We start from the raw sequence: 228,358 nt of genomic DNA on the forward strand, positions 1-228,358 counted from the left end.
GGCGCCCCCGGGGCCTCTCTGCGCGCCCGGGGCGTCTGGGTGCCCGGGGCGTCTCTGCGCCCCAGGGCGAGGGCCGTCCCTGTCGCGGACGGGGGGCCTGGGCGGTCGCCCGCGCCTCCTTCGGGCTGGTGGTCGCCGGTCGCTGCTGCCGGGCTCGCGAATGCCGACCAAAGGACCTGCAATGACGGACTTTCGGAGGCTCAGCGAGCCGCTGAGAGGCTCACGGTCGGCATTTGTCGACTTCGTCGCGCGCTGAGACGACGACCCCGGCGAAGGAGGTGCGGGCAGCACCCACGCGACAGGTCCCGTCACCGAGACACCCGCGACGCACATCTTCCCCACGCATCCAAGTTGCCCCTCGAACACGACGAAGGCCCCGCACGAGATCGTGCGGGGCCTTCGTCGTGCTGTCGTCAGTGCGAGTCGTCGACGTCCTTGGCCAACGTGCCGAGGTAGAGCTCGATCACCTTCGGGTCGTCCGCCAGCTCGCGTCCGGTGCCCGAGTAGGCGTTGCGGCCCTGGTCGAGCACGTAGCCGCGGTCGCAGATCTGCAGGCAGCGGCGGGCGTTCTGCTCGACCATGATCACCGAGACGCCGGCCTTGTTGATGCGGCGGGTGCGGATGAAGGTCTCGTCCTGGCGCACCGGCGAGAGGCCGGCCGACGGCTCGTCGAGCAGCAGCACCTTGGGGTCCATCATCAGCGCGCGGGCCATCGCGACCGACTGGCGCTCACCGCCCGAGAGCGACCCGGCACGCTGGCCGCGGCGGTCGCCGAGCACGGGGAACAGGTCGTAGATGTACTCGAGCCGCTCGGCGAACAGCTTGGGGCGGAGGAACATCCCCATCTGCAGGTTCTCCTCGATGGTGAGCGAGGGGAACACGTTGTTCGTCTGCGGCACGAAGCCGACGCCGGCCTGCACGAGCTTGTTGGCCTTGAGGTTCGTGATGTCCTCGCCGCCGAGCGTGACGCTGCCCGAGTGGATCTTGACGAGGCCGAACAGGGCCTTGAGCAGCGTCGACTTGCCGGCGCCGTTCGGGCCGATGATGCCGATCAGCTCGCCGGGGTAGCAGACCAGGTCGCACCCGTTGAGGATGTTCACCCCCGGCAGGTAGCCCGCCGTGAGGTCGCTGGCGTTCATGATCGGCTCGATGCCGGCGAACTTCTCGGTGCCGGGGTGCATCTCGGTCGTCGAGGCGCTCATCGCTTGTCTCCGCTCTGCTGGTCGGCGGCCGCGTTCGTGGCCGCCGGGGTCGACCGGTCGGGGGAGCCGGGCAGGTCGCGTCCCGGCGTGCCGCCTGAGCCGGTCGTCGAGGAGGCGCCCGTCGCGTCGCCCTCGCGGGCCGCGTCCTCGGCCGCCACCTCCTGCTCGAGCTCCTCGAGCACCGCGTCCGTCAGCAGCGAGTCGTCGCCGAGGTCGGTGTCGTGGTGCGCGCCGAGGTAGGCGTCGATGACGGCCTGGTCGTCCATGACGGTGTCGGCCGGGCCCTCGGCCACGACCTTGCCCTCGGCCATGACGATGACCCAGTCCGAGATGTGCCGCACCATGTGCATGTCGTGCTCGACGAAGAGCACCGTGGTCCCCTCGTCGCGCAGGCTCTGGATGTGGCCGAGCAGCGACTGCGTCAGGGCCGGGTTCACGCCGGCCATCGGCTCGTCGAGCATGATCATCTCGGGGTCGCTCATCAGGGCGCGGGCCATCTCGAGCAGCTTGCGCTGGCCGCCGGAGAGGCTGCCCGCGTAGTCGTCCTTCTTCTCGTGCAGCTTGAAGCGGTGCAGCAGGTCCTCGGCCTTGATCGTGATCTCGCGCTCACGTGCCCGCCAGAGCGGCGGCACGATGCCGACGAAGAAGTTCTCGCCGGGCTGGTCGCGGGCCCCGAGCAGCATGTTCTGCATGACGGTGAGGCGCGAGAGCGCCTTCGTCAGCTGGAACGTGCGCACCATGCCGGCCCGCGCGACCTTGGCAGCGCCGACGTTGCCCATCGGCTTGCCGTCGAAGACCCACTTGGCCGTGTCGGCCCCGCGCTTGAACGTGGTCGGTGCCGACGACGCCTTGTCGAACCCGGTGAGCAGGTTGAAGAAGGTCGTCTTGCCGGCGCCGTTCGGGCCGATCAGCGCGGTGATGGCGCCGCGCTGCACCTCGACGTGCTGCACGTCGACGGCGGTCATGCCACCGAAGCGACGGACGACGTTGTCGACGGTGAGGATCGAGTCGGGCTTGGCCGAGCCGGGGGTGCGCTCGACGCTGGAGAGCTTGCCGCGCAGCACCTCGCGGTCGTAGTCGTAGCCGGGCTTGTCGCGACGGCCGGCGGTGCCGGACGTGCCGGCGGCGCCGGTCGTGTTCGCCGAGGTCGTGCTCGACGCGTTCGTCTCAGACACTGAACGACAACTCCTTCTTGTTCCCGAGGATCCCTTGCGGGCGGAAGATGATGAGGCACATCAGGGCGATGCCGACGAGGACGTACGAGAACTGGTCCGCCTGCTGGTTGCTCATGATGCTCGCCGGGATGAAGTCGCCTGCCAGGGTGCGGATCAGGAGGCGGACGACGAAGAACAGGATCGCCCCCAGCACCGGTCCGAACACCGTCGCGGCGCCTCCCAGCAGCAGGGCCGTCCAGATGAAGAACGTCGTCGAGCGGCCGAGGGCGTCGGGCTGGACCGACGAGGGCAGCACGTAGATGATGCCCGCCAACGAGCCGATCACGCCTCCGAAGACCAGCGCCTGCATCTTGTACGAGAACACGTTCTTGCCGAGGCTGCGCACGGCGTCCTCGTCCTCGCGGATGCCCTTGAGCACGCGGCCCCACGGGCTGCGGCTGAGCAGGAACACGATGAGGCAGAGCAGGGCCACGAGCGCCCAGGCGACGATGCGGATCCACCAGCCGTTGACGCCGTTGTTGTCGTAGGTGAACCACAGGATCGTGGTCTGGCCGTCCGGCAGCGGCGACAGGGCGGTGAACGGGTCGCGGTACGACGAGCCCGTGATGCCGTTGGAGCCGCCGGTCACGTCGGTGAGGATGCTCGAGCGGCCGACCATGCGGATGATCTCCGCGGCGCAGATGGTCACGATGGCGAGGTAGTCGCCCCTGAGCTTCAGCGTCGGCACGCCGAGGATGAGCGCGAACACGAGACCGCCGGCGAGGCCGATGAGCACGGCGAGCCCGAGGGGCAGGCCGTTGACGAGCGAGATCGCGAAGCCGTAGGCGCCGACGAGCAGGAACGCTGCCTGGCCCATGTTGATCAGGCCGGTGAAGCCGAAGTGGATGTTGAGGCCGATGGCCGCGAGCGCGAACGCCGCGGTGGTCGGGGCGAGCGCCTCGCCGGTGAGCTGGCGGATGAGGTCGATGACGTAGTCCATGGTTCTTCCCCTCAACCGATCCGCTCGGCGCGACCGAAGATGCCCTGCGGCCGGAACAGCAGGATGACGATCAGGATGAGCAGTGCGGTGGCGTACTTGAAGTCACCCGGGAGCACCAGGTTGGTGAGCTCGACGATGACGCCGATGATGAGCGAGCCGACGAGCGCCCCGAAGGAGGTGCCCAGTCCGCCGAGCGTGACGGCCGCGAACATGAGCAGCAGGATCTGCAGGCCGGTCATCCAGTTGACGCCGTTGAGCACGAGGCCGAGCATCACGCCGGAGAGGCCCGCGAGGCCGGCGGCCAGCGTCCAGACCAGGCGGATGATGCGGTCGACGTCGATGCCGGAGGCGGCGGCCAGCGCCGGGTTGTCCGAGACGGCGCGGGTGGCGCGGCCGGTGCGCGTCTTCGTGAGGAACAGCCCGGTGAGCACGAGCACCACGATCGAGATGCCCATGGCCACGTACGACTGCACGGTCAGGGTGACCCCGGCGAGCGTGATCGTCGTCGGGTTGGCCGTCTGGATGCGCACCGTCGCGGCGCCGAAGAAGTACTGGAACGCGTACTGCAGGGCGATCGAGAGGCCGATGGTGACGATCATCAGCTGCGTGAGGCTCAGCCCCTTCTTCCGCAGCGGTTTCCAGATCGCGGCGTCCTGCAGGAACCCGGTCGCGGCACAGATGACCACCGTCAGCGTCGCCGCCAGGAAGATGTTCATGCCGAGCTGGTTCGCGAAGACGTAGGCGAGGAGCCCGCCGAGGGTGACCTGCTCGCCGTGCGAGAAGCTGCTGAGGCCCGTGGTGCCGTAGATCAGCGAGAGGCCGATCGCCGCGAGGGCCAGCAGCAGGCCGAGGCGGATGCCCGAGGCGAACTGCTGCGCGACGCGGTCCCAGCTGAACGACGAGGCCTGCGCGCCGCCGGTGGTGGCGCCCTCGGTCTCGCTGAGCTGGAAGATCACGCCCGCGTTGGCGCCGAGCGTGGCGTTCACCATGCGCTCGTCCTGCTCCGCGTTGGTGAGGAACTGGCCGTCGGGCAGCGAGTCGGTGTCGAGGGTGACCGTGTACTGGCCGGCCTCGGTGACGGGCAGCGCCCAGCGGCCGGTGCCGTCCACCTCCGCGGTCTGCTCGAAGCCGCCGGGGCCGGCCACCTGCAGGACGACCCCGCTCGCGGGCTCGCCCTCCGAGGTGCGGATGCTGCCCTGGATGCAGCCGGTGGCGGGGTCGACGGTGCACGAGGCGGTCGCACCGCCGGACGCGTGGGCTGCGGCGGGCGCCAGCATCACCGAGACGAAGGAGCCGGCGAGGCCGAGCAACAGCGCGAGGACGGTGACGATCAGGGCAGGCCGCAGCGCGCGCGGTGCGATGGTCGTGTCGGGTTTCACGGAACCTCCTGGACAGGTGCCAGTCGGGGCGATGCCCCGGGTGCCGCTGGCTCACCGTCGTTGGTGAAGATACTTTCGCTGTGTGTCGGCCGTGTTTCGTGCAGGACACAGGCGAGAGTCGAAAATTCGTCACCCAATCGTGTCCTTCTGACCGTTCCACAGCGTGTCAGGGCCAGGAATGCAGGAGGCGCGGGCCGGGTTAAGATCGATCACCGGACTCGACGGCGATCCGGTGCTCCCTCCTCCCACCTCACTCGCTCCTTCGAAGGGGACTCATGGACCAGCCGGATCCGTTCGGATTCATCGGACTCACGTACGACGACGTCATGCTCCTCCCCGGGCGCACGGACGTGATCCCGAGCGAGGCGGACACCTCGTCGCGCCTCACCAAGCGCATCCGCGTCGCCGTCCCGCTGCTCTCCGCCGCGATGGACACGGTCACCGAGTCGCGCATGGCGATCGCCATGGCCCGGCAGGGCGGCATCGGCATCATCCACCGCAACCTCTCGATCGAAGACCAGGCCGCGCACGTCGACAAGGTCAAGCGCAGCGAGTCGGGCATGATCACGAACCCCGTCACGACGTCCCCGGACGCGACCGTGGCCGAGGTCGACGCCCTGTGCGGCCAGTTCCGCGTCTCCGGCCTGCCGGTCGTCGAGCGCGACGGCACGCTCGCCGGCATCATCACCAACCGCGACATGCGCTTCGTGTCGCCGTTCGAGATGCAGACGACCTTCGTCCGCGACGTCATGACGAAGGCGCCGCTCATCACGGCCCCCGAGGGCGTCGACCCCGACTCGGCCGTCGCGATCTTCGCGCAGCACAAGATCGAGAAGCTGCCCCTCGTCGACGAGTCGGGCAAGCTCCGCGGCCTCATCACCGTGAAGGACTTCGACAAGAGCGAGAAGTACCCCGACGCCACGAAGGACGACGAGGGCCGCCTGCGGGTCGGCGCCGCGATCGGCTTCTTCGGCGACGCCTGGAAGCGCGCGTGCGCGCTCCGCGACGCGGGCGTCGACGTGCTCGTCGTCGACACCGCCAACGGCGAGAGCGCCGGCGAGCTCGACATGATCAAGCGCATCAAGGCCGACCCGTCGTTCGCGGCGATCGACGTCATCGGCGGCAACGTCGCGACCCGCTCGGGCGCGGAGGCGCTCATCGAGGCCGGCGCCGACGCCATCAAGGTCGGCGTGGGCCCCGGCTCGATCTGCACCACCCGCGTCGTGTCGGGCGTGGGCGTGCCCCAGGTCACCGCCGTCTACGAGGCGTCGCTCGCCGCGCGGGAGGCCGGCGTGCCGGTCATCGCCGACGGCGGCCTGCAGTACTCGGGCGACATCGCCAAGGCGCTCGTCGCCGGCGCGGACACCGTCATGCTCGGCTCGCTGCTCGCCGGCTGCGACGAGAGCCCCGGCGACCTCGTCTTCGTGAACGGCAAGCAGTTCAAGAACTACCGCGGCATGGGCTCGCTCGGGGCCATGCAGACCCGCGGCAAGAACACGTCGTACTCGAAGGACCGGTACTTCCAGGCCGACGTCCCCACCGACGACAAGCTCATCCCCGAGGGCGTCGAGGGCCAGGTGCCCTACCGCGGCGCGCTCGGCAACGTCGTCTACCAGCTCACCGGCGGACTGCGCCAGTCGATGTTCTACGTGGGCGGCCGCACGGTCGACGAGCTGAAGATGAAGGGCAAGTTCGTCCGCATCACGGCGGCCGGCCTCAAGGAGAGCCACCCGCACGACCTGCAGATGGTCGTCGAGGCGCCCAACTACCGCCGCTAGCGCCTGGCCGTGCCGCGCCGCGCCGCGGTGCGCGGCGGCCCCGGCGCGCCGGCCCCGGGCGCCGCGCCGCGTGTCACAGGCGAAAAGGGACGAGGTAGGGGCGGGTCCGCCCCTACCTCGTCCCTTTTCGCCGTCACCGCCTCCGGGCGACGCCCGCACGGCGCAACTTCTCCGTCAGGCGAGAGGCGTCGGCGAGGTCTCGGCGCGTCCAGCGGACGAAGCCGGCCGTCGCGGGCAGGGCGCGGAGACTGTCTTCCCGCTCCTTCTCGTCCTGGACGACCTGCTCCGGAGTCCGACCGTGCCGGTAGGTCGCGCCTCGGTACTTGACGTCGCCGTCGAACTCCCCGAGTACGAGCCGACCCGAGTCGTTCGGGACGGGGAACGCGAAGTCGACGACCCCGATGGGCCCGTCCCCGTCGGCGAACGGGACCTGGAGCAGAGGCTCGACGAACCTCGCGTCGTGCGCGAGGACGCGGCTGACGGACTCCCCGGGTGACTCGCCCCCGGCGCTCCCGAAGTCGACGGCCCATCCCGCCGCTCGACGTCGCCTTGCGGCGGGGCGTGCAGCGAGCAGGACACGAAGGTGCTCGCGGGTCGCCAGCCCCGAGTGCAACAGGTGATCGACGAGGACGACGGCCTGGACCCGGCTCCGTGAGAAGAGCAGGTCCGCGACCGTCCTGTCCAGGGACGTGACCGGGAGTCCCGAGCGGCTCGCTCGCTCGACCGCGTGGAGGGGCGAGGCCCGGACGCGGAGGCGCGCGGTCGACGTGCCTCGCCGGGCGGTCGGGTCGACGAGCTCGACCGGTCCGGCAGGCCAGCCCCATGTCGGAAGCCCCCAGAGGAGCGCGGCCGATTCGTGGGACAGGAGGAGCCCGTCCTTCCGGCGAGTCGCGAGGGCCGCGATCGAGCGGAGGCGCTGCTGTTCACGCGGATCGAGCATGCGCCAGGTGCCGACCTCGACGTAGGCACCGGGCCAGACGCGAGCGACCTCTCCCGCGGCGCAGGCGCGGGCGAGCTCGCGGTCGTCGCGCCCTGTCTCGACGAGGTCGCGGGCCAGGAGCAGCTGTTCGGCGAGGGACGTGATCACGACGCCAGCTTGCCGACCGACGCAGGTCGCTGCAGCCCTGCAGCTGCCCGCGGGGGAACGCGCCGAGCCCGACGGCGGCTGGGGAGGAGTCACGCGACGGCGCAGGTCAGCAGCGTCGGCGGCGTCCTGGGACGAATGAGGCGTGGGGCCGCGCCTACCTCGTCCCTCGACGCCGCTGACTCGAACGTGGCAGGCCCGGGCCCGGGCCCCGGCCCGGGCTCGGGGCAGCGCGCGGGCGACCGGGGCGGGGCAGGGCGCGGGCGGTCCCGGGGGCTCGGCCCGCGCCTCCGGTAGGGTTGCGGCGTGACTGAGGTAGAGATCGGCGTTTCCAAGCGCGCGCGCCGCGCCTATGCGTTCGACGACATCGCGATCGTCCCGAGCCGGCGCACCCGCGACCCCCGAGACGTGTCCGTCAGCTGGTCGATCGACGCGTTCCACTTCGAGTCGCCGATCATCGCGGCGCCGATGGACTCGGTCGTGAGCCCGGCGACGGCCATCCGCATCGGCGAGCTCGGCGGCCTCGGCGTCCTCGACCTCGAGGGCGTCTGGACGCGCTACGACGACCCGGAGGCGGTGCTCGCCGAGATCCGCGGGCTGCCCGAGGACGAGACGGTCGCCCGCATGCAGCAGATCTACGCCGAGCCGATCAAGCCCGAGCTGGTGACGGCGCGCATCGCCGAGATCCGCGCCGCCGGCGTGCCGGTCGCCGGCTCGCTCAGCCCGCAGCGCACGCAGGACCTGTACCAGACGGTCGTCGACGCCGGCGTCGACCTCTTCGTCATCCGCGGCACGACGGTGTCGGCCGAGCACGTGTCGAAGACGACCGAGCCGCTCAACCTCAAGAAGTTCATCTACGAGCTCGACGTGCCGGTCATCGTGGGAGGAGCCTCCACGTACACGTCGGCGCTGCACCTCATGCGCACGGGCGCGGCGGGCGTGCTCGTCGGGTTCGGGGGCGGTGCCGCCAGCACGACCCGCGCCTCCTTGGGCATCCACGCTCCGATGGCGACCGCGGTCGCCGACGTCGCGGGTGCACGCCGCGACTACCTCGACGAGTCGGGCGGACGATACGTCCACGTCATCGCCGACGGCGGGCTCGGCACCTCGGGCGACATCGTGAAGGCCGTCGCCTGCGGCGCCGACGCGGTCATGCTGGGGGCCGCGCTCGCGCGTGCCACCGACGTGCCCGGCGGCGGGTTCCACTGGGGTGCCGAGGCGCACCACCCCGAGCTGCCGCGAGGCCGTCGCGTCCACGTCGGCCAGGTCGGCACGCTCGAGAAGATCCTCTACGGACCGGCCGACTCGGTCGACGGCCAGGCCAACATCATCGGCGCGCTCCGCCGCTCGATGGCGACGACCGGCTACAGCGACCTCAAGGAGTTCCAGCGCAGCGAGGTCGTCGTCGCTCCCTACCAGCCGCACTAGGCGGCGTCGCCTCCCCAGGCGCTCCGATCTCCCCTGGCGCTGCCAGCCGATCGGGCGTTGGATGGTCGCATGCACGGGTCCTCGGGCCCGCGACCGATCCGACGATGGAGGCACCGCATGGCCACGACCGCGACCGAATCCCTCTCCGCGAAGCTCGGGCCAGACGAGCGCGAGCGCGCCGTCGAGGCGCTGAAGACCGAAGAGCTCGACATCCTCGTGATCGGGGGCGGCATCGTCGGGGCGGGTTCCGCCCTCGACGCGGTGACGCGGGGCCTGAACGTCGGCATCGTCGAGGCCCGCGACTGGGGCTCCGGCACGTCGAGCCGTTCCTCGAAGCTGGTGCACGGGGGCATCCGCTACCTCGAGCAGCTCAACTTCCGCCTCGTGCGCGAGGCCCTGATCGAGCGCGGCCTGCTGCTGCAGCGCCTCGCGCCGCACCTCGTCAAGCCCGTGCGGTTCCTCTACCCCCTGAGCAAGCCGGTCTACGAGCGCTTCTACATCGGCGCCGGCATGGCCCTCTACGACATCTTCAGCTGGACGGGCGGGCGTCCGCCCGGGGTCCCGCACCACCGCCACCTCAGCAAGACGCAGGTGCTGCGAGCGATCCCGAGCCTCTCGAAGGACGCCGTCGTCGGCGGCCTCACCTACTACGACGCCCAAGTCGACGACGCCCGCTACGTCTCGTCGCTCGTGCGCACGGCGTCGAGCTACGGCGCCCACGCCGCCAGCCGCGTGCGGGTCGAGGGCTTCGTCAAGGTCGGCGAGCGCGTCGTCGGCGTGAAGGCTCACGACTACCAGACGGGCGAGCACTTCGAGATCCGCGCGAAGCAGGTCGTCAACGCGACCGGCGTCTGGACGGACGACACGCAGGCCATGGTCGGCGAGCGGGGCCAGTTCAAGGTCCGCGCGTCGAAGGGCGTGCACCTCGTGGTGCCCCGTGACCGCATCCACTCCGACATGGGCATGATCTTCCGCACCGAGAAGAGCGTGCTGTTCGTCATCCCGTGGGGCCGCCACTGGCTGGTCGGCACGACCGACACCGACTGGGACCTCGACAAGGCGCACCCGGCGGCGACGGCGGCCGACATCGACTACATCCTCGAGCACGTCAACAAGGTCATGGCCGTGCCGCTGACCCGCGACGACGTCGAGGGCGTGTACGCCGGTCTCCGGCCCCTGCTGGCCGGCGAGTCCGACCAGACCTCGAAGCTGTCGCGCGAGCACATCGTCGCGCACACGGTGCCCGGCCTCGTGGTCGTCGCTGGCGGCAAGTGGACGACCTACCGCGTGATGGCCGAGGACGCGATCGACGAGGCGGTCGCCGCGCTCGACGGCCGCATCCCCGAGAGCACGACGATGGAGATCCCGCTGCTCGGCGCCGAGGGCTACCACGCCGCCTGGAACAAGCGCGGCAAGATCGCGAAGCAGCTGGGCGTGCACCGGGTGCGCGTCGAGCACCTGCTGAACCGCTACGGCACGCTGACCGACGAGGTCCTCGCGTTGGTGCGCGAGCGTCCGGAGCTCGCCGAGCCGTTGCCGGGCGCCGACGACTACATCGGGGCCGAGGTCGTCTACGCGGCCAGCCACGAGAGCGCCCTCCACCTCGAGGACGTGCTGGCGAGGCGCACCCGCATCTCCATCGAGGCGTGGGACAGGGGCGAGTCCGCCGCTCCCGTCGCCGCGAAGCTGATGGCCGAGGTGCTCGGCTGGTCCGACGCCGAGACCGAGGAGGAGGTCGGCAACTACCTCAAGCGCGTCGCGTCAGAGCGCGCGAGCCAGCTCGAGCCCGACGACGAGTCCGCCGACCGGGTCCGTCTCGAGGCGCCCGACATCACCTTCGGCTTCGACGAGGACGACATGGTGGTGCCCGGTGCCGACCAGGGCGGCGCGCCGAAGCCCGGCGAGGACGTCGTGGAGCCCGCAGGCACGCCCGGCGACGACACGTCGGCGGACGCCCCGGGCGGTCGCGCGAGCTAGCACCACGAGGTCGCGAGGCGACCAGGCTGCATGAGGCGCGGTGCCCGCTGGTCGGGCACCGCGCCTCCTGCGTCCGCCCGCCGAGAACACCGCGTCGCTCCGGGAACACCGGGGGAGAGGTGCGGGTTGTCCACCGCATGAGCAGCCCGGTGTCCGCGTCCGTGCCCGTCGCTAAGCTGAGACGACTGCCCCTGAGTGACCTGGAGTCGGACCATGGCTGATGTGCGTCGAGTGAAGCTCCCCGGTGTGGGCGTGCTGCACACCTTCGTCACCGACGACGGCGGCAAGTGCGGCGTCATCACGCACCGATCGGGCCACAGCGACCTGATCACGTTCAGCGACGACGCCGACGGCGCCGACGTCAAGAAGGTGTCCCTCCGCCTCAGCGAGGACGAGGCGCACACGCTCGCCGAGCTGCTCGGCGGCACGCGCATCACCGAGTCCCTGTCGGCGCTCGACCAGATCCCCGGCCTCAGCATCGACTGGTTCACGGTCGACTACGACGACCACATCGCCGGCCAGCCGCTCGGCGACCTCGGCGCCAAGGGCGTCGTCGGCCTCACGGTCGTCGCCGTCGTGCGGGGCGACGCGGCGAACCCTGCTCCGTCGGGCGACTTCAAGGTCTTCCCGGGCGACACCCTCGTCGTGGCCGGCAGCCCCGAGAAGGTCGCCAAGGCCTTCGCCTGGTACCGCACGGGCGAGCTGCGCCACCGCAGCCCGGTCGACGCCCCGCCCGGGAGCTGATCGCCGGTGCACCTGGGTGAGGAGCTGGTCGTCCTCGGCGTCCTGCTGCTGATCGCCTACGGGCTGGGCAGGGCAGGCAAGCTGATCGGCCTGCCGTCCATCCCGATCTACATGATCGTCGGCTTGCTGGCGAGCACGAACACCGGCTGGTTCCCGATCAGCTTCGACTCGCACAACATCGAGCTCATCGCGATCTTCGGGCTCATCCTGCTGCTGTTCAACCTCGGCCTCGAGTTCGACCAGGACGAGTTCTTCTCCAACGCCGGCCGCCTGATCGTCTCGGGCGGCAGCTACATCGCCGTCAACATGGGCGTCGGCCTGGTCTTCGGCTTCATGCTCGGCTGGGGCACGCGTGAGGCGTTGATCATCGCCGGCATGACGGCGACGTCGTCGAGCGCCATCGTCACGAAGCTGCTCATCGAGCTGAACCGCCTGGCGAACCGCGAGACGCCGATGATCCTGGGCGTCACCGTCGTCGAGGACATCTTCATCGCCATCTACCTGGCCATCGTGTCGGTGGTGCTCAGCGGCGAGACCGACCCGCTGCCGGTCGTGCTGAAGCTGGTGGTCGCCTTCGCGTTCCTGGTCGCGATGTTCGCCGTCGCGAGATGGGGCGGCGCCGTCGTGTCGAAGCTGATGCGGACGCGCGACGACGAGCTCTTCACGGTGCTGTTCTTCGGCCTCGCCGTGCTGTTCGCGGGCCTCGGCGAGATCCTCGGCGTGACCGACGCGATCGGCGCGTTCCTCATCGGCCTGATCATCGGCGCGACGCGGTACCGCAACAGGGTCGAGCAGTTCGCCCTGCCGATGCGCGACGTCTTCGGCGCCTTCTTCTTCCTCAACTTCGGCCTCGGCCTCAACCCGTCGTTGTTCCCGAGCGTGCTCGGTCCCGTCGCGATCGCGGTCGGGATCACGATCGCCCTGAACGTGATCGCGGGCCAGTTCGTCGCCTGGCTCAACAAGCTCGGGCCGCAGGCGGGCATCAACACCGCCGTGATCCTGCAGAACAGGGGCGAGTTCGCGCTGATCCTCGCGACGCTCTCGGCCGGGGCAGGACTCGACGAGCGGCTGCAGCCGTTCGCGGGGCTCTACGTCCTCATCATGGCCGTGCTCGGTCCCGTGCTCGCCTCCAACTCGGAGCGCATCGGCGGAGTCGTGCTGCGCACCCGCCGACGGGCCGAGCGCGAGGCGAGCGAGGCCCGGCGCCTCGAGCGCGATGCGCGTCACTCGGAGGAGATCGCCCTGATGGAGGCGGCGCTCGCCGGGGACGAGCCGGGCACGTCGCGCAGGGGCGACGGCAGCGGCAGCAGTGCCGAGGCGGACGCCGACGACGAGGAAGCACTGCTCGGCACGCGCGAGCGCGCTGCCGCCGCCGAGGCGGCAGCGGAGGCCGACGCCGACGCCGCAGACGACGACGACCTCGACGAGCAGGACAGGGCCCGGGCCGCGATCCTCGCCGACCAGGCCGGTCAGCAGTCCGACCAGCGGGCCACGCGTCAGCGCGACCCCGAGTACTGATCCCGAGTGCCGACTCGAGCGCTGACCCTGAGCGCTGACGCCGGGGGCTGACCCGAGTGCTGAGGTCCCCGATGCAGGTCGCGCGCACGGTCGGCACCCAGCAGGCTCCCGCGGGGGCGCAGGTACCATCGGGCTCGTGACCCGCACCGAGAACCCTCCCGTCTCGCGCGACGTCGACGTGCCCGCCTCCATGTGGGAGGTCGCCCGGCGCCCCCGCTGGATCGCGATGCTCGCCCTCTGCCTCGTCATCTCGGGCATCTTCGCCTGGCTCGGCCACTGGCAGATCGAGCGCAGCGTCGAGAGCGGGCAGGAGGTCAACCCCGGGACCGAGACGGTCAAGATCCTCAGCGACGTCGTCGACCCGCAGTCGCCGTTCTACGACCGCGTCGGCGGGCAGATGGTCACGCTCACCGGGCAGTTCGCGCCCGACGACTACCGCGTCGTCGTCGACCGCTACAACGGCGGCGACCCCGGCTCGTGGCTGATCGGCCGTCTCGTCGACGACGTCGACGGGTCGTCGGTCGTCGTGGCCCTCGGCTGGAGCAGCGACGAGGGCGGCGCCGAGGCCGCCGAGCGCGCCGTGCCCACGGGGACGGTCACCGTGACCGGTCGGTACATGCCGAGCGACCAGCCCTCCGACGGCGACTTCAAGGGCGGCCGTGAGAACGTCGTGTCGGTGCCCATGCTCGTCAACGAGTGGGCCGACCTCGACGGCGACGTCTACTCCGGCTACGTCGTCTCGGCCGACCCGGTCGAGGGCCTCGCCGCCATCGACTCCGTCGCGCCCGAGAGCGACCGCTCGCTCAACTGGCTGAACGTCTTCTACGCGATCGAGTGGGTCGTGTTCGCCGGATTCGCGATCTTCCTGTGGTTCCGGCTGGTGCGCGACCGGTTCGAGCGCGAGGTCGACGAGGCCGAGGAGGCGCGGCTCGAGGCCGAGACCGTCTCCTGACCTGCGCCTCCTGCGCTCGCCGACCCGCGCCTCCTGCGCTGGCTCGATGACGACCGACCCCGCCCTGGCGCCGCCGGCTCCGCGGGTAGGATCGAGGCCATGCCCCTGAAGCCCCGGCAACGCGACATCCCGAAGATCCCGGGTGCCGTCCGGTTCTACAAGATCTCCGCCTACGTCACCGGCGTGATGCTGCTGCTGCTCGTCTTCGAGATGGCCTTCAAGTACACGCCCCTGCAGCTCGAGATGCAGCTCGGCGGCGAGGGCGGGTTCCTCGTGCCCGTCGACTCGATCACCACCGGCTTCAACCTGTCGACCGCGATCCTGATCGCGCACGGCTGGCTCTACGTCGTCTACCTCTTCGCCGACTTCCGCCTCTGGAGCCTGATGCGCTGGCCGTTCTCGCGGTTCATCATCATCGCGCTCGGCGGCGTCGTGCCGTTCCTCTCGTTCTTCGTCGAGAGCCACATGACCAAGCTGGCGATGCGTGAGCACGCCGCGCTGGTCGCCGAGCCCACCCCCAGCACCCAGGGAGCCCCCGCGTGACAGAAGCCACCGAGACGGCCCAGAGCCCCGTCCTCGTCGTCGATTTCGGGGCGCAGTACGCGCAGCTGATCGCGCGTCGCGTGCGGGAGGCCAACGTCTACTCCGAGATCGTGCCGCACACGATCACCGCCGCTGAGATCGCGGCGAAGAACCCCGTCGGCATCGTGCTCAGCGGCGGCCCGTCGAGCGTCTACGAAGAGGGCGCGCCGGGCCTCGACCCCGCCATCCTCGAGCTCGATGTGCCCGTGCTGGGCATCTGCTACGGCTTCCAGGCGATGGCCAAGGCCCTCGGCGGCGAGGTCTCGCGTACCGGCCAGCGCGAGTACGGCGCGACCGACGTCACCCTCGCCGCGGGCGACAGCACCCTGCTCTCGGGCCAGCCGACCTCGCAGACGACGTGGATGAGCCACGGCGACTCGGTCTCGAAGGCGCCCGAGGGCTTCGACGTGCTCGCGTCGAGCGCCGCGACCCCCGTCGCCGCGTTCTCGAGCGACGCCCGCAAGCTCTACGGCGTGCAGTGGCACCCCGAGGTGAAGCACTCGTCGTTCGGCCAGGCCGTGCTCGAGAACTTCCTGCACCGCGCCGCCGGCATCCCCGCCGACTGGAACAGCGGCAACGTCATCGCCGAGCAGGTCGCCCGCATCCGCGAGCAGGTCGGCTCGTCGCGCGTGATCTGCGGTCTCTCCGGAGGCGTCGACTCGGCCGTCGCGGCCGCCATCGTCCACGAGGCGGTGGGCGACCAGCTCGTCTGCGTCTTCGTCGACCACGGCCTGCTGCGTGCCGACGAGCGTCGCCAGGTCGAGGAGGACTACGTGGCCTCGACGGGCGTCCGCCTCGTCACGGTCGACGCCGAGCAGCAGTTCCTCGACGCGCTCGCCGGCGTCACCGACCCCGAGCAGAAGCGCAAGATCATCGGGCGCGAGTTCATCCGCAGCTTCGAGGGCGCCGCCGAGGCGCTCGTGCTCGAGGCCGCGGCCGAGGGCGAGTCCGACGTCAAGTTCCTCGTGCAGGGCACGCTCTACCCCGACGTCGTCGAGAGCGGCGGCGGCACGGGCACCGCGAACATCAAGAGCCACCACAACGTGGGCGGCCTGCCGGAGGACCTGCAGTTCGAGCTCGTCGAGCCTCTCCGCACCCTCTTCAAGGACGAGGTCCGGGCCATCGGCCGCGAGCTCGGCCTGCCCGAGGTCATCGTCGGCCGCCAGCCGTTCCCCGGGCCCGGCCTGGGCATCCGCATCATCGGCGAAGTCACCCACGAGCGCCTCGAGCTGCTGCGTCACGCCGACGCCATCGCGCGCGCCGAGCTGACCGCCGCCGGCCTCGACGGCGACATCTGGCAGTGCCCCGTCGTGCTGCTCGCCGACGTCCGCTCGGTGGGCGTGCAGGGCGACGGTCGCACCTACGGCCACCCGATCGTGCTGCGCCCGGTCTCGTCGGAGGACGCCATGACGGCGGACTGGACGCGCCTGCCCTACGACGTGCTCGCCAAGATCTCGAACCGCATCACGAACGAGGTCGACGGCGTCAACCGCGTCGTGCTCGACGTCACGTCGAAGCCGCCGGGCACCATCGAGTGGGAATGACGGGGCTGGTCTCGACGCGAAGCGTCGAGCCCCGTCATTCCGGGGGAGCCTGCGACCCCGGTGCCCACCAGTAGGTGCTGAGCATCGCGTTCCGCAGACGCCTCTGCGAAGCGTGCTGAGGCGGGTGGAGCCCACGGGTGGCACCGACCCCGCGTCGCAGGTGAAAAGGGACGTCGTACCGGTGGGCCCACCGGTACGACGTCCCTTTTCGTCTACCTAGGGACGGGTCCGCGGGGCCGAGAGCGCCCGCGCACGGCGCCGGGCACACAGAGAAGCGGGGCCCGTCCCTCTCGGAACGAGCCCCGCTTCCTGGTGTCGCGGGCCTGCTAGTCGTTGCCTCGCAGGATGGCGAGGAGACGCAGGATCTCGACGTAGAGCCACACGACGGTCATGACCAGGCCGAAGGCGGCCGACCAGCCGTAGATGCGCGGGGCGCCGCGCTCGACGCCCGTCTTGATGTTCGTGAAGTCGAGCACCAGCGAGTAGGCGGCCATGAGGATCACGAGGATGCCCAGGACGAACCCGATCGGGATGCTGGTGCCGGGGATGTCGGTGCCGCGCAGGCCCCAGGGGTTCGAGTTGGCGCCGAAGGCCATGAGGCCGAGGTTGAGCAGCGAGAAGACGGCGTAGCCGATCATGCCGATCATGAAGATCTTCGTGGCCTTGGCCGACGCGCGGATCTTGCCGCTGCGGAACAGCAGCAGGGTGACGACGAACACCGAGGCGGTGGCGAGCAGCGCCTGCGTGACGATCCCGTCGAACCGAGCCTCGAAGATCGACGAGATGCCGCCGACGAAGAGGCCCTGGGCTGCCGAGTACGCGAGCACCAGACCGGCGGAGGGGCGCTTCTTGAAGATGTTGACGAGGGCGAGCACGAAGCCCGCGATCGCACCGACGATGGCGAGGGCCGGGATGAACCAGCCGACGGCCGCACCGAGGGCGACGACGGCGAAGGCGATGACCGTCTTCGTGATCGTGTCCTCGTAGGTCATGCGGTCGGTCTCGACGGGGCCGGCGGCGGGCTGCGTGTAGAGATCCTGCAGCTGCTCGGCGGTCATGCCGTTGTACTCGACGGGGCGCTGTCCCGCAGCGGCGCGCTCCTGTCGGATGACGGCGGCGCCCTTCTCCGAGAAGGCCGGCGACTGACTGAAGCCGGGATTCGAGAATGCCAAGGGAGTTCCTCTTCTGGTCGTGAGACGTGGTCGCGACGCGAGGTGCTGTGTGCTGCGTCGCCGTACAGAAGAGGCTAACGGGTGTCGGCCAGGGGAGGGCTGGGGATTTGCCTGATGAGGCCCGTATTCGCGGCAGGCGAACGTGCACCGGCTGCAGGGTTGCACCGTCTCGGGGCCGGGGTGCAGCTGCCTGCCGACGCCGCGCCTCCTCGTCCGTCGCCCGCCGCCGGTACCGTGGCTGCCATGTCGCCTCGCCCCCTCGTCATCGCCCACCGCGGAGCCAGCGGGCACCGGCCCGAGCACGGGGAGGCGGCCTACCGCCTGGCCATCGAGCTGGGGGCCGACGCGATCGAGCCCGACATCGTGCCCACCCGCGACGGCGTGCTCGTGCTGCGGCACGAGAACGAGATCTCGGGCACGACCGACGTCTCCGACCACCCGGAGTTCGCCGACCGCCGCACCACCAAGCAGATCGAGGGCAAGGAGGTGGCGGGCTGGTTCACCGAGGACTTCACCTGGGCCGAGCTCGCGACGCTGACCGTGCGCGAGCGCCTGCCGCACCTGCGTCCGCTCAGCGCCGCCCACGACGGGGAGGGCGGCATCCAGCGGCTGAGCGACCTGCTGCGGCTGCTCGACGACGCCACGCGCGAGGTGGGCCTCGTCGCCGAGGTGAAGCACGCCCAGCACTTCGAGGCGCTCGGGCTGCCCCTCGACGAGCTCGTCGCCGCCGAGCTGGCCGAGCACGGCTGGGCGGACGACTCACGCCTCACCGTCGAGAGCTTCGAGCAGACCGTGCTGTGGCAGCTGCAAGAGAGGGGAGTCGGCGGCAGCCTCGTCTGGCTCGTCGAGAAGGCGGGCTCGGCGGCCGACCAGGTGGCCCGGCTCGGCTCGGCGGCGCCGACCTACGCCGACCAGCTCGACGAGACGTCGCTGACGGCCCTGGGCGAGGCGGGCCTGCACGGGGTCTCGTACGACAAGGCGATGCTGCTGCACCCCTCCGGCGAGACCCGGCCCGAGCTCGTCGACCGGGCGCACGCGGTCGGTCTCGACGTGTTCGCCTGGACCCTGCGGATCGAGAACGCGTTCCTCGCGAAGGGAAACCGCCAGGCCGGCGGCAAGGAGGCGGAGGGCGACTGGGAGTCGGAGTTCGCCGACCTGATGGCGCTGGGCCTCGACGGGGTCTTCGCCGACCACCCCGAGCGCGCGGTCGCGGTGCGCGCGGGGCTGTGAGGGCGAGGTCGTGAGCGCTGACCGATGGTGGCAGCGCTCGGAGGTGCTGCTCGCGCGGGCGGTCGTCGCGTGCCTCGGTGCCCTCGTGCTCACCCTCGTGCAGGTGCCGGTCGCCGTCTTCTGGGCCGTGCTGGTGGTGGCGGGGCCCGTCTCGGCTGCGCAGGGCACCGGTGCGGGCCTGTTCGTCGCCGGACCCTTCGCGGCGGTGATGTGCGGCCTGACCCTGAGCTCCGTCCTGAGCACGAGCGTCGTGCCGGCCGTCTGGGTCGCGCGCGTCCACACACGACGACACGAGGAGGCGGTGGCCCAGCGCACGGGACGCTCGCCGCACCTCCCCGACTCCGACCTCGAGGTCGACTGGCTGCTCACCGGCGTGCGCTTCGTGGGCTTCTTCTTCACTCCCGTGCACACGGGCGACGAGCGCTGGCTGCACACCGATGCGGCGCGGTCCTTGCCGCCCCGGCCAGAGCGCTGGCTCGTTCCGCCACGACCGTTCCGGGCGCCGTGGCCGAGCCGGCTCTTCGACCGCGTGCGCACCAGTGCGCCGCGGGGGACGTGGTACGTCGTCTTCGTCGCCGCCGGCGTACAGACGGGGCTCTACGCCCTCGTGTGCTGGGCAGCGGGCGTGCCTCTCTGACCTGGTCGTCGAGCTGGTGCTCGAGCCGGTGCTCGACCTGGTGCTCGCTCGGCTGGTGCGCCTCCTCCGTCCCGCCTCGGATGTCGGGGGCCCGGCTTAGACTGGCCGCGCCATGACGATCGTGCTCGAGCCCTCTGACGCTTCCGGTTCTGCCGGTGATCCCCTGACCGCGGGGCTGAACCCGCAGCAGAGAGAGGCGGTCGAGTACCGCGGGCAGTCGCTGCTGATCGTCGCCGGTGCCGGCTCGGGCAAGACGAGCGTGCTGACCCGCCGCATCGCCGGGCTGATCGCGACGCGTGAGGCCTGGCCGAGCCAGATCCTCGCCATCACCTTCACGAACAAGGCCGCGGCCGAGATGCGCGAGCGCGTGCAGCAGCTCGTCGGCCAGGCGGCCGAGGGCATGTGGATCTCGACGTTCCACTCGGCGTGCGTGCGCATCCTGCGCCGTGAGGCCGAGCAGTTCGGCTTCACGAAGAGCTTCACGATCTACGACTCGGCCGACTCGAAGGCGCTGCTCAAGCGCATCCTCAAGCAGCTCGACGCCGACTCGCTCGGCTTCACCGTCAGCCAGGCGGCCGGCAAGATCTCGAAGCTCAAGAACGAGCTCAGCGACGTCGAGACGTACGCGCGGCAGGTCAACGCCGGCGACCCGCAAGACGTGATGTTCCTCGAGATCTTCCGGCAGTACACGCGGTCGCTGCAGCAGGCGAACGCGTTCGACTTCGACGACCTGATCGCGCAGACGGTGTTCCTGTTCCGGGCGTTCCCGCACGTGGCGGCGACGTACCAGCGGCGGTTCCGCCACCTGCTGGTCGACGAGTACCAGGACACCAACCACGCGCAGTACGCGCTGATCCGCGAGCTGACGCGGCCCGTCGACCCCGAGCACGTCGACGCCCTCGAGCGCGGCGGGCAGTTCGTGCAGTCGATGCGCGACGGCAGCGGCCGCATCCCCGGGGCGTCGCTCACGGTGGTCGGCGACAGCGACCAGTCGATCTACGCGTTCCGTGGGGCCGACATCCGCAACATCGTCGAGTTCGAGCGCGACTTCCCCAACTCGAAGGTCGTGCTGCTCGAGCAGAACTACCGCTCGACGCAGAACATCCTCGACGCGGCCAACGCCGTCATCGCCAACAACTTCGACCGGCAGGCCAAGAACCTGTTCACGACCGTCGGCGAGGGCGCCAAGATCGTCGGGTTCACGGGCTACACCGGGCACGACGAGGCACAGTTCGTCGCCGACGAGATCGCGAAGCTGCACGAGCAGGGCACGGCCTACAAAGACGTCGCCGTCTTCTACCGCACCAACTCGCAGACCCGTGCGCTCGAAGAGATCTTCATCCGCTCGGCGATCCCGTACCGGGTGCTCGGCGGCACGAAGTTCTACGAGCGTGCCGAGATCAAAGATGCGATGGCGTACCTGATCACGGTCGCGAACCCCTCCGACCCGATGGCGCTGCGCCGCATCATGAACGTGCCGAAGCGCGGCATCGGCCCGGCGACCGAGACGGCGATGCAGCGCTGGGCCGACGAGCGCGAGGCGCCCCTGCGAGACGCGATGCGCAACGCCCGCGAGCTCGGCCTCGGCCCCAAGGTGACCGGAGCGATCACCGGTCTCGCGACCCTGCTCGACGAGGTGCAGGCGACGGCCGACACGGCGCCGGTGCACGAGATCCTCACCCGGCTGATCGAGGGCAGCGGCCTGGTGGAGGCGCTGAGGGCGTCGAGGGACCCGCAAGACGAGGCGCGTGCCGAGAACATCGACGAGCTCGTCGCGGTCACGAAAGAATTCCAGCGGAACAACCCCGACGGCACCCTGCTCGACTTCCTCACCGAGGTGACGCTGGTCGCCGCGGCCGACGACCTCGACGACTCGAGCGGCACGGTCTCGCTGATGACGCTGCACACGGCGAAGGGCCTGGAGTACGAGGCCGTGTTCCTCACCGGCGTCGAAGAAGACCTGTTGCCGCACCGCATGTCGGCGAGCGAGCCCGGCGGCCCCGCTGAGGAGCGCCGGCTGTTCTACGTCGGCATCACCCGTGCCCGCAAGCAGCTGTTCTTGTCGCTGGCGATGACCCGGGCCCAGTTCGGCGAGGTCAACGTGGCGATGCCGTCGCGCTACCTGCAAGAGATCCCGGTCGACCTGATCGACTGGAAGCAGTCGCCGGGCATGGCGAACAGCCGAGGAGGCACCCAGCCGCGGGCGCTCAACGCGCGTCGCGAGGGCGGCCCCGACACCAACCGCGGGGCGACCCCGCGCGCGTCGGGCGGCTACGGCAGCGGCAGCTACGACCGCGCCACGGCGGCGGCGAAGACGAAGCCGAAGACCGAGTGGGCGAACCGCGTCACCGGCACGGTGCGCGACAACGGCGACCTGGTGCTCGAGACGGGCGACCGCATCTCGCACGTCGACTTCGGCGAGGGCCGCGTCATGGCCGTCACCGGCGAGGGCGCCCGCCGTATCGCCGAGGTGCTGTTCGACACGGCCGGCCGCAAGAAGCTGCTGATCAAGGTCGCGCCGATCGAGAAGATCTAGGCGGGTCGAGCGAGTCGGGGCTCGCGGCGACCTAGGGGCTCGATCGCGCCTCCTGCAGGAAGGCCGTCGTGCCGCCCAGGTGGAGGACGTCGCCGACCCCCAGGACGAACGGGGCTCCCGGCACGAGCTCGACGGCCGTGCCTCCGGATCGTTGCACCGTCGTTCCGTTGCCGGAGCCGAGGTCCGTGACCCTCACGATGCCGTCGTCGTCGACGACGAGGTGGGCGTGTTCGCGGGAAAGTGACCTCGACTCGTCCCCGAGCTCGAGCCTCGGGGTCGATGACGGGTCCGAGGCCGTCGCCGATGACCGTCGGCGGCCCACCACCAGCCCCGCCGACGTGACTCGTGTCCTCGTCCCGTCTGCGAGGCACAGGTCGTGATGTGGCCCGTGTCCGTGATCCCGGATCAGGGCCGGGGCCGGGGCCGGGGCGGCTGCCGGGGCGGCTGCCGGGGCGGCTGCCGGCGCGGCTGCCGTCGCGGTGAGCGCGGGCAGGGCGTACCGCGGGGGCGGGGGGAGGGGGACGGACGGTGCCCCTGCCACGACAGGCAGCCGGATGACCTTGCTGAGGAGACCGTCGCGTCGGAGCGCCTCGACGTCCTCCTCGGCGAGGGGGCGTCTGTGCTCTGGCGCCTGTCGGCGATCCCTCCTCGATCCTGATCCTCGTGCCATCTCGTCTCCTCCCTGTGGAATGCGCCCCGAACGGTCTTTCCATGTGACATGTTAATGCAAGGCGGCTCAGAGCGGGTCGCCGCGAGAGAGGACCACCCATGGCAAACGTCTCCGTCACCTTCGACGACATCCGCACCCAGGCGACCCAGCTCCGCAACGGACAGCGAGCCATCGAGGACCAGCTGAGCCAGCTCAGGTCGCAGATCGACACCCTCGTCGGCTCGGGGTTCGTGACCGACCGGTCCTCGAAGGCCTTCGACTCGGCGTACGGCGAGTTCACCAGCGGAGCGAGCAAGACGATCCAGGCAATCGAGGGGATGGCCGGTTTCCTCGAGGGCGCAGCCGACGCCCTGCAGAGCACCGACGAGCAGCTCGCCAGCAGCCTCCGCTGACGCCCGACCCGATGACGGACGCCCGTCTCGCCGAGCCGGCGAGACGGGCGACCACCCGAGAGAGGGAGATGACATGGCTCGATCGAGCCTCATGGTCGACACGGGTGACCTCCGATCGCTCTTCACGACGCTCGGCGAGGTGAAGACGGCGTTCGAGGCAGGCGGTGACGGCATCGACGACGCGGACGCGTGCGGCCATGCCGGTCTCGCGCAGCGCGTCCGGTCGTTCGCCGCAGGGTGGGACGACTCGCGGCGACAGCTCGCCGAGGCGATCGGCGACCTCGGCGCGTCCGCACTCGGCATCGCCGACGGCTTCGACGCCGCGGACGCAGAACTCGCGGCGTCGCTGGCAGGTGAGGACTGATGGCGTACTCGTGGTCGTCTCCCCTGGCCGTCGTCCCGGGCGACCCTGCCGTCGTCGACCGGATGGCGCAGCGTTTCTCGCTGACCGCTGAGTCCATCGGATCGGCCGCGTCCTCGTTGCGGTCGCTCGACGCGTCGTCGGCCGAGAGCGAGGCCGTGGCGGCGTTCTTGCTCGAGGCAGCGGACCTCGAGTCGAGGCTCAGCGCGGCGCGAGGGCGCTACGTCGAAGCCGGGGCCGCGCTCGGATCGTATGCGGGGTCGCTGGCGAGCGCCCTCGACGAGTCGCGTCCTGCGGTGCGCGACAACGACCGTGCGAGGGAGGACTTCGACGCCGCCGACCGCCTCGTGACGACCTACGAGGGACGCGCGATGCTCGAGCCCGAGGGGCCGGCGAAGCAGCAGTACGAGGACTGGGCTACGGCGCAGGAGGTGAGACGCGAGGAGGCGCGTGACCGGATGGCGACGTCGGCTCGGCGCCTCGCTGCCGCCCACGCTGCCGCCGACGCCGCCGCTGTGGTCGCGATCAACCGGATCGACGACGCCACGGACAACGGCCTGCACGACTCGCTCTGGGACGACCTCGGCGGCGTGGCGCACGCGGTCGGGACGCTGGTGGGTGACGCCGGCGACGCGATCACCATGGCCTGGGAGGGATCGGCGCTGCGCGATGCACTCGCTCCGGGCTTCGAGTCGTTCGAGGAGTGGATGCGCGAGAACGACGTGTGGATCGGGAAGGTCCTGGAAGTAGTGGATCGGATTGGCATGATCGTAGGGCTTCTGTCGCTGGCTCTCCCATTCCTGGGTCCGGTCGCCCTAGCTCTGGCGCTTCTGAGCGTCGGCGTGACCCTTGCTCGATCGCTTGCAGGGACTTCCACACTCATCGATCTCGGCTTCGCAGCCTTCTCCTTGCTGACCCTCGGCGCAGGGAAGGTCTTGACGACCAGCGCGCAAGGGTCAGTAGCTGCACTGCGCGGGGCGCAAGCTGAAGCCCTCGTGGCTGAGGGCATGACGTCGTCGCTTGCACAGGCCACTGTCGCCAAGAATTTCTACCGGAGCAGGCCTCGAGCTCTGAGCCCAGCGCTTTTCTCGGCCGGGGGCGACGCAGCTACGGCGCACCTGATGCTTTATCTCGCCGCGGAACGACCAGGCGCGTCGGCGGCTGAGCTGGCGCACGCTGCTGACCTCTTGCAGAGCCTGAGGCCTCTGCGAGGTCTGGCATGGGCCGGGCAGGTGCAGAGCGTCGGCTCAGATGTCTGGTCCGTCGCGGCGGACCTCCGCGGACGACTTCCCCTTGCATCGTCTCGCGCGATCTCCGGTGCAGCATGGTGAGTCGATTCCACGTGCCACGCCGCACGTGGTTTGACTGGTCGGTCTTCGCATCCCTCTTCCTGGCTCATCTCGGTTACTGGGGAGGGAGCGCAGGTCTTGCGGTGGTGGCCCTGGTCCGTTACGTACACGGCGAAGCTGCCCCGCCCGGTGATGAGCTGATGCGGACGAGTGCGGGCTGGCCTCCAATCGACCTCCCTTCGTGGCCGTTCTGGGTCTCCGCGCCGCTGCTCGTCGTCGCGGTGGCGCGCACCGTGCGAGCGACGGCCGTCGTATCCAGTTGGAGCCCGACCGTGACGGCGGTGTTCGCGCTGCTCGGGGGCGTGGACGGCCTCCTCTTCGCGGTCGCCTTCCTCGATACGCCGGAATGGCCCCGCGACTCGGTGATCCCGGGCACTGTCCTCTGCATCGCAGGCATAGTCGGTCTCTGCACAGTCCTCGTGCGACGCGTTCTGGGCGCTGGTGCGCGACGGACTGCGGTGCAGTCGTCCTGCCAACGTCACGTCTCCTGGAGCGAAAAATGAAGGGGTCGGGGTACGTGACCCGCGCCTCCGGGCCGAGGGGCGCCTCCTACTCGGTCGTGGTGCCGCCGGGCTTCATCCGCATCCCGGGAGGCGCGGGGCCGGAGACGGCGCTGGCGACGGTGCTCGATCAGCTGTACGAGACCAGCCCCGGTCCCGAGTTCGAGACGCTCTTCGTCGACGCCCTCCGGCGGGTCGGCGAGGCCGACGTGCACCACGCGGTGCTCGACTCGTACGTCACAGCCGGCCCCGTGCCGGACGCGGGCGTGGCGTGCAGCATCGTGTTCGCTGCCGTGCCCGTCGCGCGCAGCGCGCACAGCGACCTCGACCGGCTTCTGCTCGCGCGGGTAGCCGCCGGGGCGACGCCCACGGTGGTGGGAGGTGACCCCGCGGTGTCGTGGGAGCTCGAGGCCGCGGCGCCGCACGAACGCGAGTGGGTCCTCCGGCGGCGAGCCGTCCTCGCCCGCGTCGTGGGGCAGGACCACCTGCTGGTCTCGATCGTCCTCACCGTCGTCGCGGATGAGGCGCCCGCGGCTCCGGGCCGCGGAGAGGTGGCCGACGCGTTCGTCGAGCTCTTCGACGCCGTGCTGACGACCGTCCGATGGCGCGACGACCGCGGCCGCCTCATCACTGATCGGCCGATCGAGTGACGCCCGCCCTCGTCACCCCGCCTCCCTCGACCTGCCCAGAGCCCGACACCGACCAGGAGAACGCCTCATGACCCACTCGCCTCACGCCGTGGCCCCGCGGGACGACCGGCCAATGGAGATCCTCGTCGGCTACGACGCGACCACGTGGATCTGCCTGCCGCCCTCGTGGCCGCACCAGGGCCACGAGGGGCCGCGTTCGTGGGTGGCCGCCACCGTTCGTGACGTGTGCACGAGGTCCCTCGTCACCACACGGGCGAACAAGCGCTGGTTGACCAGGATGCTCGAGCGCCTCGCCGACTGGCAGGACGAGAACGAGCTCAAGTACCTGCACCTGCCGTCCGTCACGAGCGAGTTCCTGCTGCTCCGCATCCAGTACGCCTTCTGCGAGGGCGACCGTGACGATCTGCTGCGACGGCTCGTCCTCACGACGGATCTCGACGCTCTGGAGCCTCCAGCGCTACAGGAGGTCACCGCCCAAGGTCTCGGGCGAGGACTCCGGGGCCTGATGAACGCCGACGTCACCGGACAGCTGACCACGATGGTCGTGACCGCGTTCCGGTCTGAGCCCTTCGACCTGCGCATCGCCTGCGAGCTCGGTCCGCCGGAGAACGTGCCGTTGCTCCTGCCCGTCGTCGACGACTTCATCGACGGCATCAGCGTCGTCCGAGCGGAGTGAGGCTCTCGGCGACCGTCCTCGACGTGACGAGCGGCCAGCGGGCCGACGTGGTCTGGGAGGTGCACCCCGACACGACCGTGCGGCAGCTCATCGCGTCCGCGCTGCCGCACCTCGGAGCGGGGACGACCGCCGATCGGCACGCATCGGGGCACGGGGCGGTGACCGTCGACGGCCGTGCGGTGGCGCTCGACGTGTGCGTGGCGCAGGGGCTAGTGCTCGAGGGGAGCGTGCTGACGATCGGTGCGCCTCCCGGGCCCGCGCCCCTGCCCGATGACGGACCCAGCATCCGCGTCGTCGGAGGGCCGGGGGCCGGGACCGTCTTCGTCGTCGATCCCGGTGTGTGCGTCGTCGGGTCGTCTCCGCGGGCCACGGTCCGTCTCGACGGCGACGTGCCTGCCTTCGCGGCCGTCCTCCGTCTCGACGGCGCGGGGCGCTTCACGATCGAGCCCGCACTCGGGACGGAGGGTGACGGGACTGCCAGCGACGGGCTCGCTGACGGCTCCGTCGTGACCGTCGACCGGCGACCGCTCGTCGAGTCCGTCCAGCTCGACGAGTCGTCCGTCGTGCGCGTCGGGAGCGTCCTGCTCGAGGTCGCCGCCGGGCGCCGGCCCGGCGCAGCGCTCCACCTGGCGAGGAGCGGGACGCACCTCGAGTTCGCCCGACCGCCACGGCTGCTCCCCGAATCGCCGCCGACCGCCTTCCGCTTGCCGCCCGAGCCGCAGGCGCCGGCACGGCGACCGCTCCCGGTCGTCGCAGCCTTGGCCCCGCTCGCGATGGCCGGAGTCATGGTCGGCCTCTTCGGTCACCTCATGTACCTCGCTTTCGGCCTGATGTCGCCGATCGTGATGGTCGCCAACTACGTGTCCGACCGGCGGAACGGGCGGCTGACCCACCGACGGAGACTCGACGAGCACGAGGCGGCGACGTCGTCGGTGCTCTCCGCAGCAGACGACGCCGTGCACCAGCTCGAGCAGGAGCGGCGAGCGAGCTGCCCCGACCCTGCCGCCGTGCTCGACATCGCGATGCGTCGTCGTGCCCGGCTGTGGGAGCGTCGCCGCGCCGATCCGGATCACCTCGTCCTCCGTGTCGGCACGGCGGACCACCCCTCGGGCGTCACCATCGACGACCCCCGTGAGCTCGAGCACCTGCGGACCGTCGCCCGCGAGGCGCACGCCGTCCCCGTCACCCTCGACCTGCCCCGCTGCGGGGTCGTGGGGATCGCCGGCCGTGACGAGCACGCCCGCCCGCTCGCCGCGTGGCTGCTGGCGCAGATCGGCGTGCTGCAGAGCCCGCGCGACGTCGAGGTCGTGCTGCTCACCTCGCCCTCCGGCGAGGAGCACTGGTCGTGGCTCCGATGGCTTCCGCACACCCGTCCCGGCGCCGGCGGCTCGTGCTCGATCCGGGTGGGCCACGACGCGGAGGGAGTCGCTCGCAGGCTCGCCGAGCTCTCGGCCCTCATCGAGGCCCGGCGGCGAGCGGCCCGCGAGGCGCGCGGAGCGGTCGACCACGACGCCCCCGACGTGGTGGTCGTCGTGGACGGGGCCCGGCGGCTGCGCACCCTGCCCGGGCTCGTCACCGTGCTCAAGGAGGGGCCGTCGGTGAAGGTCTGGGCGATCTGCCTCGACGTCGACGAGCGCTCCCTGCCCGAGGAGTGCGTGGCCGTCGTCTCTGCCGGGGCGCACCGGCACGGCGTCGCCGCACAGCGCGCGACGAGCGTGCAGGAGGTGCTCGCCGACGAGCTGCCGGAGGGCTGGCACGAGACGGTCGCGAGGGCCGTGGCGCCGGTCGTCGAGGTCGACGACGAGGGCGAGGCAGGCGGCCTGCCCGCGACCTCTCGCCTCCTCGACCTGCTCGGTCTGGACGAGCCGGACGCTCTCGCCGTCCTGGATCGCTGGCGACGACTCGGCCCGAGCACCCGCGTCGTGCTCGGAGAGAGCATCGACGGCCCGTTCGCCGTGGACCTCTCCGCGGACGGCCCGCACGCCCTGGTCGCGGGCACGACCGGGTCGGGCAAGTCCGAGCTGCTCCAGAGCCTCGTGGCGTCGCTGGCCGCGACGAACGACACCGACGCGATGACGTTCGTCCTCGTCGACTACAAGGGCGGCGCTGCGTTCCGGGACTTCGCACTGCTCCCGCACACGGTGGGGACGGTGACGGACCTCGACGGCCACCTCGTCGAGCGGGCTCTCACCTCGCTGCGCGCCGAGCTCCACCGGCGTGAACTCGTCCTGGCCGATGCGGGCGCCAAGGACGTCGAGGACCACGCGGACCAGGTCGCCCGCGGGCGGCTGACGACCGCCCTGCCGCGGCTCGTCATCGTCATCGACGAGTTCGCCTCCCTCGTGCGCGAGCTGCCGGACTTCGTCACCGGTCTCGTGGACATCGCCCAGCGCGGTAGATCCCTGGGCATCCACCTCGTCCTGGCGACGCAGCGGCCCACGGGCGTCGTCTCGGCCGACATCCGTGCGAACACGGCCCTGCGCATCGCCCTGAGGGTGACGGACCCGTCCGAGAGCACCGACGTCATCGATGCCCCCGACGCCTCCGCCATCTCTCCCTCCACCCCCGGACGGGCCTTCGTCAGGCTCGGCGCGGGCGCGCTCCTGCCCTTCCAGGCCGGACGGGTCGGCGGACGAGCGCCCGGTGCCGTCGTCACACGGGCCGGACCCGTCTGGAGCTGTCGACTGGCGTGGTCGACGATCGGCGCGCTCCCGGAGCTCCCTCCCCAGGACGTGCGGGCGGACGACGACGTGGTCACCGATCTCGCACACTTGGTCTCCGCGGCGGCCGCTGCCCACCGGCTCAGGGGAGGCTCGGCCCCGCACCGGCCCTGGCTCGACGCCTTGCCCGACGTGGTGCTGCTCGACGACCTTCCTCAGTCCCCCGGCAAGAGGCCGACCGGCCGGATCGAGCGCCCAGGGGCGCAGGCCGCGGAGCTCGCGTCGTTGCCCTTCGGTCTGCAGGACCACCCTGTCCGACAGGCGCAGGAACCGGCAGTCCTCGACCTCGACGCCTCCGGCCACCTCTTCCTCGTCGGAGCGCCCCGGTCGGGGCGCTCGCAGGTGCTCCGGACACTCGCTGCCTCCGTGGCCGACCGGACGTCGTGCGCCGACGTGCACCTCTACGGGATCGACTGCGGCAGCGGAGCGCTCCTGCCGCTCGCGGCCTTGCCGCACACCGGCGCAGTCGTGCAGCGCAGCGAGGTGGACCGTGTCCGGCGTCTGCTCGCGCGCCTCGTCTCGGAGACGCTGCGGCGGCAGGACGAGCTCGCCCGGCAGGGGCACGGCGGCGTCGCCGAGCAACGACACGCGTCGGCCCCCGCCGACCGCATGCCGCACGTCGTGCTCATGATCGACCGGTGGGAGGGCTTCACGGCATCGCTCGGCGAGCTCGACCACGGGGAGCCCGTGGAGCAGGTGACGTTCTTGCTGCGCGAAGGCGCTGGTGTCGGGGTGCACCTCGTCGTCACGGGTGATCGGCAGCTCATCGCCGGTCGGCTCGCGACGATGGTCGAGGACAAGCTCGTCCTGCGACTCGCGGACCGTGCCGACTACGGGCTCGCCGGCATGTCGCCGAGGACGCTGCCGGAGAGGATCGGGGACGGGCGGTGCTTCACGTCGGAGACGGCCGTCGAGACGCAGGTCGCACTCCTCTGCGACGATCCCGCTGCCGGCGCCCAGGCCGAGTCCCTGCGGGTCCGCGGCGCGTTGGCGACGGAGCGGGACAGGACGGTGCAGGCGGTCCGGCGCCCCTTCCGTCTCGAGCGCCTCGACGGGCCGGTGGGGTTCGGCGAGGCCTGGGCTCGGCGCTCGCCGGAGGTCCGGACCGACGCCATGGTCGCCATGGTCGGTCTCGGGGGCGACGACATGGGCGTGGTCGGCCCCGATCTCGCCGCGGGAGGAGGGACGTTTCTCGTCGCAGGGCCCGGTCGCAGCGGACGGAGCACCGTGCTCCTGACGATGGCACGCTCCCTCCTGGCACAGGACGTCGAGCTCGTCGTCGTCGCCCCGCGTGCCTCGCCGCTCCGGGAGCTCGAGGCCGTGCCCGGCGTCCTCTCGGTGCTCGCGACGGCGGCCGTGTCCGCAGCCGATCTCGCACCGTGGTTCGACGGCGGGCAGCGACGCCGTGTGCTCGTGGTGGACGACGCGGAGACGGTCACGGACTGCCCCGCCGCGGCGTGGCTGGCCGACTTCGTCTCGTCGTGCGCGGAACGGGGGCAGGCCTTGGTCGCCGGAGGATCGTCGGCCGAGCTGGCCCACGGATTCACGGGGTGGCACGTCGACCTGAGACGGGGCCGCTGCGGAGCGCTGCTGAGCCCACAGATGCCGGCGGAGGGCGACCTGATCGGGGCAGTCGTGCCCCGGAGCTCGCTGTCCGTCCGCCCTCGGATCGGAGTGGCTCAGGTCAACGTCGGCGACGGTGTCGTCCAGCCGGCCCAGGTACCCGTGCCGTGAGCCGGCCGTCGTCCAGCAGCCTCGCCTGGTCATCGAAGGGTGGTCCCGGTCGTGGTCGTGGTCGTGGTCGGCTGACCGGAGCCAGCCGCGAGCCCGAGGCCCTCGGGGGATCGGAGTCGGCGCTGACGCCGGCCGACGTGCGCACCCGCCGCGCCCGTGACGAGGAGCACTCCCGCGAGCGAGATGCCGAGGGCGAGACCGCCAGCTCCGGACCCCGTGAAGGCGAGTGCGGCCGGCACGACGGGAGCGATCGGCGGTGCCTCGACGCGGAACGACTCGGACGCGTGCACCCGCATGTCGGCGAAGGCCGGGACGACCTGGTGCGAGTCGGGCCCCGGGGTCGTTCCCGGCGACGTGAAGACGAACGCGTACCCGCCGACGTCGCGGGCCATGAGGCACGGCGTCTCCACGTGGCCAGCGCCGGTCAGCGTCGTCGAGACGCGTCCGGCCACCAGTCCTGCCGTCTCGAGGTCGCGGACATCGCCAAGGTCGGTGTCGACGGCAGGCAGCTCGGCGAACGGGCCGATCAGCAGCGTGTCGACCACCACCTCCTCGACCTCGGGGTTCCACCTGCTCACCTGGAGCGAGTCGCTCACGCAGGTGCCCGGCTCGACGACGGACGCACCGACGACGGCCGTCTCGATGTCCGGTGACCAGGGCACGACGGTGGTCTCCGAGGCCGTGCCGAACGCGGACCGCCAGCCCTGCAGCCGGTCACGCCCCTCCTCCTCGGCCGTGTCGGCAGGGTCGATCGACTCGACCCACGTGTACCAACCGCCAGCAGGCAGCGCGCATGCGGGGGTCGTGTACGTGCCGGGGCCCTCGACCACGCGGACCTCGACGTCGCAGACCGCAGGTGCGTCCACGGGCCAGTCGGCAGACTCGACGGGCCGTGCGGAGAACGGGCCGAGCAGACGGCTCCGGACGGTCACCGGGATCGGCGCCCAGCCTCCGTCGACCTCGATGCGCCCCCACTCCGACAACAGGCCGTCACCCGGCTCGATCGTGAGGGTCAGCTCATCGGTGACCTCCGTGCCCGCATCGGCGACGGCGTCGCTCGCCACCGTCGAGACACGCGGTCGGAACGGCAGCGGGGACAGTGCCGTGGCGCTCGCCGAGCCCGTCGCGGTGACGCTCGTGCCGCCGGTGAAGAGGATCATCTGAGACCCTGCCGGGCTGCTGCCCACGGTCATCACCCGGCCGTAGGGCAGGTCGTCGAAGCGCGCCTCGGCGCCCACGACGATCTGCGGGAGGTCGCCCACGGCCCGGAACGAGACCGTCTCGCCGTTCTGCACGGAGGAGGCGCTGCTCCCGTCCGCGAAGACGGCTCCCGACAGCGTGACCGAGCCCGCGGGCCCGGGCGGGAGCTGTCCTGGGCCGCCCGTCACACGGTCGACCGCGACGTCGGCACGGAGGGTGCCGGTGCCGTCCGGCTGCAGGTCGACCGCCATCGACGCCGAGACCGACGTCGAGGCCTCGCGGGCGGCCTCGTCCAGCATCTGCTGCATCTTCTCGAGGACGATCGGCCACCGCTCGTTCGCGCGGCCTGCGTAGTAGCGGGCGCTCCGGCCAGCGAGGCCGGTGATGCTCCACACCGCGAGCTGGCCGGCGGCAGCGGTGTCCTGGTCGTCGGTCCCGGCCCAGGTGCGGGCGATGTAGGCGAGCCGAGCGTGGTCGTCGCTGGAGATGTCGAAGACGTCCGGGCCGGTCGCCGTGTCGTACTCGTTGCCGACCGGTGACGACTTGCCGGCCTCGAGGCAGAAGGCCTTGCGGCCGTCGGCGAGCAGGTACGTGCCGAGGTACGAGACGCCGTCCCCGCGCCAGAGGTACCCGGTGCCGAGGCCTGTCGACGTGACCGCCTTCGCCGGCGAGGCGAGCGCGAGCGGTGCGACGAGCACCGCCACGAGGAGCAGCAGGAGGGACAGGAGCAGAAGTCGAGGAGCCCGTGGCGGGGCGGTCTGAGATGTCATGCGACGACGATGGCGGGACGGGCCCGCGGGCATGACGCCCGCCTCCTCGTTCTGTGGACGTCAGCGCGGGGACGTTGCTCGGTGGAGGGAGCAGGGGAGGCGGCGTGAGGCGTTGGTCGATCCGAGCTGGTGTCGGCGTGTCCATGGCCGGCCGGGGAGGTGTCTCGTGTTCTCCGGGGCGCACGCCGAGTATCTGGGCCGATCTGCACACGAGCGAGCGAGTCGCCCTTCCTACTGGGGGGCCTCACTCGATGTCGGTGCGGGGGAGCTCTGGTCGGTCGGCAGCGACAGTGCTCGCAGGATCGCGATCACGTCCTCGAGGGGAAGCTGCGCCTTCTCGCTCGCGTCGAGAAGGGTTCGTGCCTGTTCGATCACGGTCTTCGGTGCTCGTGATGCCCCAGGGGCCACTCGTGTGCCGGCGGCCGTGCGCGTGACGACGAGTCCTTCGGTCTCGAGCGCCCGGTAGGCCTTCGCCGCCGTCGCCTGGGCGACGCCGAAGTCCCGGGCAGTCTGCCGCACCGTAGGGAGCCTCTCACCGTCGCCCAGGGTGCCTGAGCGGATCGCGCCGCGGAACAGTTGTGTGATGTCGTCGCCGGTCCTCCCGGCAGGGGGTGTCATCGAGCTGCTATTGAAGAGTCGACACGAAGGGACGCGGTGGTTCGCGTCGAGTACGCCGCACGAAGGGTGTCGACTGCCAAGCGCAGCGCCAGAGCGACGCCGGCGCCCTGCAGCACGTAACCGGCCATCTTCATGGGCCGCGCAAGCGCGCTGTACTCGCCATCGATGGTCAGCTGTGGGAACGACTGTTCGGCGGACACCCACCTCTCGTCGAGACCGACGAGGGTCGTTCCGTAAGACCCGACGTGCAGCCAGAGGGCGCCGAGGGTCGTGATGCCGCCGGCTACGACGAGGAGCGTGAACAACCGTGCCGTGGACTGACGCGCCGGCGCCGTGCTCGGCACCATCACCTGTGCAGGCATCGCTCGGTTCGCGTCGTGCCGCAACACCAGCACGAGGACGGCGATGGCCACCGCCAGTGTGATGAGTGTCGCCAGGTGGTTGGGCCACCCTGCCCCGGCCACGTAGCCGTACCCGGAGTTGAAGCTGCGGTAGATGGGGAGAGGGGTGTAGTCCGGAACGTATCCGAAGAAGGGGCCCTCCGCGGGGGCCGGTCCGGCTATCGCGATCTGCCATCCGGCCGTCGCCCCGATGACGAGCGCCACTGCTGCACCTAGTCCGAGTGCGGGGCGAGGTGCGAACGTGGCCCAGGAGCGGTGGGGAGTGATCGCATGCTCTCCGCGCGGGGGCTGAGGGAGGCGTTGCATGGCGATCGAGGCCACGACGAGCACCAGTGTGGCGGCGAGCAATGGGGCAGGTCGCCGCCACCACCCCTCGAACCCGGTGCCGCCGACGATCGAGACGGGGATCGCGCTGGTGGCCGAGGCGATGGCCACGACCGTGATCGACCCCAGAGCGCCCACCCAGATCAAGATCCGTCGTCGCGGTCCGTCGTGCAGGTCTGTGACCAGTCGGCGTGGTCGCACCCAGGACAACGCGAACAAGGCGCATCCCACGACCAGCGCCATCTCGATCGGAACGACCTTGTTCACGTCCGACAGGAACGAGATGATCATGAGGCCTCCTGCGAGTCGGCTGATCAGACGATCAGCGTGCTTGTGCTGAAAAAGTAGCACAAGGTGGGTAGCTGCACTCCCCGAGGGGCCGATGCGTGGCGAGCGCTCTCCTCGACGATGGCGCCTTTGTGGCCTCCTGCCACTGACGGGCGACCGTGGCAGACCGTCGCCGTCGCGAGTTCGCGAACGGTCGGGCTCCGGGCTCCCGGTCGAGCCCGGATACGACGACGCCCGCCGACCGCGGTGCGGTGGGCGGGCGTCGTGGTCGGGGGAGGCGCTACTCGGTCTCGTCGAGGTCGACGTCCTGGTCGTCGAGGTCGTTCTCGGCCAGGCTCGGCTCGGCCTCACGCGGCGACCCGCCGGTGGGGCCGTCGTTGCCGTCGCCGAGGCCCGGCAGGACGGTCTCGCCGGCGACCGCGTCGTTCGTGACGATCTGCTGGCTCTCCTCGAACTGCGTCTCCTCGTCGTAGGGCTCGTCGCCCGAGGATGCGGGGGTCTGGGTGTCGCTCATGTTGCGTCCTTCCGGTCGGTGCTGCGGTGCTGCGGGTGGGGGAGCGGCTCAGGCCAGGCCGAGCTGCTGCATGAGGCCAGCCTCGTCGGTGGCGCCCCAGCGCTCCACGAGCAGGCCATCGTCGTCGAAGCGACCGACCTGGATGCCGCGCACCGTGAAGCTCTTGCCCGTGGCCTGGTGGCCCTGGAACGGCCCGGTGTGCGTTCCCTTGATGGTGAAGACGGCGGTCACGTTCTCGTCGTCGGCGACGAGCGTCTCGACGCCCAGGTCGGCGTCGGGGAAAGCGGTGAAGAAGTCGCTCCAGAACGCCTTGATGCCCTCGACGCCCGCGGGCGCACCCGGAGCCGGGTCGTGGTCGACGACGGCGGCGTGGAAGCCCTCGCCGAGTCGGTCGATCTCGCGGGCGGTCAGGATCTCGCCGATCAGCTGCTGGGTGGCGACGTTCTTGTCTTTCGACATCTCGTTCTCCGTGTCTCTCGTGTGTGTCAGGTGGTTCCCGTCTACTCCCGCCCCGTGCCCCGGCCCCTGCGGAGCTTCACAGGGAACGAGCGTCGGGATCGTGCTCAGACGGCCGTGAGCAGGTGGTGCTCCTCGACCGCCTCCAGGGCGAGCACCTTGTAGCCCTCGCCCTCGAAGAACACCGTCATGCGGTCGCCCTCGGTGCTCATCACCGTGCCCTCGCCCCAGGCAGGGTGCGAGACACGGGTGTCGGGGTCGAAGAGGGGAGCGTGTTCCGGGTCGTCGACCCGCGCCTCCTCGGCGTCGGCCGGGCGGTCGGGCTCGGCCGCAGCGGCCCGGCAGTCGTCGCAGTTGCCGCAGCGCTCGGGCGCCTCCTCGCCGAAGTAGCCGAGCAGGAACCGCCGCCGGCAGCCGTGCGACTCGGCGTACGTGCGCATCATCTCGATGCGCGACTTCTCGACCCGCTCGCGTCCCTCGGCGATCTGGCGCGCCTCCTCGGCCGCCTCCTTCGACCCGAGATCGGTCGTGACCTCGTAGCCCGCCTTGGTCTCGGCGGCGACGCCCGCCTCGAGCAGCAGGTCGACGAGTCGCGAGACCTGCCGCGGCTTGAGCCCGGTCGCCTCGGTGATCACGGTGCGCTTCACCGGACCCGAGGAGGCGCGGATCGCCTCGTGCACCCGCCGCAGCTCGGCTCGTGACGGCAGCCCCGCCGCGAAGAACGACCGCAGCGACAGGTCCTCTGCCCGGTAGTGCAGGGTCGCGTCGGCGGGTTCGCCGTCACGCCCGGCGCGCCCGATCTCTTGGTAGTAGGCGTCGAGCGACTCGGGCACGTCGGCGTGCACGACGAACCGGACGTCGGGCTTGTCGATGCCCATGCCGAAGGCGCTCGTGGCGACGATCACGTCGATCTCGCCGGCGTGGAACCGCTCGTGCAGGGCACCCCGCTCAGCCGAGCGGAGGCCCGCGTGGTACGCCTCGACGGTGCGGTCGGGGCAGCGCTCGCCGATCTCGTCGGCGTAGCGCTCGCTCTCCTTGCGGGTGGCGACGTAGACGATGCCGGGCGTCGTGAGCTCGGCGACCTGCTCGACGATCGCGCGGCGCTTCTCGGCCTCGTCTTCGTGGCGGTGCACGGCGAGCGACAGGTTCGGGCGGTCGAAGCCGCGGCTGATCACGAGCGGGTCGCGCAGCCGCAGCCGCTCGATCACCTCGTCGCGCACCGGTCCGGAGCCGGTCGCCGTCAGCGCGAGCACAGGGGGTCGGCCCAGCCGCTCGACGATCTCGCCGAGGTGCAGGTAGTCGGGCCGGAAGTCGTGGCCCCACGACGACACGCAGTGCGCCTCGTCGACAACCAGCAGGGCCACGCCCGCCCGCGCCAGCCGCTCGACCGTCTCGTCGCGGGCCAGCTGCTCGGGGGCCAGGAACACGTAGGTGACCTCGCCGGCGTCGACGCGCCTCCAGCTCTCGTCGTTCTCGTCGTCGGTGTGGCCCGAGTTGACGTCGACGGCGGGTGGGGCGTCGGGGTGCCCGACGAGCCCCGCGACCTGGTCGGCCTGCAGCGCGATCAGCGGCGAGACGACGACGGTCGGGCCGTCGAGCAGCGCGCCCGCGACCTGGTAGATCGCGCTCTTGCCGAAGCCCGTGGGCATGATGCCGAACGTGTCGCGCCCCGCGAGCAGCGACTCGACCGCCTCGACCTGGGCGGGCTTGAGGTCGTCCCACTCGAAGAGGCGGGCGGCGACGTCGGCGATGCGGTCGCGGTCGGTGACTTGCTCGTCGGCGGTGACGGTGCGGCTGTCGCCGCGTGTGCGGCTCGTGCTGTGGGCGGTGCGGGTGGTGGTCATGCGGCGTCCTCGTGGTGCGTCCCGGCACCGGAGCGCGCCGAGACGGTCCATACGATGCCGGGGGCCACCGACACGCGCGCCGTCCACAGCGGATCGGCAGTGACTCCTCCCCGCCCGTACCCCGGGGCCGGGACCCTACCCCTCCGCGCCTCCTCGGGCACGCACCCGGGAGGGGCCCGGAGGCCAGGCGCTAGGCTGGTCGAGGCCTGTTCGTCCCGACGTCGAGACAGACGCGAGGTGGGCGACGAGGCCGGTGCCGACTCGGTCGGCACGCCCCTCCAGAGCACTGGCGCAGCGATGCGGATTGGAAGAACAGCGTGGATCTTTTCGAGTACCAGGCCAGGGACTTGTTCGAGTCCTACGGCGTGCCCGTCCTGCCGGGAGTCGTCGCCGACACCCCGCAGGAGGCGCGAGCCGCAGCCGAGCAGATGGGCGGCGTGACCGTCGTCAAGGCCCAGGTCAAGGTCGGTGGCCGAGGCAAGGCCGGCGGCGTCAAGGTGGCGAAGACCCCGGACGACGCGGAGGCTGCGGCCGAGGCGATCCTCGGGCTCGACATCAAGGGCCACGTCGTCAAGCGCGTGATGGTCGCCGGCGGCGCGCAGATCGCGCAGGAGTTCTACTTCTCGGTGCTGCTCGACCGCGCCAACCGCTCGTACCTGTCGCTCTGCAGCGTCGAGGGCGGCATGGAGATCGAGCAGCTCGCCGTCGAGAAGCCCGAGGCCCTCGCCCGCGTCGAGGTCGACCCGCTCGCGGGCATCGACCTCGCCAAGGCAGAGGAGATCGCGCGTGCCGGAGGGTTCCCCGACGAGCTCGTCTCGAAGGTCGCCCCCGTGCTCGTCAAGCTGTACGAGGTCTACGCCGGCGAGGACGCGACGCTCGTCGAGGTCAACCCGCTCGTGCTGACCGAGCAGGGCGACATCGTCGCCCTCGACGGCAAGGTCACGATCGACGAGAACGCCGACTTCCGCCACCCCGGCCACGCCGACCTCGAGGACGCCGACGCGGCGGACCCGCTCGAGGCCAAGGCGAAGGCCTCGGGCCTCAACTACGTGAAGCTCGACGGCGAGGTCGGCATCATCGGCAACGGCGCAGGGCTCGTCATGTCGACCCTCGACGTGGTCGCCTACGCCGGCGAGGCGCACGGCGGGGTCAAGCCCGCGAACTTCCTCGACATCGGCGGCGGAGCGAGCGCCGAGGTCATGGCCGCCGGCCTCGACGTCATCCTCGGCGACGAGCAGGTCAAGAGCGTCTTCGTGAACGTCTTCGGCGGCATCACGGCGTGCGACGCCGTGGCGAACGGCATCGTCTCGGCCCTGGGAATCCTCGGCGACGCGGCCACCAAGCCGCTCGTCGTGCGCCTCGACGGCAACGCCGTCGACGAGGGCCGGCGGATCCTGGCGGAGGCGGCGCACCCGCTGGTCACCGTCGTCGCGACCATGGACGAGGCTGCCGACAAGGCCGCCGAACTGGCTTCGAAGTAAAGGGACAGAGCACAACCATGTCGATCTTCCTCAACAAGGACAGCAAGGTCATCGTCCAGGGCATCACCGGCGGCGAGGGCACCAAGCACACGGCGCTGATGCTGAAGGCGGGCACCCAGGTCGTCGGCGGCGTCAACGCCCGCAAGGCCGGCACCACCGTCACCCACGGCGACGTCACCCTGCCCGTCTTCGGCACGGTCGCCGAGGCGATCACCGAGACCGGCGCCGACGTCTCGATCGTCTTCGTGCCGCCGGCGTTCGCGAAGGACGCCGTCGTCGAGGCCGTCGAGGCGGGCATCCCGCTCGTCGTCGTCATCACCGAGGGCATCCCCGCACAGGACGCAGCGGAGTTCTGGGCGCTCGCCAAGTCGAAGGGCGGCGCCACCCGCATCATCGGCCCGAACTGCCCCGGCATCATCACGCCTGGCGAGTCGCTCGTGGGCATCACGCCGGCGAACATCACCGGCGCCGGCCCGATCGGGCTCGTCTCGAAGTCGGGCACCCTGACCTACCAGATGATGTTCGAGCTGCGCGACCTCGGCTTCTCGACCGCCATCGGCATCGGCGGCGACCCGGTCATCGGCACGACCCACATCGACGCCCTCGAGGCGTTCGAGGCCGACCCCGACACCAAGGCGATCGTGATGATCGGCGAGATCGGCGGCGACGCCGAAGAACGAGCCGCCGACTACATCAAGGCGCACGTGACGAAGCCGGTCGTCGGCTACGTCGCCGGCTTCACCGCGCCCGAGGGCAAGACCATGGGCCACGCCGGCGCCATCGTCTCCGGCTCGGCGGGCACGGCCCAGGCCAAGAAGGAGGCGCTCGAGGCCGCCGGGGTCAAGGTCGGCAAGACGCCGAGCGAGACCGCGGCCCTGCTGCGCGAGGTGTACGCGGCCCTCTGAGGTCGTCGTACGGTGCCGTGACCGGCACCGCGCCTCCTGGGCGGGCGTGTTCGTCCGGCCCGGTCCGTCACGACGGACCGCGGTCGACGCACACGCCCGCCTTCGTTCGTCCCCGGCCACGCGGCACGAGACGTCGGCCGCTCGGCACGGCACGTCGGCCGCCCAGCGGCCCGGCGGTACAGTCGTGCCCGATGAACCGCCCTGTCACCGCCGTCTTCGCCGCGCTCGAGGCCCTGCTCGTCGTCGGCATCGGCGTCGGGCTGCCCGTCGTCGTCCTCAGCCTCCTCTGGGCGTTCCAGTACGGACTCCAGATCGACTGGATCGTCTTCTGGCGCGCCGCCGTCGACATCTGGCTCGTCGGGCACGGCGTCGACCTCGACCTGCAGCTGGGAGCGGCGACCGCCGCCGCCTCCGGCGTCCCGGGGGCCGAGGCGCCCTTCGCCGTGACGATCGCCGCGCTCGGCTTCTCGGTCCTGACCGTGCTGCTCGGAGTGCGCGCCGGTCGCGCCGTCGCCGAGACCGCGCACCGTGTCGTCGGGGTCCTCAGCACGGTCGGCGTCTTCGCCCTGCTGAGCCTGCTGGTCACCGCCACGGCCCAGCACCCCCTCGCCTCGCCCGTCCTGTGGCAGGGGATCCTCCTGCCGACGCTCGTCTACGCCGTGCCCGTCGTGGTGATGGCCGAGGTCACGCGCCGCCGTCGCGGCGAGCCGGCCGACCCCGTCACGGGCGCGCTCTCCACGCTCGTCGTCCGTGCGCCGCGCACCGCGCGCGTCGTCGCCGCCGCGGGGCTCCGCATCGGCACGGCGAGCGCGGCCGGCGTGCTCGCCGTCTCCGGCGTCGTCGTCGGCGTGCTGATGCTCACGCACTACGGCGAGCTGATCACCCTCTACGAAGGCGCGCACGCCGGGCTGCTGGGCGGGATCGCCCTGACCCTCGGCCAGCTCGCCCTGCTGCCCGACCTGGTCGTCTGGGCCGCCTCCTGGTTCGTCGGCCCCGGCTTCGCGCTCGGCACCGGCTCGGGCGTCTCGCCGCTCGGCACCTCGGTGGGGCCGATGCCCGCCGTGCCGTTCCTCGGGGCGCTGCCGACCGCCTCCTCGTCGTTCGCCTTCGTCGGGCTGCTCGTGCCGGTCGTCGCCGCGTTCGTCGTGACGACCCTGCTGCGCCCGCGGATCGAGCGGCTGCTCGCCGAGTCCGGATCGGCCGACGTGCTGCGTCGCGTGCTCGTCGGGGTCTCCGGCGGAGTCGTCGCCGGGGTGCTGCTCGGCCTGCTCGCCTGGTCGGCCTCCGGAGCCGCCGGGCCTGGCCGGCTCGCCCACGTCGGGCCCGACCCCCTGCTCGTCGGCGCCTTCGGGGCCCTCGAGGTCGCCGTGCCCTCGGTGCTGGCGATGGTCGTGTCGCTGCGGAGCTTCCTCGGGCACGACGACGACTCGGCGGCTGCTCCTGCAGGAGGTGCGCGCGCGGCTGACGACGTCGAGACCGGCCCGCAGCCCGTGCTGGCGGGCACGTCTGCGTGGTCGCGGTCGTCGACGGGTGCTGCGGCCACGATGTCCGGCCTCACGCCGGAGCGCGCGTCCGGCCTCTCGCCCGAGCGCACGGCCGACGACCGGACCGGCACCGGCGCCGGCGCCGCCGCAGGCATCGCCGCCCGCCTCGGATCCGGCCACGACGAGACGACCGACCTCGGCGCGGAGCCTCTCGTGTCCTCGTCCGGCGCCGAGGCCGACGGCGACGCGGGTGACGAGACCGACCACGCGGCCGGCCGGCGACGGCGACTGGCGGAGCGGATCCGTCGGCTCCGTCCGCGTCGCCGCACCGACGGCACGGACATCGGGGACGACGAGGACAGCGGTGACACCGAGGACAGCGGTGATCGCACGGACAGCGGTGACCACGCGGCCGGCGAGGACGGGGCAGCCGAGGGGCACGGCGGAGCCGCTGCTCGGTCGGACACCCGGACGCCCCCGGTCACCGAGGCCGACACGGGCGAGACCGCCGTCGTCGAGACGGGGCTGCGCGCGCCCGGCGACCGCGTCCACGACCCCCGCGAGGTGCACGTCGACGCGGCGCGCGCCGCGCGTGCCGCACGGGACCGGGACCGCGACCAGGCCCGCGACCGCGAGGAGCACGACGACGAGCGCGACGGCCCCGCCCCGTGGTGGCGCAGGCTCGGATCGACCCCCGACCGGTCGGCCCCGGGGCACGACGACGACGAGACCGAGCCGGTCCGCGGTCTCGACCGCTGACCCGCGCCTCCTCGGACCCGGAGGACCCGAGGACCCGGAGGACCCGAGGCCCGGAGGGCCCGGAGGGCTCTGAGGGCTCTGAGGCCCCGGGAGCCCCCGCCTCGGCCACTAGGCTTGCCGGGTGCTGAAGCTCGTGGTGCTCATCTCCGGTGGCGGCTCGAACCTGCGTGCCCTGCTCGAGGCAGCGCACCACGACAGCTACCCCGCCCGCGTCGTCGCCGTCGGCGCCGACCGCGAGGCCGACGGCCTCGAGCACGCCGAGCACTTCGGGGTGCCGACCTTCACCGTGCCGTTCTCGAGCTTCGACGACCGGGCGTCTTGGGGTGACGAGCTGCTCGCGCAGATCCGCCAGTGGCAGCCCGATCTCGTCGTGCTGAGCGGTTTCATGCGGCTGCTGCCCGTCGGGGTCGTCGACGCGCTGAGCCCGCACCTGATCAACACGCACCCCGCGTTCCTGCCCGAGTTCCCGGGCGCGCACGGCGTCCGGGACGCGATCGCCGCCGGCGTCGACCAGACCGGGGCGAGCGTCATCGTCGTCGACGCCGGCGTCGACAGCGGCCCGATCCTGGCGCAGCGCCGCATCCCCGTGCTGCCCGGCGACGACGAGTCGTCGCTCCACGACCGCATCAAGATCGTCGAGCGCGAGCTGCTGGTGCAGACCGTGCGCGAGATCGCCGACGGAACGACCGACCTCGAGGAGACGAGACCCGCATGAGCGGCCACCAGATCGACCCCACCCTCTACCGCGAGCGGGACGCCGTCCCCGTGCGTCGTGCGCTCATCAGCGTGAGCGACAAGACCGGACTCCTCGACCTGGCCGAGGCGCTCGCCGCGGCGGGCGTCGAGATCGTGTCGACGGGCTCGACCGCGTCGACCATCCGCGACGCAGGCCACGACGTCACCGACGTGAGCGCCGTCACCGGGTTCCCCGAGTCGCTCGACGGCCGGGTCAAGACGCTGCACCCCGGCATCCACGCGGGCGTGCTCGCCGACCTGCGCCTCGAGTCGCACGAGCAGCAGCTCGCCGAGCTCGACATCGCGCCGTTCCAGCTCGTCGTCGTCAACCTCTACCCGTTCGTCGAGACGGTCGCGTCGGGCGCCGAGGCTCCGGCCGTGATCGAGAACATCGACATCGGCGGGCCTGCCCTCGTGCGCGCCGCCGCCAAGAACCACGCGAACGTGGCCATCGCCGTGTCGCCCGCCAGCTACGGGCAGATCGTGAAGTCGCTGACGCTCGGCGGCACGACCCTGGCCCAGCGGCAGCGCCTGGCCGGCGAGGCCTTCGCGCACACCGCCGCCTACGACACGGCCGTCGCCGCCTGGTTCGCCGAGAACGTCGGGGCGCGGGCCGAGCACGAGGCCGGTGCCGACGCGGCGACCGCAGCCGAGGAGGTGCGGGCCGGGTCGGCGGCGTTCGACGCCCCCCAGCACGTCGTCCTCGAGGGCACGCGGCAGGCCACGCTCCGCTACGGCGAGAACTCGCACCAGCAGGCCGCGCTGTACGCGTCGCCCGAGGGCGCCGGCATCGCCCAGGCCGAGCAGCTGCACGGCAAGGAGATGTCGTACAACAACTACGTCGACGCCGACGCGGCCCTGCGCGCCGCCTACGACTTCGCCGAGCCGGCCGTGGCGATCATCAAGCACGCCAACCCCTGCGGCATCGCCGTCGCCTCGGTCGACGCCGTCGACGCGATCGCCGACGCGCACCGTCGCGCCCACGCCTGCGACCCCGTGTCGGCCTACGGCGGCGTCATCGCCGCGAACCGCCCGGTGACCCTCGCCATGGCCGAGACGGTGAAGGACATCTTCACCGAGGTCGTCATCGCCCCCGCCTTCGAGCCCGACGCGCTGGCGCTGCTGCAGACGAAGAAGAACATCCGGCTGCTCGTGCTGCCCGCCGACTTCGCCCGCCCGACCGTCGAGGCGCGCCAGATCTCGGGCGGCCTGCTCGTGCAGCAGGTCGACTCGTTCGACGCCTTCTCCTCGCAGGGCTGGACGCTGGCCGCGGGCGTCGAGGTCGACGCCGCCACGCGCGCCGACCTCGAGTTCGCCTGGCGGGCCTGCCGCTCGGTCAAGTCGAACGCGATCCTGCTGGCCGACGCGGGCGCCTCCGTGGGCGTGGGCATGGGCCAGGTCAACCGGGTCGACTCGTGCCAGCTGGCCGTGACGCGGGCGGGGGAGCGGGCCCGCGGCTCGGTCGCCGCCTCCGACGCGTTCTTCCCGTTCGCCGACGGCCTGCAGGTGCTGCTCGACGCGGGCGTGCGCGCGGTCGTCCAGCCCGGCGGGTCGATCCGCGACGACGAGGTCGTCGCGGCCGCCGCCGCCGCAGGCGTCACCATGTACTTCACCGGCGAGCGGCACTTCTTCCACTGAGCTGTCGAGCCCTCGTCGACCGACGCCCCGGCCCGTGCGGCCGGGGCGTCCGTCGTCCGTCCTTCGCCGGCCGTGGTGGCATGCACGTGCCGCTCCCTCCGCCCGCTCCGCCGGCGCGCGGCCACGGCCGCCCGGACACCTGTCGCGCATCTTCTCCTCGCTCGCCCTTGCGGGGGAGGTGTCAGCACACATATCCTGAAAAGCTGCTCACAGCCGGTCGCTCGCGACCGACATGACGGACGAACGACGACCTGCACAGGAGGACACGATGAACTCGACGCTGACCACGGTGGCCTCGGCCCCCGCCGGTGCCCTCGTGCCTGCCGCCCGCGCCTCCGTCGCCGCCCGCCGGGCAGCCCGGACCCTCGTCGGCTAGGCCGAGCGGGACGCAGGCCGGGCTCGCCGCCGGCACCGCACCTCCTCCACGCGAGCGCCTCGTGCGCTCCACATCAGGGTCGCCGCCGTGCCCTCACCAGGGCACCGGGCCGCGACTCCCTCCCCAGTCGGTCGCCGCCGTGACGGCACCGACGCTCCCGATCACGACACTTGGATCAGCCATGTCCCCGAAGTCCCCTCCGCCCCCGTCCGCGTCGCCGCGTCGCCCGTCGACGTTCCGCGCGCTGATGCGGCTCCACCCCTACGCGAAGCCGGCCGTCCCGCGCATCGTGCTCGGCGCCGTCGCCGCGCTCGCCGCCGCCGTCGTCGCCCTGCTCATCCCCGCCGTGCTCCAGCTGCTGGTCGACGGTCCGCTGTCGAGCGGCGACCGAGCCCAGGTCTGGCCCGCCTTCGCCGTCGTCCTCGGGCTCGGCATCGTCGAGGCCGTCATGATCGGCCTCCGTCGACGGCTCGTCCTCACGCCCAGCACCCACGTCGAGGCGTCGATGCGCAACTCGCTCTACGCGAAGCTGCAGGACCTGCCGGTGGCGTTCCACGACCGGTGGCAGAGCGGCCAGCTGCTCAGCCGGTCGGTCAGCGACCTCTCGCTGATCCGGCGCTGGCTCGCGTTCGGCCTCGTCCTGCTCGTCGTCAACGTGCTGACGATCATCGTCGGCTTCGCGGTGCTCTTCTTCTACAGCTGGGCCCTCGCGCTCCTGTTCATGGTCGCGTCGATGCCGGTCTTCTTCGTCAGCTTCGCGTTCGAGAAGCGCTACTCGATCGTCGCGCGGCGCAGCCAGGACCAGGTCGGCGACCTCGCGACCAGCGTCGAGCAGAGCGTGCACGGCATCCGGGTGCTCAAGGCCTTCGGCCGCGGCAAGCACTCGCTCGACGAGTTCGCCAAGCAGGCCGACGACCTGCGCGGCACCGAGATCGAGAAGGCCCAGGCCATCAGCCGGCTGTGGCTGTGGCTGCTGCTCGTGCCCGACGTCGCCTTCGCCCTCTGCCTGCTCGGCGGCATCTGGCTGGCCGCCGACGGTCAGCTGACCGTCGGGCAGCTGTTCGCGTTCTTCGCGACGGCCACCGTGCTGCGGTGGCCCGTCGAGTCGATCGGGTTCCTGCTCTCGATGACCTTCGACACCCGCACGGCGGCCGACCGGTTCTTCGAGGTGCTCGACAGCGAGAACGCGATCACCGATCCTGCCGAGCCGGTCACCATCGAGGCGCCGGAGGGGCGGCTCGAGTTCGCCGACGCGCACTTCCGCTACCAGGACAGCCCGGCCCAGTACCCGGACCTCGTCAACGGCGTCGACCTCGTCGTCGAGCCGGGCGAGACCATGGCCCTCGTGGGGCTCACGGGCTCGGGCAAGACGACGTTGCTCGCGCTCGTCTCGCGGCTCTACGACGTCACGGGCGGCAGCGTCCGGATCGACGGCGTCGACGTGCGCGACCTGTCCCGGCAGGAGCTGCGCCGCCTGGTCGGCATGGCGTTCGAGGACGCGACGCTGTTCAGCGCCTCCGTCCGCGACAACGTGCTGCTCGGCCGCCCCGACCTCGCCGACGACCCCGCCGAGGCCGACCGCGTCATGCGCGAGGCCCTCGAGATCGCCCAGGCCGACTTCGTCGAGCGCCTGCCCGACGGCGTCGACACCCGTGTCGGCGAAGAGGGGCTGAGCCTCTCGGGCGGGCAGCGCCAGCGGCTCGCCCTGGCGCGCGCCGTCGCGGCGCGTCCCGCCATCCTCGTGCTCGACGACCCGCTGTCGGCGCTCGACGTCGACACCGAGGCCCGGGTCGAGGCCGGCCTCCGCCGGGTGCTCGCGTCGACGACCTCGTTGATCGTCGCGCACCGTCCGTCGACGGTCACCCTCGCCGACCGCGTCGCCCTGCTCGAGAACGGCAGGGTCACCGCGGTCGGCACCCACTCCGACCTGCTCGCCACGAACGAGCACTACCGCTGGGTGATCTCGTCCCTCGACGACGACACCACGCCCGCCCGAGAGGAGGTGCTGGCATGACCGAGCAGACGACGCACGACCAGGCCACGCGCCGCACCGATGACGCGCCCGACGGCGCGGTCCGTGACGATCGTCTGGTCGACGGCACCGGGGGCGGCCCCGCCCACGAGGCCCTCGACGGCCGCACCCCGGCCGAGAAGCGGGCCGAGCAGGGCTCGACGACCCAGGGCGTCCGCGGCGAGGAGCGCGACGACTTCACCAAGGCCGAGAGCAAGCGGCTCCGTCGACGGTCGCTGCGCCTCCTCGGCTCGCTGATCCGTCCGCTGCGCTGGCGGCTGGCGCTGATGGCGGTCGTCGTCATCGTCAGCACCGCCTCCCAGGTGGCCGGCCCCGCCCTGATCGCCTTCGGCATCGACACCGCCCTGCCTGCCCTGATGGACCGACAGGACTGGGCGCCGGCGATCCTCGTGGTCGTCGTCTACCTGGTGACGGGCGTGCTCGGCGCGGTGCTGATGGCGCAGTACACGGTGCTGTCGGCGCGGATCAGCCAGGCGATCCTGTTCGACCTGCGCAAGCGGCTGTTCCTGCACACGCAGCGGCTCAGCCTCGAGTTCCACGAGACGTACACGTCGGGGCGCATCATCTCGCGCCAGACGAGCGACCTCGACTCGATCCGGGAGCTGCTCGACTCGGGCATCAACCAGCTCGTCTCGGGCCTGCTCTACATGGGGTTCACCGCGATCGCGCTCGTCAGCCTCGACGCGCCGAGCGGGCTCGTGCTCGCCGTCGCGCTCATCCCGCTGATCGCGCTCACGAGGTGGTTCCAGGTGCGCTCCCAGAAGCTGTTCCGCGCCACGCGCGTCGCCAGCGCCCGGGTGATCGTGCACTTCGTCGAGACGATGACGGGCATGCGGGCGGTGCAGGCGTTCCGCAAGGAGGCGCGCAACGAGAAGGAGTACGCCGGCTACGTCGAGGAGTACCGCCAGGCCAACTCGAAGGTGTTCACGCTGTTCGGCACGTTCGACCCGGGCCTGGTGCTGATCGGCAACGCCACCCTCGCGGCCGTCGTGCTCTTCGGCGGGTTCCGCGTGATCGACGGCTCGCTCGAGATCGGCGCCCTGCTCGCGGCGGCGCTGTACGCGAAGCGCTTCTTCGACCCCGCAGAAGAGATGGCCATGTTCTACAACGGCTACCAGTCGGCCTCGGCGGCGCTCGAGAAGATCTCGGGCGTCCTCGAGGAGGAGCCGAGCGTGCCCGACCCCGAGTCGCCCGTCGACCTGCGGCACGCGAAGGGCGCCGTCGTCTTCGACGACGTCGAGTTCGCGTACTCGGCCGACACGGTCGTGCTGCCCGAGTTCGACCTCGACGTGCCCGCGGGGCAGACCATCGCGCTCGTCGGCTCGACCGGCGCCGGCAAGTCGACCCTGGCCAAGCTCATGTCCCGGTTCTACGACCCGACCCGTGGCCGCGTCACGCTCGACGGCGTCGACCTGCGCGACCTGCACCCGAAGGACCTTCGACGAGCCATCGTCATGGTCACGCAGGAGGCGTACCTGTTCTCGGGCTCGGTGGCGGACAACATCTCGCTCGGCAAGCCGGACGCGACCCGCGACGAGATCGAGCGCGCCGCCCGCGCGGTCGGCGCGCACGAGTTCATCGTGGCGCTGCCCGACGGGTACGACACCGACGTGAACAAGCGCGGCGGGCGGGTCTCGGCCGGGCAGCGCCAGCTGCTGTCGTTCGCGCGGGCGTTCATCGCCGACCCGGCGGTGCTCATCCTCGACGAGGCGACCGCGTCGCTCGACATCCCGTCGGAGCGCATGGTGCAGGAGGCCCTGCAGACCCTGCTCGCCGACCGCACCGCCGTGATCATCGCGCACCGGCTGTCGACGGTGGCGATCGCCGACCGGGTGCTCGTCATGGAGCACGGCCGCGTCGTCGAGGACGGCACGCCCGCCGACCTCATCGCCGGCACCGGGCGGTTCGCACAGCTGCACGCGGCCTGGCGCGACTCGCTCGTGTAGGCCGCCTCTGGTGCCGGCGTGGCGTCAGCCGCGCCAGGCCCAGACCGTGCCGTCGTCCGCGACGACGGTCCAGTCGCCGCAGCTCCAGCCGGCCGTCGGCGTCGGGTCGGGCAGCCACGCCGGAGACAGCGGCGGCGCGGCCGTGACCGGCTCGACGGCGGCGCAGCCCGCGGCGTCGGCGGGGGAGGCGGCGCTGTCGAACGTGAGGACCGCCTCCTCGGGGGCCTCACGACGGGTGACCGCCTGGATGTCGACCGCGTCGGTCGGCACCCAGGCATCCAGCACGAACGAGCGCGTGCCCGCCTTCGGTGCGTCGCCGTAGCGGTCGAACTCCCACGTCTTCTCGTCGGAGCCGAGGCCCAGGGCCGAGCAGGAGGAGGCGGTGACGCAGACGACGGCGGCGACGGCGACGACGGCGGCGAGACGGGGGAGCGAGGGCATGCTCCGATCGAAGCGCCTGGCAGCCGCGAGCGCGTCAGCCGAACGGGTCGACCGGCTCGTCCGACAGGTTGACGTCGGGCGACCAGGAGGCGCGCTCGAGGTCGACCCGGACCGTGCCGGTCCGCGACCACCGCAGCGGCGTCCCCTCGGCGCGCCAGTGCTCGAGCGCGCGCTGGCCGTGGCCCTCGGGTGCGTGCCCGGACGCCTTCACGATCCGCCACCACGGCAGGTCCGAGCCCGCGTGCGCCATCACCTTGCCGACGCCGCGCGACGAGCGTGAGCCGACGGCCGCCGCCACCGAGCCGTACGACATGACCCGCCCCTCCGGCACGGACTCGACGACCGAGACGACGCGCGAGACGAAGTCGTCGCCTGACGGGGCGTCGCCTGACGGGGCGTCGTCAGCCGGGGCGTCGTCGGGCGCAGCTGCCCCCGCGGTCACTCGCCCTGCGGCGTCGGGCTGATGGTGAGCGCCGCGAGGTGCTCGCCGTACGGCGTCTCGCCGACGACCTCGAAGCCGATGTGGGCGAAGAAGCTCTCCGGGCCGTCGTCGCCCGGCTCGTAGATGACGGTGAGCGTGTCGAAGCCGCGGCTGCGCGCCTCGCCTGCGAGGGCGTGGATCGCGAAGCGCCCGACGCCCCGGCCCTGGTGCTCGGCCGAGACGTTGACCCGCCAGATGCAGCTGCGCAGGGACTCGTCGTCGGCGTCCGCGTCGAAGTTGCCCATGATGAAGCCGACGACCTCGTCGCCGTCGAGCACGACACGGGGCCAGGCCGTGGTCGGGTTCACGTACGCCTCGGCGATCGAGTGCGAGACCGGGGCCACGTACTGTTCCTGGCCCGGCTTCAGCGTCAGGTTGTTGGCCGCCACGACGGTGGCGGCGGACAGGGTCTCGAGGCGCAGGTCCGACATGGCCTCAGGGTAACGGGGCACCCCCGCCCGGCACCACCGTCGCGGGTGGGAGGATCGGGGCATGCAGACCGACCGTGGCCCGGCGGCGCCGTGAGGCGCGGCACCAACCTCCCGGCCGTCGGCGGCTACAACCGCTCGGTCGTGCTCGACGCGGTGCGGCGTGAGGAGGCCGGGCTCAGCCGGACGGAGATCGCCGAGCGCACCGGCCTCAGCCCGCAGGCGGTGACGAACGTGTCGCGACGGCTGCTGGACGCCGGCCTGATCCGCGAGAGCGGCACCGTCATCAGCGGTCCCGGCAAGCCGCGCACCATGCTGCAGCTCGAGCCGGGAGGCAGCTTCGCGCTCGGGGTCCACGTCGACCCCGCGGTCGTGACCTACGTGCTGCTCGACCTGCACGGCACCGTGGTGGCGCACACGCAGACCCCCACCCCGTCCGCGTCGCGGCCCGACGAGGTCGTGGGGCTGATCGCCCGGACGGTGGACGGGCTCGTGGCGGGCTCCGGCGTGGACCGCGCGCGCCTCCTCGGGATCGGCATCGCGGCGCCGGGGCCGATCGACGTCGAGGACGGCGTCGTCCTCGACCCGCCGATGCTGCCGCGCTGGCGGCACGTGCCCCTGCGCCGGGCGATCGCCGAGGCGACGGGGCTGCCCGTGCTGCTCGAGAAGGACGTCGCCGCGGCTGCCGTCGCCGAGCTCTGGTTCAGCGACGGCGCCTCCCGGCGCGACTTCGCCTTCGTCTACTACGGCACGGGCTTCGGCACCGGGCTCGTCATCGGCCGCGACGTCGTGCGGGGGTCGAGCTCGAACGCGGGCGACTCCGGACACGTGACCGTCGCCTCCTCGGGTCGCCGCTGCACCTGCGGCCGGATCGGCTGCGTGGGCGAGCTGATCACCCCCCACGCGCTCGTCCGTCAGGCGGTCGAGGCCGGCGTGCTCACGGCGGACGACCTGCTGGTCGACGTGCTCGACGCGGCCCGCTCGGAGGGCGACCCCGACGACCTGCACCGGATCGAGGAGGCGCTGGTCGCGTTGGCACGCAAGGCCGCGGACGGCGACGAGGGGGCCCTCGAGATCCTGCACGATGCTGCGCGGCACCTCGCCCGGGCCGTCGTGGTCGTGCTCAACCTGCTCGACCTCGCCGAGGTCGTCTTCGGCGGGCCGTTCTGGCACGTCGTCGCCCCCTGGGTGCTCCAGGTGCTGCCGGAGGCCGTGCGGTCGTCGTCCGCGCTCATCGCCAAGCACCCGATCGCCCTCGAGCAGTCGGCCATCGGCACGGACGTCGCGGCGGTGGGCGCCGCCTGCCTCGTGCTCGACCACGCCTTCTCACCCAGGCCGTCGGCGCTGCTCATCTCCGCCTAGGGCGGGCGCCGGCGCGGCGAACGGGGCCCTCGGTCGAGGGTCACAGCTCGGTCACGACGTCTTGACAAGCAATAACTCCATACGGTGTAGTAACTCCACGGACCGGCGACGACGCCGGTCGAGCGATGGAGCAAGGGAGCACCATGACTCGCACGACGAACACCCGACGACGTCGCGTGCTGGCGGTCGCCGCCGCAGCGACGACCACCGTCCTGCTGGCAGCCGGCTGTGCCGGGGGCAGCGGCGGAGGCGACGAGGACACGCTCAAGGTGGCGTACCAGAAGTTCGGCACCTTCACCCAGATGGACGACCACATGAAGGCCGTCGCCGCGGAGTTCGAGGCGGCGAACCCGGACATGACCGTCGAGCTCGTCCCCATCGCCGGCCAGAACGACGACTACTTCACCAAGCTCGCCCTGATGAACCGCTCCCCCTCCACCGCCCCCGACGTGCAGTACGAGGACACGGCGAAGCTGAAGAGCGACGCCGCGGCCGGGTTCCTGCTGCCCCTGGACGAGTACACCGAGGCCTGGGACGACTGGGACATGTTCTACGACAACGCCAAGGAGGCGGGGGTCGGCGAGGACGGCAAGCTCTACGGAGTCCCGATGGGCACCGACACGCGGGCGCTCTGGTACAACGAGGAGCTCTTCGCCGCCGCAGGCCTGCCCGTGCCCTGGGAGCCCGCCACCTGGGACGACGTCCTCGACGCGGCCGCGACGCTGAAGGAGGCCTCCCCGGACGTCGTGCCCTTCAACATCTACTCCGGCAAGCCGCAGGGCGAGGGCGCCACGATGCAGGGCTTCGAGATGCTGCTCTACGGCACCGAGGGCGGCACCCTCTTCGACGACGACGAGGGCAAGTGGGTCACCGGGTCGCAGGGCTTCGTCGACTCCCTCGGCTTCATCGAGGACGTCTACCAGGGCGGGGTCGGCCCGACCCCCGAGCAGGCGCTCGACACCAACATCGCCACGATCGTCGGCGGCGAGTGGCTCCCGCAGTCGAAGGTCGGCATCGCCCTCGACGGGTCGTGGCTGAGCGGCACCTGGCTCGAGACGGGCACGAACCCGTGGCCGGAGTGGAGCGAGGTGCTCGGCCAGGCGCCCATGCCCACCCAGGACGGGCAGGCCCCCGGCGCGGTCAGCATGTCGGGCGGCTGGACCCTCGCGGTCGGCGCGAACAGCGCGAACCCCGACAAGGCGTTCGAGTTCATCGAGCAGTCGCTGAGCAAGGAGGGCTCGCAGTCCTACGACATCGCCGCGAGCCAGATCGCCGTGCGGAGCGACGTCGCCGAGGACCCGGAGTACGTCGCCGCCAACCCCTCGTTCGAGTTCTTCTCGTCGATCGTCCCCGTGACGCACTTCCGCCCGGCCACCACCGACTACAACCGCATCTCGAGCGAGATCACCATCGCGATGGAGGCGGTGATGACCGGCCAGCAGAGCCCGGAGGAGGCGGCGGCCGCGTACGACGAGGCCCTGGTCGGCATCGTCGGCGAGGACGCGACGGTCGAGGCCGACTGACGATGGCGACCCTCGCTCCTGCCCCGGTCGGTCGCGACGGCGACCGGCCGGGCGGCCCCGGCGCGGGGCCGGGAGGTGAGCCGTCCGGTCGCCGGGCTGGCGCCTCCCGGGCCCGTGCCCTCCGCACCGCCGGACGCACCGTCCCGCTGGTGCCCGCGATCGTGCTGCTCGCGATCTTCTTGCTCGGCCCGGTCATCTCGTCGTTCTACGGTTCGTTCACCAACGCCTCCCTGACCGGCTACGCCGCCGGCGGCTCGGAGTTCGTCGGCTTCGCGAACTACCGCGAGCTGTTCGCCGACCCCGACTTCCCCAAGTCGGTGCTGCTCACGCTCGCGTTCGTGTTCTTCTCCGCCGTGGTCGGGCAGAACGTCGTCGGGCTCGGCGTCGCCCTCCTGATGCGCTCGGCGAACAAGGGCGTCCGCGCCGTGGTCGGCACCTTCGTGATCGCCGCGTGGGTGCTGCCCGAGATCGTCGCCGCGTTCGTCGCGTACGCGTTCTTCAACGACGGCGGCACGCTCAACACGATCCTCGCCGGCCTCGGCGTCACCGGGGCGAACTGGCTCTACACGTTCCCGCTGATCTCGGTCATCATCGCCAACATCTGGCGCGGTGCCGCCTTCTCGATGCTCGTCTACTCGGCGGCCATCCAGGAGGTGCCGCCCGAGATCACGGAGGCGGCCGAGATGGACGGCGCCGGCGGCCTCAAGCGCCTCGTCTACATCACGCTGCCGGCGATCCGTCGCAGCATCTCGACGAACCTCATGCTCACGACCCTGCAGACGCTCTCGGTCTTCACCCTGATCTTCGTCATGACCGGCGGCGGCCCGGGCACCGACAGCTCGACGCTGCCGATCCTCGCCTACCAGGAGGCCTTCCGCTTCTCGCAGCTCGGCTTCGGCACCGCGATCGCGACCATCATGCTGCTCGTCGGGGCGGTCTTCTCGATCATCTACATCAGGGCGCTCAAGCCGGAGGTGGACTGACCGTGGCCATGACCTCGCCCAGCGGCCGCCGGCTCGCGCTGGTCTCGAACCTCGTCCTGGTCGTCGTGGGGCTCTGCTTCGCGGTGCCGCTCGTCTGGCTCGTGCTCGCCTCCGTCGACACGGACGCGTCCCTCTCGGCAGCCGTGCCCGACGAGTTCACGCTCGACAACTTCAGGCAGGTGCTCACGCCCGAGATCTCGTTCATCCCGCTCGCGAACAGCCTCGTGCTGTCCGGGGGCTGTGCGCTGATCACCGTCGTCGTGGCGATCCTCGCCGCGTACCCGTTGTCGCGCTACCGGATGCGGATCAACAAGCCGTTCCTCTACGGCATCCTCTTCGGGACGTGCCTGCCGATCACCGCCATGATGGTGCCGGTCTACAGCCTGTTCGTCTCGCTCGACCTGATCGACTCGATCGGCGGCACCGTGTTCTTCCTCGCGGCCTCCAGCCTGCCCATGGCGATCTGGATGTCGAAGAACTTCATGGACTCGGTGCCCATCTCGCTCGAGGAGGCAGCCTGGACGGACGGCGCGTCGATGTTCTCGACGCTGACGCGCGTCGTCGTGCCGCTCATGCGGCCCGGCATCGCGGTCGTGTTCATCTTCGTGTTCATCCAGGCGTGGGGGAACTTCTTCGTTCCCTTCATCCTGCTGCTGAGCCCCGACAAGCAGCCCGCCGCCGTCAGCATCTTCAACTTCTTCGGACAGTACGGCTCGGTCGCCTACGGCCAGCTCGCGGCCTTCTCGATCGTGTACTCGGTGCCGGTCATCGCCCTCTACGTGCTGGTGTCGCGCACCCTCGGCGGGTCGAACGCCCTCGCCGGCGGGGTCAAGGGGTGATGTCGCTCCTCCACGACCGCGCCTGACCTGCCCTCGTCCCACCGGATCACCGAACCTCCGCGCGCTCGTGCGCGCCGACAAGGAGACTCTCCCCATGCACGACAACACCGCCCTCGTCGAGGCCCGCATCGACCGCTTCGTCCTCGACCGGATCACGCCGAACATCTACCGCCGCGCCGCGCCGCTCACCGTCGAGGCGTGGGAGGTGCCGGACGAGCCCGTGCCGTTCGCCGAGGCCGTCCGTCAGCAGTTCGTGCCCTTCGCCCCCGGCACGCCGTGGAGCCGGCCGTGGGGCACCACCTGGTTCCGGGTGACGGGCGTGGTGCCCGAGGGCTGGGGCGCCGACCCGGCCACGGCGCTCGAGGCCGTCGTCGACCTGGGCTTCAGCACTCGTCAGCCCGGCTTCCAGGCCGAGGGGCTCGTCTGGCGTCGCGACGGGACGCTCGTGAAGGCCATCGAGCCGTACAACGGCTACGTGCCGCTGGCCCTGGTAGGCGGCTCGGCCTCGCCGGGGGCGCCGATCGAGTTCTTCGTGGAGGCGGCGTCGAACCCCGACGTCGGCGGCAACTTCTTCTACCTCGAGACGCCCATGGGCGACAAGGCGACCGCGGGGACGGCACCGATCTACACGCTCCGGACCCTCGACCTCGCCGAGAGGGACACCGTGGTGTGGGAGCTCGACCGCGACATCTGGACGCTGCTCGGCCTGATGCGGACCCTCGACCCCGGCACCCCACGGCGACACGAGATCCTGCGCGCGCTCGAGCGGGCGTGCGAGGTCGTCGACCACGACGACGTCGCCGGGTCCGCAGTACTCGGGCGCGAGGCGCTCGCGGGCGTGCTCGCATCGCCGGCCGCCGCCAGCGCCCACCGCGTCGTCGCGACCGGCCACGCGCACATCGACTCGGCCTGGCTCTGGCCCGTCCGCGAGACTCAGCGCAAGGTGGCGCGCACCTTCTCGAACGTCGTCGCCCTGATGGACGAGGACCCGGACTTCGTCTTCGCCGCCTCGAGCGCCCAGCAGTACGCGTGGGTGAAGGAGCGCTACCCCGACCTCTTCGCCCGCATGAAGGAGAAGATCGCCGAGGGCCGGTTCGTGCCGGTCGGCGGGATGTGGGTCGAGTCCGACACGAACATGCCGGGAGGCGAGGCACTGGCCCGTCAGTTCGTGGCCGGCCACGCCTTCTTCCGGCGCGAGTTCGGGATCGAGTGCGACGAGGTCTGGCTGCCCGACTCGTTCGGCTACACGGGCGCCATGCCGCAGATCGCCCGCGCGGCCGGTGCCCACTCGTTCTTCACGCAGAAGGAGTCGTGGAACGAGACCAACCGGATGCCGCACCACACGTTCCTGTGGGAGGGCATCGACGGGAGCCGGGTCTTCACGCACTTCCCGCCGGTCGACACCTACAACTCCGACCTCTCGGCGGTCGAGCTGGCACACGCCGAGCGCGAGTACAGCGAGAAGGGCGTCTCCAACGTCTCGATCGTGCCGTTCGGCTGGGGCGACGGCGGCGGCGGGCCGACCCGCGAGATGATGGCAGCCGCGAGGCGGGCCGCCGATCTCGAGGGCTCGCCGCGCGTGACCGTCGGCACCCCCGCCTCCTTCTTCGCGCAGGCCCGTGACGAGATGCCCGACCCGGCGGTCTGGTCGGGCGAGATGTACCTCGAGTTCCACCGGGGCACGTACACCTCGCAGGCCCGCACGAAGCAGGGCAACCGCCGCAGCGAGCACCTGCTGCGCGAGGCCGAGCTGTGGTGCGCGACCGCGGCCGTCCGGGGTCTGCTCGACTACCCGCACGACGAGCTCGACGAGCTCTGGCAGACCGTCCTGCTGCTGCAGTTCCACGACATCCTCCCCGGCTCGTCCATCGCCTGGGTGCATCAGGACGCCGAGCGGAACTACGCCCGGGTCGCCGAGCAGCTCGGTGCGTTGACGGCCAGGGCGCAGGAGGTGCTGGCCGGGCAGGGCGACGTGGCCGTCGCCTTCAACGCCGGCCCGGTCCCGCACCGCGGGGTGGGCGCGTCGTCCGCGGCGGTCGTCGACAGCAGCGGCGGCGGCGCCGCTGCCGGCTCGACGGCGACCGGCGTGGTGCTCGACGCGGACGGCGACGGCTGGGTGCTCTCGAACGGGCTCGTCAGGGCGGTCTTCGACTCCGACGGCCTCGTCTCGTCGCTCGTCGACTCGACGTCCGGGCGTGATCTCGTCGCTCCCGGCGCGAGGCTCGGACTGCTGCAGATATTCCGGGACACCCCGAACCAGTGGGACGCGTGGGACATCGACGCCGTCTACGCCAACGCCCGCACCGACCTCGTCGACGCCGTGTCGGTCGAGGTCGACGGGGTGTCGCTCGCGGTGACGCGGACGACCGGCACGTCGACGATCGTGCAGCGCTGGGCCCTCGAGGAGGGCGAGGCGGAGCTGCAGCTGGTGACCGAGGTCGACTGGCACGAGAGGCAGAAGCTGCTGAAGCTGGCGTTCCCGCTCGACGTGCACGCCGACCGCGCGGCGTCCGAGGTCCAGTTCGGGCACGTGCAGCGCCCGACGCACTCCAACACTTCGTGGGACTTCGCCCGCTTCGAGACGGTCGCCCACCGGTGGGTGCACGTGGCCGAGCCGGGCTTCGGGGTGGCCGTCGCGAACGACTCGACGTACGGGCACGACATCACGCGCTCGACCCGGGACGACGGCGGCACCACCACGCTCGTGCGGCAGTCGCTGCTGAGGGCGCCGGTGTTCCCCGACCCGCACGCCGACCAGGGCCGCCACGTGCTGCGGTCGACCGTGCGCGTCGCGCCCGACGTGGTCGACGCGCTGTCGGCCGGCTACCGGCTGAACCTGCCGCTGCGCACGGTCGCCGGGAGCGGCGCCCCGGTCGCCCCGCTCGTGTCGTCGTCGTCGCCGGCGGTCGTGGTGGAGGCGGTCAAGCTCGCCGAGGACCGCTCGGGCGACCTCGTCGTCCGGCTCTACGAGGCGAGGGGGTCGAGGGCCGCGTCGACGATCGAGGTCGACACGTCGGCCGGGCTCGGCGCAGCCTGGAGGACGGACCTGCACGAGCGTGAGCTCGGGGTGGACGGAGCCGACGTCCCCGGCGCCGCGCGCTGGGCCGCGGGGGAGTCCGTCGAGCTGACGCTGCGCCCGTTCGAGATCGTCACCCTGCGCTTCGCGCGCCACGGCTGAGGCCCGGCCGGCCGGCCGGCCGGCCGGNGGCCCGGGCAGCACTTCCTGCCGGTTCACGGCGGAGCAGAGGAGGAAGGGGAGAGGGAGAAGGAAAGAGGAGGGGTCAGCTGAGGGTGGCGGCGGGGACAGGGTCGGCCTGCGCACCCGCCATGGCGGCCCCGACGGCGGCGGCGGGCAGGCCGGCGGGCAGCAGCACGAGCCGCGAGGCGAGGTCGAGCGACGCGATGAACGAGGAGGCGGCGGCCTGGTGGGCGAGTGCCTCGCGCACCGGCGCCATCAGCTCGTCGCCGAGCGCGCTCATCCCGCCGCCGACGACGATCGTCTGCACGTCGACCGTCAGGGCCAGCAGCCGGACGGCCTGCGCGACGCCGTCGACCAGGGTGCGCCGGGCCTGCACGGCCAGGTGGTCGCCGTCGGCCGCCGCGTCGAGGAGGGCGCGTGCCGGGTGCAGGGCGGTGGTCGGCCAGAGCCGGGCCGCTGCCGACCCCGAGGCCACGGTCTCGAGGCAGCCGCGCTGTCCGCACGCGCACCAGGCGCCGGCCGGGTCGACGGGGACGTGGCCGATCTCGCCCGCGGCGCCGAGCGCGCCGCGGCGGACCTGGCCGTCGAGGACCAGCCCGGCGGCGAGGCCGGTGCCGAGGTTCAGGTAGGCGATCGAGCCCTGCAGGGACATCGCGTGCCACGCGCCGAGCGCTGCGGCGTTGACGTCGTTCTCGACCCGGACGGGCACGCCGAGGCGGCGGGCCAGCTCGTCGCCGAGCGCCGTGTCGACGAGGCCGAGGTTGACCGCGTGGCCGACCCTGCCGGTGGTGGCGTCGACGACGCCGGGCACGCCGACGCCGACCGACGCGAGGCGGTCGAGCGGCACGCCGGTGAGCGCCGCGAGGCGCTGCGCGGCCTCGACCGCGTTGTCGATCACCTCGTCGGTGCCGAAGCCCGAGGCGAGCCGGACACGGTGCACCGGTCGGGGTGACCGGGCGCCGTCGTCGGCGACGGCCACGGCGTCGATCTTCGTCCCGCCGATGTCGAGGCCGAGCCTCACGGGCACGCCCTCGACGCAGTGGCGTGATCGCCGCGAGGAGTCTCGCCGGCGCCCCGGAGGGGCGTCACGACGATGCCGGGGAAGGCGGGGACGGGCCTGCTCATGGGTGTTAGTAAAGCTTACTAACCGAACGGCAGCAAGCACGCGGTGCCCGAGATCTCGGGCTCGTTTCGGGTATTGACCAGCCGTGTTTCCTGCTCGTAAACTCACCGCACCAGCCTTGACAACGTGTTTGTAAGGCATTTTTACTAAACGGCAACGCTGCCGGGCCCGTCTCGCACCACGAGACGGCGCACGCCTCTCGAGGCCCCGGTCGGCGACGCCCGAGACGAGAGGAGGCGACCGTGCCCCGAGCAGCCGCCCCCCGTGCCGCCACGCACACCGCCGCTCCCGTCGCCGCCGGTGCAGAGCGCGCCTCCGCCTCCTCGACCCTGCGGGTCACCGCCAAGTCGCTGCCGCAGCACACCCGGGCCCGCAACCGCTCGCTCGTGCTGCAGACCCTCTGGCACCAGGGCTCGATGAGCCGCGCCGACCTCGCCCGCGAGAGCGGGCTCACCCGGCCGACCGTCTCGGGCATCGTGCAGGAGCTGGCCGACGAGGGGGTCGTGGCCGAGCTCGGGCTGCGCGGCGACTCCCGGGTCGGCAAGCCCGCGACGCTCGTCGGCATCCGGCCCGACTCGTTCCACATCCTCGCGCTCGACCTCTCGTCGGCGGAGCGGTTCTCCGGCGCCGTCGTCGACGTCCGCGGCGAGGTCGTCGGCCGGGCCAGCGTCGACATCGACGGGGCGACGGGCGAGGCGGCCGTGGCGCTGGCCGAGCGCCTCGTCGACGAGCTGTCCGCGCTGACGACCACGCGCCTCCTCGGCGTCGGGGTGGGCACGCCCGGCATCGTCGACCACCAGGGCGTCGTGCGCACGGCGGTGCACCTGGGCTGGTGGGACCTCCCGCTCGCGGCCCGGCTGAGCGCCCGCACGGGCGTGCCGGTGCACGTCGGCAACGACGCGAACCTGGCCGCCCTCGGGGTGCACACCTTCGGCGACCCCGAGCGCGACCCGTCCCGCAGCCTGATGGTCATCACCATCGAGCACGGCGTCGGCGTGGGCCTCATCGTCGGGGGAGCGCTCGTCGAGGGCGACCGCTTCTCGGCGGGCGAGATCGGGCACGTCACCGTCGACGAGGCCGGCGACGTGTGCGCCTGCGGCCGCCGCGGCTGCCTCGAGGTGTCGCTCGCGGCGCCGGGGCTGTCGGCCCGCCTCCTCGCCGTCGACCCCGGCTCGCGCGGCGCCGTGCTGCACGCCGCGGGGCGCGACCTCGGCTTCGTGCTCGCCCCCGTCGTGAGCGCCCTGGGGCTCGACGAGGTCGTGCTCTCCGGGCCCCGTGAACTGCTCGACGGCGTCCTGCTGCGCGCGGCGGTCGAGACCGTCAGGGCCCGCACGCTCGCGGCCGTCGGCCAGGGGCTCGTCCTCCGCTACGCGGGCGACGACCGCGACCTGGCCGTGCTCGGTGCCGCCTCCCTCGTGCTCTCGGCCGAGCTGGGCGTCTCGTGAGGGCGCCCGGACGGACGCCGCGAGGTCCCTGCCACGACGGCCCCTCCCCAGGCGCCCCCGGCGCCCGATCCACCACAGACCGCACCACCCGCACCAGCACCGCACGCACCTGCTCGACCACCATCACTCCCAGCAGCACCCCGCGGCACCGCCGCCCCGTCCACGAGGAGACACAATGCGAATGACACGTCACACAGCGGTCGCGGCCCTCGGCCTCACGGCCGCCCTTGCCCTGACCGCCTGCTCGAGCGCGGGCACGGCAGGAGGCGGCAGCAGCGACGGGCCGCAGACCGTGCCCACCACGAAGGGCGACGGCGAGACGCTGACCGTCTGGGTCATGACGGGCGACTACACCGACGAGACGATCAAGGCGATCAACGACGAGTTCACCGAGCAGACCGGCGCGGAGGTGGACGTCCAGACCCAGCAGTGGGACGGCATCACCACCAAGATCAGCACCGCGCTCGCGACGTCCACCCCGCCCGACGTGCTCGACCTCGGCAACACCCAGGTCGCGAGCTACGCCGAGAACGGCGCCCTGCTCGACCTCACCGACTACGCGGACGACATCGCCCAGGGCCAGGAGTGGCTCACGGGCCTCGAGGAGCCCGCCACGGTCGACGGCTCGCTCTACGGCGTCCCCGGCTTCGCGGGCGCCCGCGCCGTCATCTACAACAAGGACATGTGGGCGGCCGCCGGCATCACCGAGGAGCCCACCACCTACGAGCAGCTCACGGCCGACCTCGACACGCTGGCGGCGGCGAACCCGGCGAGCGACTTCTCGCCCTTCTACATGCCCGGTGCCTACTGGTACGCCGGCATGCAGTTCGTCTGGGACGCCGGCGGGGAGATCGCGACGCAGGGCGACGACGGCACCTGGTCGGCCGGCCTGTCGTCCGACGAGGCGCAGCAGGGCCTCGAGGACTTCAAGGAGTTCCAGAACACCTACTCGACGGGCGCCTCGCAGACGCTCGACACCGACGTGCCGAACCAGGACCAGATCTTCGCCGACGGCAAGGCCGGCGCCATGCTCGGCACCAACGGCAAGATCGACCTGATCAAGGAGGCGAACCCCGCCCTGACGGACGACAGCTTCGGCACCTTCCCGTTCCCGGGCAAGTCCGGCGAGTCGCAGCCCGTCATGCTCGGCGGCTCCGACTGGGGCATCGCGGCCAAGAGCGCGAACTCCGACCTCGCGCTGCAGTGGGTCAAGATCGCGGCCAGCCCCGAGATCCAGAGCGACTGGGTCTACGGCAACGACGGCTGGATCCCCAACAGCACCGACGGCATCGAGGCGGCGCAGAGCACGCTCGGCGACATCGACGAGGGCTTCTTCTCGGCGGCGCTGAACTCGAAGGCCACCCCGGCCAGCGGCAACTGGGCCGCGCTCGAGGGCGACCTGAGCATCAACGACCTGTTCAGCAGCGTCGCCTCGGCCAGCAAGTCGCCCGAGGCCGCCGCCGAGTCGTTCGACAGCACGACGGACGACGCCCTGAACAAGTAGTCCCACCAGCGAGCGGCTCCTCACCGCAGGGCCGGGCGACGCACGAGCTGGACGTGCGCCGCCCGGCCGGCACCACCCCGCTCGACCAGCTCCGCCGCTCGACCCGATCACCGCTCGACCCGATCTCTGAGTCCCGACCCAGGAAGCAGCCATGGCCGTCACCACAGCGCCGCCCCTCCCGCCCCGCCAGCACGCCCCCGAGGGCTCGGCCCCGCGGCCCAGGAAGAAGCGCCAGCTCGCCCCGCTCTGGCTGCTGAGCCCGGCCGGCATCGTCCTGCTCGTCGTGATGGTCGCGCCGATCGTGTTCCTGGTCTTCACCTCGTTCACGAACTACGACCAGCGCAGCCTGTTCACCGGCGCCTACGAGTCGGTCGGCCTGCAGCAGTACGTCACGCTGTTCACCGACAGCGACTTCTGGTGGTCGCTGCTCCGCACCGTCCTCTTCACCGTCGCGATGGTCGCCGGCAGCGTCGTCGTCGGCATGGGCGTCTCGCACCTGCTGACGCGGATCCACACGAGCATGCGGTACGTCGTCACCGTCGTGCTGATCTTCGCGTGGGCGATGCCGAACGTCGCCTCCTCGCTGGTCTGGAACTGGCTGTTCCAGCCGGGCTACGGCGTCGTCAACTGGATGCTCACGCAGCTGCGGGTCTTCGGCGACATGACCGACACGCAGTGGTCGAACGATCCCCTGTTGTCGTACACGTCGATCTGGATGCTGATCGTCTGGCAGGCGGTGCCCTTCATCGCGTTGACCCTCTACGCGGCCGAGACGCAGGTCTCGCCCGAGTACAAGGAGGCGGCCCGTCTCGACGGTGCCGGCGAGTGGCGCGTCTACCGCGACGTCACCCTGCAGTTCCTCAAGCCGACCCTGCTGCTCGTGACGATCCTCTCGATCATCTGGGACTACAACGTCTTCAACCAGATCTGGCTCGTCTCGCAGGGCGGCCCCGACGACGCGACGTCGACCCTCGGCGTCTTCATGTACAAGACGGCGTTCGTCGGCTTCGAGATCGGACAGGGTGCCGCCATCTCGGTCGTCACGACCCTGCTGCTGCTCGGCCTCACCGCGTTCTACATCCGCAACCTCATCCGCTCGGGAGAAGACCTGTGACCACGACAGTCCCCACCGGAGTCGGCGCCTCGGCGACCGACGGCCCCTCCGAGACCGCGGCGGCCGCCGACTCGGCCGTCCCCGCCTCCGCCGGCCCCGCCGCCGGCTCGTCCGACGGCACCGCAGGAGGTGCGTCGCCCGTCCGCCGGTCGCGCCGCCGCAAGAAGCCCCGCTGGTTCAGCAACTCGCTCGCGGTCATCTTCAGCGCGGTGTGGGTCTTCCCCGTCTACTGGATGGTCAACACGGCCTTCAAGCCGCGGTCGGAGTCGATGACGTCGACCCCGCTGTTCCTGCCACAGCACCCGACGCTCGACAACTTCGTCGTCGCGATCACGCAGAGCGGGTTCCTCGTGAACCTGCGCAACAGCGCGGTGGTGGTGATCGCGACGGTGCTGCTCGCGATCATCCTCGGCTTCTTCGCCGCCGCGGCGCTCTCGCGGTTCCGCTTCCGCGGGCGACGCACGATCATGATCGTCATCCTCGCGGTGCAGATGCTGCCGACGACGGCGCTGCTCATCCCGCTCTTCCTGATCTTCAACAGCATCGGGCTGCTCGGCACCTACGCGGGCCTCGTGCTGGCGTACATCGCGACGGTGCTGCCGTTCTCCATCTGGGTGATGCGCGGGTTCTTCGTGGCCATCCCGATGGAGATCGAGGAGGCGGCCCAGCTCGACGGGGCGAACACCTGGCAGGTGCTGACGCGCATCCTGTTCCCGCTCGTGGCGCCGGGCGTCATCGCGACGAGCATCTTCGCCTTCATCGCGGCCTGGAACGACTACATCATCGCCTACACGTTCATGAAGGACCAGTCGATGTACACGCTGCCGGTCTGGCTCGCGTCGTTCGTCTCGCAGAACACCGGCACCGACTCCGGCGGGCAGATGGCGGCCAGCGTGATGTTCTCGCTGCCGGTCGTCGTCTTCTTCGTCATCATCCAACGCAACCTGGTGTCGGGCATGTCCGCCGGCGCCGTGAAGGGCTAGAACCGTGACCGACCCCCTGCTGCTGCCCCGTGTCGACCAGCTGACCACCGCCTCCGGCGCGTACCTGCTCGACTCCGCCACCCGCGTCTCGGCGCCCGACGAGCTCGCCGGCACGGTCGCCTGGCTGCAGTCCGTGCTGCGGCCCGCGACCGGGCTGCCCCTGCGCGAGGGGGACGGCGACGGCGCCGGCATCTCGCTCGACCTCGACCCCGCGCTCGACGACGAGGGCTACCGGGTCGAGGTGCGCCCGGCCGGCGTCCGCATCACGGGCGGCTCTGCCGCCGGCGTCTTCTACGGCGCCCAGGTGCTGCGGCAGCTGCTGCCCCCCGAGGTGTTCCGTCGCTCGCTCGTCGAGGGCGTCGAGTGGTCGGTGCCCGCCGTCGACGTCGCCGACTCGCCCCGGTTCGGCTGGCGCGGCATGCACCTCGACGTGGCGCGGCACTTCATGCCGACGCACGACGTGATGCGCCTGGTCGACCTCATGGCGATGCACCGCCTCAACACCCTGCACTGGCACCTCACCGAGGACCAGGGCTGGCGAGTGGAGATCGTGAAGTACCCCCTGCTGACGACGGTGGGCGCGTGGCGCGAGTCGTCGCAGGTGGGCGCCGGGCCCGACGCCACGCAGGACGGCCGCCCGCACGGCGGCTTCTACACGCAGGCCGACATCCGCGAGGTCGTCGCGTACGCCGCCGCGCGGCACGTGACCGTCGTGCCCGAGATCGACGTGCCCGGCCACTCGATGGCCGCGATCACCGCCTACCCGCACCTCGGGGTCGGCGCGGTCCAGGTCGGCGGGCTTCCCGTGCCCGAGCCGCGGCAGATCGCGGTCGGCACCGAGTGGGGCATCTTCGAGGACGTCCTCAACACCGAGCAGTCGACCGTCGACTTCTACAAGGACGTCCTCACCGAGGTGATGGACCTGTTCCCCGGCACCTGGATCGGCGTCGGCGGCGACGAGTGCCCGAAGGCCCAGTGGGAGGCGGACCCCCGCACCCAGGAGCTGATGCGCGAGCGCGGCCTCGCCGACGAGGAGCAGCTGCAGGCCTGGTTCATCGGCCAGCTCGACGAGCACGTGACGGCCGCGGGCCGCCGCACCTTCGGCTGGGACGAGATCTTGGAGGGACACAGCCTCGGGGGACAAAGCCGTGGCGGTCACGACCAGGGCGGCGCCCGACCCATGTCGCCCGGCGCGACCGTCGCCTCCTGGCGGGGCATGACCGGCGCGGTGACCGCCGCCCGGCTGGGCTACGACGTCGTCGCCTGCCCCGACGACCAGGTGTACCTCGACTACCGGCAGTCCGACTCGCCCGACGAGCCGATCCCCGTCTCGATCGTGCTCGGCCTCGAGGACGTCTACGCGTTCGAGCCCGTCCCGGCCGAGCTGACCGTCGAGGAGGCGCGGCACGTGCTGGGCGGCCAGGCGAACGTCTGGACCGAGCACATGGACTCGCCCCGCACCGTGGACTTCCTCGTGTTCCCTCGCCTCTGCGCGGTGGCGGACGTGCTCTGGTCGGACGCGCCGCGGGACTTCGCGGGCTTCTCCGCACGGCTCGACCACCACCTCCTGCGCCTCGAGGCGGCGGGGGTCGAGTACCACCGGGCGTCGGGCCCGCTGCCGTGGCAGACGCGTCCGGGCGTTCCCGGTCGCCCGGCCTCGCGCGAGGACCGCGCCGCGTACATCGCGGGCATCACCGCGAACATCGCCTGAGCGGGCTGTCACCGTTCCCGAGTGAGGAGAGTCCCGTGTCGACGCTGGTGCTGGTCGGGGCGACGGTCCACGACGGTCGAGGAGGCGCGGCGCAGGTCGCCGACGTCGTCGTGCGCGACGGGGTGGTCGCGGCCGTGGGCCCCGGAGCTGCGGCGTCCGTCGTCGAGGCGGGCCGCGCGGGCCGGGTGGTCGACGCCCGCGGGCTCGAGGTGCTGCCCGGGTTCGTCGACGTGCACGCGCACGACGACGCGGCGCTCTTCCGCCCGGGCGGCATCGCCCCGAAGACGGAGCAGGGCGTGACGACGACGATCGTCGGCAACTGCGGCCAGGGCGTCGCGCCGTCCCCGGCCGATCCGGCCGACCGCTCGCTCGAGCAGTACTCCCCGCCGGTGCTCGGCCCGTTCCCCGCCCGGCGCTGGGCGATCTTCGGAGACTACGTGGACACGCTCGCCCACGAGCCGCTGGGCATCCACGCCCGGGCGCTCGTGCCGCACGCCCCGGTGCGAGCCTCCGTGCTCGGCATGGCGCGGCGGCCTGCCGACGCCGGCGAGACCTCGCGCATCGCGGGGGCGGTCGGCGACGCCCTCGACGCCGGTGCGCTCGGCGTCTCGCTGGGCCTGATGTACGCGCCCGGCGACGCCGCCGACCGGCCGGAGCTGCTCGCGATCGCCCGCGAGGTCGCGGCCAGGGACGGGCTGCTCGTCGCCCACGTCCGCAACGAGGCCGACGGGCTTCGCGCCTCCGTCGACGAGCTCGCCTCGCTCGGCCTCGAGTCGGGCGCTCGCGTTCACGTCAGCCACCTCAAGGTGACCGGACCGCGGAACGTCGGCGGGATGGGCGCGATCGTCGACCACCTGGACGCCCTGCGCGCCGACGGGCTCGACGTCAGCGCCGACGTCTATCCCTACGACGCCGGGAGCACGACGGTGGCGTCGCTGTTCCCTCCCTCGACGGCCGACCGCGGCGTCGACAGCCTGCTCGAGGCGCTCGGCGACCCGACGACCCGCGCCGCGGTGCTCGCCGGGCTCGTGCAGCCCTGGCCGGGCACGGCGCTCGAGAACCAGTGGGCGGCGATCGGGCCTGCGCGCATCCTGCTCGCCGGCTTCGCGCGCCCGGAGAACGCCGGGCTCGAGGGGCGCAGCGTCGCCGACATCGCCGCCGAGCTCGGCGGCGACCCGCGCGAGGTGCTCGCCGACCTCGTCCTCGCCGAGCGGGGCGCGCTGACCGTTATCGTGTTCCACACCGACCTCGAGGGGATGCGCACCGCCCTCGCCTGGCCGCACACGCTCGTCGGCTCGGACGGGCTGCCGCGCGAGTCGGGCACCGTGCACCCTCGGCTGCACGGCACCTTCGCCCGGCTGCTCGACGTGTACGGCGGCACCGGGCCCTCGGCGGTGCTGACCCGCGAGGAGGCGGTGCACCGGATGAGCGTGGCCGCGCACCGCCGCTTCCGGACCGTCGCCTCCTCGACGCCCGTGGGGGTCGTCCCCGGGGCGGCGGCCGACCTGCAGCTCGTCGACCCGGTCGCGTACGCTGACCGGGCGACGTACGCGGAGCCGCGGCGCCCACCGTCGGGGGTGCGCGGCGTGTGGGTCGCGGGGGAGCTCGTCGCGGGCGAGCTCGCAGGGCTCGCCTGAGGCTCACGGCCGCGACACTGCCCGGGGGTGTTCGCTCGACCCCAGCTCGCCGACACCCGACTCGACGCGCGCCGGACGACGAGGAGACGCCATGAAGCTGCTGTTGCTGGGAGCCACCGGGGGAGTCGGGTCGCACCTGCTGCGCCAGGCGCTCGCCGCCGGCCACGACGTCACGGTGCTGGTGCGCGACGAGTCAGGCCTCGACGACGCCGCTCGTCACAAGCCGGACGGGGTGCGCGTCGTCGTCGGCGACGCCACCTCCGCGGACGACGTGGCCGAGGCGGTCGTGGGACAGGACGCCGTCCTGAACGCGGTCGGCTCCCGCCGCGTGCGGCACCCCGTCGAGGTCGAGGTGGGCGAGGCGCTGCTGCCCGCGATGCAGGCGTCGGGCGTCCGCCGGCTCGTCGTCTGCTCGGCGTTCGGCGTCGGCGACTCCGAGGGCGACGCCAGCGCGCTGCAGAAGATCTTCTTCCACACCGTGCTGGGCAAGGTCTACGAGGCGAAGGAGGCGGCCGACGCGCAGGTGCGCGCCAGCGGCCTCGACTGGACCCTCGTCTACCCCACCCGCCTCGTGGACGACCCCGCGACGGGAGACGTCGTGGCGTCGGAGCACCTCCCCGACGGCGCGTCGACGCAGGTGACGCGCGCCGACGTGGCCCGCTTCATGCTCGCGCAGCTCGGCGACGACACCTGGCTCCGCCGCACGGCGGTGCTCACCGGGGCGTAGGCGGCTGAGCCTGCGGAGACGCCTGTCGCTGCTGCTGCTGCCGGCGCCGCTGCCGCCGGCTCAGCCCAGGACGGCGAGCGCGTCGATCTCGACGAGCATCGCCTCGTTCGGCAGCTCGACGAAGATCGTCGTGCGGGTGGGGAAGACGCCGCTGGTGACGTTCGCCCGCACCCAGGTCTCGTAGGCCGCGTTCATCTCGGCGAAGTCGCTGCGCTGCGTGAGGAACACGCGCAGGGACAGGACGTCGTCGACGGTGCCGCCCGCCGCCTCCACGATCGCCTTGACGTTGTCGAGCGTGCGCAGGGTCTGGGCCGTCAGGTCGCCGCGGAACAGGTACTCGCCCGTGGCCGGGTCCTGCGGGCCCTGGCCGGAGACGGCGAGGAACCCGTTCTTCAGCACGCCCTGCGAGAAGATCGGCATGGGGGTGGGGGCTCCGGTGGTGATCACCTGGGTCTTGTCGCTCACAGGGGGTCTCTCTTCTGTGTCGGTGGTGGTGTCGTGGGGCTGTGGCATCCGCGTCGAGGAGGCGGTGGCTGTGGACGGCGCACGGTCGCGCCGTCGCCCCTGCAAAGCTATCGGGAGACCGCCCCGCTCCACGACGAGAGGACACCCCGTGCAGACGTCCAAGGCCACCTTCGCGAACGAGCGCCGGCCGCTGCCGCTGCTCCGTCTCCCCACGCCCCTCCTCACCGTCGACCTCGACGCCCTCGACCACAACGTCGACACGATGGCCGCGTGGTGCCGGGCGGCCGGCGTCGACCTGGCGCCGCACGGCAAGACCACCATGTCGCCCGACATCTGGCGGCGGCAGCTCGACGCGGGCGCGTGGGGCATCACGGTCGCGACGGCGTTCCAGGCGGCGGTGGCCCGCGAGTCCGACGTGCCGAACGTCGTGCTGGCCGGGACGACCTTCTCCGAGGAGGCGCTCGTCGCCCTCGCCGCCGACCCCGGGTCGACGCGCGTGCTGATGTGGGTCGACTCGGTGGCCGCCGTCCGGCTCGCCGACGAGGCGCTCGCGCGGGCGGCCGCCCGTGCCTCGGGCCCCCCCGACGCCGCCGAGACCGCTGCCGCCGCCGAGGTGCCGCCCCTCGCCGTGCTCGTCGAGATCGGCTCGTCCGTCGGCCGGACCGGGGCCCGCACGGTCGCCGAGGCGCTCGCCGTGGTCGACGCCGTCGTCGCGGCGCCGCACCTCGTGCTCGCCGGCGTCACCGGCTACGAGGGCGCCCTCACCCACGACGTCGACCCCGCGGGCATCGAGATGATCGACGACTACCTGCGCACGGTGCTCGAGCTGCTCGACGCGATCGACCCGGAGGTGTTCGAGCCCTGGCTGGCGGGCGGCGGCGACGTCGTCGTGAGCGCGGGCGGCAGCGTCTACTTCGAGCGCGTCGTCGCGGTGCTCGCCGGGCAGCACGACCCGGACGGCGCACGAGGGCCCCGGACGCGCGTGGTGCTCCGCTCGGGCTCGTACGTCGCGCACGACCACGATCTCTACCGCCGCCTCACTCCCTTCGCCCGTGACACGACCCCGGAGATCGAGGGCGTCACGGGCCGCGAGTCGTTCCTGCCCGCCCTCGAGCTCTGGGCGACCGTCATCTCCAGGCCCGAGCCCGGCCTCGCCCTGCTCAACGTGGGGAGACGCGACACGGCCGACGACGAGGGGCTTCCCCTTCCCCTCGACGCCTGGCGGCCGACCGCAGGAGGCGGCGCGGACGACACGTCGGCGACGCGCCTCCACGGAGTGCTCGAGGGTGCCGTGGTGACCGCCCTGAACGACCAGCACGCGTTCCTCCGGCTGGGCGCCTCCTCGGGGCTGGCCGTCGGCGACCTGGTGCGCCTCGGCGTCTCGCACCCCTGCACGACGCTGTCCCAGTGGCGCGAGCTCTCGCTCGTGCGCGGCGGCACGGCCGTGCGCGAGCAGCCGCCCGTCGTCGAGGGCACCTGGCTGACGCGCTTCTGAGCACTGCCGAGGCAGAGCCCCCGAGACCGGGCGAGTTCGTCGTGAGCGGGCGGTGACGACGGCCCGCCCGCGACGGACCCGCCCGGAGTCCTCACAGGCCGACCCCGTCAGACCGGGCGGGTTCGTCGTGAGCGGGCGGTGACGACGGCCCGCCCACGACGAACCCGCCCGCCGTCCTGGCAGGCCGACCGCGTGCGGGCGGGTGCGCTCGCGGCCGGGCAGCCGGGCAGCCGGTCAGCCCGCGGTGAGCCGGTCGTAGAGGGCGTCGACCTCGGGGTCGACCACGCGGCGCGACGCGTCGGCGTCGTGCCACGCGACGATCTGGCGCGCGCCCTCGGCGAAGGGCACGCGCGGCTCCCAGCCGACGGCGACCTCGCGCACCTTCGACGAGTCGAACAGGGCGGGGTGGCTGCGGTCGCCGCGCAGGTCGGCGTCCCACTCGGGCGCCGCTGAGACCAGGTCGTGGGTCGTGCGGTGGACGACGTGCAGCGACCCTCCGGCCGCGTCCGAGAGGCAGCGCGCGATCTGGTTCCAGGTGAGCAGCTCGGACGACATGATGTTGAACGCCTCGCCCGACGCCTCGGGGGCGCCGAGCAGCGGGACGAACGCCCGCGCGAAGTCGTCCGCGTGGGTCATCGCCCACATCGAGGTGCCGTCGCCGTGCAGCACGACGGGGGCTCCGCGACGCATCCGGTCGACGACGGTCCAGCCGCCGAGCAGGGGCACGTGGGTGCGGTCGTAGGTGTGCGACGGGCGCACGACCGTCGCACGGGCCCGGCCCGCGAGGTGCTCGTCGCGCAGCAGGCGCTCGCAGGCGATCTTGTCGCGGGCGTACGGCGACCACGGGTTGAAGAGCGGGGTCGACTCCGAGATCGGCAGCGCGGCGGGCGGCTTCTGGTACGTGGAGGCGGATCCGATGAACACGTACTGGTCGGCGTGCGGCACCACGGCACGCAGCACCGAGCGCAGCTCGTCGGGCGTGAAGGTCAGGAAGTCGGCCACGGAGTCGAACCGACGTCCTGCCAGGGCCGTGACCAGCGCCTCCTCGTCGCGGACGTCGGCGACGATCGACTCGACCTCGTCGGGGAGGGGGCGGCTGGCGGTGCTGCCGCGGTTGAGCACCGAGACGGACCAGCCGACGCGCACCGCCTCGCGCACGCACGCGGCGCTGATCTGGCCGGTGCCGCCGACCACGAGGAGGGACTTCTGCGTCATGGCTCCACTGTGCACGCTCACGGTCGGGGCGGGCCAGGCCCGCCGGGCCGGGTCGCCCGGGTGCGTCAGGGGGTGCGCGGCGCGGGCGTCCGCGTGAGCACTGCGGCGTCGAGCGCCGCCCGCACGGCCCGGACGAGGGAGGCGTCGGTCACGGCGTACGAGTCCGTCGCGCCCGCGGACCCCAACGAGACGGGCGACGGGCCGTTCCCGTCCCCTGGCGCTGCGGTCGCGGCGGTCGTCGACGCCGACAGGTGCACCGCGGCGACGCCTGCGGCCACCAGCGCCGCGACGTCGTCGAGCCGGACGCCGCCGCCCGCCATGACCTCGACGCCGCCGGCCGCAGCGACCATGTCGGGCAGCGCACCCGAGGCGAGCCCGTCGCGTGCCCGGGAGGCTCCTCCCGAGGTGAGCACCCGGTCGACTCCGAGCGCGGACAGTGCGGCGACCGCGTCGACCGGCGAGGCCGCCCGGTCGACGGCGCGGTGCACGGTCACGTCGAGGCGGCTGCCGCCGAGCTCGGCAGGACGGACGCCCGCCGCGTCGCGCGCAGCCGACACGAGCCGCGCGACGGCGTCGACGTCGAGGGAACCGTCGGCCCGCAGCGCGCCCACGACGACCCCGGCGACGCCGGCCGCGACGAGGGTGCGGACCTCGTGCTCCATCACGGCGAGGTCCGCGTCGTCGTAGACGAAGTCGCCGCCGCGCGCCCGCACGAGGGCGTGCACCGGCACGTCCGTCGCGACCACCGCCTCCGTGAGTCCCTGGGACGGCGTGACGCCCCCGATCTCGAGCGCGGTGCAGAGCTCGACCCGGTCGGCTCCCTCGGCCAGCGCGGTGCGGGCGCCGGCGAGCGACGTCACCGCGATCTCGAGCGCGACGCGCCTCGGGCCGGAGACGGCGGCGCCGGCAGCAGCGACGCCGCCGCCTGCAGCAGCGATGTCGGCGGCGGACGAGGAGGTGCGGGTGCGGTCGCTCATCCCCCGATCCTCCCAGAGGCGCCCGCCCCGCACTCCCCGGCGCCGCATGCCGCGCTCGGCATGGGCGGGCGAGCATCATGGGCACATGGTCCCCGTCGAAGCCTCCGCCGCCGAGAAGCCGTCCACCGCCGCGTTCCGCGCCGCCCGAGACTCGCTGTCGGCGCACGCCGGCGACCACGAGGCGGCCCGCGCGGCGTTCCGCTGGCCGGACGTCGGCGACTCGTTCAACTGGGCCCGCGACTGGTTCGACGTGATCGCGCGGGGCAACGACCGCGTCGCGCTCTGGATCGTCGACCAGGACGGCGTCGACCACCGGGTCACCTTCGACGAGATGCGCCGCCGCTCGGACCAGGTCGCCTCGTGGCTCGTCGAGCGCGGGGTCGAGAAGGGCGACCACGTCATGTTGATGCTCGGCAACCGCGTCGAGCTGTGGGAGGCGATGCTCGCGATCATGAAGATCGGTGCGGTCATCCTGCCCACCTCCGTCGTCCTCGCCCCGCACGACCTCGCCGACCGGGTCGAGCGGGGGCTCGTCCGGCACGTCGTGGCCGCGCTCGCCGACGCCCCGAAGTTCGACGAGATCGCCGAGGGCGTCGGGCGGATCGTGGTCGGCGGGGAACACCCGGGGTGGGCGTCGTTCGACGACTCGCGCGGCGCCTCCGAGACGGCGCCCGACGTGGCCACGGCGACGAGCGACCCGTGCCTCGTCTACTTCACGTCGGGCACGACGAGCAAGCCGAAGATGGTCGTGCACACGCACGCGTCGTACCCGGTCGGGCACCTCACGACCACGTACTGGATCGGCGTCCGGCCCGGCGACGTGCACCTCACGATCTCATCGCCCGGCTGGGGCAAGCACGCGTGGAGCCTGTTCTTCGCGCCGTGGACCGCCGAGGCGACCGTGTTCGTCCACGAGCAGGCGCGCTTCTCGGCCGCGGCCCTGCGCGAGCAGCTCGACCGGGCCGAGGTGACCTCGTTCTGCGCGCCGCCGACCGTCTGGCGCATGCTGATCCAGTCGTCGCTCGGCGAGCGCCCCGTCGCGCTGCGCGAGGCGCTCTCGGCGGGGGAGCCGCTCAACCCCGAGGTCATCTCGCGCGTGCAGCAGGCCTGGGGCCTCGACATCCGCGACGGCTACGGCCAGACCGAGACCACCGCGATCGTCGCCAACCCGCCCGGGTCGGTCGTCAGGGCGGGCTCCATGGGCCACCCGCTGCCCGGCGTCGAGGTCGTGCTCGTCGACCCGGCGACGGGCGTCGTGGGCGACGCCGGCGAGGTCTGCCTCGACCTGCGGGTGCGCCCGGTCAACCTGATGGCGGGCTACCTCGGCGACGAGGCGCGTACGGCCGCGGCGCAGCGCGACGGCCTGTTCCACACCGGCGACGTCGCCACCCGCGACGCCGACGGCATGATCACCTTCGTCGGGCGCACCGACGACGTCTTCAAGTCGTCCGACTACAAGGTGTCGCCGTTCGAGGTGGAGAGCGTGCTCATCGAGCACCCTGCCGTCGCGGAGTCGGCCGTCGTGCCGGCTCCCGACGACGTGCGCCTCGCGATCGTCAAGGCGTACGTCACGCTCGCGGCCGGCTGGGAGGCGTCGGCCGACACCGCCCGCGCCGTGCTCGCCCACGCCCGCACCGGCCTGCCGGCGTACGAGCGGGTGCGTCGCCTCGAGTTCGTCGACGAGCTGCCGAAGACCATCTCGGGCAAGATCCGCCGGGTCGAGCTGCGGGAGCGCGAGGAGGCGGCGGCCCGGTCGGGCGAGCGCCTCGCCGCGGAGTGGCGCGACGCCGACTTCCCCGACCTGCGGGGCTGACGCCGCGCCTCCTGCGACCAGGGTCAGTGCTCGAAGCGCTGCCAGGCCGGCTTGTTCGCGTACGTGTAGCGGTAGTAGTCGGCGAGGGTGAGCAGCGCCGCCGCCTCCTCGTCGACGACGATCGTCGCGTGCTGGTGCAGCTGCAGCGCGCTGCCCGGGCACATCGCCGAGAGCGGGCCCTCGACCATGCCCGCGACGGCCGAGGCCTTCGACGAGCCGACCGCGACCAGCACGACCTCGTGCGCGTCGAGGATCGTGCCGAGGCCCTGCGTCATGCAGTGCGTGGGCACCTGCGACGGGTCGTCGAAGAAGCGCGCGTTGTCGGCACGGGTCTGCGGCGCGAGCGTCTTGATCCGGGTGCGCGACGCGAACGACGACGTCGGCTCGTTGAAGCCGATGTGCCCGTTCGCCCCGATGCCGAGGATCTGGATGTCGATCCCGCCCGCGGCCGCGATCGCCTCGTCGTACTCGACGGCCGCGGCCTCGATGTCGTCTGCGCGGCCGTCGGGCACCCGCACGCGGACCGGGTCCATGCCGAGCGGCTCGACGACGTCGCGGTGGATCACCGACGCGTAGCTCTCGGGGTGCTCGAGCGGGATGCCGACGTACTCGTCGAGGGCGAAGCCGGAGGCGCGCGAGAAGTCGAGCTCGCCCGCCTGCACCCGGGCCGCCAGCGACGCGTAGATGCCGGTGGGCGACGAGCCGGTCGCGAGGCCGAGCACGGCCTCGGGCTTGCGCTCGACGACCGACGCGATCTTCAGGGCGGCGACGCGGCCTGCCTCGGCGGCGTCGCGGACGATGACGATCTCCACGCGTCAGGCCTTCGTCGCCGCGTCGGCGGACTCGGCCGAGACGTCGTCGTCCTCGCGACCCGGCGTCTTGAGGTTCCACTTCTTGATCACGAAGCTGAAGACGACGTAGTAGATCACCGCGTAGCCGAGGCCGATCGGGATCAGCCAGATCGAGTTCTGCGAGATGTTGAAGTTGAGCACGTAGTCGATCAGGCCCGCCGAGAACGAGAACCCGGTGTGGATGTCGAGCGCGTTCACCAGCGCCATCGACGTGCCCGTGAGGACCGCGTGGACGATGTAGAGCGGCCAGGCCACGAACATGAACGAGAACTCGAGCGGCTCGGTGATGCCGGTCAGGAACGCGGTCAGCGCCGTCGACAGCATGATGCCGCCGATGAGCTTCTTCTTCTCGGGGCGGGCGTGGCGCCAGATCGCGAGGGCGGCGGCGGGCAGCGCGAACATGAAGATGGGGAAGAAGCCGGTCATGAAGACGCCCGCGGTCGGGTCGCCCTGGAAGAAGCGGGTCAGGTCACCGCGGTACACCGTGCCGTCGGCGCCGGTGAAGTCGCCGACGAGGAACCACACGACGTTGTTGAGGATGTGGTGCAGACCCGTGGGGATGAGCAGTCGGTTGACCACGCCGTAGACGCCGCCGCCGACCACGTCGTTCGCCGCGACCGCGGTGCCGATCCAGGTGAGCGCAGAGTTGAACAGCGGGTAGATGAACGACATGACGACGCCGACCACGAGTCCGGTGACGGCCGTGAGGATCGGCACGAGGCGCCGACCGGAGAAGAACCCGAGGAAGTCGGGCAGCTTCGTCCGGTAGAACCGCTGCCAGAGCATCGCCGACAGGAGCCCCATCACGATGCCTCCGAGCACCCCGTAGTTGATCACCGCGGGGTCGCCCGCCGGGGTCTCCTCCCCGGCGAGCACCAGCGGCGACATGGCCGTGAAGACCCCGTCGATGACCATGTAGCCGACGACCGCGGCGAGGGCCGTCGACCCGTCCGACTTCTTCGCCCAGCCGATCGCGATGCCGACCGCGAAGATCAGCGGCAGCCAGGTGAAGACCGCGTTGCCGGCGGCGCTGATGACCGAGCCGCCGGTCTCGAAGCCGGGGATCGCGCCGAGCAGGTCGGGCTGGCCGAGGCGCAGCAGCAGGCCGGCCGCGGGCAGCACGGCGATCGGCAGCATGAGGCTGCGGCCGAGGCGCTGCAGCACCGCGAAGGCGGCCGAGCCCTTCTTCGGCTTGGTGGCCGTCGTGTCGGTCGTGGTCATCAGGGGTCCTCTCGTCGGGGCGCAGAGTCGTGCGGCAGGGGCCGCGCCCGACGGATCGTCGGAGGCGGGGAGGGCCCTGGGGCAGGAGGTGCGGGTCGGCCGGTCCTGTCCGGTCATGACCAGTGAGTGGTAGTTTCCTCAGACCCGCCGGTGGTGTCAACTAGGAGGCGCGCTCGGTCCTCGGACGCACCGCTCGGACGCAGCCCGTCCGGACCCGCCGCGGGCTCGAGCCCCACGACGAAGGAGAACAGCTCATGTCGAAAGCACAGGCCATGATCGACGGACTCGGCGGCGCCGACAACATCGAGGAGATCGAGGGCTGCATCACGCGCCTCCGCACCGACGTCAAGGACGTCTCGCTCGTCGACGACGCCGCGCTCAAGGCCGCGGGCGCCACCGCGGTCGTCCACGCCGGCGGCAGCGTCCAGGTGATCGTCGGCACGATCGCCGACTCGCTCGCGGAGGACATCAACGACCTCCTGGAAGAGCTGTGACCGTCGCGCTCGCCCCCGTCACGGGCCGGGTCGTCTCGCTCGCGGACGTGCCCGACGCGGTGTTCGCCGGCCAGCTCGTAGGAGCGGGCGTCGCGATCGAGCCGAGCGCGCCTCCCGCGGGCGGTCGCCTCGTCGACGTCGTCTCGCCCGTCGACGGCGAGATCGTCACGCTGCACCCGCACGCCTTCGCGGTCGTGCACGAGTCGGGCACCGGCCTGCTCGTGCACGTCGGCATCGACACGGTGAAGCTCGGCGGCGAGGGCTTCGAGCTCGCCGTCGCCGAGGGCGCGACCGTCGCGGCGGGCGACGTCGTCGTGCGCTTCGACCCGGCGGTCGTCGCGGCCGCGGGCTACCCGGCGGTCTGCCCGGTCATCGTGCTCGACAGCGCACCCGACAGCGTGCCCCAGGGGTCGGTCGGCAGCGACCTCGAGGCGCGGTCGCCGCTCTTCGAGTTCTGAGCCGGCGCTGACCGGAGGCCTGAGGGCCCAGGCGCCCTGACCAGGTCACGTCCCAGGGCTCAGGCCTCCTGGGGCCCGTCGGCCGACGTCACCTGCATCGTGAGGCGGTACCGGTCGGACCGGTACCAGCTCTCGGACCGCTCGATCGGGTCGTCGCCCGAGAACGACACCCGCTCGAAGTGCAGCACGGGGGCGGCGTCGGGCGTCCCCAGCAGGGTCGCGATGTCGACGGGCGCCTCGCGGGCGGCGACCGTCTGGGTCGCCCGGGTCACCGGCTGGTCGTACTCGTCCGCCAGCAGGCGGTAGAGCGAGAGGCTGAGGTCGCGGTCGAGCAGCCCGGGCAGCCGGGCGGACGGGTACCAGGCGTCGTCGATGCTGACCGGCTCGCCGTCGGCGAGGCGCAGGCGCTTGACGTGCAGGGCCGGCTCGTCGGGGCCGAGCCCCAGGGCCGCCGCGGTCTCGGCTGTGGGGAGGCACTCGTCGCGCACGAGCACGACGGTGCTCGGGCGGTGGCCGAGCGACGTCATCTCGCTCGTGAACGAGTTGAGGCGCAGGGTCGACTGCACCGCGCGGTGCGCCACGAAGGTGCCCTTGCCGCGGACCCGCGTCAGCCACCCTTCGGCGACGAGCTGCCCGACGGCCTGCCGCACCGTGATGCGGCTGACCCCGTGGTCGACCATCAGCTGGCGCTCGCTCGGCACCGCGGCGCCGGCGGGCAGCTCGTCGGCCGCCAGGCGCTGCAGGATCGTGCGGAGCTGCTCGTGCTTCGGCACGGCCCCGTCGGTGATCCGCTGCCCCGTCGCCCGTGCCATGGCGTGCCCCCTCGGCTGTCGTCGTCGGGCCGGAGGCGGTGGTCCCGTCCGGTCATGACCTATCTGTGCGCCCCCAGACTACGCACCCCCGCACGGCCGGCGCTGGCCCGCGACCGGGGCGCGGCCCTGGTGCGACGGGCGCCCCTGGCCTACACTCGACGGGACCCGTGGAGCGAGGAGGACCGTGATCGACAGCCCCGGCCCCTTCGTGACGGCCCCGTGAGCGCTCCCGACCGCGCCCCGGTCGAGCCTGGTACTCCGCTGACCCGGCGTGAAGCGCTGGCACGGGAGCGCGCCGCGCTCGCCGGATCGTCGGCTGTTGCCGCTCCGTCCGATGCTGCCTCGTCGGCTCCGGTCACCGCTACATCTACTCCCGTCCCGTCTCCGGCCGTCGCGTCTCCTGCAGCTGCGTCCACCGTTGCGCCGGCAGCTGCGCCGGCCTCGGTCTCGCGTCGTGCCGTCGTGCCCGTTCGCCCTCGCCGGGTGCCTGCCTCGACCTCGCCGGCCCGCGCCTCCTCGTCGTCCCGGACGCCGCCGGCACCGCCCGTCGCCCGCGCGACCATGTCGAAGGCCGCCCGTCGGCTGCGGGCCGCCGCGGTGCCCGCCGTCGCGTTCCTCGCGAGCGGGCTGTTCTTCTCGTCCAACGTCACGCCGGCGACCGCGAGCGACCTCGGCGGATCGGTCGTGCAGACCTCGGCCGCGGCCCCCGTCCCCGGCCAGACGCTCGCCGCCTCGCTCGTGGTGCTCACCGTCTCGGAGCGCGACGCGTTCGTCGTCAAGGACGCCCCGCCTCCGCCGCCCCCGCCCCCGGTCGTCGCGCCGACGCCCGAGAAGGGCACCTCGAACGCGAAGTCGACCCGCACCGGCGGAGTCGCGGCCGGCGGCGGCACGATCGTCAACTCGGGCACCGGCGACATCCGGTGGCCCTTCCCCGGCACCGTCGTGCTCAGCTCGGGCTTCGGGCCCCGTGCCGCGCCCTGCGCCGCCTGCTCGAGCATGCACATGGGCCTCGACATGACCCCGGGAGGCGGCACTCCCATCGGCGCCGTCGCCGCGGGCACGGTCCGCACGTCGGGCCTGCACGCGCAGTTCGGCCAGTACGCGGTCATCGACCACGTGATCGACGGCCAGAAGGTCAGCACCCTGTACGCGCACATGATCGTCGGGTCGAGCCCGCTGGTCGTGGGCCAGCAGGTCGCCGTGGGCGAGCTCGTCGGGCTCGTCGGCCGCAGCGGCGTGGCCACGGGCGAGCACCTGCACTTCGAGGTGCTGATCGGCGGCTCGACCCAGGTCGACCCGCGCGCCTGGCTCGACGCCAACGCCGGCCGCACGCTCTAGCCGCCGCCCGTCTCGTCGCCGCCGCTCTAGCTGCCGACGCGGCTCAGCGACCGTCCGTCAGCTCCCGGCCCGCGGCCCACACACGGGACACGTGCCAGTCGTCGGTCCACGAGACGGCGTCGGCGACGTATCCGGGCGCCAGCAGGCCGATCCGGTCGCCCTCGCCGAGCGACTTCGCGGGGACCGTCGTCAGCGCCTCGACGGCGCACACGGGCGACTGCTCGGCGCGCGTCAGGGCCAGGCGGAGGGCCGCGTCCTGCGTCAGGGTCGAGCCGGCGATCGTGTCGGTGCCGGCGAGCACCGCGACGCCGTCGCTCACGGTGACGGCGAGCTCGCCGAGCAGGTAGTCGCCGTCGGCCGAGCCCGCGGCGGACATCGCGTCGGTGATCAGGGCGACGCGGCCGGGGGCGGAGGCGAACACCATGCGGACGACCTCCGGGTGCACGTGGACGCCGTCGAGGATCAGCTCGATCGTGACGCGGTCGTCGCTGACGGCCGCGACGACGGGGCCGGGCTCGCGGTGGCCGATGCCCGCGATCGCGTTGAACGCGTGGGTCATCATGGTCGCGCCACGGTCGAACGCGGCCACCGCGAGGTCGTGGTCGGCGTCGGTGTGCCCGACGGCGACGACGGCGCCGGCGGCGACGATGCGCTCGACGGCGTCGAGCCCGCCCGGCAGCTCGGGGGCGAGCGTGACCTGCCGCACCACGCCGGGCACGGCCCCGAGCAGGGCGTCGACGTTCTCGGGTGAGGGCACGGCGAGGTGCTGCTCGGCGTGCGCGCCCTTGCGGTGCGGCGCGAGGAACGGACCCTCGAGGTGCGCGCCGAGCACGAGCGGGTCGCGACGTCGGAGCTCGGCGATCGTCTCGAGCGAGCCCCGGAGGCGGTCGATCGGGTTCGCGACCAGGCTCACCAGCGAGCGGGTCGTCCCGTGCGCGCGGTGCAGGGCCAGGCCGCGCTCGATCTCGTCGGCGCCTCCGTCGTGGCTGGCGCCGCCTCCTCCGTGGGTGTGCAGGTCGACGAGGCCCGGGGTGAGGCGGGCGCCGTCGAGGTCGACCACGACGTCGGCGACCGGCAGCGCGCCTCCTAGTCCGTCTCGGCCGTCGCGGTGCCGCCCCGGGGCCTCGAGCGGGAAGGCCTGCTCGGCCGTGCTGCCGGTCGCGACGATGAGGTCGCCGTCGACGAGCATCCAGAAGCCCGGGGTCTCACCCGTGGCCTCGACCGCGTGGGCGTTCGTGAAGAGGGTGGTGCTCATGCGCGGTCCTCCCGGCGGGCGGCGACGACGCCGGTGACGGCGGCGACGAGGGCGAAGACGACCGCGACGACCGGGTGACCGAGCTGGGCCCAGGCGATCGCGGCCGCGCCCATCACGGCGATCTCGACGAGGCTGCGGCCGACCCGGTCGGTGGGCACCACGGCACGGGGCGAGCGGAACAGGGCCCAGACGACGACGGCGAAGCCCGGGGCGCCGAGCATGAAGGCGAGGGCGGGCCACGGCCACGCCCAGGCCAGGTAGCCCCACAGCGCGAGCGAGAACAGGGCGAAGAGCTCGACGGCGAAGCGGAGCAGGTCGAAGGGGGCGGGGCGGCGAGCCGCGGGCGGACGGTGGTCGGCTGTCGCGGCGTCGGTCGGGGTCACGGTGCCAGCGTACGACCGCGCGCCAGGTGCACGGCGCGGCGGGTCAGCGGAAGACGATGGTGCGGGCGCCGTCGAGCAGCACCCGGTTCTCGGCGAACCAGCGGACGGCCTGGGTGAGCGTGCGGCTCTCCTCGTCCTGGCCGATCGCCATCAGCTCGGGCGCGCTGCGGGTGTGGTCGACCCGCACGACGTTCTGCTCGATGATCGGCCCCTCGTCGAGGTCGCTCGTCACGAAGTGCGCCGTCGCGCCGATCAGCTTCACGCCGCGCGCATGCGCCTGCCGGTACGGGTTCGCGCCCTTGAAGCCGGGCAGGAACGAGTGGTGGATGTTGATCGCGCGCCCCTCGAGCGCCGTGCAGAGCTCGGGGCTGAGGATCTGCATGTAGCGCGCGAGCACCACCAGCTCGATGTCGTAGCGGTCGACGATCTGCAGCACGCGGGCCTCGAAGGCAGCTTTGCTCTCGGCGTCCGACACGGCGTGGTGCTCGAAGCGGGTGCCGTAGAACTCCGCGAGCTCGCCGAGGTCGGGGTGGTTGGCGAGCACGAGGGGGATCTCGACCGGCAGCTGGCCGGCGCGCTGACGGAACAGCAGGTCGTTGAGGCAGTGCGCCGCCTTGCTCGCGAGCACGAGCGTGCGGGTCGGCCGACCGACGACGTCGAGCTCGTGCTGCATGCCGTAGCGCTCGACGACGGGGGCGAGCCGCGCCTCGAACGCCGCGCGCTCGCCGGGCGCCTCGACCTGCAGCCGCATGAAGAAGGTGCCGGTGTCGTGGCTCGAGAACTGGGCGGACTCGGTGATGTTGCCGCCCGCCTCCACCACCGCTCCGCTGATCGCGTGGACGATGCCGGGGGCGTCGTCGCAGACGAGCGTGAGGGTCCAGTGGGTCGTCGGCGCGGCCGGGGCGGCAGCCGAGGAGGCGGTGGTCGGGTCGGTCACCAGCCCAGGGTAGTGCGCGGCGTGCGCCGGTCTCGCGATGCCGTGCGCCAGCGGCCCGACCGCGAGTGCCGGCTACGCGGCGGCGGAGACGAGCAGCACCAGCAGCGCCACGAGCGGGAACAGCCCCTGGGTCGCGGCGGCGCGCGCCTTGCGGGGATCGGTCACGAGGAGGACGAGGGCGGCGGCGAGCATCGAGCCCGTGCCGGCCACGATCAGGGCGTTGCCCGACGGCGACGCCTCGAACGCGCTGGAGGCGCTGGCCGGGTCGGCGGCCGCGACCAGCACGACGCCGACCGCCGTCACGATCGCGAGGAACAGGTTGTAGAAGCCCTGGTTCAGCGCGAGCGGCTTCGTGTGCTCGGCCTGGGCGTCGCTCGTGATGCCGAAGGTGGCGCGGACGCGCGGGGTCGTCCAGAGCACGGACTCCATCACGAAGATGTACACGTGCAGCAGGGCCGCGAGGGCGGCGGCGACGAGGGCGACGATCATGTGCCGACTCTAGGCCCGGGGGTGCGCTGCCCGCGAGGCGGGTCCATGAGGGAGGCGGCTGGCCGGGAGGCGAGTCGGCGACCGCGACGCGACGGGCGCAGTTGACACCCGACGCGCTCGCGGCTACCGTCATGGAATCGGTTCCATGGAATCGATTCCACGAACTACGACCACCCGCGCAGGGCGACCTGCCGCACCACCCGAGCTCACGACGGAGTAGCTGATGACCGCTGTCACGATCAAGGACGTCGCCCAGCGCGCCGGGGTCTCCCCGGCGACGGTGTCGCGCGTCCTGTCGGGCAACCCGGCCACCTCGGCCGAGTCGCGCGAGCAGGTCGAGCAGGCGGTCCGCGAGCTCGACTTCCGCCCGAACGCCCAGGCCAGGGCGCTGCGCTCCACGCGGTCGGACACTGTCGGCCTGCTCGTCTCCGACGTCCGCAACCCGTTCTTCGCCGACCTCGCCCACACGATCGAGCAGGGCCTGCTCGAGCTCGGCTACGTGACGCTGCTCGGCAACGCCAACGAGAACCGCGAGCAGCAGGACCGCTACCTCGACACGCTCATCTCGCGCCGCGTCGACGGCGTCATCGTGGCCCCGCAGGGCGGCGACTCCGCGAGCATCGACGCGCTGCTGACGCGCGACGTGCCCACCGTGTTCGTCGACCGCACCATCCCGGGCGTCGACGTGCCGAGCGTCACCACCGACAGCGGCCCCGGCATCCGGGCGGCCGTGCGGCACCTCGCCGAGCTCGGGCACGTGCGCGTCGGCTACATCGCCGGTCCGCAGAGCGTCTCGACCGGTCGCGAGCGGCTCGAGTCGTGGACGAGCGCGGTCGCCGAGAGCGGCCTCAGCGACGACCCGGTCCTCGTGCACCTCGGCGACTTCCAGAGCGCCAGCGGCTCGGAGGGCGTGCACGCGCTCTTCAGCCTCGACGAGCCGCCGACCGCGATCCTCGCGGCCGACAGCCTCATGGCCGTCGGCGCGATCGCGATGCTCCACCGCCTCGACCTCCGCATCGGCGAGGACGTCGCCGTCGTCGCCTTCGACGACGTCGAGTGGTTCTCGCTGCTCAACCCGGCCCTCACCGTCATCGCGCACAGCGTCGACGAGATGGGGCGACGCGCCGTCGAGCTGCTGCAGGAGGTCATCGCGGGACGGCGTCCCGACTCGGTGACGCTGCCGAGCGAGCTCGTCGTCCGCGCCTCCTCGTCCTCTCCCGTCCCCACCCCGTCCCGACCCCTCGGCAGGAACTGACCATGACCACCTCGATCAGCGACGATCGTCCCCTCCTCACCCTCGACCGCGTGAGCAAGTCGTTCGGGCCCGTGCGGGTCATCGACGACGTCACGGTGCACGTGCGCGCCGGCCAGGTGCAGGTGCTGCTCGGCGAGAACGGCGCGGGCAAGTCGACCCTCATCAAGATGATGTCAGGCGTCTACCAGCCCGACGGCGGCCGCGTCCTCGTCGACGGCGAGCCCGTCTCGCTGCCCGGCACCCTCGCCGCCGAGAAGCTCGGCATCGCCACCATCCACCAGGAGCTCAACCTCGTGCCGTCGCTCAGCGTCGCCGAGAACGTGATGATGGGCCGGTTCCCGACCCGGTTCGGCATGGTCGACCGGCGGGAGCTGAAGCGTCGGGCCCGTGCCGCGCTCGAGCTGATCGGGCTCGACGTCGACGTCGACACGAAGGTCGCCGAGCTCGGCATCGCGCGTCAGCAGCTGGTCGAGATCGCGAAGGCGCTGAGCATCGACGCGCGCATCCTCATCCTCGACGAGCCGACGGCGGCGCTCACCAGGCACGAGACGGAGCAGCTCTTCGCCGTCGTCGCGCAGCTGCGGGCCCGCGGGGTCGGCATGCTCTTCATCAGCCACCACCTCGACGAGATCGCCGAGATCGGCGACACGGTCGCGGTGCTCCGCGACGGACGCTTCGTCGCCGAGGTGCCCGCGTCGACGCCCGAGGCGGAGCTCGTGCGCCTCATGGTCGGCCGCGACATCGACGAGCAGTACCCGCGCGGCACCGGCGCCGAGAACGGCGCGGGCGACGTGCTCGTCGTCTCGGGCCTCACCGGCGAGCGGTTCCGCGACGTGTCGTTCACGGTGCGGGCGGGGGAGGTGCTGGGCATCGCCGGCCTCGTCGGTGCCGGCCGCACCGAGGTCGTCCGCGCGATCGCCGGGGTCGACCGCTACTCGGCGGGCACTGTCAGCGTGCGGGGGACGGTGCTGAAGAAGGGCGACGTCGCCGGCGCGATCGCCGCGGGGATCGGCCACGTCCCCGAGGACAGGAAGGGCCAGGGCCTCGTGCTCGGCGCCTCCGTCAACGACAACCTCGGGTACGCGACGCTCGCCTCCAGCGCCCGGGGCGGCCTCGTGGACTTCACCGGCCAGCGCGAGCGTGCCGAGGCGGTCGCCTCCCGCCTGCGCATCCGCATGCGCGACATCGACCAGCCGATCGGCGCGCTCTCGGGCGGCAACCAGCAGAAGGCCGTCTTCGGCCGCTGGATCATCGCCGGCTCCACGGTGCTGCTGCTCGACGAGCCCACACGCGGCGTCGACGTCGGCGCCAAGGTCGAGATCTACGAGCTGATCAACACCATCACGGCCGCCGGCGGAGCCGTCGTCATGGTCAGCAGCGAGCTGCCCGAGGTGATGGGCATGAGCGACCGGATCATCGTCATGCGCGACGGCGTCGTGGCCGGCGAGCTCGCCGCGGCCGACGCCACCCAGGACGCGCTGATGACGCTCGCCGCCCGCGACGTCCCGGACTCCGACGCGGCCTGACGCGACCGCGCGCTGCAGACCGGACGGCCGCCTCCCGCGCTTCCGCCTCACGCGCTGCCTCCCCCACCACGACCCGACGAACCCCACCAGACCAGGAAGACACCCATGACCACCACCACCGTGAAGGCGCAGCGACGCTCCTTCGACATCAAGGCGTTCCTCGCCGCCAACGGCGCCCTCGTCGGGCTCGTCGTGCTCTGCCTCGCGCTCTTCATCGCGACGCCCGACTTCCTGACCGGCCGCAACCTCCTCAACATCGGCATCCAGGTCTCGACCGTCGCGGTGCTCGCCTTCGGCATGACCTTCGTCATCGTCGCGGGCGGCATCGACCTCTCGGTCGGCTCGGTCGCCGCGCTCTCGGCCATGGTGTCGAGCTGGACCTTCGCCACGGCGGGCCTGCCCGGCGGTCTCGCCCTCGTCGTCGGCCTCGCGACCGGCCTCGTCGCCGGCCTCGTCAACGGCTTCGCCAGCGCCTACGGCAAGCTGCCGTCGTTCATCGCGACCCTGGCGATGCTCAGCGTCGCCCGCGGCCTCACGCTCGTCGTCAGCGACGGCCGCCCGATCTCGACGCCCGCCGCCGTGTCGTTCCTCGGCGGGAACGTCGGACCCGTGCCGGTGCCCGTCATCGTGCTGGTCGTCGCCGCCGCGATCGCGTCGTTCATCCTCAACCGCACCGTGATCGGCCGGACCATGTACGCGGTGGGCGGCAACGCGGAGGCGGCCCGCCTGTCGGGCCTGCCCGTCAAGCGGATCGTCGTCACTGTCTTCGGCCTGGCGGGCCTGTTCGCCGCGCTCGCCGGCCTGCTGCTCGCCGGGCGCCTCGACTCCGCCCAGCCCCAGGCCGCGGCGGGCTACGAGCTCGACGCGATCGCCGCCGTCGTCATCGGCGGGGCCAGCCTCGCCGGCGGGGTCGGCCGCATCTCGGGCACGGTCATCGGCGCCCTCGTGCTCGTCGTCATCCGCAACGGGCTGAACCTGCTCAACGTCACGTCGTTCTGGCAGCAGGTCGTCATCGGCCTCGTCATCGCGCTCGCCGTGGGCGTCGACGTGCTGCGCCGCAAGACGCGCAGCGCGTAGTCGCGACCCGACCCGCGCCTCCTCGTCTCTCTTCCCCTGAACCCCACCCGCACCACCAGAACCCCACCGAAGGACACACGATGAAGTCTTCCTCGTTCCGCAAGGCCGCCACCGTCGCCGCCGTCGTCGCAGTGGTCGTGACCGGCACCGCCGGCTGCAACCGCACCCCCGCAGGAGAGGCCGACCGCCCCACGGTCGTCCTGTCGCTGTCGACCCTCAACAACCCGTTCTTCGTCGAGCTCCGTGACGGCGCCCAGGCCGAGGCCGACGAGAAGGGCGTCGACCTGCAGGTCGTCGACGCGCAGAACGACTCGGCGACGCAGAGCAACCAGCTCGCGACCGCCGCGTCGAACGCCGACGCCGTCATCCTCAACGCCGTCGACAGCGACGCCGCCGGCCCCGCCGCCTCGCAGCTCAACGACGCCGGCGTGCCGATCGTCGCCGTCGACCGCGCGGTCAACGGCGCCGACGTCGCGTCGTTCGTCGCGAGCGACAACGTCGCCGGCGGCGAGCAGGCCGCGAAGGCGCTGGCCGAGGCCATCGGCGAGCAGGGCGAGGTCATCGTGCTGCAGGGCGTCGCGGGCACCTCGGCCAGCCGCGACCGCGGCGAGGGCTTCACGAAGGGCATCGCCGAGTTCCCCGGCATCACCGTCGTCGCGCAGCAGACCGCCAACTTCGACCGCGCCACCGCGCTCGACGTCACGACCAACCTGCTGCAGGCGCACCCCGACGCGGTCGGCGTCTTCGCCGAGAACGACGAGATGGGCCTCGGTGCCATCCAGGCGCTCGGCTCGCGTGCCGGCACCGACGTGAAGGTCGCCGCGTTCGACGGCACCGAGGACGGCCTGAAGGCCATCGAGGCCGGAACGATGTCGAGCACGATCGCCCAGCAGCCGGGCGAGCTCGGCGCACTCGCCGTCGACCAGGCCGTCAAGGCGATCGACGGCGGCGAGGGCGACGACGGCGCCTCCGACCAGGCCGTCGAGGTCATCACGGTCACGAAGGAGAACGTGGGTGACTTCTCCTGATGCACGGCTCCGCTGAGGTGGTCGGGGCCGGCGTGGTCGTCGTCGGGTCGATCAACGTCGACCAGGTCGTGACGGTCGACCGCCTCCCCCTCCCCGGCGAGACGCTGATCGGCACGTCGATGACGTTGCTGCCCGGCGGCAAGGGCGCGAACCAGGCCGTCGCCGCGGCCCGGCGCGGCGCGGCCACGACGATGATCGGCGCGGTCGGCGACGACGTGCACGCCTCGGCGGCGCTGCCGCTGCTCGTCGAGAGCGGCGTGGACGTCGAGCGGGTCGCCACGGCGGAGGGCCCCACCGGGCTCGCCGTGGTGAGCGTCGGCTCCGACTCCGAGAACACGATCGTCGTCGTGCCCGGGGCCAACGCCTCGGTCGACGAGGAGGCGGTCGCCCGGCACGCCGAGGTCGTCTCCCGCGCCGCCGTGGTCGTGCTGCAGGGCGAGATCCCCGTCTCGGGGATCGAGCGCGCGGCACGGCTGTCAGCGGGGCGCCTGGTGCTCAACCTGGCGCCCGTCGTGGCGGTCTCGGCCGAGGTCGTCCGGCTCGCGGACCCGCTCGTCCTCAACGAGCACGAGGGGCGCCTGCTGCTCGAGCTCGTCGCGCCGGAGGCTGCCGAGCGCCTCGCGGGACGGGACGCGTCGAAGGACGCGACCGGCGCCTCCTCGGCTGCTGCCCCTTCGGACCCGTCGTCGTCGGACGCGTCTGATGTCTCGTCGGATGACGACGCGGCCGTCGTCGCCGAGCTGCGCGGCCTGGGCGTCGCCTCCGTCGTGCTCACGCGCGGTGCGGCCGGCGCCCTGGTCTCGGACGCCTCCGGCTCGTGGTCGGTGCCGTCCCCGCGGGTGCGGGCCGTCGACTCGTCCGGAGCCGGCGACGCGTTCGTCGGCGCCCTGAGCGCCGCGCTCGCGGGGGGCTCCTCGCTGCTCGAGGCCGCGCAGGAGGCGGTGCGCGTCGGTGCCTACTCGGTCACGACCGCGGGCACCCAGCCCTCGTACCCGGGCGTCGACGACGAGCTGCCGTCGACGGACGAGCAGGTCACGGCGCTCGACAGCGCTGCAGCTGACGGCCCGACGGCCGAGAGCCCTGCGACCGAGGTGCGGGCGTGAAGCGCGGCGGGATCCTCAACGCCCAGCTGAACGCGGCGATCAGCGGCCTCGGCCACGGCGACCTCGTCGTCGTCGCGGACTGCGGCCTGCCCCTGCCCGTCGGCGTGCCGGTGGTCGACCTCGCGGTCGTGCACGGCCTGCCGTCCTTCGCCGGGGTGCTCGACGCGTTGCTCGCCGACGCGGTCTTCGAGGCCTGCACGGCGGCGGACGAGAGCGTCGGCACCGCGGCGGGCGAGCAGATCGCCGCACGGTTCGACGACGTCGCGCACGTCTCGCACGAGGAGCTCAAGGCGCTGAGCGGGCGGGCGCGGCTGCTCGTCCGCACGGGCGAGGCGACGCCGTACGCCAACGTGGTGCTGCGCTGCGGGGTGCCGTTCTGAGCTGAGCTGAGCTGAGCTGGGTCGAGCTCCGCGCCCACGTCGGTCCGGCCGACCCCGGCGACCGCCCGCCCGCGCCTCAGGCGCCGGCGGGCGGCGCCCCGTCGACGGCCAGCGGGCCCTCGCGTCGGGCCTTCCAGCGGCCCGACGCGACGTACTTGACCATGACGTTGACGGTCGCGGCGGTGGGCACGGCGAAGAGCGCTCCGGGGATGCCGGCCACGAGCGAGCCCGCCGCCACGGCGAAGACCACGGCGAGGGGGTGCACCTTCACCGCGCCTCCCATGACGAGGGGCTGCAGCACGTGCGCCTCGAGCAGGTGCACGAGCAGCACCCCGCCGAGCATCACCAGCGCCTGGACCGGCCCGGCGACGACGAGCGCGAGCACGACCGCGAGCGCACCCGTCACGATCGCCCCGAGCACGGGGATGAACGACGCGAGGAACACGAGGATCGCGATCGGCACCGCCAGCGGCAGCCCGAGGAAGAACGCGAACAGGCCGATCCCGATGCCGTTCGCCGCAGCGACGACCACTTGCACCTTCACGAACGAGGTGAGCGTCAGCCAGCCGGCCTGACCTGCTCCGTCGACGGCCGGCCGTGCCGCCCGCGGGAACAGCCGGACGACCCAGTGCCAGACGCCCCGACCGTCGATCAGGAGGAAGATCGTCGCGAAGAGCGTCAGCAGCCCGCCCGCGACGAGGTGCCCGGCCGCCGAGCCGATCGCCGCGACGCCGCTGAGGATCTGCTGGCTCGCGTCCTGCAGCGCCTGCCCCGCCTGGCCGACGTACTGGTCGAACTCGCCGTCGGTGAGCTTCAGCGGCGACGTCCGCAGGAACTGCCGCAGGCTGTCGTACGCCGCCATGCCCTTGTCGCTCAGGTCGCCCGCACCCGCACGCACCTGGGTCACGACGAGCACGAGCAGGCCGCCGACCACGACGACGAGCGCGAGCAGCGCCACCACGATCGCGAGCCAGTGCGGCACCCGCCGCCGCGTGAGCAGGCGCACGACGGGCTGCAGCAGCGCGCAGATCAGGATCGCGATCAGCAGCGGCACCACGATCTCCTCGAGGCGGGACACCAGCCAGCCCAGCACCGCGAGGCACGCCGCCACGACCAGCAGGCGCCAGCCCCAGGCGCCGGCCACGAGCATGCCCGGCGGGACCGCGCCGGGTGCGAGGGCGCGGCCGGGGGAGCCGGCCCGCACCTCCTCGGCCTCGCCCGCGACGGGGACACGAGGAGGCGCTCCGGGCTCGCCGGGAGCGGCCCCGGTCGTCGAGGTGGTCGGGTCGGTCGTCGCTCTGCGGCGGCGCCAAGGGAGGTCCATGGTCGGAGTCTCCGGTCAGTCGGCTATCAGTGGGCTGTGACTCCGCCGATCCGGGCGTGGGCGTGCGCTGGACGGCCATCCGTCGGTGCGTGCGCCGGTGCGTGCGCCGGTGCGCACGACTGCTCCTGCGTCGTCTCGGCGGCCGGCACGGGGTGCTCGCGAGGCCTGCCGTAGCATCGACGGGTCCCCGGCCGCCGCCGAGGACCAGCCGACAGGCCGACCGACGAGGAGGCGCGACGTGACGGACAGGGTCACCATCGTCGAGGTCGCCGCCCGTGCCGGCGTCGCCATCAGCTCGGTGTCCAGCGCGCTCAACGACCGGCCCGGCGTCTCGGAGCAGACGCGCGCGCGGATCAAGCAGGCCGCCTCCGACCTCGGCTTCGTGCCCAGCGTCCGTGGCCGCTCGCTCAGCGCCAAGCGGGCCTTCACCGTCGGGCTCGTCGTGCACCGCGACCCGTTCGTGCTCGAGTCGGACCCCTTCTTCGGCAGTTTCATCGGCGGCCTCGAGTCGGTGCTCGACCCGCGCGGCTACGCGTTGATCCTGCAGATGGGCTCGGCCGCCGACGAGACCCTCGACCGCTACCGGCGCCTCGCGGCCGGTCGACGGGTCGACGGGGTGTTCCTCAACGAGCTCGTCGTCGACGACCCGCGCGTCGCCCTCGTGCAGCAGCTCGGCCTGCCGGCGGTCGGCGTGAACCCGGCCCCGGGGTTCCCGCTGCCCGCTGTGCACCAGGACGTCTCGGCGGGGGTCCACGAGCTCGTCGCCCACCTCGTGTCGCTCGGGCACCGACGGTTCGCCCACGTCGCCGGGCCGTCGCGGTTCGTCCACGCGGTGCACCGGGTCGAGGCGTGGCGCGAGGCGCTCGTCGCCGCAGGGTGCGACCCCGGCGTGCTCGTCGAGGCGGACTTCACGTACGAGGGGGGACGTCGCGCTGCGGCCGAGCTGCTCGGCGACGCTGCTCGCGACGGGGGTGCCGGCGACGGCGCTGCCGGCCGCGGCGATCGTCCCACCGCCGTGTTCTGCGCCAACGACCTCGCCGCGATCGGCTTCATGGCGGAGGCGGACGCGCGCGGCGTGCGCGTGCCCGACGACGTCAGCGTGGCCGGGTTCGACGGCATCGAGCTGGGCACCTACGTGCGGCCTGCGTTGACCACGCTGACGACGGCGCCGCGGCTGCTCGGGGCGGAGGCCGCCCGGCTCCTGCTCGCCGCCGTCGAGGCGCCCGACGCGGCCGAGGCGTCGGAGGTCGGCGTCGCGCCCGGCGTCGCGGCGGACTCGGGTGTGCGTGCGGCTGTCGGCGCGGTGCCCGCGTCGGCGCACGCGGACATCGAGCCGGCGCGCCTGCTGGTCCGCGCCTCCACCGGTCCCGCTCCGCGCTGACGCCGCGGCGAGTCTGCCTGCTCGTCGAACCGCGTTCCGAACCATGGACCGCGACAGAACGCGGTTCATGGTTCGGAACGCGGTTCATGGCGAGCAATGCGAGGGGGAGAGGCGGGGTTCCGCTTCGGAGGTGGGCGTGCTAGCTCCACCTCTACCGAAACGTTTCGGTAGATCGAGACAGCCTCCCGACGACGAAGTTGGTGCCCATGGACCCCGCGACGACCACCGCCGCCCGCGACCTCGCCCGAGCCGCCGCCGTGCCAGCAGGCAGCGTCGACCACGACGCGACCGGGGCGACCGGGGCGACCGGGGCGACCGCCCTCGCGGCGCACCTCGTCCCGCTGACGCGCGACCGCCTCCGGCAGGTGCTCGACGGCGCGCTCGCGCACCGGAACGCGCTGACCAGCGCCCTCGCCCAGCTCACCTTCTCGGGCGCGGCGGCGTACGGCGCCGACCGTCCCGACTGGGCCGTCGGCCCCTTCGCCGCCGACCCCGCGCTGACCTTTACGCTCGACCACCAGTGGGAGGACCCCGACGGCATCGGCTGGACCAGCTCGTCGCTCTACAACCCGACGATGATCGAGCACGAGGGCGTGCTGCACCTCTTCTACCGCGCCTCGCCCGTCAAGGAGAGCCTCGGCAGCCGCATCGGCCACGCCACCCGCGACCTGACCGGCTCTGGCTCCGACGCGGGCACCGACACCGCCGCCTGGGTCGACGACCCGGCGAACCCGGTCGTCCGCCCGACCCGCGACCTCGAGCTGCTCGGCACCGAGGACCCGAAGGTCTACCGCGCCGAGGGCCGCTTCTGGCTCTTCTACAACGGCATCTGGCCGATCACCGAGGAGGCGCGGGCCGCGTTCCCGAGCACCGGCTACCCCGTCGAGGCGGTCGGCTGCGACATGATGCTCGCGGTCAGCGACGACCTCGTCACCTGGGAGCGCCTCGGCCCGATCGCCGACCCCGAGCAGACGCGGCTCTGGGCGAAGGGCGCGGTGATCCCGCGCGACGAGCACGGCGACGCCGTCCGCGTCGGGGGCGAGTACCTGATGTTCGTCAGCGAGGGCTTCGACGGCGTGCTGCACGTCGGCCGGTCGGACGACATGCGCACGTGGGCCTTCGAGCCGACCCCGTACCTCGACCTGTCGAGCGTCGGCGGGCACCTGCACGAGGTCGCCGCGGCGATCGTCACCGGCGACGGGCGGCTCGTGCTCGACGTGTTCCACGACGACGCCGAGGGTCGCTTCGCCGCGAGCCAGGCGCTCTACGACGTCGAGCACCCGTTCGACCAGCTCGCGCTGACGCCCGGCGGCTCGCTCTGCTGGGGCGGCCTCGGCCGGGTCGACGGCCGCTGGACCTTCGCGCAGGGCTGGGACGCGCCTCCTGGTCGCCGCGACCTCTACGTCTACCGCGAGGCGTCGACGTCCGACGCCCCCACCACCTGACCCGCACGACACCCCCACCCGCACGACACCACGTACGACCCCTGCACCGCAGCGCACCACCCGAACCCAAGGAGAACACCGTGCAACGACGCACCGCACTCATCGGAGCCACCGTCCTGCTCGCCGGCCTCGGCCTGACCGCCTGCTCGGGCGGCGGGGGAGGAGGAGGCGGCGACGCCCTCACCGCGAAGGGCCCCATCACCATCTGGTACTCGAACAACGAGTCCGAGGTCGAGTGGGGCAAGGCCACGGTCGCGTCCTGGAACGCCGACCACCCGGACGAGCAGGTCAAGGGCCAGGAGATCCCCGCCGGCAAGTCGAGCGAAGAGGTCATCGGCGCCGCCATCACGGCCGGCAACGCTCCCTGCCTCGTCTACAACACGGCCCCGAGCGCGGTCGGCCAGTTCCAGAAGCAGGGCGGTCTCGTCGACCTGTCGAGCTTCGACGACGGCGCCGAGTACATCGAGGACCGCAGCGGCGACCTCGCCGAGCAGTACCAGGACGCCGACGGCAAGTACTACCAGATGCCCTGGAAGTCGAACCCGGTGATGATCTTCTACAACAAGGACCTCTTCACCCAGGCCGGCCTCGACGCCGAGAACCCCGAGCTGTCGACCTACGACGACTTCCTGGCCACGAGCAAGACGCTCGTCGACGCCGGTGTCTCCGACTACGCCATCCACCCGGCCCCGACCAGCGAGTTCTTCCAGTCGCAGTTCGACTTCATGCCGCTCTACGCGGCCGAGACCGGCGGCACCGGCCTGATCGAGGACGGCAAGGCCACCTTCGCCGACGGCGCGGGCGAGGACGTCGCCGGCTTCTGGCGCGACCTGTACGACCAGGACCTGGCCGGCCAGGAGCAGTACACGGGCGACAGCTTCGCCGACGGCGAGGCCGCGATGTCGATCGTCGGTCCGTGGGCGGTCAACGTCTACGAGGACGTGAACTGGGGCGCCGTGCCGGTGCCCACCAAGGACGGCACCGACGCCGACGAGACCTACACGTTCAGCGACGCCAAGAACGTCGGCATGTACACGGCGTGCGAGGACCAGGGCACCGCGTGGGAGTTCCTGAAGTACTCGACCAGCGAGGACTCCGACCGCGCCCTGCTCGAGACCACGGGCCAGATGCCGATCCGCACCGACCTGGCCGCGACCTACTCCGACTACTTCGACGCCAACCCGTCGTACGCCCTCTTCGGCGACCAGGCCGCCCGCACCGTCGAGGTGCCGTCCGGCCCGAACACCGTCGCCGAGCTGCAGGCGTTCCGCGACGCGTGGTCGAAGAGCGTGATCTTCGGCGAGGGCGACGTCGGATCGTCGCTGAAGGACGCGGCCGACAAGGTCGACGAGCTCGCGGCCCAGGGCTGAGACCCGTGTCCTCCCTCCGTGCCGGGGCGACCGCCCCGGTCACCGGCAGNGGCAAGAACCCGCTCGGCCTGCTCCTCAGCGCGCCGTACCTGGTCTTCGTCCTCGCGGTCTTCGCGTACCCGCTGATCTACGCGGTGTACATCGCGTTCCACGACTACTTCTTCACCGCGCCGGGCGCGGTCGTCGACCGGCCGTTCGTCGGGCTGGCGAACTTCGTCACGGCGTTCACGGACCCGGCCGTCCTGCGGTCGTTCGGCAACGTCGGGGTCTTCCTGGTCATCAACGTGCCGCTCACCGTCGTGCTGAGCATGGTGCTGGCGTCGGCGCTCGACAAGGTGTCGCACTTCAAGGGCTTCCTCCGCGTCGCCTTCTACGTGCCGTACCTCGCGGCCAGCGTCGCCGTCGTGGCCGTCTGGCTGTTCCTCTTCAACGGGAGCGGCCTGGTCAACCAGGTGCTGGGGCCGCTGGCGCCGTCGCCGTCGTGGTTGATCAACTCGGCCTGGGCGATGCCCTCGATCGCGCTGTTCGTCACGTGGAAGCAGCTCGGCTTCTACATCCTGCTGTACCTCGCGGCGCTGCAGAACGTGCCGAAGGAGCTCTACGAGGCGGCGTCGAGCGACGGTGCCGGCCCGATCCGGTCGTTCTTCACCGTGACCGTGCCCGGGGTGCGCCCCGCGACCGTGCTGGTGCTGCTCGTGTCGACGGTGACCGGGGCGAACCTGTTCACCGAGCCGTACCTGCTCACCGGCGGAGGCGGCCCGAACGGCGCCTCCACGTCGCCCGTCCTGCTGATGTACCAGAAGGGCATCGAGCAGGGGAACCCCGACCAGGCGGCCGCGATCGGCGTCGTGCTCGTCGTGCTCGTGCTGATCATCGCGCTGCTGCAGAACCGGTTCGCCGGCGGCAAGGAGGACTGAGATGTCCAGGACCCAGACCACGCTGCGAGGCGTCGTGCTCGCACTGGGAGCGCTCGCGTTCCTCTTCCCCTTCTACTACATGGTGATCGGCTCGCTGCAGGCGCGGCCCGACCCGACCGTCGCGGGCGCGTTCCCGCACCCGTCGAACCTCACCCTCGAGAACTACGCCGCGATCGACAGCCGCATCGGGCTGCTCACGGGGCTCGTCAACTCGGGCATCTTCACCGCGGGCGTGCTGATCTGCACCGTCGTGTTCGGGGTGCTCGTCGGCTACGCGCTCGCCGTGCTGCAGTGGCGAGGACGCGGCGTGACCTTCGCCCTCGCGCTGCTCGTGCAGGTGGTGCCGTTCCAGCTGCTGGTCATCCCGCTGTACGTGCTCATCGCGCGCAACTACGGGCTGAGCGACAACTACCTCGGCATGATCCTGCCGTTCGCCATCAACTCGACGGCGGTGATCATCTTCCGGCAGTACTTCCTGCAGCTGCCCCGCGAGCTGTTCGAGGCGGCACGCATCGACGGCACCGGCGAGTTCCGACTGCTGTGGAACATCGCCCTGCCGCTCGTCCGCCCCGCGCTCGTCACGGCCCTGCTGCTGACGTTCATCGGGCCGTGGAACGAGTTCCTCTGGCCGTTCCTCATCACCAAGGAGGCGTCGATGCAGCCGCTCGCCGTCTCGCTGGCGAACTACATCTCGAACGTCGCCGCCACCGCCGCCAACCCCTTCGGCGCGACCCTGGCCGGAGCCGTCGTGCTCGCCGCCCCGGTCGTGCTGCTGTTCATCGTGTTCCAGCGCTACTTCATCTCGACCGACGTCGGCTCGAGCGTGAAGGGCTGACAGGAGATCCCCCGTGACCGACACCGCACCTCCTCCGTTCCCCTACCGCCTGACGCGCCTCGGCGTCGTCATGGCGCCCGACCCCGACGAGCCGCTCGAGGCCGAGGGCGTCCTCAACCCCGGCTCGGGCCGCGGGCCCGACGGCGAGCTGTACCTGCTGCCGCGCCTCGTCGCCGCCGGCAACGTCTCGCGCGTCGGCCTCGCCCGCGTGGTCGTCGACGACGGCGTGCCCGTCGGCGTCGAGCGCGAGGGCGTCGTGCTCGCCCCCGACCGCGGCTGGGAGCGCGGCGCCACGCACTCGGGCGTCGAGGACCCGCGCGTCACCCGGGTCGACGAGCTCGGCCTGCACGTGATGACCTACGTCGCCTACGGTCCGCTCGGGCCCCGCACGGCCGTCGCCGTCAGCGACGACCTGCGCGAGTGGCGTCGCCTCGGCCCCGTGACCTTCGACTACGTCGACGAGCTCGACACCGACCTCGGGCTGTTCCACAACAAGGACACGACGTTCTTCCCGTCGCCCGTCACCGCACCCGACGGCGTCCGCAGCTTCGCCGTGCTGCACCGGCCGATGTGGCACATCGGCGCCACCGTGCCGGGGGAGGGCAGCCCGCTGCCCGCCGGGGTCACCGACGGGCGGCACTCGATCTGGATCAGCTACGTGCCCGTCGACGCGGTCGCGGCGGACGATCGCGCCCTGGCCCGCTGGGGACAGCACCGCCCGGTGGCCGGCCCCGAGTTCCCCTTCGAGGAGCTCAAGATCGGCGGCGGCCCGCCCCCGCGCCGCGTGCCCGAGGGCTGGCTGCTGCTGCACCACGGCGTCACGGGCGTCATCGACGACGTGTTCGCCCAGCAGCAGAACGTCAACTACGCGGCGGGCGGCATGATCCTCGACGCGGACGACCCCTCCCGCGTCGTGACCCGCTCGGCCGTGCCCTTGCTCGAGGCCGAGACGGCCGACGAGCGCGACGGCATCGTGCCGAACGTGGTGTTCCCCACCGCGATCGAGGAGGTGGACGGGGTGCCGTTCGTCTTCTACGGCATGGCCGACTCGAAGATCGGCGTCGCCCGGCTCGACCGCGCCTGACCCGCACGCCCGGGCGCTGCGGGCGAGTTGCCCCAGAACGTCACCCAGAACGAGTCGACCCGACATCCCGGGGCGACTCGACGACCATGCACGACGAGACAGAAGGAGGCGGTCGACGATGACCGCACGCACCTCACGATGGGCCGGGCTCGCCCTGGCCGCCACGACCGCGATCGCGCTGGGGGTGACGGGGGTGCTGCCGGCGTCCGCCGCGCCTCCTGCGGCACCGGCTGCGCCTGCGCCGGCTGCGCCGAGCGCCGCCGCGACGACTGCTGCTGCCGCGCAGGCGCCGCTCACGAACCTCGCGCACCTCGACTTCCTGCTCGACCAGACGACGCCCGCCGCGGAGGAAGGGCACACGTCGTACCGCCTCGAGAGCGAGCCGACGCTGACCCTGCCGTGGACCTACGCGGACGCCCGCGACGGCGGCACCTTCGCCCGGGTGGGCGGCGGCCCGCTCGACCCCGCGACCGGGTACTGGGGACAGGGCGCGTACAACTCCGACGACGTGTCGCGCGCCGCGGTCGTGTACCTGCGCGACTGGCAGCAGACCGGGGCGGAGGCGAGCCGCGACAAGGCCTACGAGCTGCTGCGCGCGACCGCGTACTTCCAGACCACGACGGGTCCGGCCGCCGGCAACGTCGTGCTGTGGATGCAGCCGGACGGCACGTTCAACCGCAGCCCCGTCCCCGTCGAGCTGCCCGACCCCTCCGACAGCGGAAACAGCTACTGGCTCGCCCGCAGCATCTGGGCGTTCGGCGAGGGCTACGCGGCGTTCCGCGACGAGGACCCGGAGTTCGCCGCGTTCCTGCAGCAGCGCCTCCAGCTCGGCGTGACGGCGCTGCAGCGCGACACGCTGTCGCGCTACGGGCAGTACGACGTGGCCGACGGCACGCAGGTGCCCGCCTGGCTGATCGTCGACGGCGCGGACGCCACGGCCGAGGCCGTTCTCGGCCTCAGCTCGTACGTGGCCGCCGCCCCCGACGACGCGACGGTGCGGACCGCGACGACGCAGCTCGCTGAGGGCGTGGCGCGCATGGCGTCGGGCGACCCGCAGACCTGGCCGTACGGCGCGGTGCTGCCGTGGACGCACTCGCGCTCGATGTGGCACTCGTGGGCGTCGCAGATGCCCGCGGCCCTGGCGCGCGCCTCGACCGTGCTGGGGCGCAGCGACCTGCTGGCTCCCGCGGTCGTCGACACCGCCTCGTTCACGACGACCCTGCTCACGGCCAGCGGGCCGGACAACGCCTGGTACCCGACGCCCGTCGACCAGACGCAGATCGCCTACGGCGCGGACTCGCGCCTGCAGTCCGCGCTCGCCGTGGCCGACGCCTCGGGCGGGGCGGGCTTCCGCCAGGTGGCCGGCGTCGCGGCGAGCTGGTACTTCGGCACGAACCGCTCGGGCAAGCCGGTCTACGACCGGGCGACCGGCGTGACGAACGACGGCGTGCAGGCCGACGGCTCCGTCAACGGCAACAGCGGCGCCGAGAGCACGATCCACGGCCTGCTGTCGATGATCGCGCTGGACGGCGCCCCCGACGTGTCGGCGCTGGCCCAGGCGTCGACCACGATCGCGTCGCGTGACGGGCTGACGACGATCGAGGCCGAGGGCGCGTCGCCCACGACGGGCACCGTCGTCACCCCCGACTCGGCGTGGACGGGCGAGTCGCAGTACAGCGGCGGCGCGGCGCTCACGCTGCAGCCGGGACAGAGCGCCACGATCGCGGTGCCTGCGGGGTCGGGGCTGCGTCACGTCGAGCCGGTGCTGCTCGGCGCCGAGGGAGTCGTGTCGACCTCGACCTGGAAGGCCGGCCGGGTGCCGCTCGGCACCCTGACGACCCGGGTGGGCGCGCAGGGCGTGACCGCCGCCTCCGGGGCGCTGCTGCCGCAGACGCTGCCGATCCCCGTCGGGCCCGGGGCCACCTCCGTGACGGTGACGGCCCGCGGGTCGCAGCCGGTGACGGTGGACGCGCTGATCGTCCGGCCGCTCGTGCAGCGGCTCGCGCTGACCGGGGCCGGCGGCCGGGCGACCGAGCTCGTCTCGTCGACCTCGAAGCTGCCGCTGCCGACCACGGTCGGCGCACGCGGCGTGCGGTCGACGGTCGCGAGCTACGACTCGCGCGGGGCGCTCGTGTCGCAGCGGACGGTCTCGGGTCAGTCGGTCGCGCTGGTGCGCGGCGGCGGGTTCGTCGTCGCGACGCGGTAGGGGGTCACGGGCGCGCGGGCGCGGGCGCGCTGGAACGGGCTCGAACGGGCGTGCGGGCCCCGACGATCACCCCGCACGCCTCCTCCGCGAACGAAGAACCCCGTTCCGTTCGAAGAACCGTGTTGCTTCGCGGTTCTTTGAACGGAACGGGGTTCCGAAGCGTGTTCAACGCCCCCAGGAGGTGCCGGGCACCAGCCCGCAGGAGGTGCGGGGCGCCTCCTGCGGGAGAACTGCGGCTACGCCTCGTCGGCGTGCGGCGCCGGCTCGTTCGTCGCCGTCGCGCGGGTGGCCTTGGCCAGGTTCTCGACGAGCTCCGAGCGGGTCTGCGACACCACGTAGGCGGGCTGGTCGCGCTCGACGCGCCAGCTCTCGCTCAGCGGGCCCACGTTGACGGTGTCGAAGCCGACCTCGTCGTAGAGGCGCTGCACGAGCTCGGCGGCCTCCTCGAAGTCGCTCGACGTGGCGAGCGCACGACGGCCCTCGGTGCCGGCCGGCTTGCCGTCGGTGGTGATGTCCTTCGCCATGATGTGGTTGAAGCCCTTGGCGACCTTGCTCTCGGGCAGGTGGCGCTGCAGCATGCCCGACACCGTGTCGAGGCCGTTGTCGAGGGCGGCGATGTGGCCGTCGCGCTCGAAGTAGTAGTTGTTCGTGTCGATGACGACCTTGCCCGCGAGCGGCTCGACCGGCACCTCCTCGTAGTTCTTCAGCGGGACCGTGACGACCACGACCTCGCCTGCCTCGGCCGCCTCCTGCGACGTGGCGGCACGCGCCTTCTCGCCCAGGTCGGCGACGAGGTCGGCCAGGGTCTCGGGTCCGCGCGAGTTGCTGATCACGACGTCGTGGCCCTGGGTGATGAGCGCCCGGGCGACCTGGCTGCCGATGTTGCCTGCTCCGATGATTCCGTACGTAGTCATGTGACCAGCCAACGCCCGCCGGACGGTCGGGTGTTCCCGCTCCCAGGCAGCTCGGAGGAGGCGCCCAGTCGTCGCGAGGGGCGAACGGTGCAGTCACTGCAGGGACAGGGTGGGTGCATGACCGACTCGACCCGCGCCTCCTCGGACTCCAGGACCGACGCCTCCGACGCCCGCACGACCGCCGTCCTCTTCGACATCGACGGGACGCTCGTCGACTCCAACTACGCGCACGTCGACGCGTGGTCGAAGGCGTTCGCCGACATCGGGCACCCGGTCGACAGCTGGCGGATCCACGAGGCGATCGGCGAGGACTCGACGCTGCTGCTCTCGGGCCTGCTGGGCGACGAGGTCGCGGAGGCGCGGGGCGACGAGGCGGAGGAACGCCACTCCGCCCACTACCTGCCCCACGGCGACACCGACCTGCACGTCTTCGCGCGGGCGACCGAGCTGCTCGACGAGCTCACGCGACGGGGCCACCGGGTCGTGCTCGCGACCAGCGCCCCCGAGGAGGAGCTCGCCGTGCTGCGCGACCTGCTCGACGTCGAGGGTGCGCTCTGGGCGGTCACCTCCTCGGAGGACGCGGAGACCGCCAAGCCCGACCCGGGCATCGTGCAGGGTGCGCTCGAGAAGGCCGGGGTCGACGCCGCGCAGGCGGTGATGGTCGGCGACGCGGTCTGGGACGTGGAGGCGGCCGGTCGTGCCGGGGTCACCTGCGTCGGCGTCCGCTCGGGCGGGACGTCGGCGGCGTCGCTGACCGAGGCCGGCGCGGTCGAGGTGTGGGACGACGTGGCGGCGCTGCTCGCGGGGCTCGACGGGAGCGTCGTCGGCCAGCTGCGCTGAGCTGAGCTGAGCTGCGCCGCGCCGGGCGCGATCCGGGTCAGCGTCGACCGCGCCGGCCGACGAGGCGGGCCCACGCGCTGCGGCCCCGGATCGGGCACGGTGCGGCTGCCGCCCGCGGCTCCTGCCGGGGCACGAACGTCGACGACGAGCAGGCCGTGCAGGTGAGCACCCACGGGTGCACGCTCAGCCCGGAGCCGTAGTACGGGTTGTCGACGAGCCGCGCCGGGCCGTGGCAGTCGGGGCAGGTGGGGGTCGCCGTGGGGCGCGTCTCGTCGTGCATCGTCGGGGCCTTCCGTGGAGGATCCGCCCGGTCGTCCGTGCCCGAGCGTTGCTGCGTCGTCTCGGGTTCGGAGTGCCGCCTCCTCGTGACTGGCCCCGGCCTGGCCCCAGATCGGGGCTGCGGCCGCGGTGCTGCGGCCGCGGTCTTGCGGCCTCGTGCTGCGACCGCGGTGCTGCCCGGGACGAGGGTGTCCGCGTGGCCTGATCCGTCTCGTGACGGATCAGCCGCACGAGAGAGCCCCGCCCCTCGCCGCGTCGTGCGCGGACGGTGAGGAGCGGGGCTCGTCGGTGCTGCGGTGCTGCCTAGCTCTCGAGCGTCGCGTCGAGCGTGATCTCGACGCCGGTCAGCGCCTTGCTCACGGGGCAGGTCTCCTTGGCGTCCTTCGCGGCGGCCTGGAACTGGGCCTCGTCGATGCCGGAGACCTCGCCGCGGACGGTGAGGGCGATGCCGGTGAGCTTGAAGCCGCCGGCCGAGTCCGGGCCGAGCGAGACGTCGGCCTTGACGTCGAGCGCCTCGACGGTGCCGCCGGCCTGGCCGAGGACGGCGCTGAACTGCATGGCGTAGCAGGCGGAGTGGGCGGCCGCGAGGAGCTCCTCGGGGCTGGTCGAGCCGTTGGCGTCGTCAGCGGCGCGCTTCGGGAACGAGACGTCGTACGTGCCGAGCTTCGAGCTGGAGAGCTCGACCTGGCCCTCGCCGGTCTCGAGGCTGCCGTTCCATGCGGTGCGGGAGGTGCGAGTGGGCATCGTGTCCTTCTTTCGTGTGGGGATGGGGGAGTCGGTGGAGTCGTGGGGGCCGCGGGTCGCGGCGAGACGCAGCAGCAGGCCTAGGAGGCGGCGCGGACGCTGTCGCCCAGCTCGCCGACCTGGGCCGTGAGGGCCGCGATCGCCGCGGGGTCGAGGCCCGTCGCGGCGCAGATGCTCGCCGGGATGCCGGCCGCCGAGGCCCGGAGTGCCTCGCCGTCGGCGGTGAGCTCGACGCGCACGCTGCGCTCGTCGTCGGGCACTCGGGTGCGGGTGACGAGGCCCTGGCCCTCGAGGCGACGCAGCAGCGGGGAGAGCGTGCCCGAGTCGAGGTGGAGGCGCTCGCCGAGGCCCGAGACCCCGGTCGGCCCCTGCTCCCACAGCACCAGCATGACGAGGTACTGCGGGTAGGTGATGCCCAGCGGCTCGAGCAGTTCGCGATACCGGGTGGTCAGCGCCCGCGACGCGGCGTAGAGCGCGAAGCAGATCTGCTCGTCGAGCAGGGGGGTGGTCGGGGCGGCCGCGGTCATGTCGTCGACAGTAGCACGTTGCGCACAACTCAGTTGCACATAACTCATTCTCTGGCCCGGGCGCCTCCCGTGGCGGCCCGCGTGTGGGCTGCGCTCCAGACGAGTTGCCCCGGAGCGTCAGTTCGACGAGGGAGAAGCAGCATCCCGGGGCAACTCGATGCCCGCGAGGTGCGAACGAGATGCGTGCGCCTCGGCGAGGTCGAGCGCGACGGCGGCGCGGCCCAGCCCCTCGAGGCTGGCGGCCGTGGTGAACGGCAGGCTGAGGACCGAGAGCAGGGCGCCGGCGAAGCCGAATCCGGGGAACCCCTCCGTGATAGCGATGACCACCACGCCGACGATGCCGAGCGTGAACGCGGCCGCACCACCGAGGGTCATCGTGAGCGCGCCCACGAGGCCGAGCCGCTGCTTGCGGGCCGAGGCGAGGAGGCGCGGCGCCAGGGTCGCGGACAGCTCCGGCGCGCCCTCGCTCGAGTAGTCGCCCACGAGCCGGTCGTCCCGCCACGACACCGGTGCCAGCGACCGACGATCGCGCCGCAGCCAGACTCCGACGGCCACCAGGACGACGAAGGCGACGGACATCGAGGCGAAGGCGAGTGCGGCGACCGCACGGACCGCGCCCGGCCCGTCGAAGGCGTCGACGCCCGAGAGGGAACGGTCTATGCCCAGTGCGGCCGCGGAGCCGACGACGACGGCCGCCACGGCGAGCACGAGACGGCGACGCGGCGTGACGAGCTGCGCGGCCCCGGCCCGCCACTCGTGCCAGCCGCGGCGGCGGAGGTCGCGCCGGCTGGGGAACGGCACGGTCACGAGCGTTCGCCGCCGGGGACGGGAGCCGGACCCGCCGTGCCCGCAGATCCCGCTGGTCCCGCCGTCTCGGCCGCGCTCGGCGGCAGCAGGTGCGGCCGTGCCGCGGCGTAGCGCCGAGCACGCGAGGCCCGCGTCAGGAAGAAGGGCGCGAAGCCGAGCAGCATGGCGGCCATCACGACCATCAGGACGCGGGAGAAGATCCAGCCGTCCTCGCCGAGCGCCTGCGGCAGCTGGTTGCAGATCAGGCCGGCGAACAGCGTCGCGCTCTGGGCGTACTGCACCGGGAGCGACACCGCGCTCACGGAGGCCCACCGGGCGGCGGCCCGCTCGTCGTCGGGGCCCAGTTCGAGCGGGCGGCGGGACAGGACGGCCTTGCCGATCCTCCTGGCCCGGTCATGGTCGCGGCCGATCACCGCCCCCGCCTGCTTCATCAGCCGGAACGAGACGACGGTGCACGCGATCGAGGCGGCGAGGAACCCCAGCCCGGCGGCGACGAAGAGGAGGTCCGCGCCTGAGTCGTCGTCGTCGAGGGGGACGAACGAGAGGCCGACGGCGGCCGGGACGAACGTGAGGACGAACGCGAGCGTCACCGTGCGCACCCCGCGGCGCACCTCCCCGCGGCGCACCTCCCCGCGGGGGACCTGTCGCCACTCGACCGGCTCCGCGCCCTGCCGGACGTGCTCGCCGACCGCCGGGCCCGCGACGAGGGCGACCACCGTGAGCGCGGCGCCGAGGGCGACGAAGGAGGCGGGGAGCCAGGCGGGCGGGTCGCTCAGCCAGGCGGACAGCAGCACCAGGGCCGCTCCTCCCGCCTGGACGCCGAGCATCCACCCGAGCAGGCGCCGGGCGCGCTGCTGCTCCCGGTGGGTGGTGGGCACGTCCCACGCCGCGAGGACGGCGCCGAGGACGATCGGGGCGATCGTCAGGAGGGCCAGGCCGAGGGCCCCGAGCAGGAGAGCGGTCACGCCGCCGCCGTCCACGAGCAGGACGAGGAGGACCGTGCCCCCGATCTGTGCCGCCGCCACGACGACGACCGCTGCGGCGAACGCGAGGGCACCCACGAGGTCGCGACGGCCGGTGCGTCGCTGCTGCGTCGGCGTCGCCCCGCCGGTGGCGGTGGCGGTGGCGGCGGTGGCGGTGGGCACGGCGGGCGCTGGTGCGGCGGGCGGCGGGGACGCGGGGCGGTGGTCGTCGTCGGTCACGCTCCCAGTGTGGCCGCCCCGCTTTCGGGGGGCACGGCGATCGCCGGGTGGGAGCCTGCCCGGACGGGTGAACCGAGGGCGATCGGACGAGGCGCCTGCCCGGGGATGCGGCGGGGCCACGGGGGCGGCGCCCGCGTAGCCTCGACCACATGAGCAGCGACGCGACCGAGCACGACGGCACGACCGGCGACCACGACGACCCCACCGGCATGACCGCCGACGAGAAGCGGCACGACCAGCTGACGCGCGCGCCGAAGTCGGACGAGACCGACGCCGCCCCGCGCATCACCACCGAGGAGCGACCGGACGGCGTCACCCGCATCGACGTCGCCGACACCGCGAAGGTCCGTCCCGGCGGGGGAGAGGCGCACACGCGCGACTGACCCGCTGCGGACGAGCGGCTCTGATGTCGGGGGCGGCGCCTACGGTGACGACGTGACCGGGTCCTCTAGCGCCAACCGCGCCTCCTCCGTCTGCTGCGTCGACGGCTGCGGTCGTCCGGTCGAGCCCGGCGCCCCGGCCCCGCTCTGCGCCTGGCACCTCGACGCCGCCGCCGACTGGTCGGAGCGCGAGCACGGCCTCACCGACCTGCTGCCCTCGCCGTGCGTCGCGTGCGGGTCCCGGCTCGGCGTCCACTGGCCGTCGGGCTGGCTCTGCGCGGTCTGCGAGTGGCGGCACGGCGACTCGCCGGACGGCGAGCTCGCACCTCCGCGGGTCGACGTCGTCTACTACCTGCGCTTCGACGACCGGATCAAGATCGGCACCTCGTCCGACCCTCGCCGCCGGCTCGCCCGCATCTGGCACGACGACCTGCTCGCCTTCGAGCGCGGCGACCGGCTCGTCGAGCACCGCCGGCACGTGCAGTTCGCCGAGCACCGCCTCGCGCGCACCGAGTGGTTCACGGCCGCGCCCGAGCTGCTCGCGCACGCGGCGACGCTCCGGGCCGGCTCGGACGACCCGTGGAGCAGCTATGCGCGCTGGCGCAGCGAGGCCCTCGCCCTGCGGTCGTGATCGCCGGGCGATCGAGGTGACGCGTCGCAGGGGGTCGACCGACCGCCGACGCCCCCGACGCGTCACATCGATCGGGTGGGCCCGCTCGGGCGGGCTCGATCGGGTCGGCCCGCTCGGGTCAGCGCAGCCAGGCGTCGACGTAGAGGTCGCCGCGCACCTCGCGGAACACGTCGAGCAGCTGCGGCACCGTGCTGCGCGTCAGCCCCGAGACGACGAGGTCGTGCGGGCCGAGCGCCTCGAGACCGCCGGTCCGGACCCGGACGACCTCCCACCCTGCGGAGCGGAGCGCGCGGTCCTTGCGGCGGTCCGCCTCCTCGCGGTGGCCGACGTGCTCGAGCCCGTGCCTGCCCGTCGAGTCGTACTCGACCGCGACACGGAGCTCGGGCAGCAGCACGTCGGGCCACGCCTCGAGGTGCTCGAAGAACGGCCGCGCGAGGCGGACCGCGTTGACCCCCGCGGTGAACGTGATCGCGGCGGCGAGGTCGGCCCTCAGCTGCTCCTCGACCGCGGACGCAGGAGGCGGTGCGCACGCGCTCGAGAACGCCTCGCCGACGGGCAGGTCGGGGGTGCGGTCGCAGAGCTGGTCGCGCCTCCTCGGGACGCGGGCTGCGGGGGACGGCCGTGGCGACGACATCGGCCGTGGCGTCGGCGACGGCAGGCCCGGCCGGGACGCCCCGATGCGCTGGAGCAGTGCGGCCCGCTCACCGCCGTCGACGAAGGGACCCGGACGCGGGCCCCGACCCGGCGGCAAATCCGTGGTCGTGGCGACCGGGGCCGCCGTCTCGGGGGCGTCGCGCGGGCGCTTCGGCGCCGGGTCCATCGGCACGGCCGGCAGCCGCCGCGGCGACGCGAGATCGGCGCAGGTCGGGCACCACGACGACCGCCGTCGCTCACGCCCGGGCCGGTGGCGCTGCTCGTCGGGCGTCGCGACGAACTGGTGGCCCACGTCGCAGAGCCAGGTCAGCCAGACGTCGGCCGCGGGAGGCACCTGGCTCAGCAGCAGCCCCCGGTTGTGCTCGGGCCGGTACTGCCGCACGAGCACGGGGTAGCGCGCCCACGCGTCGCGGTAGGCGCCGGGCGCGTACGGCACCTCGGCGGCACGGGACCGCTGACGGCGGGCCCACCAGCTCTCGATCGGTTCGGGCACGCCGCGACGCTACGACCTGCCGCCGACATCGGCGCTCGGACTCGATCGACCACGAGGAGGCGCCCCCTCGACCCGGCGCCCGTCGCAGCGGATGATGGGGACATGACCGCCGCCTCCGTCGTCTCCGTCAGCCGCGACCCCGAGCACCGCTTCTCGAAGGAGGTGGTCGACGACATCGTCCTGATCGCCGGGCTCGGCGTCGAGGGCGACGCCCACGCCGGCACCACCGTGCAGCACCGCTCGCGGGTCGCCCGTGACCCCTCGCAGCCGAACCTGCGCCAGGTGCACCTGGTGCACGCCGAGCTGTTCGACGAAGTGGAGGGCTCCGGCTTCGAGGTCGCCCCGGGCGAGCTGGGCGAGAACGTCACGACGCGCGGGGTCGACCTGCTCGGGCTGCCCCGCGGCGCGGTGCTGCGGCTCGGACCCGACGCGGTCGTCGAGGTCACCGGGCTGCGGAACCCGTGCGTGCAGATCGACGGGCTCGAGGCCGGCCTGATGCGCGAGCTGGTGACCCGGGACGACGAGGGCCAGGTGGTGCGCAAGGCGGGAGTCATGGCCGTGGTGCTCGCCGGCGGCCGCGTCGCTCCCGGCGACAGTGTCGGCGTCGAGCTGCCCGAGGGAGAACACGAGGCGCTGCAGCCCGTCTGAGGTCGGAGGGCGAGTCATCCTCGGGGATGGACTCCGCACCTCCTCGTGTCGTCCGCCCCCGGCGAGGGCGCGACGGCGGCCATGCTGTCGGGGACGTCCCCGCCCGGTCGTGACCGCGGCCCGGCGAGGGGACGCCAGGAGGAGCTCCATGAGGACCAGGTCGCACACCAGCACCAGCGCCAGCACCACCACCGCCGCTCGCGGCAGGACGCGCACCCCCGGCACCACGGCGGCGCTCGCGACGGCCGCGCTCGTCGCCGTCGTCGTCAGCGGCTGCAGCACGTCCCCGTCGGGTGCCGCCGCGACCGCGAGCCCGTCGTCGGGCGCTGCCGCCACCCCGTCCGCGACGCCGACGGTCGACGTCTCCGCCGACGTGGCCGACGACCTCGCCGCGCTCGAGGCCGAGTTCGACGCCCGCGTCGGCGTCGGCGTCGTCGACACGGAGACCGGAGCGACGGCCTGGCACCGCGCCGACGAGTGCTTCGGCTACGCCTCGTCGATCAAGGCGCTCGCGGCGGCCCAGCTGCTGCACGACGTGCCCGCCGAGCAGCGCGAGGAGGTCGTCACCTGGACCGCCGCCGACGTCGAGGCCGCCGGCCACTCGCCGGTGACGAGCGAGCACGTCGCCGACGGGCTGACCCTCGCGCAGCTCGCCGAGGCAGCCGTGCGGAAGAGCGACAACACGGCCCTCAACATCGTGCTCGACCGCGTCGGGGGGCCGGCCGGCCTCGACCAGGGGCTCGAGGACATCGGCGACACGACCACCGAGGTCGTGAACCGGGAGCCCGACCTCAACACGATCGAGCCCGGCAGCACCGACGACACGAGCACTCCCGCGGCCTTCACCGCCGACCTCGGCGCGCTGCTCGACGGTCGCTGGCTCGCCGACTCCGACCGCGCGCTGCTGCTCGACTGGATGAGCGGCAACGCGACCGGCGACACCCTGATCCGTGCCGGAGCCCCGGACGGCTGGGTCGTGGCCGACAAGTCAGGAGGCGCGGGCGGCATCCGCAACGACGTCGCGGTCGTCACCCCTCCCGGCCGGGCACCGGTCGTCGTCACCGTGTTCACGACGCGGAACGACCCCGACGCCCGCTACGACGACGCCCTCGTCGCGCGCGCGGCCGCGATCGTGCTCGGGGCGCTGCCGACACCTTCCTGACCTGACCGGCCCTGACCGGCCCTGACCTGACCTGGCCGGCCCCGACCTGACCTGCACTGGCTCGGCCGGTCTGGCTGGCTCGGAGCCGGTCGGCACCAGCCCGAGGTCGAGTGGTCAGTTCCGGTCGCTCAGTCGCCCCTGGAGAACAGGAACTGACCACTCGGCGGCTGCCGGTCGCTCCCTGACCATCGGCTGCCGGTGCTCTCCGACCGTCAGAGGCTGTCCGGGTCGAGGAGGAGCGTCGTCTCGTCGAACAGGCGCTGCTGGTCGTCGATCACCTCGAGGCCCTGGTTCAGGTAGATCAGGGCCGCGACCGTGATGCCGAAGCGCGCGGCGACGCCGTCGGCGGTGTCGCCGGTGGAGACCTGGTAGCGCTTGGGCGCCCCCGCGGCGGTGGTCGCCGTCACGACGCCGTTGGCCCAGTTCCCGACGCCGCCGTCGACCGGGACGATGTTGGTCGTCTTCGGGGGCACCGACCACCTGACCGGAGCGACCGCGAGGACCTTGCCGCGGCTGATCTCGACGGGCACGTCGGGTGCTGCCTCGGCCGTGGACACGACGAGGGTGCCGAGGTACGACGGCTGTCCGATCGGCAGGGGCGCGGAGCCCGACGTCGGTGCCGAGGTGGGCCCGCCGAGCACGGCCACGCCGTCGCCGGGGGACGTCAGGCCGTCGAAGACCGCGGGCGCGATCTCGAAGTAGGAGAGCTGGACCGTGACCGGCAGGGTCGAGGTGTAGCCCGACCACTCGGTCGAGAAGGTGCCGTCGCCCACGGCGACGACCCGGTAGTGGAACGCGATGCTGCCCTTCGGCGACCGCACGTCGGCCTCGGCCACCACCGTGCCCGCCGCGACGGGAGTGACGTAGGGCGCCTCCTCGGCGGCCTCCGCGGGGGGAGGGGTCGCGGCACGCGGGGACGGCGAGGCGGACGCCGTCGGCGTCGCGCTCGGCGTGGGGCTGGTCGACGGGCGTGCGCTGGTCGTGATCGGGGAGGCCGGCTCCGACGTCGCGGCGGGGGCGCCGGACGCGAGCGGGCCGCCGCTCGAGAACGCGAGGACCGTGCCGAGCACCACGGCGACCACGGCCGCTCCGCCGACCACGGCCAGGATCGCGGCCGGGCGCATGCGTCGCCGCCCGGGCTCGTCGTCCTGGGAGTCGGAGTCGGAGTCGGTGTCGGCGCTCGCTGCGGCGGCGCCCGTCGCGCCCGCTGCCCCGGCTGCCCCGGCGGCACCTGCCGCACCGGAGCGCCCCGAGGAGGCGGCGGCCGACCCGGCCGTGCCCTCCGACGTCGTGGGGCGGTGCGTCCACGGCACGAGTCGCGGGCCCGCGCCCGTCGCGGGGGCCGGCTCGTCGTCGGGCGTGCGGGCCGTGGGCGCGGCGGGCTGCACCTCGGTCGGCTGAGTCGTCGCGCGCGTCGACGTGTCGGCCGCGCCGGGGCGCTCGTCGGTGACGGCACGCTCGTCCACAGCGGCCTGCTCGGCCGCCGCGTCGTCGCCGTGCGGATCGGGCCCGCGTTCTGTGTCATCGCGCTCGACGTCGTCGTCGTGCGGCCCTGGTGTGTGATCGTCCGTCATGTTCCCCCCCTGCGGCGATCCTAGGACAGGCTGCCGACACGGTCGAGCCGGGCCCGTTCGACGTCCCGACGCGCGCCGTCTCCCTCCCGGCTCCTCGTGGCGGTCGCTCGACGCAGGTCGGCAGGATCTCCCTCGCGCGCCTCCTCGGCCCCTGGCTACGGTCGGGTCATGCCGATCGTCCCCGACACGAAGAACTGGACCTGGGTGCTCGACGAGCCCTGCCCCGAGTGCGGCTACGACGCCGCCGAGGTCGAGCTGGGCGACGTGCCCGGCCTGGTGCGGGCGAACGCCGCCGCGTGGCCTGCCGAGCTCGGCCGCGCCGACGCCCGCGAGCGGCCGGACGACGCGACCTGGTCGCCACTCGAGTACGGCGCCCACGTGCGCGACGTGTTCCGGGTCTTCGACGGTCGCCTCCGGCGGATGCTCGACGAGGACGCCCCCGCCTTCGAGAACTGGGACCAGGACGCCACGGCGCTCGCCGACGGCTACGCCGGGCAGGACCCGGCCGTCGTCGCCGAGCAGCTGCTCGCCGCGGCCGAGGTCGTCGCCCGCCGCTTCGAGGAGGTGCCCGCCGACCAGGTGCACCGCACCGGCCTGCGCGGCGACGGAGCCGCCTTCACGGTGGAGACGCTCGGCCTCTACTTCGTGCACGACCCGGTGCACCACCTGCACGACGTGCGCCGCTGACGGCTCTCGCGGTCTCCGCCCGTCGCGACGCCGGCCGACGATCATCCACTTGCCTCGGATGGTGGCCCGGGCTCCGTCGGCGCCGATGATCGGGTCGCCGAGTCGGCCCGAGTCGCTCGAGTTGCCCTGAACGGTCGCTCGGGCTGACGGGGAACAGCCGTCTGGGGCATCTCGATCGCGGGGAAGTCCGGTCAGCGGACCCCGAGCGCCACGACGAGCGCGCCGAGGCCGGCCGCGAGGGCGAGCGCCGCGGTCGCCGCGGGCAGCGCGCCCCCGGTGGTGGGCACCCGGGCAGGCGAGCCCGTCGAGCCGGCGTCGACGCCGTCACCGGGATCGCTGTCCGAGTCGGCGTCGGCGCGGGTGCGTCCGGCGTCACGGGCGGCGAGCAGGAGGCGGTGCACCCGTCGGTCCCGCCGGTGCGCCGCGGTGAGCACCGCGAGCGACGCGACGACCCCGAGCCCGGCCAGCACGAACGCCGCAGGTCCGAGCAGGGGCGGCAGCACGCGCAGCCCGATCAGCGACCCGACGGTCAGCGCCAGGCCGGTGCGGCGCCAGGCGAGCGCGGTGCGCTCGGGCTGCAGGCCCGGGTCCCACGGGCCATCGGTCACGCCAGCACGACCCCGAGCAGCACGAGCACCCCGGCGACCGCGACCGCGATGCCGAGCGGCAGCGCCAGCGGCGCGGACGGCAGCGGCCGGTCGGCCCGCAGAGCACGCTCGGTGCGGGCCCAGCCGACCCAGGCCTGCACGGGCGCCGCGATCCCGGCGACGATCAGCACGAGCGACGCCGCGAGCCGCAGCCCGGGCTGCAGGCCGAGGCCCAGCGCCTCGAGGGCGACGCCGCCCGCCACGAGCGCGAGCGACGTGCGCACCCAGGCCAGGAACGTGCGCTCGTTGGCCAGGCTGAACCGGACGTCGGGCTCCTGCCCCGTGCCGTAGACACGACGGGGGAACCGGCGGTCGCCGCCCCCTGCGCTCACCGGCCGCCTCCTGCGCGCCGCCGGCGGATGCGGATCGGGCCCTTGGCGGTCGACGGGTCGACCACCGAGCCGCCCTGCGTGATGTCGACCTCGCCGGCCGCGACGAGCCGTCGGGCGGCCCGTCGGACGGGCTCCATGAGGTCGCGCCAGGCGGCTTCGTCGTCGGGGGCGATCGACCGGGCGACGTCGGACGGGCAGATCGTCGACGTCGCGGCACGGGCGGCGAGGAGCTCGCGGATCCGCTCCTCGAGCTGGCGGTCGAGCGCGGTCACCTTGCGGCGGCGGCACGCGTCGCTGCAGTAGGCGACCTCGTCCCAGTTCGCGGCCCACTTCTTGCGCCACTCGATGCGGCGGCCGCACGAGCGGCAGGTCTTCTCGTCGGGCGTGCTCACCCGTCCATGCTGCGCCTCGCGGCTGACGCGTGGCTGACGAACCGACGCGAGGACGGTGAACCGACGCGATCCTCCGCGCAGGTTCGTCGCTCCCTCGTCGCTCGAGCGTCGCGACCCGTCGGTCGACCTGCCCTCGACAGAGCGGTCTGCTCTCGCTAGCGTCGAGGGAGCGACGGCGCCGACCGGGCCGCCGCACGACCACGACCGCCACGGCCGTCCGCACCGAGGAGGCGCGCGCATCCGACTGCCCGACTCGCTGACCGTCCACGGCCCCGTCTCCGTCTCGCGGCCCTGGATCGCCTGGGCCCGGGCCGTCACCCGCCTCACCACCACGGGGCGGGCCAGCCGCTCGGAGTTCTGGTGGACGTGGCTGCTGCAGACCGCCGTCGCGGCGGTCCTGCTGCTGCTCGTGCCGCTGCTGCAGGGCCGGACTCGCGACCTCAGCCTGCCGACAGGTCCTTTCGGGCCGGGTCCGCTGGGGACCGTGCCGATCTTCTCGTGGACCGACACCTCCGGCGACCCAGCGGGCGGCGCCTCCGTCCTGATCTGGACGGTGTGGTCGCTGCTCACCCTCGCTCCGATGGTCACCCTCGCGATCCGGCGGCTGCACGACGCGGACTACTCGGCGTCGTGGGCGCTCGGCGCCGTGATCGTGCCGCTGCTGTCGTTCGTGGTGCTCGTGCTGCTGGCGCAGCGCTCGAAGCCGGCGGGCGTCCGCTTCGAGCGTGTGCCCGTCGACGGGCGGGTCGCCGATCCGTCCCTGGCGCCCTCGACGGGCAGCCAGTAGGATCGACCCTGGTCGCGCGTCACGTGCGGCCCCGGGCGTGCACGACAGCGCGCAGTCGGGATCACCATCCTCCCCGCCGAGCCGGCCCCGCAGCATCGCTGAGCGTCAGCACCGCTGAACCGCAGCAGAGCTGCCGGAGCCACGGCACCTCGGGTCGAGGGAACGGCGCCCGCCGACTGACCGAGACCCTCCCATGACACCTGCTGCCCAGGGTCGTCCCTCGACGACCTCCACCTCTGCTTCGTCCTCGACCCGCGCCTCCTCGACGGGTCGACCTGTCACCCCCGCGAAGTTCCCCCTCGCCGGGCTGCTCGCGCTCGCCGTCGCGACGTTCCTCAGCATCTCGGGCGAGATGCTGCCCACCGGCCTGCTGCCCGAGATGAGCGGCGAGCTCGGCGTCAGCGAGTCGAGCATCGGCCTGCTCGTCAGCGTGTTCGCATTCACCGTGGTGCTCACCAGCACCGGGCTCACGCACCTGACCCGCAAGCTGCCCCGCCACCTCATCGTGGTCGGCCTCATCACCGTGCTCGCGATCAGCGCTGCGCTCACGGCGATCGCGCCGACCTACGAGCTCGTCGTCGCGTCGCGGGTGCTCGGCGGACTGGCGCACGGCATGTTCTGGGCGATCGGCGGCGCGTACGCGGCGCACCTCGTCCCGCGGGAGCAGGTCGGGCGCGCGCTCGCCGTCGCGATGAGCGGCGGCACGCTGGCCTTCGTGCTCGGCGTGCCCCTCGGCACGGCGCTCGGCCAGGCCCTCGGCTGGCGTGCCGCCTTCGGCATCCTCGCCGGGGCGATGGCCCTCGGCGCGGTGCTCGTCTGGCGTCTGTTGCCGCCGGTCCCGTCGACGCACACGGCACGGCCCGCAGGCGACTCCGAGGAGGCGCTGGCCGCCTCGACCGCGACGGGCAGCGTCCCGACGCTCACCGGCTCGACGCCGACCGCGTCGCGGCACCTGCCGCCGCCGTCGGTCATGGGCATCGTCTTCAGCTGCCTGATCACGGCCGTGTTCATGGTCGGCCACTACTCGTTCTTCACCTACATCGCGCCGTACCTGCTGCGCTCGACGGGCATCGCGGAGTCGAGCCTCAGCGTCGCGCTCTTCGCGTTCGGCATCGCGGGCGGCGTCGGCCTGCTCATGGTCGGCTGGTTCCTCGGCAAGCGGCCGCGGGTCAGCATCCCCGTGGGGGTGGGCATCGTGGTGGTGTCCGTGCTGGCGCTGGTGCTGCTCGAGGGGCAGCCGGGCCCCTCCTTGGTCGCCTTCGTGATCTGGGGCGTGACGTTCGGGGCGCTGCCCCCGCTGTTCCAGACGAAGATGCTGCAGGTCAGCCCCGAGAAGCACCGCGACATCGCCAGCGCGTTCTACACGACGGCGTTCAACACCGGCATCGGCGGAGGCGCCCTGATCGGCGCCCTCGTGCTCGACGGGTCGGGGCTCGACACGCTGCCGCTGCTCTACGTCGGCATCGCGGCCGTAGTGCTCGTGGCCGTGGTCGTCACCGACCGCGTGCTGGTCGCTCGCGCGCGCCGCTAGCTCGCGCCCGCGGCGGCCGAATGCGAACACCGCCGAGTGAACGGGCCACCGCGTAGTTCGGCGGTGTTCCGTTCACTCGGCGGTGTCAGAGCGGTGCGGGTGCCTAGCGGCGGCGACCGGAGCCGGAACCGGCCTGACCGTTCCCGCCGCCCTTCCGGTTCTGGAACTTGCGGATGATGATGGGGATGAGCAGGGGTGCGAGCCTGCGGAGCAGCGAGGCCATGGGTGACTCCGTATCGTCGGTGGACGCTCGACGGTACCCGCTGGTCGCCGCGAGGGCGCACGAGCAGGTGCACGCACCTGCCGGCTTGCGCCCAGCGGCCAGGCCAGGCAGGGCGGCCAGCGCCACCGGAGCGGCGCGGCCGGGCCCGAGGAGGCGCGCCCCCGTCACCGGGACCGCCGTCGGAGCCCCTCGGTAAGGTGGCACGGCCCGCTGGCGCAGGGAGCCGGCGGCGAGTCCCCAGGGGGAGACACCCATGACACCGACCATCTCGACGACCCGCTCGCGCAGGGCCGTGGCGACTGCCGCCTCCGGGGCGCTGGCGCTGGCGCTCCTCCTCACCGGCTGCACGAGCGGCGGCGACTCCGACGACGAGGCGAGCCAGGGGGCGACGAGCGGGTCGGGCAGCGGCAGCTCGGCGTCGGCAGGCGACGGCGAGCCCGGCACGATGATCGCCTTCGGCTCGTGCGAGGCCGTGGGCGCGGCCCTGGGCTCCGCGGTCGAGGGCCTCGAGCTGCGGGACGAGAGCACGGCGACCGACGAGGGCTTCCAGTGCTCGTGGGCCTCGTCGACCGAGGAGACCACCGACGCGAGCGCCGTGCAGGCGGTCATCGCGGTCGCCCAGGTGCAGGAGTTCGACGCCGACACCATCGCCGAGCAGGCCGACACCGTGGCCGCGACCGAGGGCGTCACCGCCGTCGACGACAGCCGCGCCGCCGACCTCGACGGGCGCGCGTTCACCCAGACCGGCGAGAGCACGGGCATCCTCGTGAACGGCGGCACGGTCATCACGACGCACGGCCTGTTCAACGTCACGGCGACCGCGACCACCGAGACCTCGCTCGACGCCGACCAGGCCCTCGACGCGGCCTTCTCGCTGATCAACTGACAGCGGCATCGACAGCCGGCAGCGGCAGCCCGGAGCCGCACCACGCGGCCAGGCAGGTCAGCGCGCGAGCACGCCCGTCATGAACGCGGCGATCGCGCGCTGACCGGCGTCGTTCGGGTGCAGCCCGTCCGACGAGAGCAGGCTGCGCAGGTCGGTCGTGCCCGCGCTCGCGAGCGCGTCGCCGAGCGACACCGACACGACGCCGGTCTCGTCGACGACCTCGTCGAGCGCGGCGGCGTAGTCGGCGATCGGCGCCTTCCCGGTGTCGGCCAGGCCGGCCGCCACGGGGAACTCGTCGACGACGACCACGGTAGGAGGCGCGTCCAGCGCCTGCAGCCCCTCGACGACGTCCCGGTAGCCGTCCGCGAACTCCTCGGGGCTGCTGCCCCGCAGGTCGTTGGCCCCGAGCGTGATCGTGACGACGTCGGGCTCGGCCGCGGCCACCGCCTCGAGCCAGCCCGCGAGGTCGTCGGTGAAGGTGCCGGTCGTGGCGCCCGACCGCGCGGAGTCGTACAGGGTCACGCCGCGCTCCCGGTCGCCGTCGAAGGCGGCCAGGCCGTGCAGCACGACGGGCTCGTCGGAGCGCTCGTCGCTCGCCGCCGTCACCGTGACGGTGTGCGGCCCGGCGTCCAGTCCCTCGACGGGCGTCACCGACGACGACGCGGCCGAGTCGCCCGTGTCGACCCGGCCCTGCCGGGTGCCGTCGACGTCCCACGTGAACGAGCCGCCGCCTCCTGCCCACCAGAGGTCCACGTCGGTGCCCGTCACCGGCCAGCTCACCCGTGCGCCGGGCTCGAGCTCGAGGCTGCGGAAGCCCAGGGCAGGCGAGGTGCCGTCGAGGTCGACGCCGCCCTGCCGGTCGGTCGCCCAGTCGCCCCAGGGGGAGTCGGGCCCGTACGTCGCGAACACCGCCGGGCGGTAGCCGACACCGCCCGTGACGCCGTCGACGGGGTGGGCCGTCCGCAGCGCGTCGCGGGTCAGGTCGACCCAGCGGCTGTCGACCGACGAGGCGCCCTGCCCCTCGGTGATCGAGTCGCCGACCGCGAGCCACCGGGCGGGCGACCCGTCGACGTCGGCGAGGGCGGCGTCCCAGGCGGCCCAGGCGTCGTCGGAGCCGGTGCTCGGGCCGGTGCCCGCGTCGGGCGCGGCCGAGGCGCTGCCCGTCGCGCCCGACGTCGCGCCGTCGTCCGCCCCGCCGCCGCCGGTGCACCCGGTCAGCAGCAGGGCCGCGGCGAGCAGCCCCGCGACGGGCAGGGCTCGTCGCGTCGACGAGCGCCGCGAGCGGGTCGTCGAGCGCGAGCGGATGGTCGAGGAGGCGCGGGTCACGACTCCGTCACCCGGCCGCCCTCGACGCGCCACTGCCGGTCGAGCCGCACCGTCTGCAGCATCCGCCGGTCGTGCGTCACCAGCAGCAGCGTGCCCTCGTACGACTCGAGCGCCTGCTCGAGCTGCTCGATCGCGGCGAGGTCGAGGTGGTTCGTCGGCTCGTCGAGCACGAGCACGTTCACGCCGCGGGCCTGCAGCAGGGCGAGCCCGGCGCGGGTCCGCTCGCCGGGCGACAGATCGTCGACGGGGCGCGAGACGTGGTCGGCCTTCAGCCCGAACTTGGCGAGCAGCGTGCGCACCTCGGCCTGGGGCCAGTCGGGCACCAGCGCCTCGAAGGCGTCCGCCAGGGGCTCGTCGCCGGCGAGGAGCGCACGCGCCTGGTCGATCTCGCCGACGGCGATGCTGGCTCCGCGGCTGGCGCCTCCTTCGCTCGGGGCCTGGCGTCCCAGGAGCCCGCGCAGCAGCGTGGACTTGCCCGCCCCGTTGGGTCCGGTGATGCCGATGCGGTCGCCGCCGTCGACCTGCAGCGAGACGGGTCCGAGCACGAACTCGTCGCCCGGCTCGCCCTGGCGGAACACCGCGCCGCTGAGCGTCGCGACGACGGCGCTCGACCGCGGTGCCGAACCGATGGTGAACTCGAGCTGCCATTCTTTGCGGGGCTCGTCGACCTCCTCCATGCGCGCGATGCGGCTCTCCATCTGACGGACCTTCTGGCCCTGCTTCTCGCTCGACTCGGCGGACGCCTTGCGGCGGATCTTGTCGTTGTCGGGGGCCTTCTTCATCGCGTTGCGGACGCCCTGGCTCGACCACTCGCGCTGCGTGCGGGCACGGCCGACGAGGTCGGCCTTCTTGTCCGCGAACTCGTCGTAGGCCTCGCGGGCGTGACGGCGGGCGGTCTCGCGCTCCTCGAGGTAGGAGTCGTAGCCGCCGCCGAACACGCGGTTCGACGACTGGGCGAGGTCGAGCTCGAGCACCTTCGTGACGCAGCGCGCGAGGAACTCGCGGTCGTGGCTCACGAGCACGACGCCCCCGCGCTGGCCCTGCACGAAGCGCTCGAGCCGCTCGAGGCCGTCGAGGTCGAGGTCGTTGGTGGGCTCGTCGAGCAGCGCGACGTCGAAGCGGCTGAGCAGCAGGGCGGCGAGGCCGACCCGGGCCGCCTGGCCGCCGCTGAGCGAGGTCATCGGGCTGTCGGGGCCCACGGCGCCCTCGGCGGCGGCTTCAGCGCCGAGGCCCAGCTCGGCGAGGACCTGCGGGAGGCGGTCGTCCAGGTCGGCCGCACCGCTCGCGAGCCAGCGCTCGAGCGCCGTCGAGTACACGTCGGCCGGGTCGAGCCCGTCGGCGCGCGGGGCGGCGTCGACGTCGCCGAGGGCGGAGGCGGCCTCGTCCATCTCGGCGGCGGCCTGGGTGCAGCCGGTGCGGCGGCCGATGTAGCCGGCGACGGTCTCGCCGGGCACGCGCTCGTGCTCCTGCGGCAGCCAGCCGACGAACGCGTCACCCGGGCTCAGCACGACGGAGCCGCCCTGCGGCTCGTCCACCCCCGCGAGGAGGCGCAGCAGCGTCGACTTGCCGGCCCCGTTCACGCCCACCACGCCCACGACGTCGCCGGGCGCGACCGTGAGGTCGAGGTGGTCGAACAGGGTGCGGTGCCCGTGGCCGCCGGCCAGGTCCTTCGCCACGAGTGATGCGCTCATCGGACCATTCTCGCCCGGTGTCGGCCGTCAGGGCGCCACGGGTGCGTAGTCGTAGACGAGGGGAGACTTGCCGAGTGTGTCGTAGACGGCCCGTGCGGACCAGGATCCCTCGCCGACGGCGAAGAAGTAGTCGCTGCCCGAGACGAGTCCCCCGGCGACCTCGACGCTGTTCTCCTCGGTGACGCCCGCCTGCAACCTCAGGACGCCGCAGTCGTCGGTGCGGATCTCGACCTCGGTCCGCGAGCTCCCCGCTCCGAGACGGTTCGCCGAGGAGCGGACCCCGGCCTCCGCGGACGTCACCGTGCATCTCACGTCGATCCGGTGCGTCTCGTCATACCGGAGGAGAGCTGTGGGGGCGACGACGAACAGGCCGACGCCCACGACGAGCGGGCCCAGCACGATCGCCGCGACGAACAGGTCGTTCCTGCGGCGCGACGGAGATCTCATCTGCGCTCCCCGGTGTCGAGCATCCGCCCAGGGGCTCGCGTCGGACCCGATCGAGGGCTGGGCGACGTCACCTCCCGCCTCGACGGCCGTCCGTCCACTCGGCCCGTCACCGTGTCGCGCCCTCGCGGTCGCACGCGTCGTGGCCGTTCACCCGGACCCCTCACCGCGGCCGCACCGGACCCCACGGCAACTCCGGCGTCCGTTCGCCCGTCCGGCTGAAGTGCGCGGCGGCGGCGACCGACCGGCGTCGCAGCTCGCGCGCCCCTAGCAGCTGCGGGTACGGCTCGCCCTCGACGGGCACGGTCTCCGTGTCGAGGGCTTCGTGCCACGGCCCCTCTGCGACGTCGTCCGCCTGGAGCACGAAGTAGGGCGTCCCTCGGTCGCGCAGGAGGAACATGCCCGCCGGCCCCCGCCGCAGCTCGACCTGGTAGGCCTGCTGGTCGCGCAGCCTCCGGACGGCCTTCTCCAGCAACCGAGCTGACGGGTCGACTGCCTCCCACCGGAGGCGGTCCGTCTCGAGACGGAGGACGGTCCGGCCCGGCACGTCCTCCGGCCGGGTCGGCGGGTCGAGCTCGCGGACGGCACGGGCGTCCGCCCGGGCACGCAGCACGCGGCCGAGGCTGGCGCCGCAGAACACCCCGGCGGAGGTGGTGAGCACGTTCCACGCCTCGGGCAGGCCGGGGGCGACGGTCGGGACGACGAGGAGCACGCCGACCGTGACGGAGAGACGCACGGCGTCGGGGCGGTGCCGGCGGCTGCCGGTCACCGTGCCGGCGAACACGGCCACGACCGCCCAGAAGACGACGAGACCGGGCGTGACGCCGCCGAAGAGGGAGGCGGCGACGCCGACGGGCAGCGCGGCGACGGCGAGCACGAGGCGGTCGACCGACGGAGGCGCGAGCGCCGGCGACGGCGCGAGTCGGCGGAGGGCGTCGGCGGGCTGCTGCCGCTGCTGCGGACGGCGCTCCTGCTGACGGGGCCGCCCTCGCCCGTCGTGCTGCGGTGCTCCCGGCTGCGGCCGGTCCGGTGTGCTCCCCACGAGCTCCCCCTCGTCGTCGGCCGCTCTCGGCGGCGGCCTGCCTCCGATCCTGGCAGCGCTGGCCGTCCCGAGGCCGCGCGCCGCGCCTCCTCGGGATCGTCTCGTCCGCTGCCGAGCCGCGACCCAGCCGCGATCGAGCCCGGGCTGGCAGGGTGGGCCCATGGCTACCCTCACTCGTCCCCGCCGCGGCAAGGTCATCGCCGGAGTCTGTGCCGCACTCGCGAACCGCTTCGGCCTCAGCCCTTTCCTCGTGCGGCTGCTGTTCGTGCTGTCGCTGCTGCTGCCCGGCCCGCAGGTGCTGTTGTACCTCGTGCTCTGGGTGGTGTTCCCGAAGGAGGGGCGCTAGCACCCGGCAGGACCGGCCACGGTCCGCAGCGGGCCGGGTCCTCGCAGCACGCAGGGTCAGCCCAGCGTCTGGACCAGGCTCTCCTGCAGGTAGCCGAGCCAGTCGAACACGTCGTGCATGACGACCACGTGCGGGTCGTCGCTCGGCGCCGGCCCGTCGGCCGTCACGCCGAGACGGCTGCCGAGCACGAGCCGCAGGTCGGTCAGCGTCCGCAGCCACGACTGCTGCCCCGCGGCGTCGAGCCGCTCGGCCGTCGGCGCGGCGACGTCGTCGAGCACCCGTCGCGCGTTGGCGAGCTTGCGGGCGATGAGGTCGTCGGAGGTGAACCTGCGGAACTCGGCCGCCGCCTCCTCGTCGTCGGGGTAAGCGGAGGGGAGGAGGCGCGCCACGGCCGGGTCGCCCGGGTCGCCGCCCTCGAGCACGGTGACGAGCTGGGCGACGAGGTCCCCGAGCAGCCTCGCCTCGTGCTCGGGCAGGTCGAGCAGCAGCTCGTCGCCGCGACGGCGGAACGGCATCACTCGTCGGCCTTCGCGACGGTCGCCCAGAGGCCGAAGTCGTGCAGGGCCTCGACGTGCCGCTCCATCGCCTCGCGCGGGCCGGTGGCCACGACGGCGCGGCCGGTCGTGTGCACCTGCATCATGAGGCGCTCCGACTCGGCCGCCGCGTAGCCGAAGTAGCTGCGGAACACCCAGCTCACGTACGACATCAGGTTGACCGGGTCGTCCCAGACGAGCACGACCCAGGGCACGTCGGGCGCGACGAGGAGGCGCTCGCCGGTCTCGGTCCCGGTGCGCGTGTCGTCGAGGGTCTGCGTCACCGCACCAGCGTGCCACGGCTCGCCCGACAGAACGAACCGTCTGGTCTGCCGGCGTCAGGGCGACCGGCTGTCACGAGGGCCGACTGCCACGTCGATCGTGCGGATCGGCGCGTCTCGACCAGCGCCTCCGGGACGCCTCCGACGACGCCCCCGGTCTCGCATACGCCCAGCCCGCCGAGATATGATCGACCGGTCGCGACTGGCGTTCAGATGGTCACCATCGGGGAGCGACGCACACACGGTACGTGGCCGTACGCCTGGGCCACCTCACCACCTGAAGAACCGGCACCTCGTGCCGCCCTCGTCCCGTGACCGTGTAGAGAGAGACCCGCCATGACGATCCAGTCAGAGTCCACCGCCAGCGCCGCCGGCACCACTGCGGCCGGCACCAGCGCCGGCCAGAAGCTGCCCTCGACCTTCAACGCCCCCCTCAGCGAGGTCGACCCCGAGATCGCCGCCGTGCTCGAGCAGGAGCTCGGCCGCCAGCGCGACTACCTCGAGATGATCGCCTCCGAGAACTTCGTGCCGCGTGCCGTGCTCGAGTCGCAGGGCTCCGTGCTGACGAACAAGTACGCCGAGGGCTACCCGGGCCGCCGCTACTACGGCGGCTGCGAGTTCGTCGACGTCGCCGAGAACCTCGCCATCGAGCGTGCCAAGTCGCTCTTCGGCGCGGACTTCGCCAACGTGCAGCCGCACTCGGGCGCCCAGGCCAACGCCGCCGTGCTGGCGGCGCTCGCCGACATCGGCGACACGATCCTCGGCCTCGAGCTGTCGCACGGCGGCCACCTGACCCACGGCATGAAGCTCAACTTCAGCGGCAAGATGTACAAGGCCGTCGCGTACGAGGTCGACCCCGAGACGTACCTGATCGACATGGACGTCGTGCGTCGCCAGGCGATCGAGCACCAGCCCAAGGTGATCATCGCCGGCTGGTCGGCCTACCCCCGCCAGCTCGACTTCGAGGCGTTCCGCGCCATCGCCGACGAGGTCGGCGCGTACCTGTGGGTCGACATGGCGCACTTCGCCGGGCTCGTCGCCGCCGGCCTGCACCCCTCGCCCGTGCCGCACGCCCACGTCGTCTCGTCGACCGTGCACAAGACCCTCGCCGGTCCCCGGTCGGGCGTGATCCTGTCGAACCACGAGCCGCTCTTCAAGAAGCTCAACTCGGCGGTGTTCCCCGGTCAGCAGGGCGGCCCGCTGATGCACGTCATCGCCGCCAAGGCGACCGCGTTCAAGCTCGCGGCCGAGCCCGAGTTCAAGGACCGCCAGGAGCGCACCATCCGCGGCGCCCAGGCCCTCGCCGCGCGCCTGATGCAGGCCGACGCGAAGGCGGCCGGCGTCGACGTGCTCACCGGCGGCACCGACGTGCACCTCGTGCTCGTCGACCTGCGCGCCAGCGAGGTCGACGGCAAGCAGGCGGAGAACCTCCTGCACGAGGTCGGCATCACCGTCAACCGCAACTCGGTCCCGTGGGATCCTCGCCCGCCGATGGTCACCTCCGGCGTCCGGATCGGCACGTCCGCACTCGCGACCCGCGGCTTCGACGACGCCGAGTTCGCCGAGGTCGCCGACATCATCGCCGCGACGCTGATGCCCGAGCCCGACATCGCCGCGCTGGCCGCGCGGGTGAAGGCGCTGACCGACGCGTTCCCGCTCTACGCGTGAGTGCGGGCGTGGGCCCGGTCGACGCGACCGGCGCCTCCTCGTCCCCTGAGCCGGCCGGTGCAGCCGACCGTGCGACTGCTGCTGATGCTGCTGCTGCACCGAGTGCCGCTGCGGCTGGTGCCCCTGCCGGTGCTGCCGGTGCGGCCGGTGCTGCCGGTGCCGGTGCTGCTGACGGTGGGGCCGCGGTCACCGGTGCGGCCGCGGTCGCCGGTGCTGGTGCTGGCGCCGGCGTCGTGCGCTCCGGTGGTGCCGCCGTCGGCGCGGGGCCCTCGCCTGCCGGTGCCGTCGGGGTCGACGTCGACGAGCAGGGACGGCCGCTGATCGCCGGGCCGGGCAGCGCCGTCAAGATCGACGGCACAGCCCTGGCCGCGACCGTCAAGGCCGACCTGCGCGAGCGGGTCGACGCCCTCAAGGCGCGCGGCACGGCGCCGGGGCTCGGGACGATCCTCGTCGGGGCCAACCCCGGCTCGCTGTCGTACGTCGCGGGCAAGCACCGCGACTGCGCCGAGGTGGGGATCGAGTCGATCCGCATCGATCTGCCCGACACGGCGTCCGAGGCCGACATCCGCGCCGCGATCGAGACGATGAACGCAGACGAGGCCGTGACGGCCTTCATCATCCAGCTCCCGCTGCCCGAGGGCATCGACCCGACAGCGATGCTCGAGCTGATGGACCCCGCGAAGGACGCCGACGGCCTGCACCCCGTCAACCTCGGCGAGCTCGTGCTCGCCGTGCCCGGCGGCAAGGGTTCCATCGACACGCCCCTGCCCTGCACGCCGCGCGGCATCGTCGCGATGCTGCGCGCCTACGACGTGCCGATCGCCGGCGCGCACGTGACGATCGTCGGCCAGGGGCTGACGGTGGGGCGTCCGCTCGGGCTGCTGCTGACGCGACTCGAGGCGACGGCCACGCTGACGCATTCGCGCACGGCCGACGTCGCCGCGGAGGTGCGCCGGGCCGACATCGTCGTGGCCGCCGCCGGGGTGGCCGGGCTGGTGAAGCCGGACTGGGTGCAGCCCGGAGCGACCGTGATCGACGTGGGCATCACGCGTGTCCTCAACGAGGAGACCGGCAAGTACAAGCTGCGCGGCGACGTCGACCCGGGCGTGGCCGCCGTGGCGGGCGCCCTGTCGCCGGTGCCCGGGGGAGTCGGCCCCATGACGCGCGCGATGCTGCTCGCCAACGTGGTGGAGGCCGCCGAGCGCGTCGCCTGAGGCGCCGCGCCCGCTGCGCGCGCGAGATGCGCGAAAAGGGACGAAGTAGGGGCGGGCCCAGCCCTACTTCGTCCCTTTTCGCGTAAGTTGCGCTCGCGCCGTGCGGGTCGCGTCAGGCGTCGCGGCGCGCGCCCTCGGCGGGGTGCACCGTGAAGACGGTCGGCGCGGCGAAGCCGGCCTCGGCGAAGGCGGCGGTGACGGCCGATGCGACGGCATCGCGGTCGGCCGAGCGGACGAGCGCGATCGCCGAGCCGCCGAAGCCGCCGCCGGTCATGCGCGCGCCGACGGCTCCTGCCGCCTGGGCGGTGGAGACCGCGAGGTCGAGCTCGGGCACCGAGATCTCGAAGTCGTCGCGCATCGAGACGTGGGAGGCGTCGAGCAGCTCGCCGATGGCGACGGCGCCGTCGGTGCGCAGGGTGCGCACGGTGTCGAGCACGCGCTGGTTCTCGGTGACCACGTGGCGCACGCGGCGGAACGTCTCGTCGTCGAGCACCTCGGCGGCACGGGTCAGGTCGTCGACGTCGAGGTCGCGCAGCGAGCTGACGCCGAGCGCCTCGGCGCCGCGCTCGCACGAGGTGCGGCGGTCGACGTAGCCGCCGGTGGCGTGGGCGTGCTCGACGTGCGTGTCGACGACGAGGATCTCGAGGCCGGCCGCGTCGAAGCCGAGGTCGACGACGTCGGCGTCGAGGCTGCGGCAGTCGAGGAACACGGCCGAGTCGGCCTGGCCCAGCAGCGACGCGGACTGGTCCATGATGCCGGTGGGCGCGCCCACGGCCTCGTTCTCGGACAGCTGGCCGACGGCGGCGAGGGTCGCGCGGTTCACGTCGAGGCCCCAGAGCTCGGTCATCGCGACGGCGACCGAGCACTCGAGCGCGGCGGACGACGACAGCCCCGCGCCGATCGGCACGTCGGAGGTGACGAACAGGTCGAGCCCGGGGACCGACGACAGGTCGATGGTCGAGAGGTCTCCGCCGGCGGCGGCGAACGACGGCGACGCGGCGCGCGTCGGCGCGACGGAGAGCGCCCAGGCGATGCCGAAGACGTAGGCGGGCCAGCCGTCCATGCGGGCAGGGTCGAGCTCGTCGAGCGAGATCTCGTGGACACCCTCGTCGAAGGTGCTGGCGACACGGAGGAGGCGGTCGTCACGCACGCCGACGGTCACGACCGTGCGGCGGTCGATCGCGAACGGGAACACGAAGCCGTCGTTGTAGTCCGTGTGCTCGCCGATCAGGTTGGCCCGTCCGGGCGCCGACCAGCGACCGGTGACGGCGGTGTCGAAGACGGAGGCGAAGTCGCGGGCGTGGCCGGTCTCGGTGGCGCGGGCCGCGCCTCCTGCGGTGTCGGGGGTGGTGTCCATCAGCGCGTCATCGCCTCTCTCAGTCGGTCGGCCTGGACCTCGGGCACGAGGTCGCCCACCCAGGCTCCCATCGCGGCCTCGGAGCCCGCCAGGAACTTCAGCTTGCTCTCGGCACGTCGCGGCGAGGTGATCTGCAGCATCAGTCGGACGGTGTCGCGCCCGACGTTGACGGGAGCCTGGTGCCAGGCGCCGATGTAGGGCGTCTCGTCGCCGTAGAGGGCGTCGAGGCCCGTGAGGAGGCGCTTGTACATGACTGCGAGCTCGTCGCGTTCGTCGCTCGTCAGGCCCGCGAAGTCGGGCACGTGGCGGTGGGGGAGCAGGTGGATCTCGATGGGCCAGCGCGCGGCGAACGGCACGAACGCCGTGAAGTGCTCGCCGGCGAGGACGACGCGCGGACCGGTGCGCTCGCTCTCGAGCAGGTCGGCGAAGAGGTCGGGGCCGTAGGCGTCGATGCTGCGCAGCAGCGCGGAGGTGCGCGGCGTCACGTAGGGGTAGGCGTAGATCTGGCCGTGCGGGTGGTGCAGGGTCACGCCGATGGCCTGGCCGCGGTTCTCGAACGGGAACACCTGCTCGACGCCGGGCAGCGCCGAGAGGGCCTCGGTGCGGTGCGCCCACGCCTCGACGACCGTGCGCGCACGGGAGTCGCTGAGGCCGGCGAACGAGCCGTGCGTCTCGGGGCTGAAGCAGACGACCTCGCAGCGGCCGACGCTGCGGCGCGTGCGACCGAGGCCGACCTCGGCCAGGTCGGCGAGACCGGCGGGCGCGTCGGGCCCGTCGAGGGTCGGGCCGAACGACGGGGAGCGGTTCTCGAAGACCGCGACGTCGTAGAGGTCGGGGATCTCGGAGGGGTTCGTCGAGGAGGCGGGGGCCAGGGGGTCGAGCTCGGCCGGCGGCAGGAACACGCGGTTCTGACGCGAGGCCGCGATCGAGACCCACTCGCCCGTGAGCGGGTCCTGGCGCATCGAGGCGGTCTCGGGCCGCGGGTCGAGCACGCGTGCGTCGGCACGACGCTCGGAGCCGAGGGAGGTGTCGGCGTCGTCGAAGTAGATGAGCTCACGGCCGTCGGCCAGTGTCGTCGGGCGGATGGCGATGGACGCCATGGTGCCTCCTCGGGGGCGGGGGTGGGGCCTGCGGACGCCCCCGCGACTTGCACTTGCGAAAGCAGGTGAAAGCATACGAAGATCGAGGGGTGACCCGCAACCCCGACGACGCCCCGCTGCCCGGCGAGCGTCGGCGCGGGCGCATCGCCGACCTGGTCGGCCGCCGCGGGTTCGTCTCGACCTCCGAGCTGGCGCGCGAGTTCCGGCTCTCCGAGGTGACCATCCGCACCGACCTCGAGAGCCTCGCTGCCGAGGGGCTGCTGTCGCGCGTCCACGGCGGCGCCCTCTCCGTCGACCGGCCGGTCGAGCGCCCCTTCGAGGAGGAGAGCGCGGTCGGCACCGACGCCAAGAAGGCGATCGGGGTCCGCGCCGCCTCGCTCGTGCGCTCGGGCGACTGCGTCGTGATCGACGTCGGCACCACGACGACGCAGATCGCCCTGGCACTGCTCGACCGTCACGACCTCGAGGGCGTCGTCGTCGTCACCAACGGGCTGACGATCGCGCTGGCCCTCGAGCAGGCGGTGCCCGGCTTCACGGTGATCGTCTCGGGCGGCACCCTCCGGCCGCTGCAGCACTCGCTCGTGAACCCCCTGGCGACCAGCGTCTTCAGCTCGATCACCGCCGACCTCGCCTTCATCGGCTGCACCGGCGTGCACGCCGAGCACGGCGCGACCAACGTCAACCTGCCCGAGACCGACCTGAAGCGCCTCATGACCACCACCGCCCGGCGCTCGTACATCGTCGCCGACGGCGGCAAGCTCGGCGAGGCGCACCTGGGCGTCATCGGCCCGCTCGACCGGTTCGAGGCGCTCATCACCGCCGACGCCGACGCCGAGCAGGTCGTCGCCCTGCGGCGAGCAGGGCTCGAGGTCGTCGAGGCCGAGCTGCCCGACGACGGCCCCGGCCCGGCCGGGTCGGCCGACGACCTGGCAGGCTGACGCCGGAGGCGCGGTGCCGGCCACCGGCACGGCTGCGGCTCCTGCGGTCCGCACCCGCACCTCCTGCGACGACGCTCACCACGGTCGCGACGCTCACGACGAAGGGACGACCATGACGACCCCACCCACCGGGCACCAGCACGAGCTGAGGCTCGAGGCCGACGGCCGCGTCGTCACGGCGACGGTGACCGAGGTCGCAGCCGGGCTGCGCGCCCTGGCCGTCGACGGCGAGGCGCTCGCCGAGACGTTCGCCGAGCACGAGACGCCCCCGTCGGCGTGCGGCATCACGCTGTTCCCCTGGCCGAACCGCGTCGACGGCGGGCGCTGGACCCTCGACGGGCGTGAGCTGCAGCTCGACCTCACCGAGCCGGCCAAGGGCAACGCGAGCCACGGGCTGCTGCGGTACACGGCGTACCGGGCGGTCGACGTCGAGCCGCACGCGGTGACGCTGGCGGCGACGGTGTTCCCGCAGCACGGCTGGCCCTTCACCCTCGAGACGACGGTGCGGCACGAGCTCGTCGCCGACGGCATGCGGGTGGTGCACACCGTGTCGAACGTCGGTGCAGCCGGTGCGCCGTTCGCCCTCGGCTCGCATCCGTTCCTGCGCGTCGGCGCGCACGATCCGGCGACGCTGACGATCACGCTGGAGGCGGCGACCCGGTACGAGGTCAGCCAGCGTGGCATCCCGACCGGAACGTCGCCCGTGGCGGGCACGTCGGCCGACCTCCGTGGCGGCCCCCGCCTCGGCGACCTCGACCTCGACACCCCCTACCGCGACGTGCAGCCCGGCGCCGACGGCGTGCGCCGCACGCGGCTGACGGCGCCCGACGGCACGGCGACCGAGCTCTGGCAGGACGAGGCGTTCCCGTACGTGCAGATGTTCACGCCCCGGAACTTCCCGCGGGCGGGGGTCGAGGGGCTGGCCGTGGCGGTCGAGCCGATGACGGCGCCGCCGAACGCGCTCGTGACCGGCGAGGGGCTCCTCTGGCTCGAGCCGGGCGAGACGTGGACTGCTGCGTGGGGCATCCGGCGGGTCGCCGCGGGGGCCGCAGGTGCCGCGGGGGCCGCGGGCGTCTCGGCGCAGGCATAGGCACAGGCGACGCGATCGCGACGACGCTCCGCGATGTGCGGCGTGGTCTCGTCGTCATCGCGTCGCTGTCGCCCCACCGCCGTCGGGGAGGCACAGATGCAGGTATGCAACACATGTCGCCCGGCAAAACCGACCCGCTGACCTGTTGTCCAGTATGCGCAGGTGGTCCCTGCCGCACACCCGGATCCGCTCGCCCGGGCGCTAGCGTGTATCCGTTCGGCTGGTTACCGGACACAAGTCGCCGGGAGTTCCGTGCGCCGTTCCCCACCTGATCCGGGGACCGGAGCCGCTCCCGGTGCACCGTGCCCCCGCTGGCTCCGCCGGTCGGGGGCACGCTCATTTTCCGCTGCAGTTCCATCGCCGGCACGCGGAAGCTCACAGTCAGATGGAGCGGACCCGCCCGCTCGATTCGTCAGCCCGGATGTCGGTCAGCGCGCGCGAAAAGGCCCGGCCGTGTCTGGGCCGGGCCTTTCCATGTTGATCTCCTAGGTGCCATAGATGGCGTTGAGAACTCCCCAGCCCAGGTCGTCGACGTTCATCACCTTGCTGAGCTCTGGCGGAACAGGCCGCTTGGATGCCGCATCCACCGTCGTGTTGTGGCTGATGACCAAGGAACGCCAAGCGTTGTACTCGTCGGGGCTGCCGAAGATATGACGGCCAGTTCCGCCCCCCTTCACCGAGCGGTAGCTCGCTCCGAAAATGGCCACTTCGCCGTTGCTGCGTCTTGCGTACATGTCTTCGTCCTCTTCTTGCGGAAGGTACAGGGGTGTAGGCGTTGCTTGTCCGGGCGACCATGCCCTCGTGTAGTCGAAGTGCCAGCGCTCGCTGCTGTAGACGGCGAAACCGTAACTACCGCACGTCCTGCGAAGCCAGGCAAGTTGTGAGCTGCCTTCCGGGATCTCCGAACGCTCGAAGTCGACCGCTTGGCCGAGTCCGTGGTTGCTGCGCCCGGGGCGCGCCGCAAATTCCGGGTTCTGGCCGTACTGGTTCCACCAGTAGGTCTGCCCTTCGAGGGTCCGATACCCCTCGTTGACCTTCAAGTAAGAGCCGAAGTTATTGCGGTAGGCGGTGAGCCAAGCTACGAGATCCACGGCGGCGTCTGGGCGCATGTACACGGCCTCAAGGGATCCGGTGTACCGGTAAGGCGTCGTCGTGTCCGGATACGTGAGAAGGGTCATCTTCTCCAACGGCACCTGCCCGTTGAGATGCCCGTCCCAACCGATCGGATCGCCAAGCGCTAGCAGCTTGACGATGCCGTCCTTCTTCTCTGCGCCGATGGCGGGGGACATCTTGCCTGTCATGGCTAGGCCTGCAGCTGCGAGAGCGGCGGCAGACGCATAACCCAGCATGGTTCGCCGGTTCAGACCGACGTTCGGCGGCTCTAGGCCTGGCGGTTCTTGAGGCTGATTCACATCAGCAGCTTCGCAGCTGCCTCTTCGGCGGCACCAGTGGGCTCTACGGGGGACGGCGGGGTACCCCAAGTCGCCTTCGAGCTAGGGGGCCGACGCCCCGGGCATTGTCTTTCTGGTCGCGGTTCCCCGGCTGTACACGGCCTACGCGAACCGGCACCAAGTTCGAGATGAACTCAGCGGGGCTCACAAGAGCAGACCCTGAGAGGGGTTTCGGAGGGGTCTGCTTCTTGGATTCCCGGCCGGTAGGCCTCAGAACCCTTCTATTCACAGGTGGGCCCCGTGGGGCTCGAACCCACGACCCGCGGATTAAAAGTCCGATGCTCTGCCAACTGAGCTAGAGGCCCTCGGTGTTCGAGGATACGTGATCGCGGGCGTCCTCGCGGGCCGGCAGCGCGCCTCCTTCGCGTCCGTGAGCGACGACGAGCGACGACGAGCGACCACGGGCGGCGACGCCCGACCCACACGCCGCTGTCGGTGCACGCGCGTATCGTCGAGGCGATGCCCAGAGACTTCCACCGCCCGACCCAGTTCCCCAGTGCCGCCTTCGAGGCGTTCCAGGGAGGCGACGACCCGGCGACCGTGAACCGGATCGCCCACGAGTCGGCGGCCGCCCTCGTCGCCCGGGTCAAGCACGACCCGCAGCCCGAGATCCTCGACCGGCTCGTCTCGTTCAGCGACGAGCACGGCATCGACGTCGTCGCCGAGCTGTGGGCCCGCGCCGCGCCGCACACCCTGCCCGGGGCCCTGTGGCGGATCTACCTCGTGCGCGCCGTCATCCGCCAGGCGCCCGAGGAGGTCACCTACCTCTTCGACCGCGGCGTCGAGACGTCGACCACCATCGACCCGATCGTCGCCGGGGCCCCGACGCCCGCGACCCCGGCCGAGGTGCTCGCGCTGGCCGACCTCATCCTGCGCGGGGTGTTCGACGGCGACTTCGCGGTCGCGCTCGAGCGCGGTGCGGCGTTCTGCCGGCTGGCGTCGGCCGGCGCCACGACCGTCGCCGACGAGCAGGACTCGATCGGCTCCGACCTCGCCTCGACGCTGACCCGGCGCGCGCTCCGTCTCTCCGAGCTCGGTGTCGACCTCACCGCGTGCGCCGCGCTCTGGCGCGACGGCAGCCTCGACTGACGCTCCGCGTTCGCACCGGGCGAACGCCCGAGCGAGGCCCGGCGACGACGGTTACACTCGTTCACTGTCGGGCCGTAGAAACCCCGGGCTCCAAATTTAGCCGCTTCGAGCGGCCTCGCGCCGAGAGGCGTTCCTGCGGCCCGACACCCTCTTCCTCCTCACCGAGCGTGACCGTTCCGCCCGGCTGATCCGGGGCCCCGTCCCCGTCCCTCCGCCCAGGGCGCGCGGTCGGGTGGTCCGAAGTGGTCCCTGACGACGCGGTGACCGACCGTTCGTGACCACTCGGCCACCGGAGGCACAGGCCCCGCCAGGCGTTCCGTGCACCCGAGGCAAACTCGCCCAAACCAGCAGCCCCCCGGTGCCGAACCATGAGCGTGAGGGATCGAGAGATCCTCCGCTGACTTCCCGCCGCCCTGACTGGCGGGACGACGCGGTCGTTCCCTCCGCTCGGCCCGGGCCTGAACGCCATCCCAGACGGTCACCGGGCGGGGGGTTCGACTCACACCAGCAACAACCAGCACCACCGGAGACCAGCACGAACCCGTCACTCCCCTGTGACGGTCAACCCGACACGAGCGGATCGAGGTGAACCCTGACATGCTGAAGCTCGTGACCCATGACATCGAGACTCCCCAGGAGGAGGCGCGTGCGTCGACCCCTGACGAGCTCCTCCTCAGGGTCGCCCAGGCCGATCGAGTGGCCTTCGCCGAGCTGTACGACCAGACCGCACCTCGTGTGATGGGCCTGATCAAGCGCCTCCTGAAGGACCACTCGCAGTCCGAGGAAGTCACCCAGGAGGTCTTCCTCGAGATCTGGCAGAACGCCGCTCGCTTCGACACCACCCGGGGCAGTGCCTCGAGCTGGATGTTGACGATGGCCCACCGCCGGGCCGTCGACCGTGTCCGCGCCTCGCAGGCCGGCCGCGACCGAGACCTGAAGATCGGCGTCCGCGATCTGGAGCCCGGCTACGACTCGGTCACCGAGTCGGTCGAGATCCGGATCGAGCACGAGCGCGTCGAGCGTGCACTGGGACGACTCACGGAGCTCCAGAGCCAGGCCGTCAGGCTGGCGTACTACGGCGGCTACAGCCACAGTGAAGTGGCCGCGATGCTGGGGGTGCCGATCGGCACCGTCAAGACGAGACTGCGCGACGGCATGATCCGCCTGCGCGACGAGATGGGAGTGGCATCGTGACCTACCGCGACGACTCCACCACCGGCGGCAACCCGCCCCACGACTCGCTCGAGGCGATGTCGGGTGCCTACGCGCTCGACGCCCTGAGCGACGACGAACGACACGACTTCGAGACTCTGCTGGAGGAGTCCGAGAGCACCAGAAGGGAAGTGACCGAATTGAGAGAGACCGCCTTGCTGCTCGCCCACGCGGCACCGCCCGTGATGCCTTCGGCCGCCCTCCGCGCGAGCATCATGGACGCCATCGTCGGGCTGCCTCAGCTGCCCGCCCAGACCACCTCCGACTCTGCCTCGCAGACGCCGGCCGTGACGCAGGTCGCAGGAGGCGCGGGTGACGACCACGAGATCGCTCGCCCCGGCCGCCACGCCGTCCCCGAGATGGAGCCGAGCGAGACCGAGACCGCTGCCCGCGTGCTCGAGCCCACCGGCGCGGCCCGTGCCCGCTGGTTCACCCGGCCCGTCGCCATGCTCGGCGTCGCCGCGGCAGCCGCCGCGCTCTTCTTCGGAGGAGGCGCGCTGCTGTCCGAGGTCACCGGCCCGAGCCAGCAGCAGGAGGCCACCGCCTCCTCGATCGACGAGATCTACGCGGCAGGCGACTTCCAGCGGACCGTCGCCGACGTCAGCACCGGTGGCACCGCGACGCTGGTCTGGTCGAACGAGCTCAAGCGCTCGGCGGTCGTCCTCGACGGCCTCACCTCGCTGCCCGGCGACCAGACGTACGAGCTCTGGTACATCGGCGCTGACGGTGCCGTGCCTGCCGGCACGTTCGACACGGACACCGACTCGACGGTCACGAAGGTGCTCAAGGGCGAGATGAGCCCTGGCGCCACGATCGGCCTCACGGTCGAGCCCGCCGGCGGCTCCGAGCAGCCGACGAGCGACCCGATCATGGCCGTGCAGAGCGCTTAGCGGCGACTGCACGACCCGGTCGGGCCCCGCTAGGGCCGCGACCCGGCCACACGACGAAGGAGGCGGCCCACCAGCAGGTGGGCCGCCTCCTTCGCGTCGTGCCGGGCCGAGGACGACCCGTGGGCCGCCCACGACCGTCGGCCGCGCGCAGCCTCCGGGCTCAGCCGAATCGGCCGGAGACGTAGTCCTCGGTCGCCTGGACGCTGGGCTTCGAGAACATCGTGGCGGTGTCGTCGTACTCGATGAGCTTGCCGGGCTTGCCTGTGCCCGCGATGTTGAAGAAGGCCGTCTTGTCGCTGACGCGGCTGGCCTGCTGCATGTTGTGGGTCACGATGACGATCGTGTACTGCTGCTTGAGCTCCTCGATGAGGTCCTCGATGGCGAGCGTCGAGATCGGGTCGAGGGCCGAGCAGGGCTCGTCCATCAGGATCACGTCGGGGGAGACGGCGACCGCGCGCGCGATGCAGAGGCGCTGCTGCTGGCCGCCCGAGAGGCCCGAGCCGGGCTTGTCGAGGCGGTCCTTGACCTCGTTCCAGAGGTTGGCGCCCTGCAGCGAGCTCTCGACCAGGTCGTCCTGCTCGCCCTTGCCCATGCGGCGGTTGTTGAGCTTCACGCCGGCGAGCACGTTGTCGCGGATGCTCATGGTGGGGAAGGGGTTCGGGCGCTGGAACACCATGCCGACCTGACGGCGCACGAGCACCGGGTCGACGCCGGGGCTGTAGAGGTCGTTGCCGTCGATCAGCACCTCGCCGTCGACGTAGGCGCCGGGGATGACCTCGTGCATGCGGTTCAGCGTGCGGAGGAACGTCGACTTGCCGCAGCCGGACGGGCCGATGAAGGCCGTGACCGTGCGCGGCTCGATGGTGATGTTGACGTCCTCGACGGCCTTGAACTTGCCGTAGTAGACGTTGAGGTCCTTGACCTCGATGCGCTTGGACATTCACATTCCTTCGGTGAGGTGCGGCGTCGTGCGGGGACGCGGGGGAAGAGTGGGGGAGGCGCGTGGCCGTCAGCGGCCGAGCTTGGGGGCGAAGAGGCGCGCGATGAGGCGGGCCAGCAGGTTCAGCGCCATGACGATGAGGATCAGCGTCAGGGCCGAGGTCCACGCCCGGTCGATGTAGGCGGCCGCGTCGGTGCCCTGGCTCACGTACGAGCTGTAGGCGAAGACCGGCAGCGACTGCATGCGGCCGTCGAACAGGTCGTAGTTCATGCTCGCCGTGAAGCCGGCGGTGATGAGCAGCGGGGCCGTCTCGCCGATGACGCGGGCGATCGACAGCATGACGCCGGTGGTGATGCCCGCGATGGAGGTGGGGAGCACGACCTTGAGGATCGTCAGCCACTTCGGCACGCCGAGCGCGTAGGCGGCCTCGCGCAGCTCGTTCGGGACGAGCTTGAGCATCTCCTCCGTGCTGCGCACGACGACGGGGATCATCAGCACGGCCAGGGCCACGGAGCCTGCGGCGCCCATGCGGACGCCCTCGCCGAAGAAGATCACGAACAGGGCGTAGGCGAACAGGCCGGCGACGATCGACGGGATGCCCGTCATCACGTCGACGAAGAACGTGATCGCGCGGGCCAGGCGGCCACGGCCGTACTCGACGAGGTAGATGGCCGTGAGCAGGCCGATCGGCACCGAGATCACGGCGGCGAGGGCGGTGATCAGCAGGGTGCCGGTGAGGGCGTGCAGCCCGCCGCCGCCCGCTCCGACCACGTTGCGCATCGACATCGAGAAGAAGTCGCCGTCGAAGCGGGCGGCGCCGCTCGTCACGACGGTGAAGAGGACCGAGACGAGCGGGATCAGCGCGAGGATGAACGCCGCGCTGACCAGGGTCGTGACGACGCGGTCCTTGGCGCGGCGGATGCCCTCGACCTGCATCGAGATGACGAACACGAGGGCGGCGTAGAGGATCGTGCCGAGCACGATCGCGGCTACCCAGTTGAAGGTCTCCGTGACGCCGCCGGTCTGCAGCAGGCCGAAGACGACGAGCATGACGGCCCAGCTGCCGAGGAGGATCGCCAGCGGCGCCGCCTTGGGCAGCTTGCCCGTGGTGAGGGTGTTGACGGTGCGGCTGGCCGTGCGGGGACGGTCCTGGGTGGTGGTGGCCATCAGTTCGCTCCGGAGAAGGCCTTGCGGCGGTTGATGACGACGCGGGCGATCGAGTTGACGACCAGCGTGATGACGAAGAGGACGAGACCGGTCGCGATCAGGGTGTTGATGCCGATGTCGTGCGCCTCGGGGAACCTCAGGGCGATGTTCGCGGCGATGGTCGACGAGTTCGTCGAGGTGAGGATCGCGGGGTTGATCACGAGCGCCGGCGACAGCACGAGCGCGACGGCCATGGTCTCGCCGAGGGCCCGGCCGAGGCCGAGCATCGAGGCCGAGATGATGCCGGGGCGGCCGAAGGGCAGGACCGCGACCTGGATCATCTCCCAGCGGGTCGCACCCAGCGCGAGGGCCGCCTCCTCGTGCAGGGTCGGCGTCTGCAGGAACACCTCACGGCTCAGCGCGGTGATGATCGGCAGGATCATCACGGCGAGCACGATGGAGGCGGTGAGCAGCGTGCGGCCGGTGCCCGACACGGGACCGGCGAACAGCGGGAACCAGCCGAGGTGGTCGGCCATCCACGCGTAGACGGGCTGCACGGCGGGGGCGAGGACGATGCTGCCCCACAGGCCGAAGACGACCGACGGCACGGCGGCCAGCAGGTCGATGACGTAGCCGAGGCCCGCGGCGAGGCGGCGAGGGGCGTAGTGCGAGATGAAGAGCGCGATGCCGATGGCGACGGGGAGGGCCATGACGAGCGCGAGCGCGGCGGCGTAGACCGTGCCGAAGGCGAGCGGGCCGACGTACTGCCAGAACGAGTCGGGGAAGCCGGAGAGCGAGATGTCGGCCGGGTCGGCGATCACGGCGGGGATGCTCTGCGCGACCAGGAAGATCGCGACGGCGGCGAGGATGGCGAGGATCAGGCCGCCGGCGACGACGGTGCTGCCCGAGAAGATCCGGTCTGCGGGGCGACGCGGCGCACGAGGTGCCTTGACCTTCGTGGCGGTCGATGCGGGGGCGGTCATCGGACGAGGTCCTCCGGGTGGGTGCTCGGTGTGCGGGCGGTGCTCGGGTGGCGGTGCGGTTCTGCCGATGGTGCTGATCGTACGGGTGCCCCTGTCAGGGCGACGGCCCGGGACCGCACGGCGTGCGGTCCCGGGCCCGGTGTGGCGGGTGCTACTTGATGAGCGCGATCGCGTCGGCGACCTGACCCGAGAGGGTGCTCGAGATGGGAGCCGAGCCGGCGGCGTCGGCCGCGACCTGCTGGCCCTCGTCGCTGGAGACGTACTCGAAGTACGACTTCACGAGCTCGCCCTGGGCGGCGTCCTCGTACGACTCGCAGCCGATCAGGTAGCTGACGAGCACGAGGGGGTAGACGCCGTCGGCCGTCGAGGTGCGGTCGAGCTCGATGGCGATGTCGCCCTCGGTGCGGCCTTCCTCTTCAGGGGACTCGTCGACGATGGCGGCGGCGGCCTCGGCCGAGTACTCGACGAACTCCTCGCCGACCTTGATCTTCGCGACGCCGAGGTCGCCGGCGCGCGAGGCGTCCGCGTAGCCGATCGTGCCGGTGCCGTTGGTCACCGCGTCGATCACGCCCGAGGTGCCGGAGGCGCCCTCACCGCCCTCGAGGGGCCAGACGCCGTCGGGCTCCGACGACCACACGTCGGGGCTGTTGGCGTTCAGGTACTCGGTGAAGTTCTCGGTGGTGCCCGAGTCGTCCGAGCGGTGCACGGCCGTGATGGGCGTGCTGGGCAGGTCGGCGTCGGGGTTGTCGGCCTTGATCTCGGCCGCGTCCCACGTGGTGATCGCGCCGCTGAAGATGCCGGCGATGGTGGCGGGCGAGAGGTTGAGCTCGTCGACGCCGTCGAGGTTGAAGACGACCGCGATGGGCGAGACGTAGACGGGCAGCTCGACGATGCCGGTGTCGGGCGTGCAGCCCGCGAAGGTGCTCGACGAGATCTCGTCGGTCTTGAACGCGCGGTCCGAGCCGGCGAAGGCCGCGGCGCCGGAGATGAAGCTCTCACGGCCGCCGCCGGAGCCCTGCGGGTCGTAGTTGACGGTCACGTCGGGGTTGGCGGTCTGGAAGCCGGCGACCCAGGCCTCCTGGGCGGCCTGCTGCGACGAGGCGCCGATGCCGGCGATCGTGCCGGAGAGGTCGGAGGAGGCGCCGTCGGACGAGGAGCCGGAGCCGCCCTCGTTGGAGGCGCAGGACGCGAGGAGCATGGTGCCGACCGCGGCGATCGCCACGATGCTGCCGGTGCGCTTGAAGTTCACAGAGGTTCCTTTTCGGATGTAGTGCCGTGGGTGCTGGGGGCCGGTGCTGACCCGAGGCGAGACGCTACGTCGAGTGGTTAACCACGGTCGTCTGCGATGGTGAACGGGAGGTTAACGCGGGGGGAACATCGGCCGGGCGTGCCCGCCTGCACGGAGCCGCAGGGCCAGGATCACCCGCCGAGCCCACCCGCCGCGTCGACACGGCCCGACACGGCTCGCGCCCCGGGGCAGGGCCACGGGGCGCGAGGGTCGACAGGCCGGCGGCCTGCCTCAGAGCACGGGGCCGTGCGTCTCGACGGCGACGAGCGCGGCGTCGGAGCACGACACGTGCAGCACGGTGTACTCGCCGGGGCTCAGCGAGGAGGCGCGGCGCAGGTCGAGCCGGTGGCCGCCGACCGTCCCCACGGCGATCTGCCGCACGATCTCGGGCAGCACCGGGGCGTGCGTGCAGAACACGGCCGGCACCCGCTTCTTGAGGCGCTTCGCGACGACGCCGGCCACGTCGTCGTCGTGGCGGTCGAACGCGTCCTGGCTGATCGAGTCGCTCTGCTTGACCCCGACGCGGGTCAGCGCCGAGACCGGCTCGAGCGTCGCGAGGCAGCGGGCGGCCGTGCTGCTGATCAGCCGCTGCGGGGCCCACGCCGCGATGCCGGGCGCGATCGACTTCGCCTGACGGCGGCCCTGGGGCAGCAGGGGGCGGGTGGCGTCCGAGCCGCTCCAGTCGCCGGGCGACGTCGTCTTCGCGTGCCGCAGGGCCACGAGGGCGAAGGTGCGGGCGGCGCCCGAGGCGACGCGGTCGGCGAACCGGTCGAGCACCTCCGCGTCCCGTTCGTAGGTCAGCTTGGCGCGCGCCTTCTCGATCGAGACCCACTCGATCGCGGCGACCTCGCTGTTGGGCATGAAGCGACCGGCCTCGGCGACCGCGTCGTCGGTGACCTCGGCCGCCCAGTAGTGCACGATCTTGTCCCGACCGCCGGGCATGACGTACTCGGCGGTGCCGAGCGGGGCCCCGAGGGCGACGCGGTACCCCGTCTCCTCGCGGATCTCGCGGACGGCCGTCTGCGGCGTCGACTCGCCGGGGTCGACCTTGCCCTTGGGCAGCGAGACGTCGCCGTGGTGCTCGCGGTGGATGAGCAGCACGCGTGCCTTGCCGTCCACCAGGCGGAAGCAGACCGCGCCGGCCGCGACGATCGTCGTGGGGGCGACCGTGCTCACCGGCTGGCCCGGCGGCGCTGCGTGATCTGCTTCATCAGCACGTTCTGCATGTCGGCGAGCGGGGCGTCGGAGGCGTCACGAGCGTGGCGCGTCCAGGTGCCGTCGCTCTCGAGCCACCACGACGCCGTCTCGTCGGACATCGCACGGTCGAAGAGCTCGGAGACCTGCTCGAGGTGGTCCTGCTGCGTGAGGCGCACGAGCGCCTCGATGCGGCGGTCGAGGTTGCGGTGCATCATGTCGGCGCTGCCGATGAAGACCTGGGGGTCGCCGTCGTTCGCGAACCAGAACAGGCGCGAGTGCTCCAGGTAGCGGCCGAGCACCGACCGCACGCGGATCGTGTCGCTGAGGCCCGGCTGGCCCGGCTTGATGGTGCAGATGCCCCGCACCCAGACGTCGACGGGCACGCCGGCCTGGCTGGCCTTGTAGAGCGCGTCGATGATCTGCTCGTCGACGATCGAGTTGATCTTGATCTTGATGCCCGAGGGGCGACCGGCCTGCGCGGCCTCGATCTCGCCCTGGATCTGCTTGAGCAGGCCGCGGCGGAGGTAGCGCGGAGCGACGAGGAGGCGCTTGAACTTCTTCTCGATCGCGTAGCCCGACAGCTCGTTGAACAGGCGCGTCAGGTCCTTCCCGACCTGGTCGTCGGCGGTGAAGAGGCCCATGTCCTCGTAGATGCGGCTCGTCTTGGGGTTGTAGTTGCCCGTGCCGATGTGCGTGTAGTGCCGCAGCCGGCCCTTCTCCTGGCGGATCACGAGCGCGAGCTTGCAGTGGGTCTTGAGCCCGACCAGGCCGTAGACGACGTGCACGCCGGCCTTCTCGAGCTTGCGGGCCCACGTGATGTTGTTCTGCTCGTCGAAGCGCGCCTTGACCTCGACGAGGGCGAGCACCTGCTTGCCCGACTCCGCGGCGTCGATGAGGGCCTCGATGATCGGGCTGTCGCCGCTCGTGCGGTAGAGCGTCTGCTTGATGGCGAGGACGTTGGGGTCGGCCGCCGCCTGCTCGAGGAACGCCTGCACGCTCGTCGCGAACGACTCGTACGGGTGGTGCACCAGGATGTCCTGCCGGGCGATGCTCGCGAACATGTCGGGCTTCATGTTCGGCTCGGTCGGCTGCAGCTGCAGCGCCGTCTGGGGCAGGTGCTTCGGGTACTTCAGGTCGGAACGCGGCATCTTCGTGATCTCGAAGAGGCCCGCGAGGTCGAGGGGGGCCGGCAGCCGGTAGACCTCCTGGTCGGTGACGTCGAGCTCGCGGACGAGCAGCTCGAGCGTGACCGGGTCCATGTCGTCGGTGATCTCGAGGCGGATGGGCGGGCCGAAGCGCCGACGCAGCAGCTCGCGCTCGAGAGCCTGGATCAGGTTCTCCGACTCGTCCTCGTCGACCTCGACGTCCTCGTTGCGGGTGACGCGGAACACGTGGTGCTCGACGACCTCCATGCCCGGGAACAGGTCCTGCAGGTGGTTCGCGATCAGGTCTTCCAGAGGGATGAACCGCACGCGCCCGCTGTCGTTGTCGGGCAGCTGCACGAAGCGCGGCAGCATCTGCGGCACCTTGAGGCGCGCGAACTCCTGGCGCATCGTCTTCGGGTTGCGGACGCGCACCGAGAGGTTGAGCGACAGGCCCGAGATGTAGGGGAACGGGTGCGCGGGGTCGACGGCGAGCGGCATCAGCACGGGGAAGATCTGCTCGGTGAAGATCTCGCGCATGCGGACGCGGTCGGCCTCTTCGAGGTCGGACCACTTCTCGATGTGGATGCCCGCGTCGTCGAGGTCGGGCTTGACCAGGTCGAGGAACGCCCGGGCGTGCCGCTCTTGCAGGTCGTGCGCCTTGGCGTTGATGTCGGCGAGCACCTCGTTGGGGCCGCGGCCGACGTTCGTGGGCACGGCGAGCCCGGTGGCGATGCGCCGCTTCAGGCCGGCGACGCGGACCATGAAGAACTCGTCGAGGTTGCTGGCGAAGATCGCGAGGAAGTTCGCGCGCTCGAGCAACGGCGTCGTCGGGTCCTCGGCGAGCTCGAGCACGCGCTGGTTGAACGCCAGCCAGCTGAGCTCTCGGTCGAGGTACCGCTCGGCGGGGAGCGTGCCGTCCTCGAAGCTGACGATCTCGTCGAAGTCGTCGAGGAAATCGGGGGTGACGCCGGCGCCGTCGACGCGTGGTTCGCTGTCCATCGCACCATCGTGCCACCCCTGGTGGCCGCCGACGTCCCCGCCACGTGAACGGCTGGTGACGAGGCCCGGCTCGGCGGCTGTGGAGGAGGCACGACGGAGACGTGTCGGAGGCGCGGAGGACGCCGGGAGGAAGCGTGGCCGGAGGCGCGACGGAGGCGCCTCAGGTGGCCGCGAGGGCCTCGCCGACCGGTGCGCGCCTCCTTCGCCCGCCCGCCAGGACGAGGGCGGAGCCGGCGCCGCTGAGCACGAACCCCGCCAGGGTCCACGCCGTGAGCGGCTCGCCGAGCAGCAGGGAGCCGGACGCCGCGGTGGTCGGCGCCACCAGGAACAGCAGCGCGTTCAGGGCGGTGACGCCCAGCCGGCGCAGCAGCCACCAGTAGAGCCCGTACGCGGCGAGCGTCGGCACCAGCGCCGACAGCACGGTGGCGGCCCAGAACGAGGGCGACGGAGGCGGCACGAGCGTCCCGGTCGCGGCCGCGAGCACCACGAGCGCCGCGGCCGTCACGCTCACGTGCACCGTCAGCGTCGTGAGCACCGGCAGCTCCGCCCCTCCGCGCCGCTCGACGAGCGTGCCGGCGATGAGGCTCGCCATCGCGAGCGCCGGGAACGCCCAGGCCCACGTCGGCGCGTCCGAGTCCCCGAGCTGCGACCCGACGACGAGCACGACGCCGACCGCCCCGACACCGAGCCCGACCCACTGCGCGCCCCGCACCCGCAGCCCGAGCAGCGGGCCGACGAGGGTGGCGACGACGAGCGGCTGCGCCGCGTCGACCAGGGCCGTGCTGCCGGTCGCCACCCCGACGCCGACCGCCGCGTAGACGGGGACGACGTAGCCGAACTGCGCGAGCAGCCCGATGACGGCCTGTCGCCGCAGCTCGACGAGGGGGACCCCGCGCAGTCGTCCGCGGGCGGCGGCCACCACGACGAGCAGCACGGCGAGCGGCAGGAACCGCCAGAGCAGCAGCGTCGTCGCCGGCGCGTCGACGGTGGCGACGGCAGCGATGGTGAAGCCCGAGCTCCACGCGAGGACGAACGCGGCGGCGGCGAGCACCGTGACGGCGCCGGGCACACGGCGCGCCCGGCCGCTCACGAGGTGGTCGAGTAAACCGATCTGTTTATTCACGCCCTCGACTATACAGATGGGTATAGTCGAGGGCATGGTCGACCTCACCGCGCCCGAGCTGCCCTCCCTCACGCCCGGTGCGCGCCGCCTCCTCGACGCCGCCTCCGACCTCTTCTACGACCGCGGCGTCCACGCCGTCGGCGTCGACACGATCGCCGAGGCGGCCGGCGTCACGAAGAAGACCCTCTACGACCGCTTCGGCTCGAAGGAGGCGCTGGTCGTCTCGTACCTGCAGCACCGCGACGCGAGATGGCGCGCCCACCTCGCCGCCGAGCTGGCCCGCACGCCCGAGCCCGGCCCCGAGCGGGTGCTCGCCGTCTTCGACGCGACGCTCACCTGGGCCGCCGACAACTCGCCCAAGGGCTGCGGCGTGATCAACGCGCGTGCCGAGGTGGGCGGTCCGGACGACGGCGGGCCGGTGCTGCCCGAGCTCACCCGGCAGAAGCGCTGGATGCTCGCACTGGTCGCCGACCTCCTCGCGGAGGCGGGGCTGGGGCGGGGCGACGGCGGCGCCCTCGCGCGGCAGCTGATGCTGCTGCACGAGGGCGCTCTGGTCACGCTCGGGATGGCGACCTTCCCCAGGCCGGTCGAGACGGCACGGGACCTCGCCTCGGCCCTGCTCGCCGGCGCCACGGCCACTGCCGGTGGGGCCGGGGGAGCGGGCCCGTCGTCGACCACCGGGCCGTGACCGGGTCCGTGCCTAGAGCACCCCGCCGCGCATCGGGGCGAGGCGTCGCCAGGTGACCGACCGCCAAGCCCACTCCACGGGGCCGTACGAGACGTGCCGCAGCCACAGCCGGCTGAGCAGCGACTGCACCACGAGCAGCGCGGCGCTCGTGACGACCATCGGCAGGTAGCTCGTCATCGTCGACCAGTCGAGGCCCGGCGAGGCCAGCGCGACGAGGGTGAGCACGACCGAAGCGGCCAGGTAGTTCGTGAGGGCCATCCGGCCGAGCGGCTCGAGGGCCGCGGCGAGCAGGGCCCGGGCACGAGTGCGCCAGAGCAGGGCGAGCCCGGTCGCGTAGGTCACGGCGACGACGAGGCCGGTCGAGGCTCCGACGGCGCCGAACGCGGCCTCCGGGCCGCCGACGACCTGCGCGACGGTGCCCGCGACCGAGGCGAGGAGGGCCGTCACGAACACCGCGACCACCGATCGTCCCGGCCGCTCGAGCACCGTGGGGAGCCCGTACGAAGCGGCGGCGGAGCCCAGCAGGAGCAGGCCGGGGACCGTCACGACGCCTCCGCCGAGGACGGCGAACGCGACGATCGTGAGCACGGCGCCCAATGCCGCGGTCAGCCAGCGAGGGGCGAGCAGCACGGCCGGCAGCAGGACGAGGCCCGCGATCGCGTACTCGCGCAGCACGTCCCCGGGGAACACGAGCGCGTGCAGCAGTCCGATCCCGAGCAGGGCGGCCAGCCGCAGCGCCAGGGGCAGCCACGGCGACGTGCCGCGCCGGCGGGCCGACAGCACGATGAGCTGGAAGCTCAGGCCGAAGAGGAAGCAGAAGATCGGCACGAACCGCTGTTCGACCAGCACGCCGAGCAGGCCGCTGCCCGTGCTCGATGAGAGCTGGCCCGCGAAGTCTTCCGGGGACAGGCCCTCGCCGATGCCCAACAGGAAGGGGGCGTTCGCGAACAGGATGCCGCAGAGCGCGAACCCGCGGAGGGCGTCGACGAGTCGCCAGCGGCTCTCTGGAGTCGCCGGGGCGGAGGCGGTCCCCTCACCAGGCAGGGTCGCGACGGTCGCGTCGATGCCGGGACGAACGGCAGGAACGGCAGGAGCGGCGGGGGAGGCGGGTGAGGAGGCGGAGCGGGTGATCTGTGGCATGTCACCAGCGTCGCGGAGCCCCGCCGCGAGCGAGTCGTCCCCCCGGATGACGTCGCCGCGGCGCCGTCGTCCGGGGGGACGAGATCGAGGAGCTGCCTACTTCTCTTCCTGCTTCAGGGCGATGCCGAGGGCGAAGAACGTGGGCGCCCAGTGGCCGATGAAGATGCCCCAGCGGTCCGACTGCGCCTTGTCGTTCGAGTCCTTGCCCTGGGAGGCGAGCCACGCGACGAGCGCGATCACGATGGACGCGAAGCCGCCCCAGTAGGCGTGCTCGCTCTTGACGCCGAGGTCCGAGATGAATTTGACGGGGTTCATGGTGTTCTCCTGCAGGTCGTGGACGATCCGATGGCGACAATCCACTCCCTCAGGCTGTGAGCGGCGTGCCAGGTCGGGGTGCAGCTCCGAGTAGGCCCTCGACAGGCGTCCTCGTACCCCGACGCGTACCCCGGTCGACGCCCCGAGGGTGAAGCGGGGCTCGGGGCGTCAGTACTGCAGCAGCGTCGACGTGAAGGTCGCGCCCTCGGCCGTCACGTCCGGGATGACTCCCTGGATCGGGACCCGCACGGAGCCCACCGAGTTGAAGGTGCCGGTGGAGCCCGCGCCGTCGCTGACCGTCGAGGTGAAGACGGCCGACCCCTCCGTCGTGGCCTCGACCTGCCAGCCCTGGCTCGTCCACTCGCCGATCTCGTAGACGGGCGTCGTCTCGAGCGTCCACTTCTGGTCGGTCAGCGTGTAGCCGGTCGGCTCGTTGAGGATCTGGAAGCTGCAGCCGGCGGGCTTCAGGTCGGGACTGGCGACGCACGCGGCGAGCCACGCGTCGACGGCGGCGCGGCCTGCGGCCTGGCCCGAGTCGGTCAGCGTCGCGACGAGCGTGGCGGGGCTGCCGGTCGAGGAAGCGCCGGTCGCGATCCCGACGACGTCGTCCGCCTCGTAGGCACCCGCCCCGTCGAGCGTGGCGGGGTAGCTGCCGGGGAACGCCCGCAGCTCGACCGTGTCGCCCTCGGCGCCGGCGTGCGGCACCTCGACGCCGGCCGCCGTCACGACGGCGGCGTCGGGCGCGCCGACCTGGACGGTCAGGGTGCCGAGCTCGACGGGCGTGAGCGTCCAGCGGTCGAAGAAGAGGAGGTCGGTGCCGTCCTTCTCGAGGGCGAACTGCTGGTCGTACACGGCACCGCCCTCGCCTCCCTGCTGCACGACGGCGACGACCACTGCCGAGTCGCCGTCGACCCGCGACCCGGACACGTCCCAGCCCGTGACCCCGTCGGTGACGCCCGCGTAGGCGTCGTTCGTGAGGAGCACGTCGTCGTCGCCGACCTCGGTGCCGTCGAGCGACATCGCGCGCTCGACGTCGCCCTGCTGCACGGCCTCGAGGTACGCGACGGCCGCGCCCTCCGGCCGGTGCGTGGCGGCCGTGCGGCCCACCACGACGGCGGCGACGACGCCGAGTGCGAAGAGCACGACGGCCCCGCCGATCAGCAGCGTGCGGCGTCGGCTCCAGCCGCGACGCCCGCTCGGCGACGGCGACGGCGACGGCGACGGCGAGGGGGACGGCGACGGCTCGTGCTGCGGCCCCGGCGTCGGCCCTCCGCTCGCCCCCGGTGCGGTCTGGCCCTCGGCCTGCGGCAGTGCGTCGTCGCTCATCTGGTCCCCCTGGTCAGTCGTGACCGGCCAACACTACCGCCGCCCTCGTCGGCGCCACGGGCACCTGCACGGTGAGGGGCTCGCCGCTGCCGAGGTGCACGAGCGCCCGCCCGGGGACGACCCGCGACGACACCATCGACCGTGTCACCCGGACGCCGACGAGGTCGCCGTCGAGGGTCGCCTGCGGGCTGAGCAGCGCCCCGCGGCGGTTCTTCTTCGCCTCGACCTGCCAGCCCGAGAAGCCCGCGCCGAGACCGTTCGCGTTGCCGCCCAGCACGAGCGCGCGACGGTGGTCGGCCGCCGACTGCACGAACGAGCGGAGCCACTGCTTCGCGCTGACGTCGAGCAGCAGCTCGCCGTCGTCGACGACGAGGGCCACCGGCCTGCCGTCGGGCGCGAGCAGGGGAGCGAGGTCGTCCTCGACGAGGTCCGAGCCGGTCAGCACGCCCCGGACGCCGGGGTGCCCGGCCAGCCCGCGGAGGGGCGAGGGGCGAGGGGCCGCGACGACGATCTCGGTGCCGGCCCGCAGCAGCGACTCGGCGATGGTGAGCAGCATCGTGCTGCGGCCGCTGCGCGACGGGCCGGCCACGACGAAGGTCGGGGCGTCCGCCTCGAGGTCGATGCCCTGCGCCGTCATCTCGTCGCCGCCCACGCCGACGAGGGCCCAGAGCGGTCGGCTGGCGTCCGCGCCGGCCAGCTCGAGCGCCGCGTCGAGGTCGAGCTGGCTCGGCAGGTCGTCCACCCGCAGGGGGGAGGTGCGGCGGAGGCCCCTCGGCTCGACCGCCTGCAGGCGCTCGGCCAGGGCGCGCACGGCGGCCACCTGCGCCTGCCCGCTGACGTCGTCGCCGAGCACGCCGACCTGCACCTCGACGCCGCTGCCGGAGCGGAAGCCCCGGCCCGCGCCGATCTCGGCGGGCAGCGTCTTGTGGTCGATCGTCGCGAGGCTGTAGTCGAGCCGGTCGGTGAGCCGCAGCACGACCTTGTCGTCGGTGAGCACCGCCATCCGGCTGGTCAGCAGCGACCGGTCGCCCGAGATGACGAGGTGCAGGCCCGCGCCGGCCCCGTCGCGGAGCATCGCCTGGACCGAGTCGGTCAGGCGCCCGCCGTCGAGCTCGCCGAGCGTGCCGACGAAGTTCTCCCACCGGTCGATCAGCACGAGCACGTGGGGCAGCCGGTCCTCGGGCGCGGCCGTGGCCCGCTGCTCGGCGATGTTGGCGACGCCGGCGGTCCCGATCACCTCGTGCCGCCTCCCCATCTCGGCGACGAGGCGGTCGATCAGCCGGGTCGACCGCTCGAGCTGGGTGCGCTGCGCGATCGCGCCCGTGTGCGGGAACCCGGACAGCGACGTGATGCCGCCGTTGCCGCAGTCGAGGCCGTAGAGGTGCAGGTCGTCGCTCGACACCGCGGAGGCGGCCGCCGCGGCGATGCTCCGCAGCGCCTGCGAGCGACCGGAGCCGGGGGCGCCGACGACGTAGAGGTGCCCGAGCTGGTCGAGGTCGATCGTGGCGGCGCGCTGTTCCTGCCGGTCGGGCAGGTCCTCGGTGCCCCAGCGGAAGGCGAGGGGCGCGCCCTGGCCGGCCCGCGCCTCCGGCGGGACCAGGTCGAGCGGCACGACGGCCTCGAGGGGCGGCAGCCACGGGCTGCGCTGACGGCCGAGGCCCGACAGCTCCGTGGCCCGGCGGAGGGCCCCGACGAGCACGGTGAGGTCGGTCTCGACCGCGGTCGCCCCGGTGGCGGGCCTGGTCGGCAGGGCGAGCGCGGCGTCGCGCCAGTCGAAGAGGCGGACGAACGGGGGAGCCGTCGTGCCGTCGCTGTCGAGGGCGCTCCGCCCGCCCACGCGCGCCGACTGGAACGGCACGACCGACGAGTGCCCGAGGCGCGCGTAGGCCCGGCCGGGCAGCGACTTGGCGATGCGCGCCGCGTCGGGCACGTCGATCACGTCCGAGCTCTCGCCCGTGTCGGTCATGCGCAGGGCCACCCGCAGGTTCGTGTTCGCGCGGATCTCGGGGCTGATCACGCCCGACGGCCGCTGCGTCGCGAGGATGAGGTGCACGCCGAGCGACCGGCCGCGCTGGGCGATGCCGACGAGCCCGCTGACGAAGTCGGGCAGCTCCTTCGCCAGGGCGGCGAACTCGTCGATGACGATCAGGAGGCGCGGCAGGCGCTCGCCGAGACCGCCGCGGGCCAGGTGCTCGTCGTGGTCCTCGACGTCCTTCGCGCCCGACGCGGCCAGCACGTGCTCCCGCCGCGTCAGCTCGGACCGCAGCGACCGCAGCGCGCGCTCGACGAGGTGGCTGTCGAGGTCGGTGACGAGGCCGACCGTGTGCGGCAGGTCGGCGACGGCCGCGAACGCCGCGCCCCCCTTGTAGTCGACGAGCACGAACGTCATGGCGTCGGGCCGGTTCTCGACGGCCAGCGACGCGACGAGCGTCTGCAGGAACTCGGACTTGCCCGACCCGGTGGTGCCCGCGACGAGGCCGTGCGGGCCGTCCGAGACCATGTCGATCGAGAACGGGCCGTCGATCGAGACCCCGACGACCGCCGAGGTCGAGGCCCCGCCGTCGCGCCGCCAGCGCTCGGCGAGCAGCTCGCCGGTGGGGTGCTCGAGGCCGAGGACGGGCAGCAGCGCCGCCGAGTCGGGCACGAGGCCTGCGGTCTCGCTCGAGCTGAGGTCGCGGATCGGCGAGAGGTCGCGCGCGACGTCGTCGTACCAGTCGTCGACGACGAGGTCGGCCAGCACGTCGTCGAGGTCGGCCCGGCCCTGCTCGCGCACCGTCAGCCGCGTGTCGGCGTGCTGCACGACGGTCGCCGTGCACTCCTCGGGCAGCTGCCACTCCTCGGCGTCGAGGCAGACGACGCGGATCCCGTGCTCGGGCCCGTCGCGCAGCAGCCCCACGACTCCCGGCATGGCGCGCAGGCGTCGGGCGCCGTCGAGCACCACGACGTACTCGGGCGAGAACCGGGCCGGGCGGGAGGAGTGCGACGCCGTCGACGCCGCACGCCTCTCCTGCAGCACGAGCGAGAGCTCGGCCAGGCGCCGGCCGATGGTCTCGCCGTCGGCGCCCATCGCCGCCAGGGCGTCGTCGCCGTCGCCCGGGCGTGCGTGCGGCAGCCAGGTCGTCCACTCCCACGCCGGCAGCGACGCCACCGACGTGAGCACCACCAGCCGCACGTCGTGCGGGCTCTGCGCGACCGCGAGCTGGCCCACCAGCCAGCGGCCGAGGAGGCGCGGGTGGCTCCCGGCACCGGCCACGCCCAGCACGCCGGTGCGGGCCAGCGACAGCACGACGGGCACCTGCCGCGTCGTGCCGGTGGCCGTGCTCCGCTGGTCGGTCGAGCGCTCGTCCTGGATCTCGACCGTGCTCGGCAGGTCGGCCGTGCCGACGCGGACGTGGAGGTGGTCGGGGTCGGTCGGGCGGCGCTCCCAGAGCCGGTGCGTGGGCACCCGGGCCGCGGTGCGCAGCTCGGCCGCGTCGGCGGCGCGCGACCGCCGACGATCGCGCTCGGCGTCGATCGAGTCGTCGACCCAGCCCTCGATGCGCGCCACGAGCTCGCGGTGCTCGGCGAGCGCCTTGCCGTGGCTCTTCTTGCCGTTGCGGCGGTTCGTGACCGTCGTGCCGATCATCATGATCGGCGACATGAAGGCGAACATCAGGTAGAACGCGTGCTGGAACGCCACGGCCATCACGATCCCGAAGACCGCGGGCACGGCCGCCATGATCCAGGGCAGGGGCGAGCGCTGCGGCGGGGCGGGCACCCGGGGGATCACGTACTTCACCGGCGGCGTCGGGGGCAGCAGGCGCGGCGGGCGGTTGTAGTCGACCCAGCCCGAGTCGGGCGCGCGCAGCAGCACGACGTCCGGGACGGTCGCGGGCAGCGCGGCGAGCACGGACTCGCCGAGGCGCAGCCGGGCCTCGGGCGGCCACGGCGTCCACTCGTCCGTGAGCGGCTCCTCCTCGAGCAGGGCCGGGGCGGCCGCGCCGCCGACGCCCTCGGGCAGCACGGCACGCACGCGGACGGCTGCGTCGAACGAGACGTCGACCTCGGCCACGGCGGGCAGGTCGGCGACGCCGGTGACCAGGTCCCCGTCGGGGTCGACGGCGAGGAGGGTCCGTCCGACGACGAGCGGCGCAGAGCGGCCGGCTCCGACGCCGCCGACGAGGCGCAGGTCGACGACGCCGGGGGCGGCACGGCCGGGAGGCACGGAGCCGACGTGCAGGAGCGCCCCGTCGAGCAGGCCGCTCGTCGCGAAGGTCGCCTGCTCGTCGACCCCCTCGGGCATCCGCGAGACGGTGCCGACCTCGCGGCCGATCGCGTCGAGCACGAGCGCGAGCGGCGTCTCGCCGGGGGCGTCGACGACGAGGTCGGAGCGCGTCCCGGCGACGTCGTCGGAGACGGTGAGGACGACCCTCATCGGGTCGGCACGGCGTCGCCCGGGCGGGCGGCGCCTCCTCGGCTCGTGTCGCGCCGACGGCCGGCCGGGGCCGTCCCCGGGGCGACCGGCAGGGAGGGCACGGGCGGCGACGACGGAGCGCCCTCGGCGGCCGACCGCGGCAGCCCGGCCGGCACGGCCACGGCGTCGTGGCCGTTCAGCGCGACGTCGACCCAGCGCAGCTCGCCGACGGCGTCGCCGACGAGCGTGCCGTCGCGCCGCGCAGTGAGCTGCCAGCGCACCTGGTCGTGGCGGGCGAGGAGGACGACCCCCCAGCCGTTCTCGGGTCGCTCGAGGGCGGAGCGGAGGGCGGTCCAGGCCGAGGCCGAGGGCACCTCCGAGAGGAACAGCACCCCGGAGGAGGCGCCCGTCACGACGACGTCGAGGGCGTCGTCGAGCGACAGCAGGGCACCGGCCGCCACCTCGTCGTCGCGGACGCCGACGCGCAGCACCGCCGTCGACCGGCTCCAGGGCGAGGTGGCGAGCTGGTCGGCGATCCGGCAGGCGACGGCCAGGCGGGCGGACCGGTCGCCGTCGATCCCGAGGACGCCGTGCAGCGCGTGCAGCCCGACGAGCACACGGCCCTCGGCGGACGACCCGAGCGCGACGACCGTCGCGAGCCCCTCGGGGCGCCGGGGCGGCAGCGCCTCGAGCTGCACCAGCTCGACGGGGGCCGACCAGCGGCGGCCGTCGCGGCTGGTGCTCCACGGAGCCGGGGGCGCGACGGTGGGCGTGACGAGGTCGACGTCGATGCGCTCGAGGCCGACCACGACGCGGGCGAGCCCCGGGAACACCACGTGCTCGCGTTCGCACGACGCGAGCAGCACGCGCAGCGCGCGGTCGGCGGCCCAGGTCGCCGAGGGGTCGCCGCGCACGTCGTCGGCCCAGGCGACGGCCTCGACCTTGACCACCCGGCGCGACGCGACCCAGACCGGGATCGTGAACGCGAGCACCGCGACCGTCAGCAGCCCCGCCACCGTGAGGGCGAGGTCGCCGAACGGCTCGAGCATCGGGGGCAGGTCGACCGCGAGGGCCGTGGCCGTCACCGCGCCTCCTCGGCGGCGGCGACGGCGAGCTCGACCGGGGTCGGGTCCTCGCCCGGCACGTCGGTCCAGCGGAACGTGGTCATGATCGAGTCGAACAGCTCGACGAGGGCGTCGGCGAGGCGCTCGCTCGGCTCGTCGCCGTAGACGGCCGACCAGGTCAGCACGACCCAGCGCCCCGGCCGGTGCGGCACCGAGATCGTGTAGACGACGCGCCTCGACCAGGTGCGCTCCCACGAGCCCTCGGCCTGGTCGGAGGCGATCGTGACGGCCGTGCGGGCGGCCGCGGCGCCGTCGACGTCGCGCAGGCCGTCGAGCTGGCCGGCGTCGCTCAGCAGGTCGGCGACGATGCGGACCGGCTCGGTCTCGGACTCGTCGTCGACCTCGGCCTCGCTGAGGCTGACGGGCAGGGCGAACCCGTCGATCGACGCGGGCAGGTAGACGGCGTTCGCGCCGGCCCGCCCTGCCTCCTCGACCGCGTCCGTCAGGCGACGCCGCAGCTGACGGCGCAGCGGCTCGGCGCTGTCGCGGGGCAGGTCGTCGGGCAGAGCCTCGCGCACGATCCGGTCGACCTCGCGAGCGAGCTCGGCGGTCTGCTCGGCGCGCGCCGGCAGCCGGGCCCACCCGGTCGGCAGGGCGAGGGCGAAGGAGGCGGCGGGCGCCCCCGTGGGGGAAGTCGCGGTGGTCATCGGGTCGTCTCCTGCAGTCGGTCGGCGCGGGCGACGAGGCGCACACGTCCGAGCAGCTCGACGAGGGCCGGCGTCTGCAGCGCCGCGAGCCTCAGGTCGGTGCTCCGCCAGGTGGCGGTCGCGTCGAGTCCGTCGCGTCTCGCGGCGGCCGTGACGGTCGCCCAGATGCGGCCATCGTGGTCCAGGTCGAAGCGCGTCACGACGACGCCGGGGCCGACGTCGTCCGGCAGCTCGTCGATCAGGGGCGCCTCGAGCGGCGAGCCGCCCCGGGCGCGACCGAGCTCGAGCAGGTCGGGGGCGTCGGCGCCGGTCAGCCCGGCGTCGACGACGACCGGCAGCGGCCAGGCTCCGGGGACCGAGAAGCCGGCGGCGAGGCGGGAGGTGTCGCCCAGCAAGGCGGCCATCGCGAGCAAGCTGTCGAGCGCGACCTCGACGTCCACGTCGGGGGGAACGACCCCCGCCTCGCGGTCGGCCTCGGCCGAGAGGGCGAAGAGCTCGGCGGCACCCTCTCGCCAGGAGGTCGACGCTCCGGCGTCCACCTCCCCGTCCGCGGGCACGAGCAGCCACGCGGGCGGGTCGACGTCGACGACCACGACGGATCCGCCCGCATCCGCCAGGCTCACAGCGTGCTCGCCTCGACCTCGGCGACGGACGGCGTGCCCCCGGGGAAGTTCGCCTTGGCGTCCTCCCAGGCCTGCCAGCGCAGCTGGTCGGCGCCGATGCCCGTGGGGTTCGCGCCGAGGCCGAAGGCCGCGCTGCCCCAGCCGAACACCTTCGCGCCGCCCGTGAAGTAGGTCAGGCCCTGGACGTGCTGCATCGAGCTGAGGCTGATGCCGCTCTGCGACGCCTTCGTCGCGATCTCCTTGAGGCTGTTGAGCCCGCCGATCCCGATGACCTTCTCGAACGACCAGCCCTTCTCGCCGAAGCGGTCCAGGAACGTCTTCTTGTCGAACTTGGCGATGTCGCCTGCCCGGCCGAGGTTCCACCAGTTCGGCTTGACCTCGCCCAGGTCGCCCGCTTTGAAGTTCTTGGCGGCTGCGGCCTCGATGTCCTTGGCCTTGGCGGTGATCTCCGCGAACTTGGTCTTCATGTCCGCGACGGAGCCACGCCCTGCCGCCAGGTCGTCGAGGAGCTCGATCCGCTTGGCCCGGAGGTTCGCCGCGTTGACCTTGACCGTGTTCTCCATCACCTTGGTGATCTTCGTCGTGTGGGCGGCGCCTCCGGCGATCATCGCGCCCTTGGTCGCGTTCGTCGCCTTCGTGATCAGCGCGCCTGCGCCCAGCGAGAGGATGCCGATGCCGGCCATGAGCACGGTCAGCCACGAGGCGTCGCCCATCGCGGCCTGGGCGATCGTCGCCGCGAACGCGACGCCGGCCGTCACGGCCGCCATCAGCGTGACGAAGCCGAGTCCCGGGATGATGATCGCGATGATCGCCAGGGCGATCCCGATCCAGGTGAGGATCTTGATGAGGATGGCGAGGAACTTCTTGAAGAAGGCCCGGATCTTGTCGCCGAGGGTGTCGTGCAGCCCGTCGTCCCACGCTCCCCTGATGGTCGAGGAGGCGGCGTGGCCGGCCGCGTCGAGGTCGGCCTGGGCGCGGCGGAGGTGCGCGATCGCGGCGGCCGTGGCGCCCTGGGCCGAGTCGAGCGCGGCGTCCTTGGCGCGGCCGGCCCCCTCCTCCTCGCTCGTGAGCGGGGGAGCGTCGTCCGGGCGGTCCTGGCGGGGGTCGGCCATCCCGGTGGCCTGCGACATCGAGTCGCGGGCGGCCACCGCCTCCTGCAGGGCGGACGCCGACTCGGCCAGGCCATGCTCGAGCTGGGGCAGGTACGACCGCAGCGCGTCGCGGACGGCGTCGTAGCGCCCGGACATCTGCTCGAGCGAGGCGCCGACGGACTTGCTCTTCTCGCGGACCTTGTCGGCGCTCTGCCCCTTGAACTGGCTCTCGTCGCCGTCGCCGATGCGCTTCAGCACGTCGGCCTGCTCGTGGATGGTGCGCGCCATGTCGTCGTAGAAAGCCGCGAGCACCTGCACCTGCGCGACGTCGGCCGACATGGGGTCGCGGCTCTCGTGCAGCAGGGCCCACTCTCCGGGACGCGCGCCCATCAGACGGTCTCCGTGCTGATGCTCTTCGCCATCTCGCCGTCGGCCTCGTCCCAGGTCTCGCTCATCTCGACGAGCTTGTCGTGCAGCTTCGAGACGTCGCCCTTGATCTTCTCGCGGTGGATCTTCCAGTCGCCGGCGAAGTCGCGCATGGCCTTGTTCAGGTCCCTCTGGCCGAAGATGTCGTGGTTCTCGTCCCGGCCCGACATCTGGTTCCCCAGTTCGTCGCGCACGCGGGAGAGGAAGTCGATCGAGGTGCGGAGGGCTTCTCCGTCGACGATGAGGTCTGGCATGGGGCGTCCGTTCGTGAGGCGGGGCGAAGGAGGTGGGGCGGAGGGGGAACGCCGCGGTCCCGCCCCGCGACGGGAGCGGGACCGCGGCGACGCGCTACTTGAGCGCCTTGGCCAGCTCGGAGTCCGTCTGCTCGAGCGCCTCCGCGGCGCTGTTGAGGTACGAGCTCATGCCTTCGAGGCCCTGGATGGTCTTCGTGGCGCCGTCGTTGAACTCCTGGTACGAGGTGCCGAAGGCGACCGACGACTGGTCGGTGACGTAGCCGCCGCTGATCAGGCTGTCGACCTGCGCCTTGAGCTCGCGGAGCTTCGACTCGATGTCGGCCTCGCCGTTGGTCAGGCGGGTGGCCGCGTCGCGCATGTCGCCGTAGGTGACGTTCAAGTTGGGCATGGTGCTCCTCGGGGTCGTCTTCCGTGTGGTCGCCCGGGCGGTGTCGGCCGGGCGTGATCGGTGGCCCGCCGGGGCGAACCGAGATCGAAGCTAGGGGCCGACGGCCCCCGATCGGGGGCCGGTCACACAGTGTTAATCTCGACGACCGAACGACCTGCTGCGCTACCGGGGGCCCGTACTCACGGGCATCGCGTGCGTGACCGGCGTTTATTGCGCAGTGCGCACGAAGTTGCACAGAATTGTGAAGGAGTCGCAGTTCACCCCGCCGTTCACCCGGATCGGGGTACGTCCGAGTGCGCGATCCGACGGGTCAGGACGGGCAGGTCGGTGCGCGTCGGCGCCGAGGCGGGCCTGCGTGCGGGGATGAGTCAGCGCGAGAAGGCGGTCCAACGCGCGAGGGCGGGGCGGCGCGCGAGGACGGGTCAGCGCGAGAGCGTGTACTGCACGTCGACGGCGTGGTCGACGAACCCGCGTGCCGCGTAGAGCCGCAGCGCGGCGGCGTTGTCGCCCTCGACGTAGAGGGCGGCGGTGCTGACGCCCCTGTCGAGGAGGCGGGCGAGGCCGGCGTCGACCACCGCGCCTCCCAGGTGCTCGCCCTGGTGCTCGGGGCTGACGGCGACGGCGTAGAACTCGCCCGGCTGGTCGGCCTCGAGCTTGAGCCAGCAGGAGGCCAGCAGCTCGTCGCCCCGCCACAGCAGCAGCAGGTCGCCGGCGTCGAACCAGTCGTCCGCCTTGCGGGCGTCGAGGTCGGCCTGGCTCAGCGAGCCCTGCTCGGGGTGGTCGGCGAAGGCGCGGGCGTTGAGGTCGAGCCAGGCCGCGTCGTCGTCGCCGGGCCGGAAGGCGGCGATGCGGTCGCCGTCACGGAGGCGCGGCGTGCGTCGCTCGACCGGCGCGCGCTGCTGGAGCAGCCGCCGCGTCTCGACGAGCCCGAGCTGCGCGGCGAGGGCGCGGGCGCCGGGGTGGTCGCCGTGCGCCCAGAAGGCGAGCGGGCCGGTCGTCTCGTCGACGACGCGACGGGCGAGCGCCGAGCCGAGCCCGCGTCGCCGGTGGTCGGGGTGCACCACGAGCTCGACCTCGCCGGGTCGGAGCACCGCGGCCGCGTGCTCGTCGCCGAGCAGCCGCGCCTGGCCCGTCCGGGCCTCGACGAGCGCCTGGTCGTTCACCGGCGGGCTGCCGTCCACGGCCTGGGCCGCCCGCGCCAGCGACTCGAGGCCGGCAGCGTCGAGCTCGGCCGGCTCGGGCACGGAGGTCATCGGACGACCGCGCCCGGCTCGTCGTCGTACACGTTGAAGCGGTAGCCCACGTTGCGCACCGTGCCGATCAGCGACTCGAGGTCGCCGAGCTTGGCGCGGAGGCGACGCACGTGCACGTCGACCGTGCGCGTGCCGCCGAAGTAGTCGTAGCCCCACACCTCGCTCAGCAGCTGCTCGCGCGTGAAGACGCGGGAGGGGTGCGTGGCGAAGAAGCGGAGCAGCTCGAACTCCTTGAAGGTGAGGTCGAGCGGCCGGCCGTGCACCTTGGCCGAGTAGCTGGCCTCGTCGATGACCACGCCGGACGCGTGGATCTTCGAGCCCGTCTGCGACTGCGCCAGGCGACCGACCACGAGGCGGATCCGGGCGTCGACCTCGGCCGGGCCCGCGGTCTCGAGGACGACGTCGTCGGCGCCCCACTCGTGGTTCACGGCCGTGAGGCCGCCCTCGGTCAGCACCAGCACGAGCGGCACGGTGACGCCGGTCGTGCGGAGGATCTTGCAGAGCGACTTCGCGCTGGCCAGGTCGACGCGGGCGTCGACGAAGATCAGGTCGCTCGACGGCGCGTTGACGAGCTGGGCGGGCTCGGCCGGGATCTGCCGCGTACGGTGGCTGAGCAGGGCGAGTGCGGGGAGCACGTCGGAGGAGCCGGCAGAGGTCAGGACCAACAGCTGTGCCACACGGACCTCCAGTGAATGTACTGTCGAACAGCCTAGGTCAAGGGCGACGACCGCCCGGACCACCCCGACCACCCCGATGCTAGAGCAGGGCGGCAGGTCACGAACGAGGGACGACCCCAGTGAGCACAGCACCCGACAGCACCCCGAGCCGCCTCGCGCGCCTCAAGCCGGTGACCATCGTCCCCGTCTGGCTCTTCGCCCTCGTGGCCGGCGTCGTCATCGCGGTCACCACCACCGGCGACGAGCACTACACGTGGCTGTCGCTCGCCCTGGGCGGCTCGATCCTCCTCACGTTCGTCCTGCAGCTCGCGACGAGCGAGAAGGACGGGCTGGTCTCGCGCACGATGCTCGCGCTGTGCGGCAGCCTCGTGCTCCTGGCGCTCACCACGGGGGTCGTCGCGCTGCTGCGCTGACCGCAGGTCGTTCGACGCTGCTCGCACCGCGCCTCCTGCGCCTGTCCATCTCGTCGCCCCCCGGGTAGGCTCGGGGCATGGATTCCTTGCTCGCCCTCGAGATCTTCTACATCGGGCTCCTCGGCCTCGCGTCGCTCGCCATCGCGTTCGTCTCCGTCGTCGTGCTGGTCAAGCTGTTCAAGGGACAGCGCTAGACCCGTGATCGACATCCCCACCGACCTGCCGGCCGAGCTCGTCCCGCTGTCGTGGCTGATCGGCGTCTGGGAGGGCACCGGCGTCGTCGACTACAAGATCGGCGACGGCGACCCCGACGCTCCCGTCGACGGCAAGCCGCCCGCCGTGCGCCGCACCCACGAGTTCGGACAGCGCGTCAGCTTCAGCCACGACGGCGCGCCCTGGCTCAACTACAGCTCGTTCTCGTGGGAGCTCGACGACGAGCGCACCCCGCTGGCGAGCGAGACCGGCTTCTGGCGCCTCGAGCGGCCGGCCGAGGTCGGCGACCGCGGCCCCGGCATGCTGCCCGGCCAGGGCGTCGCTCCCTACTCGACCGCCCAGACCGTCGAGATCCTCCGCCGCCCCGACGACGGGTTCGGCCTCGAGGTCCAGCTCGTGCACCCCACCGGCGTCAACGAGCTCTACCTCGGCCGCGTCAAGGGCCCGCGCATCGACCTGTCGACCGACGCGGTGCTCCGGTCCAGCAACGCGAAGGAGTACTCGGCGGCGACCCGCATGTACGGCCTCGTCGAGAACGACCTGCTCTGGGCCTGGGACGTCGCGGCCCTCGGCCAGGAACTGCGCACGCACGCGTCGGGTCGGCTGGCCCGCGTTGGCTGACGCCGACCAGGTCCCCGCCGTCGTCTCGCCGTTCTCCGGCCGCGACGGCTTCGTCGGCGACGGCACCGGCGTGGCGGCGCACTACGGCACCCCGGTCGCCGAGCAGCGCGCCCTGGCCGCCGGCACGGCGATCGTCGACCTCTCGAGCCGGGGCGTCCTCACCGTCAGCGGCCCCGACCGGCTCACCTGGCTGCACTCGCTGACGAGCCAGAGCCTCACCGGCCTCGCCCCCGGCGACTCGACCGAGACGCTCCTGCTCGACGCCAACGGTCGCCTCGAGCACGCGGCGCGGGTCGTCGACGACGGCGAGACGACCTGGCTGCTCGTCGACCTCCCCGAGGCCGAGCCCCTGCGCGCCTGGCTCGACCGGATGCGCTTCATGCTCCGCGTCGAGGTGGCCGACCGCACCGCGGACGTCGCGACGATCGGCTCGCTCGGCGACGTCGCGCTGCCGGTCCCCGTGCTCGCCCCCGCCGGCGTCCCGGTCGTCTGGGTCGACCCGTGGTCCGAGGTCGCCGTCGGCGGCCACTCGTACGCCGACGCCGAGGCCCACCCCGGTCGCGAGTGGACGGCCCGCGAGACGCTGGTCGCGCGGTCCGACCTCGACGCGCTCGCCGCCTCCTCGGTGCCCGCCGCGGGCACGCTCGCGCTCGAGGCCCTGCGCATCGAGGCCTGGCGCCCGCGCCTCACGACCGAGGTCGACGAGCGCAGCATCCCGCACGAGCTCGACTGGATGCGCAGCGCCGTGCACCTCGCCAAGGGCTGCTACCGCGGCCAGGAGACGGTCGCCAAGGTGCACAACATCGGGCACCCGCCGCGGCGCCTCGTGATGCTGCACCTCGACGGCAGCGACTCGGTGCTGCCCGTGCACGGCGACCCGGTCGTGCTCGCCGCCGACACCGGCCGCGAGGTCGGCCACGTCACCTCCTCCGCCGTGCACCACGAGCTCGGCCCCATCGCCCTCGCGCTGGTCAAGCGCACCACCGACGAGACCGCCCCGCTCGCGGTCCTCTCGGCCGACATCGTCGTCGCCGCCTCCCCGCAGACGATCGTGCCGGCCTCCGCGGGCGCCTCAGCCGGGGTGCCCCGGCTGCCGCGCCTGGGGGCCGTCCGCCGCTAGCCGTCGTGGCGCGGCTCGACGTCCGGGCCTCGGCGCGGCGCACGGTCACGGCGCTGCCCGCGATCGTGCAGATCGTCGTCGCCGTCACCGCGTCGTACTCGATCGCGCACTACGGCCTCGGCCACGCCGTGCCCCTCCTGGCCGTCACCATCACCATCTCGTCGCTGGGCCTCGCGCGGGACGCCCGGCCGAAGGTCGTGCTCGAGAACGCCGTCGGGATCCTGATCGGCATCGCCCTGAGCGAGGTGATGCTGCTCGCGCTCGGCAAGGGCCGCTGGCAGGTGGCCGTCGTGCTGCTCGTGGTGCTCGCGGTCGCGCGGTTCGCGTCGCCGAGCGCGGGCTTCGCCGCCGCGGCCGCGACCCAGGCGATGCTCGTCATGCTGCTGCCCGACCCCGACGGCGGCCCGTTCGTCCGCAGCATCGACGGCGCCGTCGGGGGAGCCGTGGCGCTGGCCGTCACCGCGATCGTGCCGCGTGACCCGATCCGCCTCGTCCGCCTCGACGCCCGGATGCTCTTCGCCGAGCTCGCCGCGGCCTTCGCCGCGCTGGTCGAGGCGCTCCGCACCGACGACGTCCGCCGGGCCGACGAGGCGCTGCGCCGCCTCCGGTCGACCCAGCCGCTGCTGGACGACTGGGCCTCGACGCTCGAGTCGGCCGTCTCGATCTCCCGGCTGTCCCCGTTCCTCCGCTCGCGCCTCCCCTACCTGCGGCAGCAGCAGGAGCTGCGCCAGGACGTCGACCTCGCCGTGCGCAACCTCCGCGTCATCGCCCGGCGCATCGACACCGCGGTCGGCGACGGGAGGGACCGCCTCGGCCTCGCCGACGTGCTCGAGAGCACGGGCCGCGCGGTGGCCGTGCTGGGCGAGTCGGTCGACGACGTCGAGCGGGTGCCGGTCGCGCGCGACGCCCTCAGCGCGGTGGCGGGCCGGCTCGACCCGGCGGTCGTCGCACCCGGGTCGCCCGTCACCGAGTCGATGGTGGTGCTGATGATGCGGCCGCTCGTGATCGACCTGCTGATGGCGACCGGGCTCGACCACGCCGAGGCCCGGCGGCGGCTCGCGCCCGTCTGACGCTCAGGCGCGCGGCGCGACCGCGGCCCAGGGCAGCGTGAGCTCGCCGAGCCGCCAGCGCGTGCGGCCGTGCCGCACGGGCCAGCCGCCCGCCCGGAGGCCCTCGACGGTCGCGACCCAGCGCTGCACCGGCCCGTAGACCGACAGCGGCGCCGCGACGGCCCACGCGCGGTCGAGGTCGACGAGCAGGTCGTGCACCCGCTCGCCGGGGACGTTGCGGTGGATCAGCGCCTTCGGCAGCCGCTCGGCCACGATCGAGGGCAGCTCGAGCGAGGCCAGCCGCAGCGAGATCGTGAACGTGCGGGGCCCCTCCTCGTCGACGTCGACCCAGCTCGAGACGCGGCCGATCTCGTCGCAGGTCCCCTCGACGAGCACGCCCCCCGGCTGCAGGCGCGACGTCATCAACGCCCAGGAGGCGGCGACCTGCGACTCGTCGTACTGGCGCAGCACGTTGAACGCCCGGATGACCGCAGGCCGACGGCCGCCGTCGAGCGGCACCTCGAAGCCGCCGAGCCGGAAGCTGACGCCCGGCCGCGCCGAGAGCTGCGCCCGCCGCACGCGCTCCGGCTCGATCTCGATGCCCACGACCTCGACGTCGGGACGGGCCCGCAGGAGGCGCTGGTGCAGCTCCAGGGGAGTGGTCGCGCTCGCCCCGTACCCCAGGTCGACGACGAGCGGGTCGTCGGCGCGGCGCAGCGCCGGGTGGGCGGCGATCCAGCGGTCGACCCGACGGAGGCGGTTGGTGCCGGTGGTGCCGCGGGTGACGGATCCGACGGGCATGCGCCAAGTCTCGCACCGGGGCGCAGCGATACGCTGGAGGCATGACTTCGACGCTCATCCTCCTGCGACACGGCAACAGCGAATGGAACGCCAAGAACCTCTTCACGGGATGGGTCGACGTGCGGCTCACCGAGCAGGGGCGCGCCGAGGCCAAGCGCGCCGGCGAGCTGCTGCGCGAGCACGACCTGCTGCCCGACATCCTCTACACGTCGCGCCTGACCCGCGCCGTCCAGACTGCCGACATCGCGCTGGAGGAGGCCGACCGCCTCTGGATCGACGTGAAGCGCTCCTGGCGTCTCAACGAGCGCCACTACGGCGCCCTCCAGGGCAAGGACAAGGCCCAGACCCTCGAGCAGTACGGCCCCGAGCAGTTCCAGACCTGGCGCCGCTCGTTCGACGTGCCGCCGCCCCCGCTCGACGACGACAGCGAGTTCTCGCAGGCCCACGACAAGCGGTACGCCGAGCTCGGCATCGACGCGCCGCGCACCGAGTCGCTCGCCCTCGTCATCGAGCGGATGATCCCCTACTGGGAGAGCGACATCACCCGGAGCCTCGCGGCCGGCGACGTCACGCTCGTGGTCGCGCACGGCAACTCGCTGCGCGCGCTCGTGAAGCACCTCGACGGCATCAGCGACGACGAGATCTCCGAGCTGAACATCCCGACGGGCATCCCGCTCGTCTACGAGCTCGACGACGACTTCCGCCCCACCGGCCCCGCGCGCTACCTCGACCCCGAGGCCGCCGCCGCCGGAGCCGCGGCCGTGGCGAACCAGGGCAAGAAATAGCCCCGCTCCGTCCCGTCACGACGAGGCCCGCCCTGCTCCGCGCAGGTGCGGGCCTCGTCGTGCCTAGACGAACTGCTCGCTGATCTCCATCACGAGGACGTCGACGTCGACCGGCGTGCTCGTGTCGACCCGCAGCACGGGCCACTCGCCCAGCGGCGCGGCAGCCTCGGCCCACTCGGCCCACGACGCGCGGGTGGACTCGACGGTGCCGTGCGCGGGGTGGCGACCGCCGGCGGCGAGCCGGTCGACGACGCGCTGCAGGGCCACGTCGGGGTCGACGTCGCACCACACCTCGAGCGTTCGCGGCGAGCCTGCCCGCGCGACCCCGGCCCGGGCGAGCTCGAGGTCGCGCGGCCGGTGCCAGAACGAGTCGACGACCACGCCGGCCTCGACCTCGGCCGCCATCGACCAGACCGTGTCCATCGCGATGGAGCCGAGCGCCTCGGGGGCGATCATCGGCCCGGCCAGGTCGGCCAGCGCCTCCTTGATCGGGTCCCCGGCCAGGAGGGGGCAGCCCAGCACCCCGGCGAGCGTGGCCGAGAGGGTGGTCTTGCCGGAGCCGGGAAGACCGTTGACGAGGATCGCGACGGAAGCCATGCCCACCATCCTCTCGCGACGCAGGAGGCGCGGCGTCCGACGAGCGGACACCGCGCCTCCTGCGCGTCACGGCACGGCGGCCGCAGGGGCCGATGAGGCCTGAGGGCCGATCAGGCCTCGGGGGCGACCCAGTCGCCGGTGGCCAGGTACTGGACCTTCTTGGCGATCGACACCGCGTGGTCGGCGAAGCGCTCGTGGTAGCGCGACGCGAGGGTCGAGTCGACGGTGTCGACGGCGGCGCCCTTCCAGGTCTCGCCGAGGACCTTGTCGAAGACGCTGAGGTGCAGCTCGTCGATGCGGTCGTCGTCGTTGCGGATCTCCTCCGCGAGGCGGACGTCCTCGGTCGTGAGCAGCTCGGTCAGCTTGTGCGCGATCGCGACGTCGAGCTCGCCGAGCTCCTTGAAGGTGGGGCGCAGCGACTTCGGCACGACCTTCTCCGGGAACCGGTAGCGCGCCAGCTGGGCGATGTGCTCGGACATGTCGCCCATCCGCTCGAGCGACGAGCTGATGCGCAGCGCGCTCACGACGATGCGCAGGTCGCGGGCGACGGGGTTCTGGCGGGCGAGGATGTCGATCGCGAGCTCGTCGAGCGCGATGGCCCGCTGGTCGATCTGGTCGTCGTCGGCGATGACCTTCTCGGCCAGGGTGACGTTCGACTCGTTGAAGGCGGTGGTGGCGTTGTCGATCGAGATCGCGACGAGGCCTGCGATCTCGACGAGGCGCTCCTGCACCTCTTGCAGCTCCTGCTGGAATACCTCGCGCATGTGGTGATGGGACCTCTCGTGGTGTCGGGGCGGGTGTGCGCCCGTGCCGCAGACGACGTCGCCCGCACATTCCAGACGACTCTCTCGGGTGGAGGTTAACGACTGGTGCCCAGCGACTGAACAGTCACCAAAGTACAGCGGATGGGCAGGGGGCGGTCGATGCGGCCCCCGGCTGTTCACTAAAGTCGACCGCATGGACTCCGCCTGGCTGGTGCCGGCGTCGCTGCTCTTCGGCGCCGTCGTGGGTGCGGCGATCGTGCTCGTCGTCGTGGCGGCGCAGCACCGAGCCGCGCGCGTCGCGGCCCTGGTCGACAGCACCCTGCCCGACGGCATCGACGCGGTGCTCGACGCCCTCGAGTCCGCCGGCATGGTGGTCGACCCGTCGGGCAACGTACTCAAGGCGTCGGCGGCGGCGACGCAGCTCGGCCTCGTCTCGGCGCAGCACCACCTCGTGCACCCCGAGATGGAGGCCATGGTCGGCCGGGTCCGCCACGAGGGCGAGCCGCAGGAGGCGCAGCTCACCCTCGCGCGCCTCCCCGGTTCCGAGGCCACCATCCAGCTCGGCGTCCGGGCGGCGGCCCTGGGCGGCCGCTACGTGCTCGTGCTCGCCGAGGACCACACCGAGGGCCGACGCCTCGACGACATGCGCCGCGACTTCGTGGCCAACATCAGCCACGAGCTCAAGACCCCCATCGGTGCCGTCGGCCTGCTCGCCGAGGCGCTCGACGCCGCCTCGGCCGACCCCGACCGGGTGCGCCACTTCGCGGGCCGCCTCACGCAGGAGGCCGACCGGCTCGGGCGCCTGACGCAGGACATCATCGAGCTGTCGCGCCTGCAGGCCGTCGACGCCCTCGGGGCGTCGCAGACCATCGACCTGCGGTCGGTCGTCGACACCGCCGTCGACCGCAACCGCGTCGTCGCCGAGGCGCGGTCCGTCGAGCTCATCGTGCGCGGGGGCAAGAGCGCGAAGGTGCTCGGCGACGAGGCCATGCTCGTCACGGCCGTCGACAACCTGGTCGCGAACGCCATCGCGTACTCGCCGGACGGCTCGCGGGTGGGCATCGGCCTCGCCTCGGGCGGCGACGGCTCGGTCGAGGTCGCCGTCACCGACCAGGGCTTCGGCATCCCCGAAGAAGAACTGGAGCGCGTCTTCGAGCGCTTCTACCGAGTCGACCCGGCACGCTCGCGACGCACCGGCGGCACCGGGCTCGGCCTCGCCATCGTCAAGCACGTGGTGCAGAACCACGGCGGCGACGTGCGCGTCTGGTCCCAGGTCGGCAGCGGGTCGACCTTCACCGTCCGTCTGCCCCAGGTCGAGACCCGTCCTGAGACCCGCAGCGTCCCCATCCCGGTCACCACACGAGGAGACACCGATACCCGATGACCACCCACATCCTGATCGTCGAGGACGAAGAGTCGCTCAGCGAGCCCCTGGCGTTCATCCTCGAGCGCGAGGGCTACCGCGTCACCGTGGCCGACGACGGCCCCTCGGCCCTGGCCGCCTTCGACAAGACCGGTGCCGACCTCGTGCTGCTCGACCTCATGCTCCCCGGCATCCCGGGGACCGAGGTCTGCCGGGTGCTGCGCTCGAAGTCGCAGGTGCCCATCGTCATGCTGACGGCGAAGGACAGCGAGGTGGACATCGTCGTCGGGCTCGAGCTGGGCGCCGACGACTACGTCACGAAGCCGTACTCGACGCGGGAGCTGCTCGCCCGCATCCGCGCCGTGCTGCGCCGCCGGGTCGACGACGACGACGACCTCGCCGACGGCGTGCTCGAGGCGGGCGACATCAGGATGGACGTCGAGCGGCACGTCGTCACCGTCCGCGGCGAGGACGTAGCGATGCCCCTCAAGGAGTTCGAGCTGCTCGAGCTGCTGATGCGGAACGCCGGCCGCGTGCTGACCCGCGGTCAGCTGATCGACCGCGTCTGGGGCTCCGACTACTTCGGCGACACGAAGACCCTCGACGTGCACATCAAGCGCATCCGCTCGAAGATCGAGCCGGTGCCGTCGGAGCCGAAGGCGCTCGTCACGGTGCGCGGGCTCGGGTACCGCATCGAGGCCTAGCGCCCCGTCGCCGCGACGACACGTCGTGGGGCCACACGAGAGAGGCCCGGCCCCCGCGTCTGCGGGGCCGGGCCTCTCTCGTGTGGCCGCTGTGCTGCGGCAGCCGGGGCTAGCGGTCGGCGGTGGCCGACGGGCTGGGCTCCGCCTCCTGGACGTCGCTCTCGGGCAACGGGGTCGACGTCTCGCCGGGCTCGACCGCCTCGCCGCTCGGCGTCGGGGTGGGGAGCAGCGTCGCGTACTCGGGCAGGGCGCCGGTCAGGACGGGCACCTGGAGCATCTTGCCCGTCTCGGTGCCGTACTGGACGAACACCGGCAGCAGCTGGCCGGGGGTGACGTCGAGGTCGGTCATGACGAACTGGTCGACGTCGGTGCTCGTGCCGCGGTCGACCTGCGAGCGGGCCTCGACCTCGACGGTCTGCGTCTCGTCGCCGGACTCGGTCTCGTACTGGAACGACACCTCGACCGCGTCGTCGCTCTCGTTGATGACGGTCATCACGAGGCTGGCCTCGGCGCCGTCGTCGGTCAGGGCGATCGCGTTGCGGACCTTGACGTCGCCGACCGTGATGCTCGTGCCGTCGCTCGCGTCGTAGATCTTGGTGGTGCGCTGGGGGCTGATGAAGTTGCAGCCCGCGACCAGGGTCACGACGGCCAGGGCGGTCGCGGTGACGGCGGCCCCGCGGGAGAAGCGTCGCGCACGGGCGACCGTCGAGTTCGTCTCGAGCACAGGTCCGACTCGCACGGGTGACCTCCAGGTTCCAGTTCACGGCAAGGGTTCTCGTCTAGCCTAGGCGATGCCGTGCACCCCGGCTTCTCAGGCATGCCTGGCCGAGGGGTGCGCATGTTATCCTGGGTGCCGCAGAACGGAGCCTGATTCATGCAGTTCGAGGTCGGAGAGACCGTCGTCTACCCCCATCACGGGGCCGCGACCATATCTGAAGTCAAGAAGCGGATCATCAAGGGCGAAGAGAAGCTGTACCTCAAGCTTCGCGTCACCCAGGGTGATCTGACCATCGAAGTACCCGCGGACAACGTCGACTTGGTCGGCGTCCGCGACGTGATCGGCAAAGAAGGGCTCGACCGCGTCTTCGACGTGCTCCGCGCCCCCTTCACCGAAGAGCCCACCAACTGGTCCCGCCGCTACAAGGCGAACCTCGAGAAGCTCGCGTCCGGCGACGTCATCAAGGTGTCCGAGGTCGTCCGCGACCTGTGGCGCCGCGACCAGGATCGCGGGCTGTCCGCCGGCGAGAAGCGCATGCTCGCCAAGGCTCGTCAGATCCTGATCAGCGAGCTCGCGCTCGCCGAGAAGACGGACGAAGAGAAGGCGTCGAGCGTCCTCGACGAGGTTCTTGCCTCCTAGCACCACCGACGACCGCGCGGTCGGCGCCCCCGGGGTCTCACCCCTCGGCGGTACCGTCCGCGCGGTCGTCGTCGTAGCGGCGGGCAGCGGCACCCGACTTGCCCAGGGCCGCCCCAAGGCCTTCGTCGAGGTCGCGGGCCGCAGCATCCTCGAGCGCTCGCTCGAGGCCGTCTTCGCCTCGTCCGTCCCGACGCACGTCGTCGTCGTCGTGCCCGCCGCGCTCGTCGACGAGGCGACCGTCCTCGTGCGCGACGTCGCCGGCGTCGCCGCCGACCACGTGACCGTCGTCGTCGGCGGCGACAGCCGTCAGGGGTCGGTCGCGGCCGGCCTCGCCGCCGTCGCGCCCGACGTGCGCACGGTGCTCGTGCACGACTGCGCACGCCCCTTCACGCCCACGAGCCAGTTCGACCTCGTCGCCGAGACCGTGGAGGCCACGGGGCACGGCGTCGTCCCCGGGCTGCCGGTCACCGACACGATCAAGAAGGTCTCCGCAGGAGGCGCGGGCCGGGTCGTCGGCACGGTCGACCGTTCCGAGCTGGTCGCCGTCCAGACCCCGCAGGGGTTCCCTCGCACCGAGCTCGACGCCGCGTACGCGTCCGCCGCCGTGGTCGGTGCCGTGACGACCCCCGAGGTCGAGGCTGCCGACGACGTGGCTCCCGTCGTCGAGTTCACCGACGACGCGGCGCTCTTCGCCGCGGCCGGCCACGAGGTCGTCGTCGTCGCGGGCGACCCCGCCGCGTTCAAGATCACCACGAGCTGGGACCTGCGCCGCGCCGAGACGCTGGTCGCGGAGCGTGCCGGCGGATCCGGCGGATCCTCTCCCGCCGACGGCGTCCGTGCCGCCGCGGACCGGCTCCGCACCGGCCTCGGCGTCGACGTGCACGCCTTCGACGCGGACGAGCCGCTGCACCTCGGCCTCCTGCACTTCCCCGACGAGGCCGGCCTCGCCGGCCACAGCGACGGCGACGCCGTCGCGCACGCCGTGGTCGACGCCCTGCTCTCCGCCGCGGGCCTCGGCGACATCGGCTCGGTCTTCGGCACCTCCGACCCGCGCTTCGCCGGGGCGAGCGGCGAGGTCTTCCTCACCGCGGCGCTCGAGCGCCTCACGCACGCGGGCTTCGACGTCGTGAACGTCGCGGTCCAGGTGATCGGCAACCGTCCTCGCATCGGCGCCCGCCGCCTCGAGATGGAGGCGCGCCTCATCGAGGTCGTCGGCGCGCCCGTCAGCGTCTCCGCGACCACCACCGACGGGCTCGGCTTCACCGGCCGTGGCGAGGGCGTGACCGCGATCGCCACCGCGCTGGTGTCGGTGGTCGAGCCTCGGGAGCGGACCGCGCCTCCTCGGGGCACCTCGACGACGGGCACCGGCGACCACCGAGACCAGCCCGACCAGACCGACCGGCCAGACCAGACCGACACCACCGAAACGGACCGATCCGCGTGACCATCCGCCTCTACGACTCGCGCGAGCAGGCGCTCGTCGACTTCGTCCCCCTCGTCCCCGGCAAGGTCGGGCTGTACGTCTGCGGGCCGACGGTCCAGTCGTCGCCGCACATCGGCCACCTCCGGAGCGCCCTCGTCTACGACCTGTGGCGCCGGTGGTTCACCTACCGCGGGCTCGACGTGACGCTGGTGCGCAACGTGACCGACGTCGACGACAAGATCCTCGCCCTGTCGAGCGGCACCGACGAGGAGTGGTGGGCGCGCGCGTACCGCTACGAGCTCGAGTTCACGGCCGGGTACCAGGCGCTGGGCGTGCTCGCGCCGACCTACGAGCCGCGCGCGACCGCGAGCGTCACCGAGATGCAGCAGCTCGTCACGACGCTGATCGAGAAGGGCCACGCCTACGTCGCGCCCGACGACTCGGGCGACGTGTACTTCGACACGGCCAGCTGGCCGACCTACGGCGCCCTGACGAACCAGGGCCTCGACGACATGGCGCCGGCCGCCGACGCCGATCCCCGCGGCAAGCGCGACCCGCGCGACTTCGCCCTGTGGAAGGGCGCGAAGGCCGACGAGCCCGCGTCCGCCGCGTGGTCGTCGCCGTGGGGCGACGGACGTCCCGGCTGGCACATCGAGTGCTCGGCCATGTCACGCCGCTACCTCGGCACCGCCTTCGACATCCACGGCGGCGGTCTCGACCTGCGGTTCCCGCACCACGAGAACGAGCTGGCGCAGTCGACGGCCGCGGGCGACGCCTTCGCCTCCCACTGGCTGCACAACGGCCTCGTCGCGGTCGACGGCCAGAAGATGTCGAAGTCGCTCGGCAACTCGATCTTCGCGAGCGAGTTCCTCGCCGCGGCGCGTCCGGTCGTCGTCCGCTGGTTCCTCAGCTCGGCGCACTACCGCTCGACGATCGACTACCACGACGGCGCGCTGCTCGAGGCCGAGGCGGCCCTCGATCGGATCGAGACGTTCCTCTCCCGTGCCGGCCGCCGCCTCGCCGGCACCCGCTTCGCCGGCGTCGGTGCGCGCGTCGTCCCCGACGACTTCGCCGAGGCGATGGACGACGACCTCAACGTGCCGCAGGCGCTGGCGGTGCTGCACGACGCCGTGCGCACCGGCAACTCCGCGCTCGACGACGGAGACCTCGACGCGGCAGCCCGCGAGTGGCAGCACGTGCAGGCCATGGTCGCGGTGCTCGGCGTCGACCCGCTCGCGCCCGAGTGGCGCGGCGCCGACGAGGGCGACGCGCACCGCGCGCTCGGTACCATCGTCGAGACCCTCCTCGCACAGCGTCAGCAAGCCAGGGCCGCGCGCGACTTCGCGCAGGCCGACCGCGTACGCGAGATGCTGGCGTCCGCCGGCATCACCATCGAAGACACCCCCAGCGGGTCGCATTGGAGCCTCGAACAGTGAAGAACACCAGCGGAGCGAACAAGGGGCGGCCGAGCAGCAGCGCCGTCCGCAAGGGCAGCAAGGGCAAGCAGGTCGGCAGCGGCGGCCAGGGGCGCCAGGCGCTCGAGGGCAAGAAGCCCACACCCGCCGCGGAGGACCGCCCGTACCACCCCGCAGGCAAGGCGAAGGCGGCGCGCGAGCGCCTCGACGCCGCCCGCGGCCGCGCCGGCAACGGCCCGCGCGCCGGGTCGGCCGTGGCCGGCCGGGGCGGGCTGGAGGCGCCGCGTCGACGCCCGAAGACGGCGGACGACAGCGAGATGGTCACCGGCCGCAACTCGGTGCTCGAGGCGCTGCGCACGCGCATCCCCGCCTCGACGCTCTACATCGCCGCGCGCATCGAGATGGACGACCGCACCAAGGAGATCCTCACGCTGGCGACCCGTCGCGGGCTGCCCGTGCTCGAGGTCATGCGCCCCGAGCTCGACCGCCTGACCGGCCCCGACTCCGTGCACCAGGGCGTGGCCCTCAAGGTGCCGCCGTACCAGTACGCACACCCGATCGACCTGCTCGAGGCCTCGGTCAAGCGCCAGCAGACCCCGCTCTTCGTGGCGCTCGACGGCATCACCGACCCCCGAAACCTCGGCGCGATCATCCGCTCCGTGGGCGCGTTCGGCGGCCAGGGCGTCATCATCCCGCAGCGTCGCTCGGTCGGCCTCACCGCCTCCGCCTGGAAGACCTCGGCCGGCGCCGCCGCCCGTGTCCCCGTCGCGATGGCGGCGAACCTCACGCAGACCCTCAAGTCGTTCAAGGAGCAGGGCGTCTTCGTGCTCGGCCTCGACGGCGGCGGCGACGTGATGCTGCCCGGCCTCGAGCTCGCCGACCGCCCGCTCGTCGTCGTCGTCGGCAGCGAGGGCAAGGGCCTCTCGCGCATCGTCGCCGAGACCTGCGACGCGGTGGTGTCGATCCCGATCACGACCGCCGTCGAGTCGCTCAACGCCGGCATGGCCGCGAGCGTGACGCTCTACGAGATCTCGAAGCTGCGCGCCGAGCGCAAGTAGCGCCTCCTCGCGTCGTCCTGCTGCGAACACCCCGCAGTGGACGAAGCACCCCGTCGATGCGGGGTGTTCCGTCCACTCCGGGGTGTTCGGCGGTCTGGTGGCCGGCGGCCGCGGTCGTCAGACCTTCGCGCGCCAGTCCTCGAGCTCGTCGTCCTCGGCCTCGTCGTCGTCCCCGTCGAGCTCGTCGTCGGGCAGCCGGATCGACTCGGTCGCCGGCGCGATGACGGTCCGCTCGTCGCGGCGGTGGCGCAGCACGTCGTTGATGTACGAGGTCAGCGCCTCGGCGATCGGCACGTCGCGGCCCTCCTGCTGCGACTGGTACCAGCGGTGCTCGAGCAGCTGGTGGAACACCTCGGCGGGCTCGAGCCGGCCGCGCATCTCGCGGGGGATCGACCGCACGACGGGCTCGAAGACACGGGCGGCCCACTCGTGCGCCACCATCTCCTCGTCGGCGTCGATCTGGCCGGTGCGCAGGCGGTAGGCGTCGAGGTCGTTCAGGAGGCGGCGGGCCTGGTTCTCCTCGACGTCGAGTCCCGTGAGGCGCAGCAGACGGCGCGAGTGGTGCCCGGCGTCGACGACCTTGGGCTGGATCCGCACCTGCGTGCCGCCCTCGGTGGTCTTGATCGCCAGCTCCTCGATGTCGAAGCCGAGGTCGTTCAGCCGCTCGACGCGGTCGTTGATGCGCCAGCGCTCCGAGCTGTCGAAGGTCTCGCTGCCGGTGAGTTCCGTCCACAGGCTGCGGTACTTGGCGACGATGCCGTTGCTCACGTCGACGGCGTCGAGGTTGTCGTCGAGGCGGCCGCCGGCCTCGAGGTCGAGCAGCTCGCCGGCGATGTTGACGCGGGCGACCTCGAGGTCGTTCTCGCGCTGTCCGTTCGACAGGCCGCCCGGGTAGAGCTTGCCGGTCTCGGCGTCGACGAGGTAGGCCGCGAAGGCCCCGGCGTCGCGACGGAAGAGCGTGTTCGAGAGCGACACGTCGCCCCAGTAGAAGCCGATCACGTGCAGGCGCACGAGCAGCAGGGCGAGCGCGTCGACGAGGCGCGTCGCCGTCTCGGGCCGCAGCGTCTGCGAGTAGAGCGCCCGGTAGGGCAGCGAGAACTTGAGGTGCCGGGTGACGAGCACGGGGTTCAGCAGGCTGCCGTCGACGTCGTGCCGGTTCGTGATGACGGCGAGCGGGTCGACGCAGGGGATGTCCATCCGCTGGAGGGTGCGGAGCATCTCGTACTCGCCGCGGGCCATCTCGCCCGAGGTCTCCTTGATCGCGATGACGTAGCCGCTGAGGTGCGCGAAGCGGACCAGGTGCCGCGAGATGCCCTTCGGCAGGGTCGCGATCGCGTCGTCGGGCCACTCGTCGAGGGGCAGCGCCCAGGGCAGGTCGAGGAGGGCAGGGTCGGCCGTGGCGGACGTGATGTTGAGGGAGTCGCTCATGGTCGCTTTCAGGGGGTGGCGGGACCGGGGGAGTGCGGGCGAAGGAGCCGGCGGTCTGACGGGAGACGGACGCACGGCTGGGGCCAGTGTCGCAGGAGGCGCGGGCCGAGTCACGCAGGAGCTGCGGCAGCGGACAGCCGAACGGCCCGCCGAGGCGTGCGGAGCGCTGCTCCGGACGGTCTCGACGGGCCGATCAGGGTGTCGCTAGGCGCTGACGACGGCCTTGTCGCCGAGGCGCTCGCCCGACTCGGTGTCGAAGACGTGCACGTGGTGCGCCTGGGGCGTGATGTGGATGGTCTCGCCCAGCTTGGGGTGGTTGCGACCGTCGACGCGCACGACGATGTCGACGCGCTGGCCGCTCACCTCGGTGTGGCCGTAGAGGTAGCCGTCCGCACCCAGTTCTTCGACGACGTCGACGGTGACCGCGAGGCCCTCGCCGGCGGTGTTGACGACGACGTCCTCGGGGCGGACGCCGATGGTGACGCTCGTGCCGTTGGCCTGGCCGACGGTGTCGCGGTCGACGGCGGTGACCGCGGTGCCGAACTGGATGCCGCCGGCGACGACGTCGGCGGGCAGCAGGTTCATCGCGGGGGAGCCGATGAAGCCGGCGACGAAGACGTTCTGCGGCTTCTCGTACAGGTCGCGGGGGGTGCCGACCTGCTGGAGGACGCCGTCCTTGAGGACCGCGATGCGGTCGCCCATGGTCAGGGCCTCGGTCTGGTCGTGCGTGACGTAGACCGTGGTGACGCCGAGGCGGCGCTGGAGCGAGGCGATCTGGGTGCGGGTCTGCACGCGCAGCTTGGCGTCGAGGTTCGACAGCGGCTCGTCCATGAGGAACACCTGCGGCTGGCGCACGATGGCGCGGCCCATGGCGACGCGCTGGCGCTGACCACCGGAGAGGGCCTTGGGCTTGCGCGAGAGGTAGGGCTCGAGGTCGAGCAGCTTGGCCGCCTCGAGGACGCGGGTGGCCCGCTCCTCCTTGCCGACGCCGGCGATCTTGAGCGCGAAGCCCATGTTCTCGGCGACGGTCATGTGCGGGTACAGCGCGTAGTTCTGGAACACCATCGCGATGTCCCGGTCCTTCGGGGGCACGTCGGTGACGTTGCGGTCGCCGATGAAGATGTCGCCGCTGTTGACCTCCTCGAGGCCGGCGAGCATGCGCAGGGTGGTGGACTTGCCGCAGCCCGAGGGGCCCACGAGGACGAGGAACTCGCCGTCGGCGACCTCGAGGTCGATCGCGTCGACCGCGGGACGGGTCGAGCCGGGGTAGAGACGGGTTGCCTTGCTGAACGTCACGGACGCCATGATTCATTTCTCCTTCACCGGCAGGTACGTGCCGGACGATCCTTCGTGAACGGATTGGTGATCACCCTGGGTCAGCGGTGACCACTCCGCCCAGCATGCCACAGGAGGTGACTCATCCCCACCTCTCCGGGGGCCACGGAGTCACGATCCGGCCACGGGTTGTTTGGACTTTTCCCAGTCCGCGCTCGTACCATCGACCGGGCCCTCCACCTCCTCGGGCCCGTTCAGCCCCCTACGACGCGACCGCGACCTCGTCGCGCATCGGAGAACCGTTCCATGACTGACATCGGCCCCTCAGGCTCCGAGCCGCTGAGCAAGAACGCGACCAAGAACCAGCGCCGCGCAGCCGCCCGTGAGCGCGCCCAGCTCGCCCGCAAGAAGCAGAAGCGGCGCCAGAAGACGAGCCGCTGGCTGCTGCAGGGCGGCCTCGTCGTCGTGGTGCTCGCCATCGTCGTGGCCGTCGTCGTCGTGATCACCAACAGCATCCGTCCCGCCGGCCCCGGCCCCGCCAACATGGCCAGCGACGGCATCCGCATCGGCCAGGACTTCGTGGCCGAGACGACCCCGGCCCTCGGTGCCGACGACGAGCCCACGGCCACCGAGACGACCGCGTCGTCCGACACCGTCGACATCGTGATCTACCTCGACTACCTGTGCCCGATCTGCGGCGGCTTCGAGCAGGCGAACAACGAGTACATCGCCGGCCTCGTCTCGTCGGGCGCGGCCACGGTCGAGTACCACCCGGTGGCGATCCTCACCAACAGCTCCCTCGGCACGAAGTACTCGAACCGTGCCGCCAACGCGGCGGCGTGCGTCGCGAACTACTCGCCGAACTCGTTCTTCGACTTCAACACGGCGATGTTCGAGAACCAGCCAGAAGAGGGCACGCGGGGTCTCGACGACGCCCGCCTGGCCGAGATCGCGACCGGCGTCGACGGGGTCACGTCGGCGTCGCAGATCACCCAGTGCATCGACGACCAGGAGTTCGCGTCGTGGGTGGGCGCGGCCACCGAGCGCGCGCTCGACGGTCCCCTGCCCAACAGCAACGTCCAGTCGTTCCGCGGCACCCCCACCGTGCTCGTCAACGGCCAGCAGTACGAGTTCAGCCAGCCGTTCACCAACGAGGAGTTCCGCAACTTCGTCGTGACCGCCGCCGGCAACAGCTACGCGGACGCCGCGACCGCGACGCCCACGCCCGCGTCGACCGAGGCACCCGCCGAGGAGGCGCCGGCCGAGACGCCCGCCGGCTAGGTCGTCATGCGGGGGTGCGGCAGCACCCCGTCGAGCGCGTCGGTGCGCAGCGGCAGCTCGTGCAGCGCGACGTCGCGCACCGCGCCGGCGTCGAGCGTGAGCGTGAGGTAGGTGGCCCGCGGCTGGCGCCGACGGTCGGTCGGCGAGCCGGGGTTCAGCAGCCGCAGGCCGGCCGGGGTGGTCGTGTCCCACGGGATGTGGCTGTGGCCGAAGAGGAGCAGGTCGGTCTCGGGGAAGGCGCGGTCCATCCGGGTCTCGCGCCCCTCCTTCTGCCCTGTCTCGTGGACGACGGCGAGGCGGACCCCGTCGATCGTCGTGCGGGCCACCTCCGGCAGGCGGGCGCGCAGGTCGTCGCCGTCGTTGTTGCCCCAGACGGCCACGAGGAGGCGGGCCCTGGCCTCGAGCTCGTCGAGCAGCGGCACGCCGGTCCAGTCGCCCGCGTGGACGACGACGTCCGCCCTCTCGACCGCGCTCCACACGGCCGCGGGCACGGCCTTCGCCTTCTGCGGGACGTGGGTGTCGGACACGACGACGACGGAGGTGCTCATGGCGCCCAGGGTAGGCGGGCAGGATGGGGCCGTGCGTGTCTCCGTCGTGATCCCGGTCCGCGACGACGCACGTCACCTCGAGGTCTGCCTGCGGTCGCTGGCCCGCCAGACCGTGCTGCCCGACGAGGTCGTCGTCGTCGACAACGGCAGCTCGGACGACAGCGTCGCCGTCGCGCTCGCCGCGGGCGCCCGCGTGCTGCACCAGCCCGTCGTCGGCATCGCCGCCGCGGCCTCGACCGGCTACGACGGTGCGCTCGGCGACCTCGTGGGGCGCTGCGACGCCGACAGCGTGCTGCCGCGCACCTGGGTCGCAGAGCTCTCGCGCAGCTTCGCCGAGCACCCCGAGACCGTCGCGGTCAGCACCGGCGCCCGCTTCTACGACGCCCCCGTGGGCCTGCAGCGGATCCTCTCGCTCGGCTACGTCGGGGCTTACCACGTGCTCGTCGGGGCCGGCCTCGCGCACTGGCCGCTCTTCGGCTCGACGATGATGATGCGGCGCTCGGCCTGGGAGGCGGTGCGCGACGAGGTGCACCGCCGCGACGCCGGGCTGCACGACGACATGGACCTCGCGGTGCACCTCGGCGACCTCGTGCTCGGGCAGCCGGGGCGCATCGTGTGGCGCCGCGACGTCGTCACGGCGATCTCGGCCCGCCCGTTCGCGCGTGGCGGCCGACAGTGGCTCCGCAGCACGCGTGCCGTCCGGTCGTTCGCGGTGCACGGACGGGACGGGGTGCCGTTCGTCCGCTGGTGGCGCCGCGACCCGTTCTCGCTGCGCGCGGGGCTGACGGGCGGCGGATCGGGCGGGGCACGCCGGGCGAGATCCGGCCCTCGGGCACGCTGACGCGGTTCGATGGGTGCGGTCGACCGCTGGGGTCGACGACCCGTGCCGCCGAGACCGGCGCACCGAGACGAAGAGGACACCACGTGGCCATATTCCGCAGCCGCGAGGGCGACGCGACGGCCGACGCCGCGCAGGCAGTCGCCACCCAGGCCAACCAGTGGGGCGACCCGTTCGGGCGACTCGCCACGCGCTCGATCCAGATCATCGTCGTCGTGGTGGTCGTCGCAGGCCTCATCTACTCGTTCAAGACCCTGAGCCTCGTCACCATCCCAGTGCTCCTCGCCCTCATCTTCGCGTCGGCCATGCACCCGGTGGTGTCGTGGCTGCGGCACCACCGGGTGCCCTCGCTGCTCGCCACGCTGATCGCCCTCGTCGGCATCCTCGGCGTGCTCGGCCTCGTCGGCTGGCTCGTCGTCTGGGCGGTCGAGAACCAGGCGTCGTCGCTCGTCTCGTCAGCGCAGAAGGGCATCGGCCAGCTGCAGGACTTCATCACGACGCTGCCGTTCTCGATCACCGACGAGCAGGTCGAGAACGTCCGCGACACCGTCGTGAACTTCCTGACGAGCGCCTCCTTCGGCTCGGGCGCCCTCGCCGGCGCGAGTGCCGTCGGCAGCTTCGCCACGGGCCTCGTGCTGATGATCGTGGTGCTGTTCTTCTTCCTCAAGGACGGGCCGGCCATCTGGGAGTTCATGCTCCGTCCGTTCCGCGGCCAGCAGTACGCCCGTGCGCGCCGCATCGGCGACAAGACGGTGTCGACCCTGGGCGGGTACGTGCGCGGCACGGCCACCGTCGCCGCCGTCGACGCGATCGGGATCGGTGTCGGCCTCTGGATCATCGGGGTGCCCCTCGCGCTGCCGCTGGCCGTCGTCGTGTTCCTCACCGCGTTCATCCCGCTCGTCGGAGCGACCGCGGCCGGCATCCTCGCTGCGCTCGTGGCGCTCGTCGCCAACGGGCCGATCGACGCCATCTGGGTCATCGCCGTCGTCGTGCTCGTCAACCAGCTCGAGGGCAACCTGCTGCAGCCCGTGCTGATGGGCCACACGCTGCAGCTGCACGGCCTCGTCATCCTCGTCGCCCTGACCGCGGGCACAGTGCTCGGCGGCATCGTCGGCGCCGTGATCGCCGTGCCGCTGACGGCCGTCGCCTGGGGCATCGTCGGCGTCTGGAAGGGGCCGGACCAGCCGGCGGAGATGTTCCGGCAGAAGAGACCGGAAGAAGTCCGCTAGCTCACCGCTGGTGCGCGCAGGAGGCGCGGTGTCCGTTCGACGGGCACCGCGCCTCCTTCGTGTCCCGGTCCAAAAAAATGTGCGCGATCTGCACGGAAATGGTTGCGGATCGTCAACTGAGGCGTATGGTTGTGGTTCTACAACTACCTGGCCGACGACGTCCGGGCCCCCACATCTCAGAGTCACCACGGAGCCGACCTTGTCGCAGACCACCACCACCGCTGCCGCGGGCGCGGGCACGAAGCCCGCCGCGCCGCACGAGCCGGGCGAAGCGCCCGGCATGAGCCACCGCGAAGTCCTCACGGCCCTGTCGGGCCTGCTGATGGGCATGCTCGTGGCGATCCTCTCGTCGACCGTCGTGTCGACCTCGCTGCCGCGCATCGTCAGCGACCTGAACGGCAGCCAGACCTCGTACACCTGGGTCATCACGGCGACGCTGCTCGCGACCACCGTCAGCACGCCGCTGTGGGGCAAGTTCTCCGACCTCACGAACCGCAAGGTGCTCCTGCAGGTGGCGCTCGTGCTCTTCGTGCTCGCGTCGGTCGCGGCCGGGTTCTCGCAGAACACCGCGACGCTGATCACGTTCCGCGTGTTCCAGGGCCTCGGCGCCGGCGGCCTCACCGCCCTGGTGCAGGTCGTCATGAGCGACATCATCAGCCCGCGTGAGCGCGGCCGGTACATGGGCTATCTCGGCGCCGTGATGAGCGTCGGCACCATCGGCGGCCCGCTGCTCGGCGGCGTCCTGACCGACTCGATCGGCTGGCGGTGGAACTTCTTCGTCGGCGTGCCCGTCGGCGTCGCCGCGCTCATCGTCATCCAGCGCACCCTGCACCTGCCCCCGAAGCCCAAGAAGGCCGTCGTTGTCGACTACTGGGGCGCCGGCCTGATCGCCGGCGGCGTCTCGCTGCTGCTCGTCTGGGTGTCGCTCGGCGGCAAGCAGTTCGAGTGGGCCTCGACCACCAGCTGGCTGATGGGCGTCGGCGCGGCCGTGCTGCTCGCGCTGGCCGTCGTCGTGGAGTTCCGCTCGAAGGAGCCGATCATCCCCCTGACGCTCTTCAAGAACCGCACCTTCACCTTCGCGGTCGTCGCCTCGCTCAGCGTGGGCGTCGCGATGTTCGGCACCAGCGTGTTCCTCGGCCAGTACATGCAGCTGGCCCGCGGCCAGTCGCCTACCATGGCGGGCATCCTGACCCTGCCGATGGTGCTCGGCCTGCTCATCTCGTCGATGGTCGCCGGCGCGCTCATCTCGAAGTACGGCAAGTGGAAGCCCTACATGATCGTCGGCTCGATCCTGCTGGCGGCCGGCCTGTTCCTCATGTCGACCATCGAGTACGACACGAACTTCGCGATCGTCTCCGTCTTCATGGCGATGATGGGCCTCGGCATCGGCATGGTGATGCAGAACCTCGTGCTCGTCGTGCAGAACTCGGTCGACGTCAGCGTCGTGGGCGCCGCCTCCTCGAGCGTCGCGTTCTTCCGCAGCCTCGGCGGCACCATCGGCGTCTCGGTCATGGGCGCGGTGCTCGGCACCAAGGTCTCCGGCTACATCACCGACGGCCTCACCGACGCGGGCGTCGACCCCAGCGCCCTCGGCAGCGGCGGCTCGACGAGCATCCCCGACCTCAGCACCGTTCCCGGCCCGATCCGCACCATCATCGAGTCGGCCTACGGCCAGGGAGTCGCCGACGTGTTCCTCATCGCGGCACCGCTCGCCGTCATCACCATCGTGTTCGTCTGCCTGCTGCCGAACGTCGAGCTCGGCACCAAGACCGGCATCCAGCGGGCTGCCGCGTCGGGTGACGGTGCTGGTGCGGCTGGTTCCGGTGCTGCTGGTGCCGGTGCGGCTGCTGCCGACCCTGACGACGCCTCGGCGGTCGAGAAGGGCGTCGCGGCCACGGCAGGGCTCGCCCCGTCCGTGTCGAGTGCACCCGCCAGCACGACCGACGGCGCCTCGACGCCCGCTCCCACGTCGCCCGTCGACCAGGGCGACGACGAGCCCGTCGTCGACCCTGCGGGCACGGGGAGGGACACGCGCACGGCTCCGGCGGCGGCCGCGGCCGGGCGACGCCACCACTCCCACGCCACGACGGGCACCGGTACCATCGACACCATCATCGCCACCGGTGCCGCCGAGGTGGCAGGCCACCCCGTGTCGGACGACGAACTGGCCGAGAGCCCGGTGTTCTCGTCCCTGGTCGAGGAGAAGGATGTCGCAGCCGACCGATGACGGCACGCCCGCGGGCGCGGTGCTAGACGCACCGCGCCCGGTCCGCTTCACCGCACCGCGGCTGGCCAGCCCGGACGACGACGGCCGCGAGGGCCTGATGGCGAGCGTCGTCGACGAGATCGGCTCGATGATGGTCGAGGCCAAGCGGACGATCGCCGCGGCGGCCTCCCGGTTCGACCCGGACGTGCCGCCCACCGCGTTCTACGTGCTCCGCTACGTCATGAAGCACCAGCCCTGCACCGCTGGCGACATCGTCAAGGCGATGGCCCTCGACAAGAGCGCCGTCAGCCGCCAGGTCGCCCTGCTGCGCGAGGCGGGGTTCGTCGACGTCGTGCCCGACGCCGCCGACGGCCGCGTGATGACGCTCGGCAGCACCGACCGCGCCGAGGCCCGGATGCTGGAGGTGCGGCACGAGAACCGCGCCGTGTTCCGCAGCCACGTGGAGGGCTGGACCGACGACGAGCTCGGCGAGTTCGCCGGCTGGCTGCACCGTTTCAACACGCCCGCCGACCCGCGGTAGGCGACCCGCGCCTCCTCGGTGCTGCGTCGTCGACCTGGCCGGCTGGCCGGATCGGCGTTCGCCGTCCCTTTCACGTTGGTTCGGGGTGGTCCGTCGGCGAGCCGAGCCACGCATCCCTGCGCCACAGACGACGAAGGCCCCCTCCCGGTGCGGGAGGGGGCATTCGTCGTGCAGGTGCTAGATCGTGGCCGTGTCGATCACGAAGCGGTAGCGGACCTTGCTGCCGACGACGCGCTCGTAGGCGTCGTCGATGTCGTCGGCGCTGATCGTCTCGATCTCGGCGCCGATGTGGTGCTCGGCGCAGAAGTCGAGCATCTCCTGCGTCTCGGGGATGCCCCCGATGTTCGAGCCGGCGAGGCTGCGACGGCCGCCGATGAGCGAGCCGGCGCCGAACGACTGCGGGTTCTCGGGCAGGCCGACGAACACCATCGTGCCGTTGAGGCGGAGGGTGCGGGCGTAGGCGTCGATGTCCATGTCGGCCGAGATCGTGTTGATGATCAGGTCGAACGAGCTGCGCAGCTGCTTGAAGGTCTCAGGGTCGCTCGACGCGTAGTAGTGGTCGGCGCCGAGCTTGAGGCCGTCCTCCTGCTTGGACAGCGTCTGGCTGATGACGGTGACCTCGGCGCCCATGGCGTGCGCGATCTTGACGGCCATGTGGCCGAGGCCGCCCATGCCGACGACGGCGACCTTCTTGCCGGGGCCGGCACCCCAGTGCTTCAGGGGGGAGTAGGTCGTGATGCCGGCGCAGAGCAGCGGCGCGGCCTCGTCGAGCGCGATGCCCTCGGGGATCGACAGCACGTAGTTCTCGTCGGCGACGATCTGCTTGGCGTAGCCGCCGTAGGTCTCTTCGCCCGAGTACTGGCGGCCGTTGTAGGTGGGCACGTTGCCCTTGACGCAGAACTGCTGCTCGCCCGCGATGCAGTTCTCGCACTCGCGGCAGCTGTCGACGAAGCAGCCGATGCCGACGCGGTCGCCGACCTTGTGCTTGCTCACGTCGGAGCCGACCTGGGTGACGACGCCGGCGATCTCGTGGCCGGGGACCATCGGGAAGATGGCCTTGCCCCACTCTTCGCGGGCCTGGTGGATGTCGCTGTGGCAGACGCCGGCGAAGGCGATGTCGATCTGGACGTCGTTCGGGCCGACGTCGCGCAGCTGGATGGTCGAGCGCTCGAAGGGCGCGCCGGCCGAGGGGGTCTGGATGACGGGGACGGTGGTGGGCATGGAGATACCTCCGTGTGGTGGCGGGTCGTGCGCACCCGGGTGCGGGCGCGCGGGATCCCGACGTCGTCGTGGGGATGCGTCCAGCCTAGGCACGGCCGCCGACACCGGCTCCTGACGGGAACCGTTCTCACACAGCCTTCGTCCGGACTCGGACGGAGCCGCAGGAGGCGCGGGCTCAGCCGAGCAGGTCGGCCTGCCAGACGAGGGCGGCGGCCCCGACGAGCGGGCTCTCGTCGCTGAGGCCGGAGCGGACGACGCGGACGCGACGGGCGTAGCCGTTGACGGGCGCCTCCTCGACGGTGGCCCTGACCAGGTCGAGGTAGTCGTCGCTCACACGAGAGAAGCCCCCGCCGATCGCGGCGACGTCGAGGTCGAGCAGCGTCGTCACGGACGAGATGGCCTCGCCGACGGCGTTCGCCGAGCGGCGCACGGCCGCGACGGCGATCTCGTCGCCGGCGACGTACCCGGCGGCGAGGTCCTCGCCTCGCTCGCCCTGCCAGCCCTGCTGCTGCGCCCAGCGCACGACGTTGGGGCCCGAGGCGATGACCTCGAGGGTGGCGGCCCAGGCGTTCTCGCCGGCGGGGCGGTCGGCGATCTGGATCTGGCCGATGTGGCCGGCGTTGCCGGTGCCGCCCGAGAGGAGGCGGCCGTTCACGATGAGCCCGCCTCCGACGCCCGTCGAGACGGTGATGGCGACGGCGTTGTCGACGCCCTGCGTGGCGCCGACCCAGTGCTCGGCGAGGGCGAGGCTCACGCCGTCGAGGCGGAGGGTCACGGGGAGGTCGGCGGTGTCGGCGTCGGGCCTGTCGCTGGCCTCGGCCAACAGCTCGAGGACGAGCGCGCGCAGCGGGAAGCCGCGCCAGGACGGAAGGTTGATCGGCGAGACCGTGCCCTCGACGAGGTCGACCGGGCCCGCGCTGCCGATGCCGGCGCCGACGAGGACGTCGTCGTCGCCGAGCGCCGCGAGCGCGTGGCGGACGACGTCGCGGACGGCGTCGGCCAGCTGGTCGCTCGTCGAGTCGTGGCCGGTGGGGCGGCGGTCGCGGCTGCCGAGGGAGAGGACGCCGTCGGCCGCGACGAGCGCGGCCTCGACCTTGGTGCCGCCGACGTCGACGGCCAGAGCGTAGTCAGTCACCGCGCCAGCGTAGTGCGGCGCCCGGTCCGGGCGGGCGAGGGGCGAGGGCCGCACGACGGGAGCCCGGTGCGGCGACGGGGCTCGCCCGTCCGGTGCGCCGGCGGCCTGCGCCCGCCCGAGCCGCCCGTAGGGTGTCGACATGGACCAGTCTGCACGCCGCGTCGTCGTCATCGGCGACGCCCTCATCGATGAGCTGCGCACCCCCTCCGGATCGGACGACCACGTCGGCGGCGCCGGCCTCAACGTCGCCGTCGGGCTCGCCCGGCTCGGCGTCGCCACCACGCTGCTCGCCTCGGTCGGCGACGACGCCGACGGGGCGTCGATCCGCTCGTACCTGGCCGAGCACGGCGTCGAGCTCGTCGCCACGACCAACCCGCTCGGCACCGGCCGCGCGGTGAGCGAGCGCGTCGACGGTGAGCCGACCTACGCCTTCAGCGACGCGGCCGTCGCCCGCGGCCTCGACTTCGGCGAGGCGCAGCTCGCCGCGATCGCGGCCGCGCCGCTCGTGGCCGTCAGCTCGTACCCGTTCGACGACGCCCGGCTGACCGAGCGGCTGCTCGCCGCCGTGGGCGCGGAGCCGCGGCGGCTCGTCGTCGACCCGAACCCGCGCCCCGGGTTCCTGCGCGACCCCGAGGCCTTCGCGACCGGCTTCGCTGCCGCCGCCGCCGCCTCCTCGTTGGTCAAGATCGGCGAGGACGACGCGGCGCTGGTCGCCGGCGGCACGCTCGACGAGTGGCAGGAGGCGCTGCTCGCGTCGGGCGCCGGGGGAGTGCTCGCGACGCGCGGCTCCGACGGGGCCAGCCTGACGCTCGCCGGGCACGCGCCGCTGCGGCAGGGCATCGCGTCGCTGGACGGCGACGTCGTCGACACCATGGGCGCGGGCGACGCGACGTTCGCCTCCGTGGTGGCGTCGTCGCTCGCGCGGTCGGCGGGCCCGGGGAGCGTCGACTGGGAGGCGGCGCTCACGGACGCGATGCGGGTCGCGGCCGCGACCGTGCGCGCGCCCGGCGCACTCCTCCGCCGCCCCTAGCTCCCGGCGCCCTAGCTCCCGGCCTTCGCCTCACTGGNGACTGACCACTCGACGGTGGTGAGCCGGTCCTAGCCGCGCTGCTCGGCGAGCGTGCGGGCCTTCGCCGACAGGTACCAGTGCGAGCGGGCGCCGGTCTCGACGGGCTGCATGCCGACGACGACCTTGCCACGGGAGTGGTGCTCGGCGAGGTCCTCGTAGGCCTGCGCGATGTTGTCGAACGGGTAGAAGCCCGAGATCAGCACCCGCACCTTGTTGTCGGCGATCAGCTTCGCGAGCGCCGCCAGGATCATCGACGGCTCGGTGTCGCCGCGCTCGGCGGTGATGAACCGGATCTCGACGTCGAGGCGGTGCTCGCTCGAGCTGAAGCGCGACTCGGGCACGCCGAGCGCGGTGCTGAGCGCCGGGTTGTCACCGCCGAAGTTGTCGATGAACGCCGTGACCGGGCGGCCCGCGGCTTTCTCGATGCGCTCCTGCAGTCCTTCGCCGTAGTCGACGGGAGTGACGCCGATCTGGCGCAGGTAGTCGTGGTTGCCGGGGCTGCAGGTGCCGATCACCTTGGCTCCGGCCGCCAGGGCGAGCTGGCACTCGATGTGGCCGACGCCTCCCGCCGCGGCGGTGATGACGACGACGTCGCCCTCGCCGAGGTGCAGCGAACGGACGATGTCGTAGGCGGTGGCGCCGGCGAGGTAGAGCCCGCCCGCGACCTCCCACGAGACGCTGCTCGGCTTCCGGACGACCGCGGTGGCCGGGACGGTGATCCAGGTGGCGTGGGCGCCGCCGCCGACGGCGTGGCCGATCACCTCGGTGCCGACCGCGAGGTCGCGCACCGCCGAGCCGCGCTTCTTGACGATGCCCGCGAAGCACGAGCCCTGGTGGGCCGGGAACGTCTGCGGGAGGCGGTCCTGGAAGTCGCCCGCGCGGGTGAAGTTCTCGATGTGGTTGAGCCCGGCGCACACGACCTCGACGACGACCTCGTCGTCGGCCGGGACCGGCAACTGCTGCGGGACGAAGTGCAGCTCGTCGATCTCCCCGTACCGGTCGTACTCCACTGCTCTGCCTGTCTTGACCATGGCGTGCCTCCTCGCGACGTGAGCCGAGTCTGCTCCTGAGGAGGCGCGGCGGGTCGAGAACGGGCTGGGAGTTCTGTCGTGCGCTCGCGGAGCGGCCCGGGGCGGCACCGGCGCCACCGAGCGGCGCTCGGTGCGGCTAGAGCTCGCTCGTCGGCACGCTGAAGGTGTCGCACGCCGTCGGGCCGCCGGCGCGACCGGCTTCGAACCACTTCGTGCGCTGGTCGGCCGAGCCGTGCGTCCAGGTGTCGGGGTCCACCCGGCCGCCCGACGCCTCCTGGATCCGGTCGTCGCCGACCGCGGCGGCGGCGTCGAGCGCGTCGGCGACCTGCTCGCGCGTCACGGGCTCGAGGAACGTCTCGCCGAACTCGTTCTGGATCGTCGTCGCGGAGCCCACCCAGGCGCCGGCGTAGCAGTCGGCCTGCACCTCGAGGCGGATCGTGTCGGAGCCGGGGCCCGTCTGGCTGCGGTCGGCGCGGTCGAACGCGCCGCTCAGCTGCTGGATGTGGTGGCCCCACTCGTGCCCGACGACGTACATCTGGGCGAGGGGCCCGGCCGAGGCGCCGAACTGCTCGCGCAGCTGGTCGAAGAAGTCGGTGTCGACGTAGAGCGCACGGTCGGGCGGGCAGTAGAAGGGCCCGGTCGCGCTGGTGGCGCCCCCGCAGCCCGTGTCGACGGAGGAGGTGAAGAGGAAGAACTCGGGGCTCGCGTAGCCCTGGATGCCCACCTGAGGGGCGGCCGAGGCCCAGTAGGTGTCGAGCGAGTCGGCGGCCCCCGCCATGCGGCAGTCGATGCTCGCGTTCGCGTCGGCGCCCGTGGTGCAGCCCTCGAGCGCCTCGCCCTCGACCTGTTGTGCCGGGCCGACCTGCGCACCGCCGACGAGGCCCGAGAGGTCGACGCCGGTGAACTGGCTGATCAGCGCGACGACGATGACGCCGACGATGCCGACCCCGCCCGCGGCGATGCCGGTCGTGCGGCCGCGGCCCGCGCGCTTGACCTTGCTGCTGTCGATGCGGGTGTCGTCGTTGAAGGACATGGAGCAGACGTTACTGCCCCGGCGAGACCAGGGACCGGAGGGGAGGGGAGGGTGCGGCCCGGACCGGGGTCGGGGCCGGGACTGGGCAGGGGCCCGCAAGCCGCTAGAGGCCGCGGCGCTCCTGCTCGGCCTGCTCGGCGGCCTCGCGCTCGGCGCGCAGCACGGCACGGCCGGCGTCGCGCTCCTTGACGCGCAGCTCTTCGTCGCGCACCTCGGCGAGGTTGGCGCGCTCGGTGACGAGCCACTGCGGCATCTCCTCGAGGAGGGCGTGGATCTGGTCGGTGGTGAGCGCGTCGTCGACGCCGGCCCGGGCGAGGCCCGAGATCGTGACGCCGAGCTTCTGCGCGACGACGGGGCGCGGGTGCGGGCCGGTGCGACGCAGCTCGGCGAGCCACTCGGGCGGGTTCGCGGTCAGCTCGGCGAACTCCTCGCGGGTGACGGGGCTGGCCTGGAACGACTCGGGGGTCGCCGGCAGGTGCACCCCGAGCTTCTTCGCGGCCGTGAAGGGCTTGAGGGTCTGCGGGCTCTTGCCGTTGGGGGTCTCCGAGGTCATCCCGCAAGGGTACCGCCCGGGCGGACCGGAGCCGGGGCCGCCGCCCATGCCTGTGGACGGGCGACAGGGGCGCCTGACACGGGAGGAGGCACGGGCCACGGGCCAGGGGACGGAGGCCGCCCGGTAGCCTGGCGCGATGACGACCGAGCCGAGCCGCGCCTCCTTCCGCATCGGCTTCGTGCCCGGCGTGACCCTCTCGAAGTGGTCGCGGCTCTGGGAGGAGCGGCGCGACGACCTGCCCCTCGACGTCGTCGAGGTGACGGGCGACGCGACCGAGGTGCTCGACGTGCTCCGCGGCGACGACCGCGTCGACATGGTGCTGGCCCGGCTGCCGCTGGCGCTCGGCGACGACTTCTCGTCCATCGCGCTCTACGAGGAGCGCGCCGTCGTCTGCTTCGGCAAGGAGCACCCGCTGGCCGCCGCGGGCAAGGACGACGAGCTCTCGCTGGCCGACCTCTCCGGCGAGGTACGGCACGATCTCGACCCGGCCCTCGACGAGGCGCAGGCGATCGAGGTGGTCGCGACCGGCTCCGGCGTCGCCGTGATGCCGCAGTCGCTCGCCCGGCTGCACGGACGCTCGGGCGTGACGCACCGGTTCCTCTCCGACGTGCCGCCGACGACGATCGCGCTCGTCTGGCCGATCGGCGAGCTCGACGACGACATCGACGACTTCATCGGGGTCGTCCGCGGACGCACCCGCAACAGCAGCCGGTCGAGGAGGCGCGACGACGACGCCCAGGAGGCGCCCGCCGCCAAGGCCAAGGGTCCCGGCAAGGGCGGCGCCGCGGGCGGCAAGGGCGCGGCCGGCGGTCGCGGCTCGGGGCCCGGCCAGAAGAAGACGCCGCCCGGCGGTCGCGGCGGGCCGCAGCGCGGCACCGGCCGCAGCCGCCCGCGCCGCGGCCGCTGACCCGCGCCTCCTGCTGGCTGGCCCGGCCCGCCTGGCATGCTGACGCACATGAGCGAGAGCACCGACGGCGAGAAGCCGGTCCCGAGGCGGTTCCGACGCTTGAGGTTCAACCCCCTGCGCGACGTCCTGCCCTGTGTGGCGGTCGTGGTCGGGTCGTTCCTCGTCGTCCGGGCGGCGATCGGGCGCAGCCCCGGCGACGACATCGTGTGGCTGGTCATGGGGCTCGTACTGACCACCCTCGGGATCGTGGTCTTCTTCGTCAACCGCTGGCAGGCGCGGCGCGGGCATTAGGGTCGCAGCGTGTGGAGATGGCGTGTGTCGGGTGTCTTCCTCGTCGTCCTCGGAGCGGTCGTCCTCGTCGTCGGCCTGTGGGCCACGGACCAGTGGCTGTCGGGTGCTCCGAGCGACAGGGGCCGGGGGCATCCCCTGCTCGTCGTCCTCTCGGGGGCGACCTTCATGGTGGTCGGCATCGGCCTCTTCTCGACGCCGGGGCGCGAATGGACCCCCCCGACCAGGGGCGACGAGATCATGGACCGTGCGCGCCGTGCCCACGAGGAGGCGCACCGGGACGCCGCCCGCCGCGCTCGCCGAGCTGCGTGGCGTTCCCGGTTGCCCCGCTGGCTCTCTCGGCGGGCCTCCGGTGAGTAGGAGGCGTCGCTCGCCGAGGCGGACCGCCCGCATCACCTGGGGCCAGACGTGGCGAGCCGGCCTGTTCGGAGGTGCCCTCACCGGCGCCCTCGCGATGACGTGCTCCCTCGTGGGCCAGGGCCTGCCGCAGTCGGCTCCGGGCGAACCGGCGAGCACGGCTCTCTGGAGCCTGGCCTTCCTCGTGGCCGCGGCGGCCGTGGTCGGCCTCCCTCTCGGCGCCGTCGTGGCGGCGTGCGCCTGGGGCATCGCGAGGGTGGGTGCGCGGCGGGGCTCTCCGGGCGAGGTCCACGTCGTCGTGTTGCTCTCCGCCACGGTCCTCCTGACCGTGGGAGTGGCGGTCGGACTGGCGGGGTGGTCCCGGGCTGATCCGACGGACGGCCTCGGGCTCGTCGTCGGAGGCTCCCTCGGGGGGCTCGTCACCGTGCTGCTCCTGCTGCGGGTCGTCCGGACCCGTGAGCAGCCGGCCGACGGCGCCGGCTCCGGCTGAGGCGTCGAGCCCGTCCGCAGGCCTCCCGGCCGTCCGACGCGCTCGCCGAGCCTGTGCCCTGGTGCATGATCGTCGGATGAGGGAGAGGACCCGCCGCCACCGGCTGACCGTCGCGGCGGTCCTGGCCGTCCTCACCGCGGTCGACCCGTACGGTCTCGAGCCCGGCACGCCGGAGGGGCCTCCGGCAGACGAGTACGAGCCGGAGGCCCTCGACCTGGCCCGTGTGCTCCTCGCAGAGGGGGCCGTGACCGTGCGTGACGTCGAGGACGTCTGGGCGCACTGGTTCTCGGAGTCCCTCGTGCTCAGGCTCGGAGTCGACCGGATGGCCCGGCTGGTCGACGAGCTCAACGCGCTCGTCCCCGCGGCAGGGGCGAGTGGCTTGCCACTTTGCGGGGCCTGACGGGGCCCAGAAGCCCGCGAAGGGGCAACCCGAGCGTCGTGGCGGTGCGGCAGGCCCGCTGGTACCGTCCCCGCATGACCTGGCCCGCCGTGCACGTCTCCCGTCCGATCGAGCACGACGTCGCCGCCGTGTCGCGGGTCGCGGGCGACCCGGCTCAGCTGCCGTCGTGGGCGGCCGGCCTCAGCAGCGGCGTGCGGCACGAGGCCGGGCGGTGGCTCGCCGACTCGCCGATGGGCGTCGTCGAGGTGGCGTTCACCGGGCCCGTCGAGCTCGGCGTCCTCGACCACGACGTGACGCTCCCCGACGGCACCGTCGTGCACAACCCCCTCCGAGTGCTGGCCAACGACCGGGGCAGCGAAGTGGTCTTCACCCTCTTCAGGCGGCCGGGCACCTCCGACGCCGACTTCACCGCCGACGTCGAGGCCGTCGAGCGCGACCTCGACCGGCTCGCCGCCCTGCTCGACGAGCTCGCGCCGTGACCCCGTCCGACGAGCTCGTCCGCTGACTTCACTCGACGAGCCGGGCGACTTGCCCCTTTCTGTTGCCTCACGCGGAATGAGGCAGCAGGAAGGGGCAACTCGATCGTCGATCGGAGCGAGGCGAGGGCGAGGGCGAGCGCGAGGTCGAAGGAGAACGTGAACGTCACGCGAGGCGGCCAGCCCCTTACGCTGGCTGCATGTCGATGAAGACCTGCCTCCTGACCGGCGCCGGACGGCGCGAGAGCATCGGGCGGGCCGTGGCCCGCGACCTCGCCGCCGACGGCTGGGACCTCGCCCTCGCCACCTGGGACCCGTACGACGACTCCATGAGCTGGGGCGCCCGCCCGGGCGACCTCTCCGAGCTGGTCGCCGAGGTCGAGGGCCTCGGGCGGAGGGCCCGCGTCTACCAGGCCGACCTCTCCGACGCGGCGACCCCCGCCCGTCTCCTCGCGCAGGTGAACGCCGACCTCGGGCCCGTCACCGGCCTCGTCCTGTCGCACTCGCAGAGCGTGGACTCGTCGATCCTCGACACCTCCGTCGAGGCCTTCGACCGGCACTTCGCCGTCAACACCCGTGCCGCCTGGCTGAGCATCAAGGCGCTCGCCGAGCAGCTGCCTCCCCTCGACGAGCTGCCCGACGGCGCCCGCGTCGTGGCGCTCACGAGCGACCACACCGTGCACAACCTGCCCTACGGCGCGAGCAAGGGCGCCCTCGACCGCATCGTGATCGCCGCTGCCCGCGAGTTGGCTCACCTCGGCATCTCGTCGAACGCCGTCAACCCGGGACCGGTCGACACCGGCTGGATGGACGACGACACCCGACGCACGCTCACCGCGCTGCAGCCGACGGGTCGCCTCGGCACTCCCGAGGACGTCTCGCGCACCGTCCGGTTCCTGATGTCGCCCGAGGGCCGCTGGGTCACCGGCCAGCTGATCACGACCGACGGCGGCATCTCCGTCTGACGAAGAGGCACGGGCCGGGACGAGGAGGCGCGGTCACGGTCGAGGAGGCGCGGTCACGGTCGAGGAGCCGCGGCCGCGGTCCCGCAGGCGCCGCCCTCCTCGTCTGTGCCCCTTCCCCGCAGACGCGCGAGCGCCCTACCCTCTGCACATGACCGACTCCGTGCCTCCTGTCACCTTCCCCACCGTCGTGTTCGAGGCCCGCCCGGGCGTCACCGGACTCGTGGTGCCGCCCGACGAGCTCGCGGTGCTCGGCGCCGGGAAGCGCCCGGCCGTCGTCGTGACGGTGCACGGCACCGGCGACGCCCCCACCGAGCCCTACACGTACCGCAACACGGTGGGCAGCATGGGCGGCCAGCTCCTCCTGTCGCTCAGCGCCGAGCACCGTCGGGCGTCCGGGCTGGTCGGCGGCCAGCAGGTGGAGGTGACGCTGGCGCTCGACACGGAGCCCCGGGTGGTCGAGGTGCCCGCCGTGCTCGCCGAGGCGTGGGCCGGGGACGACGCCCTCCGCGCTTCCTTCGAGGCCCTGTCGCCCAGCAGGCAGAAGGCCCTGACGCTGCCGATCGCCGACGCGAGGACGGACGCGACCCGCGAGCGGCGAGTGGCTGCCGCGCTCGACGCGCTGCGCGGCTGACGCAGCCAGCCACGCAGGCTGACGCAGCCAGCCACGCAGGCTCACGCAGCCGGACCGACCCTGCCGCCCGCCCTGCCTGTGCCCCGCCCGAGAAGGCCCGAGGAGGCGCGGGTACCGTCCAGCGCATCCGACAGCCTGAGGAGGCACGATGACGTTCAGCAAGGGCGACCACGTGACGTGGAACACGCCGCAGGGCGAGACCCACGGCACCGTGGTGGACAAGCGCGTGAAGGAGTTCCAGTTCGACGGCCAGACCTTCAAGGCCTCGGGCGACGAGCCGTACTTCATCGTGAAGAGCGACAAGACCGACGCGGAGGCGGCTCACAAGGAGTCGGCCCTCTCGAAGAAGAAGTAGGGGACAGCACCATGGCAGATCTGACCGACGTGACCTGGAACCAGGAAGCCCGCGACAAGATGCTCACCGACGCCGACCGAGTGCTGCAGGACGCCGTCCGCGAGGTCGCGGCCGAGCACGAGGGCGACGACTGGGAGCCCGCCTTCGCCGCGCTGAACGAGCGCCTCAAGGGCCGGTTCATCGACTACGAGCCCGGCCCGGACGTCCGCAAGTACGCCGAGGCGATCGCGCGCGGCGACTACCGCTGATCGAACGGCTCCTGACCGACCCGCTCGTCCGCTGACAGGACCGCGGGTGCGTCGATCCGGCGCACCCGCGGACTGACGGCCACCGCCACGGCCACGACGGCGATCAGGCCGGCCAGGACCAGCAGGGCCGTCGGAGTGCCGAAGCGGCCGGCGAGGGGCCCGACCACCAGCTCGCCCACGGGGATCCCGGCCAGCGTCGCGAGCGTCAGGGCCCCGAAGACCCGGCCGAGGTAGGCGCGCGGCACGAGGGTCTGGATCGCCACGTCGAGCGGCACCGTGAACAGCTCGAGGCCGACGCTCGACACGAAGAGGCCGAGGCAGAGCCAGAACGCCCAGTGCAGCGGGTCGACGTACGGCGCGTCCAGCACCTCCGGCTGGTCCACGTGGGCGCCGGCGAGCAGCACCAGGGGCAGCACCAACGCCGACGTCGCCAGGCACGCGACCGCGAGCCGCAGGCGCCCGCGCAGCCGGCCCGCCCAGACGGCCCCGACGACGAGGCCGAGGGTCTGCACCGCCCCGGCGAAGCCCCACAGCACCCGGCCGAACGACTCGTCCGCCACGAGCGGCCCGATCACCTGCACCCCGCCCGCGAAGCTGAGCTGGTGCACGAACGCGAGCGCCAGCGTCGCTCGCAGCCACGGCGACCGCGCGACGAAGCCGATCCCCGAGCCCAGGTCGTGCAGCAGCGACCCCGAGCCGGAGGCGCCGGTCACCGACCGCGGGACGCGCCCGAACGCCAGCGCCGCCGCCGCCGACAGCCCGGCGCCGACGAGCAGCGCGCTGCCCGTCCCCGCGACGCCGACGAGCGCACCGCCGAGGGCCGTGCCGACGATCAGGCCGACGTTCATGCTGATCCGCGCGAGCACGGTGCCGTCGCGCACGAGGGGCTCGACGAGCACGTCGCGGAGCATCGCGCTCGAGGCGGGGCCGAAGAACGCGGCGGCCGCGCCCGTCAGGGCCGCCGCGACGGCCAGCGTCACGAGGGTCTCGCGCCCCGTCAGCAGCAGCACCCCCGCCGCGACCAGGGAGGCGGCCGAGACCACCGAGGAGGCGGTGGCCACCAGGCGCCGCGGCAGCCGGTCCGCGAGGGCGCCGCCCACGAGGACGAGCACGACGTTCGGCACCGCACGGGCCGCCACGACGAGGCCGAGCTGCGTCGCGTCCGCGCCGAGGTCGACGGCCGCGAAGACCAGGGCCAGGGGGGCCAGGCCGCCGACCACCCACGACAGCAGACGTCCGACCCACAGGGCGCGGAACGCCGGGATGCGCAGCAGCGACCACCTCACGCGGCGAGCCTACGCTCGGCACATGGGGGTCCCGGAGGCGGTGCGATCGCCCGCAGCCCGCCCTAGGCTGGCCCCGATGTCCGCACTCGACGAGCCCGCCGCCGCCTCGCACGAGTCCGTCGTCGAGCAGCCGCCCGCCGCTCCGCCCGGCCGCTACCGCAAGGGCGTCGCCAAGCGCGAGGCGATCCTCGAGGCGGCCCTGCCGGTGTTCGGCAAGGTCGGCTTCCACGGCGCCTCGCTGCGCGAGATCGCGCGCAGCTGCGGCGTCTCGCACCAGTCGCTGATGCACTACTTCGCGACCAAGGACGAGCTCCTCATGGCCGTCCTCCGTCGACGCGACGAGCGCCTCCGGCAGCACTTCGACGACGAGGGCGGCATGCGCCTCGCCGAGCTGGTCGCGCTGGCCGAGTACAACGTCGACGTGCCCGCCGTCATCTCGCTGTTCATCACGGCGTCGGCCGAGGCGACGTCGAGCGACCACCCGGCGCACGACTACTACGCCGACCACTACGACCGGATCATCGGCTCGACCTCGGCGTACCTCGCCGTCGCGGAGGCGCATGGCTGGCTGCGGGACGGCTTCACCGCCGAGTCGGCGGCCCGTGTCGTGCTGGCCGTGCAGGACGGCCTGCAGCTGCAGTGGCTGTACCGGCGCGACGAGGTGCAGGTGGCCGACCTGATGCGGCTCGTCATCGGCACGGTCGTGACCGTGCCGACCGAGCAGCTCGACGACGCCGTGCGCGCGCAGGTCGCCGCCGCCCCGAGCTGAGCCGCTGGGCCCTGCCCTACTTCGAGCTGATCCGCTGGAACTTGCGGATGCTCAGCGGCACGAACACGACGAGCATGACCGCGAGGCCGACGAGCACGGTGACGTACGGGTGCTGCAGCGTCCAGATGTCGGGCACGGGGGTCTCGCCGAGGTTGCCGAACGACGTGCGGGCGGCCTGCACCAGCGACGACACAGGGTTCCACTCGGCGAAGACGCGCAGCACCGTCGGCAGGGTGTCGCTCGGCACGAAGGCGTTCGAGATGAACGTCAGGGGGAACAGGACCATGAACGACGCGTTGTTGATCGTCTCGGGCGTCTTGACGCTCATGCCGAGCAGCGCCATCACCCAGCTGAACGAGTAGCTGAAGAGCAGCAGCAGCGCGATGCCGCCGAGGAACATCAGCGGCGGCGTGTTCACCCGCCAGCCGACCGCGAGGCCGGTGAGCATCATGATCACCATCGAGATCGAGTTGAGTGCGAGGTCGCTGTTCGTCCGGCCGATGAGCACCGCCGACGGGCTCATCGGCAGGGTGCGGAACCGGTCGATGATGCCCTCCTTCAGGTCCTGCGCCATCGCGGCGCCCGAGAAGGTCGAGCCGAAGACGACGGTCTGGGCGAAGATGCCCGCCATCAGGAACTGCGTGTAGTCCGTGCCCTGCACGGCGATCGCGCCGCCGTAGACCTGGCTGAACAGCAGCACGAACATGATCGGCTGCAGCACGGCGAAGATCAGCATGTCCGGCGACCGCTTGACCTTGATCAGGTTGCGCTTCGTCACCGTCCAGCCGTCGGAGGCCCAGGTGCCGAGCCCCGTGGGGCCCAGGGGCGTGAGGGTCTGCGCGAGCGCGCTCGTCGTCGTGGTCATCGCCGCGCCTCCCTCTTGCTCGTCCCGCCCTTGCTCGTCGCGACCGAGCCCGTGTCGGGGTCGTCGTCGTCGACGGCCTTGCGCCCGGTCAGCTGCAGGAACACGTCGTCGAGCGTGGGGCGGCGCATGCCGGCGTCGTGCAGCTCGATGCCCGCGGCGCCGAGGTCGGCCAGGGTGCGCTGCAGCGCGGTCGGGCCGTCGGTGACGGCGACCTCGACCTGGCGGCCGTCGCTGCCGAGCGTCGGCTCGGCGTCGCCGTGCCGCCGCAGTACCTCGAGGGCCTGGGGCGCGCGCGCCTCGTCGACGAGCGCCACGACGAGGCGGTGCCCGCCCACCTGCGCCTTGAGCTGGTCGGCGGTGCCCTCGGCGATGACCCGCCCGCCGTCGATGACGGCGATGTCGTCGGCCAGCCGGTCCGCCTCCTCCAGGTACTGGGTCGTCAGCAGCACCGTGGTCCCGCCGGCGACGAGGGAGGTGATGATGTCCCACAGGGCGAGGCGGCTGCGGGGGTCGAGCCCCGTCGTCGGCTCGTCGAGGAACAGCACGCGCGGGTTCGTCACGAGGGCGCCCGCGAGGTCGATCCGTCGGCGCATGCCGCCCGAGAAGCCCTTGACCGGGCGGTCGCCGGCGGCCGAGAGGTCGAACACGTCGATGAGCTCGCGGGCCCGCTCGCGCGACACCTTCGCGCCGAGGTGGTAGAGCCGGCCGATCATGTCGAGGTTCTCGAACCCGGTGAGGTTCTCGTCGACCGCCGCGTACTGGCCCGAGACGCCGATGGTGCGACGGGTCGACTGGGGGTCGCCGACGACGTCGATCCCGTTGATGGTGGCCGTGCCCGCATCAGGCACCTCGAGCGTCGTGAGCATCTTGACCACGGTCGTCTTGCCGGCGCCGTTGGGCCCGAGCAGCGCCTTCACGGTGCCCTCGGGCACGGTGAGGTCGAAGCCGGTCAGCGCGTGCACCGGGCCCGACTTCGAGCGGTAGGTCTTCGTCAGGCCCGAGGCCTCGATCATCGCCATCTGCGCGCCTCCGACGTGGGGTGACGTCGCCGGACCCCCTGGTTCGGTGACGAGGTGAAAGTACCAGCCGGGAGGCCCGCCCACCAGAGGACGGGTCGGTCCCGGTCGGTGCCGAGGAGGCGTCGGTCGCCTGTGCAGGAGGCACCCGCCGACCGCCACGTTACGGTCGTGTGTCAAACCTTGCCACCTGGCAAGTTCCGGTCTTATCGTGACGGCATGACCACCATCGACCAGCCGGCCCGGCCGGCAGCTGCAGCCCTCCCCGAGTCGATCGGCGACGACGCCGTCGCCCTGGCCCGTCGCTGGGCGCACGAGGCGTCGTCGGCGCCCAGCACCGACTCGGCCCACCTGCTCGCGCAGGTGCTCAAGGACGAGTCGGGCCTCGCCTTCACCATCGGCTTCGTCGACCGCGTCGTCCGCCCCGAGGACCTCAGCGTGGCCGCCCGCAACCTGTCGCGCCTGGCGTCGCAGGTGCCCGCGTTCCTGCCCTGGTACATGCGCGGAGCCGTCCGGGTCGGCGGCGTCGTCGCCCCCGTGCTGCCCGGCGTCGTCGTGCCCGTCGCCCGACGCGTGCTGCGCGGCATGGTCGGCCACCTCATCGCCGACGCCCGGCCCGCCAAGCTCGGCTCGGCCATCAGCAGCATCAAGGCGGAGGGCACGCGCCTCAACCTCAACCTGCTCGGCGAGGCCGTGCTCGGCGACGCCGAGGCCGAGCACCGCCTCGCGGGCACCCGGGCGCTGCTCGAGCGCGACGACGTCGACTACGTGTCGATCAAGGTGTCGTCGATCGTCAGCCAGCTCTCGATGTGGGCCTTCGACGAGACCGTCGAGCGCGTGGTCGAGAAGCTCACGCCCCTCTACGAGCTCGCCGCCCGCTCGCGCGAGCCGAAGTTCATCAACCTCGACATGGAGGAGTACCGCGACCTCGACCTGACGATCGCGGTCTTCACGCGCCTCCTCGACCAGCCGCAGCTGAAGGGCCTCGAGGCGGGCATCGTGCTGCAGACGTACCTCCCCGACGCCCTCGGCGCCCTGCAGGGGCTGACCCAGTGGGCGACCCGACGGGTCGACGCGGGCGGGGCGTCGATCAAGGTCCGCGTGGTCAAGGGCGCGAACCTCGCCATGGAGACCGTCGACGCCGTCGTGCACGAGTGGCCGCTCGCCACCTACGACACGAAGCAGGCCAGCGACACGAACTACAAGCGCGTCCTCGCCTGGGCGCTGACGCCCGAGCGCACGCGCGCGGTGAAGATCGGCGTCGCAGGCCACAACCTCTTCGACATCGCCTTCGCGCACCTCCTCGCCGAGGCGCGGGGCGTCGGCGGCCGCGTCGAGTTCGAGATGCTGCTCGGGATGGCCGAGGGCCAGGCCGAGCTCGTCAAGGCGGACGTCGGCGGGCTGCTGCTCTACACGCCGGTCGTGCACCCGCGCGAGTTCGACGTCGCCATCAGCTACCTGATCCGCCGCCTCGAGGAGAACGCCTCGAGCGAGAACTTCATGTCGGCCGTCTTCGAGCTCGCCTCGAACGAGGCGATGTTCGAGCGCGAGAAGGGCCGGTTCCTCGCCTCGCTCGCCGACGTCGACGTCGAGGCGCCTGCTCCGCACCGCGTGCAGAGCAGGCTCGACGACGCGCAGGCGCTCCGGCCGCGTCAGGCCGGCAGCGGCTTCGACAACGAGCCCGACACCGACCCCGCCAAGGCCGACAACCGCGCGTGGGGCCGCGAGATCCAGCGTCGCTCGACCGACTCGGTGCTCGGCGTCGACCTCATCGAGCGGGCACGGGTGACCGACGCCTCCGTGCTCGACGAGATCGTCGCCGGCGCGGTCGCGGCGCAGCCCGCCTGGGCGGCACGAGGAGGCGCGGGCCGGGCCGAGGTGCTCCGTGCCGCCGCCGTCACGCTGGCCGCCCGACGGGCCGACCTCATGGAGGTCGCCGCGAGCGAGACCGGCAAGACCGTCGCCGAGGGCGACGTCGAGGTCAGCGAGGCGATCGACTTCGCCAACTGGTACGCCCACCTCGCGGAGGAGCTCGACGTCGTCGACGGCGCCGACTTCGTGCCCGAGCGCCTGACGCTCGTGACCCCGCCGTGGAACTTCCCCGTCGCGATCCCCACCGGCTCGACGCTCGCGGCGCTCGCCGCGGGCAGCAGCGTGGTCGTCAAGCCGGCCGGCCAGGCGAAGCGCTGTGGGGCCGTGATGGTCGAGGCGCTGTGGGAGGCGGGCGTGCCCCGCGACGTGCTGCGGCTCGTCGACGTGGACGAGGGAGACCTCGGCCGCCACCTCGTCTCGCACCCTTCCGTCGACCGCGTGATCCTCACCGGTGCCTTCGAGACGGCCGCGCTGTTCACGAGCTGGCGTACCGACCTGCCGCTGCTCGCCGAGACGAGCGGCAAGAACGCGATCATCGTCACGCCGAGCGCGGACCTCGACCTCGCGGCCGCCGACGTCATCAAGTCGGCGTTCGGCCACGCCGGGCAGAAGTGCTCGGCCGCGAGCCTCGTGATCCTCGTCGGCTCGGTCGGCACCTCCGAGCGGTTCCGCCGCCAGCTCGTGGACGCGGCGTCGACCATGCGCGTCGGCTACCCGTCGGAGCCCACGACCCAGATGGGCCCGATCATCGAGCCTGCTTCGGGCAAGCTCGAGCGCGCGTTGACGACGCTCGGCGCGGGGGAGTCGTGGCTCGTCGAGCCCCGCCGGCTCGACGACAGCGGCCGCCTCTGGTCGCCCGGCGTGCGCGCCGGGGTGGCCGCGGGCAGCGAGTTCCACCTGACCGAGTACTTCGGCCCGGTGCTCGGCGTCATGACGGCCGCGACCCTCGACGAGGCGATCGCGCTGCAGAACGCCACCGACTACGGCCTCACCGCCGGGCTGCACACCCTAGACCCGGCCGAGCTGTCGACCTGGCTCGACGGCGTCGAGGCCGGCAACCTCTACGTGAACCGCGGCATCACCGGCGCGGTCGTCCGTCGTCAGCCGTTCGGCGGCTGGAAGAAGTCGTCGGTCGGTGCCGGCGCCAAGGCGGGAGGACCGAACTACCTCGTGCACCTCGGGTCGTGGACGCCCACGACCCTCGCGGGCGCTGCGGCGGGGGAGGCGCGGCCCGGCAAGGCCGTCGCCGCCGCCCTCCGCGCCGCGACCCCGTCGCTCGGAGCCGACGCCGACCTGGTCGCCGCGGCCGTCGCCACCGACGAGCACTTCTGGCAGGCCGAGTTCGGCGTCGCCCGCGACGTCAGCGAGCTCGGCCTCGAGCGCGACCTGCTGCGCTACCGCCCGCTCGCGGTGACGGTTCGCGCTGCCGAGGGCGCCTCCCTCGCCGACGTCGTGCGGGTGCTGCTCGCCGCCCTGCGCTCGGGCTCGCCGTTCACGGCATCCGTCGCCACGGCCCTGCCCGAGCCGTTCGTCTCGGCGCTCGGCCTCGGCGTCGGGGCGATCCGGGTCGAGAGCGACGACGCCTGGCACGACCGCGTCCGGGCGGGCGGGCTGCGGACCGAGCGCGTGCGCCTCGTGACGGGCGCTGCCGACGGGGGCGCCGCCTCCTCGGCCCTCGCCGACGCGCTCGGCGGCGACCCAGCCGTCGCGGTCTTCGCCGCGCCGGTCACGCCGACCGGACGACTCGAACTGCTGCCGTTCCTGCGCGAGCAGGCCGTGTCGATCACGGCGCACCGCTTCGGCAACCCCGACGGCTGGAGCGACGCGGTCATCTAGCCGCGTGCCGCCCCGCGCGAGTCACCCGGAAAGGCTGCCCCCGCGCGTGCGGGGGCAGCCTTTCGGGGCAACTCGTTCGCCGGATCGTGCGGCTGCGCTCGTGGGCGCGGACGAGTTGCCCCGGATGGTCGCCCCGCACGTGCGGGGGCAGCATTCTCGGGCAACTGGTCCGCTGGGCCGTGCGGGTGCGCCCGTCAGGGCGCGGGTGGGTCAGACGGCGGGGCTGCCCGCGTCGTACCAGGCGGCCAGGCGGCGGAGGCCCTCGTCGACCGAGACCCCGGGCGTCCACCGGAGGTCGTGCTGCGTGCGTCGCTGGTCGAACCAGTGCGCCGTCGAGAGCTGCTCCGCGAGGAACCGCGTCATGGGCGGCTCGTCGGCGCCGGGCCGCACGGCCCAGACGCGCTCGACGAGCGATCCCGCGACGCGAGCGAGCCCGGCGGGCACGCGGAGGCGCGGCACCGGTGCGCCGCCCGCGGCGCAGATCCCCGCCATGAGGTCGGCGACCGTGCGCGGCTCTCCGTTGGTGATCACGTAGGCGCGGCCCGAGAGGGCGTCGACCCGCTCGAGCGCGGCGGCGATGCCCGAGGCGGCGTTGTCGACGTAGGTCGAGTCGATCAGGGCGGCCCCGTGGTCGAGCAGCGGCAGCCGCCCCTGCCGGGCCCGCTCGACGATGCGCTCGACGAGCTGCGTGTCGCCGGGGCCCCAGACCAGGTGCGGGCGCACGGCGACGACGCACAGGTCGTCCGTCGCGGCGGCGAGGGCGAGCAGCTCAGCCGCGGCCTTGGTGCGGGCGTAGTCGCCGCGTGCCCGCGAGGGGGCCGCCGGAGCGGCGTCCTCGCCGACGATCGAGGCGCCTCCGTGGGCCACCGAGGGCGACGAGACGAAGACGAGGCGGGCCACGCCGGAGGCGCGCATCGCGTCGAGCAGGGAGCTCGTGCCCCCGACGTTGACCGCCTCGAAGTCGGCGGGGTCGCCGGCCAGCGAGACTTTGGCGGCCAGGTGGACCACCGCCTCCTGCCCGTCGACCGCCGCCGCGACGGCCGCGGCGTCGGTCATGGAGCCGGCGACGTCGCGCACCCCGGCGACGCCCGACGGTCGACGCTGGAATGTCGTGACCTCGTGCCCGGCCACCGTGACGGCCCGGGCGACGGCGCCGCCGAGCAGGCCGCTCGCGCCCGTGACGAGCACCCTCACGGCCGCGGCTCCCCGGCAGATGCAGCAGCTGCGGCAGGCACGGAGCCTGCGTGCACGGTCGTGCCCGTCGCGCACGGGCGGCCACGACGGCGCACCGACGACGAACCCGCCCGCCCGGCGCGCGAGGGCGCGGCGGGCGCGGGCGCGGGCGCGGCGACCACGGGCGCGGCCACGGGCGCGCTCACGGGCGGCGCATCCGTCCGCCCGACAGCACCGCCGTCGCCCACGCAGACAGGCGCGCGCGGTCGATCTTGCTGTTGTGGCGCACGTCGGTCGGCAGCTCCGGCACGACGAGCACGGCGGCGACGCGGTGGCCGACGGCGTCGAGCACGGCCGCGCGCACGTCGGCGGCGAGGTCGGCGGCCGCGAGCCCGGGGCGCCGCACGGCGGGGGACCCCTCGCAGACGACGACGACCTGCTGTGTGCCCGCCGGTCCGACGCCGACGACGGCCGCGCGGGCCACGCCGGCGAGCGACTCGACGGCCTGCTCGGCGGCGACCGGGGTCAGGGGGCCGGAGGCGGTCGTCACGACGTGCGGCAGGCGCCCCTCGACCCAGAGCCGGCCCTGCTCGTCGACGTGCCCGACGTCGCCGGTGCGGTGCCACCGACCGGACGACCCGGCCGAGGAGGCGTCGGTCCCGGCGGCAGCGCCGCCCACGCCGGTCGTGTCGCCCACGCCGCGCACGCTGGCCCGGTCGGTCAGCCACAGCCGGTCGTACCCGTGCTTGAGGTGCGGCGCCGACACGACGATCTCGCCCGTGACGCCGACGGCGTCGGAGAAGGCGTCGGAGGCGCGCCCCGCCTCGTCGAGCGGAGCGACGCGCACCTGCACGGTCGGCGCCGGGCGGCCGACGCAGACGCCGTTCGCCGACGGGTCGCTCGCGGCCTCGCGGACCTCGTCGAGCGTGACGTCGGTCATCAGCAGTCCCTCGGTCATGCCGTAGGGGGTGTGCGGCACGGCTCCCGGCATCAGGTCGCCTGCGGCGGCGAGCAGCGTCGCCGAGACGGGGGCACCGGCCGACAGGAACGTCGACACCCCGGCGAGTGCGCGGCGACCGGCGTCGTCGAGCTCGTCCGCGGTCGCGACCACGTTCGTCAGCGCGGCGGGGGAGAGGAAGACGACCGTCGCGTCGACCGCCTCGGCCGCCGCCGCGACGGCGCGGGCGGTCAGCGTGCGGGGCGAGGTGACGTCCATGTCGGGCGTCACGCTCGTCGCGCCGAGCGCGGGGCCGAGCAGGGCGAAGGGGGCGAACCCGGCGACGAGGCCGGTGCCGGGCCCGACGCCGTACCGGTCGGCGAGGGCGTCCCGCAGCGCGGTCAGCTGGCCGTGCCGGTAGACGACGCCCTTGGCGGGCCCCGTCGAGCCGGACGTGAAGAGGATCGCGGCGGGTGCCTCGGCCACGGGCGGCTCGGGCGGCTCGGCCATCGCGTCGTGCGCACGACGGCCGAGGGCGGCGATCTCGGGCAGCGAGGTCTCGACGCCGAGCGAGCGCGCCAGGACGGGCGAGAGCCGCTGGGTCGAGACGACGTGTCCCGGCCAGCCGAGCGCGCGTGCCGCGGTCAGGCCTGGCAGCTGGCCGATGACGTGGTCGGGCCAGGCGCCGCGCACGGCACGGGTGAGCCCGCGGACACCGAGCCCGGCGTCGGCGACGACGACCACGGCCCCGATCCGCACGCAGGCGTAGAGCACGGCGGTGAGGTCGGCCCCGGGCTGCACGAGCAGCGACACCCGGTCGCCCGGGCGCACGCCGTGCTTGCGGAGGCCCAGCGCGATCTCGCGGACGCGGCGGCTGAGCAGCCGCCAGCTGACCCGACGGGGGCCGGAGCCGCGGGCGGCCCCGTGCGGCACCATCTCGATCAGGGCGGCCTCGGGGCTGTCGGCCAGGGAGTCGAGGTACGACCAGAGCGGGCGGTCCTGGGCGGTGCCCGGCGCCTCCTCGGCGGTCGTCGACGCCGTGCCTGGCAGGCCTGCGGTGGTCGCCGCTGCACCTCCGCCAGTCGAGGAGGCGCGGCCGTCGCCGGACGAGGAGGTGCGGCCCGGCCCCTCGGGGAACCGGTCGCCCAGCCAGGTCAGCACGGCGGCCGCGTAGTCGACGTCCTCGGCGATCATGTGGCCGGCGCCCTCGAAGCGGTGCACGTCGGCGTGCGGGAGGCGGTCGGCGAGGTCGTCGAGGTAGCGGTCGCCGAAGATCGGGTCGCGCGGGCCCCAGAGCATCAGGCTCGGCACGGCGAGGTCGCGCAGGGAGGCGGCGATCCGGTCGAGCTCGGCGCGGCTCGGGTGCTGCTGGTCGACGGGGATGTCGGCCACGAACCCGCCGACGCCGCCACGGCGCGCAGCCGACAGGTAGGGGGCGCGGTAACCGGCACGGACGGTGTCCGTGAGCCGCGGGTGGGCGAGCCCGAGCGTCACGTCGATGAACCCGGTCGTCGCGACCGTCGCGCGTCCCAGGACGCCGCGGGCGAGCGTCAGGCGGAGGGGCGCCGGGATCGGCTCGTCGGCGGGCTGGTGGATCGCCGTGTTGAGCATCGTCACCGCGGCGAGCTGGCCGGGGTGGTCGACCGCCCAGCCCATCGAGACGACGCCGCCCCAGTCGTGGCCGAGCGTGACGACGGGGCCCTCGAGGCCGAGCTCGGCGGTGAGCGCGGCGAGGTCGGCGACCCGCTGAGGCAGGCCCCGCTCGACGCCGGTCCGCTCCGAGAAGCCCATGTCGAGCTGGTCGACGGCGACGACGCGCCACGCGGGCCGGCCGGACGCGGCGGCCTCGGTCGCCTGGGCCACGAGACGACGCCAGAGGTACGACCACGTCGGGTTGCCGTGCACGCAGAGCACGGTGCCGACGGGCTCCGCCCCGAGTGCCTCGAGGGAGGCGGCGTTGTCGAGGAGGTGCCACGTGCGCTCGACGCGCTCGGCGCCTCCTGCAGGCACGGTCACCAGCCGCGACCACGACGGGTCGAGGCCGTCGAGCCCGGCCGGGGGGAGCGTCGCGGGCGACGTCGCCCGCGCGGCCGAGGGCAGGCGACTCACCAGGCGAGCTCCATCATCGCGGTGTTGATGCCCGAGCCGACGCCCATCAGCAGCACGCGGTCGCCCTTGGAGAGGGTGCGCGACTCCTCGACGAGGGTGATCGGGATCGACGCCGGGCCGACGTTGCCGAGGGTGGGGTAGGTGAGCGGGACGCGCTTGCGGTCGATGCCCGCGGCCTTGACGAAGGCGCCGGTGTGCACGTCGCTGACCTGGTGCATGATGTAGCGGTCCATGCGCTGCCAGTTCCAGTCGCGGGCCGCCTCCTTCCAGGCCGAGACGACGAGCTCCATGCCGCGCTTGAGCAGGGCCTTCGCGTCGGTGAACATGCCGTCGACGCTGCCGACGCAGAGGTCGTAGTTCTCGGTCGCCGCGCGCGTGACGCCGCCGAGGATGCGGTGCCCCTCGGGGTGGCGGTCGGCACGGCCGATCACGGCCGCCGCGGCGCCGGAGCCCAGCGTCAGGCTCGCGAACTCGCTCATGAAGTCGTCGCGCTCGTAGCCCTTGGTCAGGAGGCGGTCGATGGTGTTGACCTGGACGTCGTCCGCGTCCTCGCCGTCGATGATCACGGCGTAGTCGATCTGGCCGGCGTCGATCAGCTGCGCGGCGAGCGTCATGCCGTTGACGAAGCCGAGGCAGGCGTTCGCGATGTCGAAGTTCGTGGCCGACGAGGGCAGGCCGAGGCCGTGGTGCAGCCGGACGGCCACCGAGGGCTCGAGGTGCGGCCGCGTCACGGAGGTGTTGATGAGCAGGCCGACCTGGTCGGGCCGGACGCCGGCCTCGGCCAGCGCTCGCTTGCCGGCGTCGATCGCGGCCTCGTCGAAGCTCTGGCCCTCGGCCCAGTTGCGGCGCTCCTCGACGCCGGCGACGCGCTGCAGCAGGCCCGTGGGCAGCTTGAGGCGCTTGAGCACCGGGCGGAGCTTATCGTCGATGCTGGCGGAGGTGGTCACGCGGGTCGCCATGGTGCTCGCGACGCTGAGCAGCGCGACGTTGCGGTGGCGCGTGGTGGCGTTGCCGGCCCCGACCGCGGGGACCGCGGCGCCGTCGTCCCGTGCGGCCGCGGAGGCGGCACCGGCCTCGCGCTCGGCAGCGTCGGCCTCGAGGGTCGCGGCGTCGGCTCCGAAGAAGGCGGCGTCGGTGGGCGCCGCGCCGGTCGTGGCGTGTCCTGTCAACGGGACTCCCTGTCGAATTGTCTCGGGCGTGTGCACCGGCTCGGGCGACGAACGGTGGTCGTCGGCAGCCGGGAGATCGTGAGCACCGGTCGGGTGCATCGGTCGAGTTTACGGCGCAGTTCTCTGTGCGGTTGCCAGGATCGCGGGGCACGAACATGCCCTCGCGAGCATGTCTCGAGGGTCGGAGAGGTGTCAGCTGTCCGGGTCGCGCGGCAGCCGGACGATGCGGCGACGACCGCCGAGGGTCCACCAGACGACGTCGACGACGGCCCAGACGGTCACCGCGACGGCCAGCACGAGCAGGACGACGGCCACGACGGTGAGGCTGCCGCCCCCGACGAGCAGGCTCGTGAGGATGCTGGCGGCCAGCAGACCGGCAGAGACGACGGTCACGATCGGCCGCACGAGGCCGCCGTCCTTCGTCAGCAGCCAGTTCGGGACGTCGGGGTCGACGCGCACCTGCCTGGTCCTCACGATGGCCTCCTGGGTCGTGCCGCGCGGCGGCGTGCCGTGTCGCCGTCCGGGCGACCCGGTCGAGGATACGTCCTCCCTAGACTCGGACCATGAGCGAACTCCGCCGCCCCTGGTTCACGCTGACGAAGACCGGCACCGTCCTGCCTCCCGTCTTCGAGATCGTCCTCGGCGTGCTCGGGCTCGTCGTGCAGCTGCTGACCCTCACCTCCGGCGGGCCGGTCGAGACGATCACGCTCATCGTGTCCCTCGTCGCCGTGCTGCTGATCGCGCAGGGCGTCGCGGACCTCGTCTGGTGGTCCCGGGGCGACCGGCGGGCGCGCGCGCAGGCCGACGCCTCCTAGGCGAGCCTGGTCGGCGCGCCGTCCGACGCGGGCCTGCTGCGGAGTCGGTGGGTCGCGAGGAGCACCAGCACGACGACGCCGACCCCGATCACCGTGTCCGCCCCGCGGGCCGCGATCAGGGCCCCCACGTCGACGGGCGCGCCGCCGATGGCGGGCATGCCGAGCGCCATCGGCGTGATGAACACGAGCGCCAGGCCGTAGTTCCGCGCGACGACGAGCTCGGTCCCGAACTGGAGCACCCCGAAGGCGACGACGAGCGCGACGGCGCTCGGCTGCCAGACCAGCAGCAGGGCGGCGAGGCCCAGCCCCACGACCGTGCCGAGGAGGCGGTGGCCGGCTCGCAGCAGCTGGCCCGACGTCGCGCGGCCCACGACGGGCACCACGGCGGAGACCATCGCCCAGTACGGGTTCTGCAGCCCGAGTCCGACGCTGAGGAGACCGGCCGCGAGCGAGGCCACCAGGCAGACGCCGGCGTGCAGGAGGGCGCGGCGCAGGTCGACGGCGACGACCGGACGCCCGACGGCCCGGGCGCCGGGCTCGGCGAGGGCCCGCCTGCCGGAGCGGCGCACCAGGCCGACGAGCGAGGTCGCGAGGGCGAGCAGCACGCTCAGCGACGAGACGACCGCCGCGACCCCGACGCTCGACGGCACCGCCGGCACGAAGGCGCAGACGCCGAGCCCGAAGACCGGGAAGAGGGGGCCGGGCGGGTTCCAGTCGCGCACGTCCGCGACCACGGAGGCCGCCCCCGCCACGAGCGCCACGACCGGCACCAGCGCCACGGCGGGCAGCTGCGCCGCCGAGAGCGCCGTGCCGAGCACGACGACCACGACGAGCAGCGCGCCCGCCTCGAGCTGCATGCCGAGGCGCTGCACGCGACCGAGCCCGCGGCCGAACGCCGAGGCGAACGCGCCGAAAGTCGCGTAGGGCGCCCACTCGGCGTGCCCGATCGCGACGAGCACGGCGAGCGGCAGCACGACCGAGACGGCCACGCGGAGGGCGGGCAGGTGGGCGCCGTCGTGCGGCCCGACGCGCAGCAGGTCGCGGGGCCGGGGGAAGAGGCTGCCGGAGGCGGCGGCGGGCGGGCGGGACGGCACGGTCGAGAGGTCCTCTCGTCGGGAGCGCACGTCGTCGGGTGCTGCGGGGCTGGGGGTGCGGGGTGAGGGGTGAGGGCTGAGGCCGGCACGGGGAAGGCCCCGCCCCGCCGAGGGGCGGGACGGGGCCGGGGGAGCCGCCTGTCGGATTCGAACCGACGACCTTCGCTTTACAAGAGCACTGCGCTACCGGACTGCGCCAAGGCGGCGGGCGGGACCATCTTACCGACCCGACGTCGGACGGGCGACGGGCAGGTGAGGAGGGCAGCGAGCACGCGCTGGGGCGCGGCTGGCGGCCTGCACGCCACGCAGGATTGGCGCAGACCCGGCGCAAGTGGTGAAGTAGGAGCTGCAGCGACCCGCGCGGTCGCGCCCGGTCGTCCCGGGCACCGACCACGAGGAGCTCCCATGACCAACGTCCTGACCGCCATCGGCTCGATCATCCTGCTGCTCGCGAGCTTCGCGCTGTTCGCGTACTCGTTCGGGCAGGACGAGCCCAACGCCTTCGTCTTCTTCGCGGGCATCGTGCTCATGACCGGCTCGTTCTGGCTGCCGATCACCGTCGTGGGGCAGAGCCGCAAGTCCTGGTAGACGCAGGCTGGTAGGCCCAGGCTGCTCGCCGAGGTCTACGCCTCGACGGTCGCCGAGCCCGGTGCGCTGACGAAGCGCCCGGGCTCGAGCAGCTTGCGGGGCTTCTCGTCGCGCTCGGTCCGCCCGCCGACGTAGAGCCAGCCGAGCAGCTTCTCGTGCGGCGCCAGCCCGTGGGCCCTGTGCACCGCCTCGTGGCGGGTGTCGGTGCCGGTGCGCCAGAACACGCCCCAGCCCTCGTCGTCGAGCACGAGCGACAGCAGGTGGGCGACGCCCGAGGCGACGCTCGCCTGTTCCCACTCGGGCACCTTGCGGCTCTCGACGGGCGACAGCACGACCGCGAGGACGAGCGGCGCCCGCAGGGCCTTCTGCTCGAGCTTCTCGGCCGACTTGCCGTCGGCACCGCTCGCCTCGGCGAGCCCTCGACCGATCAGCAGCCGGTCGTCGCCGCGCAGCTCGATCAGCCGCCACGGCCGCAGCGACGAGTGGTCGGCCACCGTCGCGGCCGCCTGCACGAGCTCGAGCAGCTGCTCGTGCCCGGGCGCCTCGTCGGTCACCTTCGAGCGGGACCGTCGCCGGCGGGCAGCGTCGGCGACGGCGCCCATCAGGCCTGGGCCTGGTCGCCGGCCGAGGTGCCCTCGGCCTTGAAGTCGAGCGAGATCGAGTTCATGCAGTAGCGGTCGCCGGTCGGGGTGCCGAAGCCGTCGGGGAACACGTGGCCGAGGTGCGACCCGCAGGTCGCGCAGCGGACCTCGGTGCGGACCATGCCGAGCGAGTCGTCCTCGATCAGCTGCACGGCATCGGGGTCGACCGACTCGTAGAAGCTCGGCCAGCCGCAGCCGCTGTCGAACTTGGTGCCGCTCTTGAAGAGCTCGGCGCCGCAGGCGGCGCAGGCGTAGACGCCGGCACGGCTCTCGTCGAGCAGCTCACCCGTCCACGGGCGCTCGGTCGCCGCCTGGCGGAGCACCTGGTATGCCTGGGGGTCGAGCTCACGACGCCACTCTTCGTCGGACTTCTCGACCTGGTACGACACGGGCTCGTTCGCCATGGTGCACTCCTCTGCGTCAGGGGGGACTCGCAGGCGTCAGGGCCTGCTCGTCGGGGACTCTCCATTGAACACCGCGCCGCCGACGCCCATTCCGCGCCGCCGCCTCCTCGGGGCTGCCTCCCAGGGGTGCGAGACTCGGCCGGTGACCCCGCCGCCGACCCTCTCCGACCGCTTCGCCGCCTACGCGGACGCCGTCCTGCTCGAGGGGTCGCCGACCTGGGGGGCCGCGGCCCGAGGCGTCGCCGCCGACGCCGAGGTGCTCGCGCTGGTCGAGCGAGCCGAGGAGGCGCGGCGCCAGCCGGTGCTGGTGCTCGCCGTCGCGAGGTGGCTGGGCGCGCCCCTCGGCCCCTGGCCCGAGCTGCGGCGCTGGCTGCTCGACCACCCCGACCGGTTCCTCGACGAGCTCGGCCGGCGGCTCACGCAGACCAACGACGTGCGGCGCACCAGCCCCGTGTCGCTCGCCCTGGCTCGGGTGGAGGGGCCGGTGGCCCTGCTCGAGGTCGGCGCCTCGGCCGGCCTCGGCCTGCTGCCCGACCGCTACGGGCACCGCGCGGGCGACGTCCGCTGGGGCGCCCCGGACAGCTCCGTCCAGCTCGACGTCGTCGTGCACGGCGACCTCGGCGAGGTGCGGCTGCCCGAGGTCGTCTGGCGCGCGGGCCTCGACCTGGACCCGCTCGACGTGCGTTCCGCGGGGGACGTGGGCTGGCTCGAGGCGCTGCTCCCGCCCGGGGCGACGGGGCGGGCCGCCTTGCTGGCGCAGGCTGTCTCCGTGGCCGCCGCCGCGCCTCCTCGGGTCGAGCGGGGCGACGCCGTCGACGACCTCGTGCGGCTCGCGGCCGAGGCGCCCCGGGACGCGACCCTCGTCGTCGTCTCGACCGGCACGCTCGTCTACCTGCCCGGACGCCGTCGACAGGAGTTCGTCGACCTGGTGGGCGGCCTGGGCGCGCGGTGGATCTCGTACGAGCGGCGGGGCCTGCTGCACGACGTGCCGGTCGTGCTGCCCGACGGTGTGCCCGTCGACGAGGCCTTCGCCGTGCTCGCCCTCGACGGACGTGCGCTGGCGGTGGGGGACGCCCACGGCACCCGCCTGTGGACGACCGGCTGACGGCTGGGAGCGGACCGGCCGAACCGCCCCGCGCCTCCCCGGCTGCTCCGCCGCCCGCCCCTAAGCTGGCCGGGACCGAGAGGGCGGGGCAGTGAGCGACGAGGGCAGCGGCAGCGGGGACGTGCGCACGAGCGCGCTGTCCGAGCGCGACCGTGCCCTGCTCGACTTCGAGCAGCGTGCCCCTTCCTCGCCCGGACAGAAGGAGGCGGCGGTGCGGCGCGAGCTCGGCCTCACGACCGCGCGCTATCAGCAGATGCTCGGCTCCCTCCTCGACAGGCCTGCTGCACTTGCCTACTCGCCCATGCTCGTGGGGAGGCTCCTGCGACTGCGTGAGGAGCGCTCCCGGGCGAGGGCCGCCCGCTCGTTCGGGCCGACCGACCGCTGACCCACACGGAAGACCGACACCACACCATGGCGAAACACCCCCGCGACCGATTCGACGAGGTGCCCGGCGACCTGCACAGGGTCGGGGCCCACCGAGCCGTGGCACGGCGAGGTCGCGGCTGGGTCGTCTTCGCGTGGTGCGCCCTCGCGGTCGGCGTCCTCGTCGGCGCGGGCGTCGTGTACCTCGGCGTCGCGAACGACAGCTTCCAGTTCGTCTCTCCGACCTCCGACGAGACGGCCGAGGCCGGGTCCGGGACGCCGGCCGACGACGCGACGGACGGGACCGCCTCCCCGGCGACGCCGGCCGAGACCGTCGCCCCCGCCGACCCGGCGTCCGTCGACCCGGACGTCACCACGATCACCGTGCTCAACGGCACCACGACGAGCGGGCTCGCGAGCCGGGCGTCGCTGGCCCTCGCCGAGACCGGCTGGACCGTGGCCGGCCAGGGCAACGCCGACGGCACCGTGCCCTCGACGATCGTCTACTACGCCGACGCGGCCGACGAGGCCGTGGCCCGCGGCGTGGCCCGCGACCTCGGCGCGACCAGGGTCGAGCTGAGCGACGCGTTCCCCGACTCGTCGGTGACCGCGGTGCTCGGGGCGGACTACGCGCCCTGAGGCGCGCCTCCTCGTTGCCGTCCCGTTGCGGTCGTGTTGCCGCCCCGTTGCGGAACGTGTGAATTCGTCACTTCCGACGGGTTAACCCTGCGCCGAGGCCTTCTGCGGGCCTGTGCGCCCTGGCTAGCATCTGGTCCCGGCACTGGCACCACCGCACGCGCCGCACCAGAGCACAGCAAGGGGAACGACACCATGGCACAGGGCACCGTCAAGTGGTTCAACGCGGAGAAGGGCTACGGCTTCATCACCGTGACGGACGGCGGACAGGACGTCTTCGTCCACTACTCCGCCATCGACATGAACGGCTACAAGGTCCTCGAGGAGGGCCAGGCGGTCGTCTTCGAGGTCGGCACGGGCGACAAGGGGCCGCAGGCGGAGAGCGTCCGCCTGGCCTGACCCCTCCCGGGCGTCGTGAGGTGCGGGGCTCACTTGCACTCCATAGGTGAGAGTGCCAGAATCGTCCCTGGCACTCGCCGTTGGTGAGTGCCAATGCTTCTGCTTCATGACGTCCGGGAGGGACGAGGAAACACATGGCTAAGATCATTGCTTTTGACGAAGAGGCCCGTCGTGGCCTCGAGCGCGGCCTGAACATCCTGGCCGACGCGGTGAAGGTCACGCTCGGCCCGCGCGGCCGCAACGTCGTGCTCGAGAAGAAGTGGGGCGCCCCCACCATCACGAACGACGGCGTCTCCATCGCCAAGGAGATCGAGCTCGACGACCCGTTCGAGAAGATCGGTGCCGAGCTCGTCAAGGAGGTCGCCAAGAAGACGGACGACGTCGCCGGCGACGGCACCACCACCGCCACCGTGCTCGCCCAGGCGCTCGTCCGTGAGGGCCTCCGCAACGTCGCCGCAGGCGCCGACCCCATCTCGCTGAAGCGCGGCATCGAGAAGGCCGCCGCCGCCGTCTCGGCCCAGCTCCTCGCCGACGCGAAGGACATCGAGACCAAGGAGCAGATCGCGGCCACGGCCTCGATCTCCGCTGCCGACCCCACCATCGGCGCGCTCATCGCCGAGGCCATCGACAAGGTCGGCAAGGAGGGCGTCGTCACCGTCGAGGAGTCGAACACCTTCGGCACCGAGCTCGAGCTGACCGAGGGCATGCGCTTCGACAAGGGCTACCTGTCGCAGTACTTCGTGACCGACCCCGAGCGCCAGGAGGCCGTCTTCGAGGACGCCTACGTGCTCATCGTCAACTCGAAGATCTCGAACATCAAGGACCTCCTCCCCGTCGTCGACAAGGTGATCCAGAGCGGCAAGCAGCTGCTCATCATCGCCGAGGACGTCGACGGCGAGGCGCTGGCGACCCTGGTCGTCAACAAGATCCGCGGCATCTTCAAGTCGGTCGCCGTCAAGGCCCCCGGCTTCGGCGACCGTCGCAAGGCCCAGCTGCAGGACATCGCCATCCTCACCGGTGGCCAGGTCATCGCCGAGGAGGTCGGCCTCAAGCTCGAGAACGCGACCCTCGACCTGCTCGGCCGTGCTCGCAAGGTCGTCATCACCAAGGACGAGACGACCATCGTCGAGGGCGCCGGCGACCCCGAGCAGATCGCGGGCCGCGTCCGTCAGATCCGCTCCGAGATCGAGGCGACCGACAGCGACTACGACCGCGAGAAGCTCCAGGAGCGCCTCGCCAAGCTCGCCGGCGGCGTCGCCGTCATCAAGGCCGGCGCGGCAACGGAGGTCGAGCTCAAGGAGCGCAAGCACCGCATCGAGGACGCCGTCCGCAACGCGAAGGCAGCCGTCGAGGAGGGCATCGTCGCCGGTGGTGGCGTCGCCCTCATCCAGGCCGGCAAGACCGCTCTCGCCGAGCTGCACCTCGAGGGCGACGAGGCGACCGGCGCGAACATCGTGCGCGTCGCCATCGACGCTCCGCTGAAGCAGATCGCCTTCAACGCAGGCATGGAGCCCGGCGTCGTCGCCGACAAGGTCCGCAGCCTTCCCGTCGGACACGGCCTCAACGCCGCGACCGGCGAGTACGTCGACATGATCGCCGCCGGCATCATCGACCCGGCCAAGGTGACCCGCTCTGCCCTGCAGAACGCCGCCTCCATCGCTGGTCTGTTCCTGACCACCGAGGCCGTCGTCGCCGACAAGCCCGAGCGCAACCCGGCCCCGGCCGGCGACCCCTCGGGCGGCATGGACTTCTAGTCCGCGACCGCACCAGTCACACCGCAAGGGCGGCTCTCCTCCGGGGGAGCCGCCCTTCGGCGTGAGTGCGGGTGCGTGCGTGTGCTCGTGGGGGTGCTCTTCCGCACATGCCGACCAGACGGTGTCGTCGCGCGTCGCAATCGAGGGAAAAGCCGCTGATGGAGGAGTTCAGGTCGGCATCTGCGCGCTAGGAGCCTTCACGTGCGCGTGAGCCGCAGAACCCGACCGCAGCGCGCTCGAAGGCCCTTGGATACCCGGATTCTCCGCTGCAGCAGGCTCGCCGGTCGGCATGTGCAGCATGCCCGTGGTTCGAGAGTGATCTGCGTGCAGCCTTGGCCTCCGTGCAGGAGGCGCGGGGCCGGCAGTACGGATCGCGCGGATCACGGGTGGGGCGCTCGAGGGGGGAGGAGCCGCGGCTGCGCCGCACCTTCTCGGGGGCGTGGGGTCGCAAGCCGAGAGTGATCCGCGCGGCACGAGTCTGCGCGACAGGCCTCGGCGGTTCCCGGAAGACGGATCACGCGCGAATTGCGGGCCTGAGACCCCGGGTTCGACTAGGAGGCGGGCGTCGCGGGCGTCATCTCAGCGCCAGCGCCAGCGCCAGCACCGGCGTTGGCGCCCGCGCCGACCGCAGCGCCAGCCCCAGACCCAGCGCCGCCAGCCTCGGGGAACAGCGGCAGCGCGACGCGGAACGTCGCACCGCCTCCGGGGGTGTCGAAGACGTCGACGCTGCCGCCGTGCGCCGACACGATGCCGGACACGATGGCCAGGCCGAGGCCCGAGCCGCCCGTGTCGCGGGTCCGCGACGAATCGGCACGCCAGAAGCGCTGGAAGATCTTCTCGCGGATCTGCGGCGGGATGCCCTCGCCGTGGTCGACGATGTCGATCGTCGCGACGCCGCGGCCCGGGTCGGACTGCACGGCGAGCTCGATCGGGCTGTCGTGTTCCGTGAAACGCATGGCGTTGCCCATCAAGTTCGTGATCACCTGGCGCAGCTTGTTCTCCTCGCCGAGCACCACGGCCGGCGCCTGCGGGCCGTGGCCCGACAGGTCGCCCGCCTGCCCGTCGTCCACGGGATCGCCCGCCCTGACGGCACGGGCCCGCAGGCCACGGAGGCGCGCGAGGGTGGCACCCGCGAACGAGATCGCCCCCGTCGACCCGGGCGGCACGGCGACCGCGTCGTCCGGCACGGCCGACAGGTCGGCCGCGGGCACCTCCTCGGCCCCGTCGCTGACGACCGGGTCGTGCACCACGACGGCGATGTCGCGGTCCGGGTTGGACGCCATCGTGTCGAGGGCCGAGTCGCGGGCGATGGCGACCAGGTCGACCGGGCCGAGCTCCAGCGGCTTCGACTCGTCGAGACGGGCGAGCGCGAGGAGGTCCTGCACGAGGACGCCCATCCGGATCGCCTCCTTCTCGATGCGGTCCATGGCCTGGGCGACGTCCTCCGGCTTGGTCAGCGCGCCCATCCGGTAGAGCTCGGCGTAGCCGCGCAGGCTGACGAGCGGGGTGCGGAGCTCGTGGCTGGCGTCGCCGACGAAGCGCCGCATCTGGTCGATGGTCCGTGACCGGTCGTCGAAGGCCGAGTCGATCCGGCTCAGCATCGTGTTCAGCGACCGGTTCAGCCTGCCGACCTCGGTGTTGGGCGTCGTCGAGTCGAGTCGCTGGCTGAAGTCGCCGTCGGCGAAGCGGGCGGCCGTGGCCTCGACGTCGCGCAGGGGAGTGAAGGTCGACGTGACGAGCAGTCGGGTCAGGGCGGCGCCGAGCACGATGACCGAGACGCCGAAGCCCAGGAAGATGCCGCTGAAGCGGCCGATGACGGCGTTGGTGCTGGCGAGGTTGGTGCCGGTGACGATCGTGGCGTCGATCTGCTCGACGACCCCGGTCGTCTGGTCGCGCTGCGTCAGGGTCTTGTCGAACGCGTAGATGCGCCACTGCTGGTCGTGGTCGGAGTTGTAGACGCTCATCGGCTCGGCCGTGGTGCCGGCCTTCGGCAGGTCGACGGCCGAGAGGTCGGGCCCCGTGCCGCCCTGCAGCTCGTCGGCGTTGTCGCAGATGCGCGTGCCGTCCTCACGGAAGAGCGCCACGAAGCTGCTGCTCGTCGCCCCGAAGGTGACGGTGCACGACTGGGCGTTCGTCGCGCTCGGCGATGCACCCGTGAAGCTCTCGGCCGCCGACTTGAGCGACAGGTCGACCTGGCCGTAGAGGTACGTGCTGAGCACCGTCATCGTGCCGAGGCCCGCCACGAGCAGACCGAGGGTCACCAAGGTGACCGTGATCCCGGTGATCTTGGTGCGGATGGAGATCTCGTTCCACCACTGCGACAGGCGTTCGTGCATGAGAAGCGAAGATACCGGTGGCGCCTGGGAGCCGAGGCTCCCGGGCGCCACCGGTGATCGTTGCGCGTCAGGCCTTGGCGGCCTTGAGCATGTAGCCGAAGCCGCGCTTCGTCTGGATGATCGGCTCGGCCGAGAACTGGTCGAGCTTGCGGCGCAGGTACGAGATGTAGCTCTCGACGATGCCGGCGTCGCCGTTGAAGTCGTACTCCCACACGTGGTCGAGGATCTGGGCCTTCGACAGCACGCGGTTGGGGTTCAGCATGAGGTAGCGGAGCAGCTTGAACTCGGTGGGGCTGAGCTCGATCGCGGTCTCGCCGATGGTGACCTCGTGGGTGTCCTGGTCCATGGTGAGCTCGCCGGCGCGGATGATCGCGTCCTCGTCCTCGTTCATGGTGCGGCGGAGGATCGCCTTGATCCGGGCGACGATCTCGTCGAGGCTGAACGGCTTCGTCACGTAGTCGTCGCCGCCGACGGTGAGGCCCGTGATCTTGTCCTCGGTGTCGTCCTTCGCCGTGAGGAACAGGATCGGCGACGTGTAGCCCGACGAGCGGAGGCGCTTGGTGACGCCGAACCCGTTCATGTCGGGGAGCATCACGTCGAGGATGATCAGGTCGGGCTCTTCTTCGAGGACCGCGGAGATCGCCTGCGCACCGTTGCCGACCGCTCGCACGGCGAAGCCGGCGAACCGGAGGCTGGTGGTCAGCAGGTCGCGGATGTTGGGCTCGTCATCGACGATGAGAATCTTGGGGCCGTCGCTCATGGCCCCAGTATCTGTCCGCGCCCTCGGTGTTGCCTGTGAGTCATGAGTGCGCCGACCGCGTGCGAGCAGCGAGCGCGCCGTCAGCGAGCCGTCAGTCGACCGTCAGCGACCCGCGTCGTCCCACTCGGTGTTCGGCACGAGCGCGATGCGCGTCGTGAGCTCGAGCAGCTCGTCCGGCACCGCGAGCGTGAAGGCGACGCCGTCGCGCTGCTCGAGCACGGCCGTGTAGCCGGAGGCGCGGGCGATCTCCCATCCCGGGAACCGCTCGACCGGGGCGGTGACGACCCGCGCCTCCTCGGCGTCGTCCAGCTCGCCGAGCGCGCTGAGGCCCGCGTAGAGGTGGTCGACGACGGGGGAGCCCGCGAGCAGGTCGCTGCGCTCGAGGACCTCGGGGTCGCGGGTCCAGGTCACGACGCTCAGGCTCGCGCCGGCGTGCAGGCCGCCCTGCACCTCGTACGTGCGCTCGACCGAGACGACGACCGTGTCGTCCCACGGCGCGGTGCGCGAGCGCTGGCCCCGGTACTCGACGGCCTCGTGGTCGAGGGAGGCGACCAGCGGCCCGAAGGCCGCCCACGGCGACTGGTCGGCCAGGAACACGCGGCGCAGGCCGTCGCGCCAGAGCTCGTCGTCGCCGAGGGGGACGTCGCCGGGCCCGAGGTCGGGCCCGCTCACGCGGCCAGCACCGGGGAGTCGAGGATCGTGTAGCTGTAGCCCTGCTCGGCGAGGAACCGCTGACGGTTCTGCGCGAAGTCCTGGTCGACCGTGTCGCGGCTGACGAGCGTGTAGAACGACGCGGGCAGGCCCGACTTCTTCGGCCGCAGCAGGCGCCCGAGCCGCTGCGCCTCCTCTTGCCGCGAGCCGAACGAGCCGCTGACCTGGACCGCGACCGTCGCCTCCGGCAGGTCCACCGAGAAGTTGGCCACCTTCGAGACGACCAGCACCTTGATCTCGCCCGTGCGGAAGGCCTGGAACAGGCGCTCGCGCTCGTCGATCGGCGTCGCGCCCGTCAGGGTCGGGGCGTCGAGCACCTCGGCGAGCTGGTCGAGCTGGTCGAGGTACTGGCCGATCACGAGGATCTGCTCGCCCTCGTGCCGCTCGACGAGGTGCTTGACCACGTCGAGCTTGGCCGGCGCCGTGGCCGCGAGTCGGTAGCGCTCGTCGTCGGGGGCGGCCGCGTACTCGAGCCTGTCCTGCTGCGGCAGGTCGACCCGGACCTCGAAGCAGCTCGCGGGCGAGATGTAGCCCTGCGCCTCGATCTCCTTCCAGGGGGCGTCGAAGCGCTTGGGCCCGATCAGGCTGAACACGTCGCCCTCGCGGCCGTCCTCGCGCACGAGGGTGGCGGTGAGGCCGAGGCGGCGCCGCGCCTGCAGCTCGGCGGTGAGCTTGAAGACGGGGGCAGGCAGGAGGTGCACCTCGTCGTAGACGACGAGGCCCCAGTCGAGGGCGTCCAGCAGCGACAGGTGCGTGTACTTGCCCGCTCGGCGGGCGGTGAGGATCTGGTAGGTCGCGATGGTGACCGGCTTGACCTCCTTGACGGAGCCCGAGTACTCGCCGATCTCGTCCTCGGTCAGGGAGGTGCGTTTCAGAAGCTCGTCGCGCCACTGCCGTGCGCTCACCGTGTTCGTGACGAGGATCAGCGTGGTCGTGCCCGCGGCGGCCATCGCCCCGGCGCCCACGAGCGTCTTGCCGGCGCCGCAGGGAAGCACGACCACGCCCGAGCCGCCCGAGAAGAACTCGTCGATCGCCTGCTGCTGGTAGCCGCGCAGCTGCCAGTCGGTCTGGTCGAGCTCGATGGCGTGCGGGGTGCCGGGCGTGTAGCCGGCGTGGTCCTCGGCGGGCCAGCCGAGCTTGACCAGCTGCTGCTTGATCTCGCCGCGAGCCCAGGGGAGGAGCTCCCACACGGTGTCGCTCCGCCGGATGCCGAGCAGCTCGCCGATCTTCTTGACGCGCGTGACCTCGCGCAGCACGGCGTCGTCGGTGCCGCGCAGCACGAGGGTCTCGCCGTCGCGCTCGATCACGATGCGCCCGTAGCGGGCGACCGTCTCGGCCACGTCGACCGTGACGCTCTGCGGCACGGGGAACTTGCTGTACTTCTCGAGCGTGCCGAGCATGTCGTCGGCGGTGTGGCCCGCGGCGCGCGCGTTCCAGAGGCCGAGGCGCGTGATGCGGTACGTGTGCACGTGCTCGGGGGCGCGCTCGAGCTCGGCGAACACGCTCAGGTCGTGGCGCGCGTCCTCAGCCTGAGGGTGCGCCACCTCGAGCAGGACGGTGCGGTCGCTCTGCACGATCAGGGGGCCGGTCATGAGGGTGGAGTCTAGGCGCGACCTGCCGTGAGGCGGCCGGGGGCGGTCAGGCCGAGCTCGACACCGAGACGACGTGCGAGAGCGGCAGCGTGCGCTCGACGTCCGACTTCTTGTCGCGTCCGCGCACGCGTCCGCCGCCGACGCCCGTGGGCTCCATCTCGAGCTGGCTCGTGCTGCCGTCGGGCATCGCGATGGCGATCGTGACGGTCAGGCGACCCTTGACCGCGGCGTCGAGCTGGCGGGTGATCCAGGCGCGGTCGGTGGTCTCGCTGCTGGCCTCGCTGCCCGCGGTGAGCCGCTCGACCATGTCGCGCACCGCGTCCCGCGGCGGCACGGGCGTCGGCCGGTGCAGGCGGCGTCGCGCCGGCGGGGTCGCCTCGCCGCCGTCGTCGACCACGACGACCGGGTACCGCTCGTCGCTGAGGGCCCAGAAGACGGTGTCGCGGTCGAACGTCGTCGCGACGCGCCCGGCGTCCACCCGCTGCAGCGCCAGGGGCGCGAGGGCGTGGTCGACCTCGAGCGTGTCGACGCTCGCCCGCTCGTCGGAGCTGACGACCGTGACCGCTCCGGCAGGCAGGTCGGCGCTGCCTACCACGCGCTCGACCCGGTACCGGCCGTGCCGCTCGGCGGACTGCTGGAGGAGGTAGTCGAGCGGCTGCGGGACGCCGGTGAGGCTGATCCCCTCGAGGAACGACCGCAGGCTGTCGGCCGTCTCGCCGGCGGTGAGGGCGCGCTGGATGCCGCCCTCGGTGATGCGGTAGGTGGCGGCGAGGCCCGCGCTCTCGACGTCGGCGATGACCCGGAGGCGGGCGTCCAGCCCCGGGGCCAGCGGGCCGGGCGCGACGACGGTGAGGTCGTGCTGCAGGTAGACCTGCTCGATGGCGTCGGGCAGCAGGTCGGCCACGCGGGCCCGGGCCGCCTCCGGCCCCTCGCGCAGCAGCGAGATGGCCGCGCGGGTCGGGGCCTGGCCGCTCGTCAGCCCGAGCAGCTCGGCCGCCCGGGCGAAGACCGCGAGGCGCTCGGGGATCCACGCGTCGCCGGCCGGGTAGGCCCAGCGCGCGTACTCGGACAGCGGCTCGCCCCACGAGGTCTCGACGCGCTCGTGCAGCACCGCGAGGATCTCGGCCGGCAGCGAGGCGAGCCACGCGCGGGTCAGCGACTCCCAGCGGTCGGGCCACGAGGAAGCGAGCCAGGCGGCCGCCTCCTGCGTGCTCGCGACGCCCTCGGGGCCGGCGGCGGCGAGGCCGGCGCGGGAGGCGATGGCCACGACCGTCGGGACGTCGTCGACGTCGAGACGGGCGGCCTCGGCCAGGCGCCGCACCTCGGGCAGGGCGAGCCCGCCCTTGGCCAGCTCGCGGGCCGGCGACCGGTCGAGCGCGCGGAGGATCTCGGCGACCTCGATCACGACGGCGTAGAGACGTTCGGCCGATCGGGCGTCGGTGGCGTCGCGGTCGACGTCGGCCACGGCCTCGAGCACGACGGGCGGGTGCTCGGCGCCCAGCCGGCCGGGCGAGAGCGCCGGGTCGTCGTCGAGCCGGTCGCCGACGCCGTCGAGGGTGCTGACGCTCGCGGTCGGCCCGTCGCCCCGGCGCACGACGAGGAACAGCTCGACGAGGTGGTCGACCGCGACGGCGACGGCGCCCCGACCGATGTCGAAGACCGCGTCGAGGCGGCCGACGAGGGCGTCGAGGTCGCCCGGCGTGCGGGCGGCGTGCAGCACGAGCAGCTCGGTGCGGTCGAGGTGCGACAGCGCGTCGCGCACCGACGAGGGGTCGAGCAGCGTGTCGGCGAGGTCGAAGGCGTCGTTCACCGAGGAGGCGCGGAGCAGCCTGGCGGAGAGCAGCCGGACGAGGTCGTCGGGCGCGGAGGAGCGGAGCACGCCCGCGAGGTCGAGTGCACTGGACATGGGCATGGCCTCCTGGTGGTGAGCAGCGCGGTGCTGCGTCTACCGTGTGGTGTCGCGACTCGCCCTGCTGCGACGGACGACCCCGACCACCACCGACGCGATGATGAGCAGGATCGCGAGCGGCAGCCCGATCAAGGGGAGGACCGTGACCATCGGCCACGCCCCGCCCGAGTAGTCGTCGACGCCGACGACCTGGCCCACGAGCCGCGCGACGAACGCGGCGATCGAGAGCCCGACGATCGTGACCATCATGACGATCAGCACGCGTTCAGTACGATGGACGCCCTGAGGTGCGTTCTGCTCGTTCTTGTCTGCCACCTCCACAGGATAGTGGCTGACCGCCGGGCAGGGCGGTCCCGCACCTCGCGTCCTGGCTCAGGACGCACCCCCACACCACGAGGAGTCACATCGTGCCCACCGGCAAGGTCAAGTTCTACGACGACGAGAAGGGCTTCGGCTTCATCAGCAGCGATGACGGCCAAGAGGTCTTCCTCCACGCGTCCGCGCTGCCCGCCGGCACCGTCGGCGTCAAGGCGGGCACCCGCCTCGAGTACGGCATCGCCGACGGCAAGCGCGGCGCGCAGGCGCTCTCCGTGCGCGTGCTGGAGGCCGCCCCGAGCCTCGTCAAGCGCAGCCGACGCAGCGCCGACGACATGGCCGTCATCGTCGAGGACCTCGTGAAGGTGCTCGACCAGGCCGGCGGCGACCTGCGCCACGGCCGCTACCCGCAGAACGGCGCCAAGCTCGCCGTGCTGCTGCGCACCGTCGCGGACCAGTTCGATGCCTGACGCCGCCTCGACGCCTGACGCCGCCTCGACGCCCGACGCCGCCGCGGCGCCCGAGGTCGCCGTGACCGACGGGCCCCGCACGTCGCCCTTCGCCGGGCTGGCCCGCACCGCCCTGCTCGAGATCACCCCCGACGAGACGATCGGCGCCGAGGCGCCTCCGGTCGACGAGGTCGACGGCGTCGTCTCCGTCCGCTTCGCGACCCTGCTGCCCGGCTACCCCGGCTGGTTCTGGACGGTCAGCGTCGCCCAGGTCGAGGGCTCCGAGCCCACCGTCCTCGAGGTCGAGCTGCTGCCCGGCGACCACGCCCTGATCGCGCCCGACTGGGTGCCGTGGGCCGACCGCCTCGCCGAGATGAAGGCGCAGGAGGCGGGCGACGCGGACGCCGACGCCGACGACGACGAGTCGGACGACGACGACGACGACGAGGACGACTCGGACGACGACGACTCCGACGAGGACGAGGACTCAGACGAGGACGACGACTCCGACGAGGACGACGGCCCCCGGCCCGTCCACGGCGGCGACGTCGACGGCGTCGACATCGACGACCTGGACGACGAGGACGGCGACGACTCGGAGGGCGACGACGACACGGACGACGAGGACTCGGACGACGACGACGAGCCCGTCGTTCCGGCCGCGCACCCCGAGGCGGACGCCGACGACGACTCGCACGACGGCGACTGGGACGGCGAGGACGAGGACCCGCTGCCTCGTCGACGCCGCTGACCTGCGCGACGCGGCCCGCGCCTCCTCGGCTCGGTCCTGCTGACGCCCGGCGCTGCTGACGCACGGAGGCCCCGACACCTGGTGGTGTCGGGGCCTCTCGCGTGCCGGGGCGGTGCCTAGAGGGCGCCGACCACGTGCTCGATCGAGCGGATCAGCTGGCGCACGTCGTCGGGCTCGATGGCCGTGAAGGTGGCGACCCGCAGCTGGTTGCGGCCGAGCTTGCGGTACGGCTCGGTGTCGACGATGCCGTTCGCGCGGAGGGTCGCGGCGATCGCGGCGGCGTCGATCGACTCGGCGAAGTCGATCGTCGCGACCACCTGCGAGCGGTGCGTCGGGTCGACGACGAAGGGCGTCGCGTACTCGGAGGCGGTGGCCCAGTCGTAGAGCGCCGACGACGACTCGCGCGTGCGGGCGTCGGCCCACGAGAGGCCGCCGTTCTCGAGCATCCAGCGGGTCTGGTCCTCGAGCAGCAGCAGCGTCGTGAGGGCCGGGGTGTTGAGCGTCTGGTCGAGCCGGGAGTTGTCGACGGCGTTCTTCAGGCTGAGGAACTCGGGGATGTACCGACCGCTCGCGGCGATCCGCTCGATCCGCTCGATCGCCGCGGGCGACATCAGCGCGAACCAGAGGCCGCCGTCGGAGGCGAAGTTCTTCTGCGGCGCGAAGTAGTAGACGTCGGCCTGCGAGGCGTCGAAGTCGATGCCGCCCGCGGCGCTCGTGGCGTCGACGACGGTGAGGGCGCCGGGGTCGCCGGCGACGCGGGTGACCGGGGCCATGACGCCGGTCGAGGTCTCGTTGTGCGGCCAGGCGTAGACGTCGACTCCCTCGACGACCTCGATCTCGCTGCGCGAGCCGCCCTCCGCGGTGCGGACGACGGGTGCCTCGAGCCAGGGGGCGGCGACCGCCTTCGCGAACTTGGAGCCGAACTCGCCGAACGACAGGTTCTCGGCGCGCTTCTCGACGAGACCGAACGCGGCGGCGTCCCAGAACGCCGTCGACCCGCCGTTGCCGAGCACGACCTCGTAGCCGTCGGGCAGGCGGAAGAGGTCGGCCAGGTCGGCACGGACGCGGCCGACGAGCTGCTTCACGGGGGGCTGGCGGTGCGAGGTGCCGAGGATGGTCGCACCGGCGGTGACGAGGTGCTCGAGCTGGGCGCCCCGGATCTTGGACGGGCCGCAGCCGAAGCGCCCGTCGCGGGGGAGGAGGTCAGTGGGAATCGAGAGGTCCGCCATGGCACGATCCTAGTGACGCGGCACGGGCGGCCTCGCGCAGCCGGTAAGCTGACGAGGTAGTCCACGCGTTCCACCGGGAGGCCCCTGTTGACCGATCTCGTCGACACCACTGAGATGTACCTGCGCACGATCCTCGATCTCGAAGAAGAGAACATCGTGCCCCTGCGGGCTCGCATCTCCGAGCGACTCGGCCACTCCGGCCCGACGGTGTCGCAGACGATCGCGCGCATGGAGCGCGACGGGCTCGTCGTCGTCTCCGGCGACCGCCACCTCGAGCTCACGCACGACGGCCGGTCGAAGGCGACCCACGTCATGCGCAAGCACCGCCTGGCCGAGCGCCTGCTCGCCGACGTGATCGGGCTCGACTGGGCCTACGTGCACGACGAGGCCTGCCGGTGGGAGCACGTGATGAGCGAGCAGGTCGAGCGCCGTCTGCTCGAGATGCTCGACCACCCGACCGAGTCGCCCTACGGCAACCCGATCCCGGGCCTCGACGAGCTGGGCGACTCGCCTGCCGGCCGGTTCCTCGACGGCGTCGTCAACCTCGTGCAGGTGCTCGCCGAGAACCCCGAGGGCGTGACGCGCCCCGTGCGCCGCCTCGCCGAGCCCGTGCAGTTCGAGCCCGAGCTGCTCCAGCAGCTGCAGGACGCGGGGGTCACTCCCGGCGGCGTCGCGACCGTCACGTCGGTCGGCGCCTACGTGCTCGTGAAGGTCGAGGGGCACGACGACGGCCTCGAGCTGCCGACCGAGGTCGCGCAGCACATCTACGTCTCGGCCTGACCGTTCTCTTGCACCGGGGGTTCCCAGGTTGCATACAGGGTCCTGATTGCTGACGCAATGGCCGTTACCAATTCGAGACGAATGTCCCTCTCCAGGATGATTTCTCGGCGGCGATGACGTAGCGTCGCAGGGTCCCCGAGCCAGGAATCCGGCCGCGGGGCCCGTGGCAGGACGTCTCGTGCATCCGTCTCCTGCCGTGAGAAGGCGATCTGACGTCGGACGGAGCACCTCCCTAGGGTGACGAGGCGCAGGAGACCCGACCTCGTGACCACTCCCGTTCTTCCCCCCGAAGGAGGCGGCAGCGCAGCCCAGCGCGCCGACTCCGCCGAGTTCCCCACCCGCTCCTCCTTGCGTCGTGCCGAGGCCGCTGCCGCAGCGGCCGCCTCCGGGCGTCGCGGCTCGTCGTCGTCCGTCCCTGCTGCGCGACGTGTGCTGCGCTCCGAGCTCGTCGCGCGCCGCGCCGCAGAGCACCACGCCTCGACGACCGCCGCCGCGGTGCCCGCGACCCGGTCGCGCCTGTCCGTCCGTCGCAGCGTCGTCAGCGTGACGGTCATGACCGTCACCGCGGGGCTCTTCGGCACGGTGGCCCTCCCGGCCTTCGCCCTCGACCAGGACGACCCGGCCACGAGCGAGGCGGCCGCGGCCGCCGCCGTCACCGACGCCCGGGTCGCCGGCGGGCAGACGCTCGCCGTCGACGCCACGGCGGTCGAGGCGGACGCGACGCGCGCCGACTGGTCGGCCACGTCTCAGGCCACGCTCGACGCGGCGGCTGCCGCGTCGGCCCAGGCCCTCGCCGCCCAGCAGGCCGAGCAGGCGAGCGCGGCGGCTGCCGCGTCGGCAGCGTCGTCGGCCTCGTCGTCCGCCAGCTCGGCGGGCGCCGGCTCCGGGTCGTCGCGCTCGATGGCGACCGAGGCCATCGCCTCGTCCGGGTCGACGGGCCAGGCCGCCGTGTACCAGGCGGCCCTGCAGTACGTCGGCACGCCCTACGTCTTCGGCGGCGCGACGCCCGCCGGCTTCGACTGCTCGGGCTTCATCATGTACGTCTACGCGAAGTTCGGCGTCTCGCTGCCGCACTCGGTCGGCAGCCAGGCCGCCCTGGGCACGACGATCTCGGCCTCGGAGGCGCGCCCCGGCGACGTCGTCGTCTTCAACGACGGCTCGCACGACGGCTTCTACGCGGGGAACGGCATGATCCTCGACGCGCCGAAGCCCGGCGGCTCCGTCAGCGTGCGCCCGCTGTGGAGCAGCGCGGTGCACTACGTGCGCTACGCCGTCTAGGGAACGACCGCCCGCCTCCTCGGCTCGGCTGTCGGCCGGGCAGCAGTGAACGAGCAGTGAAGAGCCGCCCCGCCCCTAGGCAGGGCGGCTCTCGCGGGTTAACCTGGCGATCTCGGAGTTCCGCTGAGACCAGGAGCGTCACATGAGCCGCACGACAGCCACCCGCACCATGGGTGCGCTGTCGCACGAGCACATACGACACACCGCCGTTCGATAGAGCACCGTCATCCGTGACGGTGCTTTTTTCGTCCCGCCGGCCTGCTGGCCCCCGCTGCCCCGAGAGCAGTCGAATCCCTGGAAGCCGTCCAGGGTGCTTCGAAAGGGAAAGCATGCGCACTCTCGTCCTCAACGCCGGCTTCGAGCCCCTCGCCGTCGTGTCGTTCCGTCGGGCCCTCGTGCTCGTCATGACCCAGAAGGCGACGGTCGTCTCGGCCGACGCCGACCACCCCGTGCTCGGCGCCGGGTTCGCCTACGACCGTCCGTCGGTGATCGTGCTGACGCGCTACGTCCGCATCCCGCACGGCCGCACCGTGCCCGTCTCGCGCCGCGGGGTGCTGCGCCGCGACGCGCACCACTGCGCCTACTGCGGCCGGTCGGCGTCGACGATCGACCACGTGCAGCCGCGGTCGCGAGGAGGCGCGGACAGCTGGGAGAACCTGGTCGCGTGCTGCCTCCGCTGCAACAACGTCAAGAGCGACCGGACACCGGCCGAGATGGGCTGGACCCTTCGCTGGCAGCCGAAGGCGCCCCACGGCGTCGGCTGGGTCGTGCGCGGCACCGACCGGCCGCAGGCGGAGTGGGACGAGTACCTCGCGGCGGCGTGAGCTCGTGCCGCAGCTGCCGGTCGGCCTCGCGTCGGCGACGGCTCCGGCTCCGGCTCCGCACCGGGTTTCGTACACCGCACCGCGTCTAGTCCCGGTGCGATGTACGAAACCCGGTGCAGTGCAGCGTCGAGGAGGTGCGGTGCCGCGACGAGGAGGTGCGGGTTCGGTAGACTCGCCCGGTCAGCCTCTGTAGCTCAATGGAAGAGCAGTTCCGTCCTAAGGAAAGGGTTGGGGGTTCGAGTCCCTCCAGGGGCACCAAAACACGGGGGTTCCGCCCCATCATGCGTTCGGTAAGCACCCCACTACCGCGTTTACCCCGCGAAAACTCGTACAGCCCCATATGGCTCGAAGATTATCGGTGGGCTACCGGGGCCGCATTGCGTGGCTCTCGACGCGCTCAGAGCCGCGGCGAGCGTCTTGGAGCTGCCGCCAGAGGCGGATCGTCATGAAGATCGCCTCGAGCTCCTCTGCTGGCTTGTGCGTCGCGATCGCGAAGGCCGCCCGCTAGCTCCGCGGGCGCAAGACCAAGCTCCCTTCCTCGCAACAGAAGCACTTGGTGGGTCGACCGATAACGAGGTTCGTTGATTCGTGTGGCCAGCGCCGCCAGGTCGTCCGGCACGGTTCAGGCAGCGGACGTCGTGGAGGGTCGTCGCGTGGCAACATGTTCACATGTTCATGTGCACACGAGGTAGGGGGTGGCGACGTGGTCGCGGCGGGCCGGCATGACACGATCCTGCGGGAGCTGGAGCTGCGCGGGTCGCTGTCCACGGTGGCGTTCGCCACCCGTTTGGGCGTCACGGGGATGACGCTTCGGCGGGATCTGGTCGAACTGGAGCGGCGCGGACTGCTGGTGCGCGTGCACGGTGGCGCCATCTCGCTGGCCGTGGCGCGAGAGCAGGAGGAGTCGGGCGACCACCTCTCGGTCCGTCAGGTCTCGCGGCCTGTCGCGACGATCGGCATGATCGTGCCGACGACCGACTACTACTTCCCCGAGGTGATCCGCGGAGCGAGTCAGGCTGCCCGAGAGCACAATTGCCGGCTCATCGTCGGCGCCACGAACTACTCGCCCGATGAAGAACTGCGTCAGGCGCGGCGCCTGATCAGCGGCGGCGTCGACGCACTGATGGTCACCCCTCACGGAAGCCTCGGGGAGTCCTCAGAGTTCCGGAGGTACCTGGAATCCCTCGATGTTCCCGTCGTTCTCGTGGAGCGAGGTGTGGACGACCGGATCTCGACGCAGCTCGAGTGGGTGCGCTCTGACCATGTCCGTGGCGCTGAGCTCGCCACCCAGCACCTCGTCGAGCAGGGCCATCTGCGCATCGCGCTCGCCGCGCGACCAGCGGCGACCGTGGCCGGTCTGCACGAGGGGTTCGGGCGCGTGATGGACCGACTCGGGGCCGACGCGCACGTGCTGAGACGAGATCTCTCCGTGCCGCGAAGCGGCGAGAACACGACGATCGACGAATTGGACACGCTCGTCGAAGATTGCCTCGCCGACGGGATCACCGCGGCCATCGTGCTCGGCGACGCGGATTCGATGGCGTTCACGGATCGTCTGATCGAGGCGGGTGTGCGCATCCCCGACGACTTCGCGGTCGTGGCCTACGACGACGAGATCTCCGCGCTCGCCGCCGTGCCCCTGACCGCGGTCGCGCCGCCCAAGCGCGAACTCGGCCACGCCGCACTCCGTCTGTGCATGGACCGTCTGCGTCAGAGCGAGGCCGCGCCGCACACGATCGTCCGCATGATCCTGCTGCCGACGCTGGTGGTGCGTGGATCCACCGTCCGCGACTCATCTGTTCACTAATGTTCATTAATGTCGGGTGTCGTTGACGCACAGCAGGACACATCGCATGATCAGTGCAACTCGTCCGGTTCAAAGGAGAACAGACCATGACACAACGACGGATCTTGCTAGGAGCAGCCGCGCTCCTCACGGCGGGAACGCTCCTGGTGGGGTGCTCAGCGGGCGCCGACGCGCCAGTGGCATCCGCCCCGTCGGCCGCGCCGACCGGTGAGGTGACGTTCTGGTCGTCGCTCGGCGGCATGGCCGATGTCGCTGCCGCGTTCAATGCCAGCCAGGACGACATCACCGTCGACTTCGAAGAGATCCCCAACGGCGCCAACGGCGGCTACACGAAACTCGCCGCCGCCATCGAGTCAGGCACCGGTCCCGACGTCGTCGGCATCGAATACGACCGTCTCCCGGGTTTCGTGGCCAACGAGCAGCTCACGCCCGTGAGCGGACTCATGTCCGGGGACGTGTTGGATGCGTACGACGATCAGGTACGCCAGCTCGTCACCTTCGGCGACGCCGCGTATGCCCTCCCGTACGACGCTCCGCCTCTGGTGATGTGGTACCGCCAGGACGTGCTCCAGGCCGCAGGGGTCGAGGTGCCCACCACGTGGGACGAGTTCGAGGAAGCCGCTCGCGCCGTGAAGAGGCAGAACCCGGACGCGTACCTGACCAGCTTCTTCACGAATGAGCCGCAGCTGGCACCGCTCTCCTGGCAGGCCGGTGCGGAGTGGTTCGGGGTCGAGGACGACGAGTGGAACGTCGACGTCGACGGCGACACCTCGACGAAGGTCGCTGACTACTGGCAGGACCTCATCGACGAGGATCTCGTGAAGGCGCAGCTCGGTTTCAGCGACGAGTGGACCGCCGACATCAACAACGGCGTCGTCAACGGCTGGGTAGGCGGCTCCTGGAGCGCATCGGGCCTGAAGACCCGCACCGAGGGCTCGGGTCAGGCCGACAAGTGGATCGCCGCCGTCCCGCCGACGTGGGATGGCAAGCCCAGTGGCGCTCTCAGCGGAGGGACCAGCTTCGCGATCCCTGAGAACTCCGACAACACCGCTGCTGCGGCCGCCTTCGTCACGTGGTTGACGACATCGCCCGACGCGGTCACGGCTCGCGGCGCCGTCGGCACTGCGTACCTGGCGTACCCCGGTCTGAACGACGCCGCCGCGGCCGTCGCCCCGACCGACTACTACGCCAACGACATCTACGCCGTCTTCGACGACGCGTCCGCGAACCTCGGAACGTGGGCCTGGGGTCCGAGCTACGACATCACTGCTACAGCGATGAAGAACGCGGTCACGACAGCGCCGACCCTGGGCGACGCCCTGGAGGACACGCAGTCGGCGACCGTCTCGGGACTGACCGCTCTCGGCCTCGCCGTCTCGGAATGACTCCATCGGCCGGGCGAGCTCTCGCCGCCCGGCCCATGCCCACTTTCGAAGAAGAGAGCACATCATGGCAACCTCCCACATGACTTCCGCCCGACAGGTGCCCCCTCGCCGGAGCATCCCCGGAACGGGCGGACGAGCCGCCTCCGTCTTCTTGATCCCGTTCTTCGTGCTGTTCGCGATCACGATGATCGCCCCCGTCGTCTACGCGATCGGGCTGAGCCTGTTCGCAGAGCGACGCAGCGGTCTCGGGTTCGGCGGCTCGACGACCGAGTTCGTCGGCGCCGGCAACTACATCGCCGTCCTGTCCGACAAGACGTTCCTCGAGGGCTTCGGCAGGCTCGCGGTCTACTGCGTGCTCTATGTGCCCACGCTCCTCATCGTCGCGTTGGTCCTGGCGCTCTTGCTCGACGCCGCCGTCACCTACGCTCGCCGTGCCTTCCAGCTCCTCCTGTTCCTGCCGCACGCCGTCCCGGGTGTGATCGCTGCTCTGATCTGGGCGTACCTGTACACCCCCGGCGTGAGTCCGATCGTTCGAGCGGTCGCCTCCGGCGGCATCGAGATCGACTTCCTCTCGGTCCAGCTCGTCCTGCCCTCGATGGTCAACATCGCGGTATGGGAATGGGCCGGCTACAACGTCATCATCCTGTTCACCGCCCTGCAG

Annotated in this window: 211 protein-coding genes, 3 tRNA genes, 2 pseudogenes and 1 riboswitch (1 of these 217 cut by a window edge); of the genes and pseudogenes, 118 read left to right on the top strand and 98 right to left on the bottom strand. The window is 72.6% G+C overall.

Annotation, left to right across the window (positions count from 1 at the left end; genetic code table 11):
- Positions 1-413: 413 nt before the first annotated feature.
- From IFT77_RS06450 to IFT77_RS06465, 4 genes are all read right to left on the bottom strand, one after another.
- Positions 414-1,181, bottom strand: a complete 768-nt coding sequence (locus IFT77_RS06450) for an ABC transporter ATP-binding protein (protein WP_371741009.1) — start codon at positions 1,179-1,181, stop codon at positions 414-416.
- Positions 1,182-1,198: 17 nt separating this feature from the next.
- Positions 1,199-2,266, bottom strand: a complete 1,068-nt coding sequence (locus IFT77_RS06455) for an ABC transporter ATP-binding protein (protein WP_371741010.1) — start codon at positions 2,264-2,266, stop codon at positions 1,199-1,201.
- 103 nt (positions 2,267-2,369) lie between these two features.
- A complete protein-coding gene (locus IFT77_RS06460; protein ID WP_123547729.1) occupies positions 2,370-3,356 on the bottom strand; it encodes a branched-chain amino acid ABC transporter permease in 987 nt (328 codons plus the stop codon).
- A gap of 11 nt (positions 3,357-3,367) precedes the next feature.
- Positions 3,368-4,633 (bottom strand): branched-chain amino acid ABC transporter permease, encoded by a 1,266-nt coding sequence (locus tag IFT77_RS06465; RefSeq protein WP_123548293.1) that lies wholly within the window; start codon positions 4,631-4,633, stop codon positions 3,368-3,370.
- A gap of 377 nt (positions 4,634-5,010) precedes the next feature.
- Here IFT77_RS06465 and guaB point away from each other — a divergent pair, with 377 nt between their 5' ends.
- Complete coding sequence (gene guaB, locus IFT77_RS06470) at positions 5,011-6,513, top strand: IMP dehydrogenase (RefSeq protein ID WP_192169542.1); 1,503 nt, start codon at positions 5,011-5,013, stop codon at positions 6,511-6,513.
- Between the two features lie 133 nt (positions 6,514-6,646).
- On the opposite strand, the gene IFT77_RS06475 is transcribed toward guaB, so the two are convergent.
- Entirely contained in the window at positions 6,647-7,600 is a 954-nt protein-coding gene (locus IFT77_RS06475) for a hypothetical protein (RefSeq protein ID WP_192169543.1), read from the bottom strand.
- Between the two features lie 303 nt (positions 7,601-7,903).
- Between IFT77_RS06475 and IFT77_RS06480 the strand changes: the two genes are divergently transcribed.
- The 7 genes from IFT77_RS06480 (at position 7,904) to guaA (ending at position 16,342) form a co-directional block, all read left to right on the top strand.
- Positions 7,904-9,025, top strand: a complete 1,122-nt coding sequence (locus IFT77_RS06480) for a GuaB3 family IMP dehydrogenase-related protein (protein WP_123547732.1) — start codon at positions 7,904-7,906, stop codon at positions 9,023-9,025.
- 117 nt (positions 9,026-9,142) lie between these two features.
- Entirely contained in the window at positions 9,143-11,002 is a 1,860-nt protein-coding gene (locus IFT77_RS06485; RefSeq protein ID WP_192169544.1) for a glycerol-3-phosphate dehydrogenase/oxidase, read from the top strand.
- A 231-nt stretch (positions 11,003-11,233) separates the two neighbouring features.
- The gene (locus IFT77_RS06490) at positions 11,234-11,746 is read left to right on the top strand and encodes a cation:proton antiporter regulatory subunit (RefSeq protein ID WP_233569095.1); all 513 of its coding nucleotides are present in this window, start codon (positions 11,234-11,236) and stop codon (positions 11,744-11,746) included.
- Positions 11,747-11,752: 6 nt separating this feature from the next.
- On the top strand, positions 11,753-13,264 hold the full coding sequence (locus IFT77_RS06495) for a cation:proton antiporter (RefSeq protein WP_192169545.1): 1,512 nt from the start codon (positions 11,753-11,755) through the stop codon (positions 13,262-13,264).
- A 136-nt stretch (positions 13,265-13,400) separates the two neighbouring features.
- Entirely contained in the window at positions 13,401-14,216 is an 816-nt protein-coding gene (locus tag IFT77_RS06500; protein ID WP_192169546.1) for an SURF1 family cytochrome oxidase biogenesis protein, read from the top strand.
- A gap of 99 nt (positions 14,217-14,315) precedes the next feature.
- Positions 14,316-14,759 (top strand): DUF3817 domain-containing protein, encoded by a 444-nt coding sequence (locus tag IFT77_RS06505; RefSeq protein WP_192169547.1) that lies wholly within the window; start codon positions 14,316-14,318, stop codon positions 14,757-14,759.
- Entirely contained in the window at positions 14,756-16,342 is a 1,587-nt protein-coding gene (guaA, locus tag IFT77_RS06510) for a glutamine-hydrolyzing GMP synthase (protein ID WP_192040759.1), read from the top strand. The genes IFT77_RS06505 and guaA overlap by 4 nt, the downstream gene beginning before the upstream one ends.
- Before the next feature lie 326 nt (positions 16,343-16,668).
- Here the strand turns inward: guaA and IFT77_RS06515 are convergent, their stop codons facing one another.
- Entirely contained in the window at positions 16,669-17,514 is an 846-nt protein-coding gene (locus tag IFT77_RS06515) for a Bax inhibitor-1/YccA family protein (protein WP_192040760.1), read from the bottom strand.
- Positions 17,515-17,757: 243 nt separating this feature from the next.
- On the opposite strand from IFT77_RS06515, the gene IFT77_RS06520 reads away from it, so the two are divergent.
- The 3 genes from IFT77_RS06520 to IFT77_RS06530 all read left to right on the top strand — a co-directional run bounded on the left by IFT77_RS06520 (position 17,758) and on the right by IFT77_RS06530 (position 21,917).
- A complete protein-coding gene (locus IFT77_RS06520; protein ID WP_192169548.1) occupies positions 17,758-18,744 on the top strand; it encodes a glycerophosphodiester phosphodiesterase family protein in 987 nt (328 codons plus the stop codon).
- 10 nt (positions 18,745-18,754) lie between these two features.
- On the top strand, positions 18,755-19,381 hold the full coding sequence (locus IFT77_RS06525) for a hypothetical protein (protein ID WP_192169549.1): 627 nt from the start codon (positions 18,755-18,757) through the stop codon (positions 19,379-19,381).
- A 112-nt stretch (positions 19,382-19,493) separates the two neighbouring features.
- On the top strand, positions 19,494-21,917 hold the full coding sequence (locus IFT77_RS06530) for an ATP-dependent helicase (protein WP_192169550.1): 2,424 nt from the start codon (positions 19,494-19,496) through the stop codon (positions 21,915-21,917).
- A gap of 31 nt (positions 21,918-21,948) precedes the next feature.
- Here the strand turns inward: IFT77_RS06530 and IFT77_RS16805 are convergent, their stop codons facing one another.
- On the bottom strand, positions 21,949-22,587 hold the full coding sequence (locus tag IFT77_RS16805; protein WP_244638586.1) for an FHA domain-containing protein: 639 nt from the start codon (positions 22,585-22,587) through the stop codon (positions 21,949-21,951).
- Positions 22,588-22,685: 98 nt separating this feature from the next.
- On the opposite strand from IFT77_RS16805, the gene IFT77_RS06540 reads away from it, so the two are divergent.
- The 7 genes from IFT77_RS06540 to IFT77_RS06570 all read left to right on the top strand — a co-directional run bounded on the left by IFT77_RS06540 (position 22,686) and on the right by IFT77_RS06570 (position 30,969).
- Positions 22,686-22,979, top strand: a complete 294-nt coding sequence (locus tag IFT77_RS06540) for a WXG100 family type VII secretion target (protein WP_123547744.1) — start codon at positions 22,686-22,688, stop codon at positions 22,977-22,979.
- Between the two features lie 73 nt (positions 22,980-23,052).
- Positions 23,053-23,343, top strand: a complete 291-nt coding sequence (locus IFT77_RS06545) for a hypothetical protein (protein WP_192169552.1) — start codon at positions 23,053-23,055, stop codon at positions 23,341-23,343.
- Entirely contained in the window at positions 23,343-24,671 is a 1,329-nt protein-coding gene (locus IFT77_RS06550) for a hypothetical protein (protein ID WP_192169553.1), read from the top strand. The genes IFT77_RS06545 and IFT77_RS06550 overlap by 1 nt, the downstream gene beginning before the upstream one ends.
- An 11-nt stretch (positions 24,672-24,682) precedes the next feature.
- On the top strand, positions 24,683-25,192 hold the full coding sequence (locus tag IFT77_RS06555; protein WP_192169554.1) for a hypothetical protein: 510 nt from the start codon (positions 24,683-24,685) through the stop codon (positions 25,190-25,192).
- Between the two features lie 14 nt (positions 25,193-25,206).
- Positions 25,207-25,839, top strand: a complete 633-nt coding sequence (locus IFT77_RS06560) for a hypothetical protein (RefSeq protein WP_192169555.1) — start codon at positions 25,207-25,209, stop codon at positions 25,837-25,839.
- A 67-nt stretch (positions 25,840-25,906) separates the two neighbouring features.
- Positions 25,907-26,515, top strand: a complete 609-nt coding sequence (locus IFT77_RS06565) for a hypothetical protein (protein WP_192169556.1) — start codon at positions 25,907-25,909, stop codon at positions 26,513-26,515.
- Positions 26,516-26,538: 23 nt separating this feature from the next.
- Positions 26,539-30,969, top strand: coding sequence for an FtsK/SpoIIIE domain-containing protein (locus IFT77_RS06570; RefSeq protein ID WP_192169557.1), 4,431 nt, complete (start codon positions 26,539-26,541; stop codon positions 30,967-30,969).
- A gap of 29 nt (positions 30,970-30,998) precedes the next feature.
- Here the strand turns inward: IFT77_RS06570 and IFT77_RS06575 are convergent, their stop codons facing one another.
- The 6 genes from IFT77_RS06575 to IFT77_RS06600 form a co-directional block, all read right to left on the bottom strand.
- Entirely contained in the window at positions 30,999-32,939 is a 1,941-nt protein-coding gene (locus IFT77_RS06575) for a thioester domain-containing protein (RefSeq protein ID WP_192169558.1), read from the bottom strand.
- Between the two features lie 231 nt (positions 32,940-33,170).
- Positions 33,171-33,557, bottom strand: coding sequence for a GntR family transcriptional regulator (locus tag IFT77_RS06580; RefSeq protein ID WP_192169559.1), 387 nt, complete (start codon positions 33,555-33,557; stop codon positions 33,171-33,173).
- Positions 33,554-34,573: a hypothetical protein gene (locus tag IFT77_RS06585; RefSeq protein WP_192169560.1), complete on the bottom strand. Its 1,020-nt coding sequence runs from the start codon at positions 34,571-34,573 to the stop codon at positions 33,554-33,556. The genes IFT77_RS06580 and IFT77_RS06585 overlap by 4 nt, the downstream gene beginning before the upstream one ends.
- Before the next feature lie 277 nt (positions 34,574-34,850).
- A complete protein-coding gene (locus IFT77_RS06590) occupies positions 34,851-35,084 on the bottom strand; it encodes a hypothetical protein (protein WP_133738265.1) in 234 nt (77 codons plus the stop codon).
- Positions 35,085-35,132: 48 nt separating this feature from the next.
- Positions 35,133-35,543, bottom strand: a complete 411-nt coding sequence (locus IFT77_RS06595; RefSeq protein WP_192040771.1) for an ester cyclase — start codon at positions 35,541-35,543, stop codon at positions 35,133-35,135.
- Between the two features lie 104 nt (positions 35,544-35,647).
- Positions 35,648-37,384: a RecQ family ATP-dependent DNA helicase gene (locus IFT77_RS06600; protein ID WP_192169561.1), complete on the bottom strand. Its 1,737-nt coding sequence runs from the start codon at positions 37,382-37,384 to the stop codon at positions 35,648-35,650.
- 317 nt (positions 37,385-37,701) lie between these two features.
- Here IFT77_RS06600 and sucC point away from each other — a divergent pair, with 317 nt between their 5' ends.
- The 7 genes from sucC (at position 37,702) to IFT77_RS06635 (ending at position 48,740) form a co-directional block, all read left to right on the top strand.
- A complete protein-coding gene (gene sucC, locus IFT77_RS06605; RefSeq protein ID WP_133738268.1) occupies positions 37,702-38,865 on the top strand; it encodes an ADP-forming succinate--CoA ligase subunit beta in 1,164 nt (387 codons plus the stop codon).
- Between the two features lie 17 nt (positions 38,866-38,882).
- Complete coding sequence (sucD, locus tag IFT77_RS06610; RefSeq protein WP_123547757.1) at positions 38,883-39,770, top strand: succinate--CoA ligase subunit alpha; 888 nt, start codon at positions 38,883-38,885, stop codon at positions 39,768-39,770.
- 191 nt (positions 39,771-39,961) lie between these two features.
- The gene (locus tag IFT77_RS06615) at positions 39,962-42,013 is read left to right on the top strand and encodes a DUF6350 family protein (protein ID WP_192169562.1); all 2,052 of its coding nucleotides are present in this window, start codon (positions 39,962-39,964) and stop codon (positions 42,011-42,013) included.
- A gap of 121 nt (positions 42,014-42,134) precedes the next feature.
- Positions 42,135-42,728 carry a phosphoribosylglycinamide formyltransferase gene (gene purN / locus IFT77_RS06620; protein WP_192040775.1) on the top strand — a complete coding sequence of 198 codons (594 nt, stop codon included), beginning with the start codon at positions 42,135-42,137 and terminating at the stop codon, positions 42,726-42,728.
- Positions 42,725-44,386 carry a bifunctional phosphoribosylaminoimidazolecarboxamide formyltransferase/IMP cyclohydrolase gene (gene purH, locus IFT77_RS06625; protein ID WP_192169563.1) on the top strand — a complete coding sequence of 554 codons (1,662 nt, stop codon included), beginning with the start codon at positions 42,725-42,727 and terminating at the stop codon, positions 44,384-44,386. Before purN ends, purH begins: the two co-directional genes overlap by 4 nt.
- 557 nt (positions 44,387-44,943) lie before the next feature.
- The gene (locus tag IFT77_RS06630) at positions 44,944-46,776 is read left to right on the top strand and encodes an ABC transporter ATP-binding protein (RefSeq protein WP_192169564.1); all 1,833 of its coding nucleotides are present in this window, start codon (positions 44,944-44,946) and stop codon (positions 46,774-46,776) included.
- Positions 46,773-48,740: an ABC transporter ATP-binding protein gene (locus IFT77_RS06635; protein ID WP_123547761.1), complete on the top strand. Its 1,968-nt coding sequence runs from the start codon at positions 46,773-46,775 to the stop codon at positions 48,738-48,740. Before IFT77_RS06630 ends, IFT77_RS06635 begins: the two co-directional genes overlap by 4 nt.
- A 24-nt stretch (positions 48,741-48,764) precedes the next feature.
- Here IFT77_RS06635 and IFT77_RS06640 read toward each other — a convergent pair whose 3' ends face one another.
- From IFT77_RS06640 to IFT77_RS06650, 3 genes are read right to left on the bottom strand one after another with little or no spacing between them, the layout of a single operon-like run.
- Positions 48,765-49,181: a hypothetical protein gene (locus IFT77_RS06640; RefSeq protein ID WP_192169565.1), complete on the bottom strand. Its 417-nt coding sequence runs from the start codon at positions 49,179-49,181 to the stop codon at positions 48,765-48,767.
- A gap of 34 nt (positions 49,182-49,215) precedes the next feature.
- Positions 49,216-49,623, bottom strand: coding sequence for an MGMT family protein (locus tag IFT77_RS06645; RefSeq protein ID WP_192169566.1), 408 nt, complete (start codon positions 49,621-49,623; stop codon positions 49,216-49,218).
- The gene (locus IFT77_RS06650) at positions 49,620-50,093 is read right to left on the bottom strand and encodes a GNAT family N-acetyltransferase (RefSeq protein ID WP_192040780.1); all 474 of its coding nucleotides are present in this window, start codon (positions 50,091-50,093) and stop codon (positions 49,620-49,622) included. Before IFT77_RS06650 ends, IFT77_RS06645 begins: the two co-directional genes overlap by 4 nt.
- Positions 50,094-50,183: 90 nt before the next feature.
- On the opposite strand from IFT77_RS06650, the gene IFT77_RS06655 reads away from it, so the two are divergent.
- The 5 genes from IFT77_RS06655 to IFT77_RS06675 all read left to right on the top strand — a co-directional run bounded on the left by IFT77_RS06655 (position 50,184) and on the right by IFT77_RS06675 (position 57,975).
- Positions 50,184-51,452, top strand: coding sequence for an ROK family protein (locus IFT77_RS06655; protein WP_192169567.1), 1,269 nt, complete (start codon positions 50,184-50,186; stop codon positions 51,450-51,452).
- A 143-nt stretch (positions 51,453-51,595) separates the two neighbouring features.
- Entirely contained in the window at positions 51,596-52,975 is a 1,380-nt protein-coding gene (locus IFT77_RS06660) for an extracellular solute-binding protein (protein ID WP_244638587.1), read from the top strand.
- Positions 52,976-52,977: 2 nt separating this feature from the next.
- Positions 52,978-53,958 carry a carbohydrate ABC transporter permease gene (locus IFT77_RS06665; RefSeq protein WP_192040783.1) on the top strand — a complete coding sequence of 327 codons (981 nt, stop codon included), beginning with the start codon at positions 52,978-52,980 and terminating at the stop codon, positions 53,956-53,958.
- 8 nt (positions 53,959-53,966) lie between these two features.
- Positions 53,967-54,797, top strand: coding sequence for a carbohydrate ABC transporter permease (locus IFT77_RS06670; RefSeq protein ID WP_192040784.1), 831 nt, complete (start codon positions 53,967-53,969; stop codon positions 54,795-54,797).
- A 94-nt stretch (positions 54,798-54,891) separates the two neighbouring features.
- Complete coding sequence (locus IFT77_RS06675; RefSeq protein ID WP_192169568.1) at positions 54,892-57,975, top strand: glycoside hydrolase family 38 C-terminal domain-containing protein; 3,084 nt, start codon at positions 54,892-54,894, stop codon at positions 57,973-57,975.
- Positions 57,976-58,078: 103 nt separating this feature from the next.
- Here IFT77_RS06675 and IFT77_RS06680 read toward each other — a convergent pair whose 3' ends face one another.
- A complete protein-coding gene (locus IFT77_RS06680; protein ID WP_371740968.1) occupies positions 58,079-59,017 on the bottom strand; it encodes an ROK family protein in 939 nt (312 codons plus the stop codon).
- 344 nt (positions 59,018-59,361) lie between these two features.
- On the opposite strand from IFT77_RS06680, the gene IFT77_RS06685 reads away from it, so the two are divergent.
- The 7 genes from IFT77_RS06685 to IFT77_RS06715 all read left to right on the top strand — a co-directional run bounded on the left by IFT77_RS06685 (position 59,362) and on the right by IFT77_RS06715 (position 68,240).
- Entirely contained in the window at positions 59,362-60,564 is a 1,203-nt protein-coding gene (locus tag IFT77_RS06685) for an ROK family protein (RefSeq protein WP_192169570.1), read from the top strand.
- A 181-nt stretch (positions 60,565-60,745) separates the two neighbouring features.
- Positions 60,746-62,068, top strand: a complete 1,323-nt coding sequence (locus tag IFT77_RS06690) for an extracellular solute-binding protein (RefSeq protein WP_197980632.1) — start codon at positions 60,746-60,748, stop codon at positions 62,066-62,068.
- A 151-nt stretch (positions 62,069-62,219) separates the two neighbouring features.
- The gene (locus IFT77_RS06695; RefSeq protein WP_192040789.1) at positions 62,220-63,182 is read left to right on the top strand and encodes a carbohydrate ABC transporter permease; all 963 of its coding nucleotides are present in this window, start codon (positions 62,220-62,222) and stop codon (positions 63,180-63,182) included.
- Complete coding sequence (locus IFT77_RS06700) at positions 63,179-64,165, top strand: carbohydrate ABC transporter permease (RefSeq protein ID WP_197980633.1); 987 nt, start codon at positions 63,179-63,181, stop codon at positions 64,163-64,165. The genes IFT77_RS06695 and IFT77_RS06700 overlap by 4 nt, the downstream gene beginning before the upstream one ends.
- Before the next feature lie 4 nt (positions 64,166-64,169).
- Positions 64,170-65,876, top strand: a complete 1,707-nt coding sequence (locus IFT77_RS06705; protein WP_192169571.1) for a beta-N-acetylhexosaminidase — start codon at positions 64,170-64,172, stop codon at positions 65,874-65,876.
- Between the two features lie 35 nt (positions 65,877-65,911).
- Positions 65,912-67,513, top strand: a complete 1,602-nt coding sequence (locus tag IFT77_RS06710; protein ID WP_192169572.1) for an amidohydrolase family protein — start codon at positions 65,912-65,914, stop codon at positions 67,511-67,513.
- Between the two features lie 91 nt (positions 67,514-67,604).
- A complete protein-coding gene (locus IFT77_RS06715) occupies positions 67,605-68,240 on the top strand; it encodes an NAD(P)-dependent oxidoreductase (RefSeq protein ID WP_192169573.1) in 636 nt (211 codons plus the stop codon).
- Positions 68,241-68,300: 60 nt separating this feature from the next.
- On the opposite strand, the gene IFT77_RS06720 is transcribed toward IFT77_RS06715, so the two are convergent.
- On the bottom strand, positions 68,301-68,705 hold the full coding sequence (locus IFT77_RS06720) for a Rid family hydrolase (RefSeq protein WP_192169574.1): 405 nt from the start codon (positions 68,703-68,705) through the stop codon (positions 68,301-68,303).
- Positions 68,706-68,853: 148 nt separating this feature from the next.
- Here IFT77_RS06720 and IFT77_RS06725 point away from each other — a divergent pair, with 148 nt between their 5' ends.
- Complete coding sequence (locus tag IFT77_RS06725; RefSeq protein ID WP_192169575.1) at positions 68,854-70,200, top strand: alanine racemase; 1,347 nt, start codon at positions 68,854-68,856, stop codon at positions 70,198-70,200.
- A gap of 234 nt (positions 70,201-70,434) precedes the next feature.
- On the opposite strand, the gene IFT77_RS06730 is transcribed toward IFT77_RS06725, so the two are convergent.
- Together IFT77_RS06730 and IFT77_RS06735 are read right to left on the bottom strand one after the other, a co-directional pair.
- Positions 70,435-71,415, bottom strand: coding sequence for an NAD-dependent epimerase/dehydratase family protein (locus tag IFT77_RS06730; RefSeq protein ID WP_192169576.1), 981 nt, complete (start codon positions 71,413-71,415; stop codon positions 70,435-70,437).
- A 65-nt stretch (positions 71,416-71,480) separates the two neighbouring features.
- Positions 71,481-72,392 carry a copper homeostasis protein CutC gene (locus tag IFT77_RS06735; RefSeq protein WP_192169577.1) on the bottom strand — a complete coding sequence of 304 codons (912 nt, stop codon included), beginning with the start codon at positions 72,390-72,392 and terminating at the stop codon, positions 71,481-71,483.
- An 85-nt stretch (positions 72,393-72,477) separates the two neighbouring features.
- Here IFT77_RS06735 and IFT77_RS06740 point away from each other — a divergent pair, with 85 nt between their 5' ends.
- Positions 72,478-74,205, top strand: a complete 1,728-nt coding sequence (locus tag IFT77_RS06740) for an AMP-binding protein (RefSeq protein ID WP_192169578.1) — start codon at positions 72,478-72,480, stop codon at positions 74,203-74,205.
- Between the two features lie 23 nt (positions 74,206-74,228).
- Here the strand turns inward: IFT77_RS06740 and nagB are convergent, their stop codons facing one another.
- Positions 74,229-75,017 (bottom strand): glucosamine-6-phosphate deaminase, encoded by a 789-nt coding sequence (gene nagB, locus IFT77_RS06745; RefSeq protein ID WP_192169579.1) that lies wholly within the window; start codon positions 75,015-75,017, stop codon positions 74,229-74,231.
- A 3-nt stretch (positions 75,018-75,020) separates the two neighbouring features.
- Complete coding sequence (locus IFT77_RS06750) at positions 75,021-76,277, bottom strand: PTS transporter subunit EIIC (RefSeq protein ID WP_123547782.1); 1,257 nt, start codon at positions 76,275-76,277, stop codon at positions 75,021-75,023.
- A 254-nt stretch (positions 76,278-76,531) separates the two neighbouring features.
- Here IFT77_RS06750 and IFT77_RS06755 point away from each other — a divergent pair, with 254 nt between their 5' ends.
- Both IFT77_RS06755 and IFT77_RS06760 read left to right on the top strand, forming a co-directional pair.
- A complete protein-coding gene (locus tag IFT77_RS06755) occupies positions 76,532-76,771 on the top strand; it encodes a glucose PTS transporter subunit EIIB (protein ID WP_192169580.1) in 240 nt (79 codons plus the stop codon).
- On the top strand, positions 76,768-77,229 hold the full coding sequence (locus IFT77_RS06760; protein ID WP_192169581.1) for a glucose PTS transporter subunit IIA: 462 nt from the start codon (positions 76,768-76,770) through the stop codon (positions 77,227-77,229). The genes IFT77_RS06755 and IFT77_RS06760 overlap by 4 nt, the downstream gene beginning before the upstream one ends.
- A 59-nt stretch (positions 77,230-77,288) precedes the next feature.
- Here IFT77_RS06760 and IFT77_RS06765 read toward each other — a convergent pair whose 3' ends face one another.
- On the bottom strand, positions 77,289-78,041 hold the full coding sequence (locus tag IFT77_RS06765) for a GntR family transcriptional regulator (RefSeq protein ID WP_192040799.1): 753 nt from the start codon (positions 78,039-78,041) through the stop codon (positions 77,289-77,291).
- 483 nt (positions 78,042-78,524) lie between these two features.
- On the opposite strand from IFT77_RS06765, the gene IFT77_RS17420 reads away from it, so the two are divergent.
- Entirely contained in the window at positions 78,525-79,379 is an 855-nt protein-coding gene (locus tag IFT77_RS17420; RefSeq protein WP_192040800.1) for a M23 family metallopeptidase, read from the top strand.
- A gap of 43 nt (positions 79,380-79,422) precedes the next feature.
- Here IFT77_RS17420 and IFT77_RS06775 read toward each other — a convergent pair whose 3' ends face one another.
- The 4 genes from IFT77_RS06775 to IFT77_RS06790 all read right to left on the bottom strand — a co-directional run bounded on the left by IFT77_RS06775 (position 79,423) and on the right by IFT77_RS06790 (position 82,443).
- Positions 79,423-80,634 (bottom strand): N-acetylglucosamine-6-phosphate deacetylase, encoded by a 1,212-nt coding sequence (locus tag IFT77_RS06775; RefSeq protein ID WP_244638588.1) that lies wholly within the window; start codon positions 80,632-80,634, stop codon positions 79,423-79,425.
- Complete coding sequence (locus IFT77_RS06780; protein ID WP_192040801.1) at positions 80,631-81,017, bottom strand: DUF2568 domain-containing protein; 387 nt, start codon at positions 81,015-81,017, stop codon at positions 80,631-80,633. Before IFT77_RS06780 ends, IFT77_RS06775 begins: the two co-directional genes overlap by 4 nt.
- Before the next feature lie 43 nt (positions 81,018-81,060).
- A complete protein-coding gene (gene purU, locus IFT77_RS06785) occupies positions 81,061-81,954 on the bottom strand; it encodes a formyltetrahydrofolate deformylase (protein WP_192169582.1) in 894 nt (297 codons plus the stop codon).
- A 72-nt stretch (positions 81,955-82,026) separates the two neighbouring features.
- Entirely contained in the window at positions 82,027-82,443 is a 417-nt protein-coding gene (locus IFT77_RS06790) for a DUF1304 domain-containing protein (RefSeq protein ID WP_192040803.1), read from the bottom strand.
- 223 nt (positions 82,444-82,666) lie between these two features.
- On the opposite strand from IFT77_RS06790, the gene IFT77_RS06795 reads away from it, so the two are divergent.
- The 6 genes from IFT77_RS06795 to rbsD all read left to right on the top strand — a co-directional run bounded on the left by IFT77_RS06795 (position 82,667) and on the right by rbsD (position 88,812).
- Entirely contained in the window at positions 82,667-83,698 is a 1,032-nt protein-coding gene (locus tag IFT77_RS06795) for a LacI family DNA-binding transcriptional regulator (protein WP_192169583.1), read from the top strand.
- Positions 83,699-83,700: 2 nt separating this feature from the next.
- Positions 83,701-85,224 (top strand): sugar ABC transporter ATP-binding protein, encoded by a 1,524-nt coding sequence (locus IFT77_RS06800; protein ID WP_192040805.1) that lies wholly within the window; start codon positions 83,701-83,703, stop codon positions 85,222-85,224.
- A 105-nt stretch (positions 85,225-85,329) separates the two neighbouring features.
- Positions 85,330-86,301 carry an ABC transporter permease gene (locus tag IFT77_RS06805; RefSeq protein ID WP_146903122.1) on the top strand — a complete coding sequence of 324 codons (972 nt, stop codon included), beginning with the start codon at positions 85,330-85,332 and terminating at the stop codon, positions 86,299-86,301.
- Positions 86,302-86,381: 80 nt separating this feature from the next.
- Positions 86,382-87,329 carry a substrate-binding domain-containing protein gene (locus IFT77_RS06810; RefSeq protein ID WP_192169584.1) on the top strand — a complete coding sequence of 316 codons (948 nt, stop codon included), beginning with the start codon at positions 86,382-86,384 and terminating at the stop codon, positions 87,327-87,329.
- Entirely contained in the window at positions 87,329-88,432 is a 1,104-nt protein-coding gene (locus IFT77_RS06815; RefSeq protein WP_192169585.1) for a ribokinase, read from the top strand. Before IFT77_RS06810 ends, IFT77_RS06815 begins: the two co-directional genes overlap by 1 nt.
- On the top strand, positions 88,429-88,812 hold the full coding sequence (gene rbsD, locus IFT77_RS06820; protein ID WP_192169586.1) for a D-ribose pyranase: 384 nt from the start codon (positions 88,429-88,431) through the stop codon (positions 88,810-88,812). The genes IFT77_RS06815 and rbsD overlap by 4 nt, the downstream gene beginning before the upstream one ends.
- A gap of 76 nt (positions 88,813-88,888) precedes the next feature.
- Here rbsD and IFT77_RS06825 read toward each other — a convergent pair whose 3' ends face one another.
- A complete protein-coding gene (locus IFT77_RS06825) occupies positions 88,889-90,136 on the bottom strand; it encodes an AI-2E family transporter (protein ID WP_244638589.1) in 1,248 nt (415 codons plus the stop codon).
- Positions 90,137-90,374: 238 nt separating this feature from the next.
- On the opposite strand from IFT77_RS06825, the gene IFT77_RS06830 reads away from it, so the two are divergent.
- From IFT77_RS06830 to IFT77_RS06860, 7 genes and pseudogenes are all read left to right on the top strand, one after another.
- On the top strand, positions 90,375-91,517 hold the full coding sequence (locus tag IFT77_RS06830) for a substrate-binding domain-containing protein (protein ID WP_192169587.1): 1,143 nt from the start codon (positions 90,375-90,377) through the stop codon (positions 91,515-91,517).
- 206 nt (positions 91,518-91,723) lie between these two features.
- Positions 91,724-92,962, top strand: coding sequence for a hypothetical protein (locus tag IFT77_RS06835; RefSeq protein WP_244638591.1), 1,239 nt, complete (start codon positions 91,724-91,726; stop codon positions 92,960-92,962).
- 80 nt (positions 92,963-93,042) lie between these two features.
- Positions 93,043-94,332 (top strand): extracellular solute-binding protein, encoded by a 1,290-nt coding sequence (locus IFT77_RS06840; protein ID WP_192169588.1) that lies wholly within the window; start codon positions 93,043-93,045, stop codon positions 94,330-94,332.
- Positions 94,333-94,382: 50 nt separating this feature from the next.
- A pseudogene (locus IFT77_RS06845) lies at positions 94,383-95,249 on the top strand (carbohydrate ABC transporter permease); the annotation flags it as partial.
- 1 nt (position 95,250) lies between these two features.
- Positions 95,251-96,084 carry a carbohydrate ABC transporter permease gene (locus tag IFT77_RS06850; RefSeq protein ID WP_123547795.1) on the top strand — a complete coding sequence of 278 codons (834 nt, stop codon included), beginning with the start codon at positions 95,251-95,253 and terminating at the stop codon, positions 96,082-96,084.
- Positions 96,085-96,154: 70 nt separating this feature from the next.
- Positions 96,155-97,168, top strand: coding sequence for a glycosidase (locus tag IFT77_RS06855; protein ID WP_192041398.1), 1,014 nt, complete (start codon positions 96,155-96,157; stop codon positions 97,166-97,168).
- Between the two features lie 118 nt (positions 97,169-97,286).
- Positions 97,287-99,374: a hypothetical protein gene (locus tag IFT77_RS06860; protein ID WP_192169589.1), complete on the top strand. Its 2,088-nt coding sequence runs from the start codon at positions 97,287-97,289 to the stop codon at positions 99,372-99,374.
- Between the two features lie 236 nt (positions 99,375-99,610).
- Here IFT77_RS06860 and IFT77_RS06865 read toward each other — a convergent pair whose 3' ends face one another.
- Positions 99,611-100,288, bottom strand: coding sequence for an NADPH-dependent F420 reductase (locus IFT77_RS06865; RefSeq protein ID WP_123547798.1), 678 nt, complete (start codon positions 100,286-100,288; stop codon positions 99,611-99,613).
- Between the two features lie 117 nt (positions 100,289-100,405).
- On the opposite strand from IFT77_RS06865, the gene IFT77_RS06870 reads away from it, so the two are divergent.
- Positions 100,406-101,128 (top strand): HAD family hydrolase, encoded by a 723-nt coding sequence (locus tag IFT77_RS06870; RefSeq protein ID WP_192169590.1) that lies wholly within the window; start codon positions 100,406-100,408, stop codon positions 101,126-101,128.
- 37 nt (positions 101,129-101,165) lie between these two features.
- Here IFT77_RS06870 and IFT77_RS06875 read toward each other — a convergent pair whose 3' ends face one another.
- From IFT77_RS06875 to IFT77_RS06895, 5 genes are all read right to left on the bottom strand, one after another.
- Positions 101,166-101,408 (bottom strand): hypothetical protein, encoded by a 243-nt coding sequence (locus IFT77_RS06875; RefSeq protein WP_192040815.1) that lies wholly within the window; start codon positions 101,406-101,408, stop codon positions 101,166-101,168.
- A gap of 302 nt (positions 101,409-101,710) precedes the next feature.
- A complete protein-coding gene (locus IFT77_RS06880) occupies positions 101,711-102,151 on the bottom strand; it encodes an OsmC family peroxiredoxin (protein ID WP_192040816.1) in 441 nt (146 codons plus the stop codon).
- An 80-nt stretch (positions 102,152-102,231) separates the two neighbouring features.
- Positions 102,232-102,678: a MarR family winged helix-turn-helix transcriptional regulator gene (locus tag IFT77_RS06885; RefSeq protein WP_133738305.1), complete on the bottom strand. Its 447-nt coding sequence runs from the start codon at positions 102,676-102,678 to the stop codon at positions 102,232-102,234.
- 117 nt (positions 102,679-102,795) lie between these two features.
- Entirely contained in the window at positions 102,796-103,479 is a 684-nt protein-coding gene (locus IFT77_RS06890; RefSeq protein ID WP_192169591.1) for a hypothetical protein, read from the bottom strand.
- A 2-nt stretch (positions 103,480-103,481) separates the two neighbouring features.
- Positions 103,482-104,687 carry a hypothetical protein gene (locus IFT77_RS06895; protein WP_192169592.1) on the bottom strand — a complete coding sequence of 402 codons (1,206 nt, stop codon included), beginning with the start codon at positions 104,685-104,687 and terminating at the stop codon, positions 103,482-103,484.
- Between the two features lie 149 nt (positions 104,688-104,836).
- Here IFT77_RS06895 and IFT77_RS06900 point away from each other — a divergent pair, with 149 nt between their 5' ends.
- Together IFT77_RS06900 and IFT77_RS06905 are read left to right on the top strand one after the other, a co-directional pair.
- Positions 104,837-105,070: a hypothetical protein gene (locus IFT77_RS06900; protein WP_192041470.1), complete on the top strand. Its 234-nt coding sequence runs from the start codon at positions 104,837-104,839 to the stop codon at positions 105,068-105,070.
- Positions 105,071-105,122: 52 nt separating this feature from the next.
- Positions 105,123-105,698, top strand: coding sequence for a GIY-YIG nuclease family protein (locus IFT77_RS06905; RefSeq protein WP_192169593.1), 576 nt, complete (start codon positions 105,123-105,125; stop codon positions 105,696-105,698).
- Between the two features lie 118 nt (positions 105,699-105,816).
- Here IFT77_RS06905 and IFT77_RS06910 read toward each other — a convergent pair whose 3' ends face one another.
- Complete coding sequence (locus IFT77_RS06910; protein WP_192040821.1) at positions 105,817-106,845, bottom strand: hypothetical protein; 1,029 nt, start codon at positions 106,843-106,845, stop codon at positions 105,817-105,819.
- 102 nt (positions 106,846-106,947) lie between these two features.
- Here IFT77_RS06910 and IFT77_RS06915 point away from each other — a divergent pair, with 102 nt between their 5' ends.
- Positions 106,948-107,493 (top strand): MOSC domain-containing protein, encoded by a 546-nt coding sequence (locus IFT77_RS06915; protein WP_192169594.1) that lies wholly within the window; start codon positions 106,948-106,950, stop codon positions 107,491-107,493.
- Between the two features lie 148 nt (positions 107,494-107,641).
- On the top strand, positions 107,642-108,655 hold the full coding sequence (gene bla / locus IFT77_RS06920; protein ID WP_192169595.1) for a class A beta-lactamase: 1,014 nt from the start codon (positions 107,642-107,644) through the stop codon (positions 108,653-108,655).
- A gap of 212 nt (positions 108,656-108,867) precedes the next feature.
- Here the strand turns inward: bla and IFT77_RS06925 are convergent, their stop codons facing one another.
- Positions 108,868-110,229, bottom strand: coding sequence for a LysM domain-containing protein (locus IFT77_RS06925; protein ID WP_192169596.1), 1,362 nt, complete (start codon positions 110,227-110,229; stop codon positions 108,868-108,870).
- 168 nt (positions 110,230-110,397) lie between these two features.
- On the opposite strand from IFT77_RS06925, the gene IFT77_RS06930 reads away from it, so the two are divergent.
- Positions 110,398-110,916, top strand: coding sequence for a DinB family protein (locus IFT77_RS06930; protein WP_192169597.1), 519 nt, complete (start codon positions 110,398-110,400; stop codon positions 110,914-110,916).
- Positions 110,917-111,107: 191 nt separating this feature from the next.
- Here IFT77_RS06930 and IFT77_RS06935 read toward each other — a convergent pair whose 3' ends face one another.
- Genes IFT77_RS06935 through IFT77_RS17425 form a run of 3 tightly spaced genes read right to left on the bottom strand, consistent with a single transcriptional unit; the run spans position 111,108 to position 112,287 of the window.
- Positions 111,108-111,524, bottom strand: a complete 417-nt coding sequence (locus IFT77_RS06935) for a DUF202 domain-containing protein (RefSeq protein ID WP_192169598.1) — start codon at positions 111,522-111,524, stop codon at positions 111,108-111,110.
- A complete protein-coding gene (locus IFT77_RS06940; RefSeq protein ID WP_192040827.1) occupies positions 111,521-111,895 on the bottom strand; it encodes a DUF202 domain-containing protein in 375 nt (124 codons plus the stop codon). The genes IFT77_RS06935 and IFT77_RS06940 overlap by 4 nt, the downstream gene beginning before the upstream one ends.
- On the bottom strand, positions 111,892-112,287 hold the full coding sequence (locus IFT77_RS17425) for a DUF3253 domain-containing protein (RefSeq protein ID WP_192040828.1): 396 nt from the start codon (positions 112,285-112,287) through the stop codon (positions 111,892-111,894). Before IFT77_RS17425 ends, IFT77_RS06940 begins: the two co-directional genes overlap by 4 nt.
- 55 nt (positions 112,288-112,342) lie before the next feature.
- Between IFT77_RS17425 and IFT77_RS16820 the strand changes: the two genes are divergently transcribed.
- The 3 genes from IFT77_RS16820 to IFT77_RS06955 all read left to right on the top strand — a co-directional run bounded on the left by IFT77_RS16820 (position 112,343) and on the right by IFT77_RS06955 (position 115,714).
- Positions 112,343-113,074: a DUF805 domain-containing protein gene (locus IFT77_RS16820; RefSeq protein WP_371740969.1), complete on the top strand. Its 732-nt coding sequence runs from the start codon at positions 112,343-112,345 to the stop codon at positions 113,072-113,074.
- A gap of 193 nt (positions 113,075-113,267) precedes the next feature.
- Entirely contained in the window at positions 113,268-114,605 is a 1,338-nt protein-coding gene (locus tag IFT77_RS06950) for an MFS transporter (protein WP_192169600.1), read from the top strand.
- Between the two features lie 476 nt (positions 114,606-115,081).
- On the top strand, positions 115,082-115,714 hold the full coding sequence (locus IFT77_RS06955; RefSeq protein WP_192040830.1) for a hypothetical protein: 633 nt from the start codon (positions 115,082-115,084) through the stop codon (positions 115,712-115,714).
- Between the two features lie 57 nt (positions 115,715-115,771).
- Here the strand turns inward: IFT77_RS06955 and IFT77_RS06960 are convergent, their stop codons facing one another.
- The 4 genes from IFT77_RS06960 to IFT77_RS06975 form a co-directional block, all read right to left on the bottom strand.
- Positions 115,772-117,040: an SGNH/GDSL hydrolase family protein gene (locus tag IFT77_RS06960; protein ID WP_192169601.1), complete on the bottom strand. Its 1,269-nt coding sequence runs from the start codon at positions 117,038-117,040 to the stop codon at positions 115,772-115,774.
- Positions 117,037-118,731 (bottom strand): ABC-F family ATP-binding cassette domain-containing protein, encoded by a 1,695-nt coding sequence (locus IFT77_RS06965; RefSeq protein WP_192040832.1) that lies wholly within the window; start codon positions 118,729-118,731, stop codon positions 117,037-117,039. Before IFT77_RS06965 ends, IFT77_RS06960 begins: the two co-directional genes overlap by 4 nt.
- 27 nt (positions 118,732-118,758) lie before the next feature.
- Complete coding sequence (locus tag IFT77_RS06970) at positions 118,759-119,178, bottom strand: hypothetical protein (RefSeq protein ID WP_192040833.1); 420 nt, start codon at positions 119,176-119,178, stop codon at positions 118,759-118,761.
- A 160-nt stretch (positions 119,179-119,338) separates the two neighbouring features.
- Positions 119,339-120,217 (bottom strand): hypothetical protein, encoded by an 879-nt coding sequence (locus IFT77_RS06975; RefSeq protein WP_192040834.1) that lies wholly within the window; start codon positions 120,215-120,217, stop codon positions 119,339-119,341.
- 160 nt (positions 120,218-120,377) lie between these two features.
- Here IFT77_RS06975 and IFT77_RS06980 point away from each other — a divergent pair, with 160 nt between their 5' ends.
- Positions 120,378-120,563 (top strand): PspC domain-containing protein, encoded by a 186-nt coding sequence (locus IFT77_RS06980; RefSeq protein WP_123547822.1) that lies wholly within the window; start codon positions 120,378-120,380, stop codon positions 120,561-120,563.
- Between the two features lie 56 nt (positions 120,564-120,619).
- Here IFT77_RS06980 and IFT77_RS06985 read toward each other — a convergent pair whose 3' ends face one another.
- On the bottom strand, positions 120,620-121,078 hold the full coding sequence (locus IFT77_RS06985) for a DUF2017 domain-containing protein (RefSeq protein WP_192169913.1): 459 nt from the start codon (positions 121,076-121,078) through the stop codon (positions 120,620-120,622).
- The gene (gene clpS, locus IFT77_RS06990; RefSeq protein ID WP_123547824.1) at positions 121,078-121,380 is read right to left on the bottom strand and encodes an ATP-dependent Clp protease adapter ClpS; all 303 of its coding nucleotides are present in this window, start codon (positions 121,378-121,380) and stop codon (positions 121,078-121,080) included. The genes IFT77_RS06985 and clpS overlap by 1 nt, the downstream gene beginning before the upstream one ends.
- A gap of 185 nt (positions 121,381-121,565) precedes the next feature.
- Positions 121,566-121,650: riboswitch (ZMP/ZTP riboswitch) on the top strand.
- 63 nt (positions 121,651-121,713) lie between these two features.
- Between clpS and glyA the strand changes: the two genes are divergently transcribed.
- Both glyA and IFT77_RS07000 read left to right on the top strand, forming a co-directional pair.
- Entirely contained in the window at positions 121,714-123,045 is a 1,332-nt protein-coding gene (gene glyA / locus IFT77_RS06995) for a serine hydroxymethyltransferase (RefSeq protein WP_192040835.1), read from the top strand.
- Positions 123,046-123,365: 320 nt separating this feature from the next.
- Positions 123,366-124,259, top strand: a complete 894-nt coding sequence (locus IFT77_RS07000) for a bifunctional methylenetetrahydrofolate dehydrogenase/methenyltetrahydrofolate cyclohydrolase (protein ID WP_192041402.1) — start codon at positions 123,366-123,368, stop codon at positions 124,257-124,259.
- Positions 124,260-124,371: 112 nt separating this feature from the next.
- Here the strand turns inward: IFT77_RS07000 and galK are convergent, their stop codons facing one another.
- Entirely contained in the window at positions 124,372-125,616 is a 1,245-nt protein-coding gene (gene galK / locus IFT77_RS07005; protein WP_192169602.1) for a galactokinase, read from the bottom strand.
- Positions 125,616-126,716, bottom strand: coding sequence for a galactose-1-phosphate uridylyltransferase (gene galT, locus IFT77_RS07010; protein WP_192169603.1), 1,101 nt, complete (start codon positions 126,714-126,716; stop codon positions 125,616-125,618). Before galT ends, galK begins: the two co-directional genes overlap by 1 nt.
- An 89-nt stretch (positions 126,717-126,805) precedes the next feature.
- On the opposite strand from galT, the gene IFT77_RS07015 reads away from it, so the two are divergent.
- Positions 126,806-127,654, top strand: coding sequence for a DeoR family transcriptional regulator (locus IFT77_RS07015; protein ID WP_192169604.1), 849 nt, complete (start codon positions 126,806-126,808; stop codon positions 127,652-127,654).
- 112 nt (positions 127,655-127,766) lie between these two features.
- Complete coding sequence (locus tag IFT77_RS07020; RefSeq protein ID WP_192169605.1) at positions 127,767-128,744, top strand: aldose 1-epimerase family protein; 978 nt, start codon at positions 127,767-127,769, stop codon at positions 128,742-128,744.
- Between the two features lie 485 nt (positions 128,745-129,229).
- Here IFT77_RS07020 and IFT77_RS07025 read toward each other — a convergent pair whose 3' ends face one another.
- Together IFT77_RS07025 and IFT77_RS07030 are read right to left on the bottom strand one after the other, a co-directional pair.
- A complete protein-coding gene (locus IFT77_RS07025; RefSeq protein ID WP_192169606.1) occupies positions 129,230-130,045 on the bottom strand; it encodes a M15 family metallopeptidase in 816 nt (271 codons plus the stop codon).
- A 382-nt stretch (positions 130,046-130,427) separates the two neighbouring features.
- Positions 130,428-130,500 (bottom strand) — tRNA-Lys (locus tag IFT77_RS07030).
- Positions 130,501-130,654: 154 nt separating this feature from the next.
- Here IFT77_RS07030 and IFT77_RS07035 point away from each other — a divergent pair.
- The 3 genes from IFT77_RS07035 (at position 130,655) to IFT77_RS07045 (ending at position 133,386) form a co-directional block, all read left to right on the top strand.
- Positions 130,655-131,284, top strand: coding sequence for a DNA-directed RNA polymerase subunit beta (locus IFT77_RS07035; RefSeq protein WP_133738326.1), 630 nt, complete (start codon positions 130,655-130,657; stop codon positions 131,282-131,284).
- Positions 131,285-131,881: 597 nt separating this feature from the next.
- Complete coding sequence (gene sigK, locus IFT77_RS07040; RefSeq protein WP_192040855.1) at positions 131,882-132,478, top strand: ECF RNA polymerase sigma factor SigK; 597 nt, start codon at positions 131,882-131,884, stop codon at positions 132,476-132,478.
- Positions 132,475-133,386, top strand: coding sequence for an anti-sigma factor (locus IFT77_RS07045; RefSeq protein ID WP_192040856.1), 912 nt, complete (start codon positions 132,475-132,477; stop codon positions 133,384-133,386). Before sigK ends, IFT77_RS07045 begins: the two co-directional genes overlap by 4 nt.
- A gap of 160 nt (positions 133,387-133,546) precedes the next feature.
- On the opposite strand, the gene pstB is transcribed toward IFT77_RS07045, so the two are convergent.
- The 7 genes from pstB to IFT77_RS07080 all read right to left on the bottom strand — a co-directional run bounded on the left by pstB (position 133,547) and on the right by IFT77_RS07080 (position 142,207).
- On the bottom strand, positions 133,547-134,326 hold the full coding sequence (gene pstB, locus IFT77_RS07050; protein ID WP_192040857.1) for a phosphate ABC transporter ATP-binding protein PstB: 780 nt from the start codon (positions 134,324-134,326) through the stop codon (positions 133,547-133,549).
- 69 nt (positions 134,327-134,395) lie between these two features.
- Positions 134,396-135,493: a phosphate ABC transporter permease PstA gene (pstA, locus tag IFT77_RS07055; protein ID WP_192169607.1), complete on the bottom strand. Its 1,098-nt coding sequence runs from the start codon at positions 135,491-135,493 to the stop codon at positions 134,396-134,398.
- A complete protein-coding gene (gene pstC, locus IFT77_RS07060; protein ID WP_192040859.1) occupies positions 135,493-136,455 on the bottom strand; it encodes a phosphate ABC transporter permease subunit PstC in 963 nt (320 codons plus the stop codon). The genes pstA and pstC overlap by 1 nt, the downstream gene beginning before the upstream one ends.
- A 151-nt stretch (positions 136,456-136,606) precedes the next feature.
- Complete coding sequence (locus tag IFT77_RS07065) at positions 136,607-137,704, bottom strand: phosphate ABC transporter substrate-binding protein PstS (protein ID WP_371740970.1); 1,098 nt, start codon at positions 137,702-137,704, stop codon at positions 136,607-136,609.
- A gap of 270 nt (positions 137,705-137,974) precedes the next feature.
- Positions 137,975-138,919, bottom strand: a complete 945-nt coding sequence (locus IFT77_RS07070; RefSeq protein WP_192169608.1) for an NUDIX domain-containing protein — start codon at positions 138,917-138,919, stop codon at positions 137,975-137,977.
- Positions 138,916-141,084 (bottom strand): RNA degradosome polyphosphate kinase, encoded by a 2,169-nt coding sequence (locus tag IFT77_RS07075; protein ID WP_192040861.1) that lies wholly within the window; start codon positions 141,082-141,084, stop codon positions 138,916-138,918. Before IFT77_RS07075 ends, IFT77_RS07070 begins: the two co-directional genes overlap by 4 nt.
- A gap of 160 nt (positions 141,085-141,244) precedes the next feature.
- The gene (locus tag IFT77_RS07080) at positions 141,245-142,207 is read right to left on the bottom strand and encodes a DMT family transporter (RefSeq protein ID WP_371740971.1); all 963 of its coding nucleotides are present in this window, start codon (positions 142,205-142,207) and stop codon (positions 141,245-141,247) included.
- Between the two features lie 34 nt (positions 142,208-142,241).
- Between IFT77_RS07080 and IFT77_RS07085 the strand changes: the two genes are divergently transcribed.
- Positions 142,242-142,895 carry a TetR/AcrR family transcriptional regulator gene (locus IFT77_RS07085; RefSeq protein ID WP_192169610.1) on the top strand — a complete coding sequence of 218 codons (654 nt, stop codon included), beginning with the start codon at positions 142,242-142,244 and terminating at the stop codon, positions 142,893-142,895.
- 12 nt (positions 142,896-142,907) lie between these two features.
- Here IFT77_RS07085 and IFT77_RS07090 read toward each other — a convergent pair whose 3' ends face one another.
- The 12 genes from IFT77_RS07090 to IFT77_RS07145 form a co-directional block, all read right to left on the bottom strand.
- Entirely contained in the window at positions 142,908-144,035 is a 1,128-nt protein-coding gene (locus IFT77_RS07090) for a DUF418 domain-containing protein (protein WP_192169611.1), read from the bottom strand.
- Positions 144,036-144,131: 96 nt separating this feature from the next.
- Positions 144,132-144,350 (bottom strand): hypothetical protein, encoded by a 219-nt coding sequence (locus IFT77_RS07095; RefSeq protein WP_123547843.1) that lies wholly within the window; start codon positions 144,348-144,350, stop codon positions 144,132-144,134.
- A gap of 168 nt (positions 144,351-144,518) precedes the next feature.
- The gene (locus tag IFT77_RS07100) at positions 144,519-145,676 is read right to left on the bottom strand and encodes a hypothetical protein (RefSeq protein ID WP_192169612.1); all 1,158 of its coding nucleotides are present in this window, start codon (positions 145,674-145,676) and stop codon (positions 144,519-144,521) included.
- Positions 145,677-145,689: 13 nt separating this feature from the next.
- Entirely contained in the window at positions 145,690-150,090 is a 4,401-nt protein-coding gene (locus tag IFT77_RS07105; protein ID WP_192169613.1) for an FtsK/SpoIIIE domain-containing protein, read from the bottom strand.
- Positions 150,087-151,154, bottom strand: coding sequence for a hypothetical protein (locus IFT77_RS07110; RefSeq protein WP_192169614.1), 1,068 nt, complete (start codon positions 151,152-151,154; stop codon positions 150,087-150,089). The genes IFT77_RS07105 and IFT77_RS07110 overlap by 4 nt, the downstream gene beginning before the upstream one ends.
- Positions 151,151-151,840: a hypothetical protein gene (locus tag IFT77_RS07115; RefSeq protein ID WP_192169615.1), complete on the bottom strand. Its 690-nt coding sequence runs from the start codon at positions 151,838-151,840 to the stop codon at positions 151,151-151,153. The genes IFT77_RS07110 and IFT77_RS07115 overlap by 4 nt, the downstream gene beginning before the upstream one ends.
- Positions 151,837-152,463, bottom strand: a complete 627-nt coding sequence (locus IFT77_RS07120; RefSeq protein ID WP_192169616.1) for a hypothetical protein — start codon at positions 152,461-152,463, stop codon at positions 151,837-151,839. Before IFT77_RS07120 ends, IFT77_RS07115 begins: the two co-directional genes overlap by 4 nt.
- Positions 152,460-153,944 carry a hypothetical protein gene (locus tag IFT77_RS07125; RefSeq protein WP_192169617.1) on the bottom strand — a complete coding sequence of 495 codons (1,485 nt, stop codon included), beginning with the start codon at positions 153,942-153,944 and terminating at the stop codon, positions 152,460-152,462. Before IFT77_RS07125 ends, IFT77_RS07120 begins: the two co-directional genes overlap by 4 nt.
- Positions 153,944-154,234, bottom strand: a complete 291-nt coding sequence (locus tag IFT77_RS07130; RefSeq protein ID WP_192169618.1) for a hypothetical protein — start codon at positions 154,232-154,234, stop codon at positions 153,944-153,946. Before IFT77_RS07130 ends, IFT77_RS07125 begins: the two co-directional genes overlap by 1 nt.
- Positions 154,235-154,328: 94 nt before the next feature.
- On the bottom strand, positions 154,329-154,622 hold the full coding sequence (locus tag IFT77_RS07135; RefSeq protein WP_133738336.1) for a WXG100 family type VII secretion target: 294 nt from the start codon (positions 154,620-154,622) through the stop codon (positions 154,329-154,331).
- A gap of 422 nt (positions 154,623-155,044) precedes the next feature.
- Entirely contained in the window at positions 155,045-155,875 is an 831-nt protein-coding gene (gene mshD, locus IFT77_RS07140; protein ID WP_192040872.1) for a mycothiol synthase, read from the bottom strand.
- Positions 155,872-156,552, bottom strand: coding sequence for a winged helix-turn-helix domain-containing protein (locus IFT77_RS07145; RefSeq protein WP_123547852.1), 681 nt, complete (start codon positions 156,550-156,552; stop codon positions 155,872-155,874). Before IFT77_RS07145 ends, mshD begins: the two co-directional genes overlap by 4 nt.
- A gap of 119 nt (positions 156,553-156,671) precedes the next feature.
- Between IFT77_RS07145 and IFT77_RS07150 the strand changes: the two genes are divergently transcribed.
- The 4 genes from IFT77_RS07150 to IFT77_RS07165 all read left to right on the top strand — a co-directional run bounded on the left by IFT77_RS07150 (position 156,672) and on the right by IFT77_RS07165 (position 159,989).
- On the top strand, positions 156,672-156,965 hold the full coding sequence (locus IFT77_RS07150; protein WP_192040873.1) for a hypothetical protein: 294 nt from the start codon (positions 156,672-156,674) through the stop codon (positions 156,963-156,965).
- Between the two features lie 198 nt (positions 156,966-157,163).
- Complete coding sequence (locus tag IFT77_RS07155; RefSeq protein WP_123547854.1) at positions 157,164-157,799, top strand: FABP family protein; 636 nt, start codon at positions 157,164-157,166, stop codon at positions 157,797-157,799.
- A complete protein-coding gene (locus IFT77_RS07160; protein WP_192040874.1) occupies positions 157,792-158,919 on the top strand; it encodes a folate-binding protein YgfZ in 1,128 nt (375 codons plus the stop codon). Before IFT77_RS07155 ends, IFT77_RS07160 begins: the two co-directional genes overlap by 8 nt.
- 5 nt (positions 158,920-158,924) lie before the next feature.
- A complete protein-coding gene (locus tag IFT77_RS07165) occupies positions 158,925-159,989 on the top strand; it encodes an FUSC family protein (RefSeq protein ID WP_192169619.1) in 1,065 nt (354 codons plus the stop codon).
- 3 nt (positions 159,990-159,992) lie between these two features.
- Here the strand turns inward: IFT77_RS07165 and IFT77_RS07170 are convergent, their stop codons facing one another.
- A complete protein-coding gene (locus IFT77_RS07170; protein ID WP_192169620.1) occupies positions 159,993-160,769 on the bottom strand; it encodes a class I SAM-dependent methyltransferase in 777 nt (258 codons plus the stop codon).
- A 41-nt stretch (positions 160,770-160,810) separates the two neighbouring features.
- On the opposite strand from IFT77_RS07170, the gene IFT77_RS07175 reads away from it, so the two are divergent.
- Positions 160,811-161,554: a phosphoglyceromutase gene (locus IFT77_RS07175; protein ID WP_192169621.1), complete on the top strand. Its 744-nt coding sequence runs from the start codon at positions 160,811-160,813 to the stop codon at positions 161,552-161,554.
- A gap of 63 nt (positions 161,555-161,617) precedes the next feature.
- Here the strand turns inward: IFT77_RS07175 and IFT77_RS07180 are convergent, their stop codons facing one another.
- Both IFT77_RS07180 and phoU read right to left on the bottom strand, forming a co-directional pair.
- On the bottom strand, positions 161,618-162,151 hold the full coding sequence (locus IFT77_RS07180) for an AAA family ATPase (protein WP_192169622.1): 534 nt from the start codon (positions 162,149-162,151) through the stop codon (positions 161,618-161,620).
- 110 nt (positions 162,152-162,261) lie between these two features.
- Positions 162,262-162,915, bottom strand: a complete 654-nt coding sequence (gene phoU / locus IFT77_RS07185) for a phosphate signaling complex protein PhoU (protein WP_123547860.1) — start codon at positions 162,913-162,915, stop codon at positions 162,262-162,264.
- A gap of 193 nt (positions 162,916-163,108) precedes the next feature.
- Between phoU and IFT77_RS07190 the strand changes: the two genes are divergently transcribed.
- Positions 163,109-164,299, top strand: coding sequence for a cell wall metabolism sensor histidine kinase WalK (locus IFT77_RS07190; protein ID WP_192040880.1), 1,191 nt, complete (start codon positions 163,109-163,111; stop codon positions 164,297-164,299).
- On the top strand, positions 164,296-164,982 hold the full coding sequence (locus IFT77_RS07195; RefSeq protein ID WP_123547862.1) for a response regulator transcription factor: 687 nt from the start codon (positions 164,296-164,298) through the stop codon (positions 164,980-164,982). The genes IFT77_RS07190 and IFT77_RS07195 overlap by 4 nt, the downstream gene beginning before the upstream one ends.
- Before the next feature lie 109 nt (positions 164,983-165,091).
- On the opposite strand, the gene IFT77_RS07200 is transcribed toward IFT77_RS07195, so the two are convergent.
- Entirely contained in the window at positions 165,092-165,721 is a 630-nt protein-coding gene (locus IFT77_RS07200) for a hypothetical protein (protein ID WP_192040881.1), read from the bottom strand.
- A gap of 135 nt (positions 165,722-165,856) precedes the next feature.
- Between IFT77_RS07200 and IFT77_RS07205 the strand changes: the two genes are divergently transcribed.
- The 4 genes and pseudogenes from IFT77_RS07205 (at position 165,857) to rlmB (ending at position 170,235) form a co-directional block, all read left to right on the top strand.
- The gene (locus IFT77_RS07205) at positions 165,857-166,339 is read left to right on the top strand and encodes a CarD family transcriptional regulator (RefSeq protein WP_043597211.1); all 483 of its coding nucleotides are present in this window, start codon (positions 165,857-165,859) and stop codon (positions 166,337-166,339) included.
- Positions 166,329-167,645 (top strand): annotated as a pseudogene (gene ispD / locus IFT77_RS07210) (2-C-methyl-D-erythritol 4-phosphate cytidylyltransferase); the annotation flags it as partial. The gene IFT77_RS07205 and the pseudogene ispD, both read left to right, overlap by 11 nt.
- A 134-nt stretch (positions 167,646-167,779) precedes the next feature.
- Entirely contained in the window at positions 167,780-169,198 is a 1,419-nt protein-coding gene (gene cysS / locus IFT77_RS07215; protein WP_192040883.1) for a cysteine--tRNA ligase, read from the top strand.
- Positions 169,195-170,235, top strand: coding sequence for a 23S rRNA (guanosine(2251)-2'-O)-methyltransferase RlmB (gene rlmB / locus IFT77_RS07220; RefSeq protein ID WP_192169624.1), 1,041 nt, complete (start codon positions 169,195-169,197; stop codon positions 170,233-170,235). The genes cysS and rlmB overlap by 4 nt, the downstream gene beginning before the upstream one ends.
- A gap of 117 nt (positions 170,236-170,352) precedes the next feature.
- Here the strand turns inward: rlmB and IFT77_RS07225 are convergent, their stop codons facing one another.
- Both IFT77_RS07225 and IFT77_RS07230 read right to left on the bottom strand, forming a co-directional pair.
- Positions 170,353-171,663 carry a DUF4032 domain-containing protein gene (locus IFT77_RS07225; protein WP_133738344.1) on the bottom strand — a complete coding sequence of 437 codons (1,311 nt, stop codon included), beginning with the start codon at positions 171,661-171,663 and terminating at the stop codon, positions 170,353-170,355.
- Positions 171,664-171,867: 204 nt separating this feature from the next.
- Complete coding sequence (locus tag IFT77_RS07230; protein WP_123547868.1) at positions 171,868-172,968, bottom strand: ABC transporter ATP-binding protein; 1,101 nt, start codon at positions 172,966-172,968, stop codon at positions 171,868-171,870.
- A 276-nt stretch (positions 172,969-173,244) separates the two neighbouring features.
- Between IFT77_RS07230 and IFT77_RS07235 the strand changes: the two genes are divergently transcribed.
- Entirely contained in the window at positions 173,245-174,219 is a 975-nt protein-coding gene (locus IFT77_RS07235) for a thioredoxin domain-containing protein (protein WP_192040884.1), read from the top strand.
- Here the strand turns inward: IFT77_RS07235 and IFT77_RS07240 are convergent.
- Positions 174,216-174,767, bottom strand: a complete 552-nt coding sequence (locus IFT77_RS07240) for a metallophosphoesterase (RefSeq protein ID WP_192040885.1) — start codon at positions 174,765-174,767, stop codon at positions 174,216-174,218. The genes IFT77_RS07235 and IFT77_RS07240 overlap by 4 nt on opposite strands.
- A gap of 31 nt (positions 174,768-174,798) precedes the next feature.
- On the opposite strand from IFT77_RS07240, the gene IFT77_RS07245 reads away from it, so the two are divergent.
- The 4 genes from IFT77_RS07245 (at position 174,799) to IFT77_RS07260 (ending at position 179,581) form a co-directional block, all read left to right on the top strand.
- On the top strand, positions 174,799-175,608 hold the full coding sequence (locus IFT77_RS07245; RefSeq protein WP_371740972.1) for a glycosyltransferase family 2 protein: 810 nt from the start codon (positions 174,799-174,801) through the stop codon (positions 175,606-175,608).
- An 83-nt stretch (positions 175,609-175,691) separates the two neighbouring features.
- On the top strand, positions 175,692-176,834 hold the full coding sequence (locus IFT77_RS07250) for an AI-2E family transporter (RefSeq protein WP_192040887.1): 1,143 nt from the start codon (positions 175,692-175,694) through the stop codon (positions 176,832-176,834).
- A gap of 280 nt (positions 176,835-177,114) precedes the next feature.
- Entirely contained in the window at positions 177,115-179,061 is a 1,947-nt protein-coding gene (locus tag IFT77_RS07255; protein ID WP_197980680.1) for an MDR family MFS transporter, read from the top strand.
- Complete coding sequence (locus IFT77_RS07260; protein ID WP_192169625.1) at positions 179,042-179,581, top strand: MarR family winged helix-turn-helix transcriptional regulator; 540 nt, start codon at positions 179,042-179,044, stop codon at positions 179,579-179,581. Before IFT77_RS07255 ends, IFT77_RS07260 begins: the two co-directional genes overlap by 20 nt.
- A gap of 177 nt (positions 179,582-179,758) precedes the next feature.
- Here the strand turns inward: IFT77_RS07260 and IFT77_RS07265 are convergent, their stop codons facing one another.
- Entirely contained in the window at positions 179,759-180,802 is a 1,044-nt protein-coding gene (locus tag IFT77_RS07265; protein WP_192040889.1) for an NAD(P)-dependent alcohol dehydrogenase, read from the bottom strand.
- Between the two features lie 175 nt (positions 180,803-180,977).
- The gene (locus IFT77_RS07270; protein WP_371740973.1) at positions 180,978-181,937 is read right to left on the bottom strand and encodes an ROK family protein; all 960 of its coding nucleotides are present in this window, start codon (positions 181,935-181,937) and stop codon (positions 180,978-180,980) included.
- Positions 181,938-182,076: 139 nt separating this feature from the next.
- Between IFT77_RS07270 and IFT77_RS07275 the strand changes: the two genes are divergently transcribed.
- Entirely contained in the window at positions 182,077-182,967 is an 891-nt protein-coding gene (locus tag IFT77_RS07275) for a carbohydrate kinase family protein (RefSeq protein ID WP_192169626.1), read from the top strand.
- Between the two features lie 68 nt (positions 182,968-183,035).
- Here IFT77_RS07275 and IFT77_RS07280 read toward each other — a convergent pair whose 3' ends face one another.
- The 3 genes from IFT77_RS07280 to IFT77_RS07290 form a co-directional block, all read right to left on the bottom strand.
- Positions 183,036-184,037: an NADP-dependent oxidoreductase gene (locus tag IFT77_RS07280; RefSeq protein ID WP_192169627.1), complete on the bottom strand. Its 1,002-nt coding sequence runs from the start codon at positions 184,035-184,037 to the stop codon at positions 183,036-183,038.
- A 136-nt stretch (positions 184,038-184,173) separates the two neighbouring features.
- The gene (locus tag IFT77_RS07285) at positions 184,174-185,070 is read right to left on the bottom strand and encodes a neutral zinc metallopeptidase (protein ID WP_192169628.1); all 897 of its coding nucleotides are present in this window, start codon (positions 185,068-185,070) and stop codon (positions 184,174-184,176) included.
- A 103-nt stretch (positions 185,071-185,173) separates the two neighbouring features.
- Entirely contained in the window at positions 185,174-185,623 is a 450-nt protein-coding gene (locus tag IFT77_RS07290; protein WP_192169629.1) for a DUF5997 family protein, read from the bottom strand.
- Between the two features lie 136 nt (positions 185,624-185,759).
- On the opposite strand from IFT77_RS07290, the gene IFT77_RS07295 reads away from it, so the two are divergent.
- The 10 genes from IFT77_RS07295 to IFT77_RS07340 all read left to right on the top strand — a co-directional run bounded on the left by IFT77_RS07295 (position 185,760) and on the right by IFT77_RS07340 (position 190,740).
- A complete protein-coding gene (locus IFT77_RS07295) occupies positions 185,760-186,530 on the top strand; it encodes a LysR family transcriptional regulator substrate-binding protein (RefSeq protein WP_192040894.1) in 771 nt (256 codons plus the stop codon).
- 48 nt (positions 186,531-186,578) lie between these two features.
- Complete coding sequence (locus IFT77_RS07300; protein ID WP_192040895.1) at positions 186,579-186,821, top strand: hypothetical protein; 243 nt, start codon at positions 186,579-186,581, stop codon at positions 186,819-186,821.
- Positions 186,822-186,830: 9 nt separating this feature from the next.
- On the top strand, positions 186,831-187,178 hold the full coding sequence (locus IFT77_RS07305) for a hypothetical protein (protein ID WP_192169630.1): 348 nt from the start codon (positions 186,831-186,833) through the stop codon (positions 187,176-187,178).
- Between the two features lie 94 nt (positions 187,179-187,272).
- Entirely contained in the window at positions 187,273-187,665 is a 393-nt protein-coding gene (locus IFT77_RS07310) for a hypothetical protein (RefSeq protein ID WP_192169631.1), read from the top strand.
- A gap of 76 nt (positions 187,666-187,741) precedes the next feature.
- Entirely contained in the window at positions 187,742-188,065 is a 324-nt protein-coding gene (locus IFT77_RS07315) for a hypothetical protein (protein WP_192040898.1), read from the top strand.
- Between the two features lie 74 nt (positions 188,066-188,139).
- The gene (locus IFT77_RS07320) at positions 188,140-188,544 is read left to right on the top strand and encodes an SRPBCC family protein (RefSeq protein WP_192169632.1); all 405 of its coding nucleotides are present in this window, start codon (positions 188,140-188,142) and stop codon (positions 188,542-188,544) included.
- 197 nt (positions 188,545-188,741) lie between these two features.
- Entirely contained in the window at positions 188,742-189,506 is a 765-nt protein-coding gene (locus IFT77_RS07325; protein ID WP_197980637.1) for an SDR family oxidoreductase, read from the top strand.
- 148 nt (positions 189,507-189,654) lie between these two features.
- Positions 189,655-190,137 (top strand): YdeI/OmpD-associated family protein, encoded by a 483-nt coding sequence (locus IFT77_RS07330; RefSeq protein ID WP_192040901.1) that lies wholly within the window; start codon positions 189,655-189,657, stop codon positions 190,135-190,137.
- Positions 190,138-190,285: 148 nt separating this feature from the next.
- Positions 190,286-190,492 (top strand): DUF2945 domain-containing protein, encoded by a 207-nt coding sequence (locus IFT77_RS07335; protein WP_123547883.1) that lies wholly within the window; start codon positions 190,286-190,288, stop codon positions 190,490-190,492.
- An 11-nt stretch (positions 190,493-190,503) separates the two neighbouring features.
- Entirely contained in the window at positions 190,504-190,740 is a 237-nt protein-coding gene (locus IFT77_RS07340; RefSeq protein ID WP_123547884.1) for a hypothetical protein, read from the top strand.
- On the opposite strand, the gene IFT77_RS07345 is transcribed toward IFT77_RS07340, so the two are convergent.
- Positions 190,731-192,026 carry an MFS transporter gene (locus IFT77_RS07345; RefSeq protein ID WP_192169633.1) on the bottom strand — a complete coding sequence of 432 codons (1,296 nt, stop codon included), beginning with the start codon at positions 192,024-192,026 and terminating at the stop codon, positions 190,731-190,733. The genes IFT77_RS07340 and IFT77_RS07345 overlap by 10 nt on opposite strands.
- A 76-nt stretch (positions 192,027-192,102) precedes the next feature.
- Here IFT77_RS07345 and IFT77_RS07350 point away from each other — a divergent pair, with 76 nt between their 5' ends.
- Positions 192,103-192,795 carry a TetR/AcrR family transcriptional regulator gene (locus tag IFT77_RS07350; protein ID WP_192169634.1) on the top strand — a complete coding sequence of 231 codons (693 nt, stop codon included), beginning with the start codon at positions 192,103-192,105 and terminating at the stop codon, positions 192,793-192,795.
- Between the two features lie 16 nt (positions 192,796-192,811).
- On the opposite strand, the gene IFT77_RS07355 is transcribed toward IFT77_RS07350, so the two are convergent.
- Positions 192,812-193,660: an ABC transporter permease gene (locus IFT77_RS07355; RefSeq protein ID WP_192169635.1), complete on the bottom strand. Its 849-nt coding sequence runs from the start codon at positions 193,658-193,660 to the stop codon at positions 192,812-192,814.
- Positions 193,657-194,679: an ATP-binding cassette domain-containing protein gene (locus IFT77_RS07360; RefSeq protein ID WP_192169636.1), complete on the bottom strand. Its 1,023-nt coding sequence runs from the start codon at positions 194,677-194,679 to the stop codon at positions 193,657-193,659. The genes IFT77_RS07355 and IFT77_RS07360 overlap by 4 nt, the downstream gene beginning before the upstream one ends.
- Positions 194,680-194,895: 216 nt before the next feature.
- Between IFT77_RS07360 and IFT77_RS07365 the strand changes: the two genes are divergently transcribed.
- The gene (locus IFT77_RS07365) at positions 194,896-198,384 is read left to right on the top strand and encodes a bifunctional proline dehydrogenase/L-glutamate gamma-semialdehyde dehydrogenase (protein WP_192169637.1); all 3,489 of its coding nucleotides are present in this window, start codon (positions 194,896-194,898) and stop codon (positions 198,382-198,384) included.
- A gap of 210 nt (positions 198,385-198,594) precedes the next feature.
- Here the strand turns inward: IFT77_RS07365 and IFT77_RS07370 are convergent, their stop codons facing one another.
- The 4 genes from IFT77_RS07370 to IFT77_RS07385 all read right to left on the bottom strand — a co-directional run bounded on the left by IFT77_RS07370 (position 198,595) and on the right by IFT77_RS07385 (position 204,246).
- The gene (locus tag IFT77_RS07370; protein ID WP_192169638.1) at positions 198,595-199,578 is read right to left on the bottom strand and encodes an NAD-dependent epimerase/dehydratase family protein; all 984 of its coding nucleotides are present in this window, start codon (positions 199,576-199,578) and stop codon (positions 198,595-198,597) included.
- 181 nt (positions 199,579-199,759) lie between these two features.
- Positions 199,760-202,594 (bottom strand): alpha/beta fold hydrolase, encoded by a 2,835-nt coding sequence (locus IFT77_RS07375; RefSeq protein ID WP_192169916.1) that lies wholly within the window; start codon positions 202,592-202,594, stop codon positions 199,760-199,762.
- Positions 202,595-202,599: 5 nt separating this feature from the next.
- Positions 202,600-203,562 carry a 3-oxoacyl-ACP synthase III gene (locus tag IFT77_RS07380; protein ID WP_192169915.1) on the bottom strand — a complete coding sequence of 321 codons (963 nt, stop codon included), beginning with the start codon at positions 203,560-203,562 and terminating at the stop codon, positions 202,600-202,602.
- Between the two features lie 402 nt (positions 203,563-203,964).
- Positions 203,965-204,246, bottom strand: coding sequence for a hypothetical protein (locus IFT77_RS07385; protein WP_192040909.1), 282 nt, complete (start codon positions 204,244-204,246; stop codon positions 203,965-203,967).
- An 89-nt stretch (positions 204,247-204,335) separates the two neighbouring features.
- On the opposite strand from IFT77_RS07385, the gene IFT77_RS07390 reads away from it, so the two are divergent.
- Entirely contained in the window at positions 204,336-204,587 is a 252-nt protein-coding gene (locus IFT77_RS07390) for a hypothetical protein (RefSeq protein WP_192040910.1), read from the top strand.
- Here the strand turns inward: IFT77_RS07390 and IFT77_RS17325 are convergent.
- Positions 204,584-205,681, bottom strand: coding sequence for an FUSC family protein (locus IFT77_RS17325; protein WP_192040911.1), 1,098 nt, complete (start codon positions 205,679-205,681; stop codon positions 204,584-204,586). The genes IFT77_RS07390 and IFT77_RS17325 overlap by 4 nt on opposite strands.
- A 132-nt stretch (positions 205,682-205,813) precedes the next feature.
- Positions 205,814-205,887, bottom strand: a tRNA-Thr gene (locus IFT77_RS07400).
- 199 nt (positions 205,888-206,086) lie between these two features.
- Here IFT77_RS07400 and IFT77_RS07405 point away from each other — a divergent pair.
- A complete protein-coding gene (locus tag IFT77_RS07405; RefSeq protein WP_123547894.1) occupies positions 206,087-206,269 on the top strand; it encodes a hypothetical protein in 183 nt (60 codons plus the stop codon).
- Positions 206,270-206,304: 35 nt separating this feature from the next.
- Here the strand turns inward: IFT77_RS07405 and IFT77_RS07410 are convergent, their stop codons facing one another.
- Together IFT77_RS07410 and msrB are read right to left on the bottom strand one after the other, a co-directional pair.
- A complete protein-coding gene (locus tag IFT77_RS07410; protein ID WP_192169639.1) occupies positions 206,305-206,871 on the bottom strand; it encodes a nitroreductase family protein in 567 nt (188 codons plus the stop codon).
- Positions 206,871-207,299: a peptide-methionine (R)-S-oxide reductase MsrB gene (gene msrB / locus IFT77_RS07415; protein WP_192169917.1), complete on the bottom strand. Its 429-nt coding sequence runs from the start codon at positions 207,297-207,299 to the stop codon at positions 206,871-206,873. Before msrB ends, IFT77_RS07410 begins: the two co-directional genes overlap by 1 nt.
- Before the next feature lie 157 nt (positions 207,300-207,456).
- Between msrB and IFT77_RS07420 the strand changes: the two genes are divergently transcribed.
- From IFT77_RS07420 to groL, 5 genes are all read left to right on the top strand, one after another.
- Positions 207,457-208,419, top strand: coding sequence for a DUF2332 domain-containing protein (locus tag IFT77_RS07420; protein ID WP_192169640.1), 963 nt, complete (start codon positions 207,457-207,459; stop codon positions 208,417-208,419).
- 91 nt (positions 208,420-208,510) lie between these two features.
- The gene (locus IFT77_RS07425) at positions 208,511-208,804 is read left to right on the top strand and encodes a DUF3263 domain-containing protein (protein ID WP_192169641.1); all 294 of its coding nucleotides are present in this window, start codon (positions 208,511-208,513) and stop codon (positions 208,802-208,804) included.
- A gap of 26 nt (positions 208,805-208,830) precedes the next feature.
- Complete coding sequence (locus IFT77_RS07430) at positions 208,831-209,421, top strand: LytR C-terminal domain-containing protein (protein ID WP_192169642.1); 591 nt, start codon at positions 208,831-208,833, stop codon at positions 209,419-209,421.
- 192 nt (positions 209,422-209,613) lie between these two features.
- Entirely contained in the window at positions 209,614-209,817 is a 204-nt protein-coding gene (locus tag IFT77_RS07435) for a cold-shock protein (protein WP_123547899.1), read from the top strand.
- Between the two features lie 134 nt (positions 209,818-209,951).
- Positions 209,952-211,571, top strand: a complete 1,620-nt coding sequence (gene groL / locus IFT77_RS07440; protein WP_192040916.1) for a chaperonin GroEL — start codon at positions 209,952-209,954, stop codon at positions 211,569-211,571.
- A gap of 551 nt (positions 211,572-212,122) precedes the next feature.
- On the opposite strand, the gene IFT77_RS07445 is transcribed toward groL, so the two are convergent.
- From IFT77_RS07445 to IFT77_RS07470, 6 genes are all read right to left on the bottom strand, one after another.
- Entirely contained in the window at positions 212,123-213,907 is a 1,785-nt protein-coding gene (locus IFT77_RS07445) for a HAMP domain-containing sensor histidine kinase (protein ID WP_192040917.1), read from the bottom strand.
- Between the two features lie 67 nt (positions 213,908-213,974).
- Complete coding sequence (locus IFT77_RS07450) at positions 213,975-214,667, bottom strand: response regulator transcription factor (protein WP_123355366.1); 693 nt, start codon at positions 214,665-214,667, stop codon at positions 213,975-213,977.
- Between the two features lie 102 nt (positions 214,668-214,769).
- On the bottom strand, positions 214,770-215,339 hold the full coding sequence (locus IFT77_RS07455) for a hypothetical protein (RefSeq protein ID WP_192040918.1): 570 nt from the start codon (positions 215,337-215,339) through the stop codon (positions 214,770-214,772).
- Positions 215,336-216,970: a DNA repair helicase XPB gene (locus IFT77_RS07460; protein WP_192169643.1), complete on the bottom strand. Its 1,635-nt coding sequence runs from the start codon at positions 216,968-216,970 to the stop codon at positions 215,336-215,338. The genes IFT77_RS07455 and IFT77_RS07460 overlap by 4 nt, the downstream gene beginning before the upstream one ends.
- Before the next feature lie 46 nt (positions 216,971-217,016).
- Positions 217,017-218,876: a helicase-associated domain-containing protein gene (locus tag IFT77_RS07465; RefSeq protein ID WP_192169644.1), complete on the bottom strand. Its 1,860-nt coding sequence runs from the start codon at positions 218,874-218,876 to the stop codon at positions 217,017-217,019.
- A gap of 39 nt (positions 218,877-218,915) precedes the next feature.
- Positions 218,916-219,194 carry a hypothetical protein gene (locus IFT77_RS07470; protein ID WP_192040920.1) on the bottom strand — a complete coding sequence of 93 codons (279 nt, stop codon included), beginning with the start codon at positions 219,192-219,194 and terminating at the stop codon, positions 218,916-218,918.
- A 92-nt stretch (positions 219,195-219,286) separates the two neighbouring features.
- On the opposite strand from IFT77_RS07470, the gene IFT77_RS07475 reads away from it, so the two are divergent.
- Together IFT77_RS07475 and IFT77_RS07480 are read left to right on the top strand one after the other, a co-directional pair.
- Positions 219,287-219,664, top strand: coding sequence for a cold-shock protein (locus tag IFT77_RS07475; RefSeq protein ID WP_123547905.1), 378 nt, complete (start codon positions 219,287-219,289; stop codon positions 219,662-219,664).
- Positions 219,657-220,394: a DUF3027 domain-containing protein gene (locus IFT77_RS07480; RefSeq protein WP_192169645.1), complete on the top strand. Its 738-nt coding sequence runs from the start codon at positions 219,657-219,659 to the stop codon at positions 220,392-220,394. Before IFT77_RS07475 ends, IFT77_RS07480 begins: the two co-directional genes overlap by 8 nt.
- Before the next feature lie 116 nt (positions 220,395-220,510).
- Here IFT77_RS07480 and serC read toward each other — a convergent pair whose 3' ends face one another.
- Complete coding sequence (gene serC, locus IFT77_RS07485) at positions 220,511-221,623, bottom strand: phosphoserine transaminase (protein ID WP_192040922.1); 1,113 nt, start codon at positions 221,621-221,623, stop codon at positions 220,511-220,513.
- Positions 221,624-221,710: 87 nt separating this feature from the next.
- On the opposite strand from serC, the gene IFT77_RS07490 reads away from it, so the two are divergent.
- From IFT77_RS07490 to IFT77_RS07520, 7 genes are all read left to right on the top strand, one after another.
- On the top strand, positions 221,711-222,403 hold the full coding sequence (locus tag IFT77_RS07490) for a metal-dependent transcriptional regulator (protein ID WP_192169646.1): 693 nt from the start codon (positions 221,711-221,713) through the stop codon (positions 222,401-222,403).
- A gap of 264 nt (positions 222,404-222,667) precedes the next feature.
- A complete protein-coding gene (locus IFT77_RS17430; protein WP_192040923.1) occupies positions 222,668-223,681 on the top strand; it encodes a C40 family peptidase in 1,014 nt (337 codons plus the stop codon).
- A gap of 329 nt (positions 223,682-224,010) precedes the next feature.
- Positions 224,011-224,505, top strand: coding sequence for an HNH endonuclease (locus tag IFT77_RS07500; protein ID WP_192040924.1), 495 nt, complete (start codon positions 224,011-224,013; stop codon positions 224,503-224,505).
- A gap of 183 nt (positions 224,506-224,688) precedes the next feature.
- Positions 224,689-224,763 (top strand) — tRNA-Arg (locus IFT77_RS07505).
- Between the two features lie 445 nt (positions 224,764-225,208).
- The gene (locus tag IFT77_RS07510) at positions 225,209-226,312 is read left to right on the top strand and encodes a substrate-binding domain-containing protein (protein ID WP_192040925.1); all 1,104 of its coding nucleotides are present in this window, start codon (positions 225,209-225,211) and stop codon (positions 226,310-226,312) included.
- Positions 226,313-226,365: 53 nt separating this feature from the next.
- Positions 226,366-227,697 carry a sugar ABC transporter substrate-binding protein gene (locus IFT77_RS07515; protein WP_371740975.1) on the top strand — a complete coding sequence of 444 codons (1,332 nt, stop codon included), beginning with the start codon at positions 226,366-226,368 and terminating at the stop codon, positions 227,695-227,697.
- A 64-nt stretch (positions 227,698-227,761) separates the two neighbouring features.
- Positions 227,762-228,358, top strand: partial view of a carbohydrate ABC transporter permease gene (locus IFT77_RS07520; RefSeq protein WP_192040926.1) — the 5' portion only. It continues 339 nt past the right edge of the window; only the first 597 of its 936 coding nucleotides appear in the window; it begins with the start codon at positions 227,762-227,764; the stop codon falls past the right edge of the window.

Origin of the sequence: Frigoribacterium sp. CFBP 13729 (assembly GCF_014841875.1) — a bacterium.
In the GTDB taxonomy this organism is placed as follows: Bacteria; Actinomycetota; Actinomycetes; order Actinomycetales; family Microbacteriaceae; genus Frigoribacterium.

Coding starts and splice junctions, on each gene's coding strand:
- IFT77_RS06805 (WP_146903122.1), top strand. CDS start 85,330: ATGACCACCACCACCGTGAAGGCGCAGCGACGCTCCTTCGACATCAAG.
- IFT77_RS07265 (WP_192040889.1), bottom strand. CDS start 180,802: ATGCCCACCACCGTCCCCGTCATCCAGACCCCCTCGGCCGGCGCGCCC.
- IFT77_RS06730 (WP_192169576.1), bottom strand. CDS start 71,415: ATGACGCAGAAGTCCCTCCTCGTGGTCGGCGGCACCGGCCAGATCAGC.
- IFT77_RS07430 (WP_192169642.1), top strand. CDS start 208,831: ATGGCGAAACACCCCCGCGACCGATTCGACGAGGTGCCCGGCGACCTG.
- IFT77_RS06885 (WP_133738305.1), bottom strand. CDS start 102,678: ATGACCGCGGCCGCCCCGACCACCCCCCTGCTCGACGAGCAGATCTGC.
- IFT77_RS07365 (WP_192169637.1), top strand. CDS start 194,896: ATGACCACCATCGACCAGCCGGCCCGGCCGGCAGCTGCAGCCCTCCCC.
- IFT77_RS07090 (WP_192169611.1), bottom strand. CDS start 144,035: ATGCCACAGATCACCCGCTCCGCCTCCTCACCCGCCTCCCCCGCCGCT.
- IFT77_RS06615 (WP_192169562.1), top strand. CDS start 39,962: ATGAACCGCCCTGTCACCGCCGTCTTCGCCGCGCTCGAGGCCCTGCTC.
- IFT77_RS07360 (WP_192169636.1), bottom strand. CDS start 194,679: ATGGCGATGATCGAGGCCTCGGGCCTGACGAAGACCTACCGCTCGAAG.
- bla (WP_192169595.1), top strand. CDS start 107,642: ATGAGGACCAGGTCGCACACCAGCACCAGCGCCAGCACCACCACCGCC.
- IFT77_RS06575 (WP_192169558.1), bottom strand. CDS start 32,939: ATGACATCTCAGACCGCCCCGCCACGGGCTCCTCGACTTCTGCTCCTG.
- IFT77_RS07170 (WP_192169620.1), bottom strand. CDS start 160,769: ATGCCCGTCGGATCCGTCACCCGCGGCACCACCGGCACCAACCGCCTC.
- IFT77_RS07315 (WP_192040898.1), top strand. CDS start 187,742: ATGAGGGAGAGGACCCGCCGCCACCGGCTGACCGTCGCGGCGGTCCTG.
- IFT77_RS06660 (WP_244638587.1), top strand. CDS start 51,596: ATGACTCGCACGACGAACACCCGACGACGTCGCGTGCTGGCGGTCGCC.
- IFT77_RS07340 (WP_123547884.1), top strand. CDS start 190,504: ATGGCAGATCTGACCGACGTGACCTGGAACCAGGAAGCCCGCGACAAG.
- IFT77_RS07310 (WP_192169631.1), top strand. CDS start 187,273: ATGACGTGCTCCCTCGTGGGCCAGGGCCTGCCGCAGTCGGCTCCGGGC.
- IFT77_RS07500 (WP_192040924.1), top strand. CDS start 224,011: ATGCGCACTCTCGTCCTCAACGCCGGCTTCGAGCCCCTCGCCGTCGTG.
- IFT77_RS06965 (WP_192040832.1), bottom strand. CDS start 118,731: ATGAGCGCATCACTCGTGGCGAAGGACCTGGCCGGCGGCCACGGGCAC.
- IFT77_RS07205 (WP_043597211.1), top strand. CDS start 165,857: ATGCAGTTCGAGGTCGGAGAGACCGTCGTCTACCCCCATCACGGGGCC.
- IFT77_RS06740 (WP_192169578.1), top strand. CDS start 72,478: ATGGTCCCCGTCGAAGCCTCCGCCGCCGAGAAGCCGTCCACCGCCGCG.
- IFT77_RS06715 (WP_192169573.1), top strand. CDS start 67,605: ATGAAGCTGCTGTTGCTGGGAGCCACCGGGGGAGTCGGGTCGCACCTG.
- IFT77_RS06815 (WP_192169585.1), top strand. CDS start 87,329: ATGCACGGCTCCGCTGAGGTGGTCGGGGCCGGCGTGGTCGTCGTCGGG.
- IFT77_RS07355 (WP_192169635.1), bottom strand. CDS start 193,660: ATGACCACGACGACGAGCGCGCTCGCGCAGACCCTCACGCCCCTGGGC.
- mshD (WP_192040872.1), bottom strand. CDS start 155,875: ATGACCTCCGTGCCCGAGCCGGCCGAGCTCGACGCTGCCGGCCTCGAG.
- IFT77_RS06875 (WP_192040815.1), bottom strand. CDS start 101,408: ATGCACGACGAGACGCGCCCCACGGCGACCCCCACCTGCCCCGACTGC.
- IFT77_RS06790 (WP_192040803.1), bottom strand. CDS start 82,443: ATGATCGTCGCCCTCGTCGCCGCCGCCCTCGCGGCCCTGCTGCACGTG.
- IFT77_RS06860 (WP_192169589.1), top strand. CDS start 97,287: ATGACCGCACGCACCTCACGATGGGCCGGGCTCGCCCTGGCCGCCACG.
- IFT77_RS07035 (WP_133738326.1), top strand. CDS start 130,655: ATGCCCAGAGACTTCCACCGCCCGACCCAGTTCCCCAGTGCCGCCTTC.
- IFT77_RS07275 (WP_192169626.1), top strand. CDS start 182,077: ATGGACCAGTCTGCACGCCGCGTCGTCGTCATCGGCGACGCCCTCATC.
- IFT77_RS07025 (WP_192169606.1), bottom strand. CDS start 130,045: ATGACAGGCAAGATGTCCCCCGCCATCGGCGCAGAGAAGAAGGACGGC.
- IFT77_RS07130 (WP_192169618.1), bottom strand. CDS start 154,234: ATGCCAGACCTCATCGTCGACGGAGAAGCCCTCCGCACCTCGATCGAC.
- IFT77_RS07285 (WP_192169628.1), bottom strand. CDS start 185,070: ATGTCCTTCAACGACGACACCCGCATCGACAGCAGCAAGGTCAAGCGC.
- IFT77_RS06650 (WP_192040780.1), bottom strand. CDS start 50,093: ATGTCGGACCTGCGCCTCGAGACCCTGTCCGCCGCCACCGTCGTGGCG.
- IFT77_RS06465 (WP_123548293.1), bottom strand. CDS start 4,633: ATGCTGGCGCCCGCCGCAGCCCACGCGTCCGGCGGTGCGACCGCCTCG.
- galK (WP_192169602.1), bottom strand. CDS start 125,616: ATGGACACCACCCCCGACACCGCAGGAGGCGCGGCCCGCGCCACCGAG.
- IFT77_RS07295 (WP_192040894.1), top strand. CDS start 185,760: ATGACGACCGAGCCGAGCCGCGCCTCCTTCCGCATCGGCTTCGTGCCC.
- phoU (WP_123547860.1), bottom strand. CDS start 162,915: ATGCGCGAGGTATTCCAGCAGGAGCTGCAAGAGGTGCAGGAGCGCCTC.
- IFT77_RS06775 (WP_244638588.1), bottom strand. CDS start 80,634: ATGAGCACCACCCTCTTCACGAACGCCCACGCGGTCGAGGCCACGGGT.
- IFT77_RS06765 (WP_192040799.1), bottom strand. CDS start 78,041: ATGGCACGGGCGACGGGGCAGCGGATCACCGACGGGGCCGTGCCGAAG.
- IFT77_RS06505 (WP_192169547.1), top strand. CDS start 14,316: ATGCCCCTGAAGCCCCGGCAACGCGACATCCCGAAGATCCCGGGTGCC.
- IFT77_RS07095 (WP_123547843.1), bottom strand. CDS start 144,350: ATGAACCCCGTCAAATTCATCTCGGACCTCGGCGTCAAGAGCGAGCAC.
- IFT77_RS07190 (WP_192040880.1), top strand. CDS start 163,109: ATGGACTCCGCCTGGCTGGTGCCGGCGTCGCTGCTCTTCGGCGCCGTC.
- IFT77_RS06460 (WP_123547729.1), bottom strand. CDS start 3,356: ATGGACTACGTCATCGACCTCATCCGCCAGCTCACCGGCGAGGCGCTC.
- IFT77_RS06675 (WP_192169568.1), top strand. CDS start 54,892: ATGCACGACAACACCGCCCTCGTCGAGGCCCGCATCGACCGCTTCGTC.
- IFT77_RS06795 (WP_192169583.1), top strand. CDS start 82,667: ATGACCGCTGTCACGATCAAGGACGTCGCCCAGCGCGCCGGGGTCTCC.
- IFT77_RS06850 (WP_123547795.1), top strand. CDS start 95,251: ATGTCCAGGACCCAGACCACGCTGCGAGGCGTCGTGCTCGCACTGGGA.
- galT (WP_192169603.1), bottom strand. CDS start 126,716: ATGGCGTCCATCGCCATCCGCCCGACGACACTGGCCGACGGCCGTGAG.
- IFT77_RS06580 (WP_192169559.1), bottom strand. CDS start 33,557: ATGACACCCCCTGCCGGGAGGACCGGCGACGACATCACACAACTGTTC.
- IFT77_RS07405 (WP_123547894.1), top strand. CDS start 206,087: ATGACCAACGTCCTGACCGCCATCGGCTCGATCATCCTGCTGCTCGCG.
- IFT77_RS06520 (WP_192169548.1), top strand. CDS start 17,758: ATGTCGCCTCGCCCCCTCGTCATCGCCCACCGCGGAGCCAGCGGGCAC.
- IFT77_RS07125 (WP_192169617.1), bottom strand. CDS start 153,944: ATGGGCGCGCGTCCCGGAGAGTGGGCCCTGCTGCACGAGAGCCGCGAC.
- IFT77_RS06870 (WP_192169590.1), top strand. CDS start 100,406: ATGACCGACTCGACCCGCGCCTCCTCGGACTCCAGGACCGACGCCTCC.
- IFT77_RS06665 (WP_192040783.1), top strand. CDS start 52,978: ATGGCGACCCTCGCTCCTGCCCCGGTCGGTCGCGACGGCGACCGGCCG.
- IFT77_RS07100 (WP_192169612.1), bottom strand. CDS start 145,676: ATGAGCGACGACGCACTGCCGCAGGCCGAGGGCCAGACCGCACCGGGG.
- IFT77_RS07280 (WP_192169627.1), bottom strand. CDS start 184,037: ATGGTCAAGACAGGCAGAGCAGTGGAGTACGACCGGTACGGGGAGATC.
- IFT77_RS06545 (WP_192169552.1), top strand. CDS start 23,053: ATGGCTCGATCGAGCCTCATGGTCGACACGGGTGACCTCCGATCGCTC.
- IFT77_RS07235 (WP_192040884.1), top strand. CDS start 173,245: ATGACTGACATCGGCCCCTCAGGCTCCGAGCCGCTGAGCAAGAACGCG.
- IFT77_RS06930 (WP_192169597.1), top strand. CDS start 110,398: ATGCCGATCGTCCCCGACACGAAGAACTGGACCTGGGTGCTCGACGAG.
- IFT77_RS06880 (WP_192040816.1), bottom strand. CDS start 102,151: ATGCCCACTCGCACCTCCCGCACCGCATGGAACGGCAGCCTCGAGACC.
- IFT77_RS07180 (WP_192169622.1), bottom strand. CDS start 162,151: ATGGCTTCCGTCGCGATCCTCGTCAACGGTCTTCCCGGCTCCGGCAAG.
- IFT77_RS07390 (WP_192040910.1), top strand. CDS start 204,336: ATGAGCGAACTCCGCCGCCCCTGGTTCACGCTGACGAAGACCGGCACC.
- IFT77_RS07290 (WP_192169629.1), bottom strand. CDS start 185,623: ATGACCTCGGAGACCCCCAACGGCAAGAGCCCGCAGACCCTCAAGCCC.
- IFT77_RS06985 (WP_192169913.1), bottom strand. CDS start 121,078: ATGCCGTTCCGCCGTCGCGGCGACGAGCTGCTGCTCGACCTGCCCGAG.
- IFT77_RS06900 (WP_192041470.1), top strand. CDS start 104,837: ATGAGCAGCGACGCGACCGAGCACGACGGCACGACCGGCGACCACGAC.
- IFT77_RS07480 (WP_192169645.1), top strand. CDS start 219,657: ATGCCTGACGCCGCCTCGACGCCTGACGCCGCCTCGACGCCCGACGCC.
- IFT77_RS16805 (WP_244638586.1), bottom strand. CDS start 22,587: ATGGCACGAGGATCAGGATCGAGGAGGGATCGCCGACAGGCGCCAGAG.
- IFT77_RS07320 (WP_192169632.1), top strand. CDS start 188,140: ATGACCTGGCCCGCCGTGCACGTCTCCCGTCCGATCGAGCACGACGTC.
- IFT77_RS06630 (WP_192169564.1), top strand. CDS start 44,944: ATGTCCCCGAAGTCCCCTCCGCCCCCGTCCGCGTCGCCGCGTCGCCCG.
- IFT77_RS07260 (WP_192169625.1), top strand. CDS start 179,042: ATGTCGCAGCCGACCGATGACGGCACGCCCGCGGGCGCGGTGCTAGAC.
- IFT77_RS07445 (WP_192040917.1), bottom strand. CDS start 213,907: ATGCACGAACGCCTGTCGCAGTGGTGGAACGAGATCTCCATCCGCACC.
- IFT77_RS07255 (WP_197980680.1), top strand. CDS start 177,115: ATGAGCCACCGCGAAGTCCTCACGGCCCTGTCGGGCCTGCTGATGGGC.
- IFT77_RS06530 (WP_192169550.1), top strand. CDS start 19,494: ATGACGATCGTGCTCGAGCCCTCTGACGCTTCCGGTTCTGCCGGTGAT.
- IFT77_RS07135 (WP_133738336.1), bottom strand. CDS start 154,622: ATGCCCAACTTGAACGTCACCTACGGCGACATGCGCGACGCGGCCACC.
- IFT77_RS07115 (WP_192169615.1), bottom strand. CDS start 151,840: ATGACCACCGCGACTTCCCCCACGGGGGCGCCCGCCGCCTCCTTCGCC.
- IFT77_RS06485 (WP_192169544.1), top strand. CDS start 9,143: ATGGCCACGACCGCGACCGAATCCCTCTCCGCGAAGCTCGGGCCAGAC.
- IFT77_RS06695 (WP_192040789.1), top strand. CDS start 62,220: ATGGCCGTCACCACAGCGCCGCCCCTCCCGCCCCGCCAGCACGCCCCC.
- IFT77_RS06635 (WP_123547761.1), top strand. CDS start 46,773: ATGACCGAGCAGACGACGCACGACCAGGCCACGCGCCGCACCGATGAC.
- pstB (WP_192040857.1), bottom strand. CDS start 134,326: ATGTCCAAGCGCATCGAGGTCAAGGACCTCAACGTCTACTACGGCAAG.
- IFT77_RS06690 (WP_197980632.1), top strand. CDS start 60,746: ATGACACGTCACACAGCGGTCGCGGCCCTCGGCCTCACGGCCGCCCTT.
- IFT77_RS07450 (WP_123355366.1), bottom strand. CDS start 214,667: ATGAGCGACGGCCCCAAGATTCTCATCGTCGATGACGAGCCCAACATC.
- IFT77_RS06585 (WP_192169560.1), bottom strand. CDS start 34,573: ATGATCATCTCGTTCCTGTCGGACGTGAACAAGGTCGTTCCGATCGAG.
- sucD (WP_123547757.1), top strand. CDS start 38,883: ATGTCGATCTTCCTCAACAAGGACAGCAAGGTCATCGTCCAGGGCATC.
- IFT77_RS06565 (WP_192169556.1), top strand. CDS start 25,907: ATGACCCACTCGCCTCACGCCGTGGCCCCGCGGGACGACCGGCCAATG.
- IFT77_RS06950 (WP_192169600.1), top strand. CDS start 113,268: ATGACACCTGCTGCCCAGGGTCGTCCCTCGACGACCTCCACCTCTGCT.
- IFT77_RS06925 (WP_192169596.1), bottom strand. CDS start 110,229: ATGACGGACGATCACACACCAGGGCCGCACGACGACGACGTCGAGCGC.
- serC (WP_192040922.1), bottom strand. CDS start 221,623: ATGGCGGACCTCTCGATTCCCACTGACCTCCTCCCCCGCGACGGGCGC.
- IFT77_RS06755 (WP_192169580.1), top strand. CDS start 76,532: ATGTCGAAAGCACAGGCCATGATCGACGGACTCGGCGGCGCCGACAAC.
- groL (WP_192040916.1), top strand. CDS start 209,952: ATGGCTAAGATCATTGCTTTTGACGAAGAGGCCCGTCGTGGCCTCGAG.
- IFT77_RS07335 (WP_123547883.1), top strand. CDS start 190,286: ATGACGTTCAGCAAGGGCGACCACGTGACGTGGAACACGCCGCAGGGC.
- IFT77_RS07240 (WP_192040885.1), bottom strand. CDS start 174,767: ATGAGCACCTCCGTCGTCGTCGTGTCCGACACCCACGTCCCGCAGAAG.
- IFT77_RS06640 (WP_192169565.1), bottom strand. CDS start 49,181: ATGCCCTCGCTCCCCCGTCTCGCCGCCGTCGTCGCCGTCGCCGCCGTC.
- IFT77_RS07085 (WP_192169610.1), top strand. CDS start 142,242: ATGGTCGACCTCACCGCGCCCGAGCTGCCCTCCCTCACGCCCGGTGCG.
- IFT77_RS06800 (WP_192040805.1), top strand. CDS start 83,701: ATGACCACCTCGATCAGCGACGATCGTCCCCTCCTCACCCTCGACCGC.
- IFT77_RS06825 (WP_244638589.1), bottom strand. CDS start 90,136: ATGGACCTCCCTTGGCGCCGCCGCAGAGCGACGACCGACCCGACCACC.
- IFT77_RS06450 (WP_371741009.1), bottom strand. CDS start 1,181: ATGCACCCCGGCACCGAGAAGTTCGCCGGCATCGAGCCGATCATGAAC.
- purH (WP_192169563.1), top strand. CDS start 42,725: ATGAGCGGCCACCAGATCGACCCCACCCTCTACCGCGAGCGGGACGCC.
- glyA (WP_192040835.1), top strand. CDS start 121,714: ATGACGATCCAGTCAGAGTCCACCGCCAGCGCCGCCGGCACCACTGCG.
- IFT77_RS07325 (WP_197980637.1), top strand. CDS start 188,742: ATGTCGATGAAGACCTGCCTCCTGACCGGCGCCGGACGGCGCGAGAGC.
- IFT77_RS07230 (WP_123547868.1), bottom strand. CDS start 172,968: ATGGCGTCCGTGACGTTCAGCAAGGCAACCCGTCTCTACCCCGGCTCG.
- IFT77_RS07410 (WP_192169639.1), bottom strand. CDS start 206,871: ATGGGCGCCGTCGCCGACGCTGCCCGCCGGCGACGGTCCCGCTCGAAG.
- guaB (WP_192169542.1), top strand. CDS start 5,011: ATGGACCAGCCGGATCCGTTCGGATTCATCGGACTCACGTACGACGAC.
- IFT77_RS07460 (WP_192169643.1), bottom strand. CDS start 216,970: ATGACCGGCCCCCTGATCGTGCAGAGCGACCGCACCGTCCTGCTCGAG.
- IFT77_RS07435 (WP_123547899.1), top strand. CDS start 209,614: ATGGCACAGGGCACCGTCAAGTGGTTCAACGCGGAGAAGGGCTACGGC.
- IFT77_RS06980 (WP_123547822.1), top strand. CDS start 120,378: ATGGCTACCCTCACTCGTCCCCGCCGCGGCAAGGTCATCGCCGGAGTC.
- IFT77_RS06970 (WP_192040833.1), bottom strand. CDS start 119,178: ATGAGATCTCCGTCGCGCCGCAGGAACGACCTGTTCGTCGCGGCGATC.
- IFT77_RS06595 (WP_192040771.1), bottom strand. CDS start 35,543: ATGTCGAAAGACAAGAACGTCGCCACCCAGCAGCTGATCGGCGAGATC.
- pstC (WP_192040859.1), bottom strand. CDS start 136,455: ATGACCGCCCCCGCATCGACCGCCACGAAGGTCAAGGCACCTCGTGCG.
- IFT77_RS06915 (WP_192169594.1), top strand. CDS start 106,948: ATGACCGCCGCCTCCGTCGTCTCCGTCAGCCGCGACCCCGAGCACCGC.
- IFT77_RS07380 (WP_192169915.1), bottom strand. CDS start 203,562: ATGGCGACCCGCGTGACCACCTCCGCCAGCATCGACGATAAGCTCCGC.
- IFT77_RS07105 (WP_192169613.1), bottom strand. CDS start 150,090: ATGAGGGTCGTCCTCACCGTCTCCGACGACGTCGCCGGGACGCGCTCC.
- IFT77_RS06670 (WP_192040784.1), top strand. CDS start 53,967: ATGACCTCGCCCAGCGGCCGCCGGCTCGCGCTGGTCTCGAACCTCGTC.
- IFT77_RS07075 (WP_192040861.1), bottom strand. CDS start 141,084: ATGGACAGCGAACCACGCGTCGACGGCGCCGGCGTCACCCCCGATTTC.
- IFT77_RS06600 (WP_192169561.1), bottom strand. CDS start 37,384: ATGACCACCACCCGCACCGCCCACAGCACGAGCCGCACACGCGGCGAC.
- IFT77_RS06955 (WP_192040830.1), top strand. CDS start 115,082: ATGACACCGACCATCTCGACGACCCGCTCGCGCAGGGCCGTGGCGACT.
- IFT77_RS06750 (WP_123547782.1), bottom strand. CDS start 76,277: ATGACCACGACCGACACGACGGCCACCAAGCCGAAGAAGGGCTCGGCC.
- IFT77_RS06735 (WP_192169577.1), bottom strand. CDS start 72,392: ATGAGCGACCGCACCCGCACCTCCTCGTCCGCCGCCGACATCGCTGCT.
- IFT77_RS07225 (WP_133738344.1), bottom strand. CDS start 171,663: ATGAGCGACTCCCTCAACATCACGTCCGCCACGGCCGACCCTGCCCTC.
- IFT77_RS06540 (WP_123547744.1), top strand. CDS start 22,686: ATGGCAAACGTCTCCGTCACCTTCGACGACATCCGCACCCAGGCGACC.
- IFT77_RS07020 (WP_192169605.1), top strand. CDS start 127,767: ATGACGACCCCACCCACCGGGCACCAGCACGAGCTGAGGCTCGAGGCC.
- IFT77_RS07350 (WP_192169634.1), top strand. CDS start 192,103: ATGTCCGCACTCGACGAGCCCGCCGCCGCCTCGCACGAGTCCGTCGTC.
- IFT77_RS06550 (WP_192169553.1), top strand. CDS start 23,343: ATGGCGTACTCGTGGTCGTCTCCCCTGGCCGTCGTCCCGGGCGACCCT.
- pstA (WP_192169607.1), bottom strand. CDS start 135,493: ATGGCCACCACCACCCAGGACCGTCCCCGCACGGCCAGCCGCACCGTC.
- IFT77_RS07300 (WP_192040895.1), top strand. CDS start 186,579: ATGAGCGAGAGCACCGACGGCGAGAAGCCGGTCCCGAGGCGGTTCCGA.
- IFT77_RS06810 (WP_192169584.1), top strand. CDS start 86,382: ATGAAGTCTTCCTCGTTCCGCAAGGCCGCCACCGTCGCCGCCGTCGTC.
- IFT77_RS07330 (WP_192040901.1), top strand. CDS start 189,655: ATGACCGACTCCGTGCCTCCTGTCACCTTCCCCACCGTCGTGTTCGAG.
- IFT77_RS07465 (WP_192169644.1), bottom strand. CDS start 218,876: ATGTCCAGTGCACTCGACCTCGCGGGCGTGCTCCGCTCCTCCGCGCCC.
- IFT77_RS06590 (WP_133738265.1), bottom strand. CDS start 35,084: ATGAGCGACACCCAGACCCCCGCATCCTCGGGCGACGAGCCCTACGAC.
- IFT77_RS06835 (WP_244638591.1), top strand. CDS start 91,724: ATGGACCCCGCGACGACCACCGCCGCCCGCGACCTCGCCCGAGCCGCC.
- IFT77_RS07175 (WP_192169621.1), top strand. CDS start 160,811: ATGACTTCGACGCTCATCCTCCTGCGACACGGCAACAGCGAATGGAAC.
- sigK (WP_192040855.1), top strand. CDS start 131,882: ATGCTGAAGCTCGTGACCCATGACATCGAGACTCCCCAGGAGGAGGCG.
- IFT77_RS06855 (WP_192041398.1), top strand. CDS start 96,155: ATGGCGCCCGACCCCGACGAGCCGCTCGAGGCCGAGGGCGTCCTCAAC.
- IFT77_RS06865 (WP_123547798.1), bottom strand. CDS start 100,288: ATGACTACGTACGGAATCATCGGAGCAGGCAACATCGGCAGCCAGGTC.
- IFT77_RS07195 (WP_123547862.1), top strand. CDS start 164,296: ATGACCACCCACATCCTGATCGTCGAGGACGAAGAGTCGCTCAGCGAG.